Below are 230,686 nucleotides of genomic sequence, written 5' to 3' on the forward strand. Positions count from 1 at the left end.
CCATGCATCATCCGGATCAGATGGAAAATGTGTCGTCGCAAAGTGCTTTGTTGAAAGAACTGCAGGAGATTGAGCAACGCTTGCGTGCGCCTGGGGGAGGGCTTAGATGACGGATCGCAAAGATCGACTAAAAGACGATGTCCTGGACATCGAAGAGATAAAACAGGATATGGTGGAAGAGTTGCGCAAGATTGCCGTTGCGCATCATGATCGCTTTCAACGGGACGATTGGGAAAATCTGGAAGATATGGACCAACTCAGCGAGGAGGATCGTCGTGATATTTTGCAGATTTTGGCCGACGACGGCATCACTATGGCGGATGCCGTGCGCACAGAAGGCATAGAAGAGGATGAGGAAGAGGATGAGCTGCTTGACGAAGAAGAGGACGAGTCGACGCTAAGCGATCTGGATGCCTTATCCGAGTTAAGTGTCCATTTTGAAGAGGAAAAGGAAGAACCCGAGGCGGAGTTGAGCGATCAGGAAATGCTGCAAAACATCGCCGTGGATGATCCGGTAAAAATGTATCTCAAGGAGATCGGCCGCGTTTCTTTGCTTACCGCAGACGAAGAGGTGCTCCTCGCGCGTCGCATGGAGTTGGCGGAATCGGCAGCAAAAGTGCTTCGAGGCGAAAAAGCTTCTTTGCGGGAAGAGATTGAGATCGCGAAAGAGTCGCTCAATAATACGCAAGCCGCCATGCTGTTGGATTTGATGGCGACAAAAGACGCAAGGAAGCGTTTCCGCACGGCACAAACAAGACAGTACAGGGCGTTTCGTCGTTTACTGGCCATCGTCCTTTCTCCGGAGGATGTCGTCCTCAGCGAAGAGGATGAGGCGTATCGTGCGGTCAAAATCGCTGCCCATGTGGAACGCTACATCCGTCGCCGTTTGAGTCGGCTGGGTCTGACACAACAGGAAGCGTGTGAGCTGGCCTTCTGTGTGGAGGTTCAGCAAGCGCTGGTTACCTTCGTGCTGACGCCGAAGCTCTTAACGACAAAACAGAAAAGCTGGAAAGACCTTGCGCTGGAAAATGAGGAACGCATCCTTCGTGCGGTGGATCAGCTGTATAAAAAGAATGTGGAAAACGAGGAACCGTGTGGCACGTTGCTGGACCTGGCGCAGGAGTTTCAAGTCAAACCGTTTACGGAAGAAGAAACCATTCCGGGAGAGCTTCGCCGTGAACTTTTTGAACGCAATACCATTGTCGATAAGCTCAACATGACCTTGCGGAAGCGGCAACTGAAGGATGCCTTAACGGAACAGGAAGCCGAAAATTATGCAGTGCTGCTGGAAGCCCTGCAAACCATAAATAAGCGCATGGCGCATTATAAAAATGATTTCACTCCACAGCGCGAGGCTTTGCAAGAGCTTTTGGTCAAGACGGATCCGGCCGGACGTGTTCTGGTGGGGTTGCCGCTGTCGGAAGAAAATGAGAAACAACTGAAGCGGGCCATTCGCGTAGGCTCCGTTGCCAAACAGCGTCTGGCGGAAACCAACCTTCGTCTGGTTGTTTCCATTGCCAAGCGTTACGTCGGGCGCGGCATGAGCTTTTTGGATCTCATTCAGGAAGGTAACCTCGGTCTGATGAAGGCGGTGGAAAAATTCGATTACCATCGCGGTTTCAAGTTTTCTACTTACGCCACCTGGTGGATTCGCCAGGCCATCACCCGTGCCATTGCGGATCAGGCGCGCACCATCCGCATTCCGGTGCATATGGTGGAAACCATCAACAAACTCTCGCGCGCACAGCGTCAGCTGCTGCAGGAGCTGAACCGCGATCCGACCAACGAGGAAATTGCCGCCGAAATGAACATTGATGTCGAAAAAGTGCGCATTGTTCGCAAAATTGCACAGGAGCCGGTTTCCTTAGAGACGCCGATCGGCGAGGAAGAAGATTCGCATTTGGGCGATTTTATCGAGGATGATACGGTCATTTCTCCGGATGAGGCGGCGAACTTCATCATGCTCCGCGAGGAACTGGCTAATATTCTCGGTACGCTTTCCACAAGAGAGCGCAAGGTGCTGGAGCTGCGCTTCGGTTTAAATGACGGTACACCGCGTACACTCGAGGAAGTGGGCAAGGAATTCAACGTCACGCGGGAGCGCATTCGCCAGATTGAAGCGAAAGCCATCCGCAAGCTCAAGCATCCGACGCGAAGCCAAAAGGTACGCGATTTTCTCGAATAATCAAACACGGAAACAGGCGCCTTGGCCCGGCATGTGCGTATGCTCGGCAAAGGCGCCTTTCACATCTGTATGCGTTGGAAAAGCGCCACGTTTCCTGGCTCAGGAGGAAGTATGCAACGACTTCAAACCCTCATTCGTCTTGTTCCGCCGTCCAAGCGTGTGATCGACGTGGGGGCGGATCACGGACTGGTATCGCTCGGTCTCGCAGAACGGGAGGATATTCAACAGGTATTGGCAACGGACATTTCTTCCGCCTCTCTGTCTAAGTTGGAAGAAGCCTTGAAACGGACAAATCCGCCCATCCGAGAAAAAATTACGCTTTTTGTAACGGACGGTCTGCAAGACATTCCATGGTCATCTGCGGATGCCATCGTGATCGCCGGAATGGGAGGCCCGCTCATCACGCGTATTCTTCGCGATTCGTTCGCTTTTGCCAAAAATGCAAAAACATGGGTGCTTTCGCCGCAGAGCGGTATCGCGGCGTTTCGGCATTTTTTACAAACACTATCCTGTCGAATTGAAGAAGACCTCGTCGAAGAAGATGGAAAGTGGTATCCGCTTTTTCTGGTTTTTCCACAAGAGGCTTGTCCGGAAGGGAACGGCTATGCCTTTTCTCTCACAGAACAGGAAGCGGAGTACGGCCCGGAGCTTTTGCGTAAGAGACATCCCGTGTTGGAAAAACAGCTTATCCGGGACGAGAAGCATTGGCAAAGTCTCCTTATCCATTTAGAAGGAAAGTCTTCCCCTGCGGCTGCGAAACGTCGAGAAGAAGCGGAACGTGCGCTTCGGGCTCTGCAACGACTGCGGAAGCGATACGATGGCAACGAATGACGCCAACGGCCGTTTTAGAAAAGAGAAAGGATCTCGTATGCAGATACAGAAATGGGTAGAGGAATGGGAAAAGCGAGTACCGCTAACATTGCAGGAAGCATGGGACCATAGCGGCAAACAGTTCGGCCGCTTTGCGCAACCGCTTCGCGGCGTGGTTTTCGCTTTGGATTTTTCAGCGGGTGCACTGCAGAAGGCGGTGGAGATGGGCGCAAATTTGCTTGTTACGCATCATCCGGTACTTTTTGAGGGAGTACACACCTTGCACGAGGACGTGCCTTTGCAAAATCTCGTCATGCGGGCATTGGAGCAGGGGATTGCAGTCTATGCGACGCATACGCCGTGGGATTGGGTGGACGGAGGCGTCAACACCGAGATCGCGGAACGCATGGCGCTTCGAGAGTGCCGAGCGCTTCGACCGCGGGAAGAGATCGATCCGCAGCGAGCCTATTCCGCCGGATTCGGTGTCTATGGTAATATCGAACCCATGACGCTGGCGGCTTTTGCTCGCAACCTTTCCCAAGCATTTTCGACGCCGTCGGTGGTGTTTTACGGAGAAGGCGAACGAAATATTACAAGGGTCGGTCTTCTGGGCGGATCCGGCATGGACTTTATGCCCGATGCGCTGACCGCGGGCTGTGACGTTTTTGTCACCGCCGACATCAAATACCACGAGGCACAATCTGCCCTACAAAACGGATTGGCACTCATTGATCTTGGCCACTATGCGGCGGAATTTCCCTCCATGGCGCGTGCAATGCGTCTATCACAATCCTTTGCACCTAACGTCCCACAGGAAGTGTTTGATGAAAAAGAAAATAAGCGCCATTCCCTCAGCGGGGAATGACGCTTACCATTTCCATTTGCTTTTCACATGCGACGTTTTTCACCGTCGATCCGGAACACGCTCGAATCGCTCGATTCGGGCGTTTCTATTTGAGCAGATTGGAGAAAAAGTCGATAATGCCTTGGAAAAGATTGCCGAAGAAACCGCCTAATTCGGTTTTTGTTTCGGGGGATAGATGTGCCCAATCCGTCTGCACCTTTTCCATGAGATTTCCACCCTGCTTGAGCAAATTTTCTCCTAAATTGCGCAAGTTCGCGATTTGCTCGTCGGTGAGCCGGATTTTGGAGAAGTTCTCCATCAACCCCTGCAACGAGGAAATATTTTCGGCGCTGAGAACGCCATCCAGGTGGTAATTATTGACCACGGTATTGATGATGGTGGTAATGTCTCCTACGGAAATATTGCCGCCGTTTTTCTCCTTTTCTTTGGCGATTTGCGCCTTGATCTCCGCAATGGCGGCATTGAGCAGCTCGTCGGAATAGCCGTCTTTTCCTTTGTTTTCCTCATTAATTTTCGAGGTGATTTCCAGTTCTTCCTGTGCGGTCTTGACGTTCTCTTCCGGAAGCGTACCCGTCGTACCGCTGAATGCCTTATAGACGCCGGCCAGCGCCCCGGAGCCGTCCACCGCTTTCACCGAAGCCACACGAATGGTCATATTGGTTGCGCCGGCCGTGATGGCGGCATTGGCGTACTGCGTTGCCGTAATGGACGTAATGGTTTTCGGTGTCACGATTTCCACCTTCACCCCCGTATTTTTATCGGTAGGCTCCAGGTAGACCGAGGAATACACCTGATAATAATCATAGTGATCATGAAGCAAACTGTTCATTTCGTCGATATTGACTTGCATTTCCAACGCTTTATCGGATACACGGAGCAAACGCGCCGTTTCCTGTTTTTGTTCGGCGGTAAGACTCTGACCGTAAGAGTAAACCGATTGTTTTAAATTATCCGCTTTAGCCGGTTGCGCAAGGCTCGTCAGTGCAAAGAGCAAGGTCAACACGGTAGCGAAAAAGCGTTGACATAGCGTTTTTTTCTGTTTCATCATTTCTCCTTATCCCACAGGCTTTCGCCGAGTATCAAACGGCTTTATCCTATCCGTCCCTTTTGTTCGTAATATGAAGAGAATGCCTTTTTCGATCATGGCTACTGAGTGGGATCGTTCGTTTTTGCTTTTCAAATGTGCTATACTATAGGCACTGATCCCGCCACACCTCTCTACGATGTGCAAAACGGCGGGCCTTTTTATCGCAAAGGTGGTGAAACCTGATGTCCGTACAACTCATGCATTCCGATGCCAAGCTCTATGATATGGTGGTGAACGACAAGCTCATCATCCGGGATATGGATTATGCCCGAAAGGTTTTTCAGCGGGTCAGTCCTTTTCATCTGGAAAATTTCGGTTTGACTTGGAAAAAAGCGGACGGAACCTATCGCGAGGGAACCACGCTGGAAATGCTGGTAGACAGCTATCTTGCCGATCGTCGTATCAAAAACTTTTTATTCGACTATCTTTCCGACTATGAGGTGCAGCTTCGTCATGTCCTGGGTACCGTGCTTCTTGAAAGCTTTGGGGAGTATGGGTATTTGGATTCCGGTCATTTTCGCCAGGACGAGTACCACAAAAACTTTATTAATGACTTGGAAAATGAATTGACGCGAGCCAATGAACCTTTTGTGCGCCGTTTCTGTCCCGAAGAGGGAAAAACGCGTGAGGTTCCCGTATATGTGGCCATGGAAGTGATCACGTTGGGAACGCTTACGAAAATTTTTAACAATATGCGTCGTCCGGAACAAAAGCGAGTTTCCGCTTTTTATGGGGTGCTGTCTGAAAACGTCTTATATTCTTTCTTTACCTGCCTATCCAAATTGCGCAATACCTGTGCGCATCATGGCCGGTTATCCAATCGCCGTTTTTCGGAAGGCTGTGCGGTGCTGAAGGAAGACAAGTGCGTCATGGAAAAGCTTGCACCGACGTATCAGCCGGATGCCTTCCGCTTTTTTGCCATGATGCTTGCTCTCATGCACTTGATGGATGCGCAAAGCAACCGGGAAATTATCGTCCATTATCAGCGCACCTTTACGCTGCATCCGCACTTTTCGCCGCGCTTTTTGGATTTTCCGGAGGCATGGGAAGCGATTTTATGTGCAGCGGCAAATATAGATATCGCCTCTCTCCACTCAAAAGACATCAGTGAAGAGCCCATCGCTTCCGATCGCTGGGTGATGCCGCCGTCGAAGCGAAGCGAGCAATAACAGGAGGAAACCATGCGCCCTCAAAAGGAATGGAATGCGTTGCAGAAGGCCACCTACTGTTGGCTGGAAGCGTTCGATCATCCCGAAAAAAACAAGTGCATCATTCATCTCATCGGTACCAACGGAAAAGGTTCAACGGGGCGCACCCTTGCGCTGGCCTTAGAGAAGCTGTTGCCCGAAAAAGTGGGCCACTTCGTTTCGCCACATGTGCATCACTATGAAGAGCGTATCATGCTGCAATCCCAACCGATTACCCACGAGCGATCCGTGGCAATCCAACAGGCGATGGAAGAAAAAGGAAAGGCGGAAAATCTGCCGTACATCCCGTATTTCGCGCGCAGTATGGTGGAAGCTCTTCTCGCTTACCGGGAGGAGGCTCGTGTGCTGGTTATGGAAGCCGGAATCGGCGGTCTGGATGATTGTACCAATCTCCTTTCCACCGCTATGACGGTCTTTACCACGATTGACTTCGATCATCGTGATCGGCTCGGAAATACCATTCAGGAAATCGCCCGTGCGAAAGCCGGAGTGCTGCTGCCGGGTTCCTTTGCCGTATCGGCCGACCAGCGTCCCGAAGCGGAGACGGTCCTGCGAAATACCGCCGAAGCGAAGAACGCTTCGCTGGTATTCTATTCGCCGCAAACGATCACCGACGCTGCGCTGCGTTGGCAAAAGGGCGAGCGTCCGGCCTTGCACTTTACCTTTACGCGTGGCGCTTTAAGCGGCGCGTATGCAGCGCGGCTCATCGGACGCCATCAGCTGCAGAATTTCGGCACGGCCTTAACAGCCCTGGAGGAAATGCTTGCCCCCGATTCGCCGGTCGCGGCCGCGCTTTTTCCAACGGGACAACTTCCTCGTCCGGAGAAAATAGATGAGGCCGTCCATGCCGCCGTGGCGGAAGCGTATCTTCCCGGAAGGCTGGAAATGCTCTCGTACGATCCCATGGTCTTTATTGACGGTGCGCACAATCACCAGGCTGCTAAAATGCTGGTGGAGAATCTGGATGCCTTATCCTCCTGTTCTCCGGCAAAGGGCAAAGAACGCGTTCTCTTGTTTGGTATGCACGACGGAAAGCTGAGTGAAAAAGAGCAACAGGAGTTTTTTGCGGCATTTGATGCTGTGTATCGCATTCCCGTCCAAGATGAAGAAGACGATGCGGTCATCGAGGCGATGGGAAAGGCTTTGGATGCGGCGTATCTTGCCCATCCGAATGCACTGTTTGTGGCGGCCGGATCGCTGTATCTTTTGGATGGTGCGAGCCGTTGGCTGGAAAAGGCGCCCTCGCGAAAGAAATAAAAACAAAGCAAGAAAAAAGAGGAGCCGCGGCTCCTCTTTTTACGATCGATGTTTCATCCATATTTAATAGAGACGATAGAGCCCGCAGACAACGCCCAAAATGCGACATTCCTTTACAATAATGGGCTCTAAAGCGGCATTTTCAGGCCGCAGTTCCACATAGCCCGCACGTTGGAAAAACGTCTTTACCGTCGCCGAATCTTCGATGAGAGCGACAACCTGTTGTCCATTCCTGGCGGTTTGCTGACGGCGGACGATGACGTGGTCGCCGTCGAAGATGCCGGCTTCAATCATGGATTCGCCATGTATCTTCAAAATGAAGTAGTCGCTGCCATCCTGATGGAAAAACGCCGTCGGCAGGGGAATGGATTCCTCGGTATAGTCGTCTGCATAAATCGGCTGCCCGGCTGCCACGGCACCATAGACAGGGATATCCAAGACATCTTCCCGATAGGGCGTATCTTGTGTCTCTTGCACAGAAAGATCTTCCACCGGACGGATCGAGCGGTAGGAGCCTTTCGTCATGGTAATCTGTTCGGCATCGATCAGGGCGTGTAGGTCTTTGGAAACGGTCGAGGTCGAACGAATGCCCAAGGCCTCCTGAATTTCACGCACAGTCGGCGCAATGCCGTTTTCCATCCAGTAGGAAGAGATGTAGCGCACCATCGCGGAACGCCTTTTTTGTGCCGGGGATTGCATCGTCGCCTCCTTTTTTGGCCGACCGATGGATGGGGCAAAGGGCCTTGCCATCCTCGACCGTTATGGGAATCGATTTCGAAAACGAACAAACTTTCGCTTTCATTATAGCGTGCAAAAAGACGTGTGACAAGACCAATTTAGGGTATGAAAGCGGACGAAGGGCGAAAACGCCTGTTAGGGCTTTGCGATGTGGGAGAACGCATTTCGGAAGCCTTAGATGGTCTATAAAATGAAGGAGGAACTATGGATTTTTATTATTGTGAGCATTGTGGTGCGATGTACATCAAAGCCAATCAGGTGGGCAAGGTAACGCCGGTATGCTGTGGCGAGCCGGCAAAGAAGATGGAAGCCAACACAAAAGATGCGGCAGTGGAAAAGCATGTTCCGGCTGTTACGCGTGAGGGCAACAAGATTTCGGTTGTCGTAGGCGAAGTCGTTCATCCCATGGAAGAAGATCACTACATTACGATGATTGCCGTTGTACAGGGTGACAAGTTCCAAAGCGTCGCATTGAAGCCGGGTCAAGAGCCGAAGGCACAATTCCTGGTGGAAGATGGCCCTGTTACCGTTTATGAACATTGCAACAAGCACGGCCTCTGGAAGGCAGAAGCCTAAATTTTTCACCGGCTGGTCTAACAAGCTTTCCAGCGAATAGAACAAAGAAAAAGACGAGCTACACCTGTTGTGCAGCTCGTCTTTGTTTTTGCGAGGTTGTCGTCTTCCGCAACGCCGAAACGTCAGGCAGAGAGCATTCTCTCGGCAGTAGGCCTTTTAGAAGGCGATACGTCCTTTTTGTTCCTCGTCATTGATGCTGTAATAGGCGGCATATTCTTCCGGCTTGACATAAATATCCAGCGTTTTCAGCTCGCTTAATTTATGGCCGTCCTGTTTCCAGTACATTTTCGCCTGTTTTACCAGCTCTTCCATATCCACTTCACGACCTTGATACTGTACAATATATTTCGTTTTGAGCATAACATCCTCCCATTGGTTCAAAAAAATCGAAATTTCTCTTCTCTTTTTCCGATTTCCGCCATAGTTTATCAAAAACGAAAAAAAACAACAAGAAGAAGAGAATAATTCTAGGGAAAATGCGGGACATTTTGAAAAAATCTTCTATTTTGCAGAAAAAACATTTTATTATGGGTAAAAAAGCAACATATTGTAAAGAGTGAAATGGGATGGAAACGGTTTACGAAAAACCGGAAAGGATGACGATGACATTTTTCGAACTGTTACTGCTGGCGGTGGGCGTTTCGCTGGATGCCTTTTCGGTGGCGATCTGTAAAGGGCTGGCAGTACAAGAGCTCCACGTGCGTCACGGGCTTGTTGTAGGAGCCTATTTCGGCGGTTTTCAGGGCCTGATGCCGCTTTTGGGCTTCTTATTGGGGTCGTGGATTGCTCAGTCCATGCGGGCTATTGATCACTGGGTGATCCTGCTCATACTCGGCTATTTAGGCATCCAGATGGTACGAGAGGCGAGGAATCCGGAATCGTGCCCGACGGGAGATTTTTCCTGGTCCACCATGTTTCCGCTTGCTGTGGCGACCAGCATTGATGCCTTTGCGGTGGGCGTGACCTTTGCTATGATGGAGATAGATTTGTGGATGGCGATTCCGCTCATTGCCGTATGCACCGGGCTGTTCTCTTTTGCCGGTGTGTATATCGGTCACTATTTCGGACAGCGCTATCAAAAACCGGCAGGCATCGTTGGCGGAGCGATTTTGCTGTTCATCGGTCTCCGCGTATTCATTACGCACTGGATCCAAGGCATATAATGCATACCGGATCCAAGGCGTTACAGCGCGAGGCCTTCCACGAGGAATAGAAAATAAGGAGAAAGCATGAAAATCACGAAACAGGCACGTCAGCGTGCAAAAGAATTGTTGCAGTTCATTGATGGATCTCCGACCGCCTACCAGGCGACGGAACAAGAAAAAGCGCTTCTGGATAAAGCAGGATTTACGCCGCTTTCCCTGACTTCCCGCTGGAAATTGGAGCCGGAAAAAACGTACTACGTGGAAATTTCGGATGCCACGATTTTTGCTTTTCGCACGGCTAAACAGGCGGATGCCGGCTTTCATATCATCGGCGCGCACAATGACTCGCCCGGTTTTCAATTGAAACAGAACGTGAATATGCCGCGCAACGGATATGGCCAGCTGAATGTCGAGCCCTATGGCGGATTGATTTTGCGTACCTGGCTGGATCGTCCGCTCTCCGTGGCCGGCCGTTTGCTGGTAAAAGACGACTCTCCGCGCGGCTATTCCGTGAAGAAAATACACATTACCCGACCGCTTCTCATCATCCCCAGCCTCGCCATTCATATGGACCGTGAGGTGAACAAAAACGGCGAAATCAAGCCGCAGAATGGCATGGCACCGATTTGGTGCATGGCGGATGAACCGGATAAAAAAGGCGATTTTCTGGCCGTCGTGGCGCAAGAAGTCGGCATTGCCCGTGAATCGATTCTGGACGCGGATCTGTTCCTCTATGATGTGCAAAAAGGTATGTTCCTCGGGGAAAACGAAGAATTTCTTTCCGTCGGACGTCTGGACAACCTGGCCATGTGCCATGCTGCGACCACGGCGCTGACCAAGGCCAATCCCGCAGATGTCCATCAGGTGATTGCGTTGCATGACCACGAAGAAATCGGCTCGATGAGCCGGAAAGGGGCCGATTCGGCGACGCTTCGAGATGTCCTTTCGCGTATCGTCCGCAGCCTGGGAGGCGACGAGGAAGATTTCGCGGTTGCCTTAGCCAAGAGCTTCACCATTTCCTGCGACATGGCGCATGCCATACATCCCAATCATACGGACTGCGCGGATCCGACCAATCGTCCGCTCCTTAATCACGGCCCGGTTTTGAAATATGCGGCCTCCAAGAGCTACATTACCGACGGGGAAGGCGGCGCGCGCGTGCGTCTTTACGCGAAAAAAGCCGGCGTGACCTTCCAGACGTTCCACAATCATTCCGATAAGCGCGGCGGTGCTACGATTGGCGCGATGGATGAGCAGTGGACAACCATCTTAAACGCCGACGTCGGAAACCCCGTTCTCGGCATGCATTCCGTGCGCGAACTGGGCGGCGTGGCCGACCACGACGCCATGATTCGCACCTTAACCGCCTTTTTGAACGATGAAAAATAATCGCGCCGAAAGGGAATATTCCGCGACCATGACCGACCTTACGGTGGATGGTCGCGGCATTGGGCATCTGAAAGCGCAGGATGTCCTTTTTGCGCCGCATGGTACCGTTCCTCTTCCTGAAGAAGACGTCGGACGGACCGTGTTTGTCTACGGCGCGCTGCCGGGGGATGTCGTGCGCCTTCGTGTGCATAAACGGAAAAAGAATATCCTCGAGGCACAGGCGATGGAATTGCTTACGCCTTCGCCAGGACGGCGCCCAATTTCTTCGCATCCGCATGCCGAAAATAGCCATACAGGCTTTTTGCCGGACGAGCCGGAAGACGATGCGATGACCCCGCATGACGGATTCCCGCTTCTTGCCTGGGATCCGACGGAACAGAAGGCGTGGAAGATGCGCCGTGTGCGGGAGGCGCTGGTTCGTGTCGGCGGTTTTGCCGCCTCGGATTTGCCGGAAATGGACTGGATTGCTGCGGAAGAAACGCACTACCGCAATAAGATCAATCTTCGTCTGACGCCGGACGGACGTCTTGGCGATACCGCGCGAGACGGGAAGGTGCGTCCACTTTCTTCCTATGTCATTGCCGCGCCGATTTTGGAACAAAAACTACAGCAGTGGAATGTGCTGGCCTTGCAGACCCCGAACTGGGCCAAGACCTTCTCCGCCGTGCGTATGGTCGTTTTGCGTGCGAACGAGAAAGGGGAGACGCTCGCGGCTCTCATTACCGATCCGCTTTCCTCGGCACAACGCAAGGCTCTCTTTGCCCTTCTGCAACCTCTGTCGTTTACGGTGCTCTGCCAAGGACAGAATCATCGACCAGGCGACGTGCGCCTTCGCGAACCCCTCGTTTACGCCACCCCGCAGAAAACCCTGCAAACGACATTGAGCGGCCTCTCTTTTACCGTTTCTCCGCCTTCGTTCTTTCAAGTCAATCGCTTTCTGACACCCGCGTTGTATGCGAAGGCTCTTTCCTTCTTTTCCGATTTACCCGACGCCACCGTTCTCGACCTTTACTGCGGCACCGGCACTACCTCGCTGCTTCTTGCGCAGCAGGCAAAGCGCGTCATCGGCGTCGAGATGGTCGAGGCTGCCGTCGAGGATGCCCGTCAGAATGCTGCGCGAAACGCTCTAACCAATGTTTCCTTTATCGCAGCCAAAGCTGAAGAAATTCTTCCATCCCTGACAGCTGACTTCGCGGAGAAGAGCCTTTGCGTTCTCGTGGATCCGCCCCGCAAGGGTCTGGACGAAAGCGTGCGTCGCTCGCTTTTTTCCATCGAACTTCATGAGCTTGTCTATATTTCCTGCTATCCGGAAACCCTGGCCCGCGATCTTCGCGACTTTCGTCAACAAGGCTGGATGCTGGATCGCCTGTGTGTGGCGGACATGTTTCCCAACACGCCGGAGATTGAGACGGTGGTCAGGGTGAGGCGGAGATAATAACGAGGAAAAGGGTCTGTCTGTGTAAACAGAAACGGCATGGACTTGGTTTCCTTGGTACATCGACACCAAAGGCATTCGAGCGGCACACTTTTTGAAATACACCGCCGGATCGTGTTAATTTGGCAATTTTCGATAGAAGATAATGAAAAAAGGAGTTAGAATAGTCTCGAGGCTGTGTTTTGGATTGACAAGGGGGAAGACAAGATGGACACTCTCTTAGACAGACAGACAGACAGACCTATTTGCCGCCTGCTAATTTCGTTTGTTTTTTTATTTTATTTTCTATTTATGGAGGCATTTCGCTGATCGACGTTTTGATCCAAGCGGATAGTCTCCTTTTTCATTTTGATGCAAAAGTACATCCGATGTAGGCATGAGCACGAAAGAAGAAAGGATAAAAGCATGAAACACATACGCAATAGAGTATTGGCCGGTGCTGTCGCACTCGTCATGCTCGTCACCGCCGTCATTACAGATAGCCGCCCTGTTCTCGCAGAGGACAAGGCTTCTTCGCATGCCGTGGAGACAACGGATACGGCTATGCCAGTGGAGGAGACGGGCCAAAAGAGTCCGGGTGAGATAACAGAAGCCCCTGAGCCAACGGATACGGCCATGCCAGTGAAGGAGACGGGCGAAAAGAGTCTGGACGAGAGGAAAGAGCACCCCGAGGAAACAACAGAAGCTATTACAAAAGCGAAAACCGTGGAAGAGGGGAAGGAAACGGCGGATGCACAGGCGGCGCAGGCAAAACCAGAAAAAGCGTTGGCCTCGGCGAACCGTAGCGGCGTAAACTATACCTTTAACGCAAACTGGTCAACAAAGTCGACAGGAGATTACTCCTATCCGAACAATGATCCGACCTCCATTTCTGTTACCTCCTCAAACAATACACAAAAGACCGTCACTTGGGCGGTTCATCTGGGTGTTCCACAAGCGCAAGGAGCAAATTTTCCTAAAGGTACGGTGAAGATTACGGTTCCCAATTTCATCGTTGAAAATTGGGAACAAGACGGTGATACCAAAAGAGTCAATGTTGATAATAATGGCAATAAATTGCCTCATATGACTTGGCAGGTCGCAAAAGCACCGGAAGAAAGCACTTCTATTGATTTTAACTATAGCGATAATGGCGACGGTACCTATACGTTAACAAACTATAAGGATCTTAACGGCGGGTTCACCTTTGATTTTGAGCAGAAATTTTCGTTCAAACCGGCCTTTGTCAAAGTCGATCAGAATGGAAAACTCCAGAAGGACTATGCCATTACGCTTCAGATTGATGCGGATAGCAACGGCAAAAATGAAGTAGATGACACCAAAAAACTGAGCCTTCAGTTACAGAATCGGCTGAAGCCGGGCGACGTTAAGCTCAGTGTTGCCAGAAAGGATAACGCAAAGGGGGCCTACCTGACCTGGCAGAAGAGCTGGGGGCCGAAACCTACCGATGATGACGGAAAAACCTATTTTTATGTGATTTGGTTTGCCGATTATATGCGTGGTTCCGGGACATCCCTACCTTTCTCCGCAACGGTTACCGATACGGGAACCGATGGGAAAGTAGTTGGCACGGGATATTTTACCTGGCATGACAATACCTTCCAATATCCTCTAAATACGACCTATCCATCCATTGCGAAAATCACTGAAAGCCGGACGTATCGTCAATATCAGGGTAGCGAGACGAAAGCACTCCCGGGCATGCCCAATTATTTGAATGGCCATCTGGTTCTTCAAGATATGCGGCCTTGTCTTTCGCAGGCGATCTTAAAACGGTATCCTCTTTCTCTACTTGAAGGAAAATCAGCAAATGATCTGAGAAAGAAGGGGGTTGAACTGTCCAATTCCGTTCAGGTTGACGAAATTGCCGACAATGGGCAAAAGGATCAAGTGACCGCCCAAGCGACAGAAACGGTTTACTTCTATTTAGGGGAAGGGTCTTTTGGAAAATACAATGTAAACAATGCAGAGACATCCTTACCCATGGCGAGGACGTACCTTTTAGACGGGGAAACCATTCGACTGGCGGGTAATTGGAATGCCCGTGATCACAGCTGGCACACTTCATCGGTTACCAGACGACCGAATACGGCCAAAGATCAGAAATGGGAGATGAAGATCACCCAGTCTTCGCCCTATTACATTGAAGGGAAAGGAAACGATCTTACGAATTCCACTCTTAACGAACTCTTTGATCAAAAGAAAATGACCCAACTTAGCGATGCGGATTATTTTTATAAGGATTTTTACCTCACCTGGACAGAATATGATGCGGCACAGACGCATTTTGGCGAAGACACCGGAAACCCCATTCGCGATTATGCATCCTATCAGCCGGTTGAAGTTTGGATCCGAAAAAAGGAGCAGCCTGCCTTTGAAAAATATGCCCAGGTAAAACGAGGACAGGACGGCGCTTATATCGCGACAGATACAAATGAAAAACCGTTAGCCACCTCAAGAAGATTGAATCGAACTTTTTGGGCTCTGCCGAGCGATGTAGCGGAAATAGAATATCGCCACAAGAATGGGGAAAACACTTTTCAAACCGATATGACCACCTATGAAAATGTGGTGCTTCGGCCAACAGCTGCGGTAAAAACGCTTTTAGCAGCTTCTAAGACTGCAGGAAATAACAGCATGGTTACCGCTTTTGCTGAACGAACCGTAGGAACGATGACAGACAACACGAAGGGGCAACCTTTGGCAGTTACCGCGTATACGCTGCGAGACCTGTCCGTATCCTCTTCTGTTTTTAGTAAAGAAGGAAAATTAACCGACTATCCAGACGAAAGCAAACAGAAGAGACGGGTATTTGACTCGAATTATAACGGGGCATACGCTATTTTTATGGATATTACGGGTGGCGGAAAAAGTGACAAAGAGCTCGTCAAACGCTTCGCCTTTAATAAGGGGACATTCTATGATCTTCTGCCGAAAGACACCTATGTTGATCCGAAGACGACAGAGTTGAAGTTGAATTGGTCTTACTCTGATGGCGTGGGAAATGTCATTCCGAAAAAAAATTATTCCGTTTCTTTCGTGGATGATTATGAGCATTCCGGCAGAACGATGATGATCGTGAACTATACGATCCCTGACGATCTCTTGGAATTTGGAGGAGGCGATCCACGGGTTGTATTTTCCTATGATCTTTACAATACCTATGAAAACATCGTTGACCGCGGAACAGATGTGCTCCATTCGGTTGCGTTTGTGAACGGGAATGATAAGATTCCCTTCCATCCGGGAGATGCCGTTAAAATGCCGGATAAGCTTGCCGACAAGAATTTTTTCACCAATTTGGGAAAATCGAATGCTGGAAAGATAATGTTCAACCAGGCTACGGTTCATTATCAAATGGTTACGGTCAATCAGTCCGGATTGACAAAGAAGGTAAAAACGGCGAATCAGCCATTGTACGTGGAGAGCACAACCGTAGAAGGAAAGAAAGTTTATACCTACCGTCTGCGCTATCAGACCCAAAAGGGGACAAATGCGGATCAGCTCGTATTTTATGACGTTTTAGATAACGGTACAACCGCCAAACCTTCTGCATGGCAAGGAACATTACAATCCATTGACATTTCGGCAATCGAAGGGAAGCAAAGCGCTGGCAAAGACGGGGGAACACTTTCTCCGGTGGTCTACTATGCCACGACGATTCCAACGCAAGAGCAGTTCGACGTGGATAATGGATCCATTTGGTCTACGACCAAGCCCCAGGATATGAAGCAGGTAAAGGCCATTGCGATCGATTGCAGAAAGGCGATAAAAGGAACAACCGATACCAACTTCGTTTTGGAGAAGGGAGCAAGTCTCTCTGTGTTTGTCGATCTTGTCGCGCCGACAGATCCTGCGTTCAACGAAAAAAAAGCTGTTAATTCGTGCACAATCAAGACGAGAACGTTCTCCGGTACAGAGGCCACGGCCAGCGATACCGTACGAACGCTCACTGCAGAGGCGGCCAGCGATACCGTGCGGAGGCTCACTGCAGCCGCGGCCAGCGATACCGTGCGGACGCTCACTGCAGATGCGGAAGTTACCCTCAAGCTGGTTACCACAAGCCTCAGCGGACAAAAAGTATGGGATGATGGGGCTGACAAGGATGGCATTCGCCCCGATGCGGTGACCATTACCTTGTTTGCGAATGGTAAGGAAACCGGAAAAACGGCGAAGGCGACAAAAGAAAACCAATGGAAATACCAATTCGATAATCTTAACATATATGATGTGGATGGAAAGAAAATTGCTTATACCGTAAAAGAAGATCCAGTACCCGGTTACACGACAACCGTTAAAGACACGACCGTTACGAATACACATAATCCGGTTCCCAGAACAAGTCTCACCGTGCAGAAGGTTTGGAAACACGTGACGCCCAGCTTCTTGAAAACGGCTTCCGTAGAGGTCGTTCTGTACAAGAATGGACAACCGACTTCCACAAAGGTCACCTTAAATGAACAGAACAAGTTCACGTGGACGTTTACGGACTTGCTGACGGCCGATTTGTTAACAGGTCAGCCGAATCAGTACACGGTAAAAGAGCTCGATGACAAGGGCCAAGCGGCTGACGATGGCGCAAAGATCACGCTGTCGAATCGTCGCTTTACGGTAAAGTATGCGACGACGGGTAATCAGGTCACCATCACTAACACCCATCGGTTCACGCCGACGCCCAACCCGCCGACACCAGAGCCGCCAACACCAAATCCGCCGACGCCGAACCCACCGACGCCGACGCCGGTAGAACCAACACCGGCGCCCAAGCCTCAGCCGAAGCCGACGCCGACGTTGCCGGTGAAGCCGCAGCCAAAAACGGGCGATAGCAATCGTCTTCTGTTCTGGAGCGCGCTGCTTGGGATTTCTGTTCTGTCGCTGACGTATCTTTACGCGGCAAAGCAAAAAACAAAGCGTAAACCACGCTAAGGTGAAAGCCGGAAGCGATCGGTGAGATCGTACGATTTAACGCTATCCAAAAAGGGAAGCTCACAAGGTGAAGGCCAATGGGCTGTTACGGAAGCAAGAAAAGGGGCTGTGGCAGGACGATCCATATTCTGCCACAGCTTTTTTGTGTTAGGGAAAGCTTTCATTACTGCGATGAACGATGCTCGTTTTGAAGGGAAGAGGTGAGCATAGGGAGGAGATACGCCTTGTGTTTCTTCGTTTCAAATGGGAAGATAGAGTTGTTTGGAGGGGGGCTAAGTAGAGCGGAGTGTGCGGAAGGGAACATGATATGATAGTAGAAATTCCTTTGCGCACAGAAAGTGAGGCCAAGAAATGGTTGTAAAAAATACAGCAAACATCGGTTTTGAAAGACAAATCTGGGATGCAGCCTGTGTTCTGTGGGGGCATATACCAGCATCCGAATATCGAAATGTCATCATCGGATTGATTTTCTTGAAATATATTTCTACGGCATTCGACAAGAAATATAAACAGTTAATCGCTGATGGCGATGGATTTCGAAACTTTGCCTGAAGTTTTTACTAAAAACAAAGAAACAGAGGATTCAGTACAGATACTTGGCTGTCTTGGAAATGCTCGCACTTATAGATGGATTAAGAAATAATACTTAAAATGGCCGAAAAACTTTGAATACAACAAAGTTTTCTTGCCGATATCAAATGGATCAGGAGCAATTGGAGAAGTCTTGAGCACACTCCTGATCGGCCATACTCAGACATTTATGAGCATTGGAACTTTCAAAATCAAAGAGGAAGCTGAAGCTGAAGCTTTGTTAAAGTACATAAAAACAAAATTTGCAGGCACTATGCTTGGGATTTTAAAAGTTACCCAAGATAACAAAAAAAGCTGTATGGAAAAACGTACCTACTCAGGATTTTACTAGTATTTCAGATATCAATTGGTCTAAGACCATTCCAGAGATTGATCGCCAGCTCTATGCCAAGTATCATTTGAAAACAAGTGAAATCGAGTTTATCGAGAAAAATGTGCAAACCATGGATTAAGTAAAATGGAGGGCAAATATGTATACACCTATACATCGAGAGCTCGGCTTGCCGGCATCAATTCCCTTGGACTGGTCGCTAATGCAACGTGTTGTGGAAGCAAAAATGCACGAGCAACGAGACCTTGACTTTAAGATGATTGGATACAACTCGCAAGATCCACACTCAGCGTCTGAATTAGCAAAAGATTTATGTGCGATGGCAAACTCTGGGGGAGGATGGATCATCTGCGGCATAAGAACTGATCCTAAGAAAGACATTGCTGAAGAACTAACACCTTTTACTATTGATAAAAATACAGATCAAAATATCTACCGCATTGCTTGGACAAACGTTCAGCCCTCGCTGTCAGAAGTAAAAATTCATGCTATTTCATCTCCTGATGAGAAGTGGATTTATGCGATAGAAGTCCCTCCCTCCGAGTTGTTCCCACACTTATGTCTATATCAAAAAGGGAATGAGTCTTATCCGTTCTATGCGCCTATACGAAATGGTTCCTCAACCGTAGGTTTGACAGAACCAGAGCTTCGTCGCCTTTACAGAGAGTCTTATCAGTTAAAAAAAGACAAAGAGGCTAATGAGAAACAACTGTATGACGAATTTGCAGAATATGGGCAGATTTACGATGGCTTGACGTTTATCTTTATGGGGATTCCAGAGTATCTTGTAGAGAATCGCCTTGATCAGGTGACTATTAACCAATCATTAGATGGAATCAAAACAAATCAGTATCGCTATGACAATAACGGTCTGTGGCTTTTAAGAAATTTTGGCGATGAATTTGCAAGAAGCAGACGCGGATTACGTTCATGGGTTTTGCGTAATGAACGAGACATGGATCAACATCGCTTCTGGAGACTGGAATTAAAGGATAACGGCATTCTTCGCATTGCAATTCAATTAGGTGGCTGGATAGGCTGTGAAGACTGGTCTGAATACCCTGCAGGAACTAAGAACCAGGCATCTCAGCGTTTTATTGAGGATGCCTTAGTCGAGGCTTATGCTTTTTTGGTCAAATGCCAACAGAAATGGCACCCATATACCTACAAAATCACGGCTGGCTTATCTGGCCCTGCAGAGATGCCTCTAATTATTCGTGGAGTTGCATCGTGGTATGGCGGGGATAGAGCGTCATTAATGCCTGAGTCAACAAGTAAAAGAATCTATCATTTTAAGCCTATCACTTCATATTTAGACATCAATGCAGACGATAAAGAGAGGTTGCAAGTCCTCAACTCACTTGGTGAAGATATTATCAACCAAGGAGAAATTTCACACTTGCAAAGTATTATTGCTGAATGACTATAACCGCTCCATCTTGTTCTCAATGCCCGGCTCATACTTCCGCCGATATTGAATCAGTATCACAAAATGTGCCTTGTTGTCCTCATAACAGGACATCTGCACTGATCCCCTAAAGTTGGATTTTTTGGTCCAACTTTAGTGGGTCAGTGCACAAACGGCCGCTGCTTTTTTATTGGGAGGAATTCCATGTCCAAGCCTTATGACGTAAAACTGTGGGGAGTCGCGAAGGAGATTATAACTTTGAGAAACAAGGAGACAGAAATAACTGAGGAAACGAAACAAGTGGAAGAACAGGAAGAACCGACGCTGGCAGACGAGAAAAAAAGATGAGGTGAAAAATCGCATATCAGTAAACATATTGAAACGGTGCTTTGAAAAGATCGTTATCTACACCGGCTGCCGATTTTGTGGCTTTGACAAAAGAGCTTGAGTGGTCTTGTTTTTTCGCATACAGGAAAAAGTCTTGCAGATGGATATGTACGGATTACATGAAAGAGAGGTGCATCATGACTAAAGAAAATAAAATCGTCGAAAAAGCACCTTTCCAGGAGAGGTGGGAGGCCTTTAAAAAGGCATATTATGCATGGGCGAAGTATAATCCATATAAAGAGTATCCATATCCAAGATATGAAGACTTTCGCCAAGAGGAGTTTGATGTACAAAAGTTGCCGGAGCATTTTATCGAAAAGGTGCATTATTATGACGAAGTTTATAGAATAGCGACGATAAGGCATAGAGAAGCGCTACGGCGAAGAAAAATTAACATAAAAGCAAAAAAGATCAGGTTACGATATGAATTGAAACAAGCATTTTGCAATTTGTTTTGATACGAAGAAAAGCATCCTAACAATTAATGATGTGATCCCCAATCGTTAGATTTTGGTCTAACTTTTGGGGGTCGGTACATTCCGTAAAGATAAAACGAAAAAAGGAGCCCAAAATCCAAAATTGCAAGGAAGGGCTCCTTTTTCAATGTCCATAACTCGAAAAAAGGAGCCTAAAACACAACATAGCAAAAAAAGGCTCCCGCTTTTCGCAAAGAAAAGACGAAAAAAGGAGCCTAAAATGCGAAATTGCAAGAAAGGGCACTTATTTTCAACGACAAGGACTCTGAGGAGGGAGCCTAAAATTCGAAATAGTGGAAAAAGACTCCTTTTGGGGATGCCAAGTGTTATGCAAAGGAGCCTAAAAAGTAAAAAAGCGAATAAAGGCTCCTTTTTCTCAACGAAATGACCGGAAAGGAGAAGCCCAAATTGCAATATCGAAAATAAAGGCTCCTTCCTGCGCTCCTCTTTCATCTTGTGCACCCCACGCCCCCAACTCCGCCCCTCACCCGGCTATGATAAAATAACGCCAGACGGTGCATGGTTTGCCCATCCCAACCACCAAAAGGCCACCAAGACGCCAACCACAGATGATACAGAACGCGATGGCGGGCAAAACGCCATCCATTGCTTACAAACAAACATAACAGCATGATACGGAAACAGTAAGGTACGGAAGTAAACGAAAGGAGGCCACCGTGCGGATGTGTACGATGCGGCTCTATACGAGAAGAGAAGGGGAAGAGGTCGCGGTTTCGAAAGAGACGACGTTTGCGGAGTGCGCCCAAAAAATGGAAGAGCAAGCGCAGGGGCGCATTGTGTTGGCGCGGGTGAAGAATCACTTGTTTGAACTGGCGCAGCCGATTCCGGAGGAAGCGGAAGAGGTCGTGCTGATGGACACGACGGATTCGGACGGCTATCGGGTGTATATGCGCACGCTTTCGTTTGTTTTTCTGGAAGCGATTGAACGCCTTTTTCCGGATACGCATACGGTGATTGAACATTCGATTTCCGGCGGCCTGTATTGTGTGCTGCATCGCAAGGGACACGTCTTTATGCTGGATACGAGACAGCGCGACGAGCTGAAAGCGGAAATGCGCAAGATCATAGAGGCCGACATGCCGATTGTGCGCGAAAACATGACTTACGAAGAGGCGAAGCAGCTGTTTCGCACGCTGGGGCGTGCGGATAAAGTGGAGCTCTATGCGCAACAGACGGGAAACCATGTGGCGGTGTATCGCATGGGCAATGCGGTGGATTCTTTCTTTGGCTACATGGCGCCTTCGAGCGGCTATGTCACCGTCTTTGACCTGGAGCTATTTGACCATGGGCTTGTGCTGCTCGGCGTGGATCGGCAAGACAAGACACGGGTCAACAATTTTGTTCCAACGTATTTGCTCTCCGATACCTATAACGAAGCGGAGGACTGGGCGGATCGCCAGGGCATCTACACGGTGGCACAGCTCAATCGCAGCATTCAAAACGGAACCATTGGCGACGTCTGTCGTATGAATGAGGCGCTGCAGGATCATAAAATCATGCACATTGCGGAAAACATTGTGCTGAAAAACAAGCGCATTGTGCTCATCGCTGCACCGTCATCGTCCGGGAAAACCAGCTTTGCCTATAAGCTCATGACGTCGCTGCGTGTGCTGGGAAAACGGCCGGTGGCGATTTCGCTGGACGATTATTTTGTGGATCGCGAAAATACGCCGCTGGATGAACAGGGCGAGCCGGACTTTGAAGCGCTTGAAGCCATTGATTTACGAACTTTTAACGCGGATATGCGTGCTCTACTCACCGGCGAAGAAATTGAACGCATCCGCTTTGACTTTGTGGCCGGCAAGCGCGTGCATACCGAGGAGCGGATTCGCCTCGGGGCAGAGGAGCCGATTCTGCTGGAAGGCATCCATGCGCTCAACCCCAAGCTAAGTTCGGACGTGGACAATCGGTATAAATATCGCATTGCGCTCAGCGTCATTACGCAGATTAATCTGGATGCCCACAACCGCATTCCCACGACCGATCTGCGTCTCATGCGACGCATGGCGCGTGACTTGCAATTTCGCGGGCGGGACGTGCGCCAAACCATTCGCACATGGCCGGATGTGCGTCGCGGCGAGAATCGCAACATCTTCCCATATTCCGAGTTGGCCGATGTGATGTTTAGTTCTTCCTTTGTCTACGAAATCGCAGCGCTCAAGCCGATTTTGGAACCCCATCTTCGGGAAATTGGTGAGGACGAACCGGAACGCATTGAAGCGGTACGCATCCTCTCGTTATTGCAGTATTTTCTTGCGTTAACAGATACCTCCGATGTGGTGAACACATCGATTTTGCGCGAATTTATCGGGGGCAGCAAGTTGGTGCATTGATTCCTGAAAATGGGAGAAATCGCCAAAAGAAAATCCAAAGTACGACAGGAAAAAAGAGCATTATGGCACAGCGACGAGAGGTTGTGATCGCTACGTGACCCGTCACGAGAAAGGAAAGCTATGCAACAAAAAAAGAGCATGAAACAGCAACCACAAAAAAGTGCGCCCACCCCGCGTATCTTGACGATGCAGGATATCTCCTGCGTGGGGCAGTGTTCGCTGACCGTGGCATTGCCCATTCTTTCCGCCTGCGGGATGGAAACGTGCGTGCTGCCTTCCGCCGTCCTTTCCACACATACGGGTTTTTCCACCTTTACGTTTCGAGACCTGACCGAGGACATCCCTTCGATAATGGAAAACTGGAAACAGCAGGGGCTGCTGTTTGATGCTCTCTATACGGGCTATTTGGGCAATGTCCAACAAATCGAGCTGGTGAAGGAGCTCGCGCAGAACGTGCTTGTACCGGGCGCTAAAACGTATATCGATCCGGCCATGGCCGATCACGGAAAACTCTACGTCGGTTTTGATTCGGCTTTTGTGGACGCTATGAAAACCCTGTTGCCCATCGCGGATGTGCTTCTGCCCAATATCACCGAGGCATGTTTATTGACCGATACCCCGTATCGAGAAGAGGGGGACGCGGCATGGATGCATACATTGGCGGAAAAGCTGCTGGCGTTCGGCACGAAAAATGTGGTGTTAACTGGCGTCAGCACAAAGCCGGATACTACCGGTGTGCTCGTGATGGGCGAAGCCGGAGAAGAATGGTACACACATGCTCTTCTTACACCCGGCTCGCATGGCACGGGGGATATATTTGCATCCGTATTCGTTGGTGCGCATGTGCGCGGGAAATCGCTGGGCGAAGCGGCAAGGCTCGCCGCTGATTTCACTTGCCTCGCCCTGGAAGAAACGCATAAGGATCCCGACCACTGGTACGGTGCGCGCTTTGAACCCGTTCTGGGGCGTTTGGTAAAAATGCTGGAAGCGTAGAGAACTCTACGCCTGCGACTCCAGGACCTCGCGCCACTCCCCTAAACGGCTCTCCTCTTCCGGAGAAAGGCGGGGATACTGCGGATCCATCTGTTCCAAGGTTTCCCGTACGATTTGGGATACGAGAAGACGGGAGAACCACTTGTGATCCGCGGGGATGACATACCAGGGGCACGCTTTGGTCGAGGTTTTTTGCAATGCTTTTTCATAGAGCTTCTGGTATTCGTCCCAATGCTCTCGCTCGGCAATATCACCGGCGGAAAATTTCCAGTTTTTATCTTTTTCTTCAATGCGCGCGAGGAGACGCTGGCGCTGTTCTTCCTCTGAGATATGCAGGAAGAATTTTACGATGTGGTAGCCCTGCTCGTATAAATAGCGTTCCCAATCGCCGATTTGCCGATAGCGTTCTTTCCAGATCGGCTTTTCCAATACAAAATCGGGAAGCTGCTGGTTTTCGACCAGATTATGCAGCTGCGTGACCACCACTTCTTCGTAGTGCGAACGGTTAAAAATCCCGATCTCGCCACGTCGAGGAAGCGCGCGGTTGATGCGCCAAAGATAATCGCGATCCAACTCTTCGCTGGAGGGCTGCTTAAACGACACCACGTGGGTTCCTTGGGGATTCAAGCCGCGCATAACGTGCTTGATGCATCCGTCTTTTCCGGCGGCATCCATGGCTTGAAAGACCAGAATGAGCGCTTGTTTGTTCTCGGCATAGAGTTTTTGTTGTAAGATGAACATTTCTTCCTGATTGGCATGCAAGGCAGCTTGCCCTTCTTTTTTCTTCCATCCCTGTCGATCACCGGGATCGTGTTTGGCTAGAGAAAAAGTGTCTCCATCGACTAAATAGCGCTTCGTGTCCAACGTTTTCTGTTCACTCATCCTAATTTCCTTTCTTTTACTTCAGAATTCCTTTTCTTGTTATCAGCGCTCCTCTTCGCGTATGCGGATGGCATGCGAATGTTCTACGGCATGGCGGCGCACCAGCATGCCGATCAGGAGGGTAAAGAGAAAAGCCAGTGTATAAGATGCGCGGTAGCTTTCCGGATTTCCGAGCAGCGCGTCCAGTTGCAGTCCACCCTGCGCGTGCAAAATATAGGAGGTGGCAATGAAGCAGGTGGCCAACATAGGCAAAAAGGCCACCCAATAATTTTTATAGTGCGCATGGAGATATACACTCGCCATGGCGAGGCCAAACGTGGCCACCACCTGACTGAGAAAGCCGTAATAGCGCCATAAGCGAGAAAAACCGTAGATGTTAGTTTTGGCCAGAACGAGAAGAAAAAGAGCGGGCAGGAAAACGCAAACGGTCGTGACAAATCGCTTCCATGGGAGCCGCTGATTCACGTGAAACAATTCACCAAAGATCAGACGAATGGCACGAAATACGGTATCGCCCGTTGTGATGGGCAAAACGAAAAGGCAGAGGAGGGCGAAAAAATCGCCCCAGCCACCTAAAAATTCGCGGGAGACGGCACCGACAAGCGCGACCGGCTCCAGCGTGTTTACGAGATTCGGATGACGAGCCAAGAGGATCATGGCACCTCCCGCCCAACACATAGAAAGAAAGCCTTCGGCCAACATGGTGTAAAAAAAGACGGCGCGGCCATCCGATTCTTTACAAACCGTGCGAGCGACCAGTGTGCTTTGGCTCGCATGCAGACCCGAAAGAATGGCGTGCGCAAGCGTAATAAAAAAGACCGGAAGCACGCGCCCCTGTCCGAGAGAGGGAATCGCCGTCACTTTGGTGATTTCCGGAAGAGAACCGAGACCGTCCCGCAGAATGCCGAGGAAAAGCGCCAGGGTTGTCACAAAGAGAACCATGCTGAAGAGCGGATAGATGCGCCCGATGGTGCGATCAATGGGAAAGAGCGTTGTCACGATGAAGTAAACGAGGAGCCCTACATAAAGCAAGAGATAAAGTCCGGCTTCGCGTGATAGGGATGTGGGGAAGGATTGGCCGATGTAATCGCCGGTCGTGTAGAGCAGCACCACACCGGTTGAAAACAGAAGCGCCATCAGTAAAAAGAGAAAAATGCGGGAAACGCCGAGGCCGAGATATTTTTCCACCAGGCCGGGCATTTGCATCCCGCGATTGCGCATGGCAATCATACCGGTGAGATAGTTGTGTACGGCGCCACCGAAGATATTGGCCAGCGGAATGAGCAAAAAGGCAATGGGCCCGAACAGTACGGCTTGAATGGAACCCAAAATGACCCCGGTACCCGTGATGCTTAACAGTTCGATCAGTGCATTTTTCCACGTCGGCATACCGGTAAAATCAATGCCGTCCGCACGGGCAATCGCCGGCGTGAGTCGATCATCCGGAGAAAACAGGCGTTCGATAAAAAGTGCATATACGGCACCACCGAGGACAAGAATCAATAAGCCGCAAAGGAAGGTGATCATGGGCAATCTCCTTCCTCATGATCACGCTGTTCGAGAAGATCATGGTGTTGTGTATCACGGGACAGTTGAAGAATACCCTGTAGAAATGTGCCATAGCTTTCGCGTAACGAGACATCTTTTATCCATTGACGGTGGGATGCCAACATTTCCGCTTCCCGTTTTTCGTCGCGGACGGGTTTGCCCGTCGCCTTTTTCCACGCGCCGATGGTCCGTGAGAGCCGCATACGTTCTTCAAAAAGACGGGCCATTTGCCGATCGATCGCATCGATTTGACGACGCAGTGATTCCAGCGTATCCGAGGAAGATGACGCCAGCGCAGCGTTCGATTTCTGTTCGCTCGACTTTGTGCTCTTTTTGCTCGTCGCCATGTCGTCTCCTTTTTTCTTTCCGGGTTTTCGCTTATTATAGCATTGTTAACACAGAAAAAACGGGCGCGAACGCGATAGGCGGAAAGGGGAAAATCGATTATGCAAAACACTTCGTTACGAAGAAAATTTTGGATTGGATGTTCCCTCGCTCTAATGCTCTTATTTCATTTTCTTCCTCCGTTTTCGGGCATGTCCGAAAGCGCGATGACAGTGTTGGGGCTTTTTATCGGCGTTCTGCTGCTCTGGCTCTTTGTGGCCATCGACTGGCCATCTCTGGTTCTCCTTGCCGGCCTCATGACCGTGCCGGAATGGAAGACGGCGGATGTTTTTGCCGCCTCGTTCGGCAGTCCGACCGTTCTCTGTTTGCTCTTTACCTTTGTCTTGACGCACGCGCTGGCGGAAACCGGCGTTCTTCGTCGCATTGCCGTGGCGTTTATTACCTGTCGGCCGGCAAGGCGAGGGCCGTGGCATTTTGTAGCGCTCTACTTTGCAGGCATTCTCTTTCTCGGCTCTTTCATCTCTCCGACCGTGCTTTTCTTCTTATACCTGCCTATGTTGGAAGAAATGTATGCCGTATTGGGCTTAAAAAAGGGCGATCCCGCGGCAGCCCTGCTCATGATGGGCACCGTGATCATGACGGGCATTTCTTCCGGCATGACGCCGATTGCCCATGTGTTTCCGCTCATTGCCATGAATGCCTATGAAGTGTATGCCGGCGTGCCCGTCAGCGTGGGACGCTACCTTCTGCTTGCCGTTCCCGTCGGATTGGTGACGGCAGCCGGTATGCTTCTGCTCTTTCGTCTTCTATTGCACCCGGATCCAAACGCCTTTCATCCGGATCGGGCGGAACGCTTGAAGGAACGCCTTTTCCAAGAGAAAAATGCGGAGGAGGTTTCTACGGTTGATTCTTTGGACGAGCGTGCTTTGACATCGCAGTATACCGATGGCCAAATGCATCGTGCGCGTAAAGTTGTCGGCGTCTTTCTCTTTGTGCTCTTTTTGTGGATTGCGCCCGATCTCCTTGTTCGCCTGATCCCGCTCCAAGGCGTGCAGCAACTTTTTTCTACGTTGCATCGTCTCGGTCCTGCCTTTCCGCCGCTGATCGGGTGCGTGATGCTCGCGCTTTTCTCCGACGACGGCAAGCCTTTACTATACTTGGACAAAGCATTCCGGGAGGGCATCGCCTGGCCGGCGATTCTTATGTGTGCCGGAACGGGCGCATTGGGTTGGGCCCTGACACAGCCCACCATCGGGTGGAGCGATTGGCTTGCAGCCCATTTGTCGTCTCTTGCTTCTTCCTTTTCTCCCGCATTGCTCTTTTTCTTTTTCGCTCTCTGGGCCTCTTTGCAGACCAATCTTTCTTCCAACATGGTGACCGCAACCGTCGTCAGCGCTGCTGCGATCGGTGCGTTGCCTCAACTGTTAGGCATCTCCGGGGAATTGCTGCTTTCTATGATCGGGATGCTCAGCGCCTACGCCTTCGCCACTCCTCCCGCCATGCCCTGTGTCGCTATTGCGGGATCCAGCGGATGGACCACGACGCGTCAGATGATGCGCTATGGATTTTTGGCAATGCTTATAGGTGTTGTGGTCGCAAGCGCATGGGCCTGCTGCTTGAATGCGCTCTTTCTCGGTTAGGAATGGGCGTAACCGTGTGTCGGACGGGCCTGTGGGCGTCTTCGAAAAAAAACAGAAAAAAAAGCAGAATAGGCTTGACAAATGATTTTCCCTCGCGTATAGTATCCACAACTTCATAACAAACCAGCGGAAGAGAAGAGTACTTTCGAAAGAAGCGTTACAGAGAAGCCCGGTAGCTGAGAAGGGCGCGTGGGAGTCGAGAGGAACATGGCCTCGGATGGGACAATTCGATCTTAGGGTTGTACGGGAACTCCCGTTATAGAGTTAGAGCATGCTTGTGCTTGAAGGTGCGCATCGTTGGATGCGAAGTAAGGTGGTACCGCGGAATTTTTTTCGTCCTTTGTCATTGACAAGGGGCGTTTTTTATTGCTCTACGGACAATACCATATGGCTAAAAAAAAGAAGAAAGAGAGGAGGAATGAATGATTCGCGTAGAACACGTCAGTAAAGAATTTAGCGCTGACAACGGCGTATTGCATGCCGTTCGCGATGTTTCCTTTGAAGTAGGCGAAGGCGAAATTTTCGGCATCATCGGATTGAGCGGCGCCGGAAAATCTACATTGGTTCGACTATTGAATCGTTTGGAAGAACCGACATCCGGACACATTGCCATCGACGATGTGGAGGTAACCAAGTTAAATGCGCAGGAGCTGTTGCAGGCGCGAAAAGAGATCGGAATGATTTTTCAGTCATTCAATCTTTTCCGACAGAAAAGCATACGCAAGAACATCGCCTATCCCATGCAGATTGCAGGATGGAGCAAAGAGAAGACGAAGGCCAGAACGGACGAGCTGCTGCAGTTTATCGGCCTTGCCGATCGCGCAAACGCCTATCCGTCGGAGCTCTCCGGAGGGCAGCAACAGCGCGTGGCGATTGCCCGAGCGATGGCGCTGCAACCCAAGATCCTGCTTTCCGATGAAGGAACGTCCGCACTGGATCCGAAAAATACGGCATCCATTCTGGAGCTTTTGCGTGACTTGGCGCAGACCTACAAAACGACCATCGTCATGATTACGCATCAAATGGAAGTGGCAAAGGAAATTTGTGATCGTATCGCAGTTATGGCGGATGGAGAAATCGTCGAGATGGGCACCACACGGGATCTCTTCTTTCAACCGAAGCATTCGGTGACCAAGTCCTTCATTTCCAAATTGCAAGATGCCGACGAATTCGGCTTTTTGCGCAATCGAGAGTTTGCAGGGGACGTGGTGAAGCTCACATACCGGAAGGAAACCATTCAGCATTCGCTGATTGCCGATGTGTTGAAACAGTTTCCGGTCGGCATCTCTATTCTGTCGGCGAACATTGATACGTTCCGTCAGGGCGAGATCGGCTATACGATCATTGAATTGACGGGACAGGAGGCGGATCGAATGTGCGCCTTAGATGCCTTTCGAAAACAAGTGGATGTGGAGGTGATGAAATGATAACGGAAATTCTCACGCAGGCCACATTGGAGACGTTTTACATGGTCTTTTTCGGAGCCGCCTTTGCCTTTATCATAGGCACACCGATAGGCATTCTGCTCTATCTGACGCAAGAGGGCGGGCTGTCGGAAAAGCCGGTACTCTACCGTGTGGTGGATGTCATTGTCAACATCGCTCGCTCCATCCCATACGTTATTTTGATGATCCTGCTCATTCCTGTGACGCGCGCGATCATCGGCACGACCATCGGCTCGACAGCTACGATCTTTTCGCTGGCCGCCTCTGCGGCGCCGTTCTTCGCGCGGCTGGTGGAAACGGCATTAAACGGCGTGGAAGGCGGAATTGTGGAAGCGGCAAAGGCGATGGGTTCCACCAATCGACAGATTATCTTTCAGGTACTGCTTCCGGAGGCGCTTCCGAGCCTCATTCAAGCCATGACCACAACCATCATTAACCTTATCGGCTATACGGCTATGGCGGGTGCGCTCGGTGGCGGTGGCTTGGGTGCGGTAGCGCAACGCTACGGCTACTATCGACGTCAGGAAGATTTGCTTTGGGCTTCTGTCATTGTCATCGTGCTGCTCGTACAGATCATCCAACTCGCGGGCAACAAGCTTGCCCGGTCTATTGATAAACGGTAATTGTAGGAAAACAAAACGGAACGAAACAAAAGAGTGTCCGAGCGGCCTGGCCGCCGTTCGGCTGCTGAACAAAAAGGAGAACATCATGAAAAAATCACTTTTAGCACTGCTTTTTGCACTGGCCCTTATCTTTACGGCCTGCGGAAATTCCGCTCCGAAGAAGGACGACTCGAAAGAGGCGCAAAGCGCTGCACCGGAATCCTCCGTATCACAGGAAGCCTCGAGCGGCGCAGAACAACAGACCATTAAAATCGGCGTCAGCCCGGTTCCGCACGCAGAAATCGTGGAAGCGGTGAAAGACAATCTTGCCAAGCGCGGTATTAACCTGGAAATTGTCACGTTTGATGACTATGTGATTCCCAACCAGGCTCTTGCCAGTGGCGAAATCGACGCCAACTTCTTCCAACATCTGCCGTATCTGGATGCCTTCAAGAAAGAAAACAACCTGAAATTGGTCAGCATCGGCGCCGTCCATCTGGAACCGCTGGCTGCCTATTCCACCAAATACAAATCGTTGGAAGAGCTGCCGGAAGGCGCCAAGGTTCTTATTCCGAATGATGTTTCTAACGGTGCGCGTGCGCTGCTGCTGCTGGCGAAACACAATCTCATCAAATTGGATGACCCGACCAACATTAACGTGACCGAAGCCAATATCACGGAAAATCCCAAGAAATTGACCTTTGTTCCGATGGAAGCGGCTGCCTTGGCGCGCACCTATCAGGATGCTGATCTCGCGCTGATCAATTCCAATTTTGCGCTGGCAGAAAACCTCAATCCGATCAAAGACAATTTGGTCATCGAAGATAAAGACAGCCCCTATGCCAATATCGTTGCGGTGCGCGAAGGGGAAGAGAACGAAGAAAAATTCAAAATTCTGATGGAAGAACTGCAGTCCGAAACGGTGAAAAAATTCATCAACGACAAGTACCAGGGTGCTATCGTTCCGGCATTCTAAAGCAGTCGTTTCTATATGAATATCCAAAAAGCGGTCGCATGGGCGGCCGCTTTTTTTGTTTTTCGAGGGGCGAATTTTCCACGAGAAACTTTACAGAAAATTAAAAAGAGAAGGCGAAATTCTTAACAAGGAAAGACGACGATAACGATAGAATTTTCTAAACAAGGATAGACAGAAAATCCAAGGGCTTAGCAATGACGTTCCACGCGGAAGAAAGGGTGACGATCATGAAAAAAAAGCTTGTTTCCATCATAAGCATCTCGCTTGCTCTCTTGCTCCTGGCAAGTGGCTGCACAAATAAGAAGGAATCCCGCAGCGACGACGCGCAGAAGGCAGTTACGACAGAAAAAAAGGAGGACACTGCAAAATCTTCCTCTGACAAAGGCGAGCAGGAAACGGACTCTGCTCAACAAGGAAAATCGGAAGAGGATTACCAGCGAAAAGAAGGGGTCAATGGGCCCTTACCTGCGGTGAACTATACCTATGATGCCATTGTCGATGCGGCCGGTGGGATTTGCAGGTTTCCCAGCGTCTATGAAGAACACTACCAGGAAAATGTTAAAACCTGGAATCAGCAGGTGAAAGAAGAAGTCAAAAAGATTGCGCCGAAGCTGACCGAAGATGCAAGCGATAAAGAAATACAGCATCTTTTTCAACAGTTCCTCTATATTGCCGGCAATGATTATCCGGTTTTTGAACCGATTGAACGCTATTCCTACGTGGTGTTCAAGAAAGATGGGGAAGACCCTTTCACCCATAAAAAAATCAATGAAAATGTCAATGTCAATCTCGAAATCGCTCTGGATTGTTCCGGTTCCATGGCCAATACCATTGATGGAAAAACCATGATGGAGATTGCTAAGCAGTCCATTGGCGACGTGCTTTCCAAAATGCCGGAAAAGGCAAAAGTGGGGCTTCGCGTTTTCGGCCACAAGGGGAATAATGAGGAAAGCGGAAAACAGGAATCCTGTGCGGCGTGTGAGCTTCTTCATCCGATGGAAACGTTGGACAAGAAAAAATTGGAGACGTCGCTGAAACCGATCAACCCGACCGGATGGACCTGCATTGCCAAATCCATTGAAGAAGGGGTGAACGATCTATCTTCCTTTAAGGGAGAAAAAGATCTCAATATTCTTTTTATTGTCACGGATGGCATCGAAACGTGTGGCGGCGATCCGGTCGCCATGGCCAAGAAGTTGAAAGGAGATCACACCAATATCGTTCTCGGTATCATCGGCTTTAACGTCGATGCAAACCAAAATCTCGTACTAAAACAGATTGCGGATGCTGCCGGAGGATACTATGCCTCGGCAAATGACGCGGCAAGTCTGACCGGAGAATTGCAAACCATCCATGAGCTGGCCTATTCTACCTATAAATGGCAGGAGCTGGACACAGCGCTGTTGAATACGCTCAAGGGTTTTCATACGGGGTGCTTATCCCATAACAAAATTCACTTACAAAATGGACCCATTGCGGAGAAAAATTCTCTGACCACGCTACTTTCCTATGCCGGTGCGCCGGATGTGGGCCTTTTTCCCTCCGGAAGTCAGGTGGAAAAGAAACTGCGGACGCTGATTGAGGAGCGCTATCAAAAAATTACCGCTCTCTTTGAAGAAGAAGCTGCCAAGAGAGAGAAGGAATCCCAAGACTATTTTGCAGCCATTACCCCTCGCCTCGGAGAGACCGTTGCGGTGATTCCGATGACGAGTCGCGTCAATCCGAGCAGTGACTATTGGAAAGACTATTCCAACAAAGGGGGGAACAACCAATCGCAGCAAGAAGATACCAATCGTCTGGAAGAAAGCGTCCATCCGGACAGCAAGTAGAACGCTCTTTACATTCCATATCCTTCTCGTTATGCTGAAAGTGATCACGAATGTGTGAACGCACACAGAGAGGAGATTATGATGAAGGTTGTAGATACGAAAAAAGCGCCGGGAGCCATCGGCCCCTATGCGCAGGCACAAATTACCGGAAATCTGGTATATACTTCGGGACAGCTGCCGGTCAATCCGGAAACCGGCGAGATGCCCAAGACGATTGAAGAGCAGACAAAACAGAGCTGTGAGAACGTAAAAGCGATTTTGGAAGCGGCGGGAACGGATATGACGCACGTTGTAAAAACCCTTTGCTTCCTTGCCGACATCAACGATTTCGCCGCCTTTAATGCGGTGTATGCGGACTATTTCACGAACACGCCGGCCAGAAGTTGCATCGCGGTGAAGGATATTCCAAAAGGGGCCCTTTGCGAGATTGAGGTCATCGCGGAAATCGAAGCGTAATGTACAAGACGGCATAATACCGCAAAGCGGTCGAACACCTACCGGTGGTCGGCCGCTTCTTCGTTTTCGTCTTTCAGCTGTTCATACGGAATATGATTGCGCTCCAACAGTTCGATCGCATAGTCGTCCATGCGATAGCATTCCCGATAGTAGATTTTTTGAATTCCCGCCTGGATTAAGGATTTCGTACAGTTGAGACAGGGGAAATGGGTGACATAGCAGGTGCAGCCGTTGACCGAAATGCCCGACTTGGCGCAATAGAGCAGCGCGTTCATTTCAGCATGAATGGTGGCAATGCAATGACCGTCGCGCATGGTGTGACCGATTTCGTCACAGTGCGGATTGCCTGCAACAGAGCCGTTGTACCCCGTGGAGACGATACGATGCTCCGCGTTTACCAGCACACAGCCCACGTAAGCTCGGTCACAGGTGCCGCGTTCCGCAACGGTTCGTGCCATTTCCATAAAGTATTGGTTCCAGCTTTTGCGTGCCATAGAATCCTCCTTGCCGCTCGGTTGTGCTACCATTTTAACATGAGATGAACCATACTTCGGAAAAAAGGAGAAGCACATGAACGATATGCATTCCGCCCCTTCCCGGGCAAAAGAAGAAAAGAAGGCCTTTCGTCAGGAGATTAAGAATCGTTGGAAGGCTTTGGAAGAAACCTATCTGCAAGAAGCCAGTAAGACCATTTGCGACGCGATCCGGCAATTGCCGGAATATCAAAAGGCCAAAACCGTTTTTTGCTTTGTATCGATGGAACGGGAGTTGAATACGTCGACCTTGTTAGATGCCATTCTTGCGGATGGGAAGACCCTTGTGGTTCCGCGTGTTCTTGCGATGGGGAAGATGGCGCTTCATCCCATCACCTCGTTGGATACATTGAAGAAAAGCCGTTTCGGCATTCCGGAACCGCCGGAAGATGCTCCCACGGTATCGCCGCAGGACGTAGATTTTACCGTGGTACCCTGTCTCAGTGCAACGCTTGCGGGGGAACGTCTGGGGCGTGGCGGCGGCTTTTATGATCGCTTTTTAGCCGACTACACAGGCGATACGGCGTTGGTCTGTTTTCACAAACTGCTTTCGGAGAGCGTGCCCATGGATCCTTGGGATGTGCCGCTTCCCGTTGTGGTGACGGAAGAGGGGACTTGGCGCGCAAAATAAGTATTATGCGTTCGGCTTTTCGACGTGCCGTGCGCGGTAGGAAAAGAGACACCCGCAATAGTCCTGGCGATACATGCCGTATTGGGCGCTCAGCTCCGTGGAACGCTTGAAACCGTTTTTCTTTTTGAAGTCGGAAAAGAGATACGACACGCCATATTGTTCGGCTAAGGTGCCCCCGATTTCATTTAGCAATTCTGCATTTTTATGCGGCGAGAGCGAAAGCGTCGTGGTAAAGTAATCGAAACCTTGTTCTTTGGCGACCTTCGCCGTGGCTTCCAGACGCAGTGTGAAGCAGACACGGCAGCGGTCGCCTTTTTCCGGCAGGTCTTCCATGCCTTTTACAGCCGCAAAATAGTCCTCCGGATGATAGGCAGCCGGCAGAAAATGAAGGGGATGGGGAGAAGGCATGGCTGAAAGCAACCGTTTTTGCTCCTGTTCGCGGAACGCATATTCTTCCGGCGGATAGATATTCGGATTAAAATAATACACCGTGATTTCAAAATAGCGGGACAGATACTCGAGCACATAGCTGCTGCACGGTCCGCAACAGCTGTGCAAGAGGAGGCGTGGCACTTCTTGTGTGCGTTCCAGGGCTTCCAGGGTTTTCTCCAGCTTTTTTTGGTAATTCACCTTTTCCATTCGTTACTTTCCTTCTTTATGGCGTCCGTAGAGGCCTCTGTTACCTTGCATAAGATATAGGTGCGCTGAACCGTTTCGCGTAGGCCCGGCAATCCGTCTTGTCGCTATTCTACCGCAAAAAGCAGATTTGCCCAATGCGTAAGATGCAAGCCGGGTTCCAAGAGCAAATAATAGAATAAAAATCGGGGAAAGCGAATGAAAATCCATTGACGCCCCTACGAATAACCGATACACTGTAGGAATAGAAAAGGCGTCCTTGCTATGCGAGCGGATGCCTGCGCACGGAGAGTACTTTCCTATGGCAGATTGAATGCCGGAAAGCGGAATAAGTGTTTGCCGGCAATAAGGAGGATACATGAAGGTTGCAAAATTCGGCGGTTCGTCGTTGGCGGATGCTGCCCAGTTTCGAAAAGTAATGGACATTATCCGCGCAGAGAAGGAGCGAAGCGTGATCGTGGTTTCGGCTCCGGGGAAACGAACGCCGGGCGGACATAAAGTGACCGACATGCTCTATCTTACGCATCAGCTGGCAACTATTGATATGGGCGGCAACGAGGTGTTTTCCTCCATTGCGGAGCGCTATTTGACGATTCGGGATGCTTTGGGGTTGGCCTATCCGCTCGAAAGAGATTTGGAAGAAGTAAAGCGGCGTATCTTTGCCGGTGCGTCAGCGGATTATGCTGCCAGTCGCGGCGAATATCTTTCGGCCAAGCTCTTGGCTGCAGCCCTTAATTTTCATTTCGTGGATGCAGCGAAAATCATACGCTTCGATGAATCCGGCAGTCTGGACTTACCAACCAGCTTGGCACTGACCGCAGAAGTGTTAAAAGAGGGTCATTTTGTTGTGCCGGGATTTTACGGCGCCAAAGAGAATGGCGATATTGTCACCTTTTCGCGTGGCGGTTCCGATATTACGGGATCGATTTTGGCAGCCGCGCTGCATGCGCCGGTATATGAAAACTGGACGGATGTTTCCGGCTTCTTGGCGGCAGATCCGCGCATTGTAAACGATCCGAAACCCATCGAAGTCATCACCTACGAAGAATTGCATGAATTAAGTTATATGGGCGCGCAGGTTTTGCATGAAGATGCGGTCTATCCGGCGCATCATGCCGGGGTGCCGATTCATATTCGCAATACCAATGCACCGAATGAGCCGGGGACGCGCATTGTACCGAAAAAAGAGGATTCGCCGCGCATCGTGACCGGTATTTCCGGCAAAAACGGCTTCATGCTCGTGCATGTGGAAAAACGCCATGCGGCCGGCGATTCCGGCTTTTTACGTCGTCTGGTCTCCGTTTTTGAAGCGAACGGCTGTGCCGTGGAACACATGCCCTCTTCGATTGATACGGTGTCGGTCATCGTTCGAGAAGATCCCTTCCGCAGCAAGCAGAAAAAGATACTGGAAGAAATCTCAATTTTCTGTGAACCGGATGCCATCGCCGTGGAGGATTACATCACCTTATTGGCGGTGGTCGGCGAAGGCATGGCCAAGCGCGCGGGCGTTGCGGCTCGGCTTTTCACCGCTCTTGGCAAGGCAGGCATTTCGGTGCGCATGATTTTGCAGGGGGCCAGTGAGCTTAACATCATCATTGGCGTGGCCAAAGATGATTTTGCGAAGGCGATTGGTGCCTTGTATCGCGAATTTTTCAAGGAGGAACTATGAAACGCTATAACGTAGCGGTCGTCGGTGCGACGGGCTTAGTGGGACGAACGATGCTCAAGGTGTTGGAGGAACGTCATTTTCCCGTGCAAGAGCTATTTCCCTTGGCAACGAAAAAATCCGCCGGCAAGAAGCTTCCTTTTCAGGGGCAGGAATGGGTGGTGGAAGAGCTGACCGAATCCTCGTTTTCTCGGCCAATCGATTTTGCCCTCTTTTCCGCAGGAGCATCTACCAGCGCGCAATTTGCGCCCATCGCGGCAAAGCAGGGCGTGCTCGTGATTGACAACAGCTCGCAGTGGCGACAGGTGGAAGGCATTCCGCTGGTCGTTCCGGAAGTCAATCCCGAGGTGCTCGACGGCTATCACGGGATAATCGCCAACCCCAACTGTTCGACCATTCAGTGCATGGCCATATTGCGCGTGTTGCGGGATGCCTATGGATTAAAGCGCGTCGTGTATTCCACGTATCAGGCCGCTGCCGGTGCAGGTGTTAAGGGCTTGCACGATCTGGAAAATGGAACGACGACAACCTTTGATGTGCCGCTACTGAAGAATGTGATTCCCCGTATCGACGTCTTCCTTCCGGACGGATACACCAAAGAAGAATGGAAGATGATCCATGAAACGCAAAAGATTTTAGATCTTCCCGAGCTTCCCGTGACGGCGACGTGTGTGCGCGTGCCGGTAGATTACGGCCACAGTGTGGCCATGGACGTGGAGCTGGAGAAGGACTTTTTGGTGGAGGAAATTCGTCGGGCACTCGCTTCTGTGGAGGGTCTGGTCGTGAAAGACGATCCGTCGAATCTCGTGTATCCGACGCCGCTGGATTGCAAGCACCGCGATACCATTTTTGTCGGGCGTATTCGTCGGGACATTTCCCGTCCCAATACGGTTCATCTCTGGTGTGTGGCAGACAATATTCGAAAAGGCGCGGCGACCAATACGGTGCAGATTGCGGAAGCTTGGCTCTCGCGTAACGTCAAGGAGGCCTAAGATGCGCATCGGCATGATTGGCTACGGCACGGTTGGACAGGGTGTGTATGGCCTTTATACCGAACGACGCGAGGCGCTCGAACGTTCCGCGGGCGAAGGGATTACGTTTGGTGGCATTGCGGTTCGCTCCATTCGTCCGCGTGCGATCCCTGCGCCGGAAGAGCTTTATACCACGGATGCCATGCGTTTGGTGACCGACGATTCCATTGATACCATTGTGGAAGTTTCCAGTGACTCGAAAGAGTCCATTCAGTACATTTCCACGGCGCTTTCGGCGGGAAAGCGCGTGGTGACGGCCAATAAAGCGGCACTCGCGGACTCGCTTGCCGATCTTCTTTCCAAGGCGGAAAAAGGCGGCGGACGGTTGCGCTTTGAAGCGGCGGTTGCCGGCGGGATTCCGCTATTGGATCCGCTTACCTTGCAGGTGGCGGTGAATGATGTGATCGCGTTTCGCGGCATTATTAACGGCAGTTCCAACTATGTACTGACGGCCATGCAGAATGGGAAAACGCGCGAGGAGGCGATTCGAGAAGCGCAGACGCTGGGCGTTCTGGAAGAAGATCCCCGGGATGATTTGGAAGGGATCGACGCACAACGAAAACTCGCCATTGTCGCGAGCATGCTGTTGCATCGAAGCGTGACCACCAAAAATGTGTCTCGCATCGGCATGCTTTCGCTGGATGCGGAGGATTTTGCACTGGCTAAAAAGGCAGGGCGCGTGATCAAGCTGATGGCGGTGTGTGAACGAGGGAAAGCGGAACTGGTCTATGGCTCTACCGACAGCTTCTCGTCACCTGCACCGACGTTGACGGCGCTTCGCGTCATGCCGGAAGCCATTTCGTCCGATGATCCCTTTGCGCAGGTTGACGGCATTTACAATATGGCGCAATGGCAGGGCACTCACAGCGGCACACTGCGTTTTTCGGGATTGGGCGGCGGTCAGGAGGCAACTGCGAACGCGGTATGGACGGATCTCTTACGCATTACGCGTGAGACACCCGCTCTTTCTCTGGCTGGAGAAGGGGTAGCGGAGCGGGAAGAAGCCGCTCGGTATTTGGTGCGTGCAGGATCCGCACCGGATACGGGCCTTTTGCCGGAGGAAAAAGAGAGAAACGTGGATGCGCTTGTTCTTCCTTGCGGCGCGCAATGGGCGCACGTAACGGAAAAACGTGCCGTGGCGCTCGCAGAATCCGGAAGGATGGTATTGCGATGGGCATGAACTATCACTCCACACGAAACGAATCACTTGTCGTGAGCGATGCGCAGGCGATTTTACAGGGTCTTGCACCGGACGGCGGCTTATTTGTACCGGAAACAATCCCGACATGCGATTTTTCATCTTGGCAGGAGCTTTCGTTTGCCGACGTGGCGGAACGCATTTTTGCGCTGTATTTTCCTTCGCTGGGAAAAGAACGGATTGCACAGATTGTAAAAAACGCCTATGGGGATCGATTTCGTGACCCGGATGTTTGCCCTGTTCGGCTCCTGTCGGATCGTCGCGCGCTATTGGAGCTCTGGCACGGACCGACGCTGGCGTTTAAGGATGTGGCGCTTTCTGCCCTTCCGTACCTGATGCGCGCTGCACAGGAAGTGGTCGGAGACCAAGAGCGCGTGCTCATTTTGACGGCTACGTCCGGCGATACCGGCAAGGCCGCTATGGAAGGCTTCAGCGGCGTTCCCGGCTTCGGTGTACTGGTTTTTTATCCGGCGGATGGGGTCAGCGATGCGCAGGAAAGACAGATGTGCACGACGGAAGCGGACAATGTGTTCGCGTATGCCGTGGAAGGCGATTTTGATGATTGCCAGCGTGCTGTGAAGAGCCTTTTTCAGGATGCCGCACTTTCCAAGACGTTGAAAAGCAGCGGAATCCGTCTTTCTTCCGCCAACTCCATCAATATCGGGCGGCTGGTGCCGCAGATGATCTATTACATAACGGCCTATCATGCGCTGGTGAAAAAGGGAGAGATGGCATACGGGGATTTGTTGGATGTTTCCGTGCCGACCGGAAATTTCGGCGATTTGTTGGCGGGATATTACGTAAAACGCATGGGGCTGCCGCTGGGAACCCTCGTTGTCGCGTCCAACAGCAACCATGTGCTAAGCGATTTCGGAAAAACAGGTGTCTATGACAGCAATCGGCCGCTCGTTTTAACCACAAGTCCGTCCATGGATATTCTGGTTTCGAGTAATTTGGAACGCTTTCTCTATCATGAGCTGGGAAGTGCCGAAACCGTAAAAGGCCTGATGGAGGCGTTGCAAAAGGATCGGCGTTTTGTGCTTCCGACAAAAGAGCAATCACGGAAAAAACAAACCGAAGATTCGGTTTCGCAAGAAATGGCAGGGCTGTATTGGGAATTTGCGAACGAAGAAGAGGTGTTCCGAACGATTGCTGAGACGAAAAAACGGGATCACATCGTGATTGATCCGCATACGGCCTGCGGCGTGGCCGTTTATGATACCTATCGGCGCGAAAGCGAGGGGGACGGCTCGTCCTACGGGCTCATTCTCTCCACGGCAAGTCCCTACAAATTTACAAAAACCGTGCTTTCCGCGCTGGATCGGGAGGTGCCGAAAACATTGGAAGAGCAGTGGATGGCGCTTTCCCAAATTTCTGGCACTTCTATTCCCGCTCCGTTTTTGCATCTTGCCGAGTGTAAGGCGCGACAACCGCAACGTATTCGCCTGTGTGATGCAGCCGATGCCGTGTTGTCTTTTTCGAAAGGAGTCTGATATGTCGTTTACGGTGCGGGTGCCGGCAACGAGTGCCAATCTCGGGCCGGGTTTTGATTGCCTCGGTATCGCCTGGAATATCTATGCACGTTTTTCTTTTCATTTGCGCGGGGAAGGAAATCTCGAGCATCTTCCGCGGTATCACTCCGGCCAAGAGGCGGGATACGCTTCGGGAACTAACCTCGTGCTGGATGCCTACTGGGCTTATGGCAAGGCCTTGAAAGTGGCCCTGCCGGACACGGGCGTGTACATCGCATCCGACATTCCTTCGACACGGGGATTGGGTTCGTCCGCAGCCTGTATCGTTGCCGGAGCGGAAGCGGCGCGATTCCTTGCGCGCGTAGTGACGCCGAAAGAGCAGGCCGGTGGATTCAGCGATTCCTCGATTTTGCAGGTGGCGACCGAGGTGGAAGGGCATCCGGATAATGTTGCGCCGGCACTTCACGGCGGTCTGCAAATTTCCAAAAAGGAAGGCAGAACCGTTCGTGCCTGTTCCTGTCCGGTTTCGGATCGCCTTGCGTTTTATGTACTCATTCCGAATTTTTCATCCAGCACCAAAAAAGCGCGCACGCTCTTGCCGGAGGCGGTTTCTCGAGCGGATGCGGTAGCGAATCTGGCATCGCTTGGTTTTTTGCTTTCCGGCTTGCGTACAGGAGAGGGTCGCGTGTTGCGATCCGGGCTTGCGGATTGCCTGCATGAACCCTATCGACGCGTACAGATTCCGGGCTTTTCCGAACTGGAAAAGATAGCGCGGGATGCCGGTGCACTTGGCGTCGTGATCAGCGGCGCAGGGTCGACGCTCTTATGCCTGGCCGAGGCGCAAAAGACAGAGGCCTTGGATGCCGCGTTTGCGCGCGACTTGCCGGAAGGCTGGGAAGTGCGTCGTGTCCGCATGGATACCGAGGGAGCTTATATCGAAGACGGGAACATCCTTTGATGCTCCCGTTTCTTGCGTTACAATAGAGAAGACAATTATTGCGTCAGGCCGATATAACCCTGCTGGCGCAATACTTCATACAGCACAATGGCTGCGGAATTGGAGAGATTGAGCGAGCGTTGTCCGGGAAGCATCGGAATGCGCATAAGACGTTCCGGATGCGCCTCCATCATGGCGTGGGGAAGGCCGGACGATTCGCTGCCGAAAACCATCATGACCTCGTTCGCGGCGGTGAGATCTCCGAGAGAATGGGGCGTTCGCGTTTCTACATACAGCACCTGTGTGCCGGCGCGCTCTTTTTCGTCCGCAAAAGCGGCAAATTCCTGCCAGCTGTTCCAAATGGTTACGTCCACTTGGTCCCAATAGTCCATACCGGCGCGCTCGATTTGACGGCTGGTCAGACGAAAGCCGAAAGGCCGCACCAGGTGAAGCGCACTGCCGGTAACGACGCAGGTGCGTGCAATATTTCCCGTATTATACGGGATCTCCGGTTCGATGAGCACAAGATGATTTTTTGCCATAACATCCTCCCGCTCGTCATGGTAACGCATTTTGTTCCGGCTATCCAGATCCGGATACGAACAAAAAAGGAAAAGAACATGTCGACCTTACGTATTATGCATGCCGCCGATCTGCATCTCGGGGCGAAAATAACCGGGCTCGGTTCCCAAAGTGTCGCGCGCAGTGCGGAGATTTTACACACCTTTTCTCGCCTGCTTGCTCTTTGTGTGAAAGAACAGACGCAGCTACTATTGCTTGCTGGCGATTTTCTGGAGCTTTCCACCATCACTTCGCAACAGGTCCAAGCCGTCAAGGATGGCATTGCCGCCATGCCCGATCTACAAGTGGTTCTGGCGCCTGGTAATCACGATTATCTTTCGCCGGACAGTCCCTATGCCGGTGCGTGGCCATCCAATATGCATATTTTTACGGGCGAAATGGAACGCCTGGATTTTCCCCAGTGGAACACGGTTGTCTATGGCGCCGCCTTTACCGGCACCTATCAGCCTACTTCCCTTCTTTGCGCCGATTGGGAAAAAGAACGTAGGGAAACGACGGATTGTTTGCGCCTTCTCGTGATACACGGCGACTGGAATGTGCCGAAAAGCATGTACCATCCGCTGCTTGCCGAGGATCTTCCTGCGGATTTTTTCACGTACATTGCCATGGGACATGTGCATAAGCGCAGCCCCTTGATGACGCTGGGGAAAACCACCCTCGCTTACAGCGGATGCCCGGATGCCTCCGGCTTTGATGAGACCGGGATCAAAGGGGTCTATGGCGGAGAAGTTTCGCCTTTTTCCTGTGATCTTTCCTTTTATCCGCTTTCCTCAAGACTTTTTCAACATGCTAAGGTGGATTGCACCGGCATCGAGACGACAGCCGAAGCGGAAAAACATATTTTGGAAGCGCTTACGGAAACGATCGAGGGATTTGCCTTGTCGGATATCGCCTTGCGACTGACCTTAACGGGGTCGCTTGCCGAGCGGGATGCCGTGGATGTGGCCCTTTTAGAAGAAGCCCTGCGCGAAAAGCTGTATGCGCTCTCCCTTCGCGATGCTCGCCAGGCGGCGGTACGCTGGGACGTATTACGAAAAGAGGAGAGCCTGAAGGGCTATTTTGTGGAGGCACTGTATATGCGTCGCCAACAAGCCACCGACGAAGAGAAGCGTCGGATTGATCGGGCGTTGCGTTTGGGATTGGATGCCTTTGACGGAAAGGAGCTTCGCATTGCGCATTTTACAGATTGATTTGACCAATTTCGGGCGCTTTCAAGGCTTTTCCTGTCCGCTGCCGGAAGGCTTCACCGTGGTGTACGGTGAAAATGAGGCGGGTAAATCTACGATTATGGATTTTTTACAGCTTGTCTTTTACGGCTCATCCAAAAGGAGAGATGATCCTCGCGAATATATCCGTAAACGTTATATTGGAGATAATGATAAACGCCCTGTCGGAGTGTTGCATTTCGAGCAGGACGGGAAGCGCTATCGTCTTACGCGGCGCTTTGGAGCAACTAATGGAAAAGATGATATTCAATTAGCGGAAGAGGATACCGGAAAAGAGATTGCTCTGCCGCGCAAGCAATCGGTGGGCGAATGGGCCTTCGGCTTGGATATGGATGCCTTTAAGCGCAGCGTGTATATTGGCTCCACCGGCACCGTGTTGCCGCCGGTTACGGGAAACAACGGCGATCAGCTGATGAGTCGCCTGTTAAATCTGCAAACCACGGGGGAAGAGACGACCTCCGCCACAGCCGTTGCCAAAAAACTGCAGGATGTGGAACATCAATTTGTAAAAAGTCGTGGAAAGGGCGGTTTGCTTTTCGAGCAGGAAGAGCGCATTCGCGCTTTGCAAAATACACGCAACAGCGCTCTTTTGCAGGAAGAGGAAATGCGCCGGGAACGACGGGCACTGGAAGAGGAACAGCAATCCCTTGAGGCCTGTGATCGCGAGCTTACCCAACAGCGCGAGGAGCTAGCGCGTTTACAGAAAGAATGGGAAGCAGGCGATCTGCGCCGGGCGCAAAGCGAGCGAAAAAAACAACAGACGATGCGCGAAGCGCTGATTCGTGCAAAAGAAGCGCTCCAAATGCAGGAAGGCACCATGACCGAGGAGCGCTGGGAAGAGGCGAATGCCGCTTTTTCCTCCTGGCAGGCAGCCGCATCGTTGCAAGAAAAGAACGGCGAAGAGGACGAACCGGAAACGGAAAATCAAGAAACCTTGACGGTACGCCGTGATGCTCTTGTGCGCAAAGAAAACGCGTTGCAGGCAAAAAAAGCGGAGGGGCAGCAGAAAAAAGAGCAACTGGAGCGCGAGCGGATCATCTTGGAACAGCAGCGTCTGCTGGCAGAGGAGCGCCTGCAGCAAATCTTGGTGGAACGCACCAGGCTGGAGAAGGAAGAAGCGGAAGAGAAGGCGCATATGGTGGTCGCATCGGCCACTTCCTTTGGCAGAGGAGCTTTGCGCTTTCTGCCTCTTGTTTTGGCGTTGGTTTTTGCTGTACTCGGCTATACGGCATCCTCGCTGTTTTATGGCGCAGCGGCGATGATGGGTATTTTCGGCATTACATGGCTTTTGCAGGTTTCCCGGAAAAATCGAGAAGAGCAAGGAAAGAAAGCACTGTTCATGGAAAGATCGTCCCGTCGAAAACAGACCCTATCGGAATTAACGGAAAAAGAAGCGGCGCTGTCTCCGGAACACTTTCGCGAACAGGAAGCGGTCCGACAACAGTTCATGGAAGAGCTGGAAGGCGAACAAGCCGCTTGGATGCGTGAGGAAGAAGCACTTTCCCGTGCGCGTAGCGCTCTGGAGGAGGAAGAATCTCGCCTTCGTGCCTTGCAGGCCAAGCGCGAAGAGCGCAATAAGCAACGTGAGGAGTTGCAAGCGCGTTGCATAAAGGAACAGCAGAAGCTGACGACGCTATTAGAAAGCGCTGCGGAGGATCTGGATGCGACAGTTTCTCAGATTTCGCTCTGGCAAGAGCGTCTGAATGATAATAAGCAACTGGCATGGGCGCTTTCGCGCGAAGAAAAGCAATTTGCTGAAGCCTTTCCCCAATGGGCGGATTGGTCTCTTGCGGACTTGGATGCGGCCGTTTTGAAGGAAGGCCTTTCCACCGAATCCGATCCCCATTTGGCGGATCGTTTAAAGGAAGCGCAGCAGGAATATGCTGCCAAGCAAAAAATGCGTGAGGAGCTTGCTATTGCGTTAGCGGCAAAGCAGGCCAAGAGCAAGGAAAAATATAAATCCGTTCCGCTGGCGGACAGCCTCCTTCAAACGCTTCATCAGGAAGAAGAAAAAGAAGAGCAAATGAAAGAGGAATATCAGGCAGTGCAGCTGGCGCAAGAGGCGTTGCAGGAAGCAACCGAAAAGGCACGTCATCAATTCAGCCCGGTGCTCAACACGCGTGCATCGGCTATTTTTCAGGAGATAAGCGGCAAAGACGCCACCTTGCGTGTGGATACGGACATGGATATGCGCATGGAAGATGCGACTTTTCCGGGCTTTTTGGACTGGCGTGTGCTGTCGACGGGAACCATTGATCAGGCGTATTTCTCGCTGCGCATTGCGTTGGCGGAGGTAGCGGCTGAAAAACAGGATCTTCCGCTTTTCTTTGACGATGCCTTTGCGTATTATGATGAACGACGTGCCGAGAGGGCGATGGATTTTCTCGTCCATTATGCCAAAGCAAAACAGAAGCAGATTTTGCTGTTTACGGCGCATCGTCGCTTTCTGCGCTGGGCAAAAGATAAAGATATCCATTGTATTTCTCTGCATGACGGCAGGGCGGAAACAGAAGAAAACAAAACAGGACAGGGAGCTGAGGAATGACCGAAATCCACAATAAAAAATCCTATGAAAAAAAACGCCTGGTTTGGCGTTTAACCCTTTTTGGTTTGTTGGTGGGGCTTGCTTCGGGTTTCGTAGCGGTTTGCTATCGCGTTCTGCTCACGAAAGTCGACCAGCTGCGCACGGCTTGGATTGCCGACGCCGGCTTTTCCCGCGTGCTGTTTTTTTTCGGGTTGTTCTTGGTCTGTGCGTACCTTATGCACCGACTGCTCCTTTGGGCACCCTATAGCGGCGGCAGCGGGATTCCGCAAATTCGCGCGGAGCTTCTGGGAAAGATTCATATGGAGGTTGCGCCGACGATCACGTCGAAGTTCGTGGGCGGCATTTTAGGCAATGCCGGGGGATTGACGCTTGGACGTGAGGGCCCGTCCATTCAGCTCGGCGGCATGTGGGCGAAGCAGATCTCTAAGACCTTTCACGTGTCGGAAATGGAAGAGCGCTATCTCATTACCGCGGGTGCGGCGGCCGGTCTTGCCGCAGCCTTTAATGCGCCGCTTTCCGGTGCTCTTTTTGCGATGGAAGAAATTCATAAAAGCCTGTCGCATCTGTTTCTGCTGCCGTGTCTTGCGGCCTGCCTTGTGGCGAATTATTTCAGCTTCTCGGTACTCGGCTTGCAGACTGCTTTTGCCTTTAAGATTCATGAAACCCTTCCGGTGACGGCACTGTTCTTTGTGCTTCTCATCGGCGTTTTGGCCGGTCTGGTTGGCGTCGTGTTCAATCGCGGCCTGCTGTATGCCTGTAAGACGATGAAAAAAGTGCCGATTCCGCGTTACGTCGTTATTTTTATCATCATGGCGCTGCTTCTTCTGGTGGGGCGCAGGGAGCCTTTGCTTTTGGGCGGTGGACATTCCTTGATTGAGCAGCTTTCCCGGCATTCCATGGACGTGCTTCCGCTGATTGCCTTTTTCGGCCTTCGCTTGATGTTTGTCTGGCTCAGCTATGGAAGCGGAGCGCAGGGCGGCATTTTTCTTCCGGTTCTGGCCGTTGGAGCACTGGTCGGCGCGTTGTTTTTCACTGCGTTTTCAGGCCGGCTTGCCCCGGACTATTACACGAATTTTCTCTATCTTGGCATGGTTGGCGTGTTGACCGCGGTGGTGCAGGCGCCCCTAATGTCCATTATGCTCGTCATGGAGATGAGCGGTTCGATTAATATCATGTTGCCGATGACCACCTGTGCCATTGTGGCCTTTTTGGTCGCAAAAATCTGCCGCACCAATCCGGTGTATGAATCGTTATTCTCTATGAGTTTTGGCCGTCCTTCGCAGGAAGCCAGCGATCGCAAGAAAGAAAATATGACGATGCAATATTACTTGGTGCCCAACGAAGCACCGTATATCGGGCGCACGCTTTCCGACTGGGCGCTTCCGCCGTCGATGCTCATCGCCTCCATTTCGCGGGAAGGACATACCTTTACGCCGAACGGAAAAACCGCGCTAAAGGGTGGAGATGAAATTCTTGTGCTTTGTCCGGAAGAGGATCTGGAAACGGTAAACGAACTGTTTACGATTGGAACATAGCCATGAGCGCTTTAAAGACATCCTGTCCGTCCACAACGTGCTCAATGACGAAATCAATGGCCCGAAAGTGATTCACGGTTTCGATGATATCGTCAACGGAAACACTTCCTTCGACGGCAAGCGTTCTCGTTTCAAAAATGTAACGGGTCTGTTCTTCGCTGAGCTGACTTCCAACAATATGGTTTGAATTATACGTCATGCGCACTTGCAATTCATGATACAGGCCACCAGAAAGATGAATGGCCTTTTCATCGCGCAAGGCTTGTAAAAGTCCTTTTTAAGAAATCACGTTTGTGCCTACTCGGTTTTATCATAAACAGTATGGAATTATGAGATATGGTCGGATTCACAAATACCTGGTGCATGCAGTTATCGCTTGGCTTTTTTGAAGACGTAAAAAGGACAGGAAGACATCTTCCTGTCCTTTTAAACTTTTTATGTGTTCTAAAAGTTGTTATTCCTCACTCGTTTTTTTCTTCCGAAGCACCGGAATCCTCGTTGCCATTTGGCGCATCGCTTGAAGAATAGTAGGGCTTTCGCGCTTGTTCATCGCGCCCGGCATAGCGCGAATCGTAGCGTACCTGTTCTTCCGCTCGTCCTTCCGGACCGACCGGACGGCTAAAGAGATCCTCTGCGCGATAGGGGCTTTCCTCGTTCGCCCAGAGAGGCCAATCACCGTCAATGCCGCCGCGCCCGCTGTCCACCCGATCGCGGTTGGCGATGTACTGATAGCGGTTGCTGTAGGCCATCAGAAGCGCCGTAACAAGGGGAAGCACAAAGTAAAGCAGAGCGATGCTGTCTTTTCCGGAATACCGCTTCGCAAAATAAAAGCTGACATAGTAATGCTCGACGATGCTCAAACCGGGAATAAGGCTCACGATGAACCAACCGACGGAAGTTCGACCTAGAGCGATGCGTATGCGAACCCATTCGTTGTAAAAGGTAATCAAACATTTCCAGCCGGCTTCACCCGCTTTTTGATACAGCTTCCACTGGGCGATGATAGAGACAATCGCAAAGACCAGGAAAACAAGCGCAAAAATGAGGTAAAATGCGCCGATAAAGGCGAGGAATCCGGCGATGGAATCCGATGATTCTTCTAGGAAAGGATTCGTTGGAGAGGTCGTACCGAACGATCCGTAGAAATCTGTAGGCATAAAAGCTCCTTTCTGATGAGGACGCCGGCGGAAAGCCCGGTTCCGCAGGGGCCCACTGGTTAAACGGGACTGTTGTTAGCCGTTTTGAACCGTATCATTTCGCAGATTCACTATACCCGAAAATCGTCATTCCCGTGTTTATTTACGATAAATTTTTTGTTCTGTTTAGGGGTATCCATAGAGTGAAAGAAATAAAAAAGAAGGAGAAAAGCATGAACGACAACCATTCTCACGTTTTCAACTCTTCGCCGACGAAAAAAGGTGGGGAGGAACGGGAACAGCATAAAAACGAAAAGCAGAGTAAAGAGCATTTTGTTGTGGAGGGTATGACCTGCGCAGCTTGTCAGCACGCGGTGGAACGGGCAGTTTCCGCTATCGATGGTGTGGCGGATGTGAGGGTGAGCCTCATGACCAATGCCATGGAGGTCGCGTTCGACAAGGAATCGGTCAGTACGCAGACCATCGAAGAGGCGGTAGAAAAGGCGGGCTATCACGCGCATAAGAAACAAAGCACTTCGGCAAAGCAAGGAGAGTCGGCAAAGAATGCAGGTTCTGTGGACGGCCAGGCGCACGAAGAGAACCCCTTTGTCCTTCAGGCGAAGGACATGCGCAAGCGATTAATAATCTCCGCCCCCTTTCTTTTGGCGCTGATTACCATTGCCATGGGGCCGATGTTGGGGGTACCACTTCCGACCTTTTTTCTCGGTCTGCAAGGAAGCATGAACTTTGCCCTGGCACAGTTTCTGCTCGTCTTGCCCATTGTGTTTGTGAACCGTACGTATTTTACAAGCGGTTTCAAGAGCCTTCGTCACGGGCAGCCCAATATGGATTCGCTCATTGGCGTCGGCGCAGCGGCCGCGGTTCTGTACGGCGTGTTTGCGCTGTTTCAGATCAGCTACGGACTGGGCTTTGGCGAGGCCGAACGCGCACTACACTTTCGTCACGATCTCTATTTTGAAGGAGCGGGAACGATCTTATTCCTGATTACGCTGGGAAAGTATGGGGAAGTCCGGAGCAAACTCAAAACCACGCATTCCCTGCGCTCGCTGATTGCCTTACAACCGAAAACCGCGCGTATATGGCGAGACGGGGAAGAGGTGGTTGTTCCCATTGAAGAAGTGGAAAAAGGAGATATTCTCTGCGTGCGGCCGGGAGAGCGCATTGCACTCGACGGCGTTCTCGTCGAGGGGCAAAGCAGCGTGGATGAATCGGCGATTACCGGCGAGAGCATTCCGGTAGAAAAGCAGGTAGGGGATCGAGTGACCGGCGCCACCATGAATACCGTTGGCGCCTTCCGCTTCCGTGCGACGGCGGTGGGCGAGGAGACGACGCTGTCCAAAATCATTGCGCTGGTGGAAGAGGCGCAGGCGACAAAAGCGCCGATGCAGGCGTTGGCAGATAAAATTTCTGCTGTATTTGTTCCGACCGTGATCGGCCTTTCCCTTTTGACATTTGTGATCTGGCTTGCTATCGGAAAGCCGTTTACGTTCGCGTTCCGTCTTGCTATTTCAGTATTGGTCATTTCCTGTCCCTGTGCGCTCGGCTTAGCGACGCCCGTTGTGGTCATGGTTGCTACCGGAAAGGCGGCGGAGCACGGTTTATTAATTAAATCCGCGGAAGCTTTGGAACGTCTACATGAATTGCAGATTCTGGCATTGGATAAAACCGGCACCATTACCGAAGGACGTCCGCAAGTGACGGATATTCTTCTTTGTGAAGGGATGGATACCAAGACGCTTCTCCGACTTGCGGCATCCCTGGAAGCACAGTCGGAGCAACCGCTGGCACAGGCGGTCATGGAGGCTGCGGAAGCGTATGGGATATCCCCGGATCCCGTAGATGATTTTACAGCGGTTCCGGGCATGGGCGTCAGCGCTTCGATCACCCAAAAAGGAACGACATCTTCACTCATCGCCGGCAATGTGCGCATGATGCAGAAAGAAGGTATCGCGATTGCTGCGTATTCCGCCATGGCGGAAGGATTGGCAGAGAAAGGGAAAACGCCGATCTTTTTCGCTCTGAACGGAAAGCCGGCGGCGATTTTCGGCGTGGCGGACGTCATCAAGTCCACAAGTCGCATGGCGATACAGGAAATTACCGAACAGGGCATTACTCCCGTGATGCTCACAGGGGATAATCCTCGCACCGCGAAAGCGATTGCTGAGCAACTCGGGATCGAACGCTTTGTTGCGGGGCTTCTTCCGCAGGAAAAGGATCAGGTTTTACGTTCCTGGAAGGAAACACACGAAGGATATATGGGCATGGTCGGCGACGGCATCAATGATGCGCCTGCACTGGTGCGTGCCGACGTGGGCATTGCGATTGGTGCCGGAACGGATGTGGCGGTGGAGTCGGCCGATATTGTGCTGGTGCGTTCGGATTTACGGGATGTAGCAACGGCGATTGCGCTCTCCGCTCGTACAACGGCCAAAATTCGTCAGAACCTTTTTTGGGCATTTTTCTACAACGTGCTCTGCATTCCGGTGGCTGCCGGGGTGCTCTATCCCTTCTTTGGCATTACGCTCAATCCTATGATTGCCTCGGCTGCCATGGGGCTTTCCTCCGTTTTTGTGATGACCAATGCTCTCACCCTGCAACGCTTTCGCATTCAGCAGGATTCTGTTTTATCTTCGACGAAAGAGAAAAAACAGGCCATCAATATTCGCCCCTTGACGAAGAGGATTGGGTACAATGAGAACAGCGATGTGCAGGAGCAAAAAGAGGAGGAAGATTTTGCTCCGCATGGGAAGAATGCGCCAAGTTCCGAGGACGTTCCGGGAGACATAGCGCATTCTACAAGAAAGGAGAAGACCTTGAAAAAACAAATTCTTATCGAAGGCATGTCTTGTGCCCATTGCCAAAAACATGTGCAGGATGCTCTCAATGCGATAGACGGCGTACAAGCTACGGTCGACTTGGAAAAAGCGGTCGCACAGGTGACGGCAACGAAAGAAATTAGCGATACGCTTCTGAAGCAGGCCGTAGAGGACGCGGGGTATACGGTGCGTTCCATCGAGGAAAAAGCATGCTAAATTTATTTGCATTTGATCTGGACAATACGCTATTGGTGGAGGGCAGCATTCAGGGCCGCAATCGGAACGGTTTACGCTCTTTGCAAAATGCGGGAAAGACGATTGTGCTGGTAACCGGTCGTGTACTGCGTTCTCCGCAATTTCTGGCGGCCTAGGCGGGGCTGCGTGCGTATTGCATCGGATCGAATGGTGCCGTGGTGGCGACCCCCGAAGGGAAAGTGCTCTATAAAGAAGCGATTGATTCCCAGACGGCTGTGCAGCTGATTCAAATTGGAATTCGCCATCGAGTCTATTTTCACTTCTATTCCCAGGAGACGCTGTTCTCGCCCTATTGTTGGCCCGAACGCTTTGATCATTTGATCGCCTCAAAGACCAAGTATGGCACGCGCATGCAATGCAATATCCATATTCAAGAGCGCGCCGATCTGGAAATGGGTTCGCAAGAAATGTTAAAGATCCAATATTTTGCGGGAGAGGACATCGAATTGCAAAATGCACTTCTTCGTGAACTGCGGGGGCTTTCCCATGTCGCCGTGACCATGTCCGGTCAAGGAATGGTAGAGGTGATGGCGGAAGACGTCGACAAATGGAATGCCATCCTTGTGGTGGCGGATACACTGGGCATTTCTCCGAAAGAAATCTGTGCCATGGGGGATTACGACAATGACAGTCAGATGATTGCCCATGCTGGCATGGGTATCGCCATGGGCAATGCGCTTCCGGCTGTCAAAGAGGTCGCGGATCGCGTGACTGGTCTTTCCTCGGAGTACGGCGTAGCGCAGGCACTGGAAACGTTACAGGAAGAAGGATTCTGGTCATGACCGAAAAACGCGATAAAGCAAATAAAAGAGTGGATATCCTCATTATCGGTGGCGGCCCGGCCGGGCTCTCCGCTGCTCTTTATGCAGCGCGAAGCGGAAAATCGGTCGTGGTTTTAGAAAAAGAAACCATTGGCGGTCAAATGATGAGCACCGCTACCATTGAGAATGTGCCCGGCGGAGACAGCGATCCGAGCGTGCTGGCCACTCGTATGCAGGAGCAAGCGGAACGATTCGGCGCGCTATTTGCGCGCGGTGAAGTCATCCGAGTTTGTCTCGATACGACACCAAAGCGCATTGAGACAGAAGATACCATCTGGGATGCCGGTGCCGTTATTCTCGCGACGGGTGCGAATCCGCGCAAGCTCGGCCTCGACGGCGAAGATGCCTATGTCGGACGCGGATTGGGTTATTGCGCCACCTGTGACGGACCGTTCTTTACGGGTCTTCCCATCTATGTGGTGGGCGGCGGCGATGCCGCCTTTGACGAGAGTCTCTATTTGTCCACACTAAGCGATAACGTGACGATACTCTATCGCGGGCACACGCCCCGTGCTGCAAAATTATTGCAAGAGCGCGCACAAGCCTCCGGAAAAATTCATGTTGTGTTGAATACGGAAGTGGTGCGCCTGGGTGGCGATCCGATGTTGACGTCTTTTGTCATGCGCAACAACGTAACGGGAAAAGAAGAAACCGTGGAAGGCGATTTTGGTCTCTTTATTTACATCGGCATGATTCCCAATACAGCACTTTTCCGCGGACAGGTCAAGCTGGATGATGGCGGCTATATTGTCGCGGGAGAGGATACGACCACCGATGTAGCAGGCGTTTTCGCCGCGGGGGATGTGCGCACAAAAACCGTGCGTCAAATTGTCGGTGCTCTTTCGGACGGTGCGACTGCGGCAATTCACGCAGGGCGCTATTTGGATCAAAAATAAAAGAGAGGGAACAGAGCAAGCATGACCTCCCAGAGAAAACCAAAGAAGAAAAGCCTGTTCAGTGACCTGATGGTGAAATGGCATCGCGTGATCCTGCTCGTACTCAGCGCGCTCGTTATTTTGGGACTGCTTTTTTCTTTTTATCGGAGTAATATGACATTTAAAACGACGGAATATACGGTGGCAAGCCCATACTTGCCTAACGCTTTTAACAACTATCGCATTGCCCAGATTTCCGATTTGCACAATAACGTTTTTGGAAAAAATGGAAGCAAATTGCAGGAAGCGATTGAGGAAGCCAATCCTAATATTGTTGTGCTTACAGGCGATATCATTTCTCGCCGCACGCAAAATACGGATGCGGTGATCGAAGAACTCAAACCGATTGCGGAAAAGTATCCCACATACTATATCCGCGGCAATCACGAGCTCTACCGAGACCAAAATATGGAAAACGCCGAGGCATTCTATAAGGCACTGGACGCCATTGGCGTCGTTCGATTGGAGAACCGCACGGTCACGCTTTTGCATCGGGAAGCGACGATTCATCTTGCGGGTTTAACGGAACCCTTGGGATGCTATGAATACTCTTCGCCGCCGAAGATGGAAGAGTTGCTTGGAAAAAAAGGTGACGGCTACACCGTTCTTCTGGCGCATAATCCGTTGCCGTTTCAAACCTATGTGGATTGGGGCGCGGACCTGATTCTTTCCGGTCATGTGCATGGTGGCGTCATCCGCCTGCCTTTTATTGGCGGCGTATTATCGCCGGAGCGCAGCTTTTTTCCGGCTTACAGCAAGGGCGTTTATCAAAGCGGCAAACAAAGCATGGTGGTTTCAGTCGGAATGGGTGGGACGAAATTTCCATTTCGCCTTTTTAACGACCAAGAGCTGGTCATCATTACTCTGACATCACAGTCCATTCACTAATCAAGGAGGAAGCATGAATATTGTCGATATCATCCTGAAAAAACGTGACGGACAAGCCCTCACGGACGAAGAAATTCATTATTTTGTGGACGGGGTGAAAACCAAGACGCTGCCGGACTATCAGATTTCCGCATTGCTCATGGCAATCTATTTTTCCGGCATGAATGGTCATGAGGTCGCAAGTCTCACCCGTGAAATGGCGCTTTCCGGTGACTGCCTTTCGTTTCCGGCGCTTCGTCATCCCATTGTGGACAAACATTCCTCCGGCGGCGTGGGGGACAAAACCACATTGGTCATTGCCCCTGTGGTGGCAGCCTGCGGCTTGCCCATTGCCAAGCTTTCCGGACGTGGACTCGGCTTTACCGGTGGAACCATTGATAAATTGGAGAGTATTCCCGGTTTTCGCACGGAAATCAGCGAAGAAGAGTTTACACAATTTGTTTCGCAAGACGGGATCGCTATTATCGGCCAGAGTGCCGATATTGCCCCGGTAGATAAGGTGTTGTATGCCCTGCGCGATGTCACCGGTACCGTGGATTCCCTTCCGCTCATCGCCGCTTCCATCATGTCAAAAAAATTGGCAGATGGATCGGATGCCATTGTGCTGGATGTGAAGTTCGGCTCCGGAGCCTTCATGAAGACGCCGGAAGAGGCCATTGAGCTGGCAGAGATGATGGTAAGCATCGGTGAAGAGAACGGTAAGAAAACCATCGCCCTGGTGACGGATATGACACAGCCTTTGGGATGCGCCGTGGGCAATGCCATGGAGGTCAAAGAGGCGCTGGACACACTTAGAGGAGAAGGACCTGTCGATTTCCGTGCAGAGTGCTATGCACTGGCTGAAGCCATGCTGATGGCGGGAGAACGCGCTAAAAACGAGGAAGAAGCACAACGCCTTGTTCACGACGCGATCACGTCCGGAAAGGCACTGGCCAAAATGAAAGCCATGGTTATGAATCAGGGTGGCGACGTGTCCTACATCGAGGATCCTTCTTTGTTCCCGAAAGCGCAATATTCCCTGGCCGGTCGAGCGCAGCAGGATGGAGTGGTGTCCGCCATCAACGCGGAAACCATCGGCAAGAGCTCGCTCCTTTTAGGCGCGGGAAGACGGCGCACCGAAGATCGGATTGATCCCGCGGTGGGGCTGTACGTGCACAAAAAAGTAGGCGATACGGTCAAAAAGGGAGAGATACTCTTTACTGTCGAGGCCAATGACGAGTCGAGAGGAGCCGAGGCCGTAGCTCTTGCCCAATCGGCCTATACCCTCACAACGCAATCGGTTCAACGTGCACATACGCCGGTGTATGCCGTGGTGCGTAAAGATGGTGTGATACGTACCGAGAAAAACGCGTAAGGAGAAAAGCATGCAAAAATGGACTAGGCAAAATTGTCCCCAAAAAGCGCTTGTGGATGCCGCAGAGGATGCGCTGGAATATGCGTATTCACCGTATTCACACTTTCAGGTGGGTGCGGCACTTTTAGATGATCATGGGGTCATCTGGAGCGGATGCAACATTGAGAATGCTGCCTTTTCTCCCGGAACCTGCGCCGAACGAACGGCACTCTATAAGGCCGTTTCGGAAGGTGTTCGCTCGTTTCAAGCCATTGCCATTGTGGGCCGGCAGGAAGGCGAGCAGACCCTTACCGCATCGTTTACGACGCCGTGTGGAGTGTGCCGTCAGGTATTAAGCGAATTTTGCGCAAAAAAAATGCCGGTCTATGTAGCGAACGGCGCGGATGACGTCGTGGAATATACGTTGAATGAGCTCCTTCCGCATTCCTTTGGACCGGAGGATCTTTCGTAGCGAGTTAAAATAACGATAAAAAAGACTTCTTCCGAGCGTCGAAAGACGGGGAAGAAGTCTTTTTGTTTGTCAGAGTTGCAGAATGGCTTTGGCCAATAAGAAGAAGACCACTAATCCGCTGGCGTCGATGATGGTAGTGATGAGCGGCGCCGCCATCAAGGCCGGATCCACACCGAGGCGCTCCGCGAGAAGCGGCAGCATGCCGCCGAGAAGCTTGGAAAAAAGCACAATCACCATGACGGCTAAGCCGACGACGATGCCGACAATCGGATCATTCGGCGGGAAGAAGGCCACACGCAGGAAGGAAAGGAAACCCAATACAAAGCCGACACAGAGGGCGACGCGAAATTCTTTCCAGAGGACCTTGGGCGCATCTTTCATATCAATATCGCCAGTGGCTAATCCGCGAATGATGAGGGTGGAACTTTGCGCACCCGTGTTACCGCCAGTGTCCGTAAGCATTGGTATAAAGGTGACAAGGATGGGCAACGCCAGAAAGGCATGTTCAAACGAACCTAAAATCAAACCGTTCAGCATCCCGGAAAGCATGAGAAACAGCAGCCAAGGCAAGCGGCTTTTGGCCATATCCCATACGCTGGTATCAAAATATTCTTTGTCGTTGGGGCTAATCGCGGCCATGATCTGAAAGTCTTCGCTCGCAGCCTGTTCCGAAATATCCAACGCGTCGTCCGCGGTGATGATGCCGACAATGCGCGATTCCGAATCCGTCACCGGAAGAGCACTAAAATCGTAGCGTGAAATAATATCCAGCGCGTCCTCCTGATCGGTGTCTGTTGTAATGGAGATGATGTGATCGTGCATGACATCCACAATATTTTGGTCATCATCGGCGGAAAGAAGCTCCCGAACGGAGAGGACGCCTAAAAGCTTGAGATCTTTGCTGGTGACATAGACTTCTGAAAAGGAATCCAGAAGTTGCTTCTCATTGCGAATTTTATCGATAGCTTCTCGCACCGTCATGAAAGGATAAATCTGAATAAATTCCGCGCTCATGACGCTTCCGGCGGATTGATCGCTGTATTTCAAAAAGCGATTGAGCTGCTCGCGCTTTTTTGGCGTTGCATTTTGTAGAACGGCTCGCACGGCATTGGCCGGCATTTCCTCCAGAAGGTCAACCGCATCATCAACATATAGACCTTCAAAAATCGAGGCCGTCTGCGCCGTGGTGAACAGAGCAACCAGATCCAGTGCGCGGGGCAGACTTAAATAGGAGAAGACATGGGCCGCTTTGTCTTTCGTCATGAAACGAAAGAACATGGCAGCCTCTTCCGCCGGCTCCTCTTCCAAAATCGTCGCGATATCTGCCGCGTGCATATCTTCAATATGCTTGCGGACACCAACCACATCTTTTTTTTCAATTAATTCATTGAGTTTCTCTAAAAAAGTTTTATTTTCCATTTTGCACCTCCGTCATGGTTCGCACGGCAATGCAAACGTCTCCTACTAAACAGGAAAATGAGCGTTTCTCAGGCGAGAAAAACAGAACGAGAAAAAATGACATCCTCTCCCGAAAGGCGTTCATTCATCGAACTTCGAGGCTCAGTCGGTGGCGTTTCTGCATTGTCCGAATGGTTCACAGGTCCCATTTTGAACTCCTTTCTTCTTGAGAATTCATGGGTGCTCGGCACCCCGCTTTTCATTTTAGGCGCTAAACGGAAAAATGGCAAGAAAAAGAACGGCATTCCTCCGAAAGGAAGGAATGCCGCTTTTTTTCTATAGTGTATAGGATTATGGAGCATAGAATGGCATGCGAAGGAGACGATGCGCTTATTCCATCGCCGCGAGAGCCCGATCCGCCTGGATAGCAAGCGCACATTCCATGCGCTTGCGGAAAAGCGTGCAGCTGAAGGGTACAGTTCCCGTCAGCGAACCGGAAGCATGCAGGGCATTGGCCGCACAGCCACCGGAACAGTAGAGCTTGGCCCAACAGTCGGCACATTCCGGATGGGAATAGCAGTTGCATTCCTTAAACGGTTCGGTCACTTCCGGTTTTGTAATACCTTCCCATACATTTCCTACGACGAAGGCTTCCTCGCCGACAAATTGATGGCAGGGATACAGATCGCCCTGCGGCGTTACGGCCAGATATTCGACACCGCTTCCACATCCGGAAATCCGTTTATGGATGCAGGGGCCGCCCTCCAAATTCATCATGAAATGATAGAACACAAAGGGATGATCGGAAGAAGGAAGATCGTCGACGCTGCCGCCTTCTTGCGTGATCTTACGTGCCAGACGGTTTCGACGAATCATTTCCCCGGCGAGTGTATCGTACTCGCCAAGAAGCGTTGGTAAATCATCGGGACCGAGCATGTAGGGTTCTTTCGGGTCGCCGATGACCGGTTCCATGGAAAGACGATAGAAGCCAAGATTGGCCATATGCAGCACATCTTGAAAAAAGTCAACATTGTTCTTTGTGAAGGTGCCGCGCATGTAATATTCTTTGTCGCCGCGTTGTTTAACAAAGGCGCGAAAACGGGGAACGATGCGATCATAGCTGCCGCGACCGTCAATGGTGTGGCGAAGGCGATCATGTACTTCCTTTCGTCCATCCAAGGAGAGCACCACATTGTGCATCTCTCGATTCAGAAAGTCCGTCACCTCGTCATCCAGCAGCATTCCGTTTGTCGTGAAGGTGAAGCGCAAGTGTTTTCCGGTTTCGGCCTCTTTTGCCCGTGCGTAGGCAACAGTGTCCTTTACAAGAGACCAATTGAGCATGGGCTCTCCACCGAAGAAATCCACATCGATTTGCCGATGGGGGCCGGACGTGTCCAGCACAAAATCAATGGCGCGCTCCGCAACCTCTTGGGTCATTAACGCCCGCTCGCCGTGGTATTTTCCCTGGCTGGCAAAGCAATAGTCGCAATCCAGGTTGCAGGTATGGGCAACATTTAGGCAGAGGGCCTTAACATAGGTTTTGCGGTCGCGTAAGTTCAGCGCCAGCTCCGCATAGGGATCTTCCGTAAACAGGCGTTTTTGTGAAATAAGCGTGGCCAGATCCGTTAACGCTTCCTCCGCTTCTTCTGCGGAAAACGCAGGGGAGGAGGAAAGCACGCGAGCCTTTGCTTCTTTTCGCGTCACGTCGTCGATGCCCTTGCCGGGCTGGAACACTCCTTCCTTCTGCAATGCTGTCAACTCGGCCAACAGCGCGTAGGAAAGTTCGTCTAAAATATGAACCGCGCCGGAATACACATCCAGCGCGATTTTATGGCCTTGCGATTGAAAATAATGAATCATCAATACTCGTCGTTTCTTACTTTGACGCGTGTTCGCAGTCCTGGTTGGCAATACCGCAGGACGTTTTGCATGCCGACTGGCAGGATGTCTGGCATTCGCCGCAGCCGCCTTCTTGTGCGCTCTTTTGGAGATCACGGGTTTGCAAACTGATAATATGTTTCATCTTGTCCTCCTCAGGATTATGACCGATGGTCCTATAGTTTTCCCCTATGGGTTTCTTTCATTTTACGTGCGAGTGGGCGAAGCGTCAACTATTCTCGGATAAGGAAATGGATTCGGCCAGCTGCGCACCCACCACGTAGAGCGAGAGCTTTTGGAAGGGAACGCCCTCCGGGCGGCGGTCGGTACGCAATCGCACGCCGCGTGAAGCCATGCCTTCCAGGGCATCCAACGTATTCTGACGGATCTGTTCTCCGGGCATTAAAAGCGGAATGCCGGGCGGATAGGTCCATAGCGCTTCTGCCGCGACATAGCCTGCCGTATCCGACAGCAACACGTCCGATTTGGGGGCGCGTCTTGCCTGCGCAATCGAAAGCACCTGCACCGGCAAAGACGGGAGCGTAGCGACCGGACGCTTTTTCGGCGTTTTCGTCAACTGTGCATCAATCGCGAGGATTGCCTCAACGAGGGAAGGGAAAATGGCCGGATCATCGCCGATGGACAGCAACAAAAGCACGTGTTCGGCTTGTGCCATTTCCGGTTCAAAGCCTTTCTCTCGCAGGCGATTAGCAAGTTCCGGGCCGGAAATGGAGGCTTGTGCCGTGGAAAGAACGACACGAAACGGATCATCCGGTAGGGAAGAAGGTTCATCAAAATCCATCCATTCCAGAACCTGGAGCGCATCCAATCCTTTTGCCGAAGAAAGCCAGGCGTTCAGAACTTCCTGATGGCGGCTCACGCCTTCCTTTTCCATGAGACGAAGGCAATGATCGATCGAGGCCAAAAGGATGTGGGAGGGCGAACTGGTTTCAAAAATAGAAATCGCCCGCGCAAGCTCCGTGCAATCTACGGTTTTCGCCGCATGGACCAGTGCCGCCGGGGTTAATGCAGGCAAGGTTTTATGCAGGCTTTCCACAACGAGATCCGCTCCGTCTGCTACGGCATCCGAAAAGTGCGGCAAAAAGTCTGCCAGATAGCGAAGGTGCGCCCCGTGTGCCTGATCCACCATGAGTTTCGCTCCATGTGCATGGCAGAGCTCGGCAATCGCACGGATGTCGCAGCGTCGCCCCTCAAATGTGGGGGAGGTCAATAGAACCGCTTTAATACCGGGAAAAGCTTCTAGCGCCGCTTGCACCTGTTCCGGACGAATTGGCCCGGGAATGCCCGGCGGCACCAAATCCGGCATGAGATAGACCGGCTTGAGACGCAGCAGTTCCACTGCGTGATAGAGGCTTTGATGACTTCCACGGGAAAGCAGAACATAGGATCCGGGCGGGCAGAGGGTATACACTCCCGCCAGATTTCCACCGGTGGAGCCTTGTACCATATAAAACGATGTGGCGGCACCGACGGATTGGGCGACTTCTTGCAATCGTTCACGCAGGGCGCGATCGGGATGATGAAGATCCCAGGTGCCTTCAATTTCCGTGACATCCAATCCATAGGGCAACGCGTCGCCATAGTGGGGATTGCGCTTGTGGCCGGGCATGTGCAGGGGATAGAGACCGTTCTCGCGGACGCTCTGAAGCGTCTCCAGATAATCGGTCTTTTTCGAAAGCGAGTCGGACGGATTCATGTGCCCTCCTTTCCTTCACAGATGGTTCCTCTTTGTTTATAACATGCGGACTTTCCATACGTTTTCCCTTATAATAAGAGAAATGTATAATGAATAGGACGGTCGTACGAAATCCGTCCACAACATACGTAGCATTATATCGTTTATTCTCTACGTGTCGAACATTTTTGCTGAAAGGAGACGACATGCGCGAGTTCAAAACCATCCTTCCGTTCATAAAGGAAAATCGTCGTCACTATTTTTTTGGCATTCTGATGCTCATTTTGGTGGACGCTGCCAGTTTATATAGCCCGCAGGTGGTTCGCCGTTTTGCTGATCTGGCACAGACCGGCCAACTGACCGATCGACTGATTCTGGAGCTGGTGGCATGGATCTCCGGCTTGGGACTGTTTATGGCGGTGGGACGTTATTTCTGGCGCAATGCCATATTCGGCGCCGGCAGGCATCTGGAATACTGGTTGCGCGATAAGCTGTTTCGTCAGTATCTGCATCTGGATCAGCATTTTTTTACCACCCGTTCCACGGGGGATCTGATGGCACATGCCACCAATGATGTGATGATGGTGGCCCAAGCGATGGGCTTTGGCGTCATGATGCTGGTGGACAGCTTGTTTATGACTATTTTTACCGTCATTATGCTCCTTTCCACCATTGGCTTCGTGAATTCGTTGGTGGCGTTGATTTCCTTACCGATGCTTGCTTTTGTGATTGCCAAATTGATGGGGCCTATTCAGACCAGAAGCCGGGCACTCCAGAATGCCTTTTCCGATTTGACAAGCGAAACGCAGGAAAACTTATCCGGCATGCGTGTCATCAAGGCCTGTGCCATCGAGGACAACCGCAGCGCGTCCTTTCGGCAGGTCAACAACGACTATGCGCAAAAGTTCATCCGCTGGAGTTTGGTGGACATGCTTTTTGACCCTTCCGTTACGCTCATTTCGGGGTTGAGCTTTGTGGTGTTTATTCTTTACGGAGCCTTGCAGATTCGACGCGGTGCACTCACCATCGGCGCTTTTGTGGCAACGATGGAGTATCTCAATATGATCGTCTGGCCGCTCATCGCGATGGGCATGATTGTTTCGCAATTTCAGCGAGGGGTTTCGTCCATGGGGCGATTAAATGAAATTTTTCGTATGGAGCCTACGGTACAGGAAGTCAAGAATCCGGTGGATGACGGCGATTGGCAGGGTAAAGTGGAATTTCGCCACGTTTCCTTCCGTTATGGCCCGGATCTTCCCTGGGTTTTGCAGGACATCAGCTTTACTTTGCATCCGGGACATTCCCTGGCCATTTTGGGCAAAACCGGTGTCGGCAAATCAACCATCGTACAGCTTCTGCTTCGTCGCTATGACGTGACGGAAGGGCAAATTCTCGTGGACGGCGTGGATATTCGCCAGTGCTCGTTTGCGCGTCTGTATCAAACGTTTGGCGTGGTGGCGCAAGAGAGCTTTCTGTTTTCGCGCACCATTGCCGGCAATATCGCCTTCAGCGGGGACGAGAAAGATCGGGATGCTGTGGTGGAGGCGGCGCGTTTTGCGCAAGTGGACAAGGACATCGAAGCGATGAAAGAGGGCTATGACACCGTCGTGGGAGAGCGCGGCGTCACCCTTTCCGGCGGACAGAAGCAGCGTATTTCCATTGCGCGCGCGTATTATCGTAAAGCGCCGGTTTTGCTGTTGGACGATGCACTTTCGGCCGTTGACACGGAGACGGAGAGTCGCATCTTATCCGGCCTGAAGCAACATAATAAGGGCCTCATCATGATCAGTCAGCGCGTTTCGACCGTACAACATGCCGATGAAATTCTGGTTTTGGAAGAAGGAAAGATTACGCAGCGCGGAAATCATGAGCAGCTGGTGAACGAAGAGGGCTTCTATTGCGATCTCTATCATCGTCAGTTATTGGAAAGTCAGGTCAATAGCTCTGACGATGATTCCTATACATCCGTGGAACCCGTTTCCCCAGTACAGCCGATAGGAGGGAGAGCATGATGTCAAAAAAACAACGTCCCCTCCGTCGTTTGGCCGCCTATGCGATGCCGTATTGGCGTTGGTATGCCTTGATTTTTATTACGATGTTGTTAAGTACCGCCGTGGTGCTGCTGCGTCCGAAAATTATTCAGGTATTGATTGATGGACCGCTGTCTACCCTGCAGCAACGGGATCTTGCAAGCAGCGTTGCAGATACACAGATGGCGCATGCCCTGCAGCTTGGCTTGCTCTATTTGGTCACGATCGTGTTTCATTTTTTCGTGATGTATGCGGCCGAAATGCTGACGCAGCGAACCGGCGTGTATATTGTGACGGACATGCGCCAACAAATTTATGATCACGTGTTACGTTTGCCAATGACCTACTTTGACCACCATGCTATCGGCAGCATCGTGACGCGCGTGACGAATGATACCGAATCGGTGCTGGAGCTGTATACGTATGTTTTAACCAATCTGTTCCGCAATTTAGTGCTGTTTTTCGGCATTTTGGCGATGATGTTTTCGCTGGATGTGCGTCTGGCGGTTCTGGTTACACTACTGACGCCCTTTGTCATGTTGATCTCCGTCATTTTTCAGAAACAGATTCGCGTGGTGTACGATAAGCAACGGGCAATTCGCTCGGTCATTAATACAAAATTAGCGGAAAATATCAGCGGAATTAGCGTAATTCAGACGTTCTTCCGGGAGAAAAAAATCTACGGTGAATTTGATGAAACCAATCAATCGTACTATCGCGCATCGCGTCGTGAAGTGAAATACTACAGCATCTATCGCCCGGCAATTGAAATTGTGCGTACCGGCGGCTTAGCCATTCTCTTTTGGTTTGGCGGCGGAGCGCAGTTGCGTGGAGCGCTCACCTTCGGTGTGCTCTATGCCTTCATCAATTATCTGCAGCGCCTCTTCATGCCTATTCAGGAAATGGCGGAAATCTTCAATGTGATGCAGTCTGCGTTTTCCTCTTCCGACCGCCTATTTAAACTATTGGATGCGCCGGAAGAGCTCTATCAGGAAGGAAAAACGGTGGGGAAGAAGGGATTTATCGGAAAGATCGAGTTCCGTCACGTCTGGTTCCGATATCCCAAACCGGAACCGAAGGCGAAAGAAGAGGATTCGGAGGATGTTTTGCCGGTAGTGCTTTCGGAAAACGAAGAAATGCCATGGGTATTAAAAGACGTCTCCTTTACCATTGAACCGGGACAGTTTGTGGCGTTTGTCGGCGCAACCGGTGCCGGAAAGAGCACGATACTCAGCCTTCTTGCTCGCTTTTATACGGTGGAACGTGGTGAAATATTAATTGATGATGTGAACGTGAACGATTATGATCTGGTTTCTCTTCGTCGGGCGTTGGGTACGGTGCAGCAGGACGTATTCCTTTTTAAAGGCGATATTCTCAGCAATATTGCTGTTGGGCGTCCCCATGTGAGCCGTCGACAGGCGATCTGGGCCGCAGAGCTGGTCAATGCGACGAGCTTTATCGATCGTCTGCCCAAGACCTATGATGAGCCGGTGGTGGAACGAGGGGCGACCCTTTCCGCCGGACAGCGCCAATTGCTTTCCTTTGCACGCACCATCGCGGGGGATCCGTCGATTCTGATTTTGGACGAGGCCACTGCGAATATTGATACAGAAACGGAACAGCTGATTCAGGAGGCCATTCAGAACATGGCCAAGAACCGCACGATGCTGGCGGTTGCGCACCGCATCTCCACCATTGCCGGCGCCGATCACATTATCGTCATGCATCACGGACGCATAGCGGAACAGGGAACAAAAGATGAATTGATTGCCCGAAACGGCCTCTTCCGCGTGCTGTACGAGTTGCAATACGGACAGGAGGGATAAATGCCGAAAGAAAACGAAGCGGCTTCGCAGGCAGACTTGAAATTTTTCCAGCAACAAAAAAATCTGGCCTATCACATCGCCTATTCCTTTACGCAGGAGGAAGGTCGTGCAGAGGAAGTGGTGCGCCAGGTGATGAACATCCTTCACGAGTGCGGCGTCCTTGATGGCGATTGGACCAAGGAAGAAAAGAAGGCACTTTTGGTGTTGGTGACACGCCATCGCGCTTTGGTCGCTGCAAGATCCAATCGCCCCAATGTCCAAGCCGAACGCAATCAGGATGTTCCTATTCCTTCGTTGATGGGCGATGCGGAGGTGAGCGTTTTCGGCGAACAGATTGCCCGCATCCCTGAACGAGATCGCATTGTGTTACAGCTGAGCATTCTATTTTCCTTGCCGGATGAGCGCATTTCTTCGCTTTTGCGCATGAAGCGTAGCGCGGTCATTTCGCGCCGCACGCGCGCTTTAGCGTTTATCGGGGAGCAAAACGATCTTTCTCCCCAGCAAAGAAAGGAGCTTCCGCAACACCCCTCCTTTGTGACAGCATTGCATCTTTGGCTCAAGAGCCATATCAATTCCGTTGAGGCCGTGTCACACCTGGATACGCATATTTTCGCGCCGGAAATGGAGGAACAGATTGTTAATGATCTGCAGGGCAATGTGCTTTACCACCGCGCCATAAACAAAATTTCGCGTTTAAGCGAGTCACAAAATCGCATTCTGCTTCTTGTCGGCGCGCTCATGATTGGAGTGATCATCCTTTTGGTTCTGATGCAGCTGCTGGGTCACCCGGGCGGAAAACGTCGATTTGAAATCGAAGAATCCCTTCTTTCTTCCGACGAGACCTCTTCGAAGACATCGGAAGAAGTAAAGGAAATTCGTCAGGTAAAGCGTACCCATGCAGCATATTATAAAGATCGCATTCTTTTCCTGGATGAGAAGAGCGGCATTCTTTATGAAGCAAAACTGGGCTCTCCTGTTCGTGCACTGATTGATCTGAGTGAAGCCATTACGAAAACCTACGGCATTGAGCACATCGGTTATCGCGATGATCGCATCTATCTTGCCTTTGTAGACGGACAAGGCGGCCATGTTGCAGGGAATCCACCTCAACTGACCATGGAAGAATACTGGGCCGAAGTCTGGTTCGCCGGACAGGAGAAAAATCCGGCGACATCCAGTATTGTTGTGGACGGGATTGAGTACCAATTGGAAAGCGGTGAAGCATAAAAGCTCGTTTTGATCACAAAAAAAAGACCATCGGATCGTGTTCCGGTGGTCTTTTTTGTATTCTATGGGTCTTAATTTTCCTTGGATCCTCTGTCTGTGATTCCGGAGAAGTTCACGCCGGTATCCTGCGGTTCTTCAACCTTAAAGTCATAATCCTTGCCGGGAAGCAGCGCATTGAGAAGAATGCCGAGGAGGGCCGCTATTGCAAGACCGGAGAGGGAGATGGTTAATCCGCCGACCGTAAAGCTAATTCCAGAATGTTCTCCCGTAAAACCTAAAGCCGAAACGAAAATAGCCGCGGCGACGATCAGGTTTCGACTGTTGGTGAAATCCACATGATTTTCCACCAGGTTGCGAACACCAATGGCCGAAATCATACCGTACAGAATGAGGGAGACACCACCGATAATCGCTGTCGGAATGGAGCGGATAAAGCCGCTGACAACGGGGAAGAAGGAGAGAAGAATGGCGAAGACGGCGGTAATCTGCATTACTTTGGGGTCATAGACGCGTGTCAACGCCAGTACGCCGGTGTTTTCCCCGTAGGTTGTATTGGCGGGACCGCCGAATGCTGCCGCCAGCGACGTGGCAAGGCCATCGCCCAACAGCGTGCGGTGGAGCCCCGGTTCACGGATATAATTGTTTCCGACCGTGGCCCCGATCGCTGTAATATCGCCAATGTGCTCCATCATGGTCGCAAGAGAGATCGGCATAATGGTAATGATGGCGGAGAGATCAAATTTCATAAAGGCTTCAGGATGTAACGGCAGAGCAATGGGGGCCGCTTCTGCGATGGTCGAAAAATCCACGCGGTTTAGGAAAAGTGCACAAACATAGGAAACCAGAACGGCGAGGATGAGCGGAATGATGCGCAGCATGCCTTTGCCCCAGATGTTGAAAAAGATGATGGTGGCAATGGCAATAAGGGCCAAAGACCAGTCGGTGGACGCATTGCCTATGGCAGAAGGCGCTAAAGTCAGACCGATGGAAATGATAATGGGTCCGGTTACTACGGGCGGGAAAAATCGCATAACGCGTTCCACGCCGAAACGATAGATAAAGAACGCCAATACGACGTAGACCAGTCCCGCGGCGAATACGCCGCCCCCTGCATAGGGAAGCATTTCTGTATTCGGTTGCCCGTTAATGAGAGGAGCTACGGCCGCATAACCGCCTAAAAAAGCGAAAGAAGAGCCAAGAAAAGCCGGTACGCGTCCCTTTGTGATGAGGTGAAACAGAAGGGTACCGAGTCCGGCCATAAGTAGGGTTGTTGAGATGTCCAGTCCGGTGAGCAACGGCACTAAGATGGTTGCGCCGAACATCGCGAACAGATGTTGCAGACCGAGCAGAAGTCTTGTGGGCACCGCCATCGTGCGAATGTCCCAAATCGCGCTTTCTCCCGGTGTGACGTATTCTGTTCCCGCCTTTTCCGAAGGTTTCTTGCGTTCCATATTCTCTCCATTCTGTACGAACGCCCGGGTTTCCCCGAGCGCTCCTTAGCCCAAAATTGTAAGAATTATAGCAGAACTTTGAGCCCCCTGCAAGGCACTTTCTCTTATCTGGGTAACTTCGACAGAATCAAGGGCAAGAAACTTTTGTAATGAAAGATTTTCTCAAAATCAAAAAAGTTTTCAGTAGACATATCCCCCACAGGAAACAAGAATAAATGGGCTATGCATTATTTTCGCCCGGGATACACGGCTAAGCCCTTTTCAATGATGCGCAGCGCGCGCACCAGATCATCTTCTTCTACGCAATAGGAAATTCGAATTTCATCTTCACCGAGGCCCGGTGTGTAGTAAAAGTCGGCTGCCGGCGTGACCAAAACGGTTTCGCCGTCCACGGAAAAGTCGTTAAGTAGCCATTGGATGAAATTTTCAGCATTATCGACCGGCAATTTGACGAGAGAATAGAAGGCGCCTTCCGGCTCGGAATAGCGAATATCCTTCATCTTGGAAAAAGCGTGTAACATCGCTTCTCGGCGCGAGCGATAGATTTCGCGCACTCCTTCGTGGTAGCGCTCGTCAACGCGACTAAGAGCGGCAACAGCGCTCTGTTCGGTGGATGAGACACCCAGGTTCATTTGGCAGAGCTTCGTAAAGGCTTGTTTGAGTTCGGTATTGCTCGTTGCCGCGGTACCGATGCGGGTGCCGCAGGCGGCATATTTCTTGGAGGCGCTGTCTAACAAAACGAGGTTCTCGCGAATATCCTCCAGTTCGTAGAAGGAAATGAAGGGGTGCGGTGTAAAATTGAATTCCCGATATACTTCATCCGAAATAATGACCAAATCATGCTTCTTTGCGAAGCGCGCAATGGTTTCCAGTTCTTCCCGACGATAGACGCGCCCGTTTGGATTGCAGGGATTGGAAAGCAGAATCGCCTTCATCCTTTCGTCATACTGCGCTTCAAAGGTCGACTCGTCAGGAATTGCATAATGATCCTCGGCGCGCGTCGTGATCGCGCGCACGTCGACGCCGAACAGATGCGTGATCATGTTGTAATTCGTGTAGAACGGTTCGATCAGAAGCATGATGTCGCCGGGATTGCATACGGCGGTGATGGCAAAGCGAATGCCTTCCATCGCGCCGGCTGTGACAAAAATATCATCGGCGGAATAGTTTATTCCGTAGCGCGCATAATATGCTTGTTGCGCTGTACGCATTTCGTCGATGCCCGTCGCGTTGGGATAGCGTACGGTTCCTTCCGGAATCTGTTTTAGCGCCTCAAAATATTCGCGAGGTGTCGGCAAATCCGGCTGGCCGATGCTCAGCCGAATGACTTTCAGACCCCGTTTTTCTGCCGCTTTCGCCATGCCAAGATATCGCCGAGTCGGAGATACCGGTAGTTCCTTTACGCGTTTTGCTACGTTCATGGCCACCTCCTGTTTTCCTTGTTCTTGTAAAACAATTCATCTCTGTGTAATGATATACGAATTTAAGGCATGATGCACCCCTTCTTTTCAATGGAAAACGATTGTTGTATACTCAATTTTGAAGTGAAACGAATCAATGCTCTTCTTCACTATCCTGAAGAAAGGAGGAAGAACAATGGACATTCGAAGCGCACTGCAGGAAGCATATAAATATGGTTGCGAGTATACGGATCAGGGAAGCGTCGCGGATTACATTCCGGAGCTTGCGAAACAGAATCCGGATTTAGTTGGCGCCACACTCATCAGTCCCAATTTTGAGGTATGTTCCATCGGCGATGCTCGCTACAAGTTTTCTGCGCAGAGTATTGCAAAAATATTTATCTATCTTTGTGTGCTGGAAACGTATGATCTGGACTATGTCCGACAATTTATCGGAGTGACGCCGTCTTCCAAGCCGTTCAACAGCATTCTGGAACTGGAATTGAGCCATAAAAACATTCCGGTGAATCCGTTTATTAATGCTGGAGCAATTGTGGCGACGTCCCTGCTGATGCAGCACTACCATGAGAATACGTTCGAGAAAATTCGCGAACGTGCGCGGGAAGTAGTTAATCGCAGCGATCTCGATTACTGCCATGCCATTTACGTTTCGGAAAGTAACTCGGCCTATGCAAACCGCGCACTCACGTATATGTTGCTCAATGACGGAATTATATCCACGACGCAGAACGTGGAAGATCTCCTGAATTCCTATTTTCGCGCCTGTTCTCTTCTGGTCAATACGCTGGATCTTGCAACAATCGGTGCGGTCTTGTCACACAATGGGAAAAATGCGCAAGGAGAACAGGTGTTATCCACGGAAAATGCAGCCATCCTGCGCACGGTCATGGCGACCTGCGGTACGTATGATTATGCCGGCGAATTTGCTCTATTGGTAGGTATGCCGGCAAAGAGCGGTGTAGGCGGGGGAATTGTAGCGACCAATCGCTCCGGTTACGGCATCGGTGTGTTCAGTCCGAAACTGGATAAACACGGCAACTCCTACGTCGGCGTTCGTATGCTGGAAAGACTCTCCACGTTGCTCAATCTGCACATTTACTAACCTTAAGGAGAAAACTATGCTCAAAACTATGCTGGAAACCGTGTTTGGCGTTATCGGCAAAATTAACGGCGTTATCTACTATCCCGTGCTGATTATTTTGCTGCTCGGCATCGGTTTGTATTTTACGATTCGCACCGGCTTTCTACAGGGCAGATTATTTAAAGAATCCATCAATGTCGTCATGGAAAAACCGTCCGATAAGGAATCCGTCTCCTCCTTTCAGGCATTAATGGTTTCTACGGCGTCCCGCGTCGGCACCGGCAACATCGTCGGCGTGTCCAGTGCGCTCTGTTTGGGAGGTTACGGCGCCATCTTCTGGATGTGGATCGTCGCCATTATCGGGGGCGCGTCGGCCTTTATCGAATCCACCCTGGCGCAGATCTATAAACGCAAGGATCCGGACGGGGGCAGCTACGGTGGCCCGGCGTACTACATTGAATCTGCGCTCCACAGTCGTACACTCGGTATTATTTTCGCCATTTCTTTGATTGCCACCTATGCGGTCGGCTTCAATATGCTCGCTGCGTTCAACCTGCAGACGAGTTTTTCGGCGTACAGCTTTTATAATAAGCAGATCACCCCGTGGATTATCGGCGGCGTATTGGCCCTGATTACGGCATACTGCATCTTCGGCGGCGGTAAGCGTATCATTCAATTCACATCCACCTTGGTTCCGATCATGGGCATCGTCTTCGTCATCGTTTCGCTGATCATGATCATTAAAAACATCGGCTATATGCCCACCGTTTTCGGCCGTATCTTCTCGGATGCGTTCAATTTCAAGGCCATCTTCGGCGGCATTGCCGGTTCCAGCCTGATGTACGGCGTAAAACGCGGCTTGTATTCCAACGAAGCCGGTATCGGCTCCGCCCCGAATGCTGCTGCAGCAGCCAGCGTCAGCCATCCGGTGAAGCAGGGTCTGGTTCAGATGCTTTCCGTCTTCATCGACACGATTCTCATCTGCTCCGCCACCGCGTTTATGTGCTTGAGCTCGGGCGTTGAACCCGCGGAAGCGCTGGATGGTGCACCGTATGTACAAGAAGCGGTTGGTACATTCCTCGGTCGTTTCGGTGCGCCGTTTATCACCTTCTCGTTAGCGTTGTTCGCGTTTACGACCCTTATCGGCAACCTGTTCTATGTAGATAACAACCTAGCCTACATTAAGGGAAAGAAACCGAGCAAAGGCTTTATGATCGTGTATCGTATTCTCGCGGTTGCGGTTATCTTCCTCGGTGCGGCGCAGAAATCCACCTACGCTTGGAATCTGGGCGATCTGCTCATGGGGGTTATGGCGTTGATCAACTTGCCGGCCATTCTGATTCTCGGCAAAACCGCCATTGCTGCTCTGCGCGATTATGAAAAACAGAAGAAAGAGGGAAAAAATCCTATCTTCTTGGCGAAAAACATCGGTCTGGATGACAGCAAACTCGACTTTTGGAAATAAAAAACGAACCCCTCGTCCGTTTCTCGCGGGCGAGGGGAATCTTTTCTTGCAGGATACACCGAGGCATGATACAATCTTTTCCGCGCGATTCATTTTGTGGCGACATAGCCAAGTGGTAAGGCAGAGGTCTGCAACACCTTCACCCCCAGTTCAAATCTGGGTGTCGCCTTTTTCTAAGAGATCCGATTCCGGATCTCTTTTTTCTTGTATTGTTTTTCGTACAGGCAAAATATTTTTTGATATGATGATTAACATTGATAAGAAAGAGAGGTGTGGTATGGGACATCCTTTTGAAACCTTTGGAAAATACCAGTTTAATCGTAGCGTGATGCGTGATCGACTGCCGAAACCGGTTTATGAAAAATATAGAGGAGCGATGAAACATCAACAGTTTATCGATCAAAGCACAGCCGATGCGATTGCCCATGCGATGAAGACATGGGCAATGGAATTGGGCGCAACCCATTTTTGTCATTGGTTTCAGCCCTTAAATGGGAGAACGGCAGAAAAGCATGAATCCTTTATTCAACCCGATCACAACGGGATGCCCATAGCTCGCCTTTCCGGCAAGGCGCTCATGAAGGGGGAAACGGATGGCTCGTCTTTTCCAAATGGCGGTCTGCGCGATACGTTTGAAGCGCGGGGTTACACCTTTTGGGATACGAATTCTTATGCCTTTGTGCGGGGAACGACGCTTTACATTCCGAGCGTATTCATGAGCTATCGTGGCGATACGCTGGATCTCAAAATGCCGTTGATCAAAGCCTTGGATGCCCTCAGTGCGCAAGCGGTACGCGTGTTGCACGATCTGGGGAAAACCGATGTGAATTGGGTGGAGCCCACGCTGGGCCTCGAGCAGGAATTTTTCCTCGTGGATGCAAAGCAGGCGGAAAAACGTCCGGATATCAAGTTATGCGGGCGTGCGCTGTATGGGCGTGAAATGCTTCAAGGCGGCCATCTTCAGGATACGTATTTTCAGGGCATGAATGAACGTGTACAGCAATACATGAATGAAGTGAATCGAGCTTGTTGGAATTTAGGCATCTATGCCTCCATTGAACATAACGAGGTTTCGCCCGGACAATACGAATTTTCTTCTGTATTTGGCGATGCCATTACGACCGTGGATCAAAACATGGTTGTAATGGACATTTTAGAAAACGTGGCACCACATCATGGCTTCCAGTGCTTGTTGCATGAAAAACCATTTGACGGGCTGAACGGATCGGGCAAACACAGCAATTTTTCCCTGACCACATCGACGGGCGAGAACTTATTTGACCCCGGCGATGAACAGCCGCACGATCTGCGCTTTTTGCTGTTTGTGACAGCCTTTATCGTGGCGGTGGATCGCTATCAGACGTTGCTGCGTATGGCAGCATCCGACGAAGGAAATGATCATCGATTGGGTGGCCATGAAGCGCCGCCGGCCATTATTTCCATTAATTTGGGAGAAACACTGCATTCTCTGTTTATGGAGCTGGCCAAGACCACGAAAATTCCCAAGGTGAAGCTCACCTCGATTTTGGAACCGGTGGTGACCTTGGCGGATCTGTCCATTGAGACCACGGATCGCAATCGCACGTCTCCGGTCTCTTTCACCGGAAATCGCTTTGAATTGCGTATGTTGGGATCTTCGCTGAATGCCTCCGCCATGAACACCTTCCTGTTTGCCGGCATGGCGGAATCGCTGGAAGAGATCGCGTTGCAATTGGAATCCTCTGACACCTCAACCCCGGAAGCATTACATGATACGACCATGCAGATCTGCCATCATGCTCTGCAGCAACATCAGCGCATTCTTTTTACAGGGGATGGCTATCTGCAGGAATGGGTGGAGGAATCCAAGCGCAGAGGCTTGGAACAGGTTTCAAGTTATCTGGAAAGCATTGATGCCGCCACGCGGGAAGAAACCGTGCGACTGTGTGAGCGCTTCGGAGTTTTGAGTCGTGAAGAGCTCGTTGCACGCCGCGAAATCCTTATCGAGCGATTCAACCATTCGGTGGACCTGCAGGGGCAGGTTTTGGCACGCATGGCGACAAAGGGGATATATCCGGCGCTTATGGAATATCAGATTCGTTTGCAAAAGGCTGCCGCCGGCGGTTTGAGCTCCTCGTTGGAGACAAAAGCGAAGGAAAACGCACGATTGATGGATGCTTTGGATGCGGCGAGCGTAACGCTTCAGGAATGCTTGGGAAAAGCCGAAACGGTAGAGGATCCGCATCGCCAGAGCTTCCTTTATCGTGATGACGTACGGGATGCCATGCGCGTTTTAGAGGAAATTTGTAACGAAACCGAGGCTTTTGTGCCGGAAGAGCTGCTTCCGTATCCCTCTTCCAGCGTTTTAGTTGTACAATAGAGGCAGTATCACTAAAGGAGGGACCAAAATGATTCAACCGAGTATTATGGCGGGATTTATGGAGCTTTTGCCCGAAGAACAGGTGCTGTTTGAGCATGTCAAGCAAGCCATCGAAAAAACGTATCAGCATTACGGATACTGGCCTTTGGATACACCGGCAATTGAAAAGAATGAGATTCTTTTTGCCAAAGGCGGCGGCGAGACAACAAAACAGATTTATCATATCGAAAAGGGAGAAAATTCGGTTGATCAGTCCTTGCGTTTCGACCTGACGGTTCCGCTGGCGCGCTATGTGGCGCAACATTCGTCGGAGCTGTCTTTCCCGTTTCGCCGCTATCACATCGGTAAAGTGTATCGCGGGGAGCGCAACCAAAAAGGTCGCTATCGCGAATTTTATCAGGCCGACGTCGATGTCATCGGGCTCGATGAGCTTTCGGTGATCAATGATGCCGAATGCCCAGCTGTCATCTATGAGGTTTTCCGCGCGCTGGAGATTCCGGGAGTGCATATCCATATCAATCACCGTGGCATGCTCAACGGCTTCTTTACTTCCATTGGCATTCGCGATGCCATGGAAGTGTTGCACGCGATTGACAAGCTCGCGAAAATCGGCCCGGATGCCGTAGCCGATCTGCTGGAGATGAGCGGAGTGAATAAACAGCAACAGGAAGAGATTTTCCGCTTCATCGGCTTAACCGACGATCGTCCGGCGGAAGAACGCCTCGAAGCCTATAATCAGGCGCTTGCTGCGGATGCGCCGGGTGCCGAGCAGTTCAAACAGGGCTGGGCGGATCTGCAGCTCATCATGAAGGGAATGCAGGGCTTCGGTATGCCGAAGGAAGCCATCGTTCTTGATTTGTCCATTACGCGCGGCCTTGATTACTATACAGGCGTGGTGTATGAGACCTTCATTGAAGGGTATGAATCCATCGGCTCCGTCGCTTCCGGCGGCCGTTACGATGACCTGGCGTCCAACTTTACGAAGCTCAAAATGCCGGGCGTCGGTATTTCCATCGGTGTGACGCGACTTTTCTATCAGTTGCGCGAGGCGAACCTCATTCAGCCCAAAAAAGGCGAGTACATCCAGGCGATGGTCTTGCCGATGAGCAACGCTGAATTGGATTTCTCGCTGGAATGCGTGCACGCGTTGCGTGATGCAAACGTTCGGGTGCAGCTATATACCGAATCGGGAAGAATGAAAAAGAAATTTTCTTATGCGGATGCCATCGGCGTACGTTACGTTCTGATTATCGGAGAGAGCGAGCGGGAAGCCGGTGTCGTAAGCCTTAAGGATATGCAAAGTGGCGAACAAACGACAATGACGCTTGCGGAAGCAATTGATCTCATGCGCGACGCGAGTGGAAGGAGGAACGAATGAAAGTTTACACGAAGGACGGCAGCGCCCTGGAATTACAGGAGCGTGCAAACGCATTAGATGCCGCCAAGGCCATCAGCCAGGGCTTGGCTCGCAATGCACTGGCGGCGGAGATTAACGGCGAGGGTGCGGATCTGCGCACCGTTTTGCACGAAGGCGATAAAATAGCCATTTGCACCTTTGATGACGAATACGGCCGTCTGGCCTTCCGTCATTCCACCTCGCATTTGATGGCACAAGCCGTGCAGCGTCTCTACCCCGAGGCACGTTTAGCCATCGGACCCGCTATTAAAGAAGGATTCTACTACGATATCGATTTTGGCGATACAGTGCTTACAGATGAAGATCTGCCGAAAATCGAAGCGGAAATGAAAAAAATTGTGAAGGAAAATCCGGACATCACACGCTTTACAAAATCGCATGAAGATGCTGTTGCTTTCTTCAAGGAAAAACAGGAACCGTACAAAGTGGAGCTGATCGAAGATCTGCCCGAGGATGCGGTCATCAGCTTTTATCAGCAGGGCGATTGGGTAGACCTGTGTGCCGGCCCGCATCTGATGAATTTCCACGGCATTAAGGCGATTAAGCTGACTAGCCTTGCTGGCGCGTATTGGCGTGGCGATGAGCATAATAAGATGCTCACCCGCATTTACGGTACCAGTTTCCCAAAGCAATCCATGCTGGATGACTATCTAGCACGCATTGAAGAGGCTAAAAAACGTGATCACCGTAAGATCGGTAAAGACATGGAGCTCTTTGCCTTCATGGAAGAAGGTCCCGGTTTTCCGTTCTTCCTGCCCAACGGCATGCGCCTGAAGAATGCCTTGCTGGATTACTGGCGTGAATTGCACAAAGAGGCAGGGTATCTGGAAATCTCTACACCGACGATTTTGAATCGCCAGCTGTGGGAAACCTCCGGTCACTGGGATCACTATCGTGAAAACATGTATACCACGAAGATCGATGGGGAAGATTATGCGATTAAGCCGATGAACTGCCCGGGCGCTATGCTCGTGTACAATTCGAAGCCGCGTTCCTATCGTGATCTGCCACTGCGTTTGGCGGAGCTGGGCAATGTCCATCGCCATGAGCTTTCAGGTGCTCTTCACGGGCTTTTCCGTGTGCGCAACTTTACGCAAGACGATGCGCATATTTTCTTAACGCCGGAAATGATCGAGGACGAGATTCGTAAGATTGTGGCCTTGATTGACCGTGTCTATTCGAAATTGGGCTTCAAGTATTCGATGGAAATCTCGACGCGCCCGGAGGATTCCATGGGCTCGGATGAGGATTGGGAAGTGGCTACCGCCGGTCTTAAGAATGCCTTGGATTCCATGGGCAAACCCTATGAGATCAATGAAGGCGACGGCGCCTTCTATGGCCCGAAGATTGACTTTCAGATTGAAGACGTGCTGGGTCGTACCCGGCAATGCGCGACCATTCAGCTGGACTTCCAGCTGCCGCAGCGATTCGGCGCGGAATACATTGGTAAGGATGGTGAAAAGCACCAGCCGGTTCTGATTCACCGCGTGATTTACGGATCCATTGAGCGCTTCATCGGTTATCTTATCGAACAGTTTGCGGGCAACTTCCCCCTGTGGTTGGCCCCGGTACAGGTCGAACTCATACCGGTGAACAATGCGGCGCATGGTGAATTTGCAAAACAGATGGCAAAGGAACTCGAAGATCTCGGTGTTCATGTCGACGTGGATCTGCGCGAAGAAACACTGGGCAAAAAGATCCGTGATGCCCAGATTAAAAAATCCTTCCTGCAAATCGTGGTTGGCGACAACGAAATGTCCGAGCATACCGTTAGCGTCCGCATCCATGGCGAAAAAGAAGCCAAGAGTTACGCTTGGGAAGACTTCAAGAACTGGATTACGGAGCAGATTAAAAAACGCGCTTAACGAGAAGCTGCTTGGAATTCGATAGGACGCAGTCAAAAGCTTTTTCGACAAACGATGCAACCTCTTAGGGGGTTGCATCGTTTTGTATACTGGAAATGAGCCGTCATGTTGAAGGCGGCAAATCAAAATATAGCCGGTTGTTCGTCGGCTGGTTATCGGATAAGGAGAAAACATGAACAGAAACAACGAAAAACAGAAGCGTCGCGCCATGCGCATCACGGCAATTTCTTTAAGCCTGCTGGTGGCACTCTCGGCCTGCAACAACACGTCGAAGGAAGAAAAGAAAGGAAACGATACGAGCGAGGGCATGGTCTCCACGATGTCGTCGGACAGTACGGAAAAAACGACAGCAGCGCTTCGCGTGATCGCATCGACGGATGCCATTTATGACTTTACGAAGCTCATCGGCCAAGATCGGGTGGAGGTCGTGGATCTCATAGAAGGTGATGCGGATGCGCACCACTGGGAGCCGACGCCGAAGCTGCTCATGCAGATTAATGAAGCGGATTTATTTCTGCTCAATGGCGCCGGGCTGGAAAGTTGGCTGCCGGATGTACAGGCATCCCTGACGGGAAAGGTCAAAAGCGTCGATCTTTCCGACGGGGTGGCATTGCGTAAAGGGGAAGAGGACCATGATCATGAGGATGCCGATCATGACGATTCCGATCAGGGCGACGCCGACCATGACGATGCCGACCATGACCATCATCACGGCGAATTCGATCCGCATTATTGGCTGAGCCCACAAGCGGCAGCAAGGCAGGCAAAGAATATTTATGATGCCTTAGTAGCGGCAGATCCGGATGGGAAAGAAGTCTACGACACCAATTACAAAGCACTGCAGGATAAGTTTGAGGCGCTGGAACGCGATTATGCGGAAAAGCTCAAACCGTATAGCGGACGGAGTGTTATCGTTCCGCACGAGGCCTTCGGCTATCTCTTTGACGCCTATGGACTCAAGCAAATCGGCCTAGAAGGAATGCTTGCCGATGGACAACCGAGTGCGAAAAAAATTGCAGAAATTGTGGATCTGGCAAAGAAGGAAGGCATTAAGACCGTATTCTATGAAGCATACGGTGATGATAAAGAAGCAGAATCCGTAGCCGCAGAGATCGGTGCGAAGACCGCGCCGTTATATACGTTGGAGGCGGAATCGAAAGATGATCGTGCGAAAGGCGAAAATTACTTCACGTTCATGCAAAAGAACTTGGAGGCCCTTGTCGATTCGTTCGGAGGAAACTAATGCAGGAAGTCTATCGACTGGAACACGTACAATTTGGCTATGAGCAGGAGAGAATCCTGGAAGATGTCACCTTTTGCGTGCATGCAGGGGATTTTGTCGGCATAGTCGGCGCGAACGGAGAAGGGAAGAGCACCCTTCTTCGACTGCTCACGGGCGAGCTTTCTCCCGATGCAGGAAACTTGTTCTTTTTCGGCGAAAAAGGCATACAGAGGAAAGCCATGCATCGCATTGCCTACGTGCCGCAAATGAACACGTCCGGCGGGATGACATTTCCGATCAGCTGTCAGGAGATGGTGTCGCTGGGTTTGACACGCTCCCTTGTACCGCGCTTTTTTTTGAAGGCCTCCGAACGGGAGAAAGTGGCTGCCTCTCTTCGTCATCTGGGGATGCTGGCGTTTACCGACCGTAATTTTCATGACCTTTCCGGAGGACAAAAACAGAGGGTGCTGATTGCCAAAGCGCTCGTGGATCAGCCGGACGTATTGCTTTTTGACGAACCGACAGCGGCCCTGGATCTAGAGAGCAAGGAACAGCTTTATCAAACCCTGGATCACATGAATCATGTACATGGGATTACGATTCTTCTCGTTACGCATGAAATGGATATCGGGAAGGGCTATTGGAATCGACTGGCGTGCGTTTCCCATCATCGGCTGGAGGAGGTGCCTTTATGCTGAACTATGCCTTCATGCAGCGTGCTATGATCATCGGTATTCTGCTCGGCTTTATCATTCCGCTCATGGGCGTGATTGTGGTCAATCGACGCACCTCTACGATCGGCGATGCCTTATCTCATTCGTCATTAGCAGGGATCGGCTTCGGGCTGTTATTGGGCTTATCTCCCTTAGTAGGCTCCATTGTGGTGACCATTCTTGGCGCGTTCGCGATTGAGCTGGTGCGTTATCGTTTCCCGAAAAGCGGGGATCTGGCGACGGCTATGGTCATGTCCATCGGCGTTGGCCTTGCTTCCGTGTTATCGGATGTGGTGCCCACGACGATGAAATTTGAAACGTATCTGTTCGGCTCGATTGTGACGATTCGTCCGGAAGAGATGTGGATCAGCGTCGCGATCAGCTTCGTGGTATTGGTGCTGTTTTTTACGCTGTACTATCCGTTGCTTTATGTAAGCGTAGATGCGCACGGCGCGCGTTTAACCGGTCTTCCCATACGGCGCATGGATAATCTGTTTACGGCTATCTTAGCCATTGCGATTGCGATGGCAGCGCGTACGATCGGGGCGTTAATGGTTTCCTCGCTCATGATTTTACCGGTTGCAACGGCGCTTCTTTTCGCGAAAAGCTATCGGCAGGCTGTGTTTTCCTCCATGGTAAGCGGTGTCATCATGGTAACGTGCGGCTTAACGGCATCCTATTATTTGGGATGGAAACCGGGCGGAACCATTGTTCTTCTCGGTATCGCCGGATTTCTTATCGCGCTCTTGATACAGCGAATGCTTCACTTGCGAGGTCGGGGGAGCCAAGCGATTTCGAAGAGCAATTCCATCGAAGAGGAAGCTTTTTCCTGCGAAGAAAGCCGGCTCTCGGAACACTAATGGAATGGAAAAAAAGTCAATCAAAAAGGCCTCCCCGAATTGGGGAGGCCTATTACATCGGAAAGGAAAAAACTTATTTCACTTGGCTGATCAACGCCTTGAAGTCTTCCGGTTGATGGATGGCCATCTCGGAAAGCATCTTGCGGTTGATGTTGATGTTCTGTTTTTTCAGTCCACTCATAAAGGTTGAATAGTTGGTGCCATTTTCGCGGCAGGCCGCATTAATACGGGCAATCCAGAGTTGGCGGAACTGGCGTTTACGCTGTTTGCGTCCGATGTAGGAATACTGCAGCGATTTGATAACGGCTTGTTTCGCCACGCGATAGAGCTTGGATTTTGCACCGAAATAGCCCTTCGCCTGTTTTAAGACCTTTTTATGTGTTTTCTTGGCGTTTACGCCACCTTTTACACGTGCCATGGTTTGCGCCTCCTTTAACGCGGCAGCATCTTGTCGATGCGCTTCATATCACTTTTGCTTACGACCGTCGACTGACGCAGATGACGGATGCGCTTGCCGGTGTACTTACCGGTCATATGGCTCTTTCCAGAGAAAAAGCGCTTGAGCTGACCGGATCCGGTGCGTTTGAAACGCTTGGCCGAACCGCGATGGGTTTTCATTTTTGCTTTCATGATCGCTCCTTAACTTTCTGTTTTCGGCCCCACCAGCATAACCATGCTGCGGCCTTCCATTTTCGGATTTTGATCCATCTGTCCAACATCCTGCACCAAAGCGAACAGGCGTTCAAGAACTTCACGTCCCTGCTCCGTATGCCCCAATTCGCGGCCGCGAAAGCGAACGCTGATCTTGACCTTATCTCCGGCGTCCAGAATTTCATAGATCTTCTTCGACTTGGTTTCCAGGTCATGATCATCAATACGCGGGCTCAGACGAATTTCTCTGGTTTCGCTGTTCTTCTGATTTTTGCGCTGTTCTTTTTGCTTTTTGAGCGTGTCGTAGCGAAATTTGCCATAGTCCATCAGACGACAGACGGGGGGATTCGCATTCGGCGAAATCAGCACCAAGTCCAAATGTTCTTCTTCCGCCCTTGCGTTGGCATCTTGAATCGATACAATGCCGAGTTGTTCGCCTTCGACGTCAATCAAACGAACCTCTTTTGCGCGTATTTGCTCGTTAATAGCCAGTTCCTTAATAGTGCACCTCCTGTTGAACATAAAAAAAGCGGGCAAAGCCCACTCCAACACGCAAATTCTGCTGAATTTGTCTTCAGAAATAACCGAACAACCGTTGTCGGTCGGTGAGAGTGGGAGCTCTTCTTGATCCGAAGGTAGTATAGCGCACATTCTTCCGTTGGTCAAGCGCTGAATCACGGAGTGCGTTATAATAAATAGCGTGTGTCGGCAAACGGAAAGAAAAACGCTGGCAACCAAGAAGGGAATTATTGTGGATCATTTACAACAGCCAAAAAAAACGATTTTGGATACGCTCAAAGGGAACACGCCGTTGTACTTTCTATTGGGCTATTTAGGGGTCATCTTTCTGGGCATGCTTTTGCTGATGTTGCCAATTTCGGCGCAGGATGGGCAGATCACCGGGATGCCGGACGCCTTGTTTACGGCCACATCCGCCGTGTGTGTGACGGGACTTTCTCCCATTGTTACAGCCGAGCATTGGACGCTGTTCGGACAGATCGTCATAATTCTGCTGATTCAGATCGGTGGACTCGGCATCATGACTTTTGTGGCCATTTTCGGCTTGCTCACCAATCAGCGGTTTTCCATCGCCGATCGCAAGCGATTCATGGAAGAGAAGAATCAGAACGAATTGACGGGCATGGTGCGTCTGATCAAATTTATCATTCTGGCGACCTTCGTCCTGGAAGGTGTGGGGGCGTTCTTTCTTGCCCTACGCTTCGTACCGCAATTTGGTGTAATAAAGGGCTTGTGGTTTTCCGTGTTCCATGCCATTTCTGCCTTCTGTAATGCCGGATTTGACCTCCTGGGGCCGGAGAGCCTCACAGCGTATCAACACGATCCGCTCGTCCTCTTGACGATTGCCACACTTATTATCCTTGCCGGCATCGGCTATACCGTCTATCTGGATTTATGGCGTATGCGCAAGGGAGACCGGTTACATCTGCATTCCAAAATCGTTTTGTCTTCCACGGCAATTTTATTGCTTGGCGGAACGGTTCTCATTTTTCTGATGGAAGCGAATAATCCACAAACGATTGGTGCCCTTTCCTTGCCGGAAAAAGGGTTGAACGCCTTTTTCCAGTCGGTAACGACACGAACAGCCGGATTTTGTACTTTTGCGCAGGATAAAATGACACAGGCAAGCGGATTGGGCAGTATCTTTTTGATGTTTATCGGGGGATCCCCGGCCGGAACAGCAGGAGGCCTCAAAACGACAACCATGGTTGCTTTGCTTTTAGGCTTGTCCAGTGCACTGCGTTCGTCGCGTGATGTGTCGGTTTTTCGAAGGACCATTGCACAGGAGGTGGTGCACAACGCGTTTGTACTCTTCGCATTGGCGACGATCTGGAACATTCTGGTTCTGTTTTTCCTTAGCATCACGGAGAAGGCGATTCCCTTGGGCGGCTTATTGTTTGAAACGATCTCTGCTTTCGGCACCGTCGGTTTGACCCAGAACGTCACTCCACAGCTGAGCGTAACGGGTAAGATGCTCATTGCTCTCACGATGCTGTACGGAAAGCTGGGCCCCTTAACGCTTCTGCACGCGTTGATCCCAAAAGCGCGCGTACAGAACAACCGTTTGGCGCAAGAACACCTTTTAGTAGGATAGGAGAAAAAGATGGAAGGAAAGAAAAAATCCTATGCGGTCATTGGCTGCGGGCGATTCGGCCGCAGCTTAGCGTTGGAATTAACAAAACAGGGCATGGAAGTTCTGGCTGTGGATGCTTCGGCGGAAGTGGTCAATGAACTTGCTGAAGACGTAACCGTCGCCGTTCAGGCGGATGTTACGCAGGACGGGGCGTTGGACGGGATCGGCCTAAAAGATGTGGACGTTGCCGTAATTGCCATGAGCGGCGATTTTGAATCCTCCATCATGGCGGCAACCATCTGTCGGGAAAAGAACATTCCCTTGGTGATTGCCAAAGCGAAGGATTCACGGCATGGCCGCATTTTACATCGCATAGGGGTCATGAAAGTGATCCTTCCGGAACGGGAAGAAGGCATACGTCTGGCGCATCTACTGACGGAAAGTTCCATTTATGAGCATCTGCGGATGTCGGAAGAATATTCGATTGAGGAGTTTCCGGTTCCCGAAACTTGGATCGGCTCCAATTTGAATGATCTGAACATTCGCCAATTGCTCAATATCAGCATTATCGCCATTAAGCGCAACGGAGAGGTGCAGATCAACCCCGGTCCGGAGGATGCCTTTCAACGCAATGATGTATTGTATGGGCTGGGATCAAACGAAGATTTTCAAGGATTGGATAGATGGGTCGCACAACGCCAAAACAAAATCGGTTAGAAAGCGCGCAAAATGCGCGTTATAAGTTTTGGCGATCGCTTCTTTCCACAAAAGGACGGAAAAAAGAACGGTGTTGTCTGGTGGAAAGTCGAAAGCTTGTCGCCGATGTCTTTGATGCGCGGGGGGAAGTCCTCGCGGTTCTGCTCTCCGAGGAGCACAAGGAAGCGTGGAATGCGATGCTTTCCTATCGACGAAAAGCGGAGGAAACGAACCCGGCGGAAATTGTGGAATTGCCTTTCCCCCTTTTCCGAAAGCTCTCCACAATGGAACATCCGGATGGCATTTTAGCGGTGGTTCGCATTCCTGAAGAAAGCCATACAGAGGATGTGGGCTTTCGATGGCTTTTGCTGGATCATCTGCAGGATCCGGGAAATGTGGGGACTCTTTTACGCAGTGCAGAAGCCTTCGGCTTTACGCATATTGCTACGCTTGCTTCGGCCGACGTTTTTAGTCCCAAGTGTCTTCGTGCCGCAATGGGTTCCACCTTTCGCCTGACGGTAACCAGCGTAAAGGAAGGCACTTTTTCCGCTTGGAAAGAGCAATTGGCTCTGCCGCTCTACGGAGCGGACCTGCAAGGCGAATCGGTCCATACTTGTCCTTGGCCGGCGCACTTTATTTTAGCGGTAGGAAATGAGGGAAACGGTATTTCCCGGGAAGTGCGAAAGGAGCTTGACCATCCCATCACGATTCCCATGCAGGGGGAGGGGGAATCGCTGAATGCCGCCGTTTCGGGATCGGTGATCATGGCGATGGCACAACCGAGGATGGCCAAAACAGCCGAAACAAACCCGCCAACAGGGCGTAATAAATAGAAACGTTCGACAGAGCGCAGAATAGGAAGTGAGGAAATGATGTTAGAAAAACTGGAGACCCTTCGTGAAGAAGCGCTACAGCGCATTCAAGAGGCTTCTTCCGCAGAAGAACTGGAACAACAACGCGTGGCATATTTGGGAAAGAAAAGCCCGCTTATGGAGTTGCTGAAGAATCTGCGCACCTTGGAACCGGAAGAGCGTCGCGCCGTCGGCCAACGTGCCAACGAGATCAAGCAGGAGTTTCATGAGGCGATTCGCGTACGAAAAGAAGATCTGATGGACGAAGCGAGCGTGGTGGAACATCCTCTGGACTTTACCCGTCCGGGAACGATTCCTTCTCTCGGTGGATTGCATCCGAGCATCCAGATGATGTACGACCTTAACGATGCCTTCCAGTCCATGGGGTTTGTGTTGTTTAGCGAAGACGAAATCTCCAGTGAAAAATACATCTTTGACAATCTGAATTTTCCGCCGAATCATCCGGCACGCGAATCCATGGATACCTATTGGCTCGCCGGAACGGAACAGAAGCACGGCGCGGAACGGCTGGCACTGCGCCCGCATTTGACCGGGGCTTCGGTGCGCTATTTGTTGAAACATGGTGCGCCGGCTCGTTTCATTTATCCCGGCAGCGTATTTCGCAACGAAACGACCGATGCCCGTCACGAACGTGCGTTCATGCAGTACGAGGCACTTATTGTCGAGAAGGACTTTTCCTTCGCGTCCGGAAAATTGCTCATTGATACCATTCTCGAAAAGGTCTTCGGCCATCCCGTGCGTACGAGAATGCGCGCCGGCTTTTTCCCTTTTGTGGAACCGGGCTTTGAAATCGATATGGAGTGTCAAGTTTGTCATGGAGAAGGCTGTCGGACGTGTCATCATTCGGGTTGGATTGAAGTCATGCCGGGTGGATCGCCGCATCCCAACGTGCTGAAGGCCGCGGGATTGGATCCCACGATCTGGTCGGGCTTCTACATTAATATCGGCCTAGACCGGCTTGTGATGATGCGCTATGCGGTGGACGATGTGCGCTTATTCCACAGCAATGATTTGCGTTTCTTGAAGCAGTTCCATTAAGGAGAAAGACATGAAACTTTCCTATAATTTACTGAAACAGTACGTCGCACTTCCGGAAGATCTTACCATGGAGCAGCTCGCCTATGATTTGACCATGCGCACCGTGGAGGTGGAGGGGACGACGGATTTGGCGAAGCGGTATGAACGCATCGTCGTGGGCAAAATTAAAACGGTCTCTCCGCACCCGGATGCGGATCGCCTGCGCGTGGTGCAGGTGGATCTCGGCGAAGAGGGCACTCGGCAGATCGTCTGTGGCGGCGACAACCTCATTGAAGAACACTACGTGATCGTTACGCTTCCCGGTTCTTTCGCCGTTTGGCATGGGGAAGGCGAGCCGGTCGAGATTAAAGAGGCAAAGCTGCGCGGCATGGATTCGTACGGCATGATCGCCGGCGCAGGGGAGATCGGTCTGGAAACTCTTTTTCCTACGAATGATGTGCATCATATCGTCGATCTGACGGAAGAAGGCATCGATAAGAAAGTTACGCTTGCGCCGGGCATGCCGATTGCCGAGGCCCTGGGCCTGAACGATCAGATTTTAGAGATTGAAAACAAATCCATCACCAATCGTCCCGATTTATGGGGACACTATGGCATTGCGCGTGAGCTTTCCGCCATTTATCATGCCGAACTGACGCCGATGGATGAAGTGGAGAAGGTCGATGTGCCGGCCTATCCGCTCCAATTGGTGAATCCCGAGCTTTGCGGACGCATGCTCGCCGCACAGTACACCGGGGTGGACAGTCGAAAAGCGCCGCTCTGGATGCGGGTATTGCTCATGAAATGCGAAATTCGCCCCATCAATGCGTTAGTCGATATGACCAATTACGTCATGATGGTCTACGGGCAGCCGACGCATGCCTACGATGCCGATCATATTGAGGGCGGACTGCTTGCCCGTCGTGCGGAAGAGGGGGAAGCGCTGGAGCTTCTGGATGGAAAACAGCTCACGCTCAGTACGGAAGATCTGGTCATTGCGGATCATAAGAAGGCCTTGGGGCTGGCAGGCGCCATGGGCGGTAAGCACGACTCCATTTCTACGCAAACGCGTGAAACGGTTTTGGAAATCGCAAATTTCAAGCCGGAAACCATACGAAAGACGGCGCAGAGGTTCGGTATTCGCACGGAAGCCTCATCGCGCAATGAAAAGGGCATTGATGCCCAACGCATGGATCCCACCTTCGGCCTTTGGCAGAAGCTCATGCGTGACATTTTCCCGGAGGCGCGTCTTGTTGCCTTTGCAGAGCAACAGAAACGAATGACGGAAAAAGCCGAAGTACACGTTACTTGCGAATGGCTTTCCCGACGGTTGGGTCGGTCGCTTTCCGTGGAAGAGATTACGAAAATGCTGGAACCGCTCGGTTTTACGGTTTCCTGCGTTGCTACAAAAAATGAAAAGGAGCAGGAGCTACTCGTGACCGCGCCGACATGGCGCTCAACCGGTGACATTTCTCTTCCGGATGACATTCTGGAAGAAGTGGCGCGCATGATCGGTTATGAAAACTTTACGCTGATTCCTCCCCAAGTGACACTCACGGGAGCGCTGCATCAGCCGCAAATGGACTTGGAGCGCAGGATTCGGGAAACGCTCGCATATTCTTTCGGCTTTCAGGAAATTCTTTCCTATCCCTGGGTAAAAGACGAATACGCCGAGCTTTGCGGTATTACGTCGCAGGAAATGCTTCGTCTGGAACAGCCGCCGGCGCCGAATCAGGCGACCTTACGCACGTCGCATGTGCCCAATGTTATCGAGGCGATAGTGAAGAACGTGCGCTTCTATGATGCGTTCCGTCTATTTGAACTGGGCCAAGTCTATACCGTCGGTGCCCAAAGTCCCTCCTCCCCGGATGAAGTGTTGCCGGCCATGCATCGCGAATTGGTCGGTGCCGTGGTGGGCAATAACCCGCAAGAACTGTTTTACACGGTAAAAGGGGTTCTGGAGGCACTCGGCCAAGCGGTGCAGACCGATACGTTCACCTTTACACGCGAAGAACGCCCTTATTGGGCGGATCGCGAAGCCTGGTTGACGATTATGGTTCGCGGAAAGGCCGTCGGTGTAATGGGGCTTCTTTCCACACGTACCAAGGCTCGCGCCGACATTAAATATCAGGATGCATGTCTCTTTGTCGTCAATATGGAAAAACTGAAGGCCTTTGATTCGCGCACCAATACGTTTACAGCGCTTCCGCAATATCCGCATGTTTTCCAGGATCTCTCGCTTCTGGTTCGTGAAGAGACCACATGGAAACAAATGGAAGAAGCCATCGGCGATCGCGCCGTGTCCATTGCCTTTGTGGATGAATATCGCGGAAAGCAGATTCCCGAAGGGCATAAATCGGTCACATTGCGTGTGGAATTAGCCTCGGATGCGGGTACGCTTACGGCAGAAGAGATCCATGCGCGCATGAAGGAAATCCGTGATGTGCTGGCCGATGCCGGCGCCACATTACGAGCACAGTAGGAAGAAGATTGGTATCGAGAGGAAAAGAGAAGGAGGTTGTCATGGCATCACGCAATCGAATGGAAGTCAAGATTTTCGGACAAAGTTATGTGTTACACAGTGCGCGCGACGAGGCGGAAATGCGTAAAGTGGTCTCTCTGGCAACCAAAGCGATCCAGGATTCCGCTTCTCCACAGACGCGTTACAACAATACGATGCAAGCGACCTTGGCCTGTATGAATTTAGCCGATGCCTGTCTGCAAGCGCAAGCGGAAGTGGAAGCGGCGCATGCCGAGGTGAAAAAGGCGCAGGAGCAAGCGGAAAAGGCACAAGCAGAAGCAAATCAATGCCTTGAAAAGAATCATGCTTTAATGGCGGAGATACAGCAGCTCAAAAAGACGATCGGCAGTCGTCCCACGCGACCCAAGGCAAAGGGAAGTGCCGGGATGGATCAATGAGCCGACCGGAAATTCTTGCCCCTGCGGGCAATCAGGAGATGGTTCGTGCCGCTTTTGCTGCCGGGTGCGATGCCATTTACGTGGGTGCAAAGCGCTTCGGTGCACGCGCCTATTCGGAAAATTTTGAAGTGGACGAACTGATTGCGCTCATCGCAGAAGCGCATCGCCGTGGTGTTCGCGTGTTTCTCACAGCCAATACGCTCATCATGGAACAAGAAATGGATGACGTACTTGCTTTATTGCATCCGCTTGCTGATGCCGGGCTGGATGCTGCCATTTTGCAGGATCTCGGTTTAATGTCCCGACTGAAACGGGAGATTCCGAATCTGGAACGCCACGCCTCGACGCAGATGTCCGTGACGTCATTGGATGGCGCATTGGCATTGCAAGGCCTTGGCTATACCCGTGTAGTTCTCGGTCGGGAGACAAGTATAGAGGAAGTGGAACGCATCGTGCAGCAAACCGATTTGGAAGTGGAAGTGTTTGCACATGGATCGCTTTGCATGTCGGTTTCGGGACAATGCTATTTGAGCGCCTTTTCCGGCGGGCGAAGTGGAAATCGCGGTGCTTGTGCGCAGCCCTGCCGAAAGACGTACACGTTGCAACGTCCGAATGGTCAAATCCTCGGTGCCGAAAACACCTATCTCAGTCCGCGCGATCTGATGACGCTTGACCGTGTAGCGGAATTTTCACGCATCGGCGTGCATTCGTTAAAAATCGAAGGACGCATGAAAAAGCCGGAGTATGTCTTTGCTGCGGTATCGGCCTATCGAAATGCTCTTCTAAAGCAACCCTATGATGCAAAAGGACTGCAACGGATGACGAACCGTCCGTTTACGGAGGGCCTGATGTTTCATGCCTTCGGAACGGACATGGCGTTTGATCGGAAACAATCCGGAGGCGAATGCATCGGAACCATTGATGTACAGGACGACGGTCAGCGCTATGTGTTTACGAAAGAATCTTTAGTAGCGGGGGATATGCTCATGCTGCAGGGGAAACGCGGCACGTTTCCCTATACGGTTTCCGAGGATTACCCGGCGGGAAGCAAGCTGCTGTTTCCGATGCGCGATATTCCCCGGAACTCGTCCGTTCTTCTGGTGTATACCGAAACGGTGCGAAAAAAATTGCAGGAAGCGTTAGCGGAGGAGAGGGAAAAGGATGAGCGAATGCCGCTTACGCTTTCGGTTTCGATTGCGCCGGAAAAGCCTCTTCACGTGATCGCCCGAAGCGGACGGGAAGAGATCGTATGGGAGGGGGCGGTGGTTTCGCCTGCACGTTCGCACGCTCTGGACCGCGAAACGGTGGAACGTGCCTTTCGCAAGGTGGGAAATACGGCGTTTAAGTTGGAGAAGCTCATGGTCTCGTTGGAAGACGGAGCCTTTGTACCGGTCAGCCAATTAAATGCGGCACGACGCGATGCATTGAATACCTTGTCCCATGCGTTGAGTCGTTCGACTTTACGCGAGAGGCCGACGACTGCAAATGGGACGCCTGCAAGCGACTTCTACTCGAAAGAAAACTCGCAACGCATGGAAGAGCAAACATCCGTCCTCGGTGCGTATCCTTCCCAAGAGAAAACCCGAGCGACTAAAATACCGCGCATTCTTTTGGAAACGGATCGCGATCCGGACGCTTTCTCCGGCGTGTTGGAGAACGTGGATCGCGTGTTGCTTTCGGATCTGACCCATGCCCGGGTTTGGCGAGATGTGGGAATTTCGGTCGATTGGGCATTTCCGCTTTTACAGGAGAGCGACGCGGCGCTTTGCTGCTGGGAAGAGGCCCGTGCTCTATCGCATCCTTTTGATGGTATTACCGTGCGCACCCTTAACGAATTGGGACATGTTTTGCGGGCCATGAAGAATTTGCCACATCCCATATCGATCGCCCTGGGGTTCGGTTTCAATTTACGCAATAGCGACGCGTTTTCAGAAGTCTCCCGGTGGGCAAGAGAGATTCCCATCGTTCGCACGGCGATCTCTGTCGAATGCACAAAAGAGGAAGCCTTTTCTTTTCCTTCCTCTGCATTGGAGGCGGAAATGCTCTATTTCGGCCCGGCCCCCGGCATGCTTTTGCGACAATGTCCCTGTGCTTTGCTGAAGGGATGTCATGATGAGCAGCATTGCAAAACCTGTACATTTCGGCAGGATGTGCTTCTTGTCGATTCGTATGGCAAACGGCCGATGGTGCGGAGAAAAGGGTATACAGAACTGCTTTCCCCGACACGAATCGATTTACGCAAGGATACGACGCTGCTTTCCCGGATCAAGCCTTCCTGGCTCCGCGTAGTGGATGTCGGGCAAGAGACCTACGAGGTACTAAAAACGGTAAGGAGAAGTCATGCAGGAGAGCGTATTAAAAACGCTGGAATACGATAAGATACTGACGCTTGTTGCGCAACATGCGCAATCCGCTGTTGGACGCGATCGCGTACTGGCTTTGCGTCCTTCGACAGAGCGCGAGACGGTATTGCGCACGCAGGAAGAAACGGCGGATGCCGTGCGGCTCTTGTTGGCCTTTGGCAATCCTCCGCTTTTCGGCATCTATCCGATTCGTGCTTCGCTCAAACGTGCCGCGCTGGGTGGCGTACTGTCTATGCGGGATTTGCTGCACATTGCCGATGCGCTTCGTGTTTCAAGGGAATTGCAACGCTATGTTTCGGAAGCGGAAGAAGGCGTCATCGTGCGCACCATTCAGAGCCTTTTCTTGCAGGATGGTCTCGAACGGGCGATTTCGGATGCCATCGTAACAGAGGACACGATGGCCGATACCGCTTCGCGTACGCTGTATACCATCCGGCAAAAATTGCGGACAAAAAATGACCAAATTAAGATACGTCTCAATGAGATTTTGGCGCACGCCGCACAGGCGGGATATCTCAATGAAAATTTAATTACGATGCGCGACGGACGGTATGTTTTGCCCGTAAAGGCGGCCAATCGCAATCAGGTGAAGGGCGTTGTCCACGATTCCTCCGGCAGCGGACAGACCGCATTTGTGGAACCGTTGGCCATCGTCGAGCTGAACAATGAAATTCGCTCGCTGGAAGGCGAGGAAGAGGAGGAAATTCAGCGCATCTTAGCGGATCTTTCGCAGGAGGTGGCCGAATTTCAAGAGGAATTGGGTGCAAACGAAGAGATCCTGATTCACATGGATTTCACCTTCGCCAAGGCGCAGTATGCACTGGCGACCGGCTGCTCCCAACCGACCTTTTCCACCGATCGCTCTCTTTCTCTGCAGCAGGCGCGACATCCCTTGCTTGGGAAAAATGTCGTGCCCATCGATATTCGCCTCGGCAAGGACTATACGACGCTCATCATTACCGGGCCGAATACGGGCGGCAAGACCGTTACGCTCAAAACCCTCGGTCTGTTACAGGCCATGGCGCAATCCGGCCTGCAAATACCGGCACGTGCGCCGTCTGTTGTAGGCATCTTTTCGTCCATTTATGCCGATATCGGCGACAAGCAGTCCATTGAGCAGAGCTTGTCTACGTTCTCGGCTTCGATGACCAATATTGTCCATATTTTAGCCTCCGCAGATCGTGATGCCCTCTTGCTGTTTGACGAGCTGGGCTCGGGAACGGATCCCACCGAAGGCGCGGCCATGGCTATGGCGATTCTCAAGCAACTGCGCGATCAGGATATTCGTACCGTGGCGACCACGCATTATGCGGAATTAAAATTGTTTGCCATCCAGGAAGAAGGCGTACAAAATGCGTCTGTGGAATTTGATGTCGAGACGCTTTCTCCGACGTATCGTTTGGTGATCGGCTTGCCGGGAAGATCTAATGCCTTTGAGATTTCCAGGCGCCTCGGCCTGTCGGAGAACATCCTTCGGGAAGCGGAGAGTTATTTGGATCATGGCACCATTCGCTTCGAGAATGTGTTGGCGGACATTGAAAAAAGTCGACAGGCCTCGGAAGAAGAGCGCCTGCAGATTCGCCGAGAACGGGAAGCCTATCAGCAAAAATTGCTTCATATGAAACAGGAGCTGGAACAGGCGCAGCAGACGTACGAGAGACAAATGCAAAATGCGGAACAAAAAGCGCACGATATCATAAACGAGGCGCGGGAAACGGCACAGAATATGCTCCGCGATGCCAAAGATGCGCTAAAAGGAGAGCGCCCGGCGCTGGATCGTGCGTATAATAAAGTACAGGAATCGGCCAAGGCATTTGAGAAGAAACATCAAAAGGTTAAAGCGGATGCCTATCGTCCGGGTCCTCAGAACCTGCAGATGGGCGAGAGCGTGAAGATTCTTTCGCTTAACCAAACCGGCATTCTGGTCGAGGGGCCGGATCGCAATGGCGATGTAAAAGTGCAGATGGGCATTCTTACTGTCAGCTCCAATGTACGAGATCTTGCGCGCGTATCGGAACCCGACCGGATTGTGGCGCCTAAAGCCCCGTCCTCTTTTGTCTCCGTCAATACGGCGAAGGATTCGTTACCGTATTTGGACCTGCGTGGCGAGCGGTTTGATGATGCCATGCATGCGGTGGATAAGTATTTAGATGATTGTGTGCTGGCGGGGTACAATAAAGTACGGATCATCCATGGAAAGGGAACCGGTGCCCTTCGCAAGGGCATTCAGGAACGATTAAAACGCGACCGTCGGGTCGTATCCTTCGCCTTTGCGGATGTCCGGGAAGGCGGTACGGGAGCCACGGATGTGGTATTGAAATAGGAGGAATGATGGAAGACATCAAAAACGTCTATTCGACATTTTGGGAAGATTTAAAGGTGCTAATTAAGGCTTTTCCGGTCTTGCTGTTGGCAGCTTTGGCGTATGCTGTGGCGCAAAAATTGCTTACGCCGGTCATGGCTGTTACCGGCGTTTTGGCCGGCGGATTTCTTGCCTGGCTTCTTGAAATGATCATAAGAACGCATTTGGCAACGATCATGACCACCCTTTTTGCACGTGAAACGTTGAGACCCAACGATCTTTTTCAGTTGGATGGGGCGTTTTTTCCGCCCTTGACACAGGCGTATTTCCTGCTCTTCGTGGTCGAGCTTTTCGCTTCCCGCGTGCTTTCTCCTCTTCTTCCTGCGCACTTGCTTTTACTTCTGGGCCTGGTTTGGAAAGTATTTACAGCGCCGCTTTTTGAAGTGGTTTATCTTGCCCATGAGCCCTCTGCACGCGTATTTTCCGCGATGCTGGAGTTTTGGCGGGATAACTGGCAACCGCTTTTTCTCTACAGCGTGGTATGCGCCGGGTTAACGCTGCTCTTCTATCCGGCGATGTTTTCCATGGCGGGTTTTACCTTCTACGGCATTGGAGCGGTCGTGTTACAGGCAGTTCTTTATTCATCCTATGCGCTGACAAAAGGAATCTTATTCCGTATCCTGTATTTTTCTACGCCGCGCTCCCGCGCGTTTCATCATCAATTTGACCGGAAGCGCTCCTAATGCATTCCATGCACTGATAGAAAAAGAGAGGGAAAAACGATGAGCCATCACGATTGCCAATGTAGACACGATCATCCGGACCATGCGGAACAGGACCATAACGGCCATGAAAATTGCTGTTGTCATGACCATGACACGGAACATCATCACGACTCGCAGGGAGCATGCTGCGATTCGCACAATACCGAAGAAACAACGGACATTGAGGCCTATTTTCGAGCGAAAAACACAAGAGTTGCCTTTATTGAATTAAAAGAACAGGCGTCCTCTGCTCCTTCATCGCTTCTGGGCGTGCCGATTCCCATTCGTCTGCGCGATTTTCTGGAAGGCGTAGAAGAAGCATTCGATCAGGAAATTCCCATGCGAGCGATTTTAAGCGGGATGGTGTGGATGCTCGCCATTGATCCCGAATTTCGCTATGTTTCCGTGTACCGCCAATTTTTGCAGGAAGCGCTCAAGGATCCCGTTGGGTATGCGCTCCATTTAGGAATGGGACACGTTAAACAGGCCTATGCCCTGAAGGACGAAATCGATCAGGATGCGCATTTCCACGAAAACGCACCGCACCCGGATGAGCGGGATCAAAAAGTGAACGAAGAATGGGAAGCAGCTCTTTTGTCTTTTCGTGGGGCGTATCTGCTCAATCCCGACGAACCGGTTGCCGCCGTGCAATATGCTCGACTGCTTTGGCAAAGTGCCCCGCAGTCCGCCTTTCTTGTCGAAGCCAATCATCTGCTCGAAGAGGTGCTTCGTAAAGAGGAAGACGATGTTGCTGCCAATACGGCCTTGGGCGAGTTACAGGAACATATGGGCCGCTATTTGAAAGCAACTGCCTACTATTCGCATGCGCTGGCGCACTGTGAGCACGAAACCATGAAAGAAGAATTGCGACAGAGCATCACGCGCATTGCACCCGATGCGGCGATGGAGAATGCCATCTACTATTTGCGCCGCGCCGATTACGATCGCGCCCGCGAAGCCCTGATGAAGGCGAAGGCCGAGAGCAAGCGATACGACGCAGATTACTATCTCGGCGTGGTGTATCAGAATACAGGCAATTTTGCAGCAGCCGAACAAGCCTTTCGTACGGCACTGGACGAAGGCGGGAATTTAGAAGATATCTATAACGGTCTGGTGTATGCGCTCAATGCACAAAATAAAGTGGAGGAAGCCATCGCTGCTGCGTCGGAAGGCTTAGAAGCCCATCCGGATGCGCTTCGCCTGCTGTTCAACCGTGCGGTGCTCTACGTAGATCAAGGAGAAAGGAAAAAAGCACAGGAAGATATCGATGAGATCCTTTCCTATGATGACCTTTCGGACGAATTATTCAATGAAGTGATGCGCCTGCGCGAACAGCTTTCCGCTCAGTAGCGAACCAGCATTTCCGCCAATTCGTCGACGTTTCCGCAACCGGTGGTCAGGATAATATCGTCTTTCGATACGCGATCCTTTAGATATTCGCATACATCGGAAAAGGTCTCTTGAAAAACAGCCTTATCGCCATGGGCATAAATGCGCTCCACAAGATCTTCCCCGGTGACTTCACCGGTATCTACCTCGCGTGCAACCTGAATGGCAGTAATGACGGATTCATCCGCATCCCCGAAGGCTTTTGCAAAATCATCCATAAGCGTCTTAGTGCGCGAAATGGTGTAGGGCTGGAAAACGCACCACAGCTTCTTCGTTTTATGCTCTGCCAACGCGTGCAGTGTCGCGCGAATTTCGACGGGATGATGGCCGTAATCGGTGAGCACCCGTGCGCCGCGAAAATCTCCCACGTATTCCATGCGGCGATGCAGCGGACGGTATTCTTCTATTCCTTGCTTGATAATGCGTCGATCCACGTGCGTCACGTCGCAGGCGATGATGGAAGCGACCGCGTTATAAATGTTGAAGCGCCCGATAATGCCCAGCTGATAGTGCTCGCTTGTGCCATCCGGAAAACGCAGCGTAAATGCCGGATGTCCGACGGGATCAAAGGTGACATCCGTCACATAATAATCCGCATCGGTTGTATTGATGCCATAAGTAATCGCTCTTCCATGAACATGAGAAGGAAGCGTGATGGAATGGGGATCGTCCGCGTTGATGATGGCTACGCCATCGGGGCGAATATTTTCCATATAGCCTTCAAAGGCATTGACGATATCATCCATATCCTTGTAATAATCCAGATGATCTTCATCCAAATTTAGAACAATAGCGATTTGCGGATAGTAATAGCGAATGTTGCCCTTATATTCACAGGCCTCGGCCAGGAAGAACGGGCCATCCCCGGAAAGAACATTTCCGCCGATATCATCCAATGTTCCGCCCAACAAAATGGTGGGCGATTCATCGGTGCGAATAAGGATGTCCGAAATCATGGACGTGGTGGTAGATTTGCCATGGGAACCGGAAACGGCGATGGAAGAAGGAAAATTTTGCATTAAAGCGCCTAAAAACTGTCCACGCGTCACACAGGGCTTGCGCGTCGCAATCGCGGCCTGCAGCTCCGGATTGGTGGGAAGGATGGCGTCCGTGTAGACAAAAAATTCTTGATTGGTGATATTTTCGGCTTTTTGTCCGATCATAACAGGGATGCCCACCGATTCCAGATGGCGGACATACTTGTTTTCGCGAATATCTGATCCGGTGACGGTGAACCCTTTGTCATGCAGAAGCTCCGCAATGCCGGACATGCTGACACCACCGATGCCGATAAAATGGACTTTTTTTATTTTTGTTGGCTGCAAAGTAAATTGAAACATGTTTCCTCCTCACGATCACTCAAGTCGGTATTATACCATAGAAGAGAACGCGAGAAGAGAACGCACGTCGGTTGGTTTCCGGGCGAGCTTTGTGTATAATAATTTTGATTTTACAGGGATCCATAAGGAGAAAACATGCCTTCTATTTTGATTTTATCTTCACCCTTTTTGAATGCGCATCGCGCGCAGGAAGAGGAAACGCGAATACTGGGTCATCCGATTCGCGAATTGGTTATGCAAGCTGCAGCAGGTCCGTCCTGGACGATTCTTCAGGACGGACTTGACGCGTGTCAGGGCGATCTCCTCGTCCTCCACGAAGCGGCAGCGGGACTGGATGAGACGATGCTGTATCGGTTCTACAGTGATGAACAGCGCGTGTTGACGGATTATGACGGACATCCGGCGGCGGTTACGGTGAGCGAGGAGGAACGCAAACTGCTGCAAGATGCCTTCGCTAACGACTTTGACACCTTTTTTGAGGAATGGATGGATGTTGCGAAGCCGGACGAGGCGGATCCCGTGGTGGATGAACTTTTCCTCGACATTCCGGTTGTGAATTCCTTTTTGACATTGCAGTTGGCCGAAAAGCATCTGGCGCAAAAGATTTGTTATGCCTGGATGGAAAAAGGCGTGCGCATTGATGAGCCAACCCTTACACGCATTTCCCCTGAGGCAGAGATCAGTAAGGGCACATGGATTCGCGGTACGGTTCGTATTATGGGCAAAACCGTTATCGGGGAGCATTGCCTCATCACGGAAGGATCGGAAATCATCGATTCCACAATTGGCGACGAAGTGACGATTCGTTCTTCCGTCATTGAGGAATCGGTTATGAAAAAAGGTTCCAATATCGGTCCGTTCTCGCATCTGCGCCCCCATGCGGTCATCGGGGAGCACGTGCACATCGGTAATTTCGTGGAGGTCAAGAAGGCTACCCTCGGTGAAGGCACGAAGGCGGGACATCTTGCCTATATCGGTGACGCCGAAGTCGGAAAAGACGTCAACATTTCCTGCGGAGTTATTTTCTGCAATTATGACGGAAAAAACAAACATAAAGCCATCGTCGGCGACCACGTTTTTATCGGCTCCAACGCGAATTTGGTTGCGCCGGTGGAATTGGAAGACGAAAGCTTTATCGCTGCCGGATCGACCATTACAAAGCCCGTGGACAAAGGCGCTTTGGCGGTGGAGAGGGCGGAACAGCGCAGTATTCCGGGCTATGTGGCCCGACGGAAAGAGAAAGGGCTGTTGTAAGATATTCGTATCGCGTGGGGGACTCGAAGCGGCTTCGATAAAACCGCGCAGGCCGGGCTTGTAGACACAAAAAGACAAAGGGGGATCTATGGAACGTGTGGGAATGAAGGTGTTTTCGGGAAATGCCAATCTGCCGTTGGCGCAGGCAATCTGTCGTGAATTGGACGTGCCGCTTGGCGACATGAAGGTCGGACATTTCGCGGATGGCGAGATTAGCGTCATAATTAATGAGACGGTTCGCGGGTACGATGTTTTTCTCATTCAACCTACTTCCGGTCCGGTCAATGATCATCTGATGGAAGCTCTTATCTGCACCGATGCTTTTAAACGCGCCTCCGTGAGCCATATCAATCTTGTGATTCCCTATTACGGCTATGCCCGCCAAGATCGTAAAACGAGTGGACGCGAACCGATTACGGCCAAGCTCGTTGCCGATCTGCTCGAAACCGCCGGCGTGGATCGCGTGATTACGGTCGATCTGCATGCCGGTCAAATTCAGGGCTATTTTGATGTTCCTGTCGATCATTTCCAGGGAGGACGTCTTTTAGCGGATTATTTCCGTCCGTTGATCAAGGATGCTCCGGAGGAGTGGATGGTAGTCTCCCCGGATCTGGGCGGAGCAACTCGCGCCCGTGCCTTCTCTCATCTTCTCGGCCTTCCCATTGCGATCATTGAAAAGCATCGCCCGGAAGCCAATGTCTCCGAAGTGGTGGACATTATAGGCGATGTAGAAGGCAAAAACTGCATCATCATTGACGATATCATTGATACCGCCGGTACCATTACGAACGCAGCCGACTATCTCACGAAACGCGGAGCGAAAGATGTCTACATCACCGCTTCCCATGCGCTTCTCTCCGGAAATGCCGCAGAAAAAATTATGCGCTCCACGGTCAAAAAATGCGTGGTTACCGATACGGTAAAGCTGGATGAAGAGAAAATGAATGAGAAGATTGAAATTGTTTCGATGGCGCCCTTGCTGGCAGAAGCCATTCGTCGCATTTACTCGTTCAAATCTGTCAGCGGGTTATTCACCCGATGAGCACGAAAATTATTGTTGGCCTGGGAAATCCGGGCGCGCGTTATGACGGAACGCGCCATAATATAGGCTTTACAGTGTTGGATCGCTTGGCGCAAAAATTGGGCATTGCCGTGGATCGTAACAAATGGGATGCATTGATCGGTGAAGGCCGCCACGCAGGTGAAAAGCTGGTGTTGGTGAAACCACAGACGTTTATGAATCTGTCCGGAAAAGCCGTCAAACAGGTGATGGATTTCTATCATGTACAACCGCAGGATGTTCTGGTTATCGTAGATGACATCGATATTCATCTGGGAACGGTTCGCATTCGGGAAAAGGGCTCGGCCGGCACACACAACGGACTGCGCTCCATCGTTTCGGAGATTGGCAGCGATGCCTTTGCGCGTGTTAAGGTTGCGACGGGACATCGCCCCGCCTCGTGGGATCTTGCAGATTTTGTTCTTGCCCGCTTCACCGAGGACGAGCGCAAAACGATTGATGAGGAAGTGGAGACGGCAACGCAGGCTGTACTCGACATTTTGAACCAGGGTGTTTCCACCGCGATGAACACCTGGAACGGGTGGATCGCCCCTTCCATTCAACAGCAAAGCGAGGAAGAGAAAAAGCAGCAGGCAAAGCAGGATCGGGAGCGCGAGGAACAGGATGCGTTCCGTAAAAGCGCGAAGCGTTGCGGAGATTGATGAATAGAGTAGAAGAACTGTTTTTATCGGAGCCCCGTTTTTCTCGCCTTTTGCAAACGTTGCAGGCGGGAAAACGGCGCATCCATCTTCACGGCTTGGTGGAGGAAAGCACAGGACCCTTTGTAGCCGCTCTGGCGGCGAAACGAAGCTGTCCTGTTTTTGTCGTGTTTGAATCGGCGGTAAAAGCTCGTTCCTTTACGGATGCCTTAGTATCCGCCGGAATGGAGAATGTCGTTACCTATCCGGAAGAGGAGTGGCGCTTTTTTAAAACCGATACCGTTGTTTCACCCGTTTCTCGCCAACGGTTAGCCGTTCTGCAACGGCTTTATAACGGTGGGAACCTCATCGTTTCCACTACGTTGACGGCTTTAAAACGCCGTGTCGTACCCCCAAGACGCTATGCGGAGAGTGTCGTTTCTCTCGCAGTGGAGAGTGAGGTGGAGCCGGAGACGGTGATACAAAAGCTCGTTGCGATGCGTTATGTGCGTACGACGTCCGTGGAACATGCCGGAGAATTTTCTGTGCGCGGTGACATTTTGGATGTATTTCCGCCCTCGGCGACGCAACCGTATCGCATTGAATTCTTTGATACGACAATCGACCGTATCCATACGTTCTCTGTGGAAACGCAGCGAAGCGATGAAGCGGTGGAGAAGGTTCTATTGACGCCTGCCGAAAACTTGCTCTTCAGCGATGCGGATTGTCAAGATGTGATTCGGCGTTTAAAAAAAGATATTGCGCAAGCCGAGCAAAGGGCAAAAAAAGAACATCGCTCATCACATTTGGAAAAATTTTATCGTCTCCTGGATACCTTGGAGACCGAGAATCATGTGGATAATCCCGACCTTGCACAGGCATATCTCAATGAGGATGCCCTAGCGGGGCTGATGGATTATCTTCCGGATCACGCGCTGGTGGTCTTTGACGACATCGCACGCATTATCGAAACCGAAAAACGGCGGGATGCCTTGGTTCTGGAGACAGTAACAACGTTAGCGGAACAATCGGAGCTCTTGCGGGAACATCTTCATCACCTGCTAACAGCGGAAGAGGTCGTCGAAAGCCTTTCCGCCTACGCCATGATCAATCTTACGCAAATTCTTAAAAAGGCGCATTCCTTCACGCCGGATGCACTGTTGCAGATACGGACGCGAGAATTGGAAAATTTCCATCATCGATGGACGGATTTTGTGGCCTATTTGCGCTGGATGCAGAAGCAAAAGAAAAAAGTGCTGCTTGCCTGCGGCTCGGCGGAAAAATCTCTTGCCGAGCGGCTTCAGGAATCGGATGTGCAATTTTTCCGAGAAGAGGCGGGAAATACGGAACAATCGCTTGGGGAAGGGAAGATTGTCCTGAGCCGTTTGTCACTTTTGCATGGCTTTCAGCTGGTGGATAGCAATGTCGTGATCTTCTCACGCACAGAGATTTTCGGACAGGAGAAAAAACGCAAAGCGGCGCATCGTCCACGGCGCAAGAGCGATCTGCTCAATTATCAGGATTTAACACCCGGCGATTATGTGGTACATGAGCTTTACGGCATCGGCGAATTTTTAGGCACAGAAACCATTGCGTACGATGGTTTGGTAAAAGATTTTATTAAGATCAGTTATAAGGGCGCGGATGCGCTCTATGTGCCGACCGATGAAATGGATCTGGTCACGAAATATATCGGCAGTGGCGGTCCGAAACCGCGCATCTCCTCGCTTGGCGGAAGCGAATGGAAGCGCTCCAAGGAAAAAGCAAAAAAAGCGGTGGATGCCATCGCGGAAGATTTATTGGATTTATACGCCAAGCGCACAAAAGTGAAGGGACATTCCTTTGCACCGGACTCACCCTGGCAAAGGGAATTTGAAGAGTCCTTTTCTTATGAAGAAACACCCTCCCAGCTTCGGGCAACCGAGGAAATCAAACAGGATATGGAACGCGATAAGCCAATGGACCGTCTTCTTTGCGGCGACGTCGGCTATGGCAAAACGGAAGTGGCGTTGCGCGCGGCTTTTAAGGCCGTAATGGACGGAAAACAGGTAGCATTTCTGGCGCCGACGACCATTCTTGTGCAGCAGCATTATCAGACCATGATGGATCGCTTTCTGTCTTTTCCTCTGCGAATTGAGTTTTTATCACGCTTTAAGAGCTCGGAAAAGCAGAAAGAGGTGGTAAAAAGTCTCGGCCAGGGCAGTGTTGATATTGTGGTAGGTACGCATCGCCTGCTTTCCAAGGATGTTCATTTCAAGGATTTGGGGTTACTTATCGTCGATGAAGAACAACGGTTTGGCGTGAAGGATAAGGAGAAGATGAAGAAGATCAAAGAGAATGTGGATGTGCTAACGCTGTCGGCCACACCCATTCCACGCACTCTTCAGCTTTCTCTTACCGGCATTCGCGATATGAGTTTGTTGGAAGAACCGCCGGAAGAACGCTATCCGACCATTTCCTATGTGTTGGAAGCCGATCCCCAGGTTCTTCGCGATGCCATTCGCCGCGAGCTGGATCGTAACGGTCAGATTTATGTCGTGCATAACCGTGTCCATGATATCCATTTTGCCTATGAACGCCTGCAAGCGCTCGTGCCGGAGGCACGCATTGCTGTAGCCCATGGGCAGATGAGTATACGCGAATTGGAAAACGTGATGGAAGACTTTATTTCCGGAAAAGCGGATATCCTGCTGTCCACCACCATCATTGAGACCGGGATGGACATCGCCAACGTGAACACGCTCATAGTGGAGCGAGCCGACCGTATGGGGCTTGCGCAGCTCTATCAGCTGAAGGGACGCATCGGTCGTTCCGATCGGCAGAGTTACGCATATTTTACGTATGAACGCGATCAGGTGCTTTCGGAAATTTCGGAGAAGCGACTAAAGGCCATTCGAGACTTCAGCGAATTCGGTTCCGGCTATAAGATTGCCATGCGCGATCTGGAGCTGCGAGGGGCGGGAAATCTGTTGGGCGAAAGCCAGTCCGGACACATTGAGTCCATCGGCTATGAGCTTTATGTGCGCATGTTGGAGGAGGCGGTCGCGCGTGCGAAAGGGGAAATCAAAAAGCCGCATCGGGAGGACATTACCGTCGATGTGCGGGTCAGCGCCTTCATTCCGGAGAGCTACATCCCTCAAAGTTCCGACAAAATCATGATGTATCGTCAGATCGCTGCGATTGAAAATATAGAAGATTACGGTAGAATTGTAGAGGAATTGATTGATCGCTTCGGAGATCCTCCGGAAAGCGTCGAAAACCTGCTTACCATCGCTCTCATTAAACGATGGGCAAGTGATTTGGGCTTTTCTCGTATTAAGGAGACGGAGGAAGCGATCGAATTGCGTTATGAACGTTTCGAACAATTTTCCGTGGAACAGCTAAAGGCAATTTCCGAAGGCTATACCGGTCCATTGACCTTCGATTTTCAGAAAGAGCCGCGCTTCAAAATTGCGGCAACGCCGAACAAGCTGAAGGATACGAAACGATTACTGTTACTTATGACGCAGTTGAAAAACAAGGAGGAAGATATTCATGAAAAGCAATAAAAAGGTAGTAGCGCTGGCTTTAGCCGGCATGTTGGCATTGGCCGGCTGTGGGAGCTCGCAAGAGACTTTTGCCACCGTCAACGGCGAGAAGATCACAAAGGCGAAGTTCGATTCCCAGCTGGATCTTTATAAAAGCATGATCGCTGCCCAATATCGTTTGCCGATGACCATTCGCGAGTCCCTTATTGCCGAACAAGTGATGCTCCAGGAGCTCAAAAAGAACAAGGTGGAAATCACCGATAAAGATTATGCGGTGGAATATGACAATGCGATCAAAGCCTACGGCGGCGCTGCCAATTACAGCAATACCATTAAATCGCTCGGCATCACGGATGAACAGTTGAAAGACAGCCTGCGCTACGAAACCATCTCGCGTAAGCACAAAGAATGGTTCAACCAGCAACATCAGCCTACGGACGCCGAAATCAAAGAGTATTTTGAGAAGCATAAAGAGGAACTGATCACCGTTGAGGCAAATCACATTCTCGTCAAGACGGAAGAAGAAGCCAATAAAGTCAAAGAGCGTCTGGGGAAGGGTGAGAAGTTTGAGGATATCGCCAAGGAGGTCTCTTTGGATACCGAGTCGGCGAAAAATGGCGGAAGTCTCGGACAAAGCTCTCCCTCCAAGTTTGTTCCGGAATTCAAGAAGGCCGTTATGGAGCAGAAGGTGGGAGAGATCGGTAATCCGGTCAAGAGCCAGTTCGGTTTCCACATCATTCAAGTTACGAAGCGTAACGATACCGTTGAAGCCTTGCATGATGCGATTGTAGAAAAGATCAACGCTGATAAATATACGCAGTATCTGCAGCAACAGATTGCGGCGGCAGACGTAAAAATTGAAGGCGAAAGCGCGTCCTCCGCGTCTTCTGCCGAAGCTTCCGAGCAGAGCTCAAAGGCAGATGCCTCCGCGGCTCCTGCAGAGAGCAGTGAGGCATCCAAAAATTAATACAGATTCTCCTATGATAAGGGACGATCTAAAAAGGGTATAGAACAACACGTAGGCTCGTCAGGACACCCATCGGGTAGAAACAGGAGGAAACATGGCTACAAAAGTTGCAATTAACGGCTTCGGGCGTATCGGTCGTCTTGCTTTGCGTGAGATGCTACGCAATGCACCGGAGTTGGAAGTAGTGGCAATCAACGATTTGACGGACAATGAGGATCTGCTTTATTTATTAAAGTATGATACAGCGCAGGGAGCTTTTCCGTATCACGTCGAATTAAAGGGCGACAGCCTCATCGTGGAAGGACATGAAATTCGTTGCTACGCTGAAAAGAATGCCGCCGACTTGCCATGGAAAGAACTGGGTGTTGATTTCGTTCTCGAGTGCACCGGCTTTTATACATCAAAAGAAAAATCACAGGCGCACATCGATGCCGGTGCAAAGCGCGTGCTGATCTCGGCCCCGGCGAAGGGCGAAGGCGTTAAGATGATTGTCTACGGGGTTAACCATAAGAGTCTCGACGATAATGATCTCATCGTATCGGCAGCGTCCTGCACGACAAACTGCCTGGCACCGATGGTGAACGCGCTGAATGAGGCCTTTGGTGTGGATCATTCCATTATGTCTACCATTCACGGCTACACCGCAACACAGCGTATGCAGGATGCTCCGGGCGGAAGAAAGAACCGTGCGGGTGCAGCCAACACCATTCCGGCAACGACGGGCGCGGCAAAAGCCATCGGAAAAGTCATTCCGGAATTAAGCGGCCGCATCGACGGAAGTGCATTGCGCGTTCCGGTTATCACCGGCTCCATCGTTGAGCTCTATTCGGTGCTGAACAAGAAGGTCACCGTGGAGGAAGTGAATGCGGCGATGAAAGAGCATGAAGCCGAATGGTTCCGCTACAATGAAGACGAGATTGTAAGCTCTGATATCATTGGGGTTCCGGTGCCTTCCATTTTCGACGCCACACTGACAAACGTGGTCGAGGGTCCGAACGGCGAACAAATCGTTAAGACCTGCTCGTGGTACGACAATGAAATGGGCTTTACCAGCAACATGGTGCGCACCCTCAAATACTTCGCGGAAGTCGCGAAATAAATGAACAAAAAGCGAGGAGTGAGCTCCTCGCTTTTTTTCGGTTCGTTCCTCTTTTCTTTTATTCTTTGGAACGCCGACTTAAAAAATGGATGAAAGGATGCAGAGCATGCCGAAAAAGACAATTGACGATTATGATTTGAACGGAAAAAAAGTCTTGGTGCGCGTGGACTTTAATGTGCCACAAGAAAAAAACGGATCGGGACGTATTACGGATGACAGCCGTATTGTTGCCGCGCTTCCGACGATCGAGGCCTTGCTAAAAAAGAATGCGACCGTCATTTTAATGAGCCATTTGGGACGCCCGAAGGGAGCGGACCCGGCACTCACTTTAAAACCGGTGGCCGAGCTTCTGGCGAAGCTGCTCAAGAAGCCCGTGGCGTTCTTCCCGTCTGCATCCGTCGTGGACGACGAGGTGAAGAAAAACGTCGCTGCCATGAAAAGTGGGGAAGTCTGCTTATTGGAAAATACGCGTTATGTTGCGGGTGAAACAAAGAATGATCCGGAATTTGCCGCGAAGCTTGCCTCGTTGGCCGACCTTTTTGTGAATGATGCGTTTGCCACCTGTCATCGTGCACACAGCTCCAATGTCGGCGTCGCCGCCTTGTTACCTTCCGCTCTGGGCTTTTTGGTGCAAAAAGAAGTGGAGATTATGGGCAAGGCGCTAAGCGATCCGAAACGTCCCTTTGTCGCCATCTTAGGCGGCGCAAAAGTTTCCGATAAAATCGGCGTCATTGAAAACTTGCTCAACAAGGTGGACACAATCCTTATTGGTGGCGGCATGGCCTATACCTTCCTCAAAGCGCTCGGAAAAGAGATTGGCACCTCGCTGTTGGAGGCTGACAAGATCGATTTAGCGAAGGAACTGCTCCATCGCGCCGAGGAAAAGGGAGTGCGCGTGGAATTGCCTGTGGACGGCGTTGTTGCTGATGCGGTGAAACCCGGTCAAACGACGGAAGTCGTTTCCATCGATGCCATTCCGAAGGATAAAATGTCCTTGGATATCGGCCCGAAAACAGCCGAGCGTTACGTGAAAATTATTGAATCAGCACAAACGGTGGTTTGGAACGGTCCCATGGGCGTTTTTGAGATTCCGGAATTTGCGAATGGTACCATTGCATTGGCCAAAGCCATGGCAAATTGCGCCGGCGTGACCATTATCGGCGGCGGCGATAGCGCAGCGGCCGTGGAGCAGGCCGGATTAAAAGACAAAATGACGCATGTTTCAACGGGCGGGGGCGCTTCCTTGGAATTTCTGGAAGGCAAAAAGCTTCCCGGTATTGCTGCCATCTCGGATCGATAATTTTCCTCGTGCCGCTTCCGAAAGAAGAACAAAGGCAGAGCTCACAGAATACAGGAAATAGCACGTCGTTAAAACGGAATGAAGAGAGAACAAAAGAACAGGAGGACGTTATGCGAAAACCGCTTATTGCCGGCAATTGGAAGATGAATAAAACGCCGTATCAGGCGCAGATGCTGGTGCGTCAAATAGATTCCATCGAACTGGATGTCGCCGTCGAGGCATTGGTCTGCGTACCGGCGGTAGATCTGCAGGCTGTCAATGAAGTGATGGACGATTCTCAGCTGCACCTCGGCGCACAGAATATGCACTATGCCGATCACGGCGCGTACACCGGTGAAATCTCCGCCGCCATGCTCAAGGATTTGCAGGTGGAATATGTTATTCTCGGGCATTCCGAGCGTCGCGAACTCTTTGGAGAATCCGATGCCCTGATTCAAAAAAAGGTCGATGCCGCTTTAGCGAAAGGGCTTCTTCCCATTCTCTGTGTAGGCGAGACGCTAGAAGAGAGAGAAGCCGGAAAACAGGAGCAAAAGGTACAAGGACAATTGCTGTCGGCCTTGCAGAATGTGAAGCCGGACGATTTCAAAAAGCTGGTCATCGCGTATGAACCCATTTGGGCGATCGGTACCGGAAAAACCGCTTCCGATTCGGATGCGGAAGAAATGGCGGCCTTTATTCGTCGTCAAGTGGCGACGATTGTTTCTCCCAACGCAGCGGAAAATGTACGCATTCTCTACGGCGGTTCTGTCAAGCCCGAGAATATCAAGAAGATTATGGAACAGGAAAATATAGACGGCGCACTCGTCGGCGGTGCAAGCTTAGAGGCGGCGAGTTTTATTAGTTTAGTCAATTATCGCATTGATTAAAATGGTGCAAAGCAAAGGAGAAGAATATGTCACAAATTATTGATCTTTATGCACGTCAGGTTTTGGATTCCCGCGGCAATCCGACAGTGGAAGTAGAAGTCACGACGGAGCTTGGCGGCTTCGGTCGTGCGATTGTGCCTTCCGGTGCATCGACAGGTGCTTTTGAAGCGGTAGAACTGCGCGACGGCGAGAAGGCGTTCGGCGGTAAAGGCGTTTTAAAGGCTGTTGATCATGTGAACAATGAGTTGGCAACGCTTTTGGAAGGTTGGGAAGTGACCGATCAGGTAGGCATTGATCATGCCATGATAGAAGCCGACGGAACACCGAACAAAGCCAATTTCGGCGCAAACGCTATTCTTGGCGTGTCCCTTGCCTGCGCACGCGCAGCGGCGGATGAGTATGGCATGCCGCTTTATAACTACATCGGAGGGGTCAATGCCAAAACCATGCCGGTACCGATGATGAACGTTATTAACGGCGGAAAACACGCGGACAACTCGGTGAATTTCCAGGAGTTCATGATTATGCCGGTGGGAGCCGGTTCCTGGTCGGAAGCGCTGGAACAGTGCGCAGAAGTATTCCATACGCTAAAAAGCGTATTGACCAAGGATGGACATCCGACGGCCGTAGGGGATGAGGGCGGCTTTGCTCCGAACTTTAAAAATGATGAAGAACCGCTGCAGTATCTTGTAAAAGCCATTGAAGCTGCCGGTTTTACGCCGGGAACAGATTTCATGATTGCGATGGATCCTGCTACGACAGAACTGTACGAAGAGGCCAAAAAAATCGGCAAGGAAGGTTATTACTTCTGGAAGACCGATGAATTTAAGACCACAGAGGAAATGATTGATTTATGGGAGTCGTGGATTGCCAAATATCCCATCATTTCCATTGAAGACGGCCTGGCAGAAGAAGATTGGACAGGCTGGCAGAAGATGACCGAACGCATTGGCCATAAGGTGCAGCTCGTCGGCGATGACCTTTTTGTCACCAATACGGAGCGCTTGACCAAAGGCATTTCCATGCATGTAGCGAATTCGATTTTGATTAAAGTCAATCAAATCGGCACGCTCACAGAAACGCTTGATGCCATTGAAATGGCGAAGCGTGCAGGCTACACGGCCATTGTTTCGCATCGTTCCGGCGAGAGCGAAGATACGACGATCGCCGATTTGGTGGTAGCGACCAATGCCGGTCAAATCAAAACGGGAGCCCCCAGCCGTACCGATCGCGTTGCCAAGTATAATCAGCTTTTGCGCATTGAAGACATGTTTGCCGATGAAGCGGTATATCCCGGCATGAATGCTTTTTACAACCTTCCCGAACAGGAATAAAGAACGATAGCTTTGAAACGTTTAAAAGTCGGAAAAGAAAGACGGTATCGAGAATTCGATGCCGTCTTTCTTTATGCATTCGTTTTCATCCCATCTTTCTGCAGGAAATGGTAAAATAAAACAAGAAGGATAACGTTTTGCCGCAAGGCGGTGATAGAGCAACGAACATAAAGGAGGGAGCACGAATGAGAAATCAAAGTGGCATGGTTTGCATGCTTCTGGCAGGCGGACAAGGCTCGCGTTTAAAAGCGCTGACGCGAGATACCGCAAAGCCGGCAGTGCCCTTTGGCGGGAAATATCGCATTATTGACTTTGCCCTGAGCAATGCGACCAACTCGGATATTCATGACATCGGTGTTTTGACTCAATATAAACCGTTTCGGCTCAATGAACATATCGGCATCGGCACCGCATGGGATTATGACCGCACATATGGCGGCCTGCGCTTGCTTTCTCCGTTCTATTCCGAAGAAGGCGGTCGCTGGTATGCCGGAACCGCCAATGCAATTTACGAGAATATGGCCTTTTTGGACAATCTGAATCCCAAATATGTGCTGATTCTATCGGGTGATCATATTTATAAAATGAACTACAACCACCTCTTGGATGTGCACGTTAACAAGGGCGCTGAAGCGACAATTGCGGTCATGGAAGTACCTTGGGACGAAGCTTCCCGATTCGGCATCATGAATACGGATGAGAACGATCGCATCGTGGAGTTTGAAGAAAAGCCCAAAAACCCGAAGAGCAATTTAGCCTCGATGGGCATTTACATTTTCAACTGGCCTACCCTGCGCAAAGCATTGGTCGAGGACTATAACGACAAGGATTCCACCTACGACTTTGGTCATGACATCATTCCTAAGATGCTCAAGGCCCAAATGCCGCTATATGTCTATCGGTTTAAGGGGTATTGGAAAGACGTCGGCACGATTAAAAGCTATTGGGAAGCCAATCTGGATATGATTGATCCTCATAATGGCTTGGATATTTATGAAAAAAACTGGCGCATTTACACGTCGGCGAAAAACCTTCCGCCGCATTATATCGGCGAAAAAGCAGAAGTCACGAACTCCCTGGTCAATGAGGCGTGCCGCATTTACGGCAAAGTGGAGCACTGTGTTTTGTTTACCAACGTTACCGTGGAAGAGGGGGCTGAGGTAAAAGACAGTGTTGTTCTTTCCGGCACTGTCATCCAAAAAGGCGCAAAAGTCTCCCATGCGGTCATCGGAGAACATGAGGTTATTAAAGCGGAGCAAACGATCGGGCAAGAGCAATCCGAAGCCATCTATTTGGTTGCCGGCGGAAAAATCACAAAGGAGTAGGCGATGAAAGATTGTCTTGGCATTATTTATTCTCGTTATGACGGCACACACGGCTACCGCGACTTCGGCCGGCTCTCCGAAAATCGTCCGGACTATATGATTCCCTTCGGCGGACGATATCGCATCATCGACTTTGCTCTTTCCAGCCTTTCCAACTACAGCTTATCCCGCGTCATCCTTTATGGCGGGAACAATATACGTTCCACGCTGGACCATGTTGGCGATGGCAAAAACTGGGAACTCAACCGACGCAACAACGGCTTGTTTATCAACCCGCCGAGTCGAAACTGGGACCAGCATCCGAGCATCATTCAGACGTATTATGATTCCATCACGTTTTTTGAGGAATCCACAGCGTCCAACATTCATGTTATGAATCCGATGATGATTACTAAAGCGGATCTGGACGAAGCGTATGATCGTTTTTTGGAAAGCGGCGACGATGTTTTGCTTTTCTACAAAAACATCGAAGATCGGGGCGGCGTCTACACCAACATGAGCAAGCTGATTTTAGATGATCAGGGAAATTTCGTGAACATGGGCATCAATCTGGGAACCAATGAAGCGTTTCCGCTTTATCTGGAGCGCATGTTTATTAAGCGCACGGTTTTTGTGGAGCTGGTGAAACGCTCGCTCGAGCGAGGGTCGGCCACGACGCTTGTCGAAGCCGTCGATAAGGAAAGAAAGCGGCTAAAAATTGGCGTGTATGAGGTGTCCGCTCCGGTTTTGGTGATCAACGACATCTATTCCTACTTTCAGGCCAGCATGAGCCTCTTGGACCAGGATCTCTACCAGGAAATTTTCTTCCGTGATAACATGGTCTACACCAAGTCCAAGGATGAACCGTCGACTATGTATGCTTCCAGCGCGAACGTGCGCAACAGTCTGGTGGCGAATGGCTGTATCGTCGAAGGACAAGTGGAAAATTCCATTCTTTCTCGCGGCGTGCATGTGCATAAGGATGCAATCGTACGCAATAGTATTTTGAATGAAAAAACCGTTGTCGGTCCCAATGCCGTTGTCGTCAATACGATTACGGATAAACAGGCGGTGATCGAAGAGGGCGTTACGCTTGCAGGCGCATATTCTCATCCGTTTGTGGTGGGAAAGAAAGAAGTGATTTCGAGGTAAGAAATGAATATTCTCTATGTAGCGGCGGAGGCAGCTCCTTTTATTAAGACCGGCGGATTGGCGGATGTGGCCGCCTCCTTGCCAAAGGCACTGAACCAAATAGGCTGCGATTGTCGTGTGGTTCTTCCTCTTTACTCACAAATAGAAGAATCCTATCGGCACCGCATGCGTCTGGTTGCACAATTTGCGGTTAGCGTGGGCTGGAAAAATGAATATTGCGGCGTTTACGCGCTGTCTTATAATGGAGCGACCTACTATTTTTTAGATAATGAATATTATTTTAAGCGGCCGAGCATCTACGGACAGTATGATGACGGGGAACGTTTCATCTTTTTTGCTAAGGCAGCGGTGCGCCTTCCGCGTGTTTTGGATTGGAAGGTGGATGTCATCCATGCCAATGATTGGCATGCCGGCCTAGCACCCGTCTATTTGAATGATTTTCGTCGTGGTGACGATTTTTATCGCGAAACGCGTTCCCTCTATACGATTCACAACCTGAAGTACCAAGGCCAGTTTTCGCCGGATCTGTTTTTCTGGACCAACCTGAATCCGGCCTATTATTCGGACTATGACCTGAAATTTTACGAGTCCATCAACTTCATGAAGGCGGCTATCGTGCATGCGACGAAGGTGAACACGGTTTCTGAAACCTATGCCGAAGAAATTCATTATCCCTTCTTTGCCGAGGGGCTGCAGAATGTGATCAATGCGTATTCTTGGAAGATTTCCGGCATTTTAAACGGAATCGATGAAGACGTTTGGAATCCGCGAACGGATCAAGAGATCGCGCAGCCGTTTGATGTACGCACCCTCTCTCTGCGCAAGAAAAATAAGCAGGCCTTGCAAAAAGCTGTGGGACTTCCCGTTCGTGACGATGTTCCGCTTTTCGGCATGGTTACGCGCTTAAACGCCATGAAGGGGCTGGATTTGGTGCGCTATATTCTGGATGAATTTCTCCAGGAGGATGTGCAGTTTGTCGTTGTCGGCACAGGGGATGCGACCTATGAAGAAATGTTCCGCTATTTTGCGGAGCAATATCCGAAAAAGTTGGCTGCGCGCATCCATTTTTCAACGCATGAATCCCACGAAGTGTATGCCGGCGCCGATCTCTTTTTGATGCCTTCCATGATTGAACCGTGCGGACTTTCGCAAATGATCGCCATGCGCTACGGATGCGTGCCGTTGGTACGGGAAACCGGCGGACTGCGCGATTCCGTGTCACCGTATAATCAGTACGAAAAGACAGGGGAAGGATTCAGCTTTGCCAATGTGAATGCCCATGATCTGCTCTTTACCATGCAGCGCGCCTGCGAGGTGTATCGTGATCATCCGCAGGATTTTACCTTGCTGCAGAAAAACGGAATGAACAAGGATCTGAGCTGGCAGGTTTCCAGTCGGCAATATCTGGCCTTGTATGAATCTTTGAATCCGTTCGGACAAGGAACGAATACACAATGATCGAAGTAAGAGAACGAAAGGATGCTATGTCGTCCTCTTGTGCAACAGCCATGGAAATTCCCGTTGCCTCCGCCTATGCTCTTGCGGCGAAGCTGGGTGTGACCTATAAAAAAGACGAGAGCGTATTTCGCGTATGGGCGCCCACCAAGCGTCGTGTGGAGCTTCGACTTTTCGATTCCACAGAAGGCGGAATGTATCAAAGCGTCGAAATGCATGAGAAGGAAGGCATCTATACGGCTCGTGTAGAAGGGGATTGGGACGGATATTTTTACACCTACGTCGCGGATGGCGTGGAGGTTCCGGATCCCTATTCCGTATCCGCATCGCTCAACGGAAGGCGCAGCGCTGTCGTGGATCTTTCATCCACGGATCCGCAGGGATTTCGGCAGAGTGCCTATGTGAGCACGAAATCGAAGGATGCGATTCTGTATGAATTGCATGTTGGCGATTACTCCTTTCATACGAACAGCGGAGCCAAGTTTCCTGGAAAATACCTTGGACTCGTCGAGAAAAGTGCGTACCAAAATGTGAAGACAGGCATGGAGCATCTCAAAGAGCTGGGAATTACCCATGTGCACTTGATGCCCATTGCCGAAAATGCAACCGTCGATGAGCACCCGTCCCGCTTCGGTGCGGAGGATAACTATAACTGGGGATATGACCCGCATCTGTATAATGTTCCGGAAGGTGCCTATGCAACGGATCCCTGGGATCCGAAGGTGCGTATCCGTGAGCTGAAGACGGCGATACAAAAGCTGCATGATGCCGGCATCGGTGTGATTTTGGATGTGGTCTATAATCACACCTTTCGTACCAAGGATTCGCCTTTTAATCTCTTGGTTCCGAACTATTACTATCGCAAAGTAAACAATAATTTTGCAAACGGATCCGGCGTAGGAAACGAGCTGGCATCGGAAGCCCCTATGATGCGAAAATTTATTTTGGAGTCGTTGCTGTATTGGCAAAAAGAGTATCGCATCGATGGCTTTCGTTTCGATCTGATGGCCTTATTGGATCAAGAAACCGTTCGGATGGCTATAAAAGCTTTGCGCCATGTAAACCCAAATGCAGTGATCTATGGGGAGCCTTGGATGGCACAACCATCGCCTCTGCCGGAGGAGCAACAGACACGATGGGGAACACAAAATGGAGAGGGCTTTGCCCTTTTTAATGCCCCATTTCGAGATGCTTTGTGCGGAAGCGTGGAAGGCGTCGAAAGAGGCTTCCTACAAGGCAATGCGCTTGGAAAGCGCGGAACGGAAATCGGTCTTTTGGGATCCATCAACGACGGAAAAGGCCGCAATGGAGGGATTTGGGATCCGACGAATGCGATCAATTATTTCAACGCGCATGACAATCTCATACTCGAGGATAAGCTCGTGCTATCGATGGACACAGAGGAGCATCGTGAGGCGGCGACAAAATTAGCATTCGGAATTTTGCTGACGGCGCAGGGCATTCCGTTTTTTCATGCCGGAAACGCATTTCGCAGATCCAAGAAAATGGATGCCAACTCGTATTGTTCTCCCTATGCGGTGAATGCGATCGATTGGCGTGAAAAACAGAAGCACGCATCACTTTTCCGCTATGTGCAGCAGCTCATTGCGCTGCGCAAACAATACGATGTATTTCGGTTGGAAACCGGGAAGGAAGTGCGGGAGCGTGTCAAGCTTCTTCCCATTGACGAGCCTTCCGTCATCGGCGTGACCTATCGTCTGGGGGAACGAAAAAGCAAGGATTATCTTGTTTCGCTGTTTCATGACGGCTGGTGGGATTTTTCTGCGGACATTACGGTGCTTTTTGATGCGTTGCATGCCGAGCGCATTGCGGCGCAACGTATTTTTGATCGATGGGGCTTGGTTTCGGGTAATCGTGTAGAGGTGAGCCGCAGGGAGCATTTACATTTGCCGCTCGCGCCGATTTCCATGACGCTTTTTCGTGTTCAGGTGCTTTATTAACATGATGGAAACGAGTGATGACTATAGAGGAATGCTTATAAAAAGTTTTGTGATAAAAAATCATAAGGAGGCTATCGTGGACTATTATCCTATTTACGAACAATGGCTGGCAGATGACAGCTTAGATCCGGCATTGAAAGAAGAGCTGATTGCCATACGGGGACAAGAAGAGGAAATTAAGGATCGCTTTTATCAATCGCTGCACTTCGGAACCGCCGGCTTGCGTGGAAAACTCGGCGCCGGCACCAATCGCATGAACGTGGTGACGGTTGGCAGGGCGACGGAAGGCTTTGCCCGCATGATTGCAGAAGAAGGGGAAGAAGCTAAGAAAAAGGGCGTGGCCATCGGCTATGATGTCCGTCATATGTCCCGCGAATTTGCTCATCTTTCGGCGGAGATTTTTGCGGCGCACGGTATTCGTGTGTATCTGCATCGCGATATTGTGCCGACACCGGTCTTGTCGTATACCATTCGGGATCTGGGCGCTTTTGCAGGCGTTATGGTGACCGCTTCGCATAATCCGCGCGAGTATAACGGCTATAAAGCCTATGGTACGGCCGGTTCACAGATTTTAGACGACTGGGCGGAACGTATTGAAGCGAACATTCATGCCTGTGAGGCGGATGGACAGATTTCTCGCATGTCGTTTGAGGAAGGCGTGGCGAAAGGCAAAATTGTACTCATCGACGACGGCCTGATGCAACGCTATTTGGACAAGGTGCTCTCCTTAACCATTCATGATGATGTGGACAAGACCATTCCGTTCGTCTATTCACCTCTCAACGGTTGCGGCAATATTCCGATTCGCACGGTTCTGAAACGTCGCGGTTTTACGGGCATGGCGCTGGTTGCGAAAGAAATCGAGCCCGATCCGGATTTTACAACGACAGGCTATCCCAATCCGGAGCGGCCGGAATGTTTCCGTTTAGCGGAGAAAAAAGGAAAAGAAGTGGGAGCGGAGCTTTTGATCGCTTCCGATCCGGATTCTGACCGTTTGGCTCTGGAAGTGCGGAAGCCCGACGGTACGTATCAATTTTTCAATGGCAACCATATTGGCGCTTTGCTCACGCACTACATTGTTTCGGAGATGGCCGCGACGGGGAAACTGCCCAAAGACGGTGCCGTTATAAAGTCCATCGTGACCGGCGATATTGCGCGAAAGATCACGAAAAAGTACGGTCTTGCTCTCTATGATGTGCTCACCGGCTTTAAAAACATTGCCGCCCCGGTCAACGAGTGGGATACCACCAAGGAACACACCTTCGTGTTCGGCTATGAGGAAAGCATCGGCTATAATCACGGCGAATTTGTGCGAGATAAAGATGCCGTTTCTTCGGCCATGTTGCTTGTAGAGGCGGCGGCGTTCTACAAAAAAACGCAGCAAAAAACGCTTCTTGATGTCTTGCACGACATCTATGCGGAATATGGTTACTATGGGAATAAACTGATCTCCATCGTTAAAGAAGGAGCCGACGGACAGGCGCTCATCGGGCGTATCATGGAAAACTTCCGAGCAAAGGGACTCGTCGATGCCGGAAACCGTACGCTCGTGCGCGTAACGGATTATCTCAAAGATGACACAGGATTGCCGAAGTCCAATGTTCTCAAATATGAATTTGATGATGAGTGCTGGTGTGCGATTCGTCCTTCCGGAACGGAACCTAAAATCAAACTCTATGTGTATTCGGTGGCGGAACAGGAACAACAGGCAGATGTTCTTTGTGACGAATTGGCAGAAAAAATTACGGCGCAAATGCACGCAGTCAAATGAGCAAAGCCCTCCTTGCCGAACAGGTCGGCAGGAGGGCTTTCATATAGCCTTTTGAGTTCCGCTTTTTGCACAAAAAATCACCACAGAGGAACCATAAGATGATTGCATCATGCACAGAGGAATGTGGGGAGGTTCTATGAACGATTTTTTTAACACATTAGAGGCAGTGTTTTTCACGGAATTATTTGGGAAAGTGACCATTTATATGATTCTTTCCACCGTGTTAAAGTTTATCTTCGTCATCATCGTCCTGTCCTTTATCAGCCGCATTGTGCGCATGATTACGATGGATATTCAACAGACGACCGCACGTCGGCCGGTACAAGCTGCCTCCCTGCGCCTTTTGAGCAATCCCGACGATTACGATTTTCCCTTGCGGGACGAATATTATCTTTCCGATAATACGTCTATCGGACGTGCGGACGATAATACCATCGTGATCAAAGATCGGCAGATGAGTAAGCATCAGGCTGTCATCGTTCAAAACGGTTCCCATTTTTTCATTGATGACTTGCAATCCACCAATCCGACAACCGTGAACGACGGCATTGTTCTGCAGCCGACGGAGCTTCATTCCCGCGACATCGTTGCGCTGGGCGGTCTGCATTTTGTATTTTTAAACGAGGAAGAACATGAAGACTGATTTTCTGCATCGCCCGCAGCCGAACGAGAAAATTGCCCGGTTCGCCTATGCGCAGACGAAATGGCTGCTGTTTCTGTTTCAGTTTTTGGCGATTTTTCTGGTCTACCTTTTTCAGGTAAAAGAGCTGAGTGAACGATCCCTCCTATTCGGAGGCGGACTTTTGCTGGTCTCCTTGCTTTCGTTGACGATTTTGCACGTCGTAACAAAAGGAGACAGTTATCTTTTGCTCATTGCCAATATGATTTTCAGCGTCGGTATCATCATGATCTATCGTCTTGATCCCGCTCGAGGGGAAAAACAGCTGATGATCTATCTCGCGAGCTTGGTCGCGTTTTTTGTGGTGACGGTTATTCTGCGGCACACGCCCACGCTTTGGGAAGGGCATACACTGTTTTATTTCGTCGTTACCCTTATGCTTTTTCTCGTTACCTTGGCTTTCGGTGTGACCTTCGGTGGCGCACGCAACTGGATTTCCATTGCCGGCATTCGCGTGCAACCTTCGGAGTTTGCCAAAATACCCTTCGTTCTCTTTCTTGCCTCGTGGTATAAAAACTACGAGCAACATGAAAAGACGTTTTTTGGTCGCATTTCCTTGACGATTATGGTCTATGTGTTGCTGGGACTGTTCCTTTTGCAACGGGAATTGGGTACAGCAGCCGTGTTTTTTGCGACCCTGCTGACGCTGCAAATTGCATTTGAACGGCATCGTTGGATTCCGGTGGTCAATCTGCTTTTTGCTATCGTAGGTTTGTATGCGGCCTACCACCTGTTCGGTCATGTGCGGGTACGCTTTGCCATGTGGTGGAACCCTTGGCAGGATTTTAATGATAAAGGATACCAGATCATTCAGGCGCTTTTTGCTGTTGCAGAGGGCGGCTTTTTCGGCACCGGCATCGGGATGGGGCATCCTGAAAATGTTCCTCTTGGCCATTCCGATTTTATTTTCGCCTCGGTTATTGAGGAAATGGGCTCGTTTATGGGCATCTGTCTCATTTTGCTCTTTGTCCTTTTGCTGTATCGCGGCCTGAAAATCGCTATGCAGCAAGAGCGGGATTTTTATGCAGCTGCGGCGGTTGCCGTCAGTGCGATCTTCGCTTCACAGGCGATTATCATGTTCGCCGGTGTTTTAAAAGTGATTCCCTTAACCGGCATTACGGTGCCATTTTTAACGTATGGCGGCTCTTCTTTGCTTTCAAGTTTTATTTTGCTGGCCATTTTGCAGACTTGCTCGGAGCGGATGCCATATAAAGGAGGCGTTCATGAAGCGCAGTAAACGTCGTTTGGCTCTATTAATCGGGCTGTTTCTCATTCTTTTTTTAGGACTCGTGCTTTATCTCGTGTTTTTTCAGTTGGTGAAAGCGCCGGCTTTGCGCGCCAACTCTTTAAATATGCGAAACTGGGTGGACGAAACGCATTTCGGTCGCGGGCGCTTTTATGATCGAAACGGCGAAGAGTTGGTCGGACGCGAAAAGGATGAAGAAGGTCGATATTATCGCTATGCCAATCATCCGAACATGTATTCCCATGTGATTGGCTATCATTCCGATCTGTACGGCAAAACGGGCTTGGAAAAAGCATTGAACAGTGAATTGCTCAATCTTTCCACAGACAATCCCATTGCAGCCTTGCGCGGAAGCGTATTGAATGAGGGCATCGGCAATGATGCCGTCCTGACCATTGATAATGATCTGCAATACTGTGCCTATACCGCCATGGAGGGACATAAGGGAGCGGCAATCGCCATGGATGTGAAGACCGGAGAAATTTTGGCTATGGTTTCGCTTCCGTCCTTCAATGTCAATGATGTCGATGATCGCTGGAATGAATTGATTGAAGATGAAGGGCAAGTGCTTTTTCCCCGTGCGACATTGGGAAGATATACACCGGGTTCGGTGATTAAGCCGATTACGGCGTTAGCCTTGCTTCGTGAAGGCGTGGATCTACAGTATGAGGACACCGGGGAGACGACGGTGAACGGACAACGCTATACCAATGCTAACGGAGCCGTGTTTGGCGAAATTGGATTAAAAGAAGCGCTGATGCATTCCTCGAATGTGTATTTTGTGGATAAAACGAAGAATTTGGATCCTGCCGTATTGCGTGAGGCTATGGAGTCGGTGGGCTTTAACCAGGAGTTGCCGTTCCTGTTGCCGACTGCAAAGTCCACGGCGAATTACAAGGAAGGCATGGATATCAATCTCAAAGTTTCGGATAGCTTTGGGCAAGGAGATATGTTGGCCACCCCACTACAGATGACAGTGGCCTATGCCGCCTTTGCGAATGGCGGAGAAGTGCTCGAACCGCACATCGTAAAACACTTTCTTTCGCCTGCGGGAGAAATAATAAAGCCAACAAAGCCCACGATCCTGCACCAGATTTCGCCTTCTTTCGCTTCGATCTTGCGAGAAGATCTGGTGGCAACCGGGGATGCTATCGGTTTAGCGGATGCAATCGGGCAGAGTGCCGGAGGCAAAACGGGAACGGCCGAAACGGTTAAGGATTCTACGAATGCCTGGACCATCGGATTTGCGCCCGCGGACAACCCCAAGGTGGTTGTATGCGTGGTTATGGAAGACGATGGCCGCACTGGCCGGGAAGCCGCCATGCCCGTTGTCGCGGAAATTCTTTCTCAAGCGTTACACCAATAGCCGAACACCATCTCTTAATGTTTTTTCCAGGTGCGCGGAGAAAAGAGAATGAGCACCGGCCAAATTTCGAGGCGCCCGGCAATCATGCCGACACTTAAAAGGAATTTCGTAACAGAATGAAATCCGGCATAATTTCCGGTTGGACCGACCAGACTGCCGAGGCCGGGCCCCACATTATTAAAGGTGGCAAATACCGTGGATATGGCCGTCTCAATGGTATCTGTAAACGGATCCAGACACACAATAAGAATCAACACCATGATACAAAGCAAGTAGATAGCAAGATAGCCGTAAAGTTTACGAAGAGAAGCGCCATCCATCGCATCACCATCAAAGTGAAGCGGTACAACACGGCGCGGATGGCGCGTCTGCTTTAAGGTGCGAAATGCGGACTTCACGGTAATGGCTACACGGGAAACCTTAAAGCCTCCTGCCGTGGACCCGCCGCAGCCACCGACTGCCATGGCGATGAGCAAAATAAAGCGTGAAAAAAGCGGCCAACGCGCAAAATCGGCAGTACAAAAGCCGGTGGTGGATAGCACCGACGAAAGAGAAAAGAAGGAATCTCGTATCGTGGTGGAAGGCGAAGTTTCTCCAAAACCCAGCTGACAAAGCGTTAATGCGGCAAAAAGCACACCGAAAATTCCTAAAAACCAGCGGAATTCTTCATTCTGAAACATTTTTTTTGCACGTCCGATCAGCACAAAGTAGTAGAGATTGATATTCGCCGTAAAAACCAGCATGCCGATACCAAGGACCCACTCAATATAGGGCGAGTGATATGCACCAATGGAGGCAGCTTTCACGCTGAAACCGCCGGTACCTGCCGTACCGAAGGCGTGACAGAGCGCGTCAAAAAGAGGCATTTTGCCAAGCAGTAAAAAGACGACAAGGAGCGCTGTGAGGGAGAGGTAAATCCCATATAGGATGCGCGCTGTATCCGATAGCTTTGCCACCAGCTTGCCAAAGGCCGGACCGGGCATTTCCGCTTTAGCGATCTGTACCGAGCTGGATGAGGCGTGGGGCGTTAAAGCAAGAACAAAAACGAGTACGCCCATACCACCGATCAGATGGGTAAAGGAACGCCAAAAGAGAACGGAATGGCTCAGCAGCTCAACGTTATGCGAAACGGATGCACCGGTTGTGGTTAAACCGGAGGCAATTTCAAAAAAGGCATCTACTACGGAAGGATACTGCCCGGTTAAATAGAGTGGCAAACCGCCGATCAGTGACATGGAAAGCCAAAGAAAAGCGCACATGACCAAACCTTCCCGAGCGTAAAAATCCGAATTGGAAGGCTCTTTTCTTCCCAACAGCAAAAAAAGAACGGCTGAGAGACCAATCGCGGCAAGCCATGCCCCTTGATTCAAAAGGGGCTCCTGATAAATAAGCGACACGCCGAGAGGCAATAATAAGAGCAGAGAGAAGACGCCGTAGACTCTTCCCATAATAAAGCGCGTGATGGAATGGTTCATCCTTCACCTCGCAAAAATCCGTTTAATTCATTGGCCATGCCGTGATTCGAGACCAAAAGCACATGATCTCCTACCTGAATGGAATCATGACCGGAAGGAATGATGATTTGATGCTCGCGTACGATGAGGGCGATGAGCACGCCCTCTCGAAATTTTACCTGCGAGAGAGGAACATTAATTGCGTGAAACGTGGGGCGAGCAAAGCATTGCATGATTTCCACCTTACTGCTGCGAACCCGGTAGAGCGCCTCAATGTTGGAGCTTTGTGAAGCATTGTCAATCGAGCGCACATAACGGATGATGGCCGTAGCACCCAAGTTTACGGGTGTGATCATGGACTGCACACCTACGCTGAAAGCAATCGGCAAAAGTGCCAGACGATTGACTTTGGTAATGGTGCGCGGGACGCCTTCCGAAGCGGCAAACATGGAGAGGATGATATTTTCCTCGTCGATTCCGGTCATGGCGACCACACAATCATATTCCTGGATATTCTCCTCTTTGAGGAGGGTCTGGTCCGTTCCGTCGCCGAAGATGATTTCAAAATTGGGAAACTCCTCAGCCAGATCATTTGCGATGAATTCGTTGGATTCAATCAACTTGATGTGTTTGGAAGTTTTGCGATGCATGTCGAGTACATAACGGGCGATACGCCCGCCGCCGACGATCAGCACCGATTTGATGCGGGAAAGTCCACCGAATTCCGCATAAAGGTTACGCAAATCCTTGTGCTCGCCGAGCACGTAGAAATGTTGTCCGGCCTGAAAGGTGGTTTCGCCGCTGGGAATAACAGAGCGTTCATTTTCCTGGATAATAGCCGTAATAAGTCCCGGGAAGCGCTTGCGAAAAGCAATCATGTTCATGCCGATCATGGGACTGTCTTCTTTCACCAGCAATTCGACCATCGTCACCTGGCCGTGCGCAAAAGATTCTACGCTTAATGCCGTAGGAAATTGCAACGTGCGAAAAATCTCTCGCGCCGCCTCGCGCTCCGGATTGACCATTAGCGAAATGCCCAGATTTTTGGAAGTAAAATCCAGATGTTCGGCGTATTCCGGCGTACGGATGCGTGCAACGGTATATTTCGCACCGATACGGTTGGCAATCACACAGGAAATGATATTCATTTCGTCCTGCTCGGTGACGGCAATAAAAATATCGCATTGACCGACGTCGGCGCGCGATTGTATCTCATAGAAAGAGCCATTGCCTAAGACGCCGGTGATGTCGTAGGATTCGAGAAGCAGTTGTAGCCGATCCGCATTTTTTTCAATCAATGTGATATTGTGGCCTTCCGCGGACAGACTTCGGCAAAGCTCTTCGCCCATCTTTCCTGCTCCAACGATAACAATGTCCATTCTGTCTCCCTATCTTTCTATAACAAAATGTATGCCGCGTTTTTTCAAAAACGCAAATACAAGAGAATGTTTTTTCGGTCAAAAGAGTTTATCACGTAAATTTTTCCAATACCAGTTGGTACGGAAAATCACCCGGCGAATGGTATCTTCGGGAACAAAAAAAGTGAAGCGTTTTACGCCGTGAAAGTGGTGAGATATGCCGTCTCCAACCAGTTGAATGCGTTCTTGATCCGGTCGATCGATTGTGACAACGGTTTTGGATGGCGCCGGAAGAACCAAGGAAGTGGGCAGGGAATCAAAGCTTTTGGATCGAACGGGATGCAGCGTAGTGATCTGATAGCCCTTGAGCGTCTGATGCAAAATGGAACCGCCTGCGGAAAGGGTATAGGCGGTGGAGCCTGCCGGCGTGGAAAACATCAATCCATCTCCGGAAGTGTTGATAAAATCCACACTGTCGATGTTGACTCCCAGATGCACAATATGCTCATCGCTACTCTTGACCAAAAACTCATTGACGGCAAGCAGAGTATAGGTCCAGGCCGTCGTCTCGACGGTGACGCCCAGAAGGGCTTGCGAATGAATCTCATATTTTTTATTCAAAAGCAGCGTGAGATGCTCTTCCAGATCGGTGGTGTTGACTTCTTGAAAAAAGCCCAAATGCCCGGTATTGATGCCTAAAAATGGAATGGAAGAAAAGCTGGTCGAGTGAACGGCACGAAGAAACGTGCCGTCTCCGCCGATGACCACATTATATTTTGCTTGTTCATCGTAGAGGCGGGAAATCGTATAGTCATGGTCTTGAAAAAAACGTTGCACACGTTCATGCACCACATCCGATTCCATGCCCGGCTTTCGAAAAAGATTGATCGTTTCCATCTGGCATCCCTTTCCTGCATACTGCAGTAATGGTATCACATTTCGGACTCTCTTGTACTACGGGAAAAGGTATGCTACACTCAAATTGTCCTTGGATACGCCTGAAAATTAAACCTACGCATCTTATAAGGAACGGCGGAGTCCTACAACCGAAGGCAAGCCCCCTTTGAGGGGACGTCAGAAGCGCAAGGCAGCTGTTCCACCTTCACATACAGAAGGTATTAAACGAGTAAGGCCCAAGGATTCGTCTATTCCTCCCGCCTGATCGGCGGGAGTTTTTTTGGTTGCGAATGGGGTATAACGTGAAACAGATCGCAGGAAGTAGCGTTTGTTGAGCGATAGAACGACGAACGATGGCAACGCTGTAGCGCCCATCTAACCGAAGCGAAAGAACAGAAAAGGAGTTGTTATGGGGATTATTGATTATATCGAAGCGAAAAATAGGGAACGCGTCATTCGCGCACGTCGTGAAGATAGCAAAAAAGTGGGCTTGGGTCTTATCATAGGGGCCGCTATTGGCGCTGGCATCGGCATTTTGACTGCTCCGAAGTCTGGGGAAGAAACACGTCAGGATATCGCGAAAAAGGCGAGAGAGGCCGGTGACGTGGTTCGTGATAAAGCGGATGAATATGTCAATCTTGCACGCGATTTCGGCAACGACGTTGGTGAAAAGCTGAGCCAGATTCGTCCCGCCATTCAAGAAAAATTAGAGGATCTGGGGCAACAATACGAAGAATCCGTTCATGGCTTAAAAACCGAAATTTCCAAGGCCAAGGAAGAAGCCTCCGATAAAGCCGAAGCGATCAAGGAAGGCGCCAAAAACGCTGCAGAAGATGCCGGAAAGGGCGCGAAAAAAGCGGCCGAGGACGTGAAGGAAGCGGCAAAGGACGTCAAAAAAGATGTAAAAGAAGCGGCCAAAGACGTCAAAGAAGACGTTAAAGAAGCAGCAAAAAAAGCAGATAAATAACGGCGAACAGGCAGGAGGTTTACGATGAACAACTTGACCTTAACCGTATCGTTACAGGACGTATTGTTGTTTGCCCTGTTCATACTTCTTATCGTTGCGGTTGTTGTACTCATTCGGGTGTTAAACAATTTGAAGACGATGACGTCTGCTTTTCAGGAGCTCATCGATAAGAATAGTGAGGAGCTGGATGCAACCATTAAATCGTTGCCGGTTCTTACCGAACGACTGGACCACACGCTGGACAAGGTGAATACGATACTGGACGATTCCTCTGAATCCATTGTTGATTCCCTTGCGCAAGCAAAAACCACGTTAGAGAATGCCAATCGTTTAAGCAGTGATGTGGCGGATACGGTGCAGTATGTAGCGACGGCGGCTGTGGACACAGCGGATCTTATTTCGACCAATGTCAACCGTGGAAGCTCCACGCTAAATTATGTGAAAGAAGTGTTGCGCATTGTGCGCGATGTCCTGCATAAATAGCACATCGGACAGTGTTACATTAACACAGGAGTCTGAAAAGAAGCCCCGATCGGGGGGCTTCTTTTTTTGTGAAAAGGTTAATTTTTTCGGCTCGATCCTTCAAGATGTGTTATGTGAAAACATGGGGAAAACGGATTGTACAGCAAGATCCAAGCAGCAAACAAAGAAATTCTTTCACATGGAATCGTTTTTATGGTATTCTGAACACAGGTAGCGATACAGGGAATAGAGGTGAACTTATGGCACAACCGACAATTAAGGATGTAGCAAAATTAGCCGGGGTATCGATCTCCACCGTTTCGCGCGTGATGAACAAGTCTAAGCCGGTCAGCCCGGAAGCGCAACGTAAGGTCATCGATGCCATCAACAAGCTTGGTTTCAAACCCAATGAACTGGCGCGCAGTCTCGTAATGAAGAAATCCAATTCGATCGGCATCCTCGTTAAGGATATCGGTATTCATTACATGGCGGAGATGATTCGCGGCGCAGAAGAAATCGGACGTATGTATAATTACGATATTCTTCTCTCCAGCACGTATGGGGAACGGGAATTGGAACAACGAGCGATTGACTTTCTCTATCGCAAGCAAGTGGAAGGCATCATCATTCTTTCGGAAAGTATCGAACCGGAAACGATGGTGAAAATTAAGGAATATCGCCTGCCGTATGTTCTTCTTGACCGCTTCTATAAGTCGGCGGATTTACACACGGTCACCATTCATCAACGCGAAGCGATGAAGGAATTGACGAACTATGTTCTTTCCTTAGGCAATCGTTCCGTACGGTACTTGCGTAGCAGCTTGAATTTTGATTTTTCCAAAGAGCGTTGCGGTGGTTATGACGATGCCATGCGCGAAAAAGGCCTTACTCCCGTCAAAATCGATGCGGATGGAGACAACATTGAGGCCGGCTATCATGCCGCTGAAGAATTGCTTCAAGGAAGTGAAAAGGATTCTTTTGATGCTTTGATTTGTGAGAACGATGAGCTGGCGATCGGCGTTATGACGTATTGCTATGATCACGGGATTATCATTCCTGATGCCTTTCAGATTGCCGGGTTCGGCGGCTCTCCCGATGTGCAGATTTTTCGCCCGCGCTTGACGACAATGGAAGAACCCTATTATGACATCGGTGCAGTGGCGATGCGGGCCTTAACAAAAACGCTACAGGGAAAGACAACTCTTGACGAAACCTTATATTTACCAACGCAAATTCTTATTGGGGAGTCGACAGAGCAAAAAAAGTAGGGTATAACAGACACGAGCCCTTATTATCCTGAAGGAGGTTTACATGGCAGAGAAAACGGTAACGGTGGTCAATGAGACAGGCTTACATGCACGGCCGGCAGCAGCGTTGGTACAATTCGTAAAAAACATCCCGGGGGATGTGGAATTGGTCAAGAATGGCAAGGTTGCTAACGCAAAAAGCATCTTCAACGTGATGAGCCTGGGTATTTCCAAAGGCATGGATATCACCGTTCGCGTAAACGGAGAGGATGCCGAGGCACATGTAGATCGGATTGTAGAGTTCATCTCGCAACTGACCGACTGACGATGACAGGGAGCACCTTACGATGCTCCCTTTCTTTTTTTGCCTGAAAAAAGAAGAAAGGGAAGAAAGGCGTTTGTAAGGACGCCCTTATCGTAGTGGATATCGTGAAAAACGGCGTGCAAAGACATTGCGATGCGGTAAGGAGGCGAAGATGACAAAACGAATACCGGGCATCATCGCTTCATACGGCATGGCGATCGGGGTAGCAAAACGCTGGATCCCTGAAGAAATTCCCATTCGTACGGATTGGATCAGCGAGGATGAGGTGGATGAGGAATTTCAGGCGGTGAAAAACGCCTTTTCCGCGTACCGCATAAAATTGAAACAGGAGGACGCACCGTCCCCTCTGCTTTCCTCTTTACGCGAGGCGCATATTGCCTTGTTGGATGATCCGTACCTGCTGGAAACGGTGCAGCAATGCATTTTGCAAAAGCACATGCCCGCGGATCGGGCGTTGGCCTCCACGATACGCATGATGGCCGCACAACTGGAAGCCTTGGAAGATCCCTATTTACGCGAGCGAGGGAGTGACTATCGCGATATGGGACGAGGCTTACTCTATCAGCTGAAGGGGCTTCCCATTCCTCGGCTGGATCAACTTTCCGAGCCCTGTATTCTCATCACAGAAGAGCTGGCACCATCCGATGCTTTGCACTTGGATAAAAAAAACGTACTGGGGTTTACGAGCGATCGCGGGGGCGCCACATCGCACACATCGATGATTGCACAGACCATGGGAATACCGGCTCTGGTCGGTTTACCTGCGTTTTCTTCCATGGTGGAGGATGGTGATCTTCTGATTCTTGATGCGGAAAATGGCGAAGTGATACTGGATCCGGATGAAGAGACCCTGGCGCTGGTACAGGCCAAGATGGATGCGGGAAAACGAAGAAACCTGCAATGGGCAACGTCGCCACAGGAACAAGCGTTAACCGAGGATGGCCATCGTGTGGAGGTGTTGGTCAATATCGGCGGACTGGAGGATTTATCCGTAGGGCTTTTTGCAGGAGCGGAAGGCGTCGGACTGTTTCGTACGGAATTGCTGTATATGGAACAGGATCACTTTCCGACGGAAGAAGAACAGCTTCGCGTCTATCAGCGGGCAGCGACATTGCTCGGCGATCGAGAACTGATGATTCGCACATTGGACATCGGTGGAGATAAGCGATTACCCTATTATGCCTTTCCTCGGGAAGCGAACCCTTTCCTCGGTTGGAGAGCGCTTCGCTTCTGCTTCGATCGGGAAGATATTTTCCGCGCACAGCTTCGTGCGATTTTGCGCGCATCAGCGTATGGAAACGTCAAAATTATGCTTCCCATGGTCATCAGCCCATCCGAAGTGTTGCATGTCAAAAAGCTACTGGAAGAAGAAAAGGAAAGTCTCAGCGAAAAGCATCTTTCCTTTGATCCCCATCTTCCGATAGGCATTACGGTGGAAACACCGGCTGCCATACTATTAGCGGAGGATTTGGCCTCTTGTTGTGATTTTTTCAGCATCGGGACCAATGATCTCACGCAATATCTGTTAGCCACCGATCGGGGCAACAATCATGTGGCAAAATTGCATTCCCCCTTTCATCCGTCCGTTGTTCGAAGCATACAACGAGCGGTCCAGGCGGCCCATGCGCATGGAATTCCTTGCGGACTATGCGGAAGCTTTGCGGGAAATTTACGTGCGACGCCGTTGCTGCTGGGATTGGGAGTGGATGCACTTTCTGCGCCGGCCTCGATTCTTCCCCAGTTGAAAGAACGTGTTAGAGGAATTACACTAAAAGAGGCGCAACAGCTGGCGCATGCTGTCTGCGGCATGCATTCCACAGAGGAAATTTTTCGCGCGGTTTGCGCGTTTTCACCAAAAAAGACGGAAGGAGGAAGAGAATGAAAGAAAGCGGAAAAAAGATGCTCCTCATTTTTTGGGGCTGCTTTATTCTGGCTTTAGCCATGAATTTCTTCTTCATCCCTAACCATATCGCCGCCGGCGGCATCAGCGGGCTGGCCATTGTCATCAATTACGTTTTTCCTTTTCTCGGCATCGGAACCCTTATATTGATTGGAAACGTCCTTCTGTTTGTTATGGCCTTTATGATTCTGGGAAAGCAGTTTGGGCTTATGACGTTGGTCGGTTCGATTTCCTACTCGGTATGGATTATTTTTTTCGAGCATGTGGCCCCGGTGACCCGACCGATTGTTGCCGATCAGTTGCTAGTCATTTTAATTGGATCCGCCATTAGCGGAATCGGACTGAGCTTTGTCTTTACGCAAAATGCCTCTACGGGAGGAACGGATATTCTCGGAGCGATTTTGAATAATATTACGCATATCGGCATGGCAAAGAGCTTGCTCATGGTTGACGCCATCGTGGTTCTTTTGGGCGGCATTTTTATCTCGCTCGAAAATGCTCTTTATGCCATCGTTGCGATTTATCTGCAGGCGATGATGTTGGAAAACATGATCGCCGGCTTCGGACGTCGTATGGTGATGAATATTACGACCTCCAGGGTGAATGAAGTGAATCAATACATTATCGAGAAGATGCATCGCGGTACGACGATTTACCACACACAGGGCGGCTTTTCGCATCGTCCGCATTGTGCGATTGTTTCCGTCGTACACAATAATGAGTATATTCGCATTAAAGATTTCGTAGAAAAAACGGATCCCGGCGCCTTTGTTTTCGTCTATTCCGCAAATGAAGTCTTAGGAGAAGGCTTTACTTATGCCCCGGGACAGCGATCCCCCAATCGTTTTATGACGCCCGAGGAAGAGGCGGTGATGCCGAACGATAAGCGGTCGTATGAAAACAATGAAAAAGAGAATGAGGCTAATTATGCAGCTGGGCACAACACAAACGCTTAAAATTCAGTCGATAACCCCGCCGGGAGCCATTCTGCAGGGAAATATCCTTTTGCCGAAACGCTTTGTTCCCGAGGGGGCGAAGGTGGGAGAAAATATAGAAGTTTTTCTTTTGCGCGATTCGGAGGATCGACCCATCGCCACCACACGTCGACCAAAAGTTCAGGTGGGAGAATTGGCTCTGCTTACCGTAAAAGACGTTTCCCGTCAGGGAGCCTTTCTCGATTGGGGATTGGACAAGGATCTCTTTCTGCCTTTTCAGGAACAGATGCATCATGTCAAGCCGGGGGAAGCCGTTCTCATCTATTGTTATCTTGATAAATCCGAGCGTCTTTGTTCGACCATGCGCGTCAAGAATCGTTTCGCCTTTCCGGAAGAACTGCATGAAAATGATTGGGTGGAAGGCGTGGTCTATGCGAATAATCCCGACATCGGCGCCTTCGTTCTTGTAGAACAGAAATATAACGGCCTGATTCCTGCAGACGGTACGCGGGGGGCTTTGCGCATAGGTCAAAGCGTGCGTGCCCGGGTAGAACGAATTAAAGCCGATGGAAAAATCGATCTCAGCTTACAGTCGCGCACACATGAGCAGATGGATACCGATGCCATCACGATTTTGCGTATGGTGCAGGCAAATAACGGCTTTTTGCGCGTTAACGATCATAGTGATCCCGAAACCATACGCATGCTCTTTGGCATGAGTAAGGCACAGTTTAAACGCTGCATAGGCCGATTGCTGAAGCAAAAACGAATCGTATTCTGTAAAGATGGAATTGCTCTTCCAGAACAAAAATAAACGCGAGAAAAGCAACGGTGAGGAAAGGGAAAAGGGAGGAAAAGCATGGACGATAGCATATTAGCTCGTGTCGATGACAGAGCGATAACCCGGCAAGAGGTGGAGGATCTGCGCCGCCTATTAGGAGAGCAGGCCGAACATTTTCAGGGGGAAGAAGGCGACGCTCGTCTGCTGGAGGAAATTATTCACCAGGAGCTACTCTATCGCGATGCTGTTGATAAGCATATTGATGAAGAGGAAGCCTTTAAGAAGCAACTGGAAGAACAGATGACGCTAGTCAAAAAACAGCTGCTGCAACAATACGCACTGCAAAAATTACTCTCCGCTGTACAGGTTCTGCCACAGGAAGTGGAGGACTACTATCGGGCCAATGAAGAGCATTTCAGTGAAGAAGAGAAAAAAGATCCGGACAAACAGAAATCACAGATTTATATGCAGCTTCTGTTGCTTCGGCAACAGGCTACGTATGTGAACTATACCGCTTCGTTGGAAAAGACCTACCGCGTCACGCGCACAAAAGCGGCGCAGAAAAAGGAGGAAGAACATGAGTGAACAAACGATATTTCAAAGCCATCCGATTTTTGATTATTTCTATCGCATGAACCAGATTCCGCGTTGCTCCGGTCAGGAACAGGCCATCAGCGATGCGCTGGTTCAATGGGGAAGCGAGAAAGGTTGGAAAACACAGCAGGATAAGGCGGGAAATGTCCTCTTGACCAAGCCCGCATCTCCCGGATATGAATCCGCTCCACGCATCATTATGCAGGGCCACATGGATATGGTATGCGTCAAAGGCAAAGGAGTGGAACATAACTTTACCTGTGATCCCATTGCGATGGAAGAACGCGACGGCTGGCTACATGGTGTCGGAACGACTTTAGGTGCGGATGACGGCATTGGCGTGGCGATGGGATTAGCGATCCTCGACGAACAAATGGATTTGCCGCAGATTTCTCTCTTAGTGACCACGGACGAAGAGGAAGGCATGAATGGCGTTCTTTCCCTTTCTCCTTCTTGGCTGGATGCGGAAATGCTCATCAACATCGACTCGGAAGAAGAAGGCTATGTCACCGGCGGTTGTGCGGGCGGTGCTACGGGCGAATTTACCATGCCGCTATCCCGCGAAGCCGTTTCGGGTCAGAGCGGCTTGCATATCACGATCACCGGCATGAATGGCGGCCATTCGGGCCAAAACATTTTGGCGGAACCCAATAACGCCTGCAAGGTCATGTCGCAGTTTCTGCATGCCATTTTGCAGGAACATGCGCTTCGCATTGCGCGTTTCTACAGCGGTGAGAAGCATAACGCGATTCCGAATGAAGCGCAGGCTTGGATCAGCTTTGCTTCCGAAGAAAAAGAGGCCATTTTGCAATGCATCCAAAAGACTTGGACAGCCATGCAGGAACGCCTGCTCAAGCAGGAGCCGGATATCGCGATGCATACCGAAGACTACTCGGTGGAGGGGAATGTGTTGACCACAGAATCCACCAACCATTTACTGAATCTCATTGATATTCTTCCGCACGGTGTGTACCGCATGCGGGAAGATGGCAAGAACGTGTTAGCTTCCGATAATCTTGCCATTGTGGATACGAAAGAGGCGCATGCCGATGTGATGGTTTCCGTTCGTTCCAGCTCGGAGGCAGTGCTTTCTGAATTGCAGGAAAAAATTAACCGTGCCGTGCAAACCTTCCACGGCCAGGGACGGTACACGGATGTGTATCCCGCTTGGGAATTGGCGGAACATTCTCCGCTGCGTGATCTCTTCTTAGCTACCTATCGGGAGGAAACCGGGGAAGAGGCGGAATTATTGGACATTCATGCCGGCTTGGAATGCGGTTTATTTGCGGAATACAATCCGAAATTGGACATGATTTCGATCGGACCGGATATTGAGGGAGCGCATACAACAAGCGAACGCTTGAATATTGCTTCGACGCTACGCACGTATGACATCCTGAAAAAACTGATCGCGCGCATCGCCACGATGCGGTGAAACGTGTATAATAAAAGAGGCAGAGCATTTCCCACAGTAACCATAAGGAGGATCCGCCATGACGGAGGATAAAACCAAAGATTTAGAAGTGGAAGAACAGAATGACGAAGAATGGGATATGGATGAAGAAGACCATATCGTTCTAACGCTTGATGATGATACGGAATTGGAATGCGTTGTTTTAGACATCTTCCCGTTCCAAGATAAAGAATATATCGCCCTTTTTCCGGTGTCCGAGGAAGATGAGGACGAAGAAGACGAAGGCATCCTTCTCTACGAATATGCCGAAAGCGAAGACGGCGAAGAGATTGAGCTGTCGCAGATTGAATCCGAAGAGGACTATAACGCCGTGGCGGAAGAATTTGATCGTCTGTTAGCGGAAGACGACGAATGCGACGGGGAAGGCGACTGTGATTGCGGTCATGATCATTCACAGGCTGAGAAGTGAGAGGGGGAAGCGGTGATTCAGTTAGTATTGGGACCGAGCGGAAGTGGTAAAACGACGCGCATGATTGATCAGGCGAATGAGGAGCACAAATCGCATAGCGGTCATCTGGTTTTTGTGGACAATGACGATTCGCAAATGTTCCGTTTGGACCATTCGGTTCGTTTGATCAATATGAAACAGTATCACATTCATACGATGGATCGCCTCTATGGTCTGTTAGCAGGCATGCTGGCCAGAGACTTTGATATTGAGCGCGTGTTCATCGACGGCTTACATGCTCCCTTATTGCAGGCCGGAGATTTTAAAGAGAACCTGGAAGCGCTGATCACCCTGTCATCCGAAAATAAGGCAGATATCATCATCGGATTGGATCTCAAGCCGGAGGATATTCCTAAGGTAGACGGCGTCGAAATTGTTGATCTTTCGGAAGCCTGAGAGACCGAAGCGCATTCCTTAAGGAATGCGCTTTTTCTTTTTGCAGAAAGGACTGCTGATGCGTGAAATCACGGTGGGAGTCAATGATGCCGATCAGCGCTTGGATCGTTTTCTGATGAAGGCGTTTCCCCGCGCGACGACGTCATTTTTACAAAAAAAGATTCGTCAAAAAAAAATTAAAGTCAACGGACAACGCGCGGAAGCCCATACGTTTTTGCACGAGAACGATACCGTTCAGATTTATCTCTATGAGGAGGTTCTTCTTCCTCTGGAAAAAAGCAAGACGTTTACTGCGTCTTCGATTCGACTTTCTTACGCCTATGAGGGCCCCCTGTTCAGTGTCATCGATAAGCCCGCAGGCATGCTCTCCCATCCGGCACATCCGCGTGATTATGGAAAAACAGCGGTGGATGGGTTTGTCACCGACTGCATCGCTTCCGGCGCCTATATTCCTCGACTGGAAAACAGCTTTGTTCCGGCATTAGTCAATCGTTTGGATATGCAGACCGCGGGTTTATTGCTCGCTGCAAAGACGCATGCAGCCATGTTGCTTTTACAGCAGGGTTTACAAGACGGCAACATTGAAAAGCACTACTTAGCGTACGTGGAGGGCAAAATCGAGAGAGAAGAGACCATTACGCTTCCTTTGCGCACGGAAAACGGGAAAAGCATCGTTGACGCCGACGGAAAGGTCTGTGTCACGCACGTCAAGCCGCTGGTATCTCGTGACGATTTTTCTTTGCTTGCCATACGCCTCGAGACCGGCCGAACGCATCAAATTCGCGCGCATTTGGCGGCAACCGGTCATCCTTTGATTGGTGATCGCCCTTATGGGGCTCAGTATCGCACAGAATTATTTCCACATCATCTTTTGCTCTCGTCGCGTCTGCTGTTTCATAATGGCAAAGCGCTTGCACTGTCCACACCGTTCAACGTATACTCGAAGCGTACAGAAGAATTTAAGGCGTTGATGGAAACCATTGCGCCGTAGCGATAAAGCTTATAAGGGAGAAAGAAATGGGCATTAAGATTCTTTTGGTGGAAGACGAAGCCCCAATTAGAATGTTTACCAAAATTAATTTGGAAAACGAAGGCTTTCAGATTGTGGAAGCGGAGAGCGGTGAAGAAGGCGTCGCGCTGGCTCGAACAGAGCAACCGGACATCGTAGTTCTTGACCTGATGCTTCCCGGCATCAGTGGCTACGACGTCTGTACCATTTTGCGCACGGAAATGCCACACATCGGTATCATTATGTTGACCGCGAAATCACAGGAAATTGACCGCATTCTCGGCCTCGAAAAGGGAACGGATGATTATATGGTCAAACCGTTTAATCCTCATGAACTGGTTTTGCGCGTGCGATCGCTCATACGCCGGCTCAAGCTGGAAGAACATCCGATTAATTCCCAGGAAACTTCTCGCACCCTTACCGACGGACCGTTTACCTTGGATCTTTATGCGCGAACCTTTTCTAAAAAGGGGAAACCGATCGATCTGACGCCGACAGAACTGTCTATCATCAAAATGTTTATGACACATCCCGGAAAGGCTCTCAGCCGAGAAGAAATTTTGCATCAAGCCTGGGGAGAGGATTACCAAGGAGAGAGTAAAATCGTCGATGTCAATGTTCGTCGCATTCGGGCTAAGATTGAGGATAATGCGGCAAAACCGGCATATTTGGAAACGGTATGGGGGGTTGGATACCGGTGGAAAAAGAGCGAATAACGAATTTTACGGACATGATCGGCGTACGCATCATGGGGGTGTTTATAACCGTCATTTTGTTGGTTGCCGTCGTTTTTGAAGTGTTTTATATTCAGTCGCTCTACAGCTACTACTACGACAACGTCAGCGGTGTTTTGGAATCCCAGGCGCGATATAGTGCGGAGCTGTTTTTGAGCTATGTTTCCGATGACGATTTGCATACGATTGTGCTGGAAAACAAAAATCAGTTCTATCGAGCCAATACGATGCAGGTGCAAATTCTCAATAATGACGGAACGGTGCTCTTTGATAATCGCGGGACAGCTCTTCCGGGAACCAAGGTGAATGCGGAGGACGTGCTGGAAGCCCAAAAAAATGCCACCGGCATTATGGTGGGAAGGGTTTCTTATTCGGATGAGCCCGTCATGTCCCTTTCCTATCCGCTGCGCAACCAAACGGCACAGGTGGGCATGATTCGCCTGACCACCTCTCTATCCGGCATCAACGACCTGATTCTTTCCCGCATCTGGCCGTCGATTCTCTTTGCATTGCTGATGATCGCTTTGGTGGGCTTGCTTTCATTCATGATGTCTCGATCTATTGTAAGGCCCATACACAATCTGACGACGGTGGCGTTGAAGCTTTCGGACGGTCAGTACGAAGAGCGTGCGGATGAGACTCCTCGTGGAGAAATTGGCGAATTGGCGCGCACCATGAATCAGATGAGCGATAATATTCGCGAAAAAGAGGAGCTGAAAAATGAATTCATCTCCTCCGTTTCCCATGAGCTGCGCACGCCGCTCACGTCCATCAAAGGCTGGGCCATCACTTTACAGACAGAAGGCATTAAGCCCGAGATTATGGGGGAGGGGCTGAAGATTATCGAAAAAGAATCGGAACGTTTAGGCGCGATGGTGGAAGACCTTCTGGACTTTTCACGCTTTTCTTCTGGCCGTATTAAACTGAGCAAAAGTCGTTTCAATCTCACCGAAATATCCAATCACATTCTTCTACAGATGCACCCACGCATAGAGGAAAAACGAATTAACATGAACTATAGTTATTCGCAAAGCTGCATCGAAATTGTAGGCGATGAGGGCCGTATTAAACAGGTTCTGCTCAATCTTCTGGACAATGCGATTAAATTTACGGATGAAGAAGGCACCATTTACCTTACGATTGACACCGAACCACAGCAGGTTGTGCTCAGCGTAACCGACACCGGCATCGGTATTTCCGAAGAGGAAATCGCCTTCGTCACCGAGAAATTCTGGAAAGGAAAGACTTCGCGTTCGCATACCGGGTTGGGCCTTTCCATCTGCGAAGAAATCGTCAAGGCCCATGGCGGAGAATTGACCATTAAAAGCAAAGTGGGAACGGGAACGAGCGTTACCGTGCGTTTACCGTACGAAGAAGTTTCCGAGCAGAAGGAGGAGGAAGCATGAAACGTTTGCAAAAAATACTTCTTCTGTTCTTGCTGTTTGTTCTGGTCGGTTGCTCTTCTTCTAAGGAACGCGCCGTCAATGATCTGACATCGGTATTGCGTCCGCCGGAATTGCGCGCACTTCCGCTGGAGGGCATTTGGCAGGTCACGCGCCTTATTGAACGGGATAAAAATGAGAAGAATGAATCTACACATCAGATAGGTGATAAGCTATATATCGATCCGGAAGTCGTTTCCTTTGGAGATGCCATGACCGTTTCCCCGTCGTTTTCGTCCAAGTCTGTAAAATTACAGGATTATCTGAAGATGCGCTACATTCAGGAGGATTTCGGGGTTGATACGGAATCCAATGTCTTCATTGCGATGATTCGCGATGCGGATGTATTTTCCATGGATTTGATTTTATTGCCGGATCATCAATTGGCGTATATCAGCGGTTCGCACATCTACATAATGGAACAGAAAAACGGCGTGGTTCCTGCTCGAGAGAAGGAAGCGATACGCATGAAGGCGAAGGACAATGAGGTTTTGGAAAAAGATACGTCTTCATCCAGCTCCATCACTACGCTTATGAGCTTACGAATGAAAAAAAACAGCGATTCCGGCATTCCCTACTATGAATATGCCACCTATCTGGTGGCCGATGAACCCGAAACGGATCGTCCGTTGGTGTATAAAATGGATCATCTGTTCGTCTATAACACGGAAAATATTGCTTGGCTTTTGGACTATGAACCGTTGGAACCGGATATCACGAACGGAGTGATGAATGGAAGATTTCAATTTTATTCCACACGGGACACGGACGGTAATAACCGCCAAGTTTTGGTTGATCAGCTCGGAAGGGGCATCACCTACATTGACGGTAGCATCATCTCCTTTGATAAGCCGACGCAATACCCGGCGCAGAAAGACACGCCTAAAAAGTATGAAATACAGCGTTTAGATAAATTGGCTGAAGGTCGTCCGCTTAAGGTGAGCGAAATTGGCGGAGAAAAAGAAGCCAAGAGCATGAAGGAGCAGGTGAATGCACAGCTGCAATTTTTGGATCCGGCGGGCGAGGTGGATCCCAAGCGTTTCCCGATTGATGAAGACAATATCGGCATAGTGCGCCGCAACCTCAACTGGGGCTTCATCACCAGTATGAATTGGCGTGCCGGGGATAAGATTTTTCCTTCTCCGATCTCCATTGATCTTGTGCCGCTGGTAAAGATTTTTAATGCCCCGACGGAATCACTGTCTTGGACAAGAATTACCAACAAGGCGCCCTTGGCCACGACGGCTTCGTCCTCGCCGGCATCGGACAGGCTATGGATCAAGACGGAAGATGAGTTGCTCTATTTTCAATCCACATCCAACCATATCGAAGATCGCTCCTTGCTGTCGATACAGATCGGAAAAGACGCGGATCTCATCGGGATACGGTATTTTTACGATGAACAGGGAAAACAGGTGCAGGAACAATTCACAAAACAGGAGCTGACGCAGCCGCAGGTACTTTATACGGAGCCCAGCGCTATGCATCGTGTGAATTTGACAGAATAACGGGCAGCGGTACGCCGCATTTCGTGTTTCGTAAGAGCTCTTCCTTCTTCGGACGGGAGAGCTTTTTGATGGCTGCTTCGGCCCGCATGGCTTCGCGCTTCCCCTTGCACGGCCAATATCCCGCTAACGAAACGGGGAGGTGCGCACGGGTATATTTTGCGCCGATTCCTTGCGAATGCGCACGCAGCCGTCTTTCGACGTCATTGGTATAGCCGGTATACAGGCTGCCATCTCCACAGCGCAACATATAGACATAAAATTGCACCTCGCTCATGCTTCCTCTCCTTCTCGCAGGGCGCTCAGTACATCTTGGATGGAAAATCCACGCCGACACAGCGCTTGTACAGTGCGCTCAAATTCTTTTTCGTCGGTTAGATCGCGATGCGCGTATTTCTTTCGGACGATCTGACGCAAAACCACTTGTTCTGATGTCTCCGGCACGCTTTGTATAGCGTCCTGGATCAGGCCGTACTCGACCCCTTTTTCACGCAATGCAACAGAAATGTGACGAAGGCTCCATCCTTTGCGCTGCTTTGCCTGTGCATAGCGGCAGGCATACCTTGCATCGTCCAGCCAGCCGGTTTTGGCAAGCTTTTCGACAACCTGCTCCTGCACCGACACAGGAATTTTTTCTTGGCGTAAGCGTCGTTTCACTTCACTTGTCGTACGCGGTTGGTAGCTTGCAAAGCGCAGACCGATAGTAAATGCGCGAAAGCGCGCATCTTCCGCAAGAAGCATCTCTTCCTGTGCTGCTGTCGGCTCTGCGGGGGCATGAAGACAAAGCTTTTGGTAGACGTCATAGGAAATGAGAAGCTCCCGGCCGTCTTCCAGGGTGAATACAAAGCCGTTTTTTTGGTCGTCATAGAGGATGCGAACGATGATCATAATTTCTCCTTTTCCTGATTATAGCATGCGCACATATGAGGTTGGGACACCATGACGTTTCATTTGTGATAGACTGCACAAGGATGTGAAAAGGGAATGGCTTTTTATGAAAGCGATCAAAAGACGAGCTCATAAATTGTAGAAAGAAGAAAGGAAATACCATGGCAGAATTAAAATATGAAGTGGTGGAGCGCTTAGGCGTCCTTAGTGAAGATGCGAAAGGCTGGAAAAAGGAGTTAAATTTGGTTTCCTGGAATGAAAGGGAACCCAAATATGATTTGCGCAGCTGGAATGCGGATCATACCCGCATGAGCAAGGGCATCACGCTAACGCAAGAAGAAGTGGAAATATTGGCTTCGCTTTTGCAGGAAGAAGTGGCACATGACTAAGCCGGAAAGAGAAGTAGAGGTGAAGCTTATCGGCGTGGATACCGACAAGCTGAAAAAGGATTTGCTTTCCCGAGGAGCCGTATTTGATGTGGAAGAGCATCAGACCAATATCCACATCGACTCGTCCTCCCATCCTTTACCGCCTTCCTCTCATATGCGCATTCGCCTCATTGAAGTGGAGGGGAAAGATATGGTGCGGGAATGGACTTATAAAAGACGCCTGCAAAAGGAAGATTGCCGTATCAATGACGAATATACCGTTCGTATCGAGGATGAAAAAGCACTGGGCCTCTTGCTACTACAGCTGGGCTATGATGTGCAGATTCCTATGCACAAGGTGCGCCGCCGTTATCTTTTTGAAGACTATCGCGTGGAATTTGATGAGTGGGATAAAGAGAGCTTCCCGTTTCCCTATATTGAGGTAGAGGCGTCGACGCCGGAGAAACTGCAGACCTTTTATGAAACGTTCGGGATTCCACAGGAGAAGATCTCCACGCTCTCCATTTCGGAGATGAAAGAAGCATGGCAGAACGGAACGCTTTCCATGGATTTGCAGTGAGAAATCGTCGACGGACAGTTGCATAGGCGGAAGGAAAAGAAGAATGTGTTTTTTGACATGCCTTCTTCGCGCCGCTATAATAAACAAAGGCAGGTTTCCACCTGCTTTATTTTTATAAGGAAGTGAGCAAAGAGTATGACCGAACAAACCATCTTAACCCAGGAAGGCTATACCAAGCTGCAGGAAGAATTGGAGTATCTCAAATCTACCCGTCGGGCGGAAGTTTCCGAGCATCTTAAAGTAGCGCGCGGCTTTGGCGATTTATCCGAAAATGCGGAATATGATGCGGCAAAAGATGAACAGCGTCAGTTGGAAGAACGCATTGTCGTCATTGAGCAGCAACTGAAAAATGCCCAGGTGATTAAGGAAGACGATTCCACGGAACAGGACGTGGTGCATCTCGGCTCCACCGTAAAAGTGTTGGATACGGAATATAACGAGGAGATGACCTTTACGATTGTCGGCACGGTGGAAGCGAATCCGAAAAAGAATAAGATTTCCAATGAATCGCCCTTGGGCGCCATGCTGTTGGGCGCAAAAGTGGGCGAAGAGCTTGTCGTGGAAACACCGGGTGAGAAAATAAAATATCGCGTTATCGAAATTCTACGATAGAGGAGGATACATGACAAAGCAGAGATCCGACAACGAAATGATTGCCATTCGCCGTCAGAAGCTACAAGCGTTGCGGCAAGCAGGAAACGACCCGCACACGATTACGAAAGTGGATGTCAGCGCGCATGCTGCAGAGGTTCGCGATCACTTTTCGGACTGGGACGGAAAATCCGTCTGCATGGCCGGCCGCCTTATGGCGAAGCGCGGGCACGGCAAAATGAGCTTCTTGGATTTACAGGATGCTACGGGAAAAATTCAATTGATCTGCCGCGAAAACGTCATGGGGGAGGAGATCTTTGCCGTCATTCGTGATTTGGATCTCGGTGATATTCTCAGCGTGGAAGGGACAATTATGCGTTCCGAGCGCGGCGAGATTTCCGTTTCCGCAGAAAAAGTGACCTTGCTGACCAAGGCGTTAGCTTTACTGCCGGAAAAATTTCACGGCTTAAAGGATCAGGATTTGCGCTATCGGGAGCGCTATGTGGATTTAATTGTCAATCCGGAGGTGAAAGAAGTCTTTGTTAAGCGGAGTAAAATCCTTTCCGGTATTTCGCACTATTTGGATAACCATGGCTATTTAGCGGTGGAAACTCCGATTCTCAACACCATTTCGGGCGGTGCCAATGCTCGTCCGTTTATTACGCATCATAATACACTGGACTTGGATATGTATCTGCGTATTGCCAATGAGCTGTATCTAAAACGTCTCATCGTTGGTGGATTCGATGCCGTTTATGAGATGGGGCGCATGTTCCGAAATGAAGGCATGGATGCCAAGCATAATCCGGAGTATACCGCGATTGAGCTCTATAAAGCGTATACCGACTACGAAGGCATGATGCAGCTTTGCGAGGAGATGCTCTCATCTGTGGCCGAAGAAGTTTGCGGCAGCACGACCGTGGAATATCAGGGACAGAGCTTGGAATTTCGTCCGCCGTGGAAACGCATGACGATGACCGAAGCCGTTCGGCAGTATGCCGACGTCGATTTTGATCAGATTCATTCCGACGAAGAAGCGAAAGCGGTGGCAAAGGCGCATAAGATCGAGACACAACCAACCGATGGGAAAGGTCGCATTTTACAGTATTTCTTTGATGCGTATGCCGAGGAGCATCTGATTCAACCGACGTTTATTTACGAATATCCGGTAGAAATCAGCCCCTTGGCGAAGCGTATGCCGAACAAACCGGATATGACCGAGCGATTTGAGGCGTTTGTTTGCGGAAGCGAAATTGGCAATGCGTTTTCGGAACTGAATGATGCCGAAGACCAGCGCGGACGTTTTGAGCATCAGGTTGCGTTGCGCGAAGCCGGAGATGAAGAAGCCGGTATGATGGATGAAGATTTCCTGCATGCGCTGGAAGTTGGCCTGCCACCGACGGGTGGCATGGGTCTGGGCATCGACCGCATTGTCATGTTCCTGACCAATCAGACATCGATTCGCGACGTTTTATTGTTCCCGACGATGAAACCGCTGGGCATGGAAAAGGCGGAGGCTTTGAAAAAACCGGAGAATGCTTCGGGTGAAGCGGCTTCGTCGACGCCGATCGACTTTTCCAAGGTAGAGATTGAACCGCTCTTTACAGATTTTGTGGACTTCGATACATTCAGCAAATCGGATTTTCGTGCTGTGAAGGTGCTTTCCTGCGAAGCAGTGCCCAAGTCCAAGAAACTGCTGCGTTTTGAACTCGATGACGGTACCGAGGAGCCGCGTGTCATTTTAAGCGGGATTCATGCTTACTATGAACCGGAGGAGCTCGTCGGCAAGACCTGTATCGCCATTACCAATCTTCCGCCGCGTAAGATGATGGGCATCGACTCCTGCGGCATGCTCATTAGCGCCATTCACGAAGAAGAGGGAGAAGAGAAACTTCACTTGCTGATGGTGGATGAGCACATCCCGGCGGGGGCGAAACTGTATTAAGATATGATTTGTTTCTATATAGCAGATTAAAAAAGCGACCGGAAGGTCGCTTTTTTTGTGGGTTATGGGGCGGTAGGAAGGCAGGAAGTATTCACGAGAAACGAAAATTGAAGTTAGTTGACGCTAACATACGTTGGAATTAAAATAGCACTCAGAAGGAACATTTTTATTCCATTAAGACGAAAGATTCCATTTTATAGTTAGCCATAGATAACAAAGGAGAGATGTATCGATGATACAGAAAAAAGGGAGTACGAAAATAACACCGGATAAGGCTGCAAAAAAGACAGCGGATTCTAAAACAGAAGAGTTGCTTGAAGAAGTGGAGAGCTTACATTTGGATGTTCCGGACGAAATTCGTAACCGGATTATACAGGATGTAAAGCAGAGTGAAAAACAAAACCGCGTTAGTGCGGTGGGATTAAGTCATGAGCTGTTGAGTGTCGCCCCGGAATACAAGAAAAAGATACACAATTCCATCCTTCTTGCATGCATAGGAGAAATTTTCAGTTTTGCTACATATTTTTTTAGCGCCGGAGCTGCCGGTTGGCTGATTCAAAGGGCTACAGGGAATGCCGTGCCTTTTGAGACATTGTTACAATATGCTTTCTCCGCCATCGTTTGCTTGCTGATCTATTTTGGCCTGACGGGAATCAGCACGACTCTTTCCCATACAACGGCGTTTTCCATACTTTCTAAATTGCGACTCACCTTATTCGAGAAACTGAAGAAGATTCCGATGGGATATCTGACAGAGCATTCTGTAGGACAGATGAAAGTCGTTATTATGGATCGTGTTAACGATATGGAGGATTGGGTTGCCCACATCATGCCGGAATTGCCCAGTCGGCTATTACATCCGCTTTTGTGCGCTCTTATATTGTTTTCTCTGGACTGGCGTATTGGTCTCTCCATTTTTGCGCCCTTACCGATTGCTTTGATCGGTATGGCAATGATGATGTATAAATATCGTGCTCGGATGGCGATTTGGATCTCCAGTTATGCCAATCTGGCGGATCGAAGCGCCGAATATGTTCGTGGAATTCCGGTAATCAAGGCATTTTTACAGGATTCCGTTTCGTATGGCAAATTTGCTGAAGCGGTTCGGTTTTATCATTTCTCCACGATGAAATGGTGGGAACAAAGTTGGCTGGGGCAATCTCTGATAGTCGCCGCCATCATGACACCGCAGTTGGTCAGTATGCCGTTAGCCTTCTACCTTTACGGGCAGAATCAAATGAATGTGCAAACTTTGCTTCTTTCTCTGATTCTGCCTCTTTCCATACTGCCGCAAGCCTTTGTTATTATGATGAGCTTTGAATTGTTTCAGCTTGCATCCAACAACTGGGCACCCATAAAAGAATTGTTGCAAATGCCGGAACAAAAGCGACCTCTGCCGGAAGAACGCGCAACCCTGGATCCCATTAAAGGCGTGGCGTTCGATCACGTATGTTTTTCTTATACGAACGAACGAGAAGTATTGCATAACATATCTTTTGAAACGGTACCGGGAAGTGTCACGGCGCTAGTTGGCCCTTCCGGCGGTGGAAAATCCACCATTGCCAAACTGTTGGCAGGATTTTGGGATCCGAGTTCCGGAAGCATTTCGATCGGCGGCATCGACACGCAAAATATTTCGTTTCTGCAACTTGCAGAAGAAATTTCTTTTGTTTCTCAGGAGAATTTCCTATTTGATGTGAGTTTGAAAGAGAACATTCGGCTGGGAAAACCGAATGCCACGGATGAAGAGATTATTGCTGCAGCCAAGGCAGCGCACTGTCATGAATTTATTATGGCGCTGCCTGAAGGATATGAGACAAGAGCCGGAGAAGCGGGTGGATCGCTTTCCGGAGGAGAACGGCAGCGTATTGCCCTCGCAAGAGCGATTCTGAAGCCGGCTTCTACTATTGTCTTGGATGAAGCGACCGCCTATGCCGATCCGGAAAATGAAGCGCTGATTCAGGAAGCAATTTCGCATCTTGTGAAAGGTAAGAATTTGATTCTTGTTGCGCATCGACTCCATACTATTCAACAGGCGCAACAAATTATTCTTATCGATAAAGGCCGTATTGTAGGAAAGGGAACGCACGAGGAATTGATGAGCAACCCTCTTTATGCAGACCTCTGGAAACAATATGTAGGGGAGGAATAAAATATGGATTTTATAAAAACGTCGCTACAATTAGCAGGACGATATAAAAATCGACTAAAGGCCGGCATGTTCTGTGTGTTTTTACAAAACATTTCAATTTTATTGAGCTTTTTTGCACTCTATCTTTCGTTTTGTTGGATGGGAGAAATAACGAGCCGGCATATTTTTATTATTTTGGGCGTTCTATTCGCATCGTTTTTTTTCCATTTTTTAACAGGTTGGAAAAAAAGCAGTTTGAGCGATGGTGTTTTCTTCGGCATTTTTAAAGAGTATCGTTTACAGGTAGGTCAAAAGCTGAAGAAGGCTCCTATGGGGTATTTTGCTGATCAGAGCCTTTCCCGTATTTTGGCTGCCTTTACCCATGTCATGAAAAGCCTTGAAAACTATTCTTCGATGAGTATCGATTTTATGATTTCCGGTGTTTCCACTTCCTTTTTTCTCGTAATCGGGATGTTTGGTATGCAATATAAAATCGGACTTCTCACGCTGGCTTGCCTATTTATGATTTGGTTTTGCGTATTCGCCATGGTTAAAACAGCGGAAAAAGAAGTGGCCCGGGAACATGCTGTGATTATGAAATTAAGCGACGCGCTCGTGGATGGCATTTGCGGCATTCCGGTTCTTCGAAGTTTTCCACAGGCGGATGCAGGGGTAGTAGAAAAAATACATGCGCAATTACAAAACGCCTCAGAAGAATGCCGTCTTGCACAGGTGCATTTTGAAATAGTGTTTGTAATATTTTCCCGCATTTTTATGACCATTATCCATCTGTCGAGTTTGCTTGTCACACTCTATTCTTGCTATCTTTACATAAAGGGAGAAGTTGCGCTGCCGAAGGCACTAACCGTTTCTGCAGCGGGATTTATGATTTTCGGCGGCTTAAAGACGTTAGAAAATGCAGCGATTCTCATGGTGAAAAATCCTGCCAATATGCAGTATTTGAAGGAAGTATTAGATATTCCCGAAATTCAAGACGGTACGAACAATGTCGTGGAAAATTATGATATAACCTTCGACAAGGTTCTTTTTTCCTATGATAAACGTTATCCGGTTCTTCAGGAGATTTCCTTTACCATTCCGCAGGGGTCGAAAACGGCTATTGTGGGTCCATCCGGCTCCGGGAAAACGACCATTATCAACCTTTTATCTCGTTTCTATGATGTAGATGGCGGCCGTATTCTGTTGGGCAAACGGGATATACGGGAGTATACGGTTAACGCTTTGTTGAAAAATTTGTCTCTGGTTTTTCAGGATGTGTATCTCTTTCGCGATACCATCGAAAATAACATTCGTTTTGCCGATCCGACAGCAAGTCATGAAATGATCGTGGAAGCGGCAAAAAAAGCGCGTTGTCATGATTTTATCATGGCACTGCCGGAGGGATATCAGACTATGGTCGGCGAAGGAGGCAATTCTCTATCCGGAGGAGAGAAACAGAGAATATCCATCGCAAGAGCGTTGCTGAAAAATGCACCGATAATTTTGTTCGATGAGGCGACAAGTTCCGTAGATCCGGAGAATGAAGCGGAAATTTTAGCGGCCATGCAAGAATTATCCAAAGGGCATACCGTGATTTCTATAGCACATAGATTGTCCACCGTGCGCAATGCTGATCAAATTTTGGTCATTGACAGGGGGCGTGTGAAGCAAACCGGAACCCATGCGCAGTTGTTGCAAGAAGACGGAATCTATTCTGCTTTTATTCAGGCACGGGAGCGAGCAGCAAACTGGAAATTGGGAAAGGAGTAGAAATGTGGGCATTCTTTATTTTTTCGATGATCATGTGAAGCCGATCCTAATGCGGGGAAAATATTATTGTAAACCGGAAAACACCGGCATTCTTTGTGATGGAATCTGTTGTATTCGCGAATATGATGTGAATTTTTGACTGTATACAAAAGAAGGCAAGACAATTGCTTTCGATAGCGGTCATTTGAACTACAAGAACATCAAGAAAGAATGGAAGAAGATCGCAGTGTTTGGTAAGAAAACACCATTTCATTTCGATGGTGAATATGATACGTTTCATTTATAGGCACACAATGTATTATTGACAGTTTCTGTGAGCTATATAGGAGTATTATATTTTCACGACAATTTTTTTTTGATAGTATAAGCGTAAGGTAGGTTAATTTTGTAATAAACCTTGCACCTCTTTGGTGACGGAACGAAGAAATAGATTTAGCGCTTGAAGAGAGGGAACATTGAATCATACTGTCGAACTTCCGGAACTTATGCAGGTTTCTTTTCCGCGCGGAGCGGGAATCCTCCTGCCCATTTTTTCACTTCCTTCACAATACGGAATCGGAACCTTCGGTCCGGAAGCGTATCGTTTCTGTGATTTTTTGCAGGAAGCGGGCATGCGCTATTGGCAAATTCTCCCATTGGGCTCTACCAGCTATGGCGATTCTCCGTATCAGAGCTTTTCTACCGTAGCGGGCAATCCATATTTTATTGATTTTGAATATCTCTGTGCGGACGGCTTGTTGGAGCGTGCGGAGCTGGAGGCTATTTCTTTTGGAGAGAAAGAAGAATACGTTAATTATTCTCTGCTCTATCAGCAGCGTTATCGTCTTCTTCACCGCTCCTTCGAGCGCGCCATGGGAAAGACATCGCTTGCGACCAGTGAAACGAAAGCGGCTTTCGGCTATTCTTTTCTGGAAGGGGATCGGGGAACGCGCGAAACGCTTGCTCGTTTTCGTGAGAAAAATGGGAACTGGATCGAGGACTACGCCCTTTTTCAGGCCCTCAAGGCTGAGCATTTTGCTGTACAGTGGACCGAATGGACCCCGGAATATCGGGATCGAGACACTGCTGCACTGGAAGTTTTTCGTGCACAACATGAGGAAGATATTCTTTTTCAGGTTTTTTTGCAATATCATTTTTTCCGGCAATGGAAGGCACTGAAGGACTATGCGCATGAAAAGGGACTGCTTTTTATCGGGGACATGCCCATCTACGTGGCTCATGATTCCGCGGATGTCTGGGTCCATCGAGACGAATTCTACCTCGATGCAACAGGAAATCCTACGGTGGTGGCCGGTGCGCCGCCGGATGCGTTTACAGCGGACGGACAGCGTTGGGGAAATCCTCTCTATCGCTGGGACGTGATGGCGAAACGGGACTATTCGTTCTGGGTTCAACGCGTCCGCGCCGGGCTCCTGCTCTATGACGTCCTTCGTCTGGACCACTTCATCGGCTTTGCGCATTATTGGACCGTTCCGGCGGAAGATGAGACGGCACGATATGGACACTGGGAACCGGGGCCGGGTCTTTCCCTTTTTCTTGCGTTACAACAGGAGCTGGGGCCTTTACCGATTTTGGTGGAGGATCTGGGTGTGCTTTCTCCTGAAGTGATTACACTTCGAGAAAAGACCGGCTTTCCCGGTATGAAACCTTTACAGTTTGCATTTGATGGAGGAAGCGATTCGGACTATCTTCCGCATCACTTTGATCGTCGCACAAGCATCTATACCGGCACCCACGATACGCCTCCTCTTCGAACGTGGTGGGAACAGTTAGATCCGCCTATTCGTGCTTTCGTCGAGGACTATTTTGCTCTGCATGAACCGGAAGAAGCGCATTGGGGACTTCTTCGTGGGGCCATCTCGACCGTAGCAGATTTATGCATCTTGCCGATGCAGGATATCCTGTGGACGGACGAACGAACGCGCATCAATCGCCCCGGCTCTCTCGGCGGAAACTGGAAATGGCGTCTTTTGGGCGACTATGCTGATCCGGAAATAAGCAAGAGATTGCGTACACTCAATGCGCTGTATGGCCGTTAACAGAATCTCTGCCCGAATAAAGAAAGAGGGAAGGGGGAGCGATGAAGGAAAAAATCGGAATCATTGATGTCGGTGGTGGAATGCGCGATATATATGGTGCCGGCATTCTTGACTATTGCTTACAGGAAGGAATTACGTTTGACCTCGGGATCGGCGTTTCTGCCGGCAGTGCCAATCTGGCCTCTTTTCTTGCCGGGCAGCCGAAACGAAATTTGCGTTTTTATACGGAGTATTCGTTTCGTAAGGAATATATGAGTTTTTGGCAATTCCTTCGTCACCGTAATGCGGTGGACTTGGATTATGTCTATGGGACGCTGAGCAACAGCGATGGCGAAGACCCGCTGGATTATGAGGCGCTACAGAAGAATCCCATGGACTTGATTGTTGTAGCGGCAGAGGCGGAGACAGGGCTACCTCGTTATTTTACAAAAAACGATATTCGGTTGGACCACTACGGCATTTTTAAGGCATCCTCGGCGCTTCCGTATTTTTGTCGACCAGTGATGCATGAAGGCATAGCCTATTATGACGGTGCTCTTGCCGACTGTATTCCTTTGAAGAAGGCGTTTGCGGAAGGCTGTGATCGCGTGGTCCTCATTCTAACGAAGCCTGAAGATACAATTCGCACACCCGATCGGGATCGCCGCATCGCCCGTCGTATTGAACAGGAATTTCCTAAGGCAGCGGAGGCGTTCTGTGCTCGCGCCGAACGTTATAATAATGCAATGAAATTGGCAAAAACGTATCGTGAACAGGGAAAAGTGCTGATTGTAGCGCCAAAAGACACGTTTGGCGTGGATACCTTGCGCAAAGATAAAGACGCTTTGCGCAAGCTGTATGAAGCCGGACGAAAGGATGCCGCGCAGATTCCTGTCTTCTTGCAGCATCGGGAGCAAAAGAAATGAAAAAAACCATTACATATCAGCGTGTGGACCCTGCCGGAAACATTACGGCGTTCGTCTTTACACCTACGCCGGTAAAGGAGCGCGTCGCAATCGGCCGAGCCCTAATGGACCAGATTGATCAAAGCGTGGAGCAAGTCGGCTTTATATCTATGAATGACCGGGGAGAGCCGCTGCGCCTAGATATGATGGGCGGGGAGTTTTGCGGCAACGCCTCACGGGCACTTGGCCTGCTACAGGCGATTGCCAAGAAAAAAGAGGGAAAAGGAATCGAGAAAGTGTGCGTCAGCGGCGTTTCGCATCCGCTTACAGTTCACGTCGACACGCAAAATGCTTATGCCAAAATTGCGTTGCCAAAACCGGACGCGCTATTTCCCGTTTTTCTTGAGGAAAGCTCTTATACGGCGGTGCAGCTTCCGGGCATTCTTCATGTTCTCGTTCCGGATCGTGAAGAGGACGAAGCCTTTGTGCGTCGCGCACTTCTCTATCTCGAAGAGCGTTATCCTGCCGAAGCCTACGGCATTCTCTTTTTGCAGGAAAGCCGGAAAAGCATGATTCCTTATGTGTATGTCACGGAAGCGAGAACGCTGTACCGTGAAGGTTCCTGCGGTTCAGGAAGCTATGCTGTAGGCGTGGCCAAAAAAGATGTATGGCATCTACGCGAAAAACCGGTGCTCTTACAACAACCGCGCGGCGTGATTGAACTATCGTTGGAGAAAACGGCATCCGGGGAAGACGTCATGATTGGCGGGAAAATCGGGATCGAAGCGCCAAAACGCGTAGAGATCGATTTAACTTCCTGCTAGCAGGAAAAAATATACTTCGCTCTTGCAATCCCAAGTGAACGTTGCTATAATGTACAAGTCGCTACCGAAATCGACCAACACTTGGTCGAGAGGAAGCGTAAAAAATAAGTAGCGGCGATGATTTTCATCGCTATGCCTTGTTAGCTCAGCTGGTAGAGCGCGCGGCTGTTAACCGCGTTGTCGTAGGTTCGAGTCCTACACAAGGCGTTTATGCCGGGGTGGCGGAATTGGCAGACGCAAGGGACTTAAAATCCCTCGATCCTTACCGATCGTACCGGTTCGATTCCGGTCCTCGGCATTATCCGGAAGCAACTTTCGGCAATACGGCGGAGTAGCTCAGCTGGCTAGAGCACTCGGTTCATACCCGGGGTGTCATGGGTTCAAATCCCTTCTCCGCTACTTTAAGGCCCTATGGTCAAGCGGTTAAGACATCGCCCTCTCACGGCGGTATCCCCGGTTCGAATCCGGGTAGGGTCAGTTACCGGTTAGGTGTGGTGAGGCCCGGTAGTTCAGATGGTTAGAATGCCAGCCTGTCACGCTGGAGGTCGTGGGTTCGAAGCCCATCCGGGTCGTTTTGAATAGGGGCGAGTACCCAAGTGGCTAAAGGGGACGGACTGTAAATCCGTTAGCTATGCTTTCAGTGGTTCGAATCCGCTCTCGCCCAATTTTATCCGCTCGATCGTTTTCGGTTGACGGGTAAGCCCCGAGTATGGTAATATTCTCGGGTACACAATCCGCGCTTTTTTAAAAAGCGATGTGCGGCAGTGGCTCAGGGGTAGAGCATCGCCTTGCCAAGGCGAGGGTCGCGAGTTCGAATCTCGTCTGCCGCTTTTTTCGCGGGTGTAGCTCAGTGGTAGAGCTCCAGCCTTCCAAGCTGGCTACGAGGGTTCGATTCCCTTCACCCGCTCTTCGACGATATGTGCCATTAGCTCAGCTGGATAGAGCGTCTGGCTACGGACCAGAAGGCCTGGGGTTCGAATCCTCAATGGCACGTGCGCGCCGCTTGATTTTTCAAGCGGCTTTTTTAATTAGAAATCGCAATTTTGCGAGGGAAAAATCGATAGATTTTCATATTATTATTGAAATGAATTAAAAGTTTGCAAAGTAAAGACGTGATATGATGCTCCTTGTAGCAGCTAGCACAATCATATGTTAGCTAACACTAACATAAAAATTGTGACGGGAGGTATTATGAAACGAATTGCTATTTACGGAAAAGGAGGGATTGGGAAATCAACCACATCGTCAAATCTCAGTGCAGCTCTCAACGCAATGGGGCTTTGCGTCATGCAAATCGGCTGTGACCCAAAGGCGGATTCCACGAAAAACCTAATGGGGGGCAGGCAGATTCCCACGGTCTTAGACCAGATTTTAGACAAGGGAAAGGACTTGCGTTTAGATGACGTGGTCTTTCCGAGCAAGACCGGGGTCCTGTGTGTGGAAGCCGGAGGACCTGCCCCGGGTGTCGGTTGTGCAGGAAGGGGGATTATTTCCGCCTTTGAAAAGCTGGAAGAGTTGAAAGCCTTTGAGGCCTACCAGCCGGACATTGTCATCTATGACGTATTGGGGGATGTCGTCTGCGGTGGATTTGCTATGCCGATCCGCGGTGGATACGCTCGCGAGGTTTACGTCGTTTCATCCGGTGAAATGATGAGCCTATATGCGGCACACAATATCGCCCGAGCGGTCAATAACTTCAAAAAAAGGGGTTATGCCCGTCTAAAGGGCCTTATCCTCAATTCAAAAAATATTGAAAATGAATTGGAGCTGGTGCAAGCGGCTTTGCCGGAGATCGGGACAGAAATTACCCAGGTAATCCCGAGGTCTCCCGAGATTCAAGAGGCGGAGGCAAAGGGAATGACGGTATTTGAAGCCTTCGCACCGGGACAGTCGACGATGCGGAAAGTCTACGCAGAGTTGGCAGAAAAAATTATGCGGTCCGAAGACAAGTCACAAGATCGCGAAGAAGCATCGGAAGAGAAAAATATGATAATAGGAGGGTTATTATGAAGTCATTACGTTCTATGTTTTTACCATTGGCCTTGGTCTTGCTTTTAACAGGCTGCGGGCAGTCACAGTCACAGAAGGAAGCGGAAAAGATAAACTCCTCGGAGCCGGTGAGTCAGGTGCAGGAAAGCAACCAGGCGGAAAGCTCAGAAAAAAAAGTGGAGATTGACGTCAAAAATCCGCTCATTCGGAACAACTTGGACAAATCCGGAAAGTTTCGCATCGAATATCCGGAGGGGGTGAGGGACAAGCACGGAGAGGCCCTGAAGCTTGACAAATACCCGGAAAAAATTGTCGACCTCTCCACCTCCACCCTCTACCTCATGTCGAAATTAGAGGTCCCCTTGACGGCTGTTTCCCGTACTGTGGCGACCACCAAGGCAGCAGAGTATTACAAGGATGTGCAAAAGATTGAATCTGGTATGCGGGGAGTGGACACGGAGGCGGTTATCGCTCTAGAACCGGACCTGGTCATTATGAGCGGAGGAATGAAAGAGAAGTTCGGCAGTCAACTGGAGAAGTTAGGGATTCCTGTTTACTACACTTCCGAAGGTCCCATGATCGGACTGGTCGAGAACCAGGCAGAGACGGAGGCCCTGGCAGAAGCTTTTGGCGGCAGCCAGGCAAGGGAAGATGTTTCCACAATTTACGATGAAGTAAAGAAGGCGTGTGAAGAATACGCAAAGAACCACTCGGCGAAGAAGACTATGATCCTCTTCGGACCGGGGTCCGACAGCACCATGATTTCTACCTCTAAAAGCTTTTTCGGGCAAATTCTCAAAATGTTGGGCTTTGAGAATGTCGGAGACTCCTTGGACCAGAAAGGGTCGGGCATCATCCCTTCCAGTCTTGAGATGTTAGTCAAGGCAAATCCTGAATTGCTTTTCCTGATTGCACCGCCCACGGGTTACGACCCGCAAAGCTTGATCGATGCCTACGAAAAGGCAAAAAAGGCGGACCCCGAAGTCTGGGAAGAGATTGACGCCGTCAAAAACAACCAGGTGATCGCCCTGCCCGGAAACTACACGACTAGCCGGGGTCTAGAAATTACACAGGACCTTCTGACTCTCATTGACAAGCTGTCGGCGGAAGTTGGGAAATAATGGGAAAGAGAAAAGAGATCAGTCGCCTCGGGGCCTGGGCCTTTGGAGCCCTGCTCCTTATGATCCTCGTCTTTCTCTCTTTACTTTCCCTGCGGATTGGCTCAGCAGGTTACAGCCTGCAGGAGATTGTCGATGCCCTGTTTGGAAACGGGTCTCAGACAGTTCGCAATATTCTCATCCACCTTCGCTTGCCTCGGGTCATTGTGGCAATTATCGTGGGGGCCTGCCTGGCTACGGCGGGCGCCTTACTCCAGGCAGTGATGAGAAACCCCTTGGCAGACCCCGGAATTATCGGGGTCTCTGCAGGGGCGGGAACGGCAGCAACGGCAATTATGCTGCTTTTCCCCAATTTGACGACCAGCGTGCCGATTTTTGCCTTTGCCGGGTCCCTGCTCTCCTGTGTTCTGATTTATCTGATGGCCTATGATGGGACGATGAATCCGGTGCGGATTGTCTTGGCAGGAGTCGCAATCAACACGGTGCTCGGGGGATTTAACGCTCTCCTGCAAATGCTCTACAGCGACAGCTTGTCCGGCGTACTCTCTTTTTTGAATGGGTCCATTGCGGCGTCAACCTGGTCCAAGGTCCGCTTGATTTTGTTTTACGGCCTGCCCTGCTTGTGCCTAAGTTTTCTCACGATTCGAGGCGCTAACGCCCTCCAGCTGGGAGATGAAATGGCGACAAACTTGGGCTTTCCGGTGACGATCACCCGGATTCTCATTTCCGCCCTAGCTGCCTTTTTATCAGCGGCGACGGTCGCCGTAGTAGGTCTCATCGGCTTTGTCGGCCTTGTCGTCCCGCATATTAGCCGGATTATTGTAGGGTCTGACTACCGCCGACTGTTACCCATCGGCATGATTATGGGAGCGGTGACGGCCCTGGCAGCAGATACTATAGGCCGGGTGGCAATTCAGGGCATGGAACTGCCCTTGGGAATTGTCATGTCTGTGGCCGGGGGGCCTTTCTTCCTCTACCTCTTAAAGAGCAGGGGAAAAGTGCTATCCGGAAGAAAGTGAGGGGGAGATGGAGATTCAAATCAATCAGCTCCACGTTGCCTACGGACAGAGATCGGTCATTGTCGACTTTTCCGCGACCATCCGAGAAGGGGAGATTCTAACCCTAATCGGGCCGAATGGATCAGGAAAGTCCACCCTGCTCAAGGCGGTTTCCGGAATTATCCCCTACCAAAAGGGGGCGGTCTTCTACGATGGAAGGGAGCTGAGGGACTGGAAAAAGAAGGAAATTTCTCAAAAAATTGCCATGCTGCCCCAAATCCACTATGCCCCGGGAGACTTTACCGTCCGGGAGTTGGTCAGCTACGGGAGGATGCCTCACCAAAGCCTCTTTAAGAAGGATTCAAAAGAAGACCGGGAAATTGTTGACTGGGCCATGGAACGCACCCATACCCGAATTTTTGCAGATCGCTATATCCAGCAACTATCTGGAGGGGAGCTGCAGAGGGTTTGGTTAGCCTGTTCCTTGTCACAAAAGCCCCGCATCCTCTTTTTGGACGAGCCGACGACCTATCTCGACATTTGCCATCAAATCGAGATGATGGAATTAATTAGCTGCTTGCGGAAGGAGGAGGGAATCGGGATTGTCTTAGTACTCCACGACATCGGTCAGGCCATGGATATCAGTGACCGGGTGATGGTCCTCAAGCAGGGCAAAAAATACAGCGAGGGGAAGCCGGAAGAGGTCATTCACGGGAAAATGCTGTCCGAGGTGTATTCGGTTACCTGTGACCTAGTGGAAGTAGAAGGCCGGGAGCGCCCCCTCATCTCCTATGAGATGGCAGAGAGCGATCAGGAGCAGGCAGAGACGGCCCCCTGTTTTGGATACAAAAAAGGAAGGAGTCTTTCATGCAGGAGACCCTAAAAGTAGAAGACAGAAGGGATGCGGACATTTTGGGGCGGGCCAAACGCCTGTCCCAAGTCCAATCTCTGGAAGAAGTGACCGCCCTATCCAAAGCCTTATTCCCGGGAAGCCACTGCCCCCTCTTCGGGGCCATGCTCCTTATTCAGAGGATTCAAGGGGCAGCCTGCCTGATTGTGGGGACGGATGAATGTACTTATTACGCCAAATCAGCCGCTATGTCGGCGGGAAGGCTGGGGAAAATGGCAGAATCGTGCTACTCTCTTGTGCTTTCCCAGACGGACATTAGCTTTGGCAGTGGGGAAAAGCTGAAGCAGGCGGTGCAGGAAATTTTACAAGAAGACGGCATCCGAATCTTGTTCGTCATCTCCACCTGCCTCGTGGAGCTCATTGGAGATGACTTCGATAGTCTTTGCCAGGCACTCGAAGAAGAGATGGGAGCAAAAATCCCTGTCGTTCACACCGAACATTTCCGTTCCGAAAACCACCTGCAGGGCATGGAGGCGACACTTTTGGCCTGCCTGTCCCTGATGGAGGAAACAGAGCGAACGCTGTCTGTCAATATCTTAGGTCCTCGCCACGAGGATTTTTCAAAAAGCGAGCTGGCGGAGTGCCTGCAGACCATAGGTCTTCCCATATCTCTCACTCTCCCCTCCGAGGCCGGGCTGGAGGAGATTCGAAAAGCCCCTCAGGCCAGCCTAAACCTGGTAACCGACCGGATTGGGCTCCCCTTGGCCAGGGCGATGAGGGACCGGTTCAAAATCCCTTACCTCTACTTTGACCGCTTCGTTCACCCAGAGACGATTGAAAGAGCCTACCGCAGCCTTTTCCAAAGCATTTTGAAGGAGGAGACACGGCGGCAGATGGAGGGCTGGCTCAAGGAAAAGAAAGAAGCCTTTGAAGAAGTCTACGAACGCGTCCGAGAAAAGATTCAGGGATACTCCTACATTTACGGAAATTCCCCCCTTCTACAGATGGAACTCAACGCCTACCTCTGTGAGTTGGGCATGGAACCGAAACTGATCCAGTTGTCGCAATGGGGGGAGGGTGACGACAAAAACCGGGAGAAAATCCTGGAATACGCCGACCCCTATTTGAGCAAAAACGCAAACATCAGTCCACTGCAAGCGGTATACGATCAATTACAGCCCGATTTTTACTTTGGTCATGAGTTCTTTGAACGACTACTGCAAAAGGGGATTGTCCAGGCGGCCATGGACCGCCTGGGTCGCTCTTACGGTTTTCAATTGTCGGTCGACTTGCTTTGCTTTTTGGAAGACTGCATCGACTTGAGGAAAAAGTATTTTGGAGGAAAACATGGCGGTTACTAGATTTTTACCGGTCCCATCCGATCGGATGGGCGCCTTGTGGAATCTTCTCGCCTTGGAGGATGCCTGCGTCTTGGAATACGGGCCGGCGGGAACAACCCACTACGGGATTTCCTTGCTTGGAGAGCTGGGGCTTTCTGTGAACGGTCGCTACTTTGTCACCCATATGAACGAGTCCGATGTCGTCATGGGGGATACTAGGAACTTAGAAGAAGCCGTCCTTGAAATCGATCAGAGGCAAAAGCCGGCCCATCTCTTTGTCGTAGGTTCTTCTGTTTCCACCACCATTGGGACCGACCTGACGGGAATCTGTCACTACCTGCAAGAGGAGGTTCAAGCCAAGCTTCACGTGCACAATTCTGGCGGCTTTGCAGGAGATTACCTCGTAGGGACGGAAGAAGTCTACCGGATGCTGGGGGAAATTGCTTTGGGCTGGGAAGAGAAGGAACTATCGCAGCCTTTGAGAACCCCCTCCTGCAATCTCTTGGGTTTTTCTCCGGACCACTTTCGCCTAGAATCAGACCTTGTAGAGCTGGAGGATATGTTAGAAGAAGCTCTGGATATCACGGTCGCATCGACTTTTGTCGTCCGGGGGGCAATCCGGGACCTGGACCGGGCCCGACAGGCTGCTGTCTCTCTAGTTTTGAGAAAAGAAGCCCTGCCCTTAGCCCAAGCCTTGAAGGAAAAATGGGGGATTCCTTACCTGGAAGTTTGCTTCTACGGCTATGATGCAACTCGATCTTCGCTCCAAGCCATCGGGCAGATTTTGGGCCGAACATTGTCGAGAAGCTTTCAGGAAAAGTTGGAAAAGCGGAAAAGACAGGTTGCCTATTTCCCCATGTACCTTCGAAAAATAGGATCAGAGATCCATTTCTACAGCCTAGGCCCTAGTTTTTTGAATGAGGGATTGGCGGCAGCTATGTCCCCTTTGGGCATCCGATTTGAACAGCAATTGCTGCCGGTAGAAGAGGAAAAAAGCCGCCTGCAGGCAATCCGGTCCTGGAAGGAAGGGATGGTCTTTGCTGACCAACAGACCTTAAACCTAGTGGATTCCAGCAACTACCCGCTTTTGACATCTTTTCCCTGGTTTGAAAGCCGGATTTACGCCAGCCACCTACCCTTTATGGGCCTGCGGGGCATGGACTTTCTGGCAGAACAGTTGATGACCTATTTGCTGCGGCGGGGCTTGTAAATAGTTAACGAAAAAAAAGAAAGGAGAAGGTATGAAATTTGTAGTAGCTTACCGCTCGTTGACCGGTTGCACGAAGAAGTTGGCGGAGGCCATTTACGAGAGCATTGACGAAGGGGAGAAAGAGCTTCTGGACATCAATGAAAGACCCGACATCTCGGATGCGGACATTGTCGCCTTGGGTTATTATGTGATCCAGGGAGGGCCGGATGATCTTGTCAAGGACTGGATCAGACAGGTCAAGGGAAAAAGGGTCTTTCTTTTCTGCACCCTGGCCTATTTTGCCGATTCTAAGCACGCGTTTGACTCCATGCAGTCGGCCATCGACCTAGTCGAAGAGGCCGGCGGGGAAGTTCTGGGCAACTTCATTGCCAATGGAGCCTTGGCTCCCGGTTTGATTGAAAGGTTTAAAAAGATGGCCCAGGAGAATCCGGACAACCCACACGCCTACACGGAAGAAAAGGGAATCCGGTATGAGATTTTCAAAGACCACCCCAGCCAAAAGGAGTGCGACCTAGCTGTAGAGCGGTTTCATGAGCGGGTTTTGCTGTCGCAGAGAATCCGCAAGTTGAAAGAGCAGTAAGGGCTGGAAAAAGAGGCTCTTTGTCAAATCGTGTTGGTATTTTAGACAATATCAAAGAGCCTTCACAGGGAGAAGATAGATGCTTTATCTTCTCCCTGTCTTTTTCCAGGAAGAATCCGCTTCAGAAGAACCGAAGTTTTTCAAGCGGCATTTTTTGCCTTCCAGACGGGAAAAAATTTTTGCTGTGAAGGAAATAGTGTATACTGGAAGGGATCAGCGAAAGGAGAGAAGGACATGGACAATCGCTTGCTTCAAGTCGAAGAAGGCCTGGAAAATCGTTTCTTATATCAGAATGATCCGGACTCGATGCATATTCTTCTTTCCATGATTGATCATCGCCAGAAGCTGGCGAATCTTCAGCCGGGGTATCGGCTGATGAAGCAGATGAACACCTCATTAAATCGTTCTCTTCGCTATCGTAAAGATCGCGATTACATTGTTTCTGCGATTAAAAAACTGATCAATGATGACGTCAATCGGTTTGAGTTGGCCGTTTTTTTAAAGGGCTATGTCTCGGGCGGTCAGGATGCTTTTTTTGTGGATCGTCTCGAGCGTCTGGCGCTTCAGGAATACGAGCCGGAGCAGCTGGAGATGGTCTCGATTCTTTATCACCATTGCAAGCAGGGGAAGGTGATGGGCCTGCAATCTATGGTTTTCCATCATATTAAAACCTCTACCAAGGGAAATGAAGATGTACGCCGCTTTTCGAATCTCTACTGTCGGCGTGTACTGCGTAAAAAAATTCTGCAACTCAACGGTTCTTTAGATACACAGATCGTACTCGATTTTGATCACCTTTCCCGTCTCACCGTTGAAGAGAGCGGGCTGGAGCTGAGTGAGCTCAATATGATTTATGGAAAGATTAATCACTTTTTATACAATAATATTGCAAAAGTCTATCGGTATGCGTTCTGGATGGGCCTGAACGACGCCGTTTTGGACAGGTATGCGCGATGAGAATCTTGGGCATTGATCCCGGCTTAGCGCGCATGGGCTACGGAATTGTAGATTTTGACGGTAATTTTATTCGTATGGTGACCTTCGGCTGTATTGAGACACCTGCACACATGCCGCTTCCGACAAGACTCCGACAAATAGATGAGCAATTGGATCAGCTGCTTAAAGACGCCGCGCCGGATGAGGCAGCCTTTGAGGAGCTGTTTTTCTATCAGAATAAGACCACGGGTATTACGGTCGCACAGGCGCGTGGCGTGGAGGTGAATGCTGTCGAACGTCTGCATATACCGCTCTATGAATATACACCGGGGCAGATCAAGCAAGCCATCACCGGCTATGGTCGTGCAAATAAGGCGCAGATGCAGAATGCGGTAAAAATGCTGTTGCGCATGGAAAATATTCCGAAACCGGACGATGCCGCAGACGGGCTCGCCGTAGCTATCACGCATGCCTTTGGGCAGCGATTCAAAGAACAGCAACGAATGAGGTAGTCATGTACGCATATATTATCGGTCAGGTCACCGCCATGGAGTCCGAAAAACTGATTTTGGAAAACAACGGCATCGGCTATGAGTTGACGACTTCCACGAAGGCGATGTCTCGCTTTCAAGTAGGGGAAGAAGTAAAGGTCTATACGCGCTACATTGTGCGTGAAGACGGCGTTTTTCTCTATGGCTTTTATGATGAACAGGAACGGGAGATGTTTGATCAGCTGACGAAGGTGTCTGCCGTCGGACCGAAGGTGGCGATTTCCATCTTATCTGCGGTCGGCGTAGAAGGCATTGTGCATGCCGTACAGCACCAGGAGCTTTCCATTTTGACAAAGGCGCCCGGCGTCGGTAAAAAAACAGCCGGTCGGATTTTGTTGGAATTGGTGGATCAGATCAACGTTTTTTCGACTGTGACAAGCCCTCTTCCGCAAGAGGATGGGGAAGAACAGGCGGAATTTGCCGTGGCGCTGCAAGGCCTCATCAATCTTGGATATCAGCGCAGCGAAGCCATGCGCGCTTTAAACGGATTGGATACCTCGCTTCCGCTTTCCGCGCTGATGCGTATGGCTTTACAAAGACTCGGATCATAATAGAGCGGTAGGAAGGAAACGGCTTTGGAACAGGATCGCATCATCGATATTCAGGCGAATTCGGAAGACACCTTTAATGAAGGCAATCTTCGTCCGCGTTGGCTTAAAGAATATATCGGACAAGAAAAGACAAAAGAAAAATTAAAAATATTTATGAATGCCGCAAAAACACGTGGCGAGGCGCTGGATCATGTGCTTCTTTCCGGCCCTCCGGGCTTAGGTAAAACCACTCTTGCTGGCATCATTGCCAATGAGATGGGATCGCGGCTGAAAATCACATCCGGGCCGGCCATTGAACGGCAGGGAGACCTAGCGAGCATTTTGACAAATTTGCATCGCGGGGATGTGCTTTTTATTGATGAAATTCATCGAATCAATCGAAATATCGAGGAAGTTCTGTATTCTTCCATGGAAGACTTTGCTCTCGACATCATGGTGGGGAAGGGCACGACCGCACAGAGCCTTCGCCTGGAATTGGAGCCCTTTACGCTCATCGGTGCGACGACTCGAAGCGGCATGCTTTCATCTCCCCTTCGTGATCGCTTCGGCGTGTTGATTACGTTTGAACCCTATCAACCGGATGAATTGGCGCGCGTTGTCAATCGATCGGCAAGTATTCTTGACATACCCATTGATGCGGAATGCGGCATGGAAATCGGTCGACGATCCCGCGGTACACCGCGTGTCGCCAATCGACTGCTGCGTCGAGTGCGAGACTTTGCTGAGGTCTGCGGAGAAGGAAAAATTACGCCGCAAATTACGCAGGAAGCGCTTCGCTTGTTGGAAGTGGATGAATTGGGATTGGATCGTGATGATCGCCGTTTCCTAAACGTGATTGCCGAGCTTTTTGGCGGCGGACCGGTGGGACTGGACACGGTCGCTGCTTCCATGGGAGAAGAAAGTCGCACGATTGAAGACGTCATTGAACCGTTTTTAATGCAAATCGGCTTTTTGGCGCGTACCCCGCGCGGACGAGTTCTGACCACAAGCGCCTATCGCTATATGGGAAAAGCGATTCCTTCCCGTAATTTATTGGAATAAAGGTTCTTGCTTGCTGTTCGAGCCGATGAAAAGCAAGGAATGCCGGTGCTTTTTGTACCGCAGTACCGAAATAGAAAAAGGAGAAACGATGAAAACATCGGATTTTCACTATACCTTAGATCGAAAGCTGATTGCGCAGCATCCGACAAAAAAAAGAGAGGACTGCCGCCTGCTGGTTCTCGATCGGGACACGGGGGAGATGACGCATGACCACTTCTCCTACCTTCTTGAGTATCTGGAGCCGGGAGACGCCCTCATCATGAACGACACCAAGGTAATTCCGGCACGCCTCTTCGGTCATCGGGAAGGCAAAGAAGAACGTGTTGAAGTGTTACTTCTACGTCGCGAAAAAGGCGATCTGTGGGAATGCTTGGTCAAGCCGGGAAAGAAAATGCGCGAAGGCGCGGTTCTTTTTTTTGCTGCAGGAGACGAAACGCTCATGACGGGTACGGTGGAATCGATTAAAGACGAGGGACAACGCCTGATTCGCTTCTCCTATGAGGGCGTTTGGGAAGAAGTGCTGGATCGTGTAGGAACCATGCCTACGCCGCCATACATTACAGAAAAGCTCAAAAACAAAGACGATTATCAAACGGTCTATGCGAAGGTGGATGGTTCTGCGGCCGCGCCGACGGCAGGGCTTCATTTTTCCAAACCCATGCTTGCCGAATTGGAGAAGCGCGGCATTCGTCTGGGCTATCTCACGTTGCATGTCGGTCTTGGGACGTTTCGTCCGGTTTCGGAAGAGAATATTGAAGATCACCCCATGCATTCTGAGTTTTACGTTCTTCCACAGGAGACGGCGGATCTTATCGCGCAAACGAAGAAAGAGGGACATCGTGTGATCTCTGTCGGCACGACTTCTACCCGCACGCTGGAAAGCGTCGCACAAAAATATGGCACGCTAAAGGGCGATACCGGCTGGACGGATATCTTCATCTATCCCGGCTATACGTATCGCGTGATTGACGGCATTATCACGAATTTTCACCTTCCGGAATCGACGCTCATTATGATGATTTCGGCCCTGGTCGGACGAGAGCGTATTTTGCACGCCTATGAAGTGGCCAATGCGCTTCGGTATCGATTTTTCAGCTTCGGCGATGCCATGCTCATTTTACCGAGGAAGGATACCAAACCCGCCAACGCCTTGCGGGGGGTAGCAGTACATCACGACGCATTTCTTGCGGAAACGGAACATGACGGACCGGATCCGCAGGATGAAATTTTTAAGGAGTCTTCATGCGAGCAGTAACGTATGAGCTGGTGCATCAATCCAAGGATTGCGGCGCACGTGCGGGTATTTTGCATACACCACACGGCGATATTTTAACGCCGGTTTTTATGCCGGTGGGAACCCAGGCGACCGTCAAGGCGATGACAACACCGGAATTAAAAGCAATCGGCGCGCAAATTCTCTTATCCAACACATATCATCTGTTTCTTCGTCCAGGCGCGGAAGTGGTGCAAAAGGCCGGCGGCCTGCATCGTTTTATGAATTGGGATGGCGCCATGCTGACGGATTCCGGCGGATATCAGGTGTTCAGCTTTGCCGACCGCAAGTCCATCACCGAAGAGGGGGTTACCTTTCAGTCGCATCTGGACGGTTCCGCAAAATTCATTTCGCCGGAAGTATCTATCGGCGTGCAGGAAGCGCTCGGCGCGGACATCATGATGGCTTTCGATGAGTGCGTACCGTATGAGGCCGATGAGGCCTATACCGAAGCGTCCATGCATCGAACGTTGCGTTGGTTGGATCGTTGCATGGCCAAGAAAACCCGAACAGATCAGGCCCTTTTCGGGATCGTACAGGGGGGCTTTAGCGAGCGCTTACGCAAGGAATCCGCTATGGAAACCACGTCAAGAGATTTAGATGGCTATGCCGTCGGCGGCATCAGCGTTGGCGAACCGCATGAAGAATTTCTGCGCATATTGCGTTACACAACGCCCTATTTGCCTGCGGATAAGCCGCGGTATAACATGGGCATCGGCACGCCGGATTATCTCTTCGATTCAGTCGAAGCCGGCATTGATATGTGCGATTGTGTTTTACCTACGCGTGTAGCACGAAACGGACAGGCTCTTGTACATGATGGAAAGCGGAATATGCGTAATGCCCGGTATAAAGAGGACTTTACGCCGCTGGATGCGGATTGTTCCTGCCCCACCTGTACCAATTACACGCGCGCGTATCTGCGTCACCTGGTTACAGTGGGAGAGATTTTGGGTTCGCGTCTGCTCAGTCTGCACAATTTGTATTTTCTGTTGCATATGATGCAGGAAATGCGCGAAGCGATTCTGAACGATGCATTTTTAGCTTTTAAAGAATCCTTTTTAAGCCGCTATATGGCGAAACAGGAGTGATGAGCACAGTCCGCACAGCCTTTCATTGGCTTTTCGTGCTGTGATACAATAAAACGAATTGGGAAAAAACAGACGGCCATGCCGTAAACGAAAAAGGAGAAGAAAATGCCGAATAATTTTTATCCAATTGCCATGTTGGCGGTGATGTTTGGGGCTATGTATTTTTTGATGATCCGTCCGCAAAAAAAACGCCAGGAAGAGATGGCAAAGGTTCGCGATAACCTGAAAATTGGCGATACGATTGTGACCATCGGAGGAATTCGCGGTAATGTCGTGTCCCTTACGGAAGATGCGTTTGAAATCGAAACCGGTCGGGATCATCACCGCATGGAATTTTTGCGCAATGCGCTCTCCTATGTCGTTAAGCCGGTAGAAGGCTACGAGAAAAAGGAGAATGGTCTGCAGTGGGAAGGCGAAGCCGACACGGAGCCGGATACGGTGCAAAAAGCGGATCACGACGAGCAAAGCAATCAAGAATAAGTTATGTGGCGATAAGGAGTGTGCATGCGCTGGTTCCTGAAGAACAACCGAGCTGCTTATGAGGAACTGAGTAAGAAGACCTCTTTGCCGCCGCTTACCCGCTTATTATTGGCCAATCGCGGCGTAAAAGCAGAAGAAGCGGACGCATTTCTTCATCCCCAAGAGAAGGATTTTCATGATCCCTTTCTTTTTTCGGAAATGGAAATTGTAGTTTCTTATATTATGGAAAGCCTTGCTTCCGATACCCCCATACGCATTATTGGCGACTATGATCAGGATGGCGTTGCGGCTACCGCTATTTTGGTCAAAGGGCTGCGTTACTTTGCCGAGAGGGAAGGAAAGGATCCGATAACGGCGGTCAGCTACGCCATTCCGGATCGCATCGAGGACGGCTATGGCATCAATCCCTCGCTGGTCGCACAAGCCGAGGAAGAGGGAGTCGGCCTCATCATCACGGTGGATAACGGTGTGGCGGCCTTTGCGGGGTTGGAAGAAGCGGTTGCGCGGCAGATTCCTGTGATCGTAACGGATCATCACGAACCGGCCATCGTGGAGGGAGAAGCAAAACGTCCGCCCTGTGAGGCACTCCTTAATCCCAAATTTCCCGGCGAAACCTATCCCTTTGATTCTCTATGTGGCGCTGGCATTGCTTTTAAGCTTATGCAGGCTTTATCGCGCTATGCGGATGTTCCGTTGCCTATTTTTGATGAATTGCTAAGCCTTGCTACGCTGGGAACCATCTGTGACATGATGGATCTGAAAGGGGAAAATCGCGTCATCGTAACGCTTGGCCTACAGGCACTTAATGCCACCACAAATCCCGGCTTGCGCGCTCTTCTTGCTGCAAATTCTTGGAATCGTCCGGTCAGCGCGTATACGGTAGGCTTCATTATCGGTCCTTGCATTAATTCGTCCGGGCGATTACTGACTGCCCGCCTTGGAGTGGAGCTTTTTTTAGAACACGATCCGGAAACCGTCAACGCCTATGCACGCGAGTTGTATGCTCTGAATGAAGAACGAAAAGCTATGACACGAGAGGGCGTCGAAGTCGCTTTATCCGTGCTGGAAAAACGACCTTTACCCCAGGTGATCGTCGAGGTGTTACCGGATGTGCATGAAAGCTTATGCGGACTGATTGCCGGACGCATAAAGGATCGGTTTTACCGGCCAACGCTGATCTTTACGCCGGCGCAGGTCGGAAAAAAACTTCTAAAAGGATCCGGTCGCAGTGTAGAAGCCTATGACATGTTTTCATCCCTGAATCGTCACCGCGAGGAGTATGTTGCCTTCGGCGGGCATCGCATGGCCTGCGGCATTACCATCGAAGAAGAGAAGATTGATTCCTTGCGAACGATATGGAATCGGGAAGCGAATTTATCCGCGTCGGATATGGAGCCCTCTATCGAAGCGGATGGAAAACTTTCTTTTTCCGGGCTTCACGTCGATGCGATGGAGCAGCTTGCTTCTCTCGCACCCTTTGGAAAGGGCAATCCGTCTCCGCTTTTTGCGGCTATGGGAGTCAATGTTCTGGGCTTGCGATTGGTAGGGAAGAACCAAAACGTTTTGCAGGCTCGTCTGGAATCGCAGGGCGTGCCGATGCAGGCCGTAGCATTTTCCGGAGACGTGTTGTTACAAACGATGCAGCAGTCCTGCCCGGACGAGAGGAAGTCGGATCTTGTCGCGGCACTTCGCGGTCAGCCGTCCGGCTTGCGCCTGGATATTTTGTACTGCCCGGAATGGAATGAATACAACGGCCGCAAATCCATTCAATTAAAATTAGCCGATATGCGTATCAGTGCGCTATAATAATGTAATTCGTTAGACAAGCGGTTCAGAAGAAGGATTTTACGTGGTGAGGGGGATGACATGACGATCGACCAATTGATCCATGCGGTAAAAGCCTATCATCCATCAACGGATGAGGCATTAATTCGTCGTGCCTATCATATGGCCGCCTCGGCGCATGAGGGCCAAAAGCGCAATTCCGGTGAACCGTATATTATTCATCCCTTACATGTTGCCATGATTCTGGCGGAGCTGCAGATGGACGATCAAACCATCTGTGCAGGTCTTCTTCACGATGTTCTCGAAGATACGCCCATTACCGAAGCCGATATGATTCAGGAATTCGGCCCGGAGATCACCAGCTTGGTCGATGGCGTAACCAAGCTGAAACAGCTGCAATCCAAGTCCAAAGTGGACAATCAGGTGGAGAATTACCGCAAGATGGTCATGGCGATGGCCAACGACATTCGCGTGATCATCGTCAAGCTGGCGGATCGCTTGCACAATTTGCGCACGCTGGACTATAAAGATCGTGCCAAGCAAATTGAAAAAGCAACGGAAACCATTGAAATCTATGTGCCGATTGCGCATCGTCTTGGTATTTCCACCATTAAATCCGAGCTGGAAGATCTCTGCTTAAAATATTTGGATCCGGATGCGTATTTTGAGATTTCCGCACTGGTTCATAAGCGATTGGAAGAACGACAGGAATATATTCGCCATATCATGGATCAGCTCAGCGAAGAGCTTCATGCCATCGGTATTCATTTTGAAATTTCCGGTCGACCGAAGACACTGTATTCCATTTATAAAAAAATGTATCAGCAGAATAAGACCTTTGATCAGATTTTTGATGTGTCTGCGATTCGCGTCATCGTCGATACGGTGAAGGATTGTTATTCCGTTTTAGGCGTTGTCCATACGCTTTGGAAGCCGATTCCGAAACGCTTCAAGGATTACATTGCCATGCCGAAACAGAATATGTATCAGTCGTTACATACGACACTGATTGGACCGGGCGGGGAAACCTTTGAAGTGCAAATTCGCACCTTTGAGATGCATCAGACAGCAGAATACGGTATTGCGGCACACTGGCAATACAAGGAGGGACGCCGGAAGAAAACGGCGTTCGATAAAAAGCTCACCTGGGTACGACAGCTCATGGAATGGCAGAAGACTGCTACCGATTCCAAAGAATATATGGAAACACTGAAAGGCGACTTCTTTTCCGATGAGGTCTATGTGTTTTCACCTCGTGGAGACGTGGTGGAGCTTACGCGCGGATCGACTCCCGTAGATTTTGCCTATCGCATTCACTCCGACATTGGAAATCATTGTGTGGGAGCGAAGGTGGACGGAAGGCTGGTGCCGCTGGATCATGTCTTAGAGAACGGAAACATTGTTGAAATTCTCACATCCAAAAACACAGCAGGCCCGTCGCGCGACTGGCTTAAATTTGTTGCCAATCCCTCTACCAAGCAGAAAATTCGTCAATTCTTCAAACACGCCAATCGAGAAGATAACATCGCGATCGGGCGTGACATGCTCATTCAGGATCTGAAAAAAGACGGTTATCATGCCAACGAGCTGATGACGGATGAGCTGTTGGGAAGCGTGATCGCACGTACCAGTTATTCTTCTCCGGAGGATCTCTTTGCGGCCATCGGATTCGGGTCGCAGTCGTTAGCAGGTATTACCGGAAGGCTAAAAAATGCCTATGAGGAGCAGAAGAGCAAGGAAGAGGAAGAGAAACGACTAAAAGAGTTACAGCAGCAGGCTTCGGAAAAGTCTGAACCGCAAAAGGTTGAGCGTTACAGCTCGAAAATGGCGGATGAAGCAGTTCGTATTCGCGGAGAAGGTGTCTCAAACCTGCAAATCAAGCTGGCACAGTGCTGTTCGCCTGTTCCCGGGGATGATATCATCGGCTACATCACGATGGGACGCGGCATTTCCGTACATCGTTGCGATTGTGCCAATATCGTGAACACGAAGCAGCCGGAACGTTTGATTCAAGTCGAGTGGGCCAAAACCGAAAAAGCGAAATTTTATTCGACTTTGCGCATTATGGCACGCAATAAGACGGGCTATATGGCAAATATCGTTGAATTGCTCAGTAAGATGGAGATTAATATGTCCGGGCTGCAGGTGCATACGGATAATGATAATACGGCCCATATCCTCATGACCATGGAGATTGATGATGCGAATGAGGTATATGAAGTCATGCGAAAAATTCGCTCTGTGCCGAACACCATCAGTGTTTTCCGCATGAACGGGTAGGAGGCAGTATGCAAATTCGAACAGCATTGGGCGCGTACTTTGGCGAGAACAGCTATTTCGTAAGCGATGAAGCGACAAAGCAAGCCATCCTGATTGACCCGGGCGCCCGGATCCCTTCGTTTGATCGGTATTTGGAAGAGGAAGGATTGATGTTAACGGACATTCTGTTAACGCATGGACATGTCGATCACATTGCCGGCGCCGGCTATTATCACAAGGAGTATGATGCGCCGATCTGGCTGCATGAAAAGGAAAAAGAGGTTTTGGCCAACACGCTTCGACAGTATTCTGAAATACTGGGGGAAGCGGCAAGAGATATTGTGCCCAGCCGTTGGTTCGTGGAAGGAGACGATATTTCTTCGCTTTCCTTATCGGCCATGGAAACGCCGGGGCATACACAGGGAAGTGTGGTTTTTCGATTAGGCGAGGCGCTGTTTACCGGCGATACGCTATTTTGCGGCTCGATCGGACGCATGGATCTATTTACCGGCGATGAAGGGCAAATGCGAGAATCGCTACGGAAATTATTCGCCATTAAGGAAAACCTGACAATTTATCCCGGCCATGGAGAAACGACAACCATCGAAAACGAGAGACATTGGAATCCGTATGTACGTGCGGTGTTGCAATAGAAATAAAAGGAGAGACTATGGAATCGCTTAACGGATTGATGCGTTCGCATTATTGCGGCGCGCTTCGAAAAGAGGACATCGGAAAAAGCGTTGTATTGATGGGGTGGGCGCAAAAGGTACGTGATCTCGGAGCACTTGCCTTCATCGATTTGCGGGACCGCACAGGTCTTGTGCAGCTAACCTTCAATCAGGAGCAGGATGCGGCGCTGTATGAAAAGGCAAAAGGGGTTCATCAAGAATATGTTTTGGCTGCTGTTGGGCGCGTAGTGGAGCGCTCCGCAAAGAACCCGGATCTTGCCACCGGTGATATTGAAGTGATTTGCGAAACCCTGCGTATTCTGGACGTGGCGAAAACGCCGCCCATCTATATTCGTGATGACGATGACGTGAAGGAAGAGATGCGCCTAAAATACCGTTATCTTGATTTGCGCAAGCCCAAAATGCAGGAAATGCTGACCAAGCGCGCCGAGATTACCCGTGCGTTTCGTGAATTTTTGTATCACGAAGGCTTTATTGAAGTCGAGACACCGTATTTAGGAAAGCCCACTCCGGAAGGTGCGCGCGATTATCTGGTGCCTTCCCGCGTTTCCGAAGGCAAGTTTTATGCTCTGCCGCAGAGTCCACAGCTTTATAAACAGCTGCTTATGATCGGCGGAACCGACCGCTATTATCAGGTGGCGCGCTGCTTCCGCGACGAGGATCTGCGTGCCAATCGTCAACCGGATTTCACGCAGGTGGATATTGAAATGTCGTTTGTGACGATGGAAGATGTCCTAGAAATCAATGAACGTCTGATGGCATCTGTTTTCCACGATATTCTCGGAGTGGATTTGCCACGCCCGTTCCGTCGCATACGCTATGAAGAAGCGATGAATCGCTTCGGTACGGACAAACCGGATCTTCGCTATGGCTTTGAAATTGTGCGGCTCAATGGTATCGAAGAGACTACGGATTTTGCCCTCTTCCAACAGGTGAAGGACGACGGGGCGCTCATTGCCGGCATTAATTTTGATGGACAAGCCAAGAACTATCCTCGTAAGAAATTGGATGCCCTCACGACCTTTGCAAAAGGTATCGGCGCCAGTGGCATGCTTTGGGTGAAGAAAACAGAGGAAGGCATACAGTCCAGCTTTAATAAGTTTTTGACGGAAGAAACGAAGCATTTCTTAGAAGAGCGTTTGGCCCTTCAGGATGGTGACGTTGCGGTCCTGTTAATCGGGCCGGAAGCGAAGACGCTGGAACGACTGGGAACGTTACGTACCACCGTGGCAAATGAACAGTTGACCTTTGCACCCGATGATTTCGCGCTGTGCTGGGTAGTTGATTTTCCGATGTTTGAATACGATGAAGAAGAACAGCGCTATGTGGCGATGCATCATCCGTTTACCAAGCCCTTGGAAGAAGATTTGCCGCTTTTGGATACCGATCCGCTTCGTGTTCGTGCACAGGCGTATGATATCGTGATTAACGGGGATGAGCGCGGCGGCGGTTCCATTCGTATCAACAACGCCGAGCTGCAGGATAAGATCTTCCATCTGCTGAAATTGAGCGAAGAAGAAATTGCATCGCGTTTCGGATTCTTTGTGGACGCATTAAAGTACGGCACGCCACCGCATGGCGGCATTGCCTACGGTCTGGATCGCTTTGTCATGATGATGATCAACCGCAGCAATATTCGCGACGTGATCGCCTTCCCGAAGACGCAAACGGCGCAAGATCTCATGATGGATGCACCGACGGTTATTTCCGCTACACAATATGAGGAGCTCCATATTTCACCACGCAACGAATAAAAAAATCTCATTAAAGAGGTATCGTTCTATCGGAGCTTTAGAACCGGAACTTTTGGAAAGGAGGCGGGCATGAAGAATAAAGCATTTGTTACGAAATGCGAGGGAACACAATGTGAAATTATGGTGATGCGCGCGGAAGCGTGTGGATCCTGTCAAGCTTGCAATGCCTGTCATGCCAAGCCCAGCATTTATAGCATTGAAAACGCCTTAGGTGTTTCCGAAGGGGACTGGGTAATGATCGAAATGGATGATAAACAATTCTTTCGTCGCATAGGGCTGGTCTATGTGCTCCCGCTACTTTTTTTCCTTGGCGGTCTTTTTCTAAGTCTGTTTATTCAGCAGCGTTTAGGAAAAAATAATGAGCTGATCAGCGTTTTGGTCGGATTTTTCGGTTTGGCACTGTATCCTCTCTTCATTCGACCGGTGGATAAGAGGGAAGGGAATGTTCCGGCGATGCACATGATCTATCGTACGAGTGCAGCGGAGCGGACGGACGATTGCTGTACGAAAAGACAATCGGGAATGGAGGCATAATGCGACCTATTGTATCCATTGTTGGACGCCCGAACGTGGGAAAATCGACTCTTTTTAATAAATTGGTGGGACAACGCGCTGCAATTACCGAAGATACTCCCGGCGTCACAAGGGATCGACTCTATCGAGAAGTGGAATGGCAAAATCGCTACTTTTTACTGATGGACACGGGGGGATTGGAAGTCGACTCGGATGATGTCATGGCCACCCAGATCGCTTTTCAGGTGGATCTGGCATTGTCGGACAGTCAGCTGGTTCTCTTTTTAGTGGATGGCCGCACCGGCATCACTGCGATGGACCGCATGGTAGCGGAAAAAATTCGTCGCAGCGGAAAACCTTGCCTGGTGGTAGTCAATAAAATCGACACGCATGACACACCGCACGAAGTCTATGAATTCTATGAGTTGGGCTTTCCGGAACTGTTTGTTATTTCTGCAGAGCAGCAATACGGTCTCGGCGATTTGCTGGACGCGATTTTTGATCATTTGCCGGAAGGCGTAGAGGTCGAAGAGGAAGACGATTCCTTGAAGATCGCCCTCATCGGCAAGCCGAATGTCGGGAAAAGCTCCATGGTGAATTTTCTTTTGGGCGAAGAACGGATGATTGTCACCGACATTCCCGGCACGACACGGGACGCCATCGACTCTTTCTACGAACGAAATGGGAGAAGTTATACATTAATCGATACAGCCGGACTTCGTCGGCAGCGCTCGGTCGATTCGCGTATCGAAAAATATTCTGTTCTGCGCACGTTATCCTCTGTGGATCGCGCGGACCTTTGCCTCTTCTTGATCGATGTGCAGGAAGGCCCTACCGAGCAGGATGCCAAGATTGCCGGCTATGCCCATGATCAGCGTAAAGCTTCTATTATCGTGCTCAATAAATGGGATCTGGTGGAAAAGGAGACCAATACCTTGCGCAACATGGAACAACGCATTCGTCAGGTGTTGACCTTTAACCATTATGCACCGATTTTATCCGTTTCCGTGAAGACAGGACAACGGATGGATCGTCTGTTTTCTCTCATTGAAGAAGTGGATGAACACTACAGCTTCCGCATTTCCACAGGACTTTTAAATAATCTGGTGCGTGATGCGGTCGTCATGAATCCGCCGCCGACGGATAAAGGCAATCGCCTTAAAATTTTCTACGCTTCGCAGGTTTCCACGCGTCCGCCTAAATTTTTGTTTTATGTGAACGATGCGGAATTGATGCATTTTTCCTATATGCGTTACCTCGAAAATCAGCTGCGTAAAAACTTTGATTTTTCCGGCGTGGCATTGCAACTGGAAGTACGGGAACGAAAGGAGTAAGGATGCGCTTTCTTACCGTTCTTTTGCTTAGCTATTTTCTCGGCGGCCTGCCGACAGGACTGCTCTTGGGGAAACTCCTTGCGCATACCGATATTCGCAAACAGGGAAGCGGCAATATCGGATCGACGAATGCTCTCCGAACGCTTGGCTGGAAGGTCGGCCTTTTGACCTTTGCCGGCGATTTCGGGAAGGGAGCCTTAGCGGTTTTGGTGGCTCGTATGATGGTGCCTTCCGATCCGCTCGCCGTAGCAGTGGCCATGTTTTTTGTCGTTTTTGGCCACTGCTATTCGCCGTTTTTGCACCTTACCGGTGGGAAAGGCGTGGCTACGATCTGTGGCGCGATGATGGCTGTTAATGTTGTGTTGACCTTGTTTTGGCTTGGACTGTTTTTTCTCATCGTGGTGCTTTCCCGTCTCGTTTCGCTGGGCTCAATTCTTGCTGTCAGCGGTGCTGCTTTGCATACGTTGCTTTTTACCGCGCATCCTTTGGTGATTCGCGTGGCATTGCTACTTTGTGCGATGGTATGTATATATCGTCATAAAGAAAATATCGAGCGTCTTCTGCAGGGCAAAGAGCCTCGCTTAGGAGGACATCATGCCGACTGAAGTACAGCAGAAAACAAAACGTCGTTTTCCTGTATTACGCTTGCTTATTTTGTTGCTTTTTGCCTTTCTTCTCTTTATTTTTGTGCGGCGTGTTTGGAATTCCAAAACGGTCACTCTTGTGCAATCGGAGCGTGTGGAACAATCGCGAGAGGGCAGAGGTGTGTTTGTGTACTACGAATATGCACCGGATGTCTTCCAGCATGTGGATTGGCCAAAGGAGACCATGAACACGGTCAATACCGAAATTCGCTATCGCGTCGATACACCTCTCTTTAAACTGGATGAAGCACTTCGTCGTCGAGTGGAATCCCAGGCTACGCGTCTTGCCGGCAGCGCGGAGGAAGAATATCTGCAAAAAATGTTGAAGGCGGATGCCGTTCTTACTCCCTTTTCGTGCATGGCCTCGTTCGTTTCAGATGGGTACGAATCGCTCTTTACGCCGCAGTCGCTGTCGCTTCTTCAACCCGGCGATCTCGGAACCGAAAATAAAAATCAGGAACATGCGGGCTTAAAATTTCTGGACAATCGCCTTTTTTACCTTGTGCTGGATCTTCCGCAATCGGTTTTGCCGTTAGATGTGAAATTGGGAGAAGACTATACCTTAGTGACGGATAAGGATGTGACACTGCATGGGAAAATTATACGGCGAAGCGACGATTCTCTTGGCCGCAGCTTGTTGATTTTTTCTCTTCGTGACGGCGTTTTGCGCGTGCGGGGGGAACGCTTTTCCACCATACGACTGGTGCTTTCCCAAGCAGAATGCTATCGCCTTCCCGAATCCGCGATTTTCTATGAGGGTGCGGAAACCTTCTGTTATGTTCTGGATAAAAACCACGTAGCGAAAAAGGTAGCGATCCATCTTATGGGAAGCGATAAAGAGACAGGAGAATTCTTTGTCGCCGGCGGAGATGACGACGCAAACGAGGCAGCGCTGCATCGCTTTGACCGCGTCATTCTTCGACCGCAGGAAGTAAAGGAAGGAGGATTATACCGATGACAATAAACGACAACTGGAAGGCGATTCGGGCGCGCATGAACGCAGCCGCTGCACGTTTCGGCCATCAACCGGAGGAGATTACGCTCGTTGCGGTAACGAAAACGGTGGAGGAGGAACGCATACGCGAGGCCATTTCGCTGGGAATTCTGGATGTAGGTGAAAATCGCGTACAGGAAATGCTACGCAAGCAGGAGGCGTTTTCCGGTGCCCGGTTGCATATGATCGGTCAGCTTCAGAAAAATAAGGTGCGTCTGCTGCCGCAATCGGTTGTGCTGGTGCAAAGTGTCGACCGGCTGTCCCTCTTGCAGGAAATGGAACGAATCGGCAATCGCGATGACCGTCAATTTGAAGCGTTGATTCAGGTGAATGTTGCCGGAGAAGAACAAAAAGGCGGATGCAACCCGGACGAAGTTGTTCCTATTCTGGATGCGGCCGAGGAAATGCAACAGGTTCGCATTCGTGGACTGATGATGGTCGCTCCGGCGGCAACGGATTGCGAAGAAATTCGCCCGGTGTTTAAAAAGATGCGCACTTTGTTCGAAAAGTGTCGTACCATCGGGTATAATAGGAACCAACTGGACATTTTATCAATGGGAATGTCCCATGATTTTGAGGTCGCACTAGAAGAAGGGGCAACGATGGTACGCATCGGAACCGCACTATTTGGAAAACGAAGTTGACGAGGAGGATAGAATGGGCTTTTTTGAGAAAATCAAAAACATGATTGGCATCGAAGATCAATACGAAGATGAGGACTACAACGAAGAATACGACTATGCCAATCGCGGATCTTATGACAATTCCTACGACGCACATCCGGAACAGGAAAAGACTTCGACGTTCTCTTCCGATTACGCTTCGGCAAGCTATGAAGAGCCGTCCTCTTCTGCCTCGCGTCTGGGAAAAGTCATTGATATGACTTCCGGCTCGGCACGCATGCGCATCAGCATTCAGGAGCCGCTGGAATACGATGATGGTCCGAAGGTACTGGACAACATTGCGCAGTCTCGCACGGTGGTGCTCAACCTGGAAATGCTGGAGGTGGACAAAAAACGTCAGATTTTCGACTTTGTCAGCGGTGGCGTCTATGCCTTGAATGGAGATATTCAAAAAGTGACCAAAGACATCTACGTCATTGTTCCAAAGGGAGTGGATGTCGATGCGGCGGTCAAACAGTCCGTAAGCGACCAGTCGATGTATCAACTGTAAGAATGACGCTCCCTCGGGGTTCCGAGGGAGCTTTTTTTGGATGGGAGAATTATGATTGTAGGAATGGGAATTGCTTTGCTTTGGAGCCTTGCGGATCAGCTGACCAAAGCGTGGGCTTCCTCGACATTATCGGGACAGCCCTCAATGGATGTGATCGGCCATTGGCTGCGTTTTACCTATGTGCAAAATGAAGGAGCGGCCTTCGGCATTCTAAGCGGACAAAAATGGTTTTTTGTGTTGCTTACTATCGCCGCCATCATTTTTTTACTGGTGATGCTACGGCGTTATCAACACGTGCATCCGATCTACATCCTTGCCATGGGGTTGATCCTTGGCGGCGCAATAGGGAATCTCATCGACCGTGTGCGTTTTGGATCCGTAGTGGATTTTATTCAAGTAGATTTCATTGACGCGCTTCATTTTCCCGTTTTTAATGTGGCGGATATTGGTGTTACGGTCGGCATTTTTACACTCGCCCTTTTGCTTTTGCTTTTGCCGGAACACGTGTGGAGGCAAAAGCCATGAGCGTGCATATCGGAAATGATTGGGATGAACTTTTAGCCGATGAGTGGCAAAAACCCTATTATCAGACGCTTCGGCGTCTCTTGCTTGACGAATACAAAAATTACACGGTGTATCCGCCGGCGGAAGATATTTTTTCCGCTCTTCAGCATGTGTCCTTTGAACGCTGTCGTGTGGTGATCTTGGGTCAGGATCCTTATCATGAGCCGCGCCAAGCGAACGGCTTGGCTTTTTCGGTACATGGCGGTGTACCGATACCGCCGTCTTTACGGAATATCTATCAGGAATTGGAGAGCGACGTAGGGATCCCGCCTGTAAACCACGGAGATTTAACAGTCTGGGCAGAGCGTGGCGTGCTGCTGCTGAATGCGACTCTTACCGTACGTGCGCATCAGGCGAATTCGCACGAGGCCATTGGCTGGCGTGTACTCACAGATCGTATTATTTCTTTATTGGGACAACGTGAAAAGCCGCTGGCCTTTGTTCTTTGGGGGCGCTTTGCACAATCTAAGCGGGCGTTGATCACCAATCCTCACGATCTGGTTATTTTATCTCCTCATCCTTCTCCACTTTCCGCGCATCGAGGCTTTTTTGGCTCTCGTCCGTTTTCTCGTATCAATCGCTTTTATACCGAACGTGGGGAAGAACCCATTGATTGGCAATTGCCGACACTTCCGGAGGAATCGCGTGACGAATGATTTGCACTTTCTGATTGGGGATGAAGACGATGTCAACGGCATGCGTCTGGATTCGGCTTTACCCTCGCTTTGGGACGGAGCCTCTCGCACACAGATTGCCAAGGCTATTTCTGCCGGGCGTATTCTGTTGAATGAAAAGCGCGTCAAACCGCGTACCATCGTTCACACCGGAGATACCATACGATTGGATCCGACGTTTTTTGCGGTTGCCCCTCTATTGCCGGAAGACATTTCTCTTCCTGTACTCTATGAAGATGAAGATCTTTGGATTATCAATAAGCCGCCAGGGCTTATCACGCATCCCACGGCCAGCGTGCGAACCCATACGGTCGTGAATGCGCTGCTTGCCTCCGGGCGTCCATACTCCACTCTTTTGGGCGAGGAGCGTCTTGGCATTGTGCATCGTCTGGATGCACAAACGTCCGGAACGCTGCTTTTGGCGAAGACGGATCGCGCGGCGATCGCATTGCAGGAACTTTTTCGAACCCATGAAGTGCATAAGCAATATGTGGCTCTTGTGGAAGGCCGTTGGGAAACGGATGGACTGGTGGTCGACCAGCCCTTGGGACGTCATCCGACGCAGCCACAAAAACAAGCCGTTCTACCGGATGGCCGGGAAGCACACAGTCTTTTTGTGACACGGGAAGCGTGCGAGGAAGCGAGCCTTATGGACGTTTGGATTACTACCGGCAGAACGCATCAAATTCGTGTTCATGCTGCCTATTGCAAGCACCCCGTTGTAGGGGATACGGTGTATGGGTATCGCCGTCAACGTCATCGCTTTTCGCATCATCTTCTACACGCCTGGAAATTGTCCTTCCTACATCCTTTTTCACATAAAATGATCGCCGTTACCGCACCCTTTGATGAAGAATTTCAACGGGCTTTTGCTCTTTATGGTTTTGCGGAACCTTCGCAAGACGAAAACGAAACGGAAGATACGAAGTAAGGAACACGTTGAGACTTTCCTTTTTGTACACTGAAGAAAAGGAGGTCGGCATGTTCGCACGTACATCGTCTTGTCATTTTGAAGGGCTTGCCACGGAAGTGGTAAGCGTAGAAGCGGAAATCTTAAGAGGCTTTTCGCAATTTACGATTGTCGGTCTGGCCGGAACGTCGATACAGGAGGCCAAGGAGCGCATCCGCTCCGCCATTTATGCGATGGACGTGCGCCTCCCGCTCGGCCGCATTGTCATCAATTTATATCCTGGGGATGTGCGTAAGGCGGGGACGCAATGGGATTTACCCATGGCCGTTACACTTCTTTCCGCCATGGGGCGTATTCCCGCTTCGGTCATCGCCTCGGCGGCTTTTATTGGAGAACTTTCGCTGGATGGCCAGCTGCGCAGCGTTCCGGGAGCGCTCGCCATGGTTTTAGCGTTAAAAAACAGTGGTAAAACGAAGATTTACTTGCCGGCAGAAAATGCCAAGGCATGTCGCTCGATAGAGGGAGTAACTCTTTATCCCGTACAAACCCTTCGCCAAGTGGAAGCGGTCCTGCAAAAGAAAATCAACCTGTTGCCCCTTTGTGGTAAAAAAAATGTTGCATGCGAAGACGATACCGAACCCATCGCCATGGATTTTGCAGACTTGCTTGGACAAGAACCGCTTAAAAGACTTTTGGAAATTGCTATCGCCGGCCGTCATTCTTTGCTGCTCGTAGGATCTCCCGGCGTGGGGAAAACTATGGCGATGTCTCGAATTCCCGGTATTTTACCTCGTTTGCGCCATGAAGAGGAAATGGAAGTTCTTCGCATGCAATCCATGAGTGGATCCTCTTGCGCCCAGCACCCTCTTCCGCCTTTTCGTGCGCCGCATCATACCATCACGCGCGCAGCCTTCTTGGGTGGAGGCAATCCGCCTGTTCCCGGTGAAATTTCGCTTGCCCATAAAGGCGTTCTCTTTTTGGATGAAATGCCCCTTTTTTCACAGGAATTGATTAACGGTCTGCGTACGCCGATGGAAGAGCAGCGCATTTTACTGTTTCGCTCCCGTCGCCGTCTCGAAGCGCCGGCGGATTTTCAATTATTGGCTACGGCAAATCCCTGCCCTTGCGGCTATAACGGCGATCCGGATCATACGTGCACCTGTTCTGTTCCGGACATTCGTCGCTATCGTTCTCGCCTTCCCGGTCCAATTCTGGATCGCTTTGACATGATCTATCGACTTACGACACCCTCTGCGGAGGCGGAAAAGGAAAGGGCTTCGGCGAATGATCCATCCGATAGCAAATCTTCTATGCTCGACAGCCGGACGATGCTTCAGCGAATCGGCCACGCGAGAGAACAACAGGCGATTCGCTATAAAGACGAACCCTTTACCGTCAACGCTCGCTTTGGAAATCAACGCGATATCTCTTTGCTGCGACCGACGGAAAAATCCTTGTCCTTATTGAATGCGCTATGCCGGAAAGAACATCTTTCTTTTCGTGTGCGTCGTCGTCTTCTTCTGGTTGCCCGAACTGTTGCGGACATGGATGGGCAAGAGGACGTGGGGGAAAGCGCGGTCGTAGAAGCTTTCCAGTATCGACGGGCTACAGAAGGATGGGGAGACGGAACGCTTTCTGTATGAACATGCGATTGTGGTGTAATTCCATTCAAATTATGCCCGTAAGAATTGTATCGATTCCGCGGGACTGGTATAATTACAGCATCAAAACTAGAGGAGGGTTTATGCTTTCTGCCAACGATTTACGAAAAGGAACGACATTTGTTTACGACAATGATGTGTACGAAATTATTGATTTCCAACACGTCAAACCTGGTAAAGGAGCCGCTTTCGTACGTGCTAAAATTCGCTCGGTCATGAGCGGTGGATCGAAGGATGTTACCTTCAATCCCAATGATAAATTTGAAGAAGCACGCATTGAAACAAAGGAAATGCAGTATCTCTATTCCGATGGCGCCCTGTATTATTTTATGGATCCGGAATCCTATGAGCAGTTCGCTTTAGAAGGCGATGTGGCTTCGGATGCGATGAAGTTTATCCGTGAAAGCGACACAGCCATCATGCGATTCTATCAGGGAAAGGCTTTTAATGTTCAGCCACAGAACTTTGTGGAATTGGAAGTCACCCAGACCGAACCGGGCGTTCGCGGAGATACCGCCTCCAATACCACAAAACCGGCGACTGTCGAAACAGGAGCGACCATCAATGTTCCGCTCTTTGTCAACATCGGCGATAAGATCAAGATTGACACCCGCACGGGCGATTATCTTTCCCGCGTATAACATGAGACGGCAAGAACAACGAGAGTGGCTTGTGCGCCTGGTTTATGCGCAGGACATGAATAGCGACGATGCATTTGATGCAAAGCGTCTTTTACGGGAACAGGCGTTACCGGAAGACAATGCCTATTTGCAGGATTCCCTCAACCTTCTTCACTTGCATCAGGAGCAGGTGGATCATATCATTGAGGCCTACCTTCATGACTGGACGACGGAACGTTTACATGCCGTGGATCGCGCTATTTTGCGCGTTGCGGTGAACGAAATACTTTTTACCGACTTTGCTCCGATCGTGGTTACGATTCATGAATGTGTGGGCATTGCCAAGCGCTATTCCGATGCCGAGGCGTATAAGTTTATAAACGGCGTGCTTTCCTCGTTACTCAAGGATATGCGTCAGGGGCTTCTTTCGAAACGTTTTGGCATCGAGATCCATCCGCAGAAGATTGCCGAAGCATCTTCCTCATCGGACACCGAGCAATGAAGCCGCTTCGCATCTCCGAATTGCTTCGCTATTTGGATCGCGTTATACGGGATGATCCCATTCTGCGGCGCGTACAAGTGGAAGGCGAAATCGCAAATATATCACGCAATCGCTATGTCTATTTTGACCTGAAGGACGAGCAGGCACTCGTACATTGTGTGGATTTTGATGGCGTTCTGCCGGAAACCATCCAGAACGGGGCGCATGTGATCCTTCTCGCTTCCACGATGGTCTATCCGCAACAGGGAAAATTGGAGCTACGGGCCATTTCGTTGGAAGAAAAAGGGCGTGGACAGGCACTTTTGGCTTTGGAAGAGCGCAAGCGCAAGCTGGAAAAGGAAGGGCTCTTTCGTCCGGAACGAAAGCGTCCTCTTCCTCGCTATCCTCGGTTGATCGGACTGATCACCTCCGCAGGAGGGGCAGTATTGCATGACTTTTCCAACGAGGTGAACCGCCGTTATCCTTTGGCACATATTGTTCTCTCCGCTGCATCCGTGCAAGGAAATAACGCTGCCGAGGAGATTCGGGGCGCTCTTCGAGCATTGCTGCAGGGTTCGGAACAATCGGTCCCGGATCTGATCGTCATTGCGCGAGGGGGAGGCTCGGCCGAAGATCTCAGTGCTTTTCAAGACGAGAAGCTGGTGCGCGATCTGGCGGCTTGTCCAGTTCCGGTGATATCGGCCATCGGACACCAGGTGGATACCACTTTATGCGATCTCGTGGCCGACAGTCGTGCCTCGACACCTACGGAAGCCGCGATATTAGCTACACCGGATGGACGTGTGTTGCATCAGTTCATCGATGAGCGCCTACGTCAGCTGTCATTACATCTGCAGCGTACGATGACAAGGCGTGCACTGGCCCTGGAGAATTTGCAGCGGCGTGTGGAAGCCAGACGTCCCGGTCGACAAATCGAAGAGCAAAAACGAAAGCTGCAGGAAAAATGCTATCGCCTGCAAGCCACGTTTCAGCAAAGGCTGCAGCGCTTACGCCGCACGATTGATAGCCGGATCAAAGAAAGTGCGATGATACGGGAAAAACGGTTGGCACAGACGTCCTGGCAGGTGCGCGATCTTTCCAACCATCCGGTTTTAGCCGGCGAATTGCGAGTAGGCTCCACGTATTCTTTGGAGTCCGGCTTGTATCGGTATCGTGTCTCGGTAGAGAAAAAGGAGAAGAAGGATGTCCTTTAACGGCACATTTGAAGAAGGCTTGCAGCGTCTTGATGAATTGACAAAAGAGCTGAATCGTGATGATTTGACGCTGGAGGAATCCACCGTTCTCTATAAGGAAGCACGAGAGCTGGGCGAAGCCTTGCACCGTCTTTTAGATCAGGCGGAGCTTGTGGTACGGGATGTGGATGAAAAGAGTATTCCGGTGCTTTTGGATCAGAAAGACACGAACCATGCAGAAGAATGAATGGATTTCGTCCGTTTTTCTGCCTCGCTTACAGGAACATCTTCATTCCCTAGGCGGCCTTAAAAGTGTATTCTATGCTACCGACGGCGGAAAGCGCATACGCCCGCAAATGGTGTATTTAGGGGCTTTTGCGATGCAAGGGGATACCTTTTCTCCGGCTGTTTCGTCAGCCCTAGCGGATTGTGCTTGTGCCGTCGAGCTGGTTCATGCCCATTCGCTGGTGCATGATGATCTGCCCTGTATGGATAACGATACGTATCGTCGCGGAAAGCTGAGCGTTCACGCGGCTTTCGGTGAAGCGGAAGCCTTGCTTTGTGGAGATGCACTCTTAAACGGCGCGTATGAGGTGCTGTTTTCCGCCATGGATACTGCGGAGGAATCTCTCCAAAAACGCTTGGGGAAAGCCGGCACTTTGCTCAGTCGGATGACCGGGTTACGTGGGATGATCGGCGGACAGGTTTTGGATATGCAACCGCGCTTTGCGAATGCGCAGGCGCTTTGCGAGATGGTAGAGAAAAAAACCGGCGCGCTGTTTTCTGCCTCCTGCGGGATGGGCGCCATTCTTTCCGGTGCGAATGCCGAAGAGGCGGATGCGGCCATTCAATTTGGTCGCCTGTACGGCTTGGCCTTTCAGCTAAAGGATGATGAGGGTGACCTGGAACAGGACATCCGCGAACAGAAGCAAACGTATTACACCGCTCTGGGTGATGAGGTGGCTTCACGAAGAAACGAGCTGTATTCTTCGGCTGTTTCCTTAACAAAGTTTTTTCCTTACGGTGAAGTGTTAACGGATGCATTTTCTGATTTGCTTGATAAATAATGGTTGGCGGAGGAAAAGAAAATGAAAAAATACAATCGACAGCGCCTGATCCTCGATCTGATCGAACAACAGGAAGTACAGACCCAGGAAGGCTTGGCGGAGCTTTTGCGTGGGCATGGCGTTCATGCCACGCAGGCTACCATTTCCCGCGATATCAAAGAGCTTCGCATTTCCAAGGTGCAAACCGTAAAAGGAGATTACAAGTATACGGTTCTGGATTCCGTGCATGATTCGCTCAATGAGCGTCTGCATAAAATTCTTCGCTCGGCGATACTCAGTGTTTACCATAATGGCAACATGGTGATTATCGAGACGGTAATCTATTGTGCACCGGTCGTTTCCATGACGATTACAAATGCCAAACTGGATCATGTTGCTGGTATTGTTGCAGGCGTCGACACACTCTTTATTGCGCCGACGGATATTGCTGAGTTGGATCAGCTGGTAAAAGATATCGAGGAGTTCATTCAATAATGCTTACCGAGCTGCGGATTCGACACTTTGCTTTGCTGGATACGGTGAAGGTTTCCTTTCCTTCCGGTGAATCCGTAGTAACCGGAGAGACGGGGTCCGGAAAGAGCCTTTTTGTGGATGCTCTGGATTTTTTGCGCGGCGCACGAGCAGATAAACGCGTATTGCATGGTGACGAAACGGCTGTGGTCGAGGGGTGTTTTACTTGGTCAGAAGAGGAGAGCGCTACAGAGGCCGCCCTGCGCGAGCATTTTGAAGAGCTGGGTATTCCGTTGGAGGATCGCCTGCTCATCGCACGGCGCGAAATTTCTCCTAAAGGGTCGCGACAACGTCTGAATGACGTGACCGTTACGTTACAGTCCTATCGACTCGTCATGGAAATACTTTTGGATATTCATGCGCAAAACGCACAGAGTCTTCTAAAGAGTCCGCGCACGTATCTGCCTCTTTTAGATAGCTTTATCGGCGCACAGGCCGAAAAGGAAAAGAGCGATTTGCGGGATGTGCTTTTAAAGCAACGACATGTGCAGGAGCAATTGGATCGTCTCGCGCTTTCTCCCGATGAAGTGCTGCGAGAAAGGGATCTGCTTCGTTATCAAATTCAGGAGATCGATTCCGCCGATTTACCGAACCTGGATGAAGAGGAATTGGAGAGGGAATATAAAGCGCTGGTCTCGGCGACAGAACGCTTACAATTGGCCAATCGTCTCTACGGTGGCATCAGCGGTGATCGGGGCCTGCGCGATGCGTTGTTGAGCTGTGCGCAAACCTTCGATCAGCTTTCCCATAAGGATGAGGGGACTTCCTTCCTTCGTGATCGTATGTGGCAGATGGAAGCGGATATGGAAGCGCTGCAGGAGGATCTGGAAAACTACCGCAATACGATTGTGATTGACCCGCAGCGTATAGAAGAAGTGGATCAAATTTTCCAATTGTTGCAGATGCTTCGACGAAAATATGGACAACAAAATGAAGCAATTCTCGCTTTCCGCGATCAGGCGGCTCATCGGCTGGAATTGCTCAATCATATTGAACAGGAGCGAAAAACGCTTCAGGAAAAACAGGCGGCCCTTACACGGCAGCTGCAGGAAAAAGCGGATGCACTGCATGTGCTTCGCGTAAACGCTGCCGAAAAGCTGGAAAAGCGGGTAAAGGAAGAATTGCTCGAAATGGCCATTCGCCAGATTGCTTTTACGATTCCTATCACCAAAACGCAAACGATCGGAGCGAATGGACAAGACGTGGTAGATTTTCAAATCTCTACCAATCCGGGGGAGCCGATGCTTTCGCTTTCCGATGTGGCCAGTGGCGGTGAAATGTCGCGTTTCATGCTGGCTTTAAAAATCATCGCATCCGAAATCACCGCCATGCCGACGCTGGTTTTTGATGAAATTGATACGGGTATCAGCGGACGAACGGCACAGGTTGTTGCGGAAAAATTGTCACGCTTAACGGATCGACATCAGGTGATCGTCATCACGCATCTTCCGCAGATTGCAGCTTTGGCGGATGCGCATTATGCGATGACGAAGGAGACCCGCAAGAATGAGACCATGTCTTTTTTAAGCGAATTAGATTCTGCTGGGCGAATTGCCGAGCAAGCACGTCTTCTCGGCGGGGTACAGATTACCGAGGTGACCCGAAAGGGCGCAAAGGAAATGATTGAACAGGCACGCCAGTGGAAGCGTGAACGAAAGGGCTGGTCATGAGCGAGGAGAGAAACAACATCGAACGCACGATCAAAACGGAAGAAATCTATGACGGACGAATTGTCCATCTTCGCGTCGAAACGGTGGAATTGCCCAATATGGTTTATGCCAAACGGGAGATTGTATCGCATCAACGCGGCGTGGGCATGATTGTTTTAAAAGACGAAAACACGATGCTGATGGTACGTCAGTATCGAATTGCCGTGCGGGAGTCGCTTCTGGAAATTCCTGCCGGATTGGTTGAACCGGGTGAATCACCGCGTGATGCGGCACAGCGAGAATTGCAGGAAGAGGTTGGGGTAAGAGCAAATCAATTGGAGTACTTGATGGATGCCTACGCTTCTCCGGGTTTTACGGATGAAAAGCTCAGCCTTTTTCTGGCACAGGATCTCGAAACGTCCAAGCTTCCCTTGGATTCTACGGAATTTTTAACCTTTGAAGAGCATAATGTAGAAGAACTGTATCGTATGGTGCTGAATTTTGAAATCGTGGATGCCAAAACTATCATCGCGATCTTATATGCCCATCAACTTCGCACGGCGGGGCAGAAATAGAACGGATAACCTATGTTTGGGGAAAACTTCTCATTGATACAAACCATCACATCGTTGCTTGCTATTACCTATACCATTGTTTCTCACGAATGTGCACATGGACTTGTCGCGTATTGGAACGGCGATGCGACGGCGAAGGAAGCCGGACGATTGACACTCAACCCGATTCCACATATCGATCCGATCGGATTAGCATCCCTGTTAATTTTCCGTTTCGGATGGGCCAAGCCGGTTCCCATCAATCCCAATCGATTCCGTCATGAGCGCTTGGGGATGCTTACGACCTCTCTGGCCGGTGTGACGGTGAATTTTTTGAGTGCTGTGATGGCGGCGATTTTGCTTCCGCGCATTCAAAATGCAGACCTGCAGCTTCTGTTCGTGCAGATCATGATGTATGGTGTGTTTTTTTGCGTATTCAATCTGATGCCGATTCCGCCTTTGGACGGATCCAAAGTGATTCTAACGTTTTTGCCGAAACAGTGGCAGTATCAAATCTATCGACTGGAGCGCTATTCGCAGTGGCTCTTGCCAATTCTCGTCTTTAGCGGCCTGTTCAGTCGTATTGCACAGCCGATTACGGAGGCCCTCATAAACGGAATGCTCGATCTATCGTATTCGTTGTTATAAAAACGGAAGGGGAAGCCATGATTCAAATCGACGTGCAGCCTTTTTCCGGCCCCATGGATCTTCTTTTGGAGTTATTGCAGCAGGCGAAGATCGATATCTATGATATTGAAATTTCGCTTATCACCGAGCGCTTTCTGGAGGTGATGCAGAGCAGTGCCATTCCTCCCGAGGAACTGAGTGACTTTATCCGCATGGCCTCCATCTTGGTGCAAATGAAGGTGCGCATGCTCCTTCACGATAAGGAAGAGGAGGAAGAAGACGGCATTTCGCGCGAAGAAATGATTCGGCGATTGCTCGAATATCGTACCTTTAAGGAACTTTCCCTTCGTCTGGCCACGCTGGAAGAAGAAGGGATGGGAATTTTTGTAAAATTGGGTGAAGATCCGCAGCGCTATCAGGCGAAACCTCAGGAAGTGCTAGAAGGAACCGGCGAGGATCTGCTGCAGGCGCTTCGAGCTCTGCGCGAACAGCAAAATGCCCGTCGATATACCTTCTCACCGCAAGAGGTGATGGTGCGCGAGGAGTATAGCGAAGATGTCGTAGCAAGGCGAATTCACCAAAAAATGGAAAAGGGCGAACGTTTCACCTTTTTTGATCTTTTCGACGAAAACGATGTAAAAAAAGGCAATGTGATCGTTACCTTTTTGCTGATGCTGGAATTGACCCGTCGCCATGCTCTGCGGATTGAACAGGATCCTCAAAGCAAGGTGATTGCCATTCGCATGCAAAATCGAGAGACCTTTGATCAGGTTCTTAGCGGCGTGGATGCTGATTCTTCCCAAGAAGAAGAGAGCAGTGCAGCGGAAACGGAGGAAGAATGAGTACGGATCGTGAATATAAATCCATCATCGAGGGGCTTCTTTATGTCTGGGGGGATCCGCTTACCTTTAGCGACATGGCGAAATTGCTTTCCATTTCCGTAAAAGACGTCCGTCGTCTGGCGCAGGAATTGCAGGCAGAAATGGAACATGAGCGGCGTGGCCTTGTTTTGCGTTTTCTGGATGACGCCGCACAGCTTACAACACGAAAGGAACATGCCGTCTATTTTGAGCAGCTCTTTGGAGAGGCAAAAAACAAACGTTTGACCAATTCCGCTCGCGAAACATTGGCGATTATTGCTTATAAACAACCGGTGACACGCGTTGAAATTGATGCGATTCGCGGTGTGCGCAGCGAGAGTGCATTGGATACGCTACTGGATCGCGGCTTAATTGAAGAGGCTGGACGTCTGGATCAAATCGGCCGCCCCATTCTCTATCGCACAACCAAAGCCTTTTTGCGCGCCTTTACGCTATCTTCCTTGGAAGAGCTTCCTTCCCGCGACGAGGTGGAAGCGATGTGGGAGACGTCGGATGCGGATTAATCGGTATTTGGCTCGATGTGGCGTCGCATCCCGTCGCAAAGCCGAGACCTTGGTCCGCGACGGGCGTGTAACGAAAAACGGTGAAATCGTACGGGAACTGTCGACGACTGTTGAGGAAGCGGATCGAATATGTGTGGATGGGGAAATGGTCTCTCTGTTATCCGAGCGTCTTCTGTTGGCATATCACAAACCGCGGGGGCTTGTTTGCAGTCATCATGATCCTTTTGGCGCTCCGCTTATCTATGAGCAGCTTCCCCAAAATAAGGGCTTGTTCAGCATCGGACGCTTGGATCGGGATACGGAAGGCCTGCTGTTGATCACCAATGACGGTAATCTTGGACATCGCGTAGCACATCCGTCCACAGAGACCGAGAAGGAATATATTACGGTGTTGGATCGACCCTTTACAATTACGGACGCGGAAACGCTCACACGGGGTATTCAAGTGGACGGGACGCTCATGCGAATGGATGCTGTGCAATACTACGTCGCGAATGCGAATGACGCTTTGTGGGAACGAGTCTTACCGGCATGGCCTCCTTCTGTCGCACCGTCTTGTGTGGTGCGAGTGGTTCTTCATGAAGGACATAAGCGTGAAATTCGTCGTCTCTTTCGTGCCTTGCACTATCGAGTTCGTCGTTTGATTCGTGTACGCATCGGCCGGATCATTTTGGGGGATCTTCTTCCCGGTGCGTATCGTCCACTGGACGGAAAGGAAGAAATATGAAACGCATGGCGGACATTGCGATTCTCGGCATGGGTGCAGCCGGCTGTATGGCCGGAATTGCCTGTGCATCCGCCGGAAAGCGTGTGGCGCTTTTTGATCGCAATGAGAAAGTGGGCAAAAAAATCTATATCACGGGGAAAGGACGCTGCAATGTAACCAACGCCGCTCCTTTTCCAAGCTTTTTCGATGGCATTGCCCGCAATCCCCGCTTCTTGCATTCCGCCTTTGCCAGTATGAATAATCTCGATTTGATGAATTTTTTTGCGAAGCATGGCCAGCCGCTGAAAGTGGAACGCGGGGAACGCGTTTTTCCAACCTCGGATCATGCTAGTGACATCAATCGTGTTTTAGAGACCGTATTGCGCGAAAACGGTGCAACACTCTATTTTCATCATTGCGTAAAGCAAATCACCTACGATGGAAAGACGAACCGGTTCGCCTTATTCTTTACCGATCAGGAACCGTTCTTTGCCTCCCGTCTGATTCTTGCCTGTGGTGGAAAATCCTATCCCTCTACCGGCTCAACGGGAGACGGATACCGCTTTGCAGAGGCTTTTGGTCATACGATTGTGCCGCTTTCTCCCGCACTGGTTCCCTTGTGTCTTCAGGATGATTTTGTCGCCTCCTGGGAAGGCATTTCGCTGAAAAATATTGCGCTTACGGCAAAATGGGGGAAGAAAAAAAAGACCCTTTTCGGGGAAATGCTCTTTACGCACGACGGCATCTCTGGTCCGGTTGTATTGACGCTTTCTTCCTTTCTGAGCGGCTCGGCACAAAACGACGTTTCCCTTTTCTTGGATTGGAAACCGGCTTTGGATGAGGAGGCTCTTCGACACCGTTTGCTTCGCGAACGACAGAGCGGGGCGAATCGATCCTTAAAATCGCTTTTTTCGTCCTTTCTTCCCAAACGATGTGTGGATGTATTTTTGCAAAAAGGGGAGTGGAACGAGGATTGTCCTTTCCACAGTTGGACCAAAGCGGAAGAGGAACGCTTTATCGGTCTTTTAAAAGCCTTCCCGCTTTCTTATGCAGGATTGGGCTCCTTTTCGCAAGCAGTGATTACGCGTGGCGGCGTTGCGGTAAAGGAGGTATGGCCAAAAACGATGGCCTCTCGTAAACAAAAGGGACTGTTTCTAGCCGGTGAAATCCTAGATGTGGATGGATTTACCGGAGGCTATAATTTACAGATTGCGTTTTCTACAGGCTATGCGGCCGGTCTCGGTGCAGCCGCCTCATTGGATGAGGAATGTAGGGAAGAGGAGGAAACATGACGAGAACCATTGCCATTGACGGCCCGTCGGGCTCCGGAAAAAGCTCCGTAGCGGATCGCTTAGCCGATGCACTGCACATGGCGCATTTGGACACGGGAGCGATGTATCGCGCGATTACGCTGGATCTTTTGGAGCACGGGATTGACGTCAACGATGAAGAAAAAGTCGAATCGCGCCTGAAAAAGCTGCCTCTAAAAATCGAAAAGGACCGCGTTTTTTTGGATGAACGGGACGTCACCAAACGCGTGCGAGCGGACGATGTGACGCGCAACGTTTCGGTTGTTTCCGGGTATCGAGCGGTACGCGAAAAGATGGTTTCCATGCAGCAGAAAATTGCGGCTTCGTCGGACATTGTTTTGGACGGCCGCGATATTGGCACGGTGGTTTTGCCCCATGCAGATCTGAAAATTTTTCTCACGGCAACTCCGGAAGAGCGGGCAAGACGCCGTCTGCAAGATAAAAAATCGACATCCTCCATGGCCTACGAGGAGGTGCTTGCCGATATTCGTCGTCGTGATGCGTATGATTCTACGCGCGCCCTTTCGCCTCTTCGGCAGGCGGAGGACGCAGTGAGTATTGATTCGAGCAATATGACCATTGACGAGGTGGTCGAACGTATTTTGCAGGAATGGCATCATGCTTATCCGATGGACTAAACGCTTGGCCCGATTCGTGCTTCGTTTTTTCTTCCGTTTCGAGACGGATGGAGATCTGCGCGAAACTCGCGGGCCGTATATTCTTTGCGCTAACCATCGTTCCAATTGGGATGCGTTGGCGATGTTCACGGTTTCTCCGGAGGACACCTACATTGTAGGTAAGAAAGAGTTGTCCGACCTTCCCATCATTGGTGCCTTTCTTCGCCGTGTGCATCTTATTCCCGTGGATCGTGAGGCGAACGATATCGGCGCGCTTAGAAGCATGCTTTCTGTTTTGAAAAAAGGAAGTGTTCTGGGCATTTTTCCGGAAGGACATCGTTATGAGGACGCGGATTTTTCGCACATGAAAGAGGGCGTTGCCTACTTGGTGCAAAAAGCAAAGGTGCCGGTATACTGCCTGTATATCGATTCCGACTATCGTTTTCGCCATCGCTTTCATGTGACAGTACGTCAACCGCTCGCTATAGAAGATCTTTCCGCCTTTTCTTCCCGTGCGCAGCGCAAGGATATGCTCCGTCTGATTTATGAAACGATCTATGAACCGATGAGGGAAGGGGAAGAGACATATGGACATTCGGATTGCTGATCACGCCGGCTTTTGCTTCGGTGTGCGGGAGATTGATCGCAAAGCAAGCGAAGCCCTTGCCGGAGCGAAAGGAAGACGCGTCTATTCCTACGGCCCTCTTGTACATAATGCGCAATATGTTACTCGGAGAGAAGCGGAAGGCGTGCATGTGCTGCACTCGTTAGACGAAGCGGAAAGACTGGATGAAGACGCGATGCTTCTGCTTCGTGCGCACGGCGTAACCGTAGAGGAGCGAAAACGTCTGGAAAGGACTGGGGCGGAGATTATTGACGGGACCTGTCCGGTGCTGTTGGCGATCTATCGTCTGCTCGATGCGAAACAGGCACAGGGCTATCGTTGTGTCATCGTGGGGGATGCGAAGCATCCCGAAGTGGTAGCGATGCGCAGTCGATTGGATACGGACGCCCTCATCTTGTCCTCTGCAGAGGAAGCCGCTTTAGTACGATCCGAAAAACCGTTGTTTGTGGTATCCCAAACCACCAACCGCGAAGACTACTTTCGAGAGGTCGTAGCAGCCCTTCCCAAAGAGCTGGACGTAACGGTACAGCAAACCATTTGTCGTGCGACACAGGATCGACAGGAAGCCTGCAAACAATTGGCTCGTGAAGTGGATCTTATGGTCGTAATTGGAGGAAAGCATTCCTCGAATACCGACAAACTGCGGCAGGTTGCCGAAAAAGAATGTAAAAATGTACAACAAATTGAAGTTTTCAAGGATTTAGCTTTACAAACACACCCTATATTGAATAGAATAGGCATAACCGCCGGTGCGAGCACACCGGACTGGATTATTGAGGAGGTCGTCAGAGGGATGGAGAATTTTACGAAAGAAGATTTCATGGAACAAATCGAAGACAGTATGGTGAAGATTTATCCTCGCGATATTGTCAAAGGCACCGTCATCAGTGTGAAAGAAGATGAAGTTTATGTCGATATTCGGTATCGCGCAGACGGAATCATCAAAACCGATGAGATGACAGATGACGAGCGTGGAAACACGCACGAGCACTTCCATGAAGGGGAAGAGATCGATGTCTATGTGATTAAGCTGGATGACGGCGAAGGAAACGTCATGCTGTCCACGCGTCGCGTAGAGGGTCTCAAGAACTGGACGAAATTAATGGACAAGTACGAAGCCGGTGAAACGGTTGAAGCACTCATCACCGGAGATAACAATGGCGGTTTGGTGGCGAATGTCATGGGCATTAACGGGTTTATTCCCGCCTCGCAAATTGCGACGTACTTTGTCAAAAACTTCAAACAATACATCGGTCAGACGCTGGAATGCAAATTCCTTTCGGTGGATGAACGCAAACGCCGCGTAGTTCTTTCGGCTCGTGCCGTTTTAGAGGAACAGCTTGATGGTGTTTGGGAAAACATCGTGGTCGGAGAAACTATTAAGGGCAAGGTTGTCCGTATGACCGATTTTGGCGCTTTCGTCGATTTAGGCGGTGTAGACGGATTGATTCACGTTTCCGATATTTCCTGGCAGCGTATTGAAAAGCCCTCCGACGTACTGGAAATCGGTCAGGAAGTGGAACCGATCGTCTTGAAAGCCAATCGTGAGCGCAATCGTATTTCTCTCGGCTTAAAGCAACTCATGCCGAAGCCGTTCGAGATTTTCAAGCAGAATCATAAACCGGGCGACGTGCTGAAGGGCACCGTGGTCAATTTGTTGGACTTCGGCGCATTTGTTCGTCTGGATGATGGTGTCGAGGGACTCATTCATGTTTCGCAGATTGCACATCATCATGTTGAAAAGCCGTCTGACGAGTATGAAATCGGCCAAGAGCTCGAGGTTAAGATTTTGGAAATTGATGAAGAGCGTCAACGTATCGCGCTTTCGACACGCGCTCTGGAAGAACCGGCTCCCGAAGCGAAAGCGGAAGGAGAAGGCGAGCAGAAGAAAGCAGAGCCGCGCCACATTGATACTGCCAAGTTTGAGCGTCGTGAAGCCGCACCCAAGGCGAAACAGCCGAAGCAGCCGCGTGAACGTCGCAAACCGCAGACAACGCTGAACTTTGATCAGAGCGACGATATCGGAACCAACTTAGGCGATTTGATTGCTGCGCAGATGAATATCGTCGACGAAGCGCCGCTTGCTGACGCGGACGAATCGAAGCACGACGAGCCCGAAAAGGTACAGATTGGCGACTTGGTACATGAGTCGACGGAAGAAAAACCGGAAGAAGTAACGGAAGAAAAACCGGAAGAATAATTTTCGATTCCATATAAAAAAAGAGGCCTTTCGTGGAAAGGCCTCTTTTTTATTCGCGCTCTTTGATACAATAGCAGAGAACGCAGAGGAGAATTATGAAGTATAAAATTATTACACACGGCTGCCAAATGAATGAGCACGATTCCGAGCGCATGGCGTATCTTTTGGAATCCATGGGTTACCAGGCAACAGAGGAAACCGAAGACGCGGATTTGATTGCAATGAACACCTGCCTTGTGCGGGAGAATGCCGAACAGAAAGTGTTCGGTCAAATCGGTGCATTAAAGAAGTGGAAAGCGGATCGTCCGGGACGTCTCTTAGCGTTGTGCGGATGCATGATGCAAACAGGCGGCGCGAAAGATGTCATTCTTCGATCCTATCCGCAGGTGGATCTGATTTTTGGCACACACAATATTGCACGACTGCCACAGCTAATCGAGCAGGTGATGCGAACAGGAGAGCGCATCGTGGATATTTCCTCCGATGAGGAAGATCGGGATGCGCTTTATATTCGAAATGATGCGGCTTTCGCATATGTCAACATTATGACCGGATGCAATAATTTCTGTTCCTATTGCGTTGTTCCGTATGCACGCGGCCGAGAAAAAAGTCGTCCGGCAGAGGAAGTGCTTTGCGAAGTGCGGACGCTTGCCGATAAAGGCTATCGCGAAATCATGCTACTCGGGCAAAACGTAAATTCCTATGTTGATCACGACACGGATTTCCCGGCTTTGCTGGCAAAAGTGGCGGAGATTCCAGGAATTTTGCGCGTTCGATTCATGTCTTCTCACCCGAAGGATCTGTCCGATCGTCTGATCACGGTTATGGAACAACACCCGAAGATTGAACGGCATTTTCATCTACCGCTGCAATCCGGTTCCAATAAAGTGCTTAGGGAAATGAACCGGCAGTATACGCGAGAGCACTATCTCGATTTAGCGCATCGTTTGCGCGAAGCCATGCCGGATATCGCGCTATCAACGGATATCATCGTCGGTTTTCCGGGGGAGACGGAGGAGGATCATCAGCAGACCCTGGATCTTTGCCGGCAAGTGGAATTTACCACCGCCTTTACCTTTTTATATTCTCCGCGTCCCGGTACAAAAGCCTATGAACGGAGTGATCACGTCGACGAACAAACCAAAAGCCGACGTTTTCAGGAATTATTGGATGTGCTGTATCCCATTTTTCTGCGTCGCAATCGACAAGCGATTGGTGATACGGTTCAGGTGTTGGTGGAAAGTGTCAGCAAAACCGATGCAACACGTGTATCCGGAAGAGATGCCCAAGGAAGATTGATTCATTTTCAAGGCGATTCTTCGCTCATTGGACAAATGTTACCCGTGCGTATTCAAGAAGCCAATTCCTTTGCTCTCTTCGGCGAGAGGGTGAAGTAGCATATTGAACGAAACGAAGCGAGAGAATGCATCGCTTACAAGAAGAATAGAGGAGCCATGGTCTGGGAATACATTGATCGGACGAAGCTTTCGCCGATGATGCAACATTACGTGCAAATTAAAGAGCAACATCCCGATTGTCTCATTTTGTATCGCTTGGGCGATTTTTATGAGCTGTTTTTTGATGATGCTTTGGTCGGTTCGCGCGTATTGGAGCTGACTCTGACCGGGCGGGATTGTGGTCTGGAAGAACGCTGCCCCATGGCGGGTGTTCCGCATCACGTGGTGGATAACTATACGGCAAAACTTGTACATGCTGGCTATAAAGTGTGTCTCGTGGAGCAGATGGAAGATCCCCGTGAGGCAGTGGGACTTGTAAAGCGAGGCATCACGAGAATCGTAACGCCCGGCACGGTGACGGACGCAGAAAATCTGGAGCGCAATGAACACAATTATCTTTTGCTCGTCTATGCCTATCGACAGACGCTTGGCCTATGCTATGTCGATCTCTCTACAGGCCGCCTGGAGGCAACGGAAATCGCCCCGGTGAAACGATGGGGACTGACCGTATTGGATTGGGTGGAATTGCTGCAGCCTTCTGAAGTGATTCTTCTCGAGGAAGCGGAAAATCAAGAAATAAATGATGGCATTCAGGAGTTCCTGTCCGGGAAAAAACTCTTTTTATCACGTAAGCCGCGCGGAACGGTTCATATCCGGGATCTGCATCAGGGATTAAGCGCTCGGCTCCCCGGAGGGATTCCCTCGATTTTTCGCCGGCATTTGGTGGCCCAGATTGCTCTGTATGCGCTTTTAGAGACGGTTTACGCATACCAGGAACAGCCCTTGGAGCATCTGTCTCGTGTGGAATGGGTGACGCCGCATCGCTATTTGCGATTGAATGCCGCGACGCGCGAAAACTTGGAATTAACGAGAAATTTAGAGGATGCAACTGTACGGCATACGCTCCTTTCCGTTTTGGACCGCACGAAGACGGCGATGGGATCGCGCAAGATAGCAGATTGGCTTTCTTTTCCCTTGCTTAATCAAGAAGATATTATTGCTCGCCAGGATATCGTTGCTTTATTTATGCAGGAGCTTTCTGCTCGTCTGACCCTGCGGGAAGCATTGGAAAATGTCTATGATCTGGAGCGCCTTCTGAGCAAACTCAGCTTTCGCCGCGGCAATGCGCGCGACTTGCTGCGTTTTGCGCAATCCCTTTCCACCCTGCCGCAGGTGATCGCCACGCTTTCAGCCTTAGAGGATCCCTGTATCGCGCTTTTATTACAGGGGCTGGATCCCTTGACGGATCTACGCGAGCACATCCTTTCGGCCATTGTGGAGGAACCACCGATTTCCGTCAACGAAGGCGGAATGATTCGCGACGGATACAGTCAAGAACTGGATGATCTGAAAAGCGGAGGGGAGCAGGCGCGATCCGCGCTGGTTACCTATGAGGAACAGGAGCGCGAACGTAGCGGTATCCGTAATTTGCGCATTATTTATCGTAAAAATCAGGGCTATTTTTTAGAAGTCACCCGGTCCAATTTGGACAAGATTCCCGAGGATTATCAACGTCGCCAAACGTTGAAAAATGCGGAACGCTATACCACAGAATACTTGGAAATGCAGGCGAATCGCATCATCGGTTCCTCCGCCAAGGTGGAGGCGATGGAATTTTCGCTGTTTCAGGCCTTGCGAGATGAGGTGGCAGCCGAGGCGGTGCATATACAACGCGTTGCAGATACCTTGGCGGATCTCGATGCGCTATTGTCGCTTGCGCAGGTTGCTTCGGATCATGACTATTGTCGTCCTGTGTTTGTTTTGGAAGAAGAGCCCATACACATCGTGGAAGGTCGACACCCGGTCGTCTCGGCGCAGCCGGATGTGGATTTTATCGTCAATGACCTGGATATTGGCGAAAAGGATAATCGTATTCAGGTGATTACAGGCCCCAATATGGCGGGAAAATCCACGTATATACGGCAAAATGCCTTGCTGATTATCATGGCGCAGATGGGATCCTTCGTGCCGGCAAAATCGTGTCGTCTTCCCATTGTGGATCAGATCTTTACGCGCATCGGGGCACGGGATCACCTCGCGAAAGGGGAATCCACCTTCATGGTGGAGATGAAGGAAATGGCGGATATCCTTCAGGAAGCAACAACGAAAAGCTTTTTGGTTCTTGATGAGGTAGGACGCGGTACGAGCACGAATGACGGCCTTTCCATAGCTTGTGCCATTTTGGAATATCTCTCACGATCCCTTCCGGCGAAAACGCTCTTTGCCACCCATTATCATGAATTAACGCAGCTGGCGGATGTTCTGCCGAATCTTTCCAACCGACGTGTGCAGATTCAAGAAGAGGCGGGACACCTGGTCTTCCTGCATCGGGTGGAAGAAGGTTCGGCGGATCGCAGTTACGGCATTGAAGTAGCGCGGCTTTCAGGCATGCCGGAATCGATTCTTGCGCGTGCGGAAGCAATTCTAAATGATTTGGATCAAAATCGGATCGAGTCAACCGAGAAGGAAGGCGCGTTTCTTCGCTCCTCTTCATCGCGGATGCGAGAAAGTCTTGCTTCGTCTCCACAACCGGTTGATAGTCATCACGAAACCGTAAAAATAGATCCGCTTCGACAAAAACTGCAATCCATGGATATCAATACGCTCTCACCCATGGAAGCCTTTATGGAATTAGATGCCTTCATTCGTGAGGCAAAACAGGAAGGGGAAGAATCATGATTCGTCAATTAGATGCAGAAACCGTCAAGCGCATTGCGGCAGGCGAAGTCATTGAGCGCCCCGTTTCTGTTGTGAAGGAATTAGTGGAAAATGCTGTGGATGCCGGTGCCGATGAGATTTTGGTACAGATTCGTGATGGCGGCAAATCGCTCATTTCGGTAACGGATAATGGGTCCGGAATTTCCAAGCAAGAAATGGAGACCGCGTTTTTGCCGCATGCTACCTCGAAGATTTCCTCTTTTGCGGATCTTTATCGTCTGCATTCGTTGGGATTTCGTGGAGAGGCGTTATCTTCCATCGTCGCCGTGGCGGAAGTGGAAGCGCAATCCAAGACGGCCGAAGAAGAAACCGGATTTGCTCTTCGCTATGTGGACGGAAACGTGGTGGAACGAAAAACCGTCGCTATGGGAACAGGAACACGCATCACCGTTTCACATTTATTTGCCGGTATTCCGGTGCGTCGCACATTTTTAAAAAGCGATGTGGCAGAAAGCAATGCCGTTTCGCGCTATCTGTATACGATGGCGATCGGACATCCGGAGATTGCCTTTCGTTTTTATCGGGACGATAAGCGCATCTTACAGACCGGAAAAGAACAGAGCCTGGAAGAAACCTTGCTGGTGCTGTACGGACGAAGCTATCACGAATCCATTGTGCCCGTCCATGGGGATGGGCGATATCGCCTCTCCGGCTTTATCGGCAATAATACGTATTATCGTGCCAATCGACAAATGCAGTTTTTATACGTGAACGGTCGTGCGATTATGCCGGATCCGGTCCGGGAAATCGTGGAATCCTGCTATCGTTCGCTCATTCCCAATGGACGCTTCCCGGCCTTTCAGCTGTTTCTCGATACAGATCCGGAAAACATTGATGTGAATGTGCATCCCAACAAAATGACCATTCAGTTTACGGATTCGGAAGGCATGCAGGAAATGATTCACCAAGCGGTTCAGACAGCGCTTTTTCGCAAGCCAACGATTCCCGGTGAAGAGAAGAAGGACTTGTTTCCTTCTCCGGAAGAAAGCTATCGTCGCATTTTGGAACAATATGCCTGGCCGACGAAAAAGGTCGATTCCGAGGAGACGTATTCGCACGACCAAGCACTATTACCGCAACAAGGTCACGAGGGGAAGGATCCGAAAGTCGAGCACTCTATTGCAGAAGCGGAGGAGGCTGTCAACGAAACACTGGAGTTTATGCTCTCGCCTGATGAGACTTCTTCTTATGCCGATCCGCAGGAAAAAAAAGATTTATACGTCTCGGAAGAGGAAAATCTGCACGAACAGTCGAGCTTTCTTTCTCCTTCAACGGACGAGGAAAGTAGCCTGCTTCCGGCTTTTTCCACCCTGCGATATCTCGGCAGCCTTTTTCACGTGTATCTTCTTTTTGAAGAACGGGGAAAGGATGCATTGCTCATTATGGATCAACATGCGGCGCATGAACGCGTGAATTATGAACGCTTCCTTAAGCAGGCGAGCGCGGGGACGATTGTGCAGCAGCGCCTATTAAAGCCGATTGTCGTAGCGTTATCGGATGAACAGGAAACGGCCTTTTCTGTACGGCAAAAGGCTCTAACAGATCTCGGATTGGATGTTGCTCCTTTCGGGGAAGGAAGGGTCGTTCTTCGCGCTGTCCCGACACTTTTTCGATCGACCAATGATGCGCAACTGCTTCTGGACCTGTTGGATGTATCCGTCGCGGAGGCTAAGGAATATGATCAATTGCTGGATCAGATGGCAATGAAGGCCTGCAAGGCTTCTGTTAAGCAGGGAGATTCCTTAAGCGAGGCGGAAGCGGCGGCACTTTATGAGCAGCTTTATGCTTGTCGCTATCCCTTAACTTGTCCGCATGGAAGACCCACTGTCATCCGACGTGAAAAAAAGGATTTTGAAAAATGGTTCATGCGGGTGAAATAATGCACGAATCGCGTGAAAAGAAACGTGTCTTTATCGTAGGACCGACCGGTGTGGGGAAAAGTGCCTTAGCGCTGCGTTTAGCCCGAGATTTTCAAGGTGAAATCCTTTCTATGGATTCGATGCAGATCTATCGCGGGATGGATATCGGAACCGCGAAAGCGACGCCGGCGGAGCAAAAGGCGATACCGCATCATCTGCTTGACCTGGTGGATCCGGGAACGCGTTATACCGTAGCGGATTACCAGCGCGATGCGCAAAACGTGCAGAATGAGGTTTTTCAGAGGGGAAAATTGCCGATTTTTGTAGGCGGAACCGGCCTGTATCTGAATGCGCTCCTCATGGACTATCAGTTTAGCGGGATGGATACGGCGATGTCGTGGCGAAGGACATTAGAGGAAGAATACCGACAGGATCATGGCCTTCGGCTCTATCAGGAGCTATGCGATCGAGATCCGGTTACAGCCAAGCGGCTTACTCCCCAGGATAAACCTCGCATCCTTCGTGCGATTGAGGTTTTACGGCGAACGAAACAGCTGCCTTCTGCGCTGCGAAAAGATCGCGAGAATCCATCGTGGAAAAGCCTCGTGATCATGCTTTCCCTTCCTCGTGAACAACTCTATGAGGCGATTAATCAGCGCGTCTTGGACATGTTGGACAGGGGGCTTGCGGAGGAAGTGCACCATCTTTATCAAAAGGGGGTTTCCGCCGACTCTCAGGCTATGCGCGCGATTGGCTATCGCGAATTTTTCTGGTATTTTCGCGGTTTAATAACTTTAGAAGAAACGATTCGACTCATGCAGCGTTCCTCCCGACAATATGCAAAGCGACAATATACCTGGTATCGTAAGACGAAAGATGCCGTTTGGATTGAAGAAAGAGAACCATCCGTCCGGTATGAACGGGCAAAACAAGAAATCATTGCATTTCTCCAAGCTTGATCCGGGCTGTGCTTAATGGATGAAAAAGGAAAACTATGAAGAATCAAATCTATCAACAATATTATGATTTAAGTCCGGAGACGCTCTTGCGTATTGAACGGGCGGAAGATGCTTTGGCGGACCGATTTTCCGACTTGCATGCACTGCGCACGGCAAATCAGCTGAAAGTGTTGCACGCCATGCAACAGAACGGATTGAATCAGGCGGATTTTTACTCGCCGACCGGATACGGATATGGGGATACCGGGCGTGAAAAGACGGAACGTATTTTTCGCGATGTATTTCGCGCCGAGGATGCCCTGGTTCGCGCGAACATTACGTCCGGAACGCATGCGATTGCGACAGCGCTCTATGCTTTGACCAATAGCGGCGATACGCTTTTAGCTGTTACCGGACATCCGTATGATACGCTTCAATCGGTCATCGGCATCCAAGGCAAGGAAATCGGTACGCTTCAGGAACGGGGCGTTCAGTATAAAATGCTCCCGCTACAAAAGGGAAAAATCGATCGGGAAGCGTTGCCGGACGCCGTGTCTTGTCACCCGCGTCTGGTTTTACTGCAGCGTTCCACAGGCTATACGGATCGTCGTGCTTTTACTGTGGAGGAATTGGGCGAAGCGATTGCCATTATTAAAGAAAAGTCTCCGGACTCCATCGTTTTTGTCGACAACTGTTACGGCGAATTTACGAAAGATCAGGAGCCTCTTGAAGTGGGAGCGGACATCATTGCAGGGTCGCTTATTAAAAATCCGGGTGGCGGCATTGCTGTCAGCGGCGGCTATCTGGCCGGTAAAAAAGAGTGGATCGAACGATGCCGAAACCATCTCATTGCGCCGGGCTTGGGCGAGGATACCGGGTTAAGCTTCGGAACGACCCGTCTTACATTACAGGGCCTCTTTTTTGCTCCGCACGTGACCATTGAGGCTTTAAAGGGAGCACTGCTGTTTGCAAAAGTATTTGAAGATTTAGGTTATCGGTGCTCGCCGGCTTCCGATGACCCGCGTAGCGATATTATCGAAGCCATCACGCTGGGAGAGGGGCGAAAGGTGGAAGCTTTTTGTCATGCCGTGCAGAAGGCAGCAAGTGTCGGTGCGGATGTGGTTCCGCTTCCCTGGGACATGCCGGGCTACAGTGATCCCGTGATAATGGCTTCCGGCGGCTTTATTGACGGTTCCTCCATTGAAGTTAGTGCGGACGGGCCGATGCGAGAACCCTATATTGTGTATTATCAAGGCGGGGTAGTTTATGAACAAGCGAAACTGGCTTGTTTGTTAAGCGTGGAGGCAATCCAAAATACAGCAGCGCATGCCGAATAAAATACGAGAGAAAGAGGGGCAACCCTCTTTTTTTTAATTGTCAAGAGAAAAATCTCTTGACAACGAACAAATGTTCTTCTATACTAAAAATACAAAGAACAAATGTTCGTTTTAGGAGGACTTATGAAACGCATCGTAATTACACAACCAAAACGCTTTTATACATTCGTTGCCCTTTGCATTTTTATCCTTGCTTTGGCATTGACTCTTGTGTTCAGTTTCGTATCCCGAGAATCCTCTTCAGCCGCCTCTCCTGTTCATGAAAAAACAGTACTCGTCAAAGCGGGGGATACCGTATGGCATTTGGCCGAGACAGTTGCCGAACACGACGGGCGAGACGTCCGCGATATCGTTCGTGATATCTATCGCGTCAACAATCTCTGGTCTTCCGGTATTTATCCGGGCCAGACATTACGCATTCCCATTCAATAGCTTTTCTGTTGCGGAATAGTAAAAATATAACTCCCAATTCCCTTTTGTGTTCCCGGAGTATAGGTCAGGGTAGGCTAATGTAGATTTATTCATTAGGGGACATAAAATGAGGCTCCATCCTTATCTGGTGGAGCCTCTCATAAATTTACAGGATTTACTCTGTGGGCTTGATGCATATTATCGGGCTTTCTTGTGAAGTGTGTATGCTACAATAGCACATATGATAATTCCAATGCCAAATGGAATGGCAGAAAGAAATGCAACATTAGCGGGTGCACTATAACATCCGTGCTTAATGCCACAAAGCATATCACGATAATTATAGGCAATCACGAAACACATAATGTCAGATAGCAGGATTGCAATAGCAATAAACAAATAACTCAGCTTTTTCATACGCTTTACCTCCATTTCATTTTTTGCGTAGTATTAGTACTAAGCCTACAACCATCGAAAGCACACATAGGATGAGGAGTACGCCAGATCCACTTAGAGTAATCGTCGAAGCAGTATTTAGTTGCTCTGTTGCGCTTGGACTCATGACCATCAAAACTCCGAAAAGGATTAGACATACAGTACCAATCAAACAAAGGCCAATACCTACCTTCATCTCTATGGCTTTTGAAACTTTGGAATCTTCTACCTTCGGCGGTGCTTCCGTTGTACCCTGATCGATTGTTTCTTCCTTCACAAGGTCATCAAGAGTAATGTTGAAGCACTCGCTTAATACCAACAGTTTTTCTAATTCAGGCGTCGATGTTCCACTTTCCCATTTAGATATGGCCTGTCTTGAAACGCCTATTTTCTCTGCAAGTTGCTCTTGAGAAAGTCCACTCTTGCGTCTGAACTTATATATTCTTTCAGACAACATTTTCTCTACCTCCTTGGAAATACTATGCCACAATCTACGGTTACACACTATCAACTACAATTGAAACTTCCGCAACCATTGGTTGCTATATCAAAAAATCAAAAATTTCAACTCTATTCTATTCCATAACACCATACTGCCACCATCCCTGTATATAAGAATAAGACTACCATCCATTTCTGAATGATAGTCCCTTCTCTTAGACCTTGGTCGGGAACTCTCCCTTGGTGTTGATGTCCAGTGGACGGACTTTGATTTGGTCATAGTTTTGCTTGTAGTCGGCGCTGTCAGCGATGGTTTTCTTGAGCAAATAAACCTTGTCCTCAAGTGACAGTCCCTTATGTTGCCAGGTCTAGATGAAGATTGCCATGTACTGGTTCAGATACTTAGTTGCCGGTAGTCTCTCGGCCGACTCTGGGAGCATCTTCTCTATCTGGGAGTGTATTCCGTTGACTTCGCCCAGATTGTACGGCCCGTTGGCGTGCTTTCCAGATTCAATCTGAACATGAGGTACATTCTCACGCCTTGTCAGTGTCGGATATGCTCCGTGGCTGTCTGTTACCAGTGTAGACCCGCGGCTAAATCGGCCTCCCAGTAACTTTTGTGCATCAGAGGTTTCCAGTCTGCCGACTGACAGTGGCTTAGCAATTATCTGCTTCTCCGTGTCTACTGCTACCATGATACATACCTGTTCTTGGTTTCTGCAATAATATCCACTCCACTGTCATTCTTACCCTTGCGTTCAGCCTTGAAGTGAAGTTCGGTCAGAGTGTCCTTTACCCAGTTCTCATATTCGGTACCAGACTTCCAACGCTTAAACTCAAATCCGCCAGTAGCAACGTTCTCACTCATAATGTCTACGCTCCTTTGAAAAGTATTGAACTCATTGTTTTTAAGTTCAATACTTACTAGCGGAGAGTATGTGGGGTCTTATAGGTGCTCAACTTGGGCAACGGGTATCACCAAATCTTGAACGCTTTGCAACGGAAACAAATGATTAAGCAAGGCTGAGACAATGTATCTGCGGTTTTTCTACCTCCACTAAAATTAGATACTTCAATTTTGTCACTATGCTACAAAAATAGATTTCTGGATTAGTCACTATGCACAGACAGCAAAAAGGCACCCATTTCTGGGTGCTTTTGGGTATTTATACATTGGATTCACGGAGTTATACAGCTTTTTCAGCCAGGAACACAAAGTCGAATTGGGACAAATATAAAAGAGATGACGGGGGACGATATCCCTCGTTTTTTATTTTCTTTCTCCACAGAGATCACGCCTATTTCCACGGGTCTTCGAAAATGTCTGCTATAATAATTATAAAAAGGTATCACGATGAGGAGGAGCTCATGTCGCAAACTGTGATTGAAATGAGCCATATCACCAAAACCTTCCCGGGTGTCGTTGCCAACAGCGATGTGTCCATTGCCCTGCATCAGGGTGAAATCCTTGCGCTTCTTGGCGAGAACGGAGCGGGGAAGTCCACGTTGATGTCCATTCTTTTTGGGCTCTATGAGGCAGACAGCGGAGAGATTCTGGTTAATGGCAAACCGACAAAAATCAAAGATCCGAACGATGCGACGCGCTACGGCATCGGTATGGTACATCAACATTTTAAACTGGTGCCGAATTTCACCGTTCTCGAAAATGTCGTTCTCGGGGTAGAAACGACCAAAATGGGCGTTTTGCAGATGGAGGAAGCGCGTAAGCGGGTAATGGAGCTTTCCGAGCGCTATCATTTTCAGATTGATCCGGATGATAAAATTGAGGATATTTCCGTCGGTCAACAACAACGTGTGGAAATCATTAAAATGCTCTACCGTGACAATGATATTCTTATTTTCGATGAGCCCACAGCTGTCCTGACGCCGCAGGAAATTGAAGAGCTTCTGGATATTATGAAGATGCTCGTTCGTGAGGGAAAATCGATTATTTTCATTACGCATAAATTGAATGAGATTAAAGCGGTGGCCGATACAGTCACGGTGTTGCGAAAAGGGAAAGTAGTCGATACCGTTCCGGCCGATTCGGTAAGCATAGAAGAAATGAGCCGGATGATGGTCGGCCGTAAAGTCAATCTTTCCTTTACGCTCGAAGAGCGTCCCTTGGGCGAGACCGTTTTAAAGGTGCGCGATTTAACCTTGGATCAACCGCGGGATGGACAAAAGACTCTTTCGCATATTCATCTCGACGTGCGAAAAGGCGAAATTGTCTGCATCGCCGGGGTCGATGGAAATGGACAGTCGGAGTTTGTTTATGCGCTAACAGGTCTTATTCATAATGTGCACGGCTCTATTATGCTCAATGGCGAAGAAGTGCTCAATCGCTCCATTCGCTATCGAAATACGCATGGCATGGCGCATGTTCCCGAGGATCGTCATCGGTATGGCTTGGTTCTGGATTATGACTTGGGCAAAAATCTGGTGCTGCAGAATTATTTTGAAGAGCCCTTCCAAAAAGGCGGATGGATTCAATTTGAGGAAGCGGACAGATACGCCAATTCCTTAATAGCCATGTATGATGTTCGAGCCGGACGCGGGCCGCGAACGATTGCGCGTTCGATGTCTGGTGGCAACCAACAAAAAGCAATTGTGGCAAGAGAGATGGAGCGAGCGCATGATCTCTTAATCGCCGTTCAGCCGACCCGAGGCCTGGACGTGGGAGCTATTTCTTATATTCATCAACAGCTGATTGCGGAGCGCGATGAGGGGAAGGGCGTTTTGCTCATTTCTTTTGAGTTGAGCGAAGTGTTGGGCATTTCCGATCGCATTTTGGTCATGCACCATGGCGAAATTGTCGCGGAATTACATCCAAAAGAAACGACGGAAGAAGAACTGGGCCTCTACATGTCCGGAGCGAAGCGCATGGAGGTGAACCATGAAGACTAAGCGTTTGGGTTTACAAAAAGCATTGCCATCTCTCATAGCCATACTCATCGGACTTGTGGTCGGGATCGCCATTATTTACTTCACCAATCCCTCTGTTGCGGGAGAGGCCATCCCGAACTTTTTCCGCGGCCCGTTTCTGAACGGCTTGGCCGGCGTTGGCAACCTGTTTTACTACGCCACGCCCTTGCTCATGACGGGGCTGGCGGTTGGGTTTGCTTTTCAAACCGGTCTCTTTAATATTGGCGCGTCCGGTCAGTTTCTATTCGGCGGCTTCATGGTGATCCTGCTCTGCAATCGCCTGGAACGCTATCTTCCGGCCTTTATTATGTGGCCGGTGGCGCTTCTTGTCTCTGCTCTTGCCGGTGCGTTTCTGGGCGCCATCGTAGGTATGTTGAAAGCGTATCGCAATGTGAATGAGGTCATCACGTGCATTATGCTTAACTACACCGTAATGTATCTGGTAAACGATCTGATTAAGCGATTTAACATCTATAATCTTTTTCGTAATACGACCATGGCTATCAACACTGCCGTGCCTCGCTTCGGCTTTGATGTTCTCTTTCCCGGCACCTTTGCCGGCGGAGGATTTCTCATTGGTCTCGCTATGGTGGTCGTATTGCATCTGATTCTGAAAAAAACAACCTTCGGTTTTGAAATGCAGGCTGTTGGCTTGAATCGTGATGCGGCCAAATATGCCGGTATCAATGAGAATGCCAGCATTATCAAATCCATGGCGATTTCCGGCGCAATGGCAGGCCTGGGCGGCGGACTGTTCTATCTGTCCGGTGCCGGAACAGCTATTGCTGTTGTAGATGTCTTACCGCAGCAGGGCTTTGACGGCATCGCTGTAGCGTTGCTCGGTCTCAGTGAACCGATCGGAATTTTATTCTCCGCGCTGTTCTTTTCGTATCTCAATATGGGCGGACAGGCGATTCAGACGCTTGGATATGCTCCGGAACTGATCACGATTATCATTTCCTTCATTCTGTATGTTTCCGCCCTTTCGATTCTTTTCCGTCGCTTGCTGAGCCGTAAAGAAAAGGAGGAGGGCAACTAATGGATATTGTGATCTTTATTTTTCAACAGATGCTGAATTTTGCGATTCCTCTTCTGGTCGTTGCCTTGGCGGCTATGTTTTCGGAACGAAGCGGTGTCATCAATATCGGGCTTGAAGGAATCATGGTAATCGGTGCCTTCGCCGGTACGCTTTACCTGCATTTTGTAAACGAAGCCGGTCAGGAAGTCACCATGGTTCATCTATGGATTGCGATTACACTGTCCCTTCTTGTCGGCACAGTGTACTCGGCATTCCATGCTTTTGCCTCCATTAATATGTTCGCGGATCAAACCATCTCCGGTACGGCAATCAATATGTTTGCCGGGGCCTTTGCTATCTTTGTAGCCCGTTCCTTAATCGGCATTCAGCAGATTTCCTTTACGGGACATTTTACGATCGCAGAGGTGCCTGTTTTAAGCAAAATTCCGCTCATCGGTCCGATCTTCTTTCAGAATGTGTATGTGACCACCTATCTCATTTTTTTCCTTTGGTTGGTCGCAACCATCGTTCTCTACAAGACGCCGTTTGGCCTTCGTCTGCGTTCCGCGGGGGAATATCCGCAGGCGACAGATGCGGCCGGTGTGTCCGTCGCACGTATTCGCTGGGCAGGCGTATTGATTTCCGGCGCACTCGGCGGTCTCGGCGGATTAGCTTATATTTTGCCGGTATCAACGGAGTTTAACGGTACTGTTGCCGGCTACGGCTTTTTAGCCATCGCGGTTCTCATTTTTGGACAATGGAATCCGATTTCGATTGGACTCGCCGCCTTTTTCTTCGGTTTGCTGAAGGCGCTATCGTCGATTTATTCGGGCATTCCGCTCCTGTACAACCTTGGCATACCGCAATTTGTATATCAGATATTACCCTATGTTATTACGATACTTTTGCTGGCCTTTACCAGCAAGAAAACCCGTGCGCCAGCGGCGGAAGGGAGGCCGTTTGATAAGGGACAACGCTAGCGCGACAACCTGTGCTGTTGTGTAAAATTTCTGTATCGTATAAACTGTAATTGCGTGAAGTTCGAACCAAGGAATCCATCGAACGAAGAGAAAGAAAGAAGGAGACAATGAAAAAGTTATTTACGTTTTTGAGTACACTTTTCGTGTTGACGCTCGTTCTTACCGCTTGCGGCGGCAAGGATACGAAGTCGTCGGAAAGCCCTACGGCATTAGAGGCAGCATCGGAAGCAGCAAGTGAAGCGAAGTCCGAAACGACCGGTGAGGTCAAGTATGATGATAATTCGCTCTATCTGATTACGGACTTGGGAACCATTGATGACAAATCGTTTAACCAGGGATCGTTTGAAGGATTAAAGCAGTTTGCGGATGAAATCGGAGTAAAGGCCAATTACCTGCGTCCGCAGGATCAAGGCGATCAGGTCTATTTACAGGCCATTGAACAGGCCATTCAAAAGGGTGCCAAAATTGTCGTTACGCCGGGATTCCTTTTTGAAACCGCTGTAGGCGCAGCACAGAAAGAACATCCGGATGTTAAGTTTATTGCCGTTGACTTTGAACCGCAGCGCGTGGTGGAAGGCAAAACAAATCCGGACGGTTCTCCGGTAACGGAAACCTACTTTGAAAAGAATACCGCTTCCATCCTCTTCCGTGAGCAGGAATCGGGTTTCTTAGCCGGCTATGCGGCTGTAAAAGATGGTTATACGAAGCTTGGCTTTGCGGGCGGCGTTGCCGTTCCGGCCGTTGTACGCTACGGCTTCGGCTTTATCGCCGGTGCAGACTATGCGGCTAAAGAAATGAAGTTGCCCAAAGTCGAAATGATGTATAACTATACGGGCTCTTTTACTCCGAAGCCGGAAATTCAGACTTTGGCAGCCACCTGGTATAAGAACGGCACCGAGCTTATTTTCTCCTGCGGCGGCGGCATTGCTTCTTCCGTGTTGAAGGCAGCACAGGATAACAATGGCAAGATGATTGGCGTTGACGTGGATCAGAAGGATATGGGCGAGCAGGTGATCACCTCGGCGATGAAGAATCTGCAGAGCGCGGTCTATCAAACATGCAAAACCATCGTATCCGGAGAATTCAAGGGCGGCGAAGTTACTCGTCTTGCTGCGAAGGACAACGGCGTTCAGATCTCGGACGACTTCTCCCGCTTTAAGCAGTTCAAAGAAGCGGACTATAAGACAATCTACGAGAAGATTCAAAAGGATGAAGACGGCATTGCGAAAAATATGCCGGAGATCGACCCGAGCCTGAGCTTTACAGAAATGGGCGATCCGACGTTGATCATGGCACCGTTCACCAACGTCACGCTCAATTATGTGAAGTAGTATCGCTCGAAATTCGTAAATAGAAGAAAGGAGGATACCGTTACGGTATCCTCCTTTTTCGTGAAGTACAGAGATAGCATAAAAAAAACGACCTCTAACGAGGCCGCTCCCAATGCAGGTGAAGGGATTTGAACCCCCACGAGATTGCTCCCACTAGTCCCTGAAACTAGCGCGTCTGCCGTTCCGCCACACCTGCAAACAACACGAACATTATACGTGAATCTTATCCACCTCGCAAGTATTTCGACGAAAATTTTTGCTTTTATTTCCATGGTATTAAATGGCCTATGCTATAATGGCAAAGAGTCAGGAGGGGAGAGCATGGAAAGCGTACACGCTTCGGCGGAAAGCAAAACAATGGTTGTCGCTTTACAAGATACCGATGCGGCACATAATAAAATGCTCTTTGATCTTGCCCTGAATGCAGGTGTTATTTTAATGGAAAATGGGGCAGAGACCTATCGTGTGGAAGATACCGTAGAGCGTATTTTACGTTTGAGTGAAAACCGTGGTCTGGATGTTATTGCCTTGCTGACGGGCCTATATGTCACATTGACGTTAAACGATAGTACCTGTTTAACCGCTGTTCGTCGCATTAAGAATCGAACATTCCGTCTGGATCGCATTCGTGATGTCAACACCATTTCGCGTCGTTTAGCAAAGAAGGAACTGTCTATCGAAGAAGCCTATGACACACTGGAAAAATTAGCGCATAATCATGATCCGATCCGTTTTTCGCGCGTGTATCATGCCATTGCTGCCGCCGGATTCGCGCTGATGTCCGGAGCAAATTTGATGGAGAGCCTTTTTGCCGGGTTCGCAGCCAGCAGCATTATTTTAACGAACAAACTCGTACGCAATCGCTTGGGAGGCAGCTTTGTTCCTTCCTTTTTACAGACTTTTGTTATGATTTTTGTTCTCGGCGTGTTGGCACGCTTTTTTCCGATGTTACGTCTGGATCGCATGGCTGTGGGAGCCTTGATCAGCCTATTCCCGGGCACGACGCTTACGAACGGCATTCGAGACACCATGCGCGGCGATTATTTAACGGGCGTAGGCAATCTTCTGGCGGCCATTATTTCGAGCATGGCGCTTGCCGTGGGCACGTTTTTTGCCCTCGCGCTGACAGGAGGGTTCTTCTTATGAATAGTTCCACGTCAACGCTTTTCTCCGTCCTATTTTATCCGCTCAACAACCCGCTGTGGTTCAAGTATATGATGCAGGGGTCCGGCGCTTTCCTTGCCGTGTTCGCCTTTACCATCATGCTCGGTGCGGGTAAAAAAATTGCGCTGTTTAACTCGGTGATTTCGTTCCTCAGCTGGGATACCTATGCCATTTTTCTGGATTGCGGCTGGACAAATTTTTCGGCCACTTTTTTAGCTACGCTCGTTGTAGCCATTGCCGCGCAGCTCGGAGCTCGCTGGTTTCGCACACCAGTGACGATGATTATTATTCCCTCGCTTTATCCGTTGGTTCCCGGCGCACTCATCTATCGCTGCGTCAATGCCTTTTTCTATGAACGCATGGATCAGGCAAGCGTATATGCCATTCAGACATTCATCATGGCAGCATCGATCGCTCTCGGCGTGTTCCTGGTCGAAACGGTGGTCTCTTTGTACAAGCAACTCAAACGGAATAGAATCTCATAAACAGAAAGAAGGAAAACATGGAACAATCCATAACGTACCGCTATGACACCCAACTTCTCATCGAGGGAGAAAATTTGGATGAGGATGAGATCAATGCTTATTTTGTGGAACATTTTGACGGGGACTGCCTCTTGGCGGTGGGAGATGATACGCTGATCAAAATTCACTATCATACCAATGAACCGTGGAAAGTATTGGAATATTGCCGCACCTTAGGAGAAATTTTTGACATCGTTGTCGAGGATATGGATCGGCAGGCACGGGGCTTAAAAGGCTGAAACCAATAAGGATTTGATAAGTCGCGCCGGGGATGTTATTCCTTCGGCGCGCTTTTTTCATCCGTCATTTGAAGGTGGGCAAGAGGATTGCGAGACACCGCATCACGTGCCATCTCGTCTTCTACATGCGTATAGATCTGTGTTGTCTGCAGGGATTCGTGTCCTAAAATACGCTGTAAGGTGCGAATATCCACCCCTTCCCGGTACATGAGCGTTGCCGCCGTATGGCGTAGCTTATGCGTGGAATAGACGGATGTATCGAAACCGGCTTCGCGCAGCAAGGCATCCATACGATGTTGCACCGCACGAGGCGAAATGCGCTGATGGTGTGTCGAGAGAAACAAAGCGTCTTCTCCTGGAACGATGGGGCGTCTCGAAAGATAGGAACGAATGGCCGCTTCACAGGATTCCGTCAGGTAGATTACGCGCTCTTTATTTCCTTTTCCGACGACGTGAAAGCGCCCCTCTCGAAGCGAGGTAATATTGAGACCACAGAGCTCGCTCAGCCGCATGCCGGTGGTTAAGAAAGTGACCACAATAGCGACATCTCGCGTGCGGAAAAAGGGGTTGTCCTCCTTTGCCGCCACTTCAATAAGACGAAGCGCTTCCTCCAGCGTAAGATATACCGGATGGCGTTTCTTACGCTTCGGTGTGGTAAGCTTTTCCGCCGGATTTTTTTCAAAGTATTCCTGGATATTCACCAGATACTTAAAAAAGGAACGTATGGCAGAGGACATGCGCGCGCGACGGCTTCCGGAGAGACCTTCTTCCTGCTCCGAATAGGCCAGAAACGCTAACAGATCGTTGATATCCACGGCTTTTAACGTGTCAACATTCACCATGGCGATATCCACAGAAACTAAGGGTGCCTTTCGGGAAGTACCTTGTCCATGACGGCGAAGATGAAAACGCATAAAGCGCACCAGATCGTACTCATATTCCCGAATCGTCCGCGGAGATAGGCCACGCACCGTTTTCATGTAGTTGATATAGTCTTCCAAAATGATTGGTAACTCCACGGCTTCCTCCTTTGGAAAATTGCAAACCCATCTGCTACATAATATAATACAAAAAGGTTACATTTGCTTCAATGCAACACAATTCCTCTTGGCGCACCAATGTCTTGCGCTTATAGAATGGAGAACAACATGAGCTTACACCAAGAGGCGACAGCGATCTGTCGCAAACTCGGGGAGGATGTCTTAGCCAGTATCGGCCAAGTGGTCATCGGAAAAGATGTGCCGGCAAAAAAAATGTTGATTTGCCTGTTGGCGGGTGGACATGTCCTTTTGGAGGACGTGCCGGGCATCGGCAAAACAACGATCGTGCATGCGCTTGCGAAAGCGGTTCGTCTGGATTTTCAGCGTATTCAATTTACGCCGGATCTGATGCCTTCCGATGTTACAGGCTTTAATATGTATAATCCGAAGACAGCAGAATTTGAATTCCGCGAGGGTGCCGTTAATACACAGATTTTGTTGGCGGATGAAATTAACCGTTCGTCTCCACGCACGCAATCGGCGCTGCTCGAAGCCATGCAGGAAGGACAGGTTACGGTGGAAGGCGTGACGTATGCGCTTCCGAATCCGTTTATGGTTATGGCGACACAGAATCCGGTGGAAAATGTGGGGACCTATCCCTTACCGGAGGCACAAATGGATCGATTTATGATGCGCATTTCCATCGGCTATCCCTCGCAGGATGAAGAAATGGAAATTATTTCTACGAACGCCATGCGTCGCATCCAAAAGGATGTAAAAGTCGTAGCCGAGGCGGAGGTGATCACGTGGCTTCGTGATCAGGTCCCGCAGGTGACCGTTACCGATGAAGTAAAGCGTTACATGCTTATGATCACGCGGAAAACACGCGAGGAAGATCTCATTGAATTGGGCGTTAGTCCACGCGCGGGGCAAATGCTATTTTCCGCCGCACAAACGCTGGCGCTGCTTAATGGCCGTTCCTATGTCGTGCCGGAAGATGTGCAAGCGCTGGTGCATGATGTTTTGGATCATCGCATTATTTTAAAGCCGCAAAGCCGTGGGCGAGGGATTACAGCGCATGAGGTGATTTCCGACATTTTGAAAAATACGGCGGTTCCGCGATGAAAGGCGTTCGCCTGCGCTTTTTCTTTTGGCTTCTTGGCGCGGTCGTGCTTTTTCTGCTGGCCAATACAAAATTGCGCCCGTTTCCACACATTCTCTTGCTCTTTTGGTTGCTCTTGCCCATACTCTCCGTGCTGTTCAGCTACTTATCGGGGCGGCATATTTCCCGCAAAGAAGAGCTCGATCCTTTGCGCCTGCAGCATGGGGAAGAGGGGGAATGGATCCTGGAGCTGCGCAATGATTCTTCCTTATTGCCTTTTTTTCTGCACTTTCCGTTTCCCTCTCCACAGGGAAAGTCTACGACGGAAGTGATGATTGCTCCGGGAGAGGTGAAACGTCTTTCCTTTCCGTTCTATGTACCGCATACGGGAACCTATACGTTTTCTTCCGGAGAGCCCATTTTTGAGGATCTACTCGGCTTTTTCAAGTTGCAATTCGCAGGACGTGCTACGCGCACGGCGGAATGCTTCGCCCTTCCGCAGCGGGTGGATGGGGTTTCTTTCCTTCGCCGCTCGGAGGATGAGGAGGGAAACGTGATTGAGAGGCGGTCCCTAACGCTCGTCAGCGATGAGCTGTTTTCGGTCGATCCGATGCAGCAGGGGGAACCTCTGTCCCATACGCACTGGAAATTGAGCAGCCGTTTGCAAAAATGGATGATCAAACACTATTCCGACGTGGAACAGCAACCCATTCGATTATTAGTGGACGTTAATCCGGTTTCCTTTGATGGATCAGCACACTTTTTGAACACGAAAACCAAGAGCGACCCGGCGCTGGAAGAGGCTTTGGCTTTGCGCACATCCTTTCTGGATCGCTTTTATACGGTAGCGCTCACATTTTTGGAAAAAGGTGTCGGTATTGATGCCGGCGATCGGTATTCACAGCTGATTCATCTACAATCTCCTGCAGAAGCGGAATCGTTGGCTGTATGGATTGCGCATCTACCATTTTCCGCCATTCAACGACCCTGGCGATTGAGTCAGACACCGGATCGTCGTCAATTGATCTGGATTCAATGCATTGATGAATCCACATTGGGAAGTCTTTTACAATATGAGAGCTTAGGCATTGATTTTCTAATTCTTAGTGAACGAGCGCAACAAACGGATGAAATTCTTTCTGCTATAGCCCGTTCCAGCTTAGACATATTTTGGTTGGATGAGGAAGCGTAAGGAGCCCTATGAAACGGTTAACGCAACAAGATCATATACAGATGTTGCAGGCATGGTTGACGACAACAGTATTTGCCGTGGTCATCAGCCACTTCACTCTGCTTTTGCTCGGCCAGAGTAGCGCACCGCTTCTCAGGGAATGCGTACTCTATCTTGGCTTGGTTCTTATACTCATACTTGCTCTGCGCTTCTGGAAAATTACGCTTGGCATCATGGGCGTTCTCATCGTGCTGATCGGTGCACAGCTGTTGATTCATCAGTCCCTGTCCCTTCCGATCGTGGGGGCGGAATGGTGGAGCAGTGTATGGCGCGGAGGATCGGAAGCTCTACGATGGGCTTTCACAATGAATTCGGAAAAAGCGTCTATGCCGTCTCTTTTCCGTCCCTTATTCGCGCTGGTTATTGCACTTCTATCCGTGCTTTCCAATTGGGCGTTGCCCATTCCGATCCTCAATATGTTTTTTCTGATCGCGCCGCTTTTCTATCTGGATCACTTAACGGACGATCCGCTTTGGTTACTATGGCTGATGGCAGGATTATTTTGCGTGTATGCCTCCTACGCCTTTCGTCAGGATCCGCAACATCGAGACCAACGCCCGCCGTTGTTCTTTGCAGTCGTTTTGTTGAGCGCAACGATGATATTACAGCTTATTTTACCGGCAGAGCTGTTCTATCATGAATCTCTTTCCAAACGACTTCGCCAATTCCTGCCGGCGCAGGCGGGAACGGAAATCTCCAGTTTTACGCTGGCGGAGCTCGGTTATTATCCGCAGGGAAACCTGCGTGTTGGCGGACCGGTTTCACCGAATGACGATCTTTATATGACCATCCATGCAGAAGCGCCGGCTTTCTATCTGCGCGGCTCTTCCTTTGATTCGTTTGACGGCAAAAGCTGGTCGCTTTCCTCGCCGCAAACGCTGTTGCCGCTGCGTTTTTCCGAAAAATACTATGATGAATTTGATACGCAACAAGCCAAAACCTTCTGGTTTGCCGATGCCGCTTCTCGTGATACGGCCATTCAAACGGGCCTTTTTCGTCCCACCTTCTATTATTTAAAAACGAAGAATCCGACGCGCATCGTATTTCACGGTGGAAAGCCGGCTTCTGTCGTGCATCTCAACACGGATGTACCTGCCGGAACGAAAACACAGAAGCTTTTGACGGCCTACAATGCCGGCACAGCCTTTTTCTATAGCCCCTCCGGCATGATTGCTTCTGCCGCCGATTATAATGACCATGGCCTCGTGAATCTTGACTTTGTGCCATTGGTGGCCAATTATTGGAAAACGCAGGTGCAGGAGAGCATCAATCCGGCAAAAGGAAAGGGCGAGCAAAAATATCGCCAACTGGTGCATGCCCGTGATCCGGAATTGGAGAAAATACTCTATGGAGACGAACACAAAGAATTTTCAACGCTGCTGCAACAGATGCGTGCGCACTTTGATGCAAATTATCGGTATCGCTTGGATGTCGAAGAAATTGATGACAACGCCAGTTTTATTGACCATTTTTTAACAAAGAGGGAAGGATACTGTGTGTATTTTGCCACGGCATACACCGTTCTGCTGAAGGATATCGGTTATAGCACACGCTATACGGAAGGCTTCATCGTTCCGCAGGCGAGTGACTCGTCTGTGGAAATCTCTGCGCGAAGCTTAACGGCCAAACAGGCACACGCATGGACCGAAGTGTATTTGAACGCCATGGGCTGGGTTCCGGTTGAAGCGACACCGTCCTCGCACGTGGCGGACATCAGCGGTTTAAATCAAGACAGCGCGCAAAATCCGCAACCGGACTTTATTCCACCTACGGATTTGGATGTGATGAGCCCACAGGAATCGTCTTCGGAAACAAATTCGGAATCTTCTTCCGTAAGCGATTCTTCCTCCGAAAATTCATCGGAAAATGCTTCTTCCTCCGACGCGGCCGCAAATTCGTCTTCTTCCACCGAAAATCCGTCATCAACGGAGCCGCCGGAGCAATCTTCGAAAGGATCCGACAATGCGGACGCATCAGAATCGCCTACAAGCGACGAAAACACCAAAACAGGTATAATCCTATGCCTTGCACTACTTTTTGCCGTATGCGCCGTTCTCGTAGCAATACGAGCATTTGGCCGGTATCAGGCGTGGAAACAACGTATGAATGACGAAAAATTGGCTTTAGCGGGCCAAAATGCGCGGGAACGCTTTCGGGTTGTCTGGCATCACATTGATCGACTCGCAGGACAAAATGAAATTGTGCTGGAGCCCAGTGATACGTTGCGCGATTTAATCTATGCGCTCGGGAAATTGGCTACAAAGGCACCAATGAATGAAACGCAGTGGATTGCGGCGCTGGAAGCAATTCGTTATGGACAGAAAGAACCGAGTGAAGACGTTCTTATCACATTGCATTCGGCGTATGTCATGCTGACCATGAAGTATAAAGAGAATACAACGAAATGGAAATGGTTTATCCGTGATGTCTGGTCCATTAAAGGAAAGCCTTGGAACTAATCGCCCGCCCTCATTTGTCACAAAATATTGATTTTGTGACATAAATTAAGCGACGAAATATGGCTATGATAAACAATGAAAGAGCCCGGCGATTCACGCCGGGCCCCCCTCTTTAGTAATTCGTATCGGTTTTCTTTTATGCATCTGCGACAATCGATCGTTGTATCTCACACAGAAACCGATTCGGGTTTCGTTCAAGCTTACTTCAATGTCGCGAACATGACCGCTTTAATGGTGTGCATGCGGTTTTCCGCCTGATCAAACACCTTGGAGTGTTTGCCCAAGAAGACTTCATCATTGACTTCCATGCCGTCGAGATCAAAGTCTTTGCCGAACTTCTTGTTGACATCTTCGCCAATGGTGGTCTTCAGGTCATGGAAGGACGGCAGGCAGTGCAGGAAGATGACATCTTCGGAAGCATTGTCAATAACCTTCTGGTTGACCTTGTAGGGATAGAGCTGATGAATACGGGATTCCCAAACTTCGTCCGGCTCGCCCATGGAGACCCAAATGTCGGTATAGATGACATCGGCATCCTTCGTTCCCTCTTTTACGTCTTCGGTGAAACGAATCGTTGCGCCCGATTCTTTTGCGAAGCCTTCTGCTTTTTTAATAAGCTCTTGTGTCGGCATCAATTCTTTCGGGCCGCAGCCGGTGAAGTTTACACCCAATTTTGCACAGGTGATCAACAGCGAGTTAGAGACGTTGTTACGGCAGTCACCCATGAAGACGAAATTAATGCCCTTCAAATAGCCGAAGTTTTCCTGAATGGTCAACATATCCGCAATCATTTGGGTCGGATGGAACTCGTCGGTTAAACCGTTCCATACCGGGACGCCCGAATCCTCAGCAAGGGTTTCAACCATTTTCTGATCGAAACCGCGATATTCAATACCATCGTAGAAACGACCCAGAACCTTAGCGGTATCGGAAATGGATTCCTTCTTGCCCATCTGGCTCGAACCCGGATCCAGGTACGTTACGCCCATGCCCAGGTCGCGTCCGGCAACTTCAAAAGAGCAGCGCGTACGAGTGGAGGTCTTTTCGAACAGAAGAACAATGTTCTTTCCTTCGAGGTAACGATGCGGCGTATGGGTCATCTTCAGATCCTTGAATTTCTGACCTAAGTCGATCAAGTACTGAATTTCCGCCGGCGTATAATCCGATAACGTGAGAAAACTTCTTCCTTGCAGATTGATTGGCATACTTAACTCCTTTTATCATTATATTGTAAGAACAGCAATGCGTTTACTATAGAAAAACGCACCAGTCCTTTTATATCACATCTTGTCCGGTGAAGATACACCGATTAGGTCTAAAGCGTTGTGTAATACGTTTTTTACCGCCAAAACCAGTCCGACACGCTCATTCGTTGCTTCCGGATCGCTGTCATCGACGACTTTTGTTTCGCCATAGAAGCTATGGAAGGCGCCAGCAAATTGCATCAGGAAATTCGTAATCTTGTTCGGCTGACGCAGCTTTGCTGCCTCAGCGACCACATCCGGGAAGGAATCCAAAAGCTTAAGAAGAACGACTTCCTTTTCACTCGTTAAATGACGATAAGTTTCCTGCGGTTTGAATTCCGGCGCACGCTCCAACAGGGCTGCCGCACGAGCATGCGCATATTGAATGTAATACACCGGATTCTCATTGGAAGCTTTTTTGGCCAGACCAATATCGAATTCCATCTGCGCTTCCACCGCACGGCTGATAAAGAAATAGCGCGCAGCATCGACGCCGACTTCATCAATCAATTCGCGAATCGTTACGGCGTTGCCCGAACGCTTCGACATCTTGACCTCTTCCCCATCTTCCACCAGGTGAACCATTTGGATGATGTCCACTTCCAGATCGTCGCGCTCATAACCGAAGGCCATCAAAGCTGCCTTCATACGGTTGATATAGCCGTGATGGTCCGCACCCCACAGGTTGACCAGTTTTGTATAGCCGCGGTCGAATTTATAAAGATGATTTGCAATGTCCGGTGTCATATAGGTCAACAGGCCGTTTGCCTTGCGCAAGACACGGTTTTTATCGTCTCCCCAACGCGTGGTTTCCAGCCACAGTGCGCCGTCTTCTTCATAAACGATACCCAAGGCTTTCATCTTTTCGATGGCCTCATCGACCTTGCCGCAATCGTAGAGCCACTGTTCGCTGACCCAGGAGTCAAATTCACAGCGGAAATCACGCAATACGTCCTCAATTTTCGCAAGCTCTTCTTTGTAGCCTTTTTGTTTGAAAAACTCGGTACGACCTTCTTCTTTATCCAGCCATACGTCGCCCAATTCTTTGGCCAAATTCTCGCCGATCTGCTTCACATCATCTGCGTTATATCCATCTTCCGGGATGGCCACGTCACGTCCAAAATACTGTGCATAGCGCGCATATACCGACAAGCCGAGGTTTGTCATCTGGGCTCCGGCGTCGTTAATATAGTATTCGCGAAGCACATCATAACCACTTGCCTTCAACAGACGGCAGATGACATCGCCCCATACTGCACCGCGCGCATGGCCGAGGTGCAAATCCCCCGTCGGGTTGGCGCTGACATATTCCACCAAAATCGATAAACGCTTACCGCTGAAGTTTTGGCCGTATTTGTCCCCTTGCTCCAAAACTTTATTGACTATCTGAGCCAAAGAATCTTTTTTTAACCGGAAATTCAAATAACCCGGTCCGGCCACTTCCGCCGTCTCTAATAGATCCGATTTTTCCAACAGCAATTTTGCAAGCTCTTCAGCGATTTGACGAGGAGCACGCCTTAACTGCTTGGCCAACTGCATACAAACGGTGGTTGCATAGTCACCGAAATCCGTATTGCGTGGTACCTCAATCGGAATGGAATCCAGCTTCAACGAATAATGTTCTTCCAGAACATCGCTGATCAGTTTGCTCAGTTTTTCTTCATTCGTCATATTTCTCCGCCTTTTCCTTTGCTTTTCTCTTTCGTCGTAAAGAGAATGAAACACTACCAGTAACGCATCTATTGTACCACACTGGAACGACGGCTTTTCATCTGCTTCATCGAGAACTTTTCAGCTAATACTAATTTTGCACGTTGGCAGAAATGCTCGACCGATCGTTTTTTTGTCCCTTTATGATACACAGCAAGAATCGAAGTTACATTTTCTAATTGTCCCGCGGAAAAATACCGTAAGTTGGAAGAGGGTTGCAAAGACATCAGAGAAGAAAAGGTTTGAAAGGTTATACCTTTTCCACTCTCCACAAGACCTAATGCTGATGCCAAACTTGGTGCTTCAATCAATTCCTTCGGTTTCAGTCCATAATAGGAAAAAAACTGATTGGCAAAAAGACGAATGTTCTGCCATGGGCGTAATACGATGAAGGGCTCATCTATTAATTGTGAATAATCGATTTTTTCTGGATTAAAAGGAGAAAAGTCCGTGGCTTCATTATCCATGAATCCTTCTTTTTGTCTCGCAACGAGCATAATCGGATCTGCTGCCAATACCATATGTTCCAAATCCGGATCTTCCGGGATCATATTCGTCAGTAGAATATCCGCTTTTCTCTTTCGGATCATGTCGAGACATTCAAAAATCGGTCCCTCAGAAACTTCAAGATTAACCGTTGGATATTGGTTGGCAAAGGAAGGGATGACTTTAGGCAAAACGTATACGCCCAATAATGGAATAGTAGCGATCGAAAGAACGTCCGTTTCATTCTGATCATGGCCGATCAGCTTGCTTTTCATTTCTTTTTCCATGGCTAAAAATTTTTCCATATATGATAGATAAATTTTTCCCTGCTTCGTCAATTTTGTAGGCATAGCATCCCGATCAAAAAGAACAATTCCGAATTCATTTTCGACGCGCTTAATAAATCGACTTAGCGCGGGTTGAGAAATATAAAGTTGTTCTGCCGCACGGGTAAAATTTTGTGATTTTTCCACAGCTTTAACGTACGTATAGTAGCGACGATCAAACACCAGTGGCTACCTCCTTCTGTGTGGGATTCGATGTTCGTTTAGACCACACATTCATTGTAATGGATGTAAGGATAATGGCAGAACCTATTATTGCGCTAATTCCTGGTTTTTCTCCAATGAGCAACAAAACCCATACCGGCGTTAAAATCGGATCCAGTATCGGAATCAATACAGCTTCAAGCGCACTCAAACCTTTACTTGCATAGGCATATAAACCATAAGACAAAGCAATAAAAATACCGTTGAGCAGAACAAGCATCCAGTCGAGTCCAAACGTAAAAGGTACTTGTACAAGAAAAGGCAAGCCTACTATAGCGGTTAACATGTTGCCCATAAAAACGCAGACAATAGGATCATTGTTTTTCTGTTGACGCAAAAAAAGAGAAATGCCGGCAAAAAATATTCCATTGCCAACCGCGATCAGATTGCCCAGTGCGCTTCCTCCGCCGAACTGGTCAAGAAAAAAGAGAGCCATCCCGATGATAACGCCAAATAAGCAAAGAAAATCAGCACGACTCAATTTTTCTTTCCACCAGAAAAATGAAAAGAGGGCAACATAGATTGGTGCACAATATTGCATCATAATCGCCATTGCAGCGGTCGTCAGCTTGTTAGAACCGATAAAACTATAGGTGAAAAGGCAGTAACATATGGCATAGCCCAAAATAGCTCTGTCCAATTGTATTTTGTTTTTTCGTACAAATGGCCAGAGTAATAGCCCTGCCACAGCGCTGCGTCCACAGGCAATCGCTATGGCATTCCACGAGATCATTTTGACAAACAATCCGGAAAGACTCCAGATGAACGCAACGAGGATAGTCAGAAGAATAGATTTTTGACGCTGCATGATACACTTCCTAAAAGGGAAAGGCTTAAGCCTTTCCCTTTACACTTTACTCATAAGCACGCTTTAATGTATAAATATCCGGTCGACGATTCTGAAGGCTGAAAAGTTGATTTCTAACCTTTTCCATATAGTCGAGGTCAATTTCTGCGGTAATCACGCCAGGCTTATTAGAGGCCCTTGCAATTACATTCCCCCATGGATCTACAATCAAGGTATTTCCATATGCGGCAAATTTCGGTTTCTGGCCGATTTGAGCCGGTGCGATAACATAGCAGCCATTTTCGATCGCTCTTGTACGCAAAATGCACTCCCAATGATCCTTACCGGTCGGCATGGTGAAATCAGCAGGCATCATCAGAATCTGCGCTCCCTCAAGAGCCATAATACGATATAACTCAGAAAAACGCATATCGTAGCAAATCGATAAACCTAAAACACCACAGTCCTTGGTATCAACGGTAACAATGTGATTGCCCGGTGAAATGCGATCCGACTCCCTGTTCTCTACTCCACCAGGGATGACAATATCAAAGGGATGAATCTTATGGTATTTTGCCACAAACTCACCATTCGGATTAATAATCATAGTTGAGTTGTAAGGTCGATTGTCTTCTTTATTGATTTCATAGATGCTTCCGCAATGTAACCAGACGGAAAGTTCTTTTGCTAAAGAAGACATCAACTGAAATGTCCGTCCCCCCGGCACCTCTTCTGCATGTCCGACACTGTCCGGGCCACAATAATTCATATTTTCCGGCATAGTAATCAGCTTTGCTCCGCGTCCAGCTGCTTCACGTATAAAGGCTTCCGCTACATGCAGATTTTCGTCAACATTTTTCTGGGAATCCATTTGAATTGCTGCGGCAATAAATTTATTTGTCATCGTTTACTCCTTTTAATTGTTTACTCACGCTTTTTTCTTCTTGCGCCCAAACAGCAAATGGCCGCCAATAAGGAAAAAGAGGAATAATAATACCGAAACTACCGTGGTAATCATCGGCGCTGTAAAGATTGCCAGGGATCCAACAACCATATAAGGAATTTGCCATGCATAGCCCAATGTGCTGGAGGTGGAAATACAGGAAGAAGCTGCTGTATCCGAATCCGGATCCATTACCTTGATCAGCATAAGACCTGTCGCTAAAACACCGCAAGCCATTCCGAAAAGTCCTACGCCGGTTTCAAACTGGTCATGTTGTAGCCAACGACGACCGAGTTTGACACAGATCAGATAATTTCCCAGCCCCATAGCCAAAGACACTACCAAAAGCGGTATGCCATAGGCAATGAATATATGCATGGAGGTTGTGGCAATAGCTGCAGTAATCATATACTCCAACGCCGCCCCGGTAATACGACTCATTGTTTTACGATCAATGTAGTTATTAAATTTCGTTTTACTAATCACTCCGCCTATAATCATACTGGAAAGAAGCACAGCCCCAACTAACGGAAAACGCTTCATGATCGGATGAATCTGGATAAGAAGTTCACGAATAATAACCCCGACAACTATGACAGCTCCAACAATTGCTAAAGAAAAGGCTAACGGATCAAGAGAAGAAGCGTTTGTTACACCGTTTCCGAGCGAACGCCGATCTGCCGGTTCTACATAACCGGTTTTTTGTTCTTTCGGCATTTCATCAAAGGACATTTTTACATGCGTAAGGCCTTTTTTTGCACCAAGGTTGATCAGAATCATTCCTGCAATCACGCCGGTTAATATGCCGATAGTGGCAAACGTTACGCCAACACCTAAGGCATCATCCCAGAATCCTGCTTCTTGAATAATCGTTCCGACGGTTGTTGCATTACCATGCCCAGCATAGAATCCCCATACTCCCATGTAGCCGAACTGATAAGGCAGATCCTTCATAAATAAACAGAAAATAGCGGTAATGCCCAAGCCAAGAATCATCTGCGCTTGGTGTGCAGCACCGGCGAGGAACGTCGTCGCCATTCCGTCACGTCCTATGGAGTCCAGCTTAATTCCTAAGAACATAGTCGCGCAGATAAATACAACCAAAGCACCCGCCCATTGTCCAATTCCCTCACTGAAAGGAATAAAGACCGGAGCAACCTGTCCAAGCCAGCTCTTACTCAGTAACATGCCTAAAAATCCTGCAATCAATGAAGTAGGAATAAAGAAACGTTGCAGAAAAGTTATTCGCCTGCGCATCTCAAAGCCAATCAACAGCAACACGCTTAAATAGGCAAAGTCCTTCAGCACTTGTGTCATTGTCATAATTCTGTCCTTTCTATTTGAGAATAAATCACCGGAAATAATTTACTTATTAATAGTACGGTATAAATTCCTCAACCAAAGAAAACTGTCCCATCATCGCATGCACCTTTGTAGGTGGATCAGTCATTCGATTGCGAACGGCCAATGTCGATCCGGATTGAGCCAATTCCCCTAAAACCTCAAACATCGCTTCAGAAGCCGCCAACATAGAAGAAATGGGAAATAAACCGATGCTGAAACCAAGCGCGGCAACATCTTTTGGCGGAACATTTCCTCCTACATAGCCTTTTTCGTTTAAGTTTACCATCAACGGAATCTTTGCTTCCTTTGCTACACGTTTCAACTCTTCCATGGACTTAATCCCATCTACGTAGGCATAATCTGCTCCCGCTTCTTTTGCCGCGTTAATACGAGAAATGGATTCATCGATTCCATATCCATAAAGGTTTGCGCATGTGCGATAAATCAAAACAAATTCTTCACTAACTGCTGCGCGAATTGCTTTGATTTTCGGTGCAACAAAATCCCAATCTAAAATTTCGTCCTTATCCGGACGAAGCGCAGGCAGAACCTTATCGTCAATTTGCAAACCGGCGCATCCGAGCTGTTCATACATTTTTCCTGTGTTGGCTGCATGAATCGCGTTACCGAATCCGGCATCCGCATCGGCGACAAGTGGAATTGTAACGGTGCTCGTAATATGCGTAATTGCATCGGCAAAGTCAGCTAAGCTTAAAAAACCAATATCCGGTCTACCAATACGGCTATAAGCCAATGCTCCACCGGAAAGAAAAAGTGCAGGAAATTTCGACTCTTCGGCTATCTTTGCCGACAAGCAATCATATACACCGGGAAGTGTTAGGAATTCGTTTTCCGAAAGCAGTTTTCGAAACTTTTTTGCCTGAATATTTACCATAAAGTACTCCTCCTTTTTTTGTTCCTTTAGTACATTTAACTTGATTATTTCTAAAGTGCTATTTCCTGTCAATTCGAATCGTGATATCTCTTCATAACCAATTGGCTATTGCTATCCGATTTTTCAAAATAAAAAGGATGATTGTCAACTCCTTTTAGAAAGGAAAACGATTTGTCCTATAAAGTATGAAACAAATTCTAAACCATTAAAAAAGAGCCGCAACACGCGTTGCGACTCGATGACGTGCCATTGAGGATTCGAACCCCAGGCCTTCTGGTCCGTAGCCAGACGCTCTATCCAGCTGAGCTAATGGCACCCGTCTATTGCATGATAGCATACATGTTTCGGAAATACAAATTTTTGAAGGAATCGCATAAAACTCGTATACTATAGGAAAGATAAACCTGCACAGATACCGTTTACAGGAGAGGCTATGAGTATCAGTATCATTCAATCCAAATTCACGTCGTTGCTCGAACCCGACCGTATCGCAAGCTATGATCAGGAAACCAATCACGAAACGACGATGATGCTCATTCACAGTATGAGCCGTTTTCTCTATGTCACGGAAGGAAAGGCGACAATTCGTATTAACGGCAAAGATTACAGCATGATGCCGGGAACGATGATCGCAATTCTCCCCTGGGATGTGACACAGATTACCGCTATTGAAAAACCGGTTACGTATGAGCGGATCATTTATAATTTGAATTTCATTAACCTCTATCTACGCTCCGACTATAATCCGAACAAACAGTTTTTTGCACTCTGGCATCGCATGCGGCAACATCCGGTTATTCATGCGAATAAGGAAGAAGCGCGAAGGATTCATAGCGCAATTGAACGGCTGCGAAACGAAGTCGGTGTAGAAAGTGTGTTTTCCGATCAGCAGGACAAGCGTCCGAAAGAGATGTTCAGCGAAATGTATACGGTATCGTTGATTATTGAGCTTCTTGTGCTCTTTGTTCGTGCTTTGGAAGATGCTGACGAGAGAAAGAAAGCATCCTACGTGGTAAAACCTGCCAATGCAAGCGATTCCTCATTTTTTATCGGTGATCTCTTGAACTTTCTTTATAGCCATTTGCAAGAAAAAATTACGTTGGAACGGCTGAACAAGATATTCTTTGTCAGCCAATCCACCATTTCGAAACGCCTGAAAGAGACACTGGGCTATACCTTCCAGGAGCTCATCACATCGATGCGCATTTACAAAGCGATGGACCTATTAACCTATACCGATTTCAGTCTCCAGGAGATTGCTAAGCTCGTGGGCATGAATGATGCAGCGCATCTTGTACATTCCTTCGAAGCTATGGAGGACATGACGCCCAATGAATTTTGCACCAATTTCACATCTGCCATTGAGCGCAAAACGCATCTGAAGGCTTCGGAATCCTCCTCTGCGCTGGAAGTGGTGAATGACATTTTGAATAACTATCAAAATCCTTTGCTCACGCCGCAGGCGATCGCCGAAAAGCATCAGCTTTCGCTTGTGGAGCTCAACCGCATCACGCTTTACTATGTGGAGCGATCCGCTACAGAATTCATTGCCTCGTTACGTATTAATCGCGCTTCCGAGCTGCTTTTGCGTTCTGAATTGCCTGTCACGGAAATTGCTATGATCGTCGGGTTTAAAACCCTCAAAACCTTCTACCGTTACTTCCGCAAAACCTTCGACACCTCCCCCACCGATTTTCGAAAACGGGTTCATTTTCAGCAGGCAGATGGTAGCGTGGAAATGGGAGAATGAAACAGAATCGTTGCTCTTTCTTTATAAAAATACGGTGCAGTCTATGGCTGCACCGTATTTTATAGAGTGGGGACATCGATCACGCAACCCCATACAAAAAAAACTATTCCAGTGTCTCTCTTACTATCTTTGCCAGCTCTTCTGCCGACAGAGCCGACTGGCCGTTGACCAGCTGCGGGGAACCACCGCCGCGCACTTGTCCGGCATCCTTAACCAAAGCGAGCCAATCGCGCGCTTTTCCTTCGACAGAGACAAATACCAAGGCACAACCGCCCTGTTTTTCTGCCAATAGTATTTTGGAACATTTCTCTTCGGAAACCAGTTTTTGTCCGATGTTTCGCAGCATGGCGGCATCGGATGCGGGAAGGCAAATCACTAAATCGGAAGATGCGGCGAGTGTTTTGGCTTTCGCTGCAGCGAGAGCTTCTTCCAGCTCCTTGATGTGATCTTTCTGCTGCCGTTCATTGTCAAGCATTGCCGAGACACGTTCGACAAGTTCTTTTTCGCTTACCTTGAGCTTGCGTTCTAACGTACGTAAAAGATCATACTTTTCTTTTAAAGCGCGGCCCACTGCCGGCCCGATCACAACATGTACGCGAACACCACGCGTTGTTTTCTCCTGTTCCAATAAAACAAAACTTCCGATCTCTACGGTATTGTGCAGATGCGGTGTTCCGCAGGGCTGCTCATCTAAATCGCCGTAACGAACGACACGAACGGTGTCAAACTGCTGATAGTCCGGATCCGGATACTCTTCCCCCTTCACATATTCCAGCGAAAGCGGTACGGCATCGCGAATGGCCTGATTGATATATGCCTGCATATCGGCCATTTCTTCTTCCGTGAATTCGCCCCGGTCCACTTCAAACCACTGATTGCCTTCATGCACACCAACAGCAATCATAATGTGTCCCTGGCGGTGAAAATATCCGTCAAAGAGATGAAGAGCACTTTGTGCGGCGGTATTCGTTAGGCGGGTATCCTCGTCCACTTCCATGTGGATGGGATCCATTAATTTTCCATCTACGCAATGCCAAAGCTCGCCATCTTCCCAAAATAGGTCGGTCACCGGAAGGCCATTGATGGTTCCTGTATCACCGGGCATGCCTCCCTTTTCGCCCCAAAAAACGGTATCTTCAAAAGTATAGGCGCCGTCTTTTTCTTGGGCAATTTTGGTGTCTGTCGTCAAGCGCCAAAAATCGTCATAGTGTCCGGTCATCTTAACCCCCTATCGTTTCCCAATGATCTTCTCCTATTACATACCCCTTTTTATACAAAAGAAAAGAGGGAGACCGAAGTCTCCCCCCTTCGCTAAGGGATGGCAAGGTTCCCTCAGCTCTGTTCGTATTTTGTTCTTCGTTAGAAAATCATTTCCGCTACGGTCAGAATGATCGCGCAAGCCACAGCAATGATGATGAGCAGCTTGAAGACCCACTTGAGGTAGGTTGCATACTCGACACGTGCCGCGGCGACACCACCCATAACAACACCAGAGGTCGGGGTTGCCATATTGACGACACCGGAACCAGCGGTGAAGATATTGACCATGATGTTCGGGTTAAATCCAAGTTGTGCAGCGAGGCCGCCCATAACCGGGATGGACAAACCGGCAAGACCGGAAGTCGACGGAACCAAGAAGCTCAACAGGATGTAGACCACGAGGGACAGCGGAACAAAGACCGCGCCCGGAACGCCTTGCAGCATGCGGGTGCACTGATCGAGTATCCAGAAGTCCATGTGTGTCTTGCCCATAACAACGGTGATACCACGGGAAACCGCGATAATGATACCGACGGAAAGAAGGTCTTTCGAGCCATCAATGAACGTCTCGATGTAGCTGTGCTCACTGTAGCCACCAATAAGAGCGATAACGATGGAACCAATGATAAACCAAGCAGCCAGTTCCAAGAAGTACCACCAGCCGAGCGGCTTACCAGTTAAGAAATCGCTCCAGCCGAAAGCGGCTAGGTAAGCATCTTCGTCACCACCGAAGTTGAGATCCTGATACGAAATCAGGGAGGCAATCATCACGACGAACATCAATGCGAAGACGCAAAGGATAGCCTTATGACGACCAGTGAATTCGATTTTCGCATTCGGATCTTCTTCGCCGAAGTGTTCACGCATGGTTTCCTGCTCCTGCAGGGAAAGAATCGTCGATCCTTTATCCTTCTTCACCTTCTTCGCATATCGAAGCGTAAAGGCGATGGCAATCGCGATGACCGCCAGCCAGAGGATGGCACCGATGAGGTAGATCAAACCGCTGTTCGGCTCAATGCCGATCGCATTCAATCCGCCAATGGCAACGCCTGTAGCAAACGGGTTGATCGTCGAGCCCAAGCAACCGGCAGCAGAACCGACTAGAACCGTAGCGAGCGCCACAATCGAGTCAAACCCGGCGATAACCATGGCCGATGTAATAAAGGCATAGAAACCGATCGTTTCCTCCGCCATACCGTAGGTGGTTCCACCCAAGGAGAACAGGAACATCAGGACGACGATAAGAATTTCTTCTTTGCCATGCATCTTGTGAACCAGGGCATTGACACCCGCTTCCAGAGCACCGGTTTTCATGACGACATTCAGGAAGCCACCGAGGGCAACGATGAACATCAAGAGGTCGGAAGCATCGGTAAAGCCGTTCGGGATGGCCATCACGAAGTCTTTTAGTTGGGCAGCAACGACCTGAACATGCTCGCCGCCTTTCACGGTATCCAATAATTCCCCATATTTATCGGGATCCAGCGAGTTGATAATGGAATCGCTGATCTGTGCGCCGTTCAAGAAAACCGAAATTACACAAAGAACGGCAAGAATAATGACAAGGATGGTAAAGGCCGATAGAGAATGACGTTTCTTTTTTGCGGGCATCGTCTCGGCATTCGGCTGGGTATTCATTTCAGCCATAACAAACTCCTTTCAATTCTTTCTTCCGAACCGAGGTTCGGTTGTTGACGGACTATCGTGTAATAACCGTGCCCGTCTTTCCTTCCAATGCATCTTTTGCTTTCGCGAGAGACGTGATCAGCGCCTTGCCGCCTTCACGTTGTTGGACGTAATCCAAGCATGCCTCAATTTTCGGAAGCATGGATCCCGGAGCAAATTGTCCCTGCGCAATGTACTCTTTCGCCTGCTCGACGTTCATCGAGTCGATCGCTTTTTGATCCGGTTTATTAAAGTTTACCGCAACTTGATCGACTGCGGTAAGAATAACGAGCATGTCCGCATCAATATCGAGCGCTAAGCGAGAAGAGGAACGATCTTTATCAATAACCGCCGGTACGCCACGATAGGCGCCCTGCTCTTCTACCACCGGAATACCACCGCCACCGACTGTAATGACGATATCGCCCAGATCAACAAGCTGTTTGACAACTCCCAATTCGACAATTTTTTTTGGAAGCGGGCTGGCTACCACGCGACGATATCCGCGGCCGGCATCTTCGACAAACGTATAACCCGTTTCTGCAGCCAGCTTATCCGCCGTTTCTTTATCCATGAAACTGCCAATCGGCTTGCTCGGCTTTTGGAACGCCGGATCCTTTTCATCAACGACAACCTGTGTAACAACACAGGCAACTTTACGATCGCTCATCTTGCGCGCAGCCAATTCCGCCTGAATGGATTGCATCAAATGATAGCCGATGTAGCCCTGGCTCATCGCACCACATTCCGGGAAAGGCATAATAGGCGTATTGCCGCCGTGTTCCGCCGAAAACGACATCGCATTGTTGATCATGCCCACTTGGGGGCCGTTGCCGTGTCCGATAATGACATCGCAGCTTTCGGCGAGATCGACAATGGTCTTTGCCGTCTGTTTCACCAGTTCAAGCTGTTCGCTCGGCGTGTTGCCCAGTGCGTTGCCGCCTAAAGCAACCACAATCCGTTTTTTAGTCATATATTCTCCTTCAATATTGGATAGCAAATCCATCAAGCCGTAAACCGGTACGCCTCGAGGTGTACCGGTTTACGGATGGATTACTCTTACATTCTATTAGTTTTCACGAATCAACGGCATGGACATGCAGCGCGGGCCGCCACGACCGACCGTCAGGTTGTCTGCGTCGAGCTCGATGACTTCAAATCCGGCTTCCTTCAAGGATTTATTCGTCTCGAAGTTGCGCTTGTAAACGACGATCTTGCCCGGGGAAAGCGTCAAGGTGTTGGAACCATCGGTCCACTGTTCACGCTCAGCAGCCATGTCATCGCCACCGCCGCACGGGAACAGACGAACTTTTTCAATACCCAAGATGCCGGCCAGGATCTCACCCAAAGAACCCTTGTGTTCTTCGATTTTGACGTCATGTTTTGCTTCGTCTTTCGTCAGTTCGAACACGCGCAGTGTTGCGGTGATGCCCGGATGATACGTAAAAGCATCGTGATCGATCATCGTGAAGACGGTGTCAAGGTGCATGAATGCACGGGATACCGGAATATTGAATGCGAAGATGCGCTCGATCTTATTGCCTTCCGTTTCGAAGAAGAGGTTCATGGCCAATTTCTGGATGGCGTCGGCCGTCGTACGCTGAGAAATACCAACGAACAGTGTTTTTTCATCTACGTTGAAGACGTCTCCGCCCTCAATGTGGAAGTGATTGTGACGTCCGTAGAGGTCTTTGACCTGTCCCTTGTATTCCGGATGATATTTGAAGATGTAATCCGCATAGATGGTCTCACGGTTGCGGGTTACGGAAAACATTTTATTAATCACAGCACCGTTGCCAACCGAGGCGAACGGATCGCGCGTGAAGTAGAGGTTCGGCATCGGATTGACGAGAAGGTAAGGATGTTCCAATTCGTCAATCAGGAAGTTGGTTTCGATGTCGCCCAATTCTTTGAAGGAAACACCAGCCATAGTCTTCATGACAAACTCTTTGGTGTCTTTGATACCGGCAAAGAAGTTTTTGAGAATCTTATGATAGGTTTCGGTATAGATACCGGCATCATCCAAGTATTCATCGATAAATTTCTCGCGAAGGCCCTCGTTTGCATCCAGGGTTTCCGCCATTAAATCTTCAAGGTAAACTACCTCCACGCCTTCTTTGCGAAGGATGTCGGTGAACGCATCATGTTCTTTTTGCGCTTTTACTAAATCCGGAATATCGTCGAAGAGCAATTCCGCGAGCGT

Annotated in this window: 201 protein-coding genes, 12 tRNA genes, 1 pseudogene and 1 other annotated feature (2 of these 215 running past the window's edge); of the genes and pseudogenes, 172 read left to right on the forward strand and 42 right to left on the reverse strand. The window is 49.9% G+C overall.

Translation table 11 applies throughout. The annotated features are described in order from the left end of the window. From dnaG to FXY30_RS04070, 4 genes are all read left to right on the forward strand, one after another. Positions 1-110: the end of a DNA primase gene (dnaG, locus tag FXY30_RS04055; protein WP_071705428.1), read on the forward strand. The gene continues 1,819 nt to the left of window position 1, outside the view; only the last 110 of its 1,929 coding nucleotides appear in the window; its start codon lies beyond the left edge, outside the window; its stop codon occupies positions 108-110. Beyond that, a complete protein-coding gene (rpoD, locus tag FXY30_RS04060) occupies positions 107-2,185 on the forward strand; it encodes an RNA polymerase sigma factor RpoD (protein WP_083428192.1) in 2,079 nt (692 codons plus the stop codon). Before dnaG ends, rpoD begins: the two co-directional genes overlap by 4 nt. Before the next feature lie 111 nt (positions 2,186-2,296). Then, positions 2,297-3,016: a tRNA (adenine(22)-N(1))-methyltransferase gene (locus tag FXY30_RS04065; RefSeq protein WP_071705429.1), complete on the forward strand. Its 720-nt coding sequence runs from the start codon at positions 2,297-2,299 to the stop codon at positions 3,014-3,016. 37 nt (positions 3,017-3,053) lie between these two features. Further along, a complete protein-coding gene (locus tag FXY30_RS04070; RefSeq protein WP_157885033.1) occupies positions 3,054-3,860 on the forward strand; it encodes a Nif3-like dinuclear metal center hexameric protein in 807 nt (268 codons plus the stop codon). Between the two features lie 85 nt (positions 3,861-3,945). Here the strand turns inward: FXY30_RS04070 and FXY30_RS04075 are convergent, their stop codons facing one another. Continuing rightward, positions 3,946-4,905 (reverse strand): DUF1002 domain-containing protein, encoded by a 960-nt coding sequence (locus tag FXY30_RS04075; RefSeq protein ID WP_071705431.1) that lies wholly within the window; start codon positions 4,903-4,905, stop codon positions 3,946-3,948. A 224-nt stretch (positions 4,906-5,129) separates the two neighbouring features. On the opposite strand from FXY30_RS04075, the gene FXY30_RS04080 reads away from it, so the two are divergent. Beyond that, a complete protein-coding gene (locus FXY30_RS04080) occupies positions 5,130-6,116 on the forward strand; it encodes an Abi family protein (protein WP_071705432.1) in 987 nt (328 codons plus the stop codon). A gap of 12 nt (positions 6,117-6,128) precedes the next feature. After that, positions 6,129-7,412, forward strand: a complete 1,284-nt coding sequence (locus FXY30_RS04085; RefSeq protein WP_071705433.1) for a bifunctional folylpolyglutamate synthase/dihydrofolate synthase — start codon at positions 6,129-6,131, stop codon at positions 7,410-7,412. 63 nt (positions 7,413-7,475) lie between these two features. On the opposite strand, the gene lexA is transcribed toward FXY30_RS04085, so the two are convergent. Then, on the reverse strand, positions 7,476-8,111 hold the full coding sequence (gene lexA, locus FXY30_RS04090) for a transcriptional repressor LexA (RefSeq protein ID WP_071705434.1): 636 nt from the start codon (positions 8,109-8,111) through the stop codon (positions 7,476-7,478). Between the two features lie 243 nt (positions 8,112-8,354). On the opposite strand from lexA, the gene FXY30_RS04095 reads away from it, so the two are divergent. Next, positions 8,355-8,726 (forward strand): desulfoferrodoxin family protein, encoded by a 372-nt coding sequence (locus FXY30_RS04095; protein ID WP_071705435.1) that lies wholly within the window; start codon positions 8,355-8,357, stop codon positions 8,724-8,726. A 156-nt stretch (positions 8,727-8,882) separates the two neighbouring features. On the opposite strand, the gene FXY30_RS04100 is transcribed toward FXY30_RS04095, so the two are convergent. Beyond that, complete coding sequence (locus FXY30_RS04100) at positions 8,883-9,086, reverse strand: DUF6465 family protein (protein ID WP_071705436.1); 204 nt, start codon at positions 9,084-9,086, stop codon at positions 8,883-8,885. A gap of 242 nt (positions 9,087-9,328) precedes the next feature. Between FXY30_RS04100 and FXY30_RS04105 the strand changes: the two genes are divergently transcribed. The 10 genes from FXY30_RS04105 to FXY30_RS04155 all read left to right on the forward strand — a co-directional run bounded on the left by FXY30_RS04105 (position 9,329) and on the right by FXY30_RS04155 (position 24,161). Then, a complete protein-coding gene (locus FXY30_RS04105) occupies positions 9,329-9,889 on the forward strand; it encodes a manganese efflux pump MntP (protein ID WP_071706100.1) in 561 nt (186 codons plus the stop codon). 66 nt (positions 9,890-9,955) lie between these two features. Continuing rightward, a complete protein-coding gene (locus FXY30_RS04110; protein WP_071705437.1) occupies positions 9,956-11,260 on the forward strand; it encodes a M18 family aminopeptidase in 1,305 nt (434 codons plus the stop codon). Then, positions 11,250-12,695, forward strand: coding sequence for a class I SAM-dependent RNA methyltransferase (locus FXY30_RS04115; RefSeq protein WP_083428195.1), 1,446 nt, complete (start codon positions 11,250-11,252; stop codon positions 12,693-12,695). Before FXY30_RS04110 ends, FXY30_RS04115 begins: the two co-directional genes overlap by 11 nt. Positions 12,696-13,100: 405 nt before the next feature. Then, complete coding sequence (locus tag FXY30_RS04120) at positions 13,101-17,621, forward strand: Cna B-type domain-containing protein (protein ID WP_071705439.1); 4,521 nt, start codon at positions 13,101-13,103, stop codon at positions 17,619-17,621. Positions 17,622-17,972: 351 nt separating this feature from the next. Next, a complete protein-coding gene (locus FXY30_RS04125) occupies positions 17,973-18,173 on the forward strand; it encodes a type I restriction-modification system subunit M N-terminal domain-containing protein (RefSeq protein ID WP_071705440.1) in 201 nt (66 codons plus the stop codon). Between the two features lie 172 nt (positions 18,174-18,345). Next, positions 18,346-18,543 (forward strand): hypothetical protein, encoded by a 198-nt coding sequence (locus FXY30_RS07615; protein ID WP_071705441.1) that lies wholly within the window; start codon positions 18,346-18,348, stop codon positions 18,541-18,543. A 139-nt stretch (positions 18,544-18,682) separates the two neighbouring features. Beyond that, on the forward strand, positions 18,683-19,966 hold the full coding sequence (locus FXY30_RS04135) for an AlbA family DNA-binding domain-containing protein (RefSeq protein ID WP_071705442.1): 1,284 nt from the start codon (positions 18,683-18,685) through the stop codon (positions 19,964-19,966). A gap of 509 nt (positions 19,967-20,475) precedes the next feature. Beyond that, on the forward strand, positions 20,476-20,796 hold the full coding sequence (locus FXY30_RS04145; RefSeq protein ID WP_071705443.1) for a hypothetical protein: 321 nt from the start codon (positions 20,476-20,478) through the stop codon (positions 20,794-20,796). A gap of 701 nt (positions 20,797-21,497) precedes the next feature. Next, on the forward strand, positions 21,498-23,168 hold the full coding sequence (locus FXY30_RS04150) for a nucleoside kinase (protein ID WP_071705445.1): 1,671 nt from the start codon (positions 21,498-21,500) through the stop codon (positions 23,166-23,168). A gap of 120 nt (positions 23,169-23,288) precedes the next feature. Next, positions 23,289-24,161 (forward strand): pyridoxamine kinase, encoded by an 873-nt coding sequence (locus tag FXY30_RS04155; protein ID WP_197675351.1) that lies wholly within the window; start codon positions 23,289-23,291, stop codon positions 24,159-24,161. A 6-nt stretch (positions 24,162-24,167) separates the two neighbouring features. On the opposite strand, the gene FXY30_RS04160 is transcribed toward FXY30_RS04155, so the two are convergent. From FXY30_RS04160 to FXY30_RS04170, 3 genes are read right to left on the reverse strand one after another with little or no spacing between them, the layout of a single operon-like run. Continuing rightward, positions 24,168-25,043: a polyphosphate kinase 2 family protein gene (locus tag FXY30_RS04160; protein ID WP_097677421.1), complete on the reverse strand. Its 876-nt coding sequence runs from the start codon at positions 25,041-25,043 to the stop codon at positions 24,168-24,170. 42 nt (positions 25,044-25,085) lie between these two features. Then, on the reverse strand, positions 25,086-26,570 hold the full coding sequence (locus tag FXY30_RS04165; RefSeq protein WP_071705446.1) for a carbon starvation CstA family protein: 1,485 nt from the start codon (positions 26,568-26,570) through the stop codon (positions 25,086-25,088). Beyond that, positions 26,567-26,938, reverse strand: coding sequence for a chorismate mutase (locus tag FXY30_RS04170; RefSeq protein ID WP_071705447.1), 372 nt, complete (start codon positions 26,936-26,938; stop codon positions 26,567-26,569). The genes FXY30_RS04165 and FXY30_RS04170 overlap by 4 nt, the downstream gene beginning before the upstream one ends. A 153-nt stretch (positions 26,939-27,091) precedes the next feature. Between FXY30_RS04170 and FXY30_RS04175 the strand changes: the two genes are divergently transcribed. The 6 genes from FXY30_RS04175 (at position 27,092) to FXY30_RS04200 (ending at position 33,884) form a co-directional block, all read left to right on the forward strand. Continuing rightward, a complete protein-coding gene (locus tag FXY30_RS04175; RefSeq protein WP_197675352.1) occupies positions 27,092-28,576 on the forward strand; it encodes an SLC13 family permease in 1,485 nt (494 codons plus the stop codon). A 118-nt stretch (positions 28,577-28,694) separates the two neighbouring features. Beyond that, positions 28,695-28,920: a binding site (T-box leader), on the forward strand. A 78-nt stretch (positions 28,921-28,998) separates the two neighbouring features. Further along, positions 28,999-30,003: a methionine ABC transporter ATP-binding protein gene (locus tag FXY30_RS04180; RefSeq protein ID WP_071705449.1), complete on the forward strand. Its 1,005-nt coding sequence runs from the start codon at positions 28,999-29,001 to the stop codon at positions 30,001-30,003. After that, positions 30,000-30,644 (forward strand): methionine ABC transporter permease, encoded by a 645-nt coding sequence (locus FXY30_RS04185; protein WP_071705450.1) that lies wholly within the window; start codon positions 30,000-30,002, stop codon positions 30,642-30,644. The genes FXY30_RS04180 and FXY30_RS04185 overlap by 4 nt, the downstream gene beginning before the upstream one ends. An 85-nt stretch (positions 30,645-30,729) precedes the next feature. Further along, entirely contained in the window at positions 30,730-31,599 is an 870-nt protein-coding gene (locus tag FXY30_RS04190; protein ID WP_071705451.1) for a MetQ/NlpA family ABC transporter substrate-binding protein, read from the forward strand. A gap of 227 nt (positions 31,600-31,826) precedes the next feature. Then, a complete protein-coding gene (locus FXY30_RS04195) occupies positions 31,827-33,428 on the forward strand; it encodes a vWA domain-containing protein (protein WP_071706103.1) in 1,602 nt (533 codons plus the stop codon). Between the two features lie 81 nt (positions 33,429-33,509). Beyond that, positions 33,510-33,884: a RidA family protein gene (locus FXY30_RS04200; RefSeq protein ID WP_071705452.1), complete on the forward strand. Its 375-nt coding sequence runs from the start codon at positions 33,510-33,512 to the stop codon at positions 33,882-33,884. A 38-nt stretch (positions 33,885-33,922) separates the two neighbouring features. Here the strand turns inward: FXY30_RS04200 and FXY30_RS04205 are convergent, their stop codons facing one another. Then, positions 33,923-34,378 (reverse strand): deoxycytidylate deaminase, encoded by a 456-nt coding sequence (locus FXY30_RS04205; protein ID WP_071705453.1) that lies wholly within the window; start codon positions 34,376-34,378, stop codon positions 33,923-33,925. 76 nt (positions 34,379-34,454) lie between these two features. Here FXY30_RS04205 and FXY30_RS04210 point away from each other — a divergent pair, with 76 nt between their 5' ends. Further along, positions 34,455-35,048, forward strand: a complete 594-nt coding sequence (locus tag FXY30_RS04210) for a 5-formyltetrahydrofolate cyclo-ligase (protein ID WP_083428197.1) — start codon at positions 34,455-34,457, stop codon at positions 35,046-35,048. 3 nt (positions 35,049-35,051) lie between these two features. Here FXY30_RS04210 and FXY30_RS04215 read toward each other — a convergent pair whose 3' ends face one another. After that, positions 35,052-35,687: an epoxyqueuosine reductase QueH gene (locus FXY30_RS04215; RefSeq protein ID WP_071705454.1), complete on the reverse strand. Its 636-nt coding sequence runs from the start codon at positions 35,685-35,687 to the stop codon at positions 35,052-35,054. A 355-nt stretch (positions 35,688-36,042) separates the two neighbouring features. On the opposite strand from FXY30_RS04215, the gene FXY30_RS04220 reads away from it, so the two are divergent. The 5 genes from FXY30_RS04220 to thrB are packed head-to-tail and all read left to right on the forward strand — an operon-like array spanning position 36,043 to position 42,009. Then, complete coding sequence (locus FXY30_RS04220) at positions 36,043-37,353, forward strand: aspartate kinase (protein ID WP_071705455.1); 1,311 nt, start codon at positions 36,043-36,045, stop codon at positions 37,351-37,353. Continuing rightward, positions 37,350-38,342, forward strand: coding sequence for an aspartate-semialdehyde dehydrogenase (locus tag FXY30_RS04225; protein ID WP_071705456.1), 993 nt, complete (start codon positions 37,350-37,352; stop codon positions 38,340-38,342). Before FXY30_RS04220 ends, FXY30_RS04225 begins: the two co-directional genes overlap by 4 nt. Position 38,343: 1 nt before the next feature. Then, entirely contained in the window at positions 38,344-39,561 is a 1,218-nt protein-coding gene (locus FXY30_RS04230; protein ID WP_071705457.1) for a homoserine dehydrogenase, read from the forward strand. Then, positions 39,552-41,072 (forward strand): threonine synthase, encoded by a 1,521-nt coding sequence (thrC, locus tag FXY30_RS04235; RefSeq protein ID WP_071705458.1) that lies wholly within the window; start codon positions 39,552-39,554, stop codon positions 41,070-41,072. The genes FXY30_RS04230 and thrC overlap by 10 nt, the downstream gene beginning before the upstream one ends. A 1-nt stretch (position 41,073) precedes the next feature. Further along, the gene (gene thrB, locus FXY30_RS04240) at positions 41,074-42,009 is read left to right on the forward strand and encodes a homoserine kinase (RefSeq protein WP_071705459.1); all 936 of its coding nucleotides are present in this window, start codon (positions 41,074-41,076) and stop codon (positions 42,007-42,009) included. A 35-nt stretch (positions 42,010-42,044) separates the two neighbouring features. On the opposite strand, the gene FXY30_RS04245 is transcribed toward thrB, so the two are convergent. After that, positions 42,045-42,530 (reverse strand): tRNA (cytidine(34)-2'-O)-methyltransferase, encoded by a 486-nt coding sequence (locus tag FXY30_RS04245; RefSeq protein WP_071705460.1) that lies wholly within the window; start codon positions 42,528-42,530, stop codon positions 42,045-42,047. Between the two features lie 78 nt (positions 42,531-42,608). Between FXY30_RS04245 and FXY30_RS04250 the strand changes: the two genes are divergently transcribed. The 3 genes from FXY30_RS04250 to FXY30_RS04260 are packed head-to-tail and all read left to right on the forward strand — an operon-like array spanning position 42,609 to position 47,876. Further along, positions 42,609-43,760 carry a metallophosphoesterase family protein gene (locus tag FXY30_RS04250; RefSeq protein WP_071705461.1) on the forward strand — a complete coding sequence of 384 codons (1,152 nt, stop codon included), beginning with the start codon at positions 42,609-42,611 and terminating at the stop codon, positions 43,758-43,760. Next, on the forward strand, positions 43,741-46,341 hold the full coding sequence (locus FXY30_RS04255; RefSeq protein WP_071705462.1) for an AAA family ATPase: 2,601 nt from the start codon (positions 43,741-43,743) through the stop codon (positions 46,339-46,341). The genes FXY30_RS04250 and FXY30_RS04255 overlap by 20 nt, the downstream gene beginning before the upstream one ends. Next, positions 46,338-47,876: a ClC family H(+)/Cl(-) exchange transporter gene (locus FXY30_RS04260; protein WP_071705463.1), complete on the forward strand. Its 1,539-nt coding sequence runs from the start codon at positions 46,338-46,340 to the stop codon at positions 47,874-47,876. Before FXY30_RS04255 ends, FXY30_RS04260 begins: the two co-directional genes overlap by 4 nt. Here the strand turns inward: FXY30_RS04260 and FXY30_RS04265 are convergent. Both FXY30_RS04265 and FXY30_RS04270 read right to left on the reverse strand, forming a co-directional pair. Further along, positions 47,860-48,135, reverse strand: a complete 276-nt coding sequence (locus tag FXY30_RS04265) for a hypothetical protein (RefSeq protein ID WP_071705464.1) — start codon at positions 48,133-48,135, stop codon at positions 47,860-47,862. The genes FXY30_RS04260 and FXY30_RS04265 overlap by 17 nt on opposite strands. Before the next feature lie 202 nt (positions 48,136-48,337). Beyond that, positions 48,338-49,033: a DUF5684 domain-containing protein gene (locus FXY30_RS04270; protein WP_071705465.1), complete on the reverse strand. Its 696-nt coding sequence runs from the start codon at positions 49,031-49,033 to the stop codon at positions 48,338-48,340. Positions 49,034-49,245: 212 nt separating this feature from the next. Between FXY30_RS04270 and FXY30_RS04275 the strand changes: the two genes are divergently transcribed. The 6 genes and pseudogenes from FXY30_RS04275 (at position 49,246) to cdd (ending at position 56,553) form a co-directional block, all read left to right on the forward strand. Then, positions 49,246-52,065 carry a heavy metal translocating P-type ATPase gene (locus FXY30_RS04275; RefSeq protein ID WP_083428201.1) on the forward strand — a complete coding sequence of 940 codons (2,820 nt, stop codon included), beginning with the start codon at positions 49,246-49,248 and terminating at the stop codon, positions 52,063-52,065. Beyond that, positions 52,059-52,886: pseudogene (locus tag FXY30_RS04285) on the forward strand (Cof-type HAD-IIB family hydrolase). Before FXY30_RS04275 ends, FXY30_RS04285 begins: the two are co-directional and overlap by 7 nt. Continuing rightward, a complete protein-coding gene (locus FXY30_RS04290) occupies positions 52,883-53,821 on the forward strand; it encodes an NAD(P)/FAD-dependent oxidoreductase (protein ID WP_071705466.1) in 939 nt (312 codons plus the stop codon). The pseudogene FXY30_RS04285 and the gene FXY30_RS04290 overlap by 4 nt, the downstream one beginning before the upstream one ends. Before the next feature lie 21 nt (positions 53,822-53,842). Beyond that, on the forward strand, positions 53,843-54,748 hold the full coding sequence (locus FXY30_RS04295; RefSeq protein ID WP_083428203.1) for a metallophosphoesterase: 906 nt from the start codon (positions 53,843-53,845) through the stop codon (positions 54,746-54,748). Positions 54,749-54,761: 13 nt separating this feature from the next. Next, positions 54,762-56,102 carry a thymidine phosphorylase gene (locus FXY30_RS04300; protein WP_071705467.1) on the forward strand — a complete coding sequence of 447 codons (1,341 nt, stop codon included), beginning with the start codon at positions 54,762-54,764 and terminating at the stop codon, positions 56,100-56,102. Between the two features lie 10 nt (positions 56,103-56,112). Next, on the forward strand, positions 56,113-56,553 hold the full coding sequence (cdd, locus tag FXY30_RS04305) for a cytidine deaminase (protein WP_071705468.1): 441 nt from the start codon (positions 56,113-56,115) through the stop codon (positions 56,551-56,553). Positions 56,554-56,622: 69 nt separating this feature from the next. Here cdd and mgtE read toward each other — a convergent pair whose 3' ends face one another. Beyond that, on the reverse strand, positions 56,623-57,972 hold the full coding sequence (gene mgtE, locus FXY30_RS04310; RefSeq protein WP_071705469.1) for a magnesium transporter: 1,350 nt from the start codon (positions 57,970-57,972) through the stop codon (positions 56,623-56,625). Between the two features lie 57 nt (positions 57,973-58,029). Here mgtE and FXY30_RS04315 point away from each other — a divergent pair, with 57 nt between their 5' ends. Continuing rightward, entirely contained in the window at positions 58,030-58,293 is a 264-nt protein-coding gene (locus tag FXY30_RS04315) for a hypothetical protein (protein ID WP_071705470.1), read from the forward strand. A gap of 48 nt (positions 58,294-58,341) precedes the next feature. Here FXY30_RS04315 and scfB read toward each other — a convergent pair whose 3' ends face one another. The 3 genes from scfB to FXY30_RS04330 form a co-directional block, all read right to left on the reverse strand. Next, the gene (gene scfB / locus FXY30_RS04320) at positions 58,342-59,811 is read right to left on the reverse strand and encodes a thioether cross-link-forming SCIFF peptide maturase (protein ID WP_071705471.1); all 1,470 of its coding nucleotides are present in this window, start codon (positions 59,809-59,811) and stop codon (positions 58,342-58,344) included. 16 nt (positions 59,812-59,827) lie between these two features. Continuing rightward, entirely contained in the window at positions 59,828-59,974 is a 147-nt protein-coding gene (scfA, locus tag FXY30_RS04325; protein WP_071705472.1) for a six-cysteine ranthipeptide SCIFF, read from the reverse strand. A gap of 84 nt (positions 59,975-60,058) precedes the next feature. Beyond that, on the reverse strand, positions 60,059-61,546 hold the full coding sequence (locus FXY30_RS04330) for an aminotransferase class I/II-fold pyridoxal phosphate-dependent enzyme (protein WP_071705473.1): 1,488 nt from the start codon (positions 61,544-61,546) through the stop codon (positions 60,059-60,061). Between the two features lie 185 nt (positions 61,547-61,731). On the opposite strand from FXY30_RS04330, the gene FXY30_RS04335 reads away from it, so the two are divergent. The 3 genes from FXY30_RS04335 to FXY30_RS04345 are packed head-to-tail and all read left to right on the forward strand — an operon-like array spanning position 61,732 to position 66,608. Next, positions 61,732-63,537, forward strand: a complete 1,806-nt coding sequence (locus FXY30_RS04335; protein ID WP_071705474.1) for an ABC transporter ATP-binding protein — start codon at positions 61,732-61,734, stop codon at positions 63,535-63,537. Next, entirely contained in the window at positions 63,534-65,381 is a 1,848-nt protein-coding gene (locus tag FXY30_RS04340; protein ID WP_071705475.1) for an ABC transporter ATP-binding protein, read from the forward strand. The genes FXY30_RS04335 and FXY30_RS04340 overlap by 4 nt, the downstream gene beginning before the upstream one ends. Next, on the forward strand, positions 65,382-66,608 hold the full coding sequence (locus tag FXY30_RS04345; RefSeq protein WP_071705476.1) for an RNA polymerase sigma factor: 1,227 nt from the start codon (positions 65,382-65,384) through the stop codon (positions 66,606-66,608). Between the two features lie 71 nt (positions 66,609-66,679). On the opposite strand, the gene FXY30_RS04350 is transcribed toward FXY30_RS04345, so the two are convergent. Beyond that, positions 66,680-68,059, reverse strand: coding sequence for a uracil-xanthine permease family protein (locus FXY30_RS04350; protein WP_071705477.1), 1,380 nt, complete (start codon positions 68,057-68,059; stop codon positions 66,680-66,682). A gap of 227 nt (positions 68,060-68,286) precedes the next feature. Continuing rightward, a complete protein-coding gene (locus FXY30_RS04355) occupies positions 68,287-69,480 on the reverse strand; it encodes a pyridoxal phosphate-dependent aminotransferase (protein ID WP_071705478.1) in 1,194 nt (397 codons plus the stop codon). A gap of 175 nt (positions 69,481-69,655) precedes the next feature. Between FXY30_RS04355 and glsA the strand changes: the two genes are divergently transcribed. From glsA to FXY30_RS04400, 9 genes are all read left to right on the forward strand, one after another. Next, a complete protein-coding gene (gene glsA / locus FXY30_RS04360) occupies positions 69,656-70,582 on the forward strand; it encodes a glutaminase A (protein ID WP_071705479.1) in 927 nt (308 codons plus the stop codon). Positions 70,583-70,610: 28 nt separating this feature from the next. Further along, complete coding sequence (locus tag FXY30_RS04365) at positions 70,611-72,026, forward strand: alanine/glycine:cation symporter family protein (protein ID WP_071706107.1); 1,416 nt, start codon at positions 70,611-70,613, stop codon at positions 72,024-72,026. A 98-nt stretch (positions 72,027-72,124) separates the two neighbouring features. Then, positions 72,125-72,195 (forward strand) — tRNA-Cys (locus FXY30_RS04370). A gap of 108 nt (positions 72,196-72,303) precedes the next feature. Continuing rightward, entirely contained in the window at positions 72,304-74,385 is a 2,082-nt protein-coding gene (locus tag FXY30_RS04375) for a glutamine synthetase III domain-containing protein (RefSeq protein WP_071705480.1), read from the forward strand. A gap of 28 nt (positions 74,386-74,413) precedes the next feature. Next, a complete protein-coding gene (gene hisS, locus FXY30_RS04380) occupies positions 74,414-75,763 on the forward strand; it encodes a histidine--tRNA ligase (protein ID WP_071705481.1) in 1,350 nt (449 codons plus the stop codon). After that, positions 75,760-77,667 carry a threonine--tRNA ligase gene (gene thrS, locus FXY30_RS04385; protein WP_071705482.1) on the forward strand — a complete coding sequence of 636 codons (1,908 nt, stop codon included), beginning with the start codon at positions 75,760-75,762 and terminating at the stop codon, positions 77,665-77,667. The genes hisS and thrS overlap by 4 nt, the downstream gene beginning before the upstream one ends. A gap of 172 nt (positions 77,668-77,839) precedes the next feature. Next, the gene (locus FXY30_RS04390; RefSeq protein ID WP_083428206.1) at positions 77,840-78,910 is read left to right on the forward strand and encodes a metal ABC transporter substrate-binding protein; all 1,071 of its coding nucleotides are present in this window, start codon (positions 77,840-77,842) and stop codon (positions 78,908-78,910) included. Then, positions 78,910-79,587, forward strand: a complete 678-nt coding sequence (locus FXY30_RS04395) for a metal ABC transporter ATP-binding protein (protein WP_071705483.1) — start codon at positions 78,910-78,912, stop codon at positions 79,585-79,587. The genes FXY30_RS04390 and FXY30_RS04395 overlap by 1 nt, the downstream gene beginning before the upstream one ends. Then, positions 79,581-80,462 (forward strand): metal ABC transporter permease, encoded by an 882-nt coding sequence (locus FXY30_RS04400; RefSeq protein WP_071705484.1) that lies wholly within the window; start codon positions 79,581-79,583, stop codon positions 80,460-80,462. The genes FXY30_RS04395 and FXY30_RS04400 overlap by 7 nt, the downstream gene beginning before the upstream one ends. Positions 80,463-80,535: 73 nt before the next feature. On the opposite strand, the gene rplT is transcribed toward FXY30_RS04400, so the two are convergent. The 3 genes from rplT to infC are packed head-to-tail and all read right to left on the reverse strand — an operon-like array spanning position 80,536 to position 81,635. Beyond that, positions 80,536-80,880 carry a 50S ribosomal protein L20 gene (gene rplT, locus FXY30_RS04405; protein WP_071705485.1) on the reverse strand — a complete coding sequence of 115 codons (345 nt, stop codon included), beginning with the start codon at positions 80,878-80,880 and terminating at the stop codon, positions 80,536-80,538. Positions 80,881-80,894: 14 nt separating this feature from the next. Next, entirely contained in the window at positions 80,895-81,092 is a 198-nt protein-coding gene (rpmI, locus tag FXY30_RS04410) for a 50S ribosomal protein L35 (RefSeq protein ID WP_019189787.1), read from the reverse strand. Positions 81,093-81,101: 9 nt separating this feature from the next. Further along, on the reverse strand, positions 81,102-81,635 hold the full coding sequence (gene infC / locus FXY30_RS04415; RefSeq protein ID WP_071706109.1) for a translation initiation factor IF-3: 534 nt from the start codon (positions 81,633-81,635) through the stop codon (positions 81,102-81,104). 229 nt (positions 81,636-81,864) lie between these two features. Here infC and FXY30_RS04420 point away from each other — a divergent pair, with 229 nt between their 5' ends. From FXY30_RS04420 to FXY30_RS04465, 10 genes are read left to right on the forward strand one after another with little or no spacing between them, the layout of a single operon-like run. Beyond that, a complete protein-coding gene (locus tag FXY30_RS04420) occupies positions 81,865-83,226 on the forward strand; it encodes a TrkH family potassium uptake protein (RefSeq protein WP_197675353.1) in 1,362 nt (453 codons plus the stop codon). Between the two features lie 9 nt (positions 83,227-83,235). Beyond that, positions 83,236-83,922 carry a potassium channel family protein gene (locus FXY30_RS04425; protein WP_071705486.1) on the forward strand — a complete coding sequence of 229 codons (687 nt, stop codon included), beginning with the start codon at positions 83,236-83,238 and terminating at the stop codon, positions 83,920-83,922. Next, positions 83,889-84,734, forward strand: coding sequence for a TrmH family RNA methyltransferase (locus FXY30_RS04430; protein WP_071705487.1), 846 nt, complete (start codon positions 83,889-83,891; stop codon positions 84,732-84,734). Before FXY30_RS04425 ends, FXY30_RS04430 begins: the two co-directional genes overlap by 34 nt. Positions 84,735-84,770: 36 nt before the next feature. Beyond that, the gene (locus tag FXY30_RS04435) at positions 84,771-85,811 is read left to right on the forward strand and encodes a phenylalanine--tRNA ligase subunit alpha (RefSeq protein WP_197675354.1); all 1,041 of its coding nucleotides are present in this window, start codon (positions 84,771-84,773) and stop codon (positions 85,809-85,811) included. 10 nt (positions 85,812-85,821) lie between these two features. Then, positions 85,822-88,272, forward strand: a complete 2,451-nt coding sequence (pheT, locus tag FXY30_RS04440; RefSeq protein WP_071705489.1) for a phenylalanine--tRNA ligase subunit beta — start codon at positions 85,822-85,824, stop codon at positions 88,270-88,272. Positions 88,273-88,313: 41 nt separating this feature from the next. Further along, the gene (locus FXY30_RS04445; RefSeq protein WP_071705490.1) at positions 88,314-88,709 is read left to right on the forward strand and encodes a cell division protein ZapA; all 396 of its coding nucleotides are present in this window, start codon (positions 88,314-88,316) and stop codon (positions 88,707-88,709) included. Next, positions 88,706-91,087 carry a peptidase U32 family protein gene (locus FXY30_RS04450; RefSeq protein WP_147659380.1) on the forward strand — a complete coding sequence of 794 codons (2,382 nt, stop codon included), beginning with the start codon at positions 88,706-88,708 and terminating at the stop codon, positions 91,085-91,087. Before FXY30_RS04445 ends, FXY30_RS04450 begins: the two co-directional genes overlap by 4 nt. After that, positions 91,050-93,395 (forward strand): endonuclease MutS2, encoded by a 2,346-nt coding sequence (locus FXY30_RS04455; RefSeq protein WP_071705491.1) that lies wholly within the window; start codon positions 91,050-91,052, stop codon positions 93,393-93,395. Before FXY30_RS04450 ends, FXY30_RS04455 begins: the two co-directional genes overlap by 38 nt. Before the next feature lie 8 nt (positions 93,396-93,403). Further along, a complete protein-coding gene (locus FXY30_RS04460) occupies positions 93,404-94,117 on the forward strand; it encodes a hypothetical protein (protein ID WP_071705492.1) in 714 nt (237 codons plus the stop codon). A gap of 39 nt (positions 94,118-94,156) precedes the next feature. Next, complete coding sequence (locus FXY30_RS04465; RefSeq protein WP_071705493.1) at positions 94,157-95,488, forward strand: tetratricopeptide repeat protein; 1,332 nt, start codon at positions 94,157-94,159, stop codon at positions 95,486-95,488. Here FXY30_RS04465 and murC read toward each other — a convergent pair. Then, entirely contained in the window at positions 95,482-96,867 is a 1,386-nt protein-coding gene (gene murC, locus FXY30_RS04470) for a UDP-N-acetylmuramate--L-alanine ligase (RefSeq protein ID WP_071705494.1), read from the reverse strand. The two genes, FXY30_RS04465 and murC, sit on opposite strands and share 7 nt — an antisense overlap. 135 nt (positions 96,868-97,002) lie before the next feature. Between murC and FXY30_RS04475 the strand changes: the two genes are divergently transcribed. The 17 genes from FXY30_RS04475 to FXY30_RS04555 all read left to right on the forward strand — a co-directional run bounded on the left by FXY30_RS04475 (position 97,003) and on the right by FXY30_RS04555 (position 119,846). Further along, complete coding sequence (locus FXY30_RS04475; protein ID WP_071705495.1) at positions 97,003-98,121, forward strand: DapH/DapD/GlmU-related protein; 1,119 nt, start codon at positions 97,003-97,005, stop codon at positions 98,119-98,121. A gap of 88 nt (positions 98,122-98,209) precedes the next feature. Then, positions 98,210-99,163, forward strand: a complete 954-nt coding sequence (locus tag FXY30_RS04480; protein WP_071705496.1) for a ribose-phosphate diphosphokinase — start codon at positions 98,210-98,212, stop codon at positions 99,161-99,163. Beyond that, a complete protein-coding gene (pth, locus tag FXY30_RS04485) occupies positions 99,160-99,843 on the forward strand; it encodes an aminoacyl-tRNA hydrolase (RefSeq protein ID WP_071705497.1) in 684 nt (227 codons plus the stop codon). The genes FXY30_RS04480 and pth overlap by 4 nt, the downstream gene beginning before the upstream one ends. After that, on the forward strand, positions 99,843-103,367 hold the full coding sequence (mfd, locus tag FXY30_RS04490; RefSeq protein WP_083428208.1) for a transcription-repair coupling factor: 3,525 nt from the start codon (positions 99,843-99,845) through the stop codon (positions 103,365-103,367). The genes pth and mfd overlap by 1 nt, the downstream gene beginning before the upstream one ends. After that, positions 103,354-104,313 carry a peptidylprolyl isomerase gene (locus tag FXY30_RS04495; RefSeq protein ID WP_071705499.1) on the forward strand — a complete coding sequence of 320 codons (960 nt, stop codon included), beginning with the start codon at positions 103,354-103,356 and terminating at the stop codon, positions 104,311-104,313. Before mfd ends, FXY30_RS04495 begins: the two co-directional genes overlap by 14 nt. A gap of 94 nt (positions 104,314-104,407) precedes the next feature. Then, a complete protein-coding gene (gap, locus tag FXY30_RS04500; protein WP_071705500.1) occupies positions 104,408-105,412 on the forward strand; it encodes a type I glyceraldehyde-3-phosphate dehydrogenase in 1,005 nt (334 codons plus the stop codon). 106 nt (positions 105,413-105,518) lie between these two features. Beyond that, positions 105,519-106,712: a phosphoglycerate kinase gene (locus FXY30_RS04505; protein ID WP_071705501.1), complete on the forward strand. Its 1,194-nt coding sequence runs from the start codon at positions 105,519-105,521 to the stop codon at positions 106,710-106,712. 110 nt (positions 106,713-106,822) lie between these two features. After that, positions 106,823-107,578 carry a triose-phosphate isomerase gene (tpiA, locus tag FXY30_RS04510; RefSeq protein WP_071705502.1) on the forward strand — a complete coding sequence of 252 codons (756 nt, stop codon included), beginning with the start codon at positions 106,823-106,825 and terminating at the stop codon, positions 107,576-107,578. Positions 107,579-107,604: 26 nt separating this feature from the next. Further along, positions 107,605-108,912: a phosphopyruvate hydratase gene (eno, locus tag FXY30_RS04515; protein ID WP_071705503.1), complete on the forward strand. Its 1,308-nt coding sequence runs from the start codon at positions 107,605-107,607 to the stop codon at positions 108,910-108,912. A 185-nt stretch (positions 108,913-109,097) separates the two neighbouring features. Next, complete coding sequence (locus tag FXY30_RS04520) at positions 109,098-110,237, forward strand: glucose-1-phosphate adenylyltransferase (RefSeq protein ID WP_071705504.1); 1,140 nt, start codon at positions 109,098-109,100, stop codon at positions 110,235-110,237. A gap of 3 nt (positions 110,238-110,240) precedes the next feature. Beyond that, positions 110,241-111,368: a glucose-1-phosphate adenylyltransferase subunit GlgD gene (gene glgD / locus FXY30_RS04525; RefSeq protein WP_071705505.1), complete on the forward strand. Its 1,128-nt coding sequence runs from the start codon at positions 110,241-110,243 to the stop codon at positions 111,366-111,368. A gap of 3 nt (positions 111,369-111,371) precedes the next feature. Continuing rightward, complete coding sequence (glgA, locus tag FXY30_RS04530; RefSeq protein WP_071705506.1) at positions 111,372-112,826, forward strand: glycogen synthase GlgA; 1,455 nt, start codon at positions 111,372-111,374, stop codon at positions 112,824-112,826. Further along, a complete protein-coding gene (pulA, locus tag FXY30_RS04535) occupies positions 112,823-114,784 on the forward strand; it encodes a type I pullulanase (protein ID WP_071705507.1) in 1,962 nt (653 codons plus the stop codon). The genes glgA and pulA overlap by 4 nt, the downstream gene beginning before the upstream one ends. A gap of 76 nt (positions 114,785-114,860) precedes the next feature. Next, positions 114,861-116,555 carry a phospho-sugar mutase gene (locus FXY30_RS04540; RefSeq protein ID WP_071705508.1) on the forward strand — a complete coding sequence of 565 codons (1,695 nt, stop codon included), beginning with the start codon at positions 114,861-114,863 and terminating at the stop codon, positions 116,553-116,555. Positions 116,556-116,691: 136 nt separating this feature from the next. Then, positions 116,692-117,198: an FHA domain-containing protein gene (locus FXY30_RS04545; RefSeq protein ID WP_071705509.1), complete on the forward strand. Its 507-nt coding sequence runs from the start codon at positions 116,692-116,694 to the stop codon at positions 117,196-117,198. Then, on the forward strand, positions 117,188-118,471 hold the full coding sequence (locus FXY30_RS04550) for an FtsW/RodA/SpoVE family cell cycle protein (RefSeq protein WP_071705510.1): 1,284 nt from the start codon (positions 117,188-117,190) through the stop codon (positions 118,469-118,471). Before FXY30_RS04545 ends, FXY30_RS04550 begins: the two co-directional genes overlap by 11 nt. Then, entirely contained in the window at positions 118,458-119,846 is a 1,389-nt protein-coding gene (locus FXY30_RS04555; RefSeq protein ID WP_071705511.1) for a peptidoglycan D,D-transpeptidase FtsI family protein, read from the forward strand. Before FXY30_RS04550 ends, FXY30_RS04555 begins: the two co-directional genes overlap by 14 nt. A 14-nt stretch (positions 119,847-119,860) precedes the next feature. On the opposite strand, the gene FXY30_RS04560 is transcribed toward FXY30_RS04555, so the two are convergent. From FXY30_RS04560 to FXY30_RS04570, 3 genes are all read right to left on the reverse strand, one after another. Continuing rightward, positions 119,861-121,321 carry a TrkH family potassium uptake protein gene (locus FXY30_RS04560; RefSeq protein ID WP_071705512.1) on the reverse strand — a complete coding sequence of 487 codons (1,461 nt, stop codon included), beginning with the start codon at positions 121,319-121,321 and terminating at the stop codon, positions 119,861-119,863. Continuing rightward, the gene (trkA, locus tag FXY30_RS04565) at positions 121,318-122,679 is read right to left on the reverse strand and encodes a Trk system potassium transporter TrkA (RefSeq protein ID WP_071705513.1); all 1,362 of its coding nucleotides are present in this window, start codon (positions 122,677-122,679) and stop codon (positions 121,318-121,320) included. Before trkA ends, FXY30_RS04560 begins: the two co-directional genes overlap by 4 nt. Before the next feature lie 78 nt (positions 122,680-122,757). After that, positions 122,758-123,555, reverse strand: a complete 798-nt coding sequence (locus FXY30_RS04570) for an NAD(+)/NADH kinase (protein WP_071705514.1) — start codon at positions 123,553-123,555, stop codon at positions 122,758-122,760. A gap of 409 nt (positions 123,556-123,964) precedes the next feature. Between FXY30_RS04570 and FXY30_RS04575 the strand changes: the two genes are divergently transcribed. From FXY30_RS04575 to FXY30_RS04645, 15 genes are all read left to right on the forward strand, one after another. Next, entirely contained in the window at positions 123,965-124,522 is a 558-nt protein-coding gene (locus FXY30_RS04575) for a YtxH domain-containing protein (RefSeq protein WP_071705515.1), read from the forward strand. Between the two features lie 24 nt (positions 124,523-124,546). Continuing rightward, positions 124,547-125,005 (forward strand): hypothetical protein, encoded by a 459-nt coding sequence (locus FXY30_RS04580; protein ID WP_071705516.1) that lies wholly within the window; start codon positions 124,547-124,549, stop codon positions 125,003-125,005. 239 nt (positions 125,006-125,244) lie between these two features. Beyond that, the gene (locus FXY30_RS04585) at positions 125,245-126,252 is read left to right on the forward strand and encodes a LacI family DNA-binding transcriptional regulator (RefSeq protein ID WP_071705517.1); all 1,008 of its coding nucleotides are present in this window, start codon (positions 125,245-125,247) and stop codon (positions 126,250-126,252) included. Between the two features lie 43 nt (positions 126,253-126,295). Beyond that, entirely contained in the window at positions 126,296-126,556 is a 261-nt protein-coding gene (locus FXY30_RS04590; RefSeq protein ID WP_071705518.1) for an HPr family phosphocarrier protein, read from the forward strand. Positions 126,557-126,707: 151 nt separating this feature from the next. After that, positions 126,708-128,438 carry a phosphoenolpyruvate--protein phosphotransferase gene (ptsP, locus tag FXY30_RS04595; protein WP_071705519.1) on the forward strand — a complete coding sequence of 577 codons (1,731 nt, stop codon included), beginning with the start codon at positions 126,708-126,710 and terminating at the stop codon, positions 128,436-128,438. Then, positions 128,435-129,412 (forward strand): YitT family protein, encoded by a 978-nt coding sequence (locus FXY30_RS04600; RefSeq protein ID WP_071705520.1) that lies wholly within the window; start codon positions 128,435-128,437, stop codon positions 129,410-129,412. Before ptsP ends, FXY30_RS04600 begins: the two co-directional genes overlap by 4 nt. Then, positions 129,384-130,205, forward strand: a complete 822-nt coding sequence (locus FXY30_RS04605) for a CvfB family protein (protein WP_071705521.1) — start codon at positions 129,384-129,386, stop codon at positions 130,203-130,205. The genes FXY30_RS04600 and FXY30_RS04605 overlap by 29 nt, the downstream gene beginning before the upstream one ends. Before the next feature lie 45 nt (positions 130,206-130,250). Further along, positions 130,251-130,757, forward strand: a complete 507-nt coding sequence (locus FXY30_RS04610) for a hypothetical protein (protein WP_071705522.1) — start codon at positions 130,251-130,253, stop codon at positions 130,755-130,757. Further along, positions 130,750-132,201, forward strand: coding sequence for a beta-Ala-His dipeptidase (gene pepD / locus FXY30_RS04615; protein WP_071705523.1), 1,452 nt, complete (start codon positions 130,750-130,752; stop codon positions 132,199-132,201). Before FXY30_RS04610 ends, pepD begins: the two co-directional genes overlap by 8 nt. A 58-nt stretch (positions 132,202-132,259) precedes the next feature. Continuing rightward, positions 132,260-132,649 (forward strand): DUF1292 domain-containing protein, encoded by a 390-nt coding sequence (locus FXY30_RS04620; RefSeq protein ID WP_071705524.1) that lies wholly within the window; start codon positions 132,260-132,262, stop codon positions 132,647-132,649. A 12-nt stretch (positions 132,650-132,661) separates the two neighbouring features. Beyond that, positions 132,662-133,084 (forward strand): ATP-binding protein, encoded by a 423-nt coding sequence (locus tag FXY30_RS04625; RefSeq protein ID WP_071705525.1) that lies wholly within the window; start codon positions 132,662-132,664, stop codon positions 133,082-133,084. Positions 133,085-133,142: 58 nt separating this feature from the next. Beyond that, the gene (locus FXY30_RS04630; protein WP_071705526.1) at positions 133,143-134,075 is read left to right on the forward strand and encodes an RluA family pseudouridine synthase; all 933 of its coding nucleotides are present in this window, start codon (positions 133,143-133,145) and stop codon (positions 134,073-134,075) included. Between the two features lie 26 nt (positions 134,076-134,101). Beyond that, positions 134,102-134,809, forward strand: a complete 708-nt coding sequence (locus tag FXY30_RS04635) for a response regulator transcription factor (protein ID WP_071705527.1) — start codon at positions 134,102-134,104, stop codon at positions 134,807-134,809. Further along, a complete protein-coding gene (locus FXY30_RS04640) occupies positions 134,773-136,233 on the forward strand; it encodes a sensor histidine kinase (protein WP_083428212.1) in 1,461 nt (486 codons plus the stop codon). Before FXY30_RS04635 ends, FXY30_RS04640 begins: the two co-directional genes overlap by 37 nt. Continuing rightward, positions 136,230-137,777 (forward strand): hypothetical protein, encoded by a 1,548-nt coding sequence (locus FXY30_RS04645; protein ID WP_071705529.1) that lies wholly within the window; start codon positions 136,230-136,232, stop codon positions 137,775-137,777. Before FXY30_RS04640 ends, FXY30_RS04645 begins: the two co-directional genes overlap by 4 nt. Here FXY30_RS04645 and FXY30_RS04650 read toward each other — a convergent pair. Together FXY30_RS04650 and FXY30_RS04655 are read right to left on the reverse strand one after the other, a co-directional pair. Beyond that, positions 137,749-138,051 (reverse strand): GIY-YIG nuclease family protein, encoded by a 303-nt coding sequence (locus FXY30_RS04650; RefSeq protein WP_071705530.1) that lies wholly within the window; start codon positions 138,049-138,051, stop codon positions 137,749-137,751. The two genes, FXY30_RS04645 and FXY30_RS04650, sit on opposite strands and share 29 nt — an antisense overlap. Continuing rightward, positions 138,048-138,662, reverse strand: coding sequence for a regulatory protein RecX (locus FXY30_RS04655; protein WP_071705531.1), 615 nt, complete (start codon positions 138,660-138,662; stop codon positions 138,048-138,050). The genes FXY30_RS04650 and FXY30_RS04655 overlap by 4 nt, the downstream gene beginning before the upstream one ends. Before the next feature lie 161 nt (positions 138,663-138,823). Between FXY30_RS04655 and FXY30_RS04660 the strand changes: the two genes are divergently transcribed. The 68 genes from FXY30_RS04660 (at position 138,824) to FXY30_RS05000 (ending at position 201,043) form a co-directional block, all read left to right on the forward strand. Further along, positions 138,824-139,051 (forward strand): YdbC family protein, encoded by a 228-nt coding sequence (locus FXY30_RS04660; protein ID WP_071705532.1) that lies wholly within the window; start codon positions 138,824-138,826, stop codon positions 139,049-139,051. Further along, entirely contained in the window at positions 139,044-139,610 is a 567-nt protein-coding gene (locus tag FXY30_RS04665; protein WP_071705533.1) for a class IV adenylate cyclase, read from the forward strand. The genes FXY30_RS04660 and FXY30_RS04665 overlap by 8 nt, the downstream gene beginning before the upstream one ends. Positions 139,611-139,745: 135 nt before the next feature. Continuing rightward, positions 139,746-140,222 (forward strand): transcription elongation factor GreA, encoded by a 477-nt coding sequence (greA, locus tag FXY30_RS04670; RefSeq protein ID WP_071705534.1) that lies wholly within the window; start codon positions 139,746-139,748, stop codon positions 140,220-140,222. Positions 140,223-140,232: 10 nt separating this feature from the next. Then, positions 140,233-142,146 carry a lysine--tRNA ligase gene (gene lysS / locus FXY30_RS04675; protein WP_071705535.1) on the forward strand — a complete coding sequence of 638 codons (1,914 nt, stop codon included), beginning with the start codon at positions 140,233-140,235 and terminating at the stop codon, positions 142,144-142,146. 232 nt (positions 142,147-142,378) lie between these two features. Further along, on the forward strand, positions 142,379-144,298 hold the full coding sequence (locus tag FXY30_RS04680; RefSeq protein WP_083428213.1) for an ABC transporter ATP-binding protein: 1,920 nt from the start codon (positions 142,379-142,381) through the stop codon (positions 144,296-144,298). Positions 144,299-144,301: 3 nt separating this feature from the next. Then, on the forward strand, positions 144,302-146,047 hold the full coding sequence (locus tag FXY30_RS04685; protein WP_071705536.1) for an ABC transporter ATP-binding protein: 1,746 nt from the start codon (positions 144,302-144,304) through the stop codon (positions 146,045-146,047). Between the two features lie 455 nt (positions 146,048-146,502). After that, entirely contained in the window at positions 146,503-148,086 is a 1,584-nt protein-coding gene (gene malQ, locus FXY30_RS04695; protein WP_097677422.1) for a 4-alpha-glucanotransferase, read from the forward strand. 41 nt (positions 148,087-148,127) lie between these two features. Further along, positions 148,128-148,991, forward strand: a complete 864-nt coding sequence (locus FXY30_RS04700; protein WP_071705537.1) for a patatin-like phospholipase family protein — start codon at positions 148,128-148,130, stop codon at positions 148,989-148,991. Continuing rightward, complete coding sequence (locus tag FXY30_RS04705) at positions 148,988-149,794, forward strand: hypothetical protein (RefSeq protein ID WP_071705538.1); 807 nt, start codon at positions 148,988-148,990, stop codon at positions 149,792-149,794. The genes FXY30_RS04700 and FXY30_RS04705 overlap by 4 nt, the downstream gene beginning before the upstream one ends. A gap of 134 nt (positions 149,795-149,928) precedes the next feature. Continuing rightward, a tRNA-Asn gene (locus FXY30_RS04710) sits at positions 149,929-150,001 on the forward strand. Positions 150,002-150,006: 5 nt separating this feature from the next. Continuing rightward, positions 150,007-150,092: transfer RNA gene (locus FXY30_RS04715), tRNA-Leu, on the forward strand. Between the two features lie 27 nt (positions 150,093-150,119). After that, positions 150,120-150,193, forward strand: a tRNA-Met gene (locus FXY30_RS04720). Between the two features lie 6 nt (positions 150,194-150,199). Further along, positions 150,200-150,271, forward strand: a tRNA-Glu gene (locus FXY30_RS04725). Positions 150,272-150,292: 21 nt separating this feature from the next. Beyond that, a tRNA-Asp gene (locus tag FXY30_RS04730) sits at positions 150,293-150,366 on the forward strand. Between the two features lie 10 nt (positions 150,367-150,376). Beyond that, positions 150,377-150,458: transfer RNA gene (locus FXY30_RS04735), tRNA-Tyr, on the forward strand. Between the two features lie 94 nt (positions 150,459-150,552). Next, positions 150,553-150,624 (forward strand) — tRNA-Gly (locus tag FXY30_RS04740). Positions 150,625-150,630: 6 nt separating this feature from the next. Continuing rightward, a tRNA-Gly gene (locus tag FXY30_RS04745) sits at positions 150,631-150,701 on the forward strand. 12 nt (positions 150,702-150,713) lie between these two features. Beyond that, positions 150,714-150,787 (forward strand) — tRNA-Arg (locus FXY30_RS04750). 198 nt (positions 150,788-150,985) lie between these two features. Further along, on the forward strand, positions 150,986-151,804 hold the full coding sequence (locus FXY30_RS04755) for a nucleotide-binding protein (RefSeq protein ID WP_071705539.1): 819 nt from the start codon (positions 150,986-150,988) through the stop codon (positions 151,802-151,804). Continuing rightward, the gene (locus FXY30_RS04760; RefSeq protein ID WP_071705540.1) at positions 151,801-152,904 is read left to right on the forward strand and encodes an ABC transporter substrate-binding protein; all 1,104 of its coding nucleotides are present in this window, start codon (positions 151,801-151,803) and stop codon (positions 152,902-152,904) included. The genes FXY30_RS04755 and FXY30_RS04760 overlap by 4 nt, the downstream gene beginning before the upstream one ends. Continuing rightward, complete coding sequence (locus tag FXY30_RS04765) at positions 152,904-153,920, forward strand: FecCD family ABC transporter permease (RefSeq protein WP_071705541.1); 1,017 nt, start codon at positions 152,904-152,906, stop codon at positions 153,918-153,920. Before FXY30_RS04760 ends, FXY30_RS04765 begins: the two co-directional genes overlap by 1 nt. Before the next feature lie 7 nt (positions 153,921-153,927). Continuing rightward, complete coding sequence (locus tag FXY30_RS04770) at positions 153,928-154,782, forward strand: ABC transporter ATP-binding protein (protein ID WP_071705542.1); 855 nt, start codon at positions 153,928-153,930, stop codon at positions 154,780-154,782. Then, on the forward strand, positions 154,767-156,110 hold the full coding sequence (locus FXY30_RS04775; RefSeq protein ID WP_071705543.1) for a nitrogenase component 1: 1,344 nt from the start codon (positions 154,767-154,769) through the stop codon (positions 156,108-156,110). Before FXY30_RS04770 ends, FXY30_RS04775 begins: the two co-directional genes overlap by 16 nt. Next, positions 156,085-157,299 (forward strand): nitrogenase component 1, encoded by a 1,215-nt coding sequence (locus tag FXY30_RS04780; protein ID WP_147659381.1) that lies wholly within the window; start codon positions 156,085-156,087, stop codon positions 157,297-157,299. Before FXY30_RS04775 ends, FXY30_RS04780 begins: the two co-directional genes overlap by 26 nt. A 31-nt stretch (positions 157,300-157,330) precedes the next feature. Beyond that, the gene (locus FXY30_RS04785) at positions 157,331-157,879 is read left to right on the forward strand and encodes a flavodoxin family protein (RefSeq protein WP_071705545.1); all 549 of its coding nucleotides are present in this window, start codon (positions 157,331-157,333) and stop codon (positions 157,877-157,879) included. 234 nt (positions 157,880-158,113) lie between these two features. Next, entirely contained in the window at positions 158,114-158,836 is a 723-nt protein-coding gene (locus FXY30_RS04790; RefSeq protein WP_071705546.1) for a hypothetical protein, read from the forward strand. Beyond that, positions 158,833-159,327, forward strand: coding sequence for a crossover junction endodeoxyribonuclease RuvC (gene ruvC, locus FXY30_RS04795; RefSeq protein WP_071705547.1), 495 nt, complete (start codon positions 158,833-158,835; stop codon positions 159,325-159,327). Before FXY30_RS04790 ends, ruvC begins: the two co-directional genes overlap by 4 nt. A gap of 2 nt (positions 159,328-159,329) precedes the next feature. Beyond that, positions 159,330-159,917 (forward strand): Holliday junction branch migration protein RuvA, encoded by a 588-nt coding sequence (gene ruvA / locus FXY30_RS04800; RefSeq protein WP_071705548.1) that lies wholly within the window; start codon positions 159,330-159,332, stop codon positions 159,915-159,917. A gap of 24 nt (positions 159,918-159,941) precedes the next feature. Beyond that, on the forward strand, positions 159,942-160,958 hold the full coding sequence (ruvB, locus tag FXY30_RS04805) for a Holliday junction branch migration DNA helicase RuvB (RefSeq protein WP_071705549.1): 1,017 nt from the start codon (positions 159,942-159,944) through the stop codon (positions 160,956-160,958). Positions 160,959-161,046: 88 nt separating this feature from the next. Beyond that, a complete protein-coding gene (gene queA / locus FXY30_RS04810) occupies positions 161,047-162,213 on the forward strand; it encodes a tRNA preQ1(34) S-adenosylmethionine ribosyltransferase-isomerase QueA (protein ID WP_071705550.1) in 1,167 nt (388 codons plus the stop codon). After that, the gene (gene tgt, locus FXY30_RS04815) at positions 162,201-163,322 is read left to right on the forward strand and encodes a tRNA guanosine(34) transglycosylase Tgt (RefSeq protein WP_071705551.1); all 1,122 of its coding nucleotides are present in this window, start codon (positions 162,201-162,203) and stop codon (positions 163,320-163,322) included. Before queA ends, tgt begins: the two co-directional genes overlap by 13 nt. Before the next feature lie 105 nt (positions 163,323-163,427). Continuing rightward, complete coding sequence (yajC, locus tag FXY30_RS04820) at positions 163,428-163,802, forward strand: preprotein translocase subunit YajC (RefSeq protein ID WP_071705552.1); 375 nt, start codon at positions 163,428-163,430, stop codon at positions 163,800-163,802. Between the two features lie 24 nt (positions 163,803-163,826). Next, the gene (gene recJ, locus FXY30_RS04825; protein ID WP_071705553.1) at positions 163,827-165,608 is read left to right on the forward strand and encodes a single-stranded-DNA-specific exonuclease RecJ; all 1,782 of its coding nucleotides are present in this window, start codon (positions 163,827-163,829) and stop codon (positions 165,606-165,608) included. Positions 165,609-165,668: 60 nt separating this feature from the next. Beyond that, the gene (locus tag FXY30_RS04830; RefSeq protein WP_071705554.1) at positions 165,669-167,867 is read left to right on the forward strand and encodes a RelA/SpoT family protein; all 2,199 of its coding nucleotides are present in this window, start codon (positions 165,669-165,671) and stop codon (positions 167,865-167,867) included. Between the two features lie 8 nt (positions 167,868-167,875). Then, entirely contained in the window at positions 167,876-168,499 is a 624-nt protein-coding gene (locus tag FXY30_RS04835; RefSeq protein WP_071705555.1) for an MBL fold metallo-hydrolase, read from the forward strand. 17 nt (positions 168,500-168,516) lie between these two features. Further along, positions 168,517-170,292: an aspartate--tRNA ligase gene (gene aspS / locus FXY30_RS04840; protein ID WP_083428214.1), complete on the forward strand. Its 1,776-nt coding sequence runs from the start codon at positions 168,517-168,519 to the stop codon at positions 170,290-170,292. A 69-nt stretch (positions 170,293-170,361) separates the two neighbouring features. Further along, positions 170,362-170,826, forward strand: a complete 465-nt coding sequence (locus tag FXY30_RS04845; RefSeq protein WP_071705556.1) for a SoxR reducing system RseC family protein — start codon at positions 170,362-170,364, stop codon at positions 170,824-170,826. Beyond that, on the forward strand, positions 170,823-172,139 hold the full coding sequence (gene der, locus FXY30_RS04850; RefSeq protein WP_071706114.1) for a ribosome biogenesis GTPase Der: 1,317 nt from the start codon (positions 170,823-170,825) through the stop codon (positions 172,137-172,139). The genes FXY30_RS04845 and der overlap by 4 nt, the downstream gene beginning before the upstream one ends. Positions 172,140-172,141: 2 nt before the next feature. Beyond that, positions 172,142-172,744 (forward strand): glycerol-3-phosphate 1-O-acyltransferase PlsY, encoded by a 603-nt coding sequence (plsY, locus tag FXY30_RS04855; RefSeq protein ID WP_071705557.1) that lies wholly within the window; start codon positions 172,142-172,144, stop codon positions 172,742-172,744. Next, complete coding sequence (locus FXY30_RS04860; protein WP_071705558.1) at positions 172,734-173,741, forward strand: HlyD family efflux transporter periplasmic adaptor subunit; 1,008 nt, start codon at positions 172,734-172,736, stop codon at positions 173,739-173,741. The genes plsY and FXY30_RS04860 overlap by 11 nt, the downstream gene beginning before the upstream one ends. Continuing rightward, the gene (locus FXY30_RS04865; protein WP_071705559.1) at positions 173,738-174,421 is read left to right on the forward strand and encodes a YggS family pyridoxal phosphate-dependent enzyme; all 684 of its coding nucleotides are present in this window, start codon (positions 173,738-173,740) and stop codon (positions 174,419-174,421) included. Before FXY30_RS04860 ends, FXY30_RS04865 begins: the two co-directional genes overlap by 4 nt. A 13-nt stretch (positions 174,422-174,434) precedes the next feature. Then, a complete protein-coding gene (locus FXY30_RS04870) occupies positions 174,435-174,950 on the forward strand; it encodes a cell division protein SepF (protein ID WP_071705560.1) in 516 nt (171 codons plus the stop codon). Between the two features lie 36 nt (positions 174,951-174,986). Beyond that, positions 174,987-175,475 (forward strand): signal peptidase II, encoded by a 489-nt coding sequence (gene lspA, locus FXY30_RS04875; protein ID WP_147659382.1) that lies wholly within the window; start codon positions 174,987-174,989, stop codon positions 175,473-175,475. Then, positions 175,472-176,170, forward strand: coding sequence for a uracil-DNA glycosylase (locus tag FXY30_RS04880; protein WP_071705562.1), 699 nt, complete (start codon positions 175,472-175,474; stop codon positions 176,168-176,170). The genes lspA and FXY30_RS04880 overlap by 4 nt, the downstream gene beginning before the upstream one ends. Then, positions 176,160-177,119, forward strand: coding sequence for an RluA family pseudouridine synthase (locus FXY30_RS04885; protein ID WP_071705563.1), 960 nt, complete (start codon positions 176,160-176,162; stop codon positions 177,117-177,119). The genes FXY30_RS04880 and FXY30_RS04885 overlap by 11 nt, the downstream gene beginning before the upstream one ends. A gap of 50 nt (positions 177,120-177,169) precedes the next feature. Further along, positions 177,170-178,741 carry a YifB family Mg chelatase-like AAA ATPase gene (locus FXY30_RS04890; protein WP_071705564.1) on the forward strand — a complete coding sequence of 524 codons (1,572 nt, stop codon included), beginning with the start codon at positions 177,170-177,172 and terminating at the stop codon, positions 178,739-178,741. Positions 178,742-178,842: 101 nt separating this feature from the next. Continuing rightward, positions 178,843-179,400, forward strand: a complete 558-nt coding sequence (efp, locus tag FXY30_RS04895; RefSeq protein WP_071705565.1) for an elongation factor P — start codon at positions 178,843-178,845, stop codon at positions 179,398-179,400. Position 179,401: 1 nt separating this feature from the next. Continuing rightward, positions 179,402-179,881 (forward strand): transcription antitermination factor NusB, encoded by a 480-nt coding sequence (gene nusB / locus FXY30_RS04900; RefSeq protein WP_157885036.1) that lies wholly within the window; start codon positions 179,402-179,404, stop codon positions 179,879-179,881. Next, a complete protein-coding gene (xseA, locus tag FXY30_RS04905; protein WP_071705567.1) occupies positions 179,878-181,074 on the forward strand; it encodes an exodeoxyribonuclease VII large subunit in 1,197 nt (398 codons plus the stop codon). Before nusB ends, xseA begins: the two co-directional genes overlap by 4 nt. After that, positions 181,064-181,300: an exodeoxyribonuclease VII small subunit gene (gene xseB, locus FXY30_RS04910; protein WP_071705568.1), complete on the forward strand. Its 237-nt coding sequence runs from the start codon at positions 181,064-181,066 to the stop codon at positions 181,298-181,300. Before xseA ends, xseB begins: the two co-directional genes overlap by 11 nt. Then, a complete protein-coding gene (locus FXY30_RS04915; protein WP_071705569.1) occupies positions 181,287-182,120 on the forward strand; it encodes a polyprenyl synthetase family protein in 834 nt (277 codons plus the stop codon). The genes xseB and FXY30_RS04915 overlap by 14 nt, the downstream gene beginning before the upstream one ends. A gap of 21 nt (positions 182,121-182,141) precedes the next feature. After that, positions 182,142-182,594: an arginine repressor gene (locus FXY30_RS04920; RefSeq protein WP_071705570.1), complete on the forward strand. Its 453-nt coding sequence runs from the start codon at positions 182,142-182,144 to the stop codon at positions 182,592-182,594. After that, the gene (gene recN / locus FXY30_RS04925; protein WP_071705571.1) at positions 182,594-184,300 is read left to right on the forward strand and encodes a DNA repair protein RecN; all 1,707 of its coding nucleotides are present in this window, start codon (positions 182,594-182,596) and stop codon (positions 184,298-184,300) included. Before FXY30_RS04920 ends, recN begins: the two co-directional genes overlap by 1 nt. Further along, positions 184,297-184,854: an NUDIX hydrolase gene (locus FXY30_RS04930; protein WP_071705572.1), complete on the forward strand. Its 558-nt coding sequence runs from the start codon at positions 184,297-184,299 to the stop codon at positions 184,852-184,854. The genes recN and FXY30_RS04930 overlap by 4 nt, the downstream gene beginning before the upstream one ends. A gap of 12 nt (positions 184,855-184,866) precedes the next feature. After that, positions 184,867-185,481 (forward strand): site-2 protease family protein, encoded by a 615-nt coding sequence (locus FXY30_RS04935; RefSeq protein WP_071705573.1) that lies wholly within the window; start codon positions 184,867-184,869, stop codon positions 185,479-185,481. 17 nt (positions 185,482-185,498) lie between these two features. Next, positions 185,499-186,302, forward strand: coding sequence for a segregation and condensation protein A (locus tag FXY30_RS04940; RefSeq protein ID WP_071705574.1), 804 nt, complete (start codon positions 185,499-185,501; stop codon positions 186,300-186,302). Next, positions 186,299-186,844, forward strand: a complete 546-nt coding sequence (gene scpB, locus FXY30_RS04945) for an SMC-Scp complex subunit ScpB (RefSeq protein ID WP_071705575.1) — start codon at positions 186,299-186,301, stop codon at positions 186,842-186,844. The genes FXY30_RS04940 and scpB overlap by 4 nt, the downstream gene beginning before the upstream one ends. Further along, complete coding sequence (locus FXY30_RS04950; protein ID WP_071705576.1) at positions 186,834-187,571, forward strand: pseudouridine synthase; 738 nt, start codon at positions 186,834-186,836, stop codon at positions 187,569-187,571. Before scpB ends, FXY30_RS04950 begins: the two co-directional genes overlap by 11 nt. Continuing rightward, entirely contained in the window at positions 187,568-188,842 is a 1,275-nt protein-coding gene (locus FXY30_RS04955; RefSeq protein ID WP_083428217.1) for a BaiN/RdsA family NAD(P)/FAD-dependent oxidoreductase, read from the forward strand. Before FXY30_RS04950 ends, FXY30_RS04955 begins: the two co-directional genes overlap by 4 nt. Then, entirely contained in the window at positions 188,839-189,498 is a 660-nt protein-coding gene (gene cmk, locus FXY30_RS04960; protein ID WP_071705577.1) for a (d)CMP kinase, read from the forward strand. The genes FXY30_RS04955 and cmk overlap by 4 nt, the downstream gene beginning before the upstream one ends. Further along, a complete protein-coding gene (locus FXY30_RS04965) occupies positions 189,479-190,084 on the forward strand; it encodes a lysophospholipid acyltransferase family protein (protein ID WP_071705578.1) in 606 nt (201 codons plus the stop codon). The genes cmk and FXY30_RS04965 overlap by 20 nt, the downstream gene beginning before the upstream one ends. Further along, complete coding sequence (locus tag FXY30_RS04970) at positions 190,065-192,302, forward strand: bifunctional 4-hydroxy-3-methylbut-2-enyl diphosphate reductase/30S ribosomal protein S1 (protein WP_071705579.1); 2,238 nt, start codon at positions 190,065-190,067, stop codon at positions 192,300-192,302. The genes FXY30_RS04965 and FXY30_RS04970 overlap by 20 nt, the downstream gene beginning before the upstream one ends. Positions 192,303-192,397: 95 nt before the next feature. Beyond that, positions 192,398-193,699, forward strand: coding sequence for a tRNA (N6-isopentenyl adenosine(37)-C2)-methylthiotransferase MiaB (gene miaB / locus FXY30_RS04975; RefSeq protein ID WP_071705580.1), 1,302 nt, complete (start codon positions 192,398-192,400; stop codon positions 193,697-193,699). A gap of 57 nt (positions 193,700-193,756) precedes the next feature. Beyond that, a complete protein-coding gene (gene mutS, locus FXY30_RS04980; protein WP_071705581.1) occupies positions 193,757-196,438 on the forward strand; it encodes a DNA mismatch repair protein MutS in 2,682 nt (893 codons plus the stop codon). Further along, positions 196,435-198,357 carry a DNA mismatch repair endonuclease MutL gene (mutL, locus tag FXY30_RS04985; RefSeq protein WP_071705582.1) on the forward strand — a complete coding sequence of 641 codons (1,923 nt, stop codon included), beginning with the start codon at positions 196,435-196,437 and terminating at the stop codon, positions 198,355-198,357. The genes mutS and mutL overlap by 4 nt, the downstream gene beginning before the upstream one ends. Next, complete coding sequence (gene miaA / locus FXY30_RS04990; RefSeq protein ID WP_071706116.1) at positions 198,357-199,295, forward strand: tRNA (adenosine(37)-N6)-dimethylallyltransferase MiaA; 939 nt, start codon at positions 198,357-198,359, stop codon at positions 199,293-199,295. The genes mutL and miaA overlap by 1 nt, the downstream gene beginning before the upstream one ends. Before the next feature lie 35 nt (positions 199,296-199,330). Beyond that, complete coding sequence (locus tag FXY30_RS04995) at positions 199,331-200,611, forward strand: methionine gamma-lyase family protein (protein ID WP_071705583.1); 1,281 nt, start codon at positions 199,331-199,333, stop codon at positions 200,609-200,611. A gap of 123 nt (positions 200,612-200,734) precedes the next feature. Beyond that, positions 200,735-201,043 (forward strand): LysM peptidoglycan-binding domain-containing protein, encoded by a 309-nt coding sequence (locus tag FXY30_RS05000; protein ID WP_071705584.1) that lies wholly within the window; start codon positions 200,735-200,737, stop codon positions 201,041-201,043. 412 nt (positions 201,044-201,455) lie between these two features. On the opposite strand, the gene FXY30_RS05010 is transcribed toward FXY30_RS05000, so the two are convergent. After that, entirely contained in the window at positions 201,456-201,914 is a 459-nt protein-coding gene (locus tag FXY30_RS05010; protein ID WP_071705586.1) for a helix-turn-helix transcriptional regulator, read from the reverse strand. Positions 201,915-202,586: 672 nt separating this feature from the next. Continuing rightward, the gene (locus FXY30_RS05015) at positions 202,587-202,766 is read right to left on the reverse strand and encodes a hypothetical protein (RefSeq protein WP_071705588.1); all 180 of its coding nucleotides are present in this window, start codon (positions 202,764-202,766) and stop codon (positions 202,587-202,589) included. A 500-nt stretch (positions 202,767-203,266) separates the two neighbouring features. Here FXY30_RS05015 and FXY30_RS05020 point away from each other — a divergent pair, with 500 nt between their 5' ends. The 4 genes from FXY30_RS05020 (at position 203,267) to FXY30_RS05035 (ending at position 208,152) form a co-directional block, all read left to right on the forward strand. Further along, a complete protein-coding gene (locus tag FXY30_RS05020; RefSeq protein WP_071705589.1) occupies positions 203,267-204,805 on the forward strand; it encodes an ABC transporter ATP-binding protein in 1,539 nt (512 codons plus the stop codon). Continuing rightward, a complete protein-coding gene (locus FXY30_RS05025) occupies positions 204,795-205,862 on the forward strand; it encodes an ABC transporter permease (RefSeq protein WP_071705590.1) in 1,068 nt (355 codons plus the stop codon). The genes FXY30_RS05020 and FXY30_RS05025 overlap by 11 nt, the downstream gene beginning before the upstream one ends. After that, the gene (locus tag FXY30_RS05030) at positions 205,862-206,821 is read left to right on the forward strand and encodes an ABC transporter permease (protein WP_071705591.1); all 960 of its coding nucleotides are present in this window, start codon (positions 205,862-205,864) and stop codon (positions 206,819-206,821) included. Before FXY30_RS05025 ends, FXY30_RS05030 begins: the two co-directional genes overlap by 1 nt. 107 nt (positions 206,822-206,928) lie before the next feature. Next, positions 206,929-208,152, forward strand: coding sequence for a BMP family lipoprotein (locus FXY30_RS05035; RefSeq protein ID WP_071705592.1), 1,224 nt, complete (start codon positions 206,929-206,931; stop codon positions 208,150-208,152). A 113-nt stretch (positions 208,153-208,265) separates the two neighbouring features. On the opposite strand, the gene FXY30_RS05040 is transcribed toward FXY30_RS05035, so the two are convergent. Beyond that, positions 208,266-208,348: transfer RNA gene (locus tag FXY30_RS05040), tRNA-Leu, on the reverse strand. A 125-nt stretch (positions 208,349-208,473) separates the two neighbouring features. Between FXY30_RS05040 and FXY30_RS05045 the strand changes: the two genes are divergently transcribed. From FXY30_RS05045 to FXY30_RS05055, 3 genes are read left to right on the forward strand one after another with little or no spacing between them, the layout of a single operon-like run. Next, positions 208,474-209,298 carry a threonine/serine exporter family protein gene (locus tag FXY30_RS05045; RefSeq protein ID WP_071705593.1) on the forward strand — a complete coding sequence of 275 codons (825 nt, stop codon included), beginning with the start codon at positions 208,474-208,476 and terminating at the stop codon, positions 209,296-209,298. Continuing rightward, positions 209,295-209,801, forward strand: coding sequence for a threonine/serine exporter family protein (locus FXY30_RS05050; RefSeq protein ID WP_071705594.1), 507 nt, complete (start codon positions 209,295-209,297; stop codon positions 209,799-209,801). The genes FXY30_RS05045 and FXY30_RS05050 overlap by 4 nt, the downstream gene beginning before the upstream one ends. 17 nt (positions 209,802-209,818) lie before the next feature. After that, positions 209,819-210,079, forward strand: a complete 261-nt coding sequence (locus tag FXY30_RS05055; protein ID WP_071705595.1) for a kinase to dihydroxyacetone kinase — start codon at positions 209,819-209,821, stop codon at positions 210,077-210,079. 35 nt (positions 210,080-210,114) lie between these two features. Here the strand turns inward: FXY30_RS05055 and FXY30_RS05060 are convergent, their stop codons facing one another. Next, positions 210,115-211,098 carry a tyrosine recombinase XerC gene (locus tag FXY30_RS05060; RefSeq protein ID WP_232009044.1) on the reverse strand — a complete coding sequence of 328 codons (984 nt, stop codon included), beginning with the start codon at positions 211,096-211,098 and terminating at the stop codon, positions 210,115-210,117. Between the two features lie 129 nt (positions 211,099-211,227). Between FXY30_RS05060 and FXY30_RS05065 the strand changes: the two genes are divergently transcribed. From FXY30_RS05065 to FXY30_RS05075, 3 genes are read left to right on the forward strand one after another with little or no spacing between them, the layout of a single operon-like run. Next, complete coding sequence (locus FXY30_RS05065; protein WP_071705596.1) at positions 211,228-212,184, forward strand: AAA family ATPase; 957 nt, start codon at positions 211,228-211,230, stop codon at positions 212,182-212,184. After that, the gene (locus FXY30_RS05070) at positions 212,181-213,353 is read left to right on the forward strand and encodes a DUF58 domain-containing protein (RefSeq protein WP_071705597.1); all 1,173 of its coding nucleotides are present in this window, start codon (positions 212,181-212,183) and stop codon (positions 213,351-213,353) included. Before FXY30_RS05065 ends, FXY30_RS05070 begins: the two co-directional genes overlap by 4 nt. An 8-nt stretch (positions 213,354-213,361) precedes the next feature. After that, positions 213,362-215,851 (forward strand): transglutaminase TgpA family protein, encoded by a 2,490-nt coding sequence (locus tag FXY30_RS05075; protein WP_071705598.1) that lies wholly within the window; start codon positions 213,362-213,364, stop codon positions 215,849-215,851. Positions 215,852-216,051: 200 nt separating this feature from the next. Here FXY30_RS05075 and argF read toward each other — a convergent pair whose 3' ends face one another. The 8 genes from argF to FXY30_RS05115 all read right to left on the reverse strand — a co-directional run bounded on the left by argF (position 216,052) and on the right by FXY30_RS05115 (position 224,124). After that, the gene (argF, locus tag FXY30_RS05080; RefSeq protein WP_071705599.1) at positions 216,052-217,056 is read right to left on the reverse strand and encodes an ornithine carbamoyltransferase; all 1,005 of its coding nucleotides are present in this window, start codon (positions 217,054-217,056) and stop codon (positions 216,052-216,054) included. Between the two features lie 75 nt (positions 217,057-217,131). After that, on the reverse strand, positions 217,132-218,766 hold the full coding sequence (gene argS, locus FXY30_RS05085) for an arginine--tRNA ligase (protein ID WP_071705600.1): 1,635 nt from the start codon (positions 218,764-218,766) through the stop codon (positions 217,132-217,134). Between the two features lie 68 nt (positions 218,767-218,834). Further along, entirely contained in the window at positions 218,835-219,800 is a 966-nt protein-coding gene (locus FXY30_RS05090) for a LysR family transcriptional regulator (protein WP_071705601.1), read from the reverse strand. Continuing rightward, positions 219,793-220,647 carry a DMT family transporter gene (locus FXY30_RS05095; RefSeq protein ID WP_071705602.1) on the reverse strand — a complete coding sequence of 285 codons (855 nt, stop codon included), beginning with the start codon at positions 220,645-220,647 and terminating at the stop codon, positions 219,793-219,795. Before FXY30_RS05095 ends, FXY30_RS05090 begins: the two co-directional genes overlap by 8 nt. Before the next feature lie 46 nt (positions 220,648-220,693). Continuing rightward, entirely contained in the window at positions 220,694-221,530 is an 837-nt protein-coding gene (locus FXY30_RS05100; protein ID WP_071705603.1) for a carbon-nitrogen hydrolase family protein, read from the reverse strand. Between the two features lie 24 nt (positions 221,531-221,554). Continuing rightward, on the reverse strand, positions 221,555-222,892 hold the full coding sequence (locus tag FXY30_RS05105) for a sodium/glutamate symporter (RefSeq protein WP_071705604.1): 1,338 nt from the start codon (positions 222,890-222,892) through the stop codon (positions 221,555-221,557). A gap of 49 nt (positions 222,893-222,941) precedes the next feature. Beyond that, a complete protein-coding gene (locus tag FXY30_RS05110; protein ID WP_071705605.1) occupies positions 222,942-223,808 on the reverse strand; it encodes an isocitrate lyase/PEP mutase family protein in 867 nt (288 codons plus the stop codon). A 242-nt stretch (positions 223,809-224,050) separates the two neighbouring features. Continuing rightward, positions 224,051-224,124: transfer RNA gene (locus FXY30_RS05115), tRNA-Arg, on the reverse strand. Positions 224,125-224,241: 117 nt separating this feature from the next. Between FXY30_RS05115 and FXY30_RS05120 the strand changes: the two genes are divergently transcribed. Next, positions 224,242-225,558: a helix-turn-helix domain-containing protein gene (locus FXY30_RS05120; protein WP_071705606.1), complete on the forward strand. Its 1,317-nt coding sequence runs from the start codon at positions 224,242-224,244 to the stop codon at positions 225,556-225,558. Between the two features lie 103 nt (positions 225,559-225,661). On the opposite strand, the gene FXY30_RS05125 is transcribed toward FXY30_RS05120, so the two are convergent. The 4 genes from FXY30_RS05125 to FXY30_RS05140 form a co-directional block, all read right to left on the reverse strand. Further along, positions 225,662-226,777, reverse strand: coding sequence for an alanyl-tRNA editing protein (locus FXY30_RS05125; protein WP_071705607.1), 1,116 nt, complete (start codon positions 226,775-226,777; stop codon positions 225,662-225,664). Positions 226,778-226,917: 140 nt separating this feature from the next. Next, positions 226,918-228,465: a YfcC family protein gene (locus tag FXY30_RS05130; RefSeq protein ID WP_083428221.1), complete on the reverse strand. Its 1,548-nt coding sequence runs from the start codon at positions 228,463-228,465 to the stop codon at positions 226,918-226,920. Between the two features lie 52 nt (positions 228,466-228,517). After that, positions 228,518-229,456 (reverse strand): carbamate kinase, encoded by a 939-nt coding sequence (gene arcC / locus FXY30_RS05135; protein WP_071705608.1) that lies wholly within the window; start codon positions 229,454-229,456, stop codon positions 228,518-228,520. A 96-nt stretch (positions 229,457-229,552) separates the two neighbouring features. Continuing rightward, positions 229,553-230,686, reverse strand: the 3' portion of a protein-coding gene (locus FXY30_RS05140) for an arginine deiminase (protein ID WP_071705609.1). It continues 93 nt past the right edge of the window; the window shows 1,134 of its 1,227 coding nt (coding positions 94-1,227); its start codon lies beyond the right edge, outside the window — the gene reads right to left on this strand; the stop codon is at positions 229,553-229,555.

The organism is Murdochiella vaginalis, assembly GCF_902381775.1.
Taxonomy (GTDB): domain Bacteria; phylum Bacillota; class Clostridia; order Tissierellales; family Peptoniphilaceae; genus Murdochiella; species Murdochiella vaginalis.

Excerpts from the sequence above, each read along its gene's own strand:
- FXY30_RS04350 (WP_071705477.1), bottom strand. The coding sequence starts at position 68,059 with ATGGAACGCAAGAAACCTTCGGAAAAGGCGGGAACAGAATACGTCACA.
- FXY30_RS04135 (WP_071705442.1), top strand. The coding sequence starts at position 18,683 with ATGTATACACCTATACATCGAGAGCTCGGCTTGCCGGCATCAATTCCC.
- efp (WP_071705565.1), top strand. The coding sequence starts at position 178,843 with ATGCTTTCTGCCAACGATTTACGAAAAGGAACGACATTTGTTTACGAC.
- FXY30_RS04790 (WP_071705546.1), top strand. The coding sequence starts at position 158,114 with ATGGACAATCGCTTGCTTCAAGTCGAAGAAGGCCTGGAAAATCGTTTC.
- ruvC (WP_071705547.1), top strand. The coding sequence starts at position 158,833 with ATGAGAATCTTGGGCATTGATCCCGGCTTAGCGCGCATGGGCTACGGA.
- FXY30_RS04450 (WP_147659380.1), top strand. The coding sequence starts at position 88,706 with ATGAGCCGACCGGAAATTCTTGCCCCTGCGGGCAATCAGGAGATGGTT.
- FXY30_RS04295 (WP_083428203.1), top strand. The coding sequence starts at position 53,843 with ATGACCTCCCAGAGAAAACCAAAGAAGAAAAGCCTGTTCAGTGACCTG.
- FXY30_RS04920 (WP_071705570.1), top strand. The coding sequence starts at position 182,142 with ATGAAAAAATACAATCGACAGCGCCTGATCCTCGATCTGATCGAACAA.
- FXY30_RS04845 (WP_071705556.1), top strand. The coding sequence starts at position 170,362 with ATGAAGAATAAAGCATTTGTTACGAAATGCGAGGGAACACAATGTGAA.
- miaA (WP_071706116.1), top strand. The coding sequence starts at position 198,357 with ATGCACGAATCGCGTGAAAAGAAACGTGTCTTTATCGTAGGACCGACC.
- FXY30_RS04375 (WP_071705480.1), top strand. The coding sequence starts at position 72,304 with ATGGGACATCCTTTTGAAACCTTTGGAAAATACCAGTTTAATCGTAGC.
- FXY30_RS04585 (WP_071705517.1), top strand. The coding sequence starts at position 125,245 with ATGGCACAACCGACAATTAAGGATGTAGCAAAATTAGCCGGGGTATCG.
- rpmI (WP_019189787.1), bottom strand. The coding sequence starts at position 81,092 with ATGAAAGCAAAAATGAAAACCCATCGCGGTTCGGCCAAGCGTTTCAAA.
- FXY30_RS04685 (WP_071705536.1), top strand. The coding sequence starts at position 144,302 with ATGGATTTTATAAAAACGTCGCTACAATTAGCAGGACGATATAAAAAT.
- FXY30_RS04345 (WP_071705476.1), top strand. The coding sequence starts at position 65,382 with ATGCCGAAAGAAAACGAAGCGGCTTCGCAGGCAGACTTGAAATTTTTC.
- pth (WP_071705497.1), top strand. The coding sequence starts at position 99,160 with ATGAGCACGAAAATTATTGTTGGCCTGGGAAATCCGGGCGCGCGTTAT.
- FXY30_RS04520 (WP_071705504.1), top strand. The coding sequence starts at position 109,098 with ATGAGAAATCAAAGTGGCATGGTTTGCATGCTTCTGGCAGGCGGACAA.
- aspS (WP_083428214.1), top strand. The coding sequence starts at position 168,517 with ATGGAATCGCTTAACGGATTGATGCGTTCGCATTATTGCGGCGCGCTT.
- FXY30_RS04620 (WP_071705524.1), top strand. The coding sequence starts at position 132,260 with ATGACGGAGGATAAAACCAAAGATTTAGAAGTGGAAGAACAGAATGAC.
- lexA (WP_071705434.1), bottom strand. The coding sequence starts at position 8,111 with ATGCAATCCCCGGCACAAAAAAGGCGTTCCGCGATGGTGCGCTACATC.
- FXY30_RS04145 (WP_071705443.1), top strand. The coding sequence starts at position 20,476 with ATGACTAAAGAAAATAAAATCGTCGAAAAAGCACCTTTCCAGGAGAGG.
- FXY30_RS04665 (WP_071705533.1), top strand. The coding sequence starts at position 139,044 with ATGACTAAGCCGGAAAGAGAAGTAGAGGTGAAGCTTATCGGCGTGGAT.
- FXY30_RS05030 (WP_071705591.1), top strand. The coding sequence starts at position 205,862 with ATGGATATTGTGATCTTTATTTTTCAACAGATGCTGAATTTTGCGATT.
- FXY30_RS04505 (WP_071705501.1), top strand. The coding sequence starts at position 105,519 with ATGCCGAAAAAGACAATTGACGATTATGATTTGAACGGAAAAAAAGTC.
- FXY30_RS04785 (WP_071705545.1), top strand. The coding sequence starts at position 157,331 with ATGAAATTTGTAGTAGCTTACCGCTCGTTGACCGGTTGCACGAAGAAG.
- FXY30_RS04315 (WP_071705470.1), top strand. The coding sequence starts at position 58,030 with ATGAGCGTTTCTCAGGCGAGAAAAACAGAACGAGAAAAAATGACATCC.
- mutS (WP_071705581.1), top strand. The coding sequence starts at position 193,757 with ATGGTCTGGGAATACATTGATCGGACGAAGCTTTCGCCGATGATGCAA.
- glgA (WP_071705506.1), top strand. The coding sequence starts at position 111,372 with ATGAATATTCTCTATGTAGCGGCGGAGGCAGCTCCTTTTATTAAGACC.
- FXY30_RS04205 (WP_071705453.1), bottom strand. The coding sequence starts at position 34,378 with ATGGCACGCAAAAGCTGGAACCAATACTTTATGGAAATGGCACGAACC.
- FXY30_RS04650 (WP_071705530.1), bottom strand. The coding sequence starts at position 138,051 with ATGAGCGAGGTGCAATTTTATGTCTATATGTTGCGCTGTGGAGATGGC.
- FXY30_RS04870 (WP_071705560.1), top strand. The coding sequence starts at position 174,435 with ATGGGCTTTTTTGAGAAAATCAAAAACATGATTGGCATCGAAGATCAA.
- FXY30_RS04635 (WP_071705527.1), top strand. The coding sequence starts at position 134,102 with ATGGGCATTAAGATTCTTTTGGTGGAAGACGAAGCCCCAATTAGAATG.
- FXY30_RS04575 (WP_071705515.1), top strand. The coding sequence starts at position 123,965 with ATGGGGATTATTGATTATATCGAAGCGAAAAATAGGGAACGCGTCATT.
- FXY30_RS05010 (WP_071705586.1), bottom strand. The coding sequence starts at position 201,914 with ATGTTGTCTGAAAGAATATATAAGTTCAGACGCAAGAGTGGACTTTCT.
- FXY30_RS05015 (WP_071705588.1), bottom strand. The coding sequence starts at position 202,766 with ATGAGTGAGAACGTTGCTACTGGCGGATTTGAGTTTAAGCGTTGGAAG.
- FXY30_RS04755 (WP_071705539.1), top strand. The coding sequence starts at position 150,986 with ATGAAACGAATTGCTATTTACGGAAAAGGAGGGATTGGGAAATCAACC.
- FXY30_RS04395 (WP_071705483.1), top strand. The coding sequence starts at position 78,910 with ATGCAGGAAGTCTATCGACTGGAACACGTACAATTTGGCTATGAGCAG.
- FXY30_RS04655 (WP_071705531.1), bottom strand. The coding sequence starts at position 138,662 with ATGATCATCGTTCGCATCCTCTATGACGACCAAAAAAACGGCTTTGTA.
- FXY30_RS04480 (WP_071705496.1), top strand. The coding sequence starts at position 98,210 with ATGGAACGTGTGGGAATGAAGGTGTTTTCGGGAAATGCCAATCTGCCG.
- infC (WP_071706109.1), bottom strand. The coding sequence starts at position 81,635 with ATGTTCAACAGGAGGTGCACTATTAAGGAACTGGCTATTAACGAGCAA.
- FXY30_RS04555 (WP_071705511.1), top strand. The coding sequence starts at position 118,458 with ATGAAGCGCAGTAAACGTCGTTTGGCTCTATTAATCGGGCTGTTTCTC.
- queA (WP_071705550.1), top strand. The coding sequence starts at position 161,047 with ATGAAAACATCGGATTTTCACTATACCTTAGATCGAAAGCTGATTGCG.
- FXY30_RS05075 (WP_071705598.1), top strand. The coding sequence starts at position 213,362 with ATGAAACGGTTAACGCAACAAGATCATATACAGATGTTGCAGGCATGG.
- FXY30_RS04680 (WP_083428213.1), top strand. The coding sequence starts at position 142,379 with ATGATACAGAAAAAAGGGAGTACGAAAATAACACCGGATAAGGCTGCA.
- glsA (WP_071705479.1), top strand. The coding sequence starts at position 69,656 with ATGGACATTCGAAGCGCACTGCAGGAAGCATATAAATATGGTTGCGAG.
- pepD (WP_071705523.1), top strand. The coding sequence starts at position 130,750 with ATGAGTGAACAAACGATATTTCAAAGCCATCCGATTTTTGATTATTTC.
- FXY30_RS04475 (WP_071705495.1), top strand. The coding sequence starts at position 97,003 with ATGCCTTCTATTTTGATTTTATCTTCACCCTTTTTGAATGCGCATCGC.
- yajC (WP_071705552.1), top strand. The coding sequence starts at position 163,428 with ATGCCGAATAATTTTTATCCAATTGCCATGTTGGCGGTGATGTTTGGG.
- thrB (WP_071705459.1), top strand. The coding sequence starts at position 41,074 with ATGTCGTTTACGGTGCGGGTGCCGGCAACGAGTGCCAATCTCGGGCCG.
- FXY30_RS04425 (WP_071705486.1), top strand. The coding sequence starts at position 83,236 with ATGGAAGGAAAGAAAAAATCCTATGCGGTCATTGGCTGCGGGCGATTC.
- FXY30_RS04150 (WP_071705445.1), top strand. The coding sequence starts at position 21,498 with ATGTGTACGATGCGGCTCTATACGAGAAGAGAAGGGGAAGAGGTCGCG.
- FXY30_RS04195 (WP_071706103.1), top strand. The coding sequence starts at position 31,827 with ATGAAAAAAAAGCTTGTTTCCATCATAAGCATCTCGCTTGCTCTCTTG.
- FXY30_RS04700 (WP_071705537.1), top strand. The coding sequence starts at position 148,128 with ATGAAGGAAAAAATCGGAATCATTGATGTCGGTGGTGGAATGCGCGAT.
- FXY30_RS04105 (WP_071706100.1), top strand. The coding sequence starts at position 9,329 with ATGACATTTTTCGAACTGTTACTGCTGGCGGTGGGCGTTTCGCTGGAT.
- lysS (WP_071705535.1), top strand. The coding sequence starts at position 140,233 with ATGACAAAGCAGAGATCCGACAACGAAATGATTGCCATTCGCCGTCAG.
- FXY30_RS04260 (WP_071705463.1), top strand. The coding sequence starts at position 46,338 with ATGACCGAAATCCACAATAAAAAATCCTATGAAAAAAAACGCCTGGTT.
- FXY30_RS04545 (WP_071705509.1), top strand. The coding sequence starts at position 116,692 with ATGAACGATTTTTTTAACACATTAGAGGCAGTGTTTTTCACGGAATTA.
- FXY30_RS04185 (WP_071705450.1), top strand. The coding sequence starts at position 30,000 with ATGATAACGGAAATTCTCACGCAGGCCACATTGGAGACGTTTTACATG.
- eno (WP_071705503.1), top strand. The coding sequence starts at position 107,605 with ATGTCACAAATTATTGATCTTTATGCACGTCAGGTTTTGGATTCCCGC.
- FXY30_RS05070 (WP_071705597.1), top strand. The coding sequence starts at position 212,181 with ATGAAAGGCGTTCGCCTGCGCTTTTTCTTTTGGCTTCTTGGCGCGGTC.
- FXY30_RS04955 (WP_083428217.1), top strand. The coding sequence starts at position 187,568 with ATGAAACGCATGGCGGACATTGCGATTCTCGGCATGGGTGCAGCCGGC.
- pheT (WP_071705489.1), top strand. The coding sequence starts at position 85,822 with ATGAAACTTTCCTATAATTTACTGAAACAGTACGTCGCACTTCCGGAA.
- FXY30_RS04935 (WP_071705573.1), top strand. The coding sequence starts at position 184,867 with ATGTTTGGGGAAAACTTCTCATTGATACAAACCATCACATCGTTGCTT.
- FXY30_RS05095 (WP_071705602.1), bottom strand. The coding sequence starts at position 220,647 with ATGCAGCGTCAAAAATCTATTCTTCTGACTATCCTCGTTGCGTTCATC.
- xseA (WP_071705567.1), top strand. The coding sequence starts at position 179,878 with ATGAAGCCGCTTCGCATCTCCGAATTGCTTCGCTATTTGGATCGCGTT.
- FXY30_RS04340 (WP_071705475.1), top strand. The coding sequence starts at position 63,534 with ATGATGTCAAAAAAACAACGTCCCCTCCGTCGTTTGGCCGCCTATGCG.
- FXY30_RS04110 (WP_071705437.1), top strand. The coding sequence starts at position 9,956 with ATGAAAATCACGAAACAGGCACGTCAGCGTGCAAAAGAATTGTTGCAG.
- FXY30_RS04330 (WP_071705473.1), bottom strand. The coding sequence starts at position 61,546 with ATGAATCCGTCCGACTCGCTTTCGAAAAAGACCGATTATCTGGAGACG.
- FXY30_RS04155 (WP_197675351.1), top strand. The coding sequence starts at position 23,289 with ATGCAACAAAAAAAGAGCATGAAACAGCAACCACAAAAAAGTGCGCCC.
- FXY30_RS04770 (WP_071705542.1), top strand. The coding sequence starts at position 153,928 with ATGGAGATTCAAATCAATCAGCTCCACGTTGCCTACGGACAGAGATCG.
- arcC (WP_071705608.1), bottom strand. The coding sequence starts at position 229,456 with ATGACTAAAAAACGGATTGTGGTTGCTTTAGGCGGCAACGCACTGGGC.
- FXY30_RS04170 (WP_071705447.1), bottom strand. The coding sequence starts at position 26,938 with ATGGCGACGAGCAAAAAGAGCACAAAGTCGAGCGAACAGAAATCGAAC.
- FXY30_RS04580 (WP_071705516.1), top strand. The coding sequence starts at position 124,547 with ATGAACAACTTGACCTTAACCGTATCGTTACAGGACGTATTGTTGTTT.
- FXY30_RS05055 (WP_071705595.1), top strand. The coding sequence starts at position 209,819 with ATGGAACAATCCATAACGTACCGCTATGACACCCAACTTCTCATCGAG.
- FXY30_RS04465 (WP_071705493.1), top strand. The coding sequence starts at position 94,157 with ATGAGCCATCACGATTGCCAATGTAGACACGATCATCCGGACCATGCG.
- FXY30_RS04390 (WP_083428206.1), top strand. The coding sequence starts at position 77,840 with ATGAACAGAAACAACGAAAAACAGAAGCGTCGCGCCATGCGCATCACG.
- FXY30_RS04365 (WP_071706107.1), top strand. The coding sequence starts at position 70,611 with ATGCTGGAAACCGTGTTTGGCGTTATCGGCAAAATTAACGGCGTTATC.
- pulA (WP_071705507.1), top strand. The coding sequence starts at position 112,823 with ATGATCGAAGTAAGAGAACGAAAGGATGCTATGTCGTCCTCTTGTGCA.
- FXY30_RS04120 (WP_071705439.1), top strand. The coding sequence starts at position 13,101 with ATGAAACACATACGCAATAGAGTATTGGCCGGTGCTGTCGCACTCGTC.
- scfB (WP_071705471.1), bottom strand. The coding sequence starts at position 59,811 with ATGATTCATTATTTTCAATCGCAAGGCCATAAAATCGCGCTGGATGTG.
- FXY30_RS05120 (WP_071705606.1), top strand. The coding sequence starts at position 224,242 with ATGAGTATCAGTATCATTCAATCCAAATTCACGTCGTTGCTCGAACCC.
- FXY30_RS04100 (WP_071705436.1), bottom strand. The coding sequence starts at position 9,086 with ATGCTCAAAACGAAATATATTGTACAGTATCAAGGTCGTGAAGTGGAT.
- argF (WP_071705599.1), bottom strand. The coding sequence starts at position 217,056 with ATGCCAATCAATCTGCAAGGAAGAAGTTTTCTCACGTTATCGGATTAT.
- FXY30_RS04070 (WP_157885033.1), top strand. The coding sequence starts at position 3,054 with ATGCAGATACAGAAATGGGTAGAGGAATGGGAAAAGCGAGTACCGCTA.
- thrC (WP_071705458.1), top strand. The coding sequence starts at position 39,552 with ATGGGCATGAACTATCACTCCACACGAAACGAATCACTTGTCGTGAGC.
- FXY30_RS04660 (WP_071705532.1), top strand. The coding sequence starts at position 138,824 with ATGGCAGAATTAAAATATGAAGTGGTGGAGCGCTTAGGCGTCCTTAGT.
- FXY30_RS04995 (WP_071705583.1), top strand. The coding sequence starts at position 199,331 with ATGAAGAATCAAATCTATCAACAATATTATGATTTAAGTCCGGAGACG.
- FXY30_RS04215 (WP_071705454.1), bottom strand. The coding sequence starts at position 35,687 with ATGGAAAAGGTGAATTACCAAAAAAAGCTGGAGAAAACCCTGGAAGCC.
- xseB (WP_071705568.1), top strand. The coding sequence starts at position 181,064 with ATGTCCTTTAACGGCACATTTGAAGAAGGCTTGCAGCGTCTTGATGAA.
- murC (WP_071705494.1), bottom strand. The coding sequence starts at position 96,867 with ATGTTTCAATTTACTTTGCAGCCAACAAAAATAAAAAAAGTCCATTTT.
- FXY30_RS04075 (WP_071705431.1), bottom strand. The coding sequence starts at position 4,905 with ATGAAACAGAAAAAAACGCTATGTCAACGCTTTTTCGCTACCGTGTTG.
- cmk (WP_071705577.1), top strand. The coding sequence starts at position 188,839 with ATGACGAGAACCATTGCCATTGACGGCCCGTCGGGCTCCGGAAAAAGC.
- hisS (WP_071705481.1), top strand. The coding sequence starts at position 74,414 with ATGATTCAACCGAGTATTATGGCGGGATTTATGGAGCTTTTGCCCGAA.
- FXY30_RS04190 (WP_071705451.1), top strand. The coding sequence starts at position 30,730 with ATGAAAAAATCACTTTTAGCACTGCTTTTTGCACTGGCCCTTATCTTT.
- FXY30_RS04830 (WP_071705554.1), top strand. The coding sequence starts at position 165,669 with ATGACGATCGACCAATTGATCCATGCGGTAAAAGCCTATCATCCATCA.
- FXY30_RS04890 (WP_071705564.1), top strand. The coding sequence starts at position 177,170 with ATGTTCGCACGTACATCGTCTTGTCATTTTGAAGGGCTTGCCACGGAA.
- rpoD (WP_083428192.1), top strand. The coding sequence starts at position 107 with ATGACGGATCGCAAAGATCGACTAAAAGACGATGTCCTGGACATCGAA.
- FXY30_RS04115 (WP_083428195.1), top strand. The coding sequence starts at position 11,250 with ATGAAAAATAATCGCGCCGAAAGGGAATATTCCGCGACCATGACCGAC.
- FXY30_RS05110 (WP_071705605.1), bottom strand. The coding sequence starts at position 223,808 with ATGGTAAATATTCAGGCAAAAAAGTTTCGAAAACTGCTTTCGGAAAAC.
- FXY30_RS04175 (WP_197675352.1), top strand. The coding sequence starts at position 27,092 with ATGCTCTTATTTCATTTTCTTCCTCCGTTTTCGGGCATGTCCGAAAGC.
- FXY30_RS04630 (WP_071705526.1), top strand. The coding sequence starts at position 133,143 with ATGCGTGAAATCACGGTGGGAGTCAATGATGCCGATCAGCGCTTGGAT.
- gap (WP_071705500.1), top strand. The coding sequence starts at position 104,408 with ATGGCTACAAAAGTTGCAATTAACGGCTTCGGGCGTATCGGTCGTCTT.
- FXY30_RS04270 (WP_071705465.1), bottom strand. The coding sequence starts at position 49,033 with ATGCCTACAGATTTCTACGGATCGTTCGGTACGACCTCTCCAACGAAT.
- FXY30_RS04775 (WP_071705543.1), top strand. The coding sequence starts at position 154,767 with ATGCAGGAGACCCTAAAAGTAGAAGACAGAAGGGATGCGGACATTTTG.
- FXY30_RS05050 (WP_071705594.1), top strand. The coding sequence starts at position 209,295 with ATGAATAGTTCCACGTCAACGCTTTTCTCCGTCCTATTTTATCCGCTC.
- FXY30_RS04605 (WP_071705521.1), top strand. The coding sequence starts at position 129,384 with ATGCAGCTGGGCACAACACAAACGCTTAAAATTCAGTCGATAACCCCG.
- FXY30_RS05100 (WP_071705603.1), bottom strand. The coding sequence starts at position 221,530 with ATGACAAATAAATTTATTGCCGCAGCAATTCAAATGGATTCCCAGAAA.
- FXY30_RS04940 (WP_071705574.1), top strand. The coding sequence starts at position 185,499 with ATGATTCAAATCGACGTGCAGCCTTTTTCCGGCCCCATGGATCTTCTT.
- FXY30_RS04860 (WP_071705558.1), top strand. The coding sequence starts at position 172,734 with ATGCCGACTGAAGTACAGCAGAAAACAAAACGTCGTTTTCCTGTATTA.
- FXY30_RS05125 (WP_071705607.1), bottom strand. The coding sequence starts at position 226,777 with ATGACCGGACACTATGACGATTTTTGGCGCTTGACGACAGACACCAAA.
- tpiA (WP_071705502.1), top strand. The coding sequence starts at position 106,823 with ATGCGAAAACCGCTTATTGCCGGCAATTGGAAGATGAATAAAACGCCG.
- recJ (WP_071705553.1), top strand. The coding sequence starts at position 163,827 with ATGCGCTGGTTCCTGAAGAACAACCGAGCTGCTTATGAGGAACTGAGT.
- FXY30_RS04965 (WP_071705578.1), top strand. The coding sequence starts at position 189,479 with ATGCTTATCCGATGGACTAAACGCTTGGCCCGATTCGTGCTTCGTTTT.
- FXY30_RS04125 (WP_071705440.1), top strand. The coding sequence starts at position 17,973 with ATGGTTGTAAAAAATACAGCAAACATCGGTTTTGAAAGACAAATCTGG.
- thrS (WP_071705482.1), top strand. The coding sequence starts at position 75,760 with ATGAAAGTTTACACGAAGGACGGCAGCGCCCTGGAATTACAGGAGCGT.
- mgtE (WP_071705469.1), bottom strand. The coding sequence starts at position 57,972 with ATGGAAAATAAAACTTTTTTAGAGAAACTCAATGAATTAATTGAAAAA.
- FXY30_RS04865 (WP_071705559.1), top strand. The coding sequence starts at position 173,738 with ATGACAATAAACGACAACTGGAAGGCGATTCGGGCGCGCATGAACGCA.
- FXY30_RS04590 (WP_071705518.1), top strand. The coding sequence starts at position 126,296 with ATGGCAGAGAAAACGGTAACGGTGGTCAATGAGACAGGCTTACATGCA.
- FXY30_RS04275 (WP_083428201.1), top strand. The coding sequence starts at position 49,246 with ATGAACGACAACCATTCTCACGTTTTCAACTCTTCGCCGACGAAAAAA.
- FXY30_RS04430 (WP_071705487.1), top strand. The coding sequence starts at position 83,889 with ATGGGTCGCACAACGCCAAAACAAAATCGGTTAGAAAGCGCGCAAAAT.
- FXY30_RS04210 (WP_083428197.1), top strand. The coding sequence starts at position 34,455 with ATGAACGATATGCATTCCGCCCCTTCCCGGGCAAAAGAAGAAAAGAAG.
- recN (WP_071705571.1), top strand. The coding sequence starts at position 182,594 with ATGCTTACCGAGCTGCGGATTCGACACTTTGCTTTGCTGGATACGGTG.
- rplT (WP_071705485.1), bottom strand. The coding sequence starts at position 80,880 with ATGGCACGTGTAAAAGGTGGCGTAAACGCCAAGAAAACACATAAAAAG.
- FXY30_RS04085 (WP_071705433.1), top strand. The coding sequence starts at position 6,129 with ATGCGCCCTCAAAAGGAATGGAATGCGTTGCAGAAGGCCACCTACTGT.
- argS (WP_071705600.1), bottom strand. The coding sequence starts at position 218,766 with ATGACGAATGAAGAAAAACTGAGCAAACTGATCAGCGATGTTCTGGAA.
- FXY30_RS04065 (WP_071705429.1), top strand. The coding sequence starts at position 2,297 with ATGCAACGACTTCAAACCCTCATTCGTCTTGTTCCGCCGTCCAAGCGT.
- FXY30_RS04915 (WP_071705569.1), top strand. The coding sequence starts at position 181,287 with ATGCAGAAGAATGAATGGATTTCGTCCGTTTTTCTGCCTCGCTTACAG.
- tgt (WP_071705551.1), top strand. The coding sequence starts at position 162,201 with ATGCGAGCAGTAACGTATGAGCTGGTGCATCAATCCAAGGATTGCGGC.
- FXY30_RS05025 (WP_071705590.1), top strand. The coding sequence starts at position 204,795 with ATGAAGACTAAGCGTTTGGGTTTACAAAAAGCATTGCCATCTCTCATA.
- FXY30_RS04080 (WP_071705432.1), top strand. The coding sequence starts at position 5,130 with ATGTCCGTACAACTCATGCATTCCGATGCCAAGCTCTATGATATGGTG.
- FXY30_RS04095 (WP_071705435.1), top strand. The coding sequence starts at position 8,355 with ATGGATTTTTATTATTGTGAGCATTGTGGTGCGATGTACATCAAAGCC.
- FXY30_RS04455 (WP_071705491.1), top strand. The coding sequence starts at position 91,050 with ATGCAGGAGAGCGTATTAAAAACGCTGGAATACGATAAGATACTGACG.
- plsY (WP_071705557.1), top strand. The coding sequence starts at position 172,142 with ATGCGCTTTCTTACCGTTCTTTTGCTTAGCTATTTTCTCGGCGGCCTG.
- FXY30_RS04165 (WP_071705446.1), bottom strand. The coding sequence starts at position 26,570 with ATGATCACCTTCCTTTGCGGCTTATTGATTCTTGTCCTCGGTGGTGCC.
- trkA (WP_071705513.1), bottom strand. The coding sequence starts at position 122,679 with ATGGACATTGTTATCGTTGGAGCAGGAAAGATGGGCGAAGAGCTTTGC.
- FXY30_RS04550 (WP_071705510.1), top strand. The coding sequence starts at position 117,188 with ATGAAGACTGATTTTCTGCATCGCCCGCAGCCGAACGAGAAAATTGCC.
- FXY30_RS05020 (WP_071705589.1), top strand. The coding sequence starts at position 203,267 with ATGTCGCAAACTGTGATTGAAATGAGCCATATCACCAAAACCTTCCCG.
- FXY30_RS04930 (WP_071705572.1), top strand. The coding sequence starts at position 184,297 with ATGAGCGAGGAGAGAAACAACATCGAACGCACGATCAAAACGGAAGAA.
- nusB (WP_157885036.1), top strand. The coding sequence starts at position 179,402 with ATGAGACGGCAAGAACAACGAGAGTGGCTTGTGCGCCTGGTTTATGCG.
- FXY30_RS04435 (WP_197675354.1), top strand. The coding sequence starts at position 84,771 with ATGATGTTAGAAAAACTGGAGACCCTTCGTGAAGAAGCGCTACAGCGC.
- cdd (WP_071705468.1), top strand. The coding sequence starts at position 56,113 with ATGCAAAAATGGACTAGGCAAAATTGTCCCCAAAAAGCGCTTGTGGAT.
- FXY30_RS05130 (WP_083428221.1), bottom strand. The coding sequence starts at position 228,465 with ATGGCTGAAATGAATACCCAGCCGAATGCCGAGACGATGCCCGCAAAA.
- FXY30_RS04950 (WP_071705576.1), top strand. The coding sequence starts at position 186,834 with ATGCGGATTAATCGGTATTTGGCTCGATGTGGCGTCGCATCCCGTCGC.
- FXY30_RS04445 (WP_071705490.1), top strand. The coding sequence starts at position 88,314 with ATGGCATCACGCAATCGAATGGAAGTCAAGATTTTCGGACAAAGTTAT.
- FXY30_RS04560 (WP_071705512.1), bottom strand. The coding sequence starts at position 121,321 with ATGAACCATTCCATCACGCGCTTTATTATGGGAAGAGTCTACGGCGTC.
- FXY30_RS04765 (WP_071705541.1), top strand. The coding sequence starts at position 152,904 with ATGGGAAAGAGAAAAGAGATCAGTCGCCTCGGGGCCTGGGCCTTTGGA.
- FXY30_RS04760 (WP_071705540.1), top strand. The coding sequence starts at position 151,801 with ATGAAGTCATTACGTTCTATGTTTTTACCATTGGCCTTGGTCTTGCTT.
- FXY30_RS04970 (WP_071705579.1), top strand. The coding sequence starts at position 190,065 with ATGGACATTCGGATTGCTGATCACGCCGGCTTTTGCTTCGGTGTGCGG.
- FXY30_RS04180 (WP_071705449.1), top strand. The coding sequence starts at position 28,999 with ATGATTCGCGTAGAACACGTCAGTAAAGAATTTAGCGCTGACAACGGC.
- FXY30_RS05045 (WP_071705593.1), top strand. The coding sequence starts at position 208,474 with ATGGAAAGCGTACACGCTTCGGCGGAAAGCAAAACAATGGTTGTCGCT.
- miaB (WP_071705580.1), top strand. The coding sequence starts at position 192,398 with ATGAAGTATAAAATTATTACACACGGCTGCCAAATGAATGAGCACGAT.
- FXY30_RS04200 (WP_071705452.1), top strand. The coding sequence starts at position 33,510 with ATGAAGGTTGTAGATACGAAAAAAGCGCCGGGAGCCATCGGCCCCTAT.
- FXY30_RS04225 (WP_071705456.1), top strand. The coding sequence starts at position 37,350 with ATGAAACGCTATAACGTAGCGGTCGTCGGTGCGACGGGCTTAGTGGGA.
- FXY30_RS04460 (WP_071705492.1), top strand. The coding sequence starts at position 93,404 with ATGGAAGACATCAAAAACGTCTATTCGACATTTTGGGAAGATTTAAAG.
- FXY30_RS05035 (WP_071705592.1), top strand. The coding sequence starts at position 206,929 with ATGAAAAAGTTATTTACGTTTTTGAGTACACTTTTCGTGTTGACGCTC.
- FXY30_RS04835 (WP_071705555.1), top strand. The coding sequence starts at position 167,876 with ATGCAAATTCGAACAGCATTGGGCGCGTACTTTGGCGAGAACAGCTAT.
- FXY30_RS05000 (WP_071705584.1), top strand. The coding sequence starts at position 200,735 with ATGAAACGCATCGTAATTACACAACCAAAACGCTTTTATACATTCGTT.
- FXY30_RS04160 (WP_097677421.1), bottom strand. The coding sequence starts at position 25,043 with ATGAGTGAACAGAAAACGTTGGACACGAAGCGCTATTTAGTCGATGGA.
- FXY30_RS04705 (WP_071705538.1), top strand. The coding sequence starts at position 148,988 with ATGAAAAAAACCATTACATATCAGCGTGTGGACCCTGCCGGAAACATT.
- greA (WP_071705534.1), top strand. The coding sequence starts at position 139,746 with ATGACCGAACAAACCATCTTAACCCAGGAAGGCTATACCAAGCTGCAG.
- FXY30_RS04335 (WP_071705474.1), top strand. The coding sequence starts at position 61,732 with ATGCGCGAGTTCAAAACCATCCTTCCGTTCATAAAGGAAAATCGTCGT.
- FXY30_RS05105 (WP_071705604.1), bottom strand. The coding sequence starts at position 222,892 with ATGACAATGACACAAGTGCTGAAGGACTTTGCCTATTTAAGCGTGTTG.
- FXY30_RS04640 (WP_083428212.1), top strand. The coding sequence starts at position 134,773 with ATGGGGGGTTGGATACCGGTGGAAAAAGAGCGAATAACGAATTTTACG.
- FXY30_RS04880 (WP_071705562.1), top strand. The coding sequence starts at position 175,472 with ATGAGCGTGCATATCGGAAATGATTGGGATGAACTTTTAGCCGATGAG.
- mutL (WP_071705582.1), top strand. The coding sequence starts at position 196,435 with ATGATTCGTCAATTAGATGCAGAAACCGTCAAGCGCATTGCGGCAGGC.
- FXY30_RS04230 (WP_071705457.1), top strand. The coding sequence starts at position 38,344 with ATGCGCATCGGCATGATTGGCTACGGCACGGTTGGACAGGGTGTGTAT.
- ruvA (WP_071705548.1), top strand. The coding sequence starts at position 159,330 with ATGTACGCATATATTATCGGTCAGGTCACCGCCATGGAGTCCGAAAAA.
- FXY30_RS04610 (WP_071705522.1), top strand. The coding sequence starts at position 130,251 with ATGGACGATAGCATATTAGCTCGTGTCGATGACAGAGCGATAACCCGG.
- FXY30_RS04570 (WP_071705514.1), bottom strand. The coding sequence starts at position 123,555 with ATGGAAACGATCAATCTTTTTCGAAAGCCGGGCATGGAATCGGATGTG.
- FXY30_RS04645 (WP_071705529.1), top strand. The coding sequence starts at position 136,230 with ATGAAACGTTTGCAAAAAATACTTCTTCTGTTCTTGCTGTTTGTTCTG.
- ptsP (WP_071705519.1), top strand. The coding sequence starts at position 126,708 with ATGACAAAACGAATACCGGGCATCATCGCTTCATACGGCATGGCGATC.
- FXY30_RS04250 (WP_071705461.1), top strand. The coding sequence starts at position 42,609 with ATGTCGACCTTACGTATTATGCATGCCGCCGATCTGCATCTCGGGGCG.
- FXY30_RS04290 (WP_071705466.1), top strand. The coding sequence starts at position 52,883 with ATGACCGAAAAACGCGATAAAGCAAATAAAAGAGTGGATATCCTCATT.
- FXY30_RS04220 (WP_071705455.1), top strand. The coding sequence starts at position 36,043 with ATGAAGGTTGCAAAATTCGGCGGTTCGTCGTTGGCGGATGCTGCCCAG.
- FXY30_RS04495 (WP_071705499.1), top strand. The coding sequence starts at position 103,354 with ATGAAAAGCAATAAAAAGGTAGTAGCGCTGGCTTTAGCCGGCATGTTG.
- FXY30_RS04355 (WP_071705478.1), bottom strand. The coding sequence starts at position 69,480 with ATGAACGTAGCAAAACGCGTAAAGGAACTACCGGTATCTCCGACTCGG.
- scfA (WP_071705472.1), bottom strand. The coding sequence starts at position 59,974 with ATGAAACATATTATCAGTTTGCAAACCCGTGATCTCCAAAAGAGCGCA.
- FXY30_RS04245 (WP_071705460.1), bottom strand. The coding sequence starts at position 42,530 with ATGGCAAAAAATCATCTTGTGCTCATCGAACCGGAGATCCCGTATAAT.
- mfd (WP_083428208.1), top strand. The coding sequence starts at position 99,843 with ATGAATAGAGTAGAAGAACTGTTTTTATCGGAGCCCCGTTTTTCTCGC.
- FXY30_RS05065 (WP_071705596.1), top strand. The coding sequence starts at position 211,228 with ATGAGCTTACACCAAGAGGCGACAGCGATCTGTCGCAAACTCGGGGAG.
- scpB (WP_071705575.1), top strand. The coding sequence starts at position 186,299 with ATGAGTACGGATCGTGAATATAAATCCATCATCGAGGGGCTTCTTTAT.
- glgD (WP_071705505.1), top strand. The coding sequence starts at position 110,241 with ATGAAAGATTGTCTTGGCATTATTTATTCTCGTTATGACGGCACACAC.
- FXY30_RS04300 (WP_071705467.1), top strand. The coding sequence starts at position 54,762 with ATGAATATTGTCGATATCATCCTGAAAAAACGTGACGGACAAGCCCTC.
- FXY30_RS04400 (WP_071705484.1), top strand. The coding sequence starts at position 79,581 with ATGCTGAACTATGCCTTCATGCAGCGTGCTATGATCATCGGTATTCTG.
- FXY30_RS04600 (WP_071705520.1), top strand. The coding sequence starts at position 128,435 with ATGAAAGAAAGCGGAAAAAAGATGCTCCTCATTTTTTGGGGCTGCTTT.